The organism is Planococcus salinus, from assembly GCF_003719725.1.
GTDB lineage: Bacteria > Bacillota > Bacilli > Bacillales_A > Planococcaceae > Planococcus > Planococcus salinus.
This window is the reverse complement of the sequence record NZ_RIAX01000005.1, coordinates 57,672-226,913: the sequence shown is the minus strand read 5'-3', so window position 1 is coordinate 226,913 and position 169,242 is coordinate 57,672. Positions and strand designations below refer to the sequence as shown.

Here is a 169,242-nt window from a genome sequence, read left to right as displayed (position 1 = left end):
GAGTTCCGACGTCGAGGGGGAACGGGTACTTGACCTTCGGCTTTTGTCGCCATTCGCGCAGGTGAATGGCTGCCATCCATCTCTTAAGATCTTAACCATCATTCATCGAGCAACAAACAAAAAACACGCCATCCGCCAAAGCGGACCACGTGTTTCATTTTACATATTATCTTACATCAACCAGTTCAGAAATCGTCGTTCCGTCCATATCCACCGTTTTGACACCGCCGAAACCTTCCACCATATAATACTTGATCGGTTCTTCGACAAAGTCCGGATCATCGGCAACCGTCACTTCGACCGCGTTGGTAAAGGTGCGGTACGCCGTTTCGACTGTTACACCGACAGCGGTGATTTCATGCTCGGGTGAAAACGTAGAATCCACATTGAACGTCTTGCCGGTTTCCACCGGGTATACCAGCTCCACGTAAAACTCGGAATACGGGAAGCCGATGCCGTAATAATCGCGTGTTTCGCTCTCGATGTAATCATCAATATGCTCACCGTTTTCATCCGTCATCGTCCAGACAAAGCCGAGCGGCAATTCGTCATTGATGCGGTAAGGCACAAACTCGTATTGATGTGTGCTCGTCGAACCATCCGCCGATTCATATACATACGTCTTCGTCATATCTTTCATGTACGAGCCTGCGATGCGTGCGTCGTTCTTGAACTTCGGCTCCTGGCCGCGGGCAAGGAACGCGGAGAACTGGGCGCGCGTAACTGCAAGATTCGGTTTAAACGTATTGTCCGGATACCCGACAGTAATATTGGCTCCCAGAATATAGCCAATCGGCTCATAGGCTTCCATCATCGGAGAAATATCCGTGAACGCCACATCTTCTGCAAACGGCGTCACAAACACCCGTGACAAAATGATCGCCATATCGCCGCGCGTAATCGTTTCATACGGGCGGAATGTGCCATCCGGATAACCGTTGATATATCCGGCTTCCTCAGCTTCGGCAATAAACCCGCTCGCTTTCTGTCTGGCCGTCACATCCGAAAAGCCGGAATCCCGCTGCGTGCCATCCAATCCCTGCATCCGGCCGATCATAATCGCCGCTTCCGCACGCGTCACCGTCGCATCCGGGCGGACTGTATCGTCCGGATAACCTTGTAAAATCTCCTGTTCCAATAAATATGTAATCTCTTCATAAAATCCATGTCCTGTATTCAAATCCGATGCGGCAGCTGCAGGAGAAGCGGACATCCCCATCAACACTACCAGCACCATTCCCAACAATAACTTTCTCAACACGTCACCCTCCAACTAATTAATGTATGCTTTTCTAATATACCCGTGCGTATTACAAATAAACTCCTTTTTGTAATATTTGTAATAAAAAATTAAAAATATCTAATATTTTCTATCTATCATTATTTTAAAGACAAGCAACTATATAAATTATCTTTTTTCGTTTGCACTAAGAGATGGAGTAAAAAGCTGCGAAACCCGTATGCTCCTGCATCGCTGCGCTGCTTCGTCGCAAAGACGTTGGCCGCACTGCCTTAGGCCAACGTCTTTCCTGCGGGAAAGCGAAGTGCTGAAATCCACTCGGGCGCTAAGCCCGAGTTAGTTCAGCGCAAGCCCGCCGAAAGCACAGCTCTTTTGCGGAATATCTACACTCAAACAAAAAACACGCCACCGAACCCCGGACAGCGTGTTCCATACTACAACTTATTCCACGTTGATCAATTCAAAAATCGTGCCGTTTTTATTGACCGTTTTGACTTTCCCGAAACCTTCGACAAAGTATTCCTTATAGCCAAACTCCACCGTCACTTCGACACCATTGGTGAACGTGCGGTATGGCGTTTCCACCGTTACGCCGACAGCTGTGATGGTGTGCGTCACATCATGGACATTGTCCAGGCTGTACGTTGTGCCGACCTTGATTGGATAAGCAAGAATCGGCGGATCGAAAACGTCCATGATCGGATGTGCAAGAATCAGCTGTTTTCTTGTTTCTACTTCACCGTACAGATAGGTTTCTTTGATGGACGGAACTTCCCGTGCCCAGATATAGCCGATCGGTTCGTTGGCGGGGCCGTCCTCGTATCTGAATGTATGCGTTTCGAGTCCGTGTGTCCCTGTATTATACGTATAGGATTTTGTCTTATCCTTCATGTACGAATGAGCCATCCGTGCGTCGTTTTTGAATTCCGGCTCAAGGCCCCGTGCCAGGAACGCGGCGAATTGTCCGCGTGTTACATGAGTATAGGGCTGGAATGTATGGTTGGCGTAACCGATGGTGATGTTGGCTGCCAGAATATCCGAAATCGCTTCATACGCCTGCATGTTCGGCGACACATCCGTAAAGTCTGCCGTTATTGAGAAAGGCGTCGGGAACACCCGTGATAAAATAATCGCCATGTCGCCGCGCGTAATCGGTGCATACGGGCGGAACGTGCCGTTTGGATAGCCGTTGATATACCCGGCTGCCTGGGCTTCCGCGATATAGCCGCTCGCTTTCTGGCCTTTCGTCACATCCGAAAAGCGGGAATCCCGCTGCGTGCCGTCCAGCTCTTCCATGCGGCCGATCATGATTGCGGCTTCCGCACGCGATACAATGACGTTCGGACGGACCGTGCCATCCGGGTAGCCGCCCAAAATTTCTTGTTCCATCAAATATGTAATCTCGTCATAAAATCCGTGGCTGGCCGGCAAATCAGATGCCGCACTTGCAGGGGAACTCCATATTCCCATAAATAAAACCAAAACAATCCCTGTGATTACCTTTTTCAACACGTCACTCCTCATTTACTGTATTTTCACACTTTCCTGATATACCCAAGTATATTACAATGAAACTCACTTTTGTAACATTTGTAACAATAACGTCAAAAAGAGTCCGAAAGAATCGGTTGCTGCGCGTGTTTTAATAAGAATTTGAAAAGCCACCCACATTTTTACGGGTGGCTTCAACCTTTTTTATTGCACATCAACCAGCTCATACAGCGTCACACCGTGGCGATTGACGAATTTCACTTCGCCAAATCCTTCAACCATGTAATACTTATAGCCGCTGTCATAGAACTCATCATCGATCGCCGCCGTCACTTCCACAGCATCCGTAAAGGTGCGGTAAGGAGTTTCGACCGTGACACCGACAGCCGTGATGGTCGATTCCGGCACGAAGAACGAATCGGTATTGAACGTTTTCCCGACTTCCGGCGGATAAACCAGATTGAGGTAGGATTCAGAATACGGATAGCCGATCAGGTAACCGTTGTGGCTTTCACCTTCGACATAATCGTATTGGAACCGTTCAAACGAATCGGTGACCGTCCAGGCGAAGCCGATGGGCTGTTCAAAGCGCTGTTCGACGAAGTTGAAAGTATGCGTCAATACATTGCCGTCGACATAGCGGTAACTGTATGTTTTCGTCTTGTCTTTCATGAACGAGTTTTCAATGACTGCATCGTTCTTGAACTTCGGCTCGAGTCCGCGTGCCAAGAAGGCCGAGAACTGGGCGCGTGTCACAAATTCATGCGGCCGGAACGTGTTGTCCGGATACCCGATGGTGATGTTCGCCGCCAGCACTTGGGCAATCGGTTCATACGCCCGCATATTCACCGACACATCCGAGAAGCCCACACCCAGCGTGATCGGTGTGACAAAAATACGGGATAAAATGATGGCCATATCGCCACGCGTGATCGATTCATACGGGCGGAATGTGCCATCCGGATAGCCGGTGATAAATCCGGCTTCCTGCGCTGCAGCGATAAATCCGCTGGCCGCCTGCTTTTGAGTCACATCCGAAAAGGACGTGGCGCGCTGCGTGCCATCCAGCTCTTTCAGCCGGCCGATCATGATCGCCGCTTCCGCACGCGTCACCACCGACTCCGGCCGAACCGTGCCATCCGGATAACCGCCGAGCACACCCAGCTCCGTCAAATACGTTATTTCCTCATAAAATCCGTGGCTTTCCGGCACATCCGGAGCAGCCCATACAGCAGGTGCCAGTAAAACCAGTGACAGCAACAATGCGACAACACCTGATAATTTCTTCAACCCATCACCTTCTCCATCCAAATAGTTTGCGTGCCAGGCACACACGCAATTCAAACACAATTCACTTATTCGACACCGATCAGCTCAAACACCGTTTCCCCTTGCTCGTTCAGCGACTTCACCGTCGAGAACCCTTCCACCATGTAATACCGGTAGCCATTGGCAACGGTGATTTCTGTGGCGTTGGTGAACGTGCCGTATTCCGTTTCAACGGTTTGATTGACCGCGCTGATCGTCAAATAGGTCGGTTCCCCGAGGCCCGTCTCAAACGTTTTGCCGACTTCGACAGGGTAGGTGAGCACCGTGTCATATTCCGAATACGGATAGCCGTTCAAGAAAACCCGGTGTGTTTCGACTTCCTGGTATTCCAGGTCATAATCGTGCTTGCCGCTCTCGACACGCCACATATAACCGTAAGCCAGACCGTCGCGGCTCGGCAGGTCCTCATATGAATGGACTTCCACATGGCCGTCTACACGCCGGTACGTATACATTTTCGTTTTATCTTTCATGTACGAACCTGCAATGCGTGCATCATTTTTAAACTGGGGCTCGAGCCCTCTCGCCACGAATGCGGAAAACTGGCCGCGTGTGATCGGCTCATTTGGGCGGAAAGTATGGTCGTCATAGCCGACGGCAATACTGGCAGCCACCATCTTGCCGACCGCATCGTACAACTCCATGTTCGGCGACACATCCGTAAAATCACTGTTGAACGAAAAGCCCAAATCGAAACTTCTCGACAAAATAATCGCCATATCACCGCGCGTAATCGGCGCGTATGGCTTGAATGTACCGTCCGGATATCCATCGATCAACCCGGCCTCCGCTGCCGCGGCAATAAACCCGCTCGCTTTTTGGCGTGCCGTCACATCTGAAAACGGCGTCGCTTGTTGCGTGCCGTCCAGGCCTTTCAGCCGGCCGACCATAATCGCCGCCTCGGCACGCGTCACCGTTGATTCAGGCCGCACCGTGCCGTCCGGATACCCCGTAATAATGCCTTCATCCAATAAATACGTCATCTCCTCATGAAAGCTGTGAGACGACGGCAGGTCTGATGCTGCCTGGGCAGAAGAGACCAGCAGAAACATAGAAAAAATAACTAGTACAGACGACCAAAGTTTCTTCAAACTATCACCCCTTAGTATTAACAAAATCTTTCTACCTACAGTTTAACAGCAAACACTTATTAAAATCTATAACAATATTAAAAATTCAGATAATTATTTACAGTTCTGTCATCCCTTGAATCTGGAAAGAAGGGGAGTTAAATAGAATCGAAAGTCATGAATCAGGAGTTTAATGAAATATAATTTAGGATAAAGTAAGTCTTTTGGTTTATAAACGGATAGATGGAGTGAAAATCAGCCGAAATCCGGATAACAAAAAAATAGCAAAAGAAGATCCGCCTTTCCCCGCTTACAAGCGGACGGAAAAAACGTGAAAGACCTCTGTCTGCAAGCCATCCGCCTGCGCGAATGGCGACAAAAGACGAAGTTCAAGTACCCATCCGATCCCGACGTCGGAACTCGGCATCATTTCGTCGGAATTCAGCAGTGATTCGTCGTAACTCATGCTCGATTCGTCGGAATTCAACAACAAACGGTCGGAACTCACCCAGTAACTAATCGACTAACATTCTTTACCTCAGCAGCTCGACACTATTTTGAATTGCCCTTATCAATGAAATAACAAAGCGAAGGTGCGTGTACGGAATCGCCGAAGCAAGAAGGCAAGCGGTCTTTACCTGGCTTCATTCGGAAGGCATCCCCAAAGCGTCCGGAGCGGATAAATAATGACGCAAAAAAAGCCAGCCACCCAAAAGGCAACCAGCTTCCTTCTATATAATACTCTTACTCCACACGGATCAATTCCTTCGTCACCGTGCCATCAACATCCACCGACTTCACTTCACCGAAACCTTCCACCATATAATACGTGTAGCCGTCCGTCATAAATTCCTCCTGATCAGCTTCGACCGTCACTTCGACCGCATCCGTGAACGTCTGGTATGCCGTTTCCACCGTCACACCGATATCCGTGATTTCATGCTGCGGGGCATACGGCGTATCCACATACCAGGTTTGGCCAACTTCCACAGGATACTGCAAGTCGATATAGTATTCCGATCGCGGATAACCAATTGTATACTCTTCACGCGCTTCACGCTCCAGCACATCGCTGAGCAGCGACCCGTCTTCTTCGTAAATGCTCCAGATATAACCCATCGTGAAGCCGTTCCGCGTCGGCACGTAATTATACACGTGTCGCTGGACGCCTGTCTCCGTATCGTAGACATACGTTTTCGTCTTGTCTCTCAGATACGAATTCTCAATCGTGGCATCGTTCTTGAATTCCGGCTCCAAACCGCGTGCCAGAAACGCCGAGAACTGTGCACGCGTCACCGCTTCATTCGGCCGGAATGTATTATTCGTATACCCGATCGCGATATTTGCGCCCACTACTTTCTTGATCGCATCAAACGCTTCCATATTTTCCGACACATCACTGAAGCTGACGTCCACATTAAACGGAATGATGAACAACCGCTCCAAAATAATTGCCATATCACCGCGCGTAATCGTCTCGTACGGGCGGTACATACCATCCGGATACCCTTCAATCAACCCGGCATCCGCCGCTGCGGAAATAAATCCGCTCGCTTCCTGAATAGCAGAAACGTCCGTGAACTCCGAATCGCGCTGGGTGCCGTCAAATTCCTTCAAACGTCCAATCATAATCGCCGCTTCTGCACGCGTCACTTCAGCATCAGGCCGAACCGTATCGTCCGGATAGCCCTGTAAAATCTCCCGTTCCAATAAATAATCCATTTCCTCATAAAATCCGTGAGACGCCGACAAATCAGTCGCTCCCTGGACAGGAGACGCCAGACCGAACACCAGCAACACCACTGCTGCCACCGATAACTTCTTCAAACTCCTCACTCCTTTATATATATTTCGCCCTCCGAGAAATAGAAAATTACTACCCAGAGCGCGAGTATCCGAAACAAGCTCTTTTTCCCCCTGTACCCGTTTAAAAAGCACCAAAACGGGTGAATTTCCGTCGTTTGCTCATTACAGGAGGGGGGAGTTAATAAAACAAAACTTAAAAGCCAAATGGAAGCCATCCGCTGCGTGAATGGCGACAAAAGATGAAGTTCAAGTACCCATTCGCCCCGACGTCGGAACTCGGCGTCATTTCGTCGGAATTCAGGAGTGATTGGTCGTAACTCATGCTTGACTGGTCGGAATTCGGCGGCAAACGGTCGGAACTCACTGGTGCAGGCCGCGGATAGATAATGACGCAAAAAAAGCCAGCCACCCAAAAGGGCAACCAGCTTCCTTCTATATAATACTCTTACTCCACACGGATCAATTCCCGCGACACCGTGCCATCTGCCTCGACTTGCTTCACTTCACCAAAGCCTTCTACCATGTAGTACGTAAAACCATTATCCATATCCGCCGGCCTCGATTCGACCGTCACTTCCACAGCATCCGTAAACGTCCGGTACGGAGTTTCCACCGTCACACCTGTAGCAGTGATTTTACGCGGTGGGGCATATCGCGTGTCTTCGTACCAGGTTTTTCCGATTTCGATTGGATATTTGAGATCCGTATACGATTCCGAATATGCCTGGCCGAACGAATAGTACTCGCGTGTTTCAATTTCTACCGTGTCCACCAAAAAATCGGGATTACCTTCTTCGGTAATCGTCCATACATACCCTACCTCCAAGGTATTGCGCGTAGGCACGTAATTATACGTATGGTGCTCAACGCCATAAGGGGTATCATAAATATGCGTTTTCGTCTTGTCTCTCAAATACGAATTCTCAATCGTGGCATCGTTCTTGAATTCCGGTTCCAAACCGCGTGCCAGAAACGCTGAAAACTGTGAGCGCGTCACTGCCTGATGCGGGCGGAACGTATTATTCGTATAACCGTTCGTAATATTCGCCGCGACAATCATCTGGATTGGCTCATACGCGCGCATATTCTGCGACACATCCGTAAAACTGACATCCGCACGGAACGGAACGATGAACAACCGCTCCAAAATAATCGCCATGTCGCCTCGTGTAATTGATTCATACGGACGGTACGTACCATCTGTATGCCCCTGGATCAATCCCGCTTCCGCAGCTGCAGCGATATAACCGCTTGCTGCCTGGTTGGCAGATACATCCGAAAACTCCGTCGCGCGCTGCGTACCGTCAAACTCCTTCAAACGGCCGATCATAATCGCCGCCTCGCCGCGCGTCACTTCCTCGTCAGGCCGAACCGTACCATCCGGATACCCCTGCAACACACCTCGGTCCAATAAATAATCCATCTCCTCATAAAACCCATGAGACTCCGGCAAATCCGACGCTCCCTGGACAGGAGCCGCCAAACCGAACACCAGCAACACCACTGCTACCACCGACAACTTCTTCAAACCCCTCACTCCTTTACATCTATTTCGACGTCCCGGGAATAAAAAATAGATACCCGGCACGCGATTACCTGGAATAACCCTTTACTTTCCTGTACCCTTTTAAAATGAACCAAAACGATTGAATATTCCGTCTTTTCTATGCTCTTGAACTTATCCAGCCGATCCTGGCGTCACTTCGTATGTAGATATCTTTTGCGCCCCAGCGGNTGGCGTCACTTCGTATGTAGATATCTTTTGCGCCCCAGCGGCCGCCACAATTTGAGGAACAATTGAGTCGGTCACTGGGGCGCGAGGAGGGAGCGACACCGGCTTTCTACATTGGCATTGGAAATCACTTTCTACAGTGAGCAAGGCTGTTTGGAGTGGAAGCGGCGACTCCAGCGGGAACAGCGCGAGCTGAAGACACTGGACTGAGCAAAGCGAAGGAAGCTGGCTGAAGCCGTGCCCGCGGAAAGCGTCCGCTGGAACGGAAAACAGCCAATACACTTTATACTACAAGCCTGTCTAAGCACAGCTGTTTTGCGGAATATCCACAATATACCCCCAATTAAAATATTTCATTTCTGTAAAGCGCTACAAAAATCCCCAATAGATGAGTATAATAGAATTGCTTGACTATTCTGTTAAAAGGAGATGGTGAAATGGCAATGCGAAGAAAAGCGGCGATGATTTTGGCCGCGCTCGTTCTCGCGGTGAGTGGATTGTTTACAGCGGTCCCGGCACAGGCGGCGAATGACGTGACACGGGGCGAATTCATTTCGCACCTGGTGTCGGCACTTGATGTCGAGCTGGGAGACGGATCGACAATCACTTTCCAGGACGTGGACGGGGAGCTCGCCCCTTACGTCGAAGCGGCCTTCAATATGGGGCTGACGAAAGGGAAGTCCGAAACGGCTTTTGCACCTCAGGAGAAATTGACGCGTGAACAGGGCTTTGCGATGGCATCACGCGCGATTGTAACAGACGAAGAGTACTCATCCGCTTTATTGAAACGTTTCAAAGACAACCGTTACCTGAGTCGAAGCCTGCTGGATGAACTGTCGAAAGCAGTCGGCACAGGTCTTTTGCTCGGCTATAACGACGGCACTGTCAAACCGCAAAACGGCATTTCGCCAAATGAAATGCGTGCCATCGTCCAGCGTGTCGTAAGAGAATTCACGCCGGTGGACGGCAATGATGTGGCGTTCCGCATCCTCGGAACATCCGATTTGCACACGAACTTTGTCAATTATGATTATTACCAGGACCAAGTGTCCAACAGCCTCGGCCTTGCCAAAACCGGTGTCCTCATCGAAGCGGCACGCGCTGAAAACCCGAACAGCGTGTTGATGGACAACGGGGATTTGATTCAAGGGACGCCGTTTGGCGGTTATAAAGTGAACGTCGATCCGATTGAGGAAGGCGAGCTGCATCCGGCATACGCCGCGCTCGAATCCCTGGATTTCGACGCCTCGACACTCGGCAACCACGAATTCAACTTCGGCCTCGAGTACTTGGATGAAGCATTGGATGACGCGCCGTTCCCAGTGCTGAACGCCAATGTCTACGATGCCGAAACGAATGAAAACCGTTACGAGCCGTATACCGTCTTTGACAAAGAAGTCGTCGATGGCAGCGGCAACACGCACACCATCCAAGTCGGCGTCATTGGAGTCGTCGCACCTCATATCATGAGATGGGACCGTGCGCATCTGGAAGGCGAAGTCATCGCTGAAGATGCTGTCGAATCCGTCGAGAAGTTCCTGCCGGAAGTGGAAGCGGCCGGCGCTGATGTCGTCATCGTTTTGTCCCACTCCGGAATGGGCGACGAAACGCATGAAGTCGGGGAAGAGGACATCACCTATCAACTGACTGAAATCGAAGGCATCGACGCCATCATCACAGGCCATAACCACGACGTCTTCCCAGGCTCTTACGGAGATCTGGCCAATGTCAATCAAGAACAGGGCACGATCAACGATACACCAGTCGTCATGCCGGGCAACTTCGGCAGCCATTTGGGCGTCATCGATTTGACACTATCTCCTGAAGGCGATGATTGGGAAGTCGTATCCGAAAAAGCTGAACTTCGTGAAATCGACACGGAAACAGACGTCGTGGCGCAGCAAGTCATTGACGCTGTGCTGGAAACACACGAAGCCACCATCGAATACGTCAACACGCCGGTAGCTGAAACAACAGCACCGATCACCAGCTATTTCTCGCTCGTCCAGGACGATCCATCCGTGCAAATCGTCAATAACGCACAAACCTGGTACGTCGAGCAGCAAGTAGCCGGCACCGCCAACGCCGACTTGCCGATCCTGTCAGCGGCAGCACCATTCAAAGCGGGCGGACGCAACGGAGCCGATTATTACACCGACATTGAAGCTGGCGAAATCGCCATCAAAAACGTCGCGGACCTGTACGTCTTCGACAACACCGTATTTGCCTTGAAGCTGACTGGAGCGGACCTGTTGGAATGGCTCGAAATGTCAGCCGGCCAGTTCAATCAAGTCGATCCGAACGCCACAGGGCCGCAGCAATTGGTGGACCCGGAATTCCGTACCTATAACTTCGACGTTATTGACGGTGTCACATACGAAATTGACGTGACAGAACCGGAGAAATATGACAATGAAGGCGTTTTGGTCAACCCGGACGCCAACCGCATCAAGAACCTGACGTACGAAGGGGAGCCGGTCGCAGCTGACCAGGAATTCCTGGTAGCGACCAATAACTACCGTGCAAGCGGCAACTTCCCAGGCGTCGTCAACGCGACGGAATCACTGGACTTTGCCTACGAGAACCGCCAAGCCATCATCGATTACCTGGTCGAACAGCAAACCATCGACCCATCGGCTGACGGCAACTGGTCATTCGCACCAATCGAAGGGGAGCAGACCCTGCAGTTCGAAACATCCGGCAACGCCCAGGATCTCATCCCTGCTGACAGCGGCATCACCTATGTCGGCCCAGCACAGGACGGCTTTGCCACGTATCAGATTGTAGTGGAATAAATGAAAACCGGAAAGCCCATTCGCATTAGCGGATGGGCTTTTCTTCTTGCCAGTATCATTTTCAGCAGCGAGTTCCGACCAATCATGAGCGAGTTACGACTCTGAACGCCTGAGTTACGACTTTTATCGCTCGAGTTACGACTTTTCACTCGTGAGTTACAACTTTTTCCCTCCGAGTTACGACTATGCTCCATTCAAGCACGTGAACTTTCTCATTTGTCGCCATTCGCGCAGGCGAATGGCTTCCATTCTGTCTTTCAAAAATTTTTTTCGACCAACTCAAGTGCAAAGACGGAGATGGAAGCGTTCCGCCACAGCGGAACGCCTTGTAGGAAGACTGGCGTCACTTAGAAAAGTGAAACGCGACTTTCCACCGTCAGTTACAACTTAGCACAACACCCAAACAGAAAAACCGGCTCCATTCCTCATTTTCTACGCCTAAAACTTTAGTCATGAAAATTTTTAAAAAGGGGATGTAAATTACCTAACTATGTGTTAAAATATATTAAATATTTAGAATATTAAGTCCTTTAGAACTAATATACTAAATTTTTCCTTATTCTATCCATTTATAATCAGCTGCAAAGCAAACCATTTAACGATTACATATGCCAAATGACCTATAAAAATAGACAGATAATCTCTTGGAGGTGCCGTATGATCAAAAAAACGATACTTGTCACAGGGGGACTTGGGTTCATCGGTTCGAACTTCATCCATTATTGCCTTACCAGCAATCCGGATTACGCCATCGTCAACATCGACAGCATGACAGACGCCGCCAATCTCGATAACCTGACCGCCGTGGAAATGAACCCGCGTTACACGTACCACCACATCGACATCCGGGACGCGGACGCGGTCAAGCACATCTTCCGCCAATACCAGATCACCGACGTCGTCCATTTTGCCGCGGAAACACGTTTCAGCCAAATCGCCCACCCAATGGACCTTTTTCATGAAACCAATGTGAAAGGAACCCATAACCTGTTGGAAGCAGCACGCGATCTGTGGCAGGAAGGGCCATTCCAGCCAAAAGAAGGGTTCGCGGACTCTCGTTTCCATCACATCTCGACCGTCGCCGTCTACGGATCACTCGAAAAAGAAGGGAAATTCACGGAGCAATCGGAGCTGGCGCCGACTCATCTGTTCAGCCGCAGTAAAGCGAATGCCGACCGGCTCGTACAGGAGTATTATGAGGAATACGGCTTGAACGTCGTCACCACGGCCAGTTCCAACAACTACGGACCGCTGCAGCAGGAAGAAAAGTTCATCCCGACACTCGTACGGAAAGCGTTGAGCCACGAAGAAATTCCGGTCCACGGCAATGGTCAGAACACTCGCGACTGGCTGTTCGTCCTCGACCATTGCGCCGCCATCGACCGGGTGTTTCATCAGGGCCGTAAAGGAGAGCGCTATTTAATAGGAGGAAACACCGAAAAATCCAATATCGAAGTCGCCCATGCCGTCTGCAACTACCTGGATGAACTGGTGCCAAGGCCTTACAGCTACAACTGCATGATCCGCTTCGTCGATGATCCCTATCTCCGGCATAACCGTTACGCCGTCGATGCCACCAAACTCAAACAGGAGCTGGGTTTCACACCGATCCAGCCGTTCGACACCGGCTTATGGAGCACCATCGATTGGTATGCGGAAAAATACAGACGATACGATGTTCTGCGGATGATGGGCTGAATTTTAGTCTAGTTTTAATTATACAGAGAACTCTGGAATTCTGTAGAAAGCCGCTGTATATTATAGAAGGGACTCATAAAGTCCTTACCATTTTTCTTTTTCCAATAAATTTACAAAATATACTAGGCTAAATAGCCTGTTTGTAATATAATGGAGTAAGCTTTATGGCATATCAGAGCCAGGCTACACCATTTAGGAAGAGAAAGTGAGTGGGAAAGAGATGGGGCAATACGACTTCTATAAAGAAAAACTTGAAAAACGTTTTGACAAAAGCATAAAAGACATTTTAGTCGAATACTACATCGTCAAAGAACTCGGTCCTTCAGTAGGTGCCAAGCAGCTCAAAATTCCGCGACAAGTATTCGTTCACTACTGCAATTTATTCAGACTGAAAGAACTTAGAAACGCTGAAGACAAACAGGGACATCAACTTTGCAGCAAATAAAAACAGCAAGCCCTTCACTGGAAGAAGGGCTTGCTGTGATGAGCATATGCGGTTAGGTTAAAATCCAGTGGCTTGTTTCATCAAGTCGTTTTTGCGCTGCTCTTTTCTGTTTTCGTACTCACTGACAAACGAATCGGCGTGTGATTCTGCCAGTCCGTTCGCTTTCAATTCCTGCTTCATCGACCCCAGCACCGCGTAGAATACAGCATCGGTGCGGTTCTCAAGTTCCGCGGCAGCCGATGTGTACTTGCTGTAGAAATAAGAGTAACTGATCGACTCGCCGCTCGCTTTTTTCGAAGTATATTCAGCTTTGGCGCGGCCCACTAGACCGGAAATGCGTGAATTGGCTTGCGCTTCCACATCAGCCAAAGCCGGTTCGTATTTCTGTTTGATCTGGGCAACCGTCACGGACCCGCCGGCGTTGCCTGACCCTTTATCTGAAGACCCAGAACTAGAAGACCCAGACCCCGAAGATCCACTTCCTGCAGAACCGGAGTTAGACGAGCCGGAACCAGAAGATCCCGAGCCGCTGCCGCCAGTCGAACCGGAAGCTCCCGCTTTTGCATCGGTCGATCCGTTGCCTGAAGTCCCCGTTGATCCACTGCTTTTTGCTCCTGCAGAAGAACTTCCATTAGAAGAACTCCCTTCAGAAGAAGCGCCGGCCGTTCCATTTAACGCATTGGCTGATTCAGTGGAAGTAGAGGTTCCAGAACCTGCAGCTTTTTCTCCACCCGCCGCAGCTGTCGATTTGTCCGCGGCGTCTGAGTTCTCTGCATCCGTTCCGGAAGCCGTTTCCGTATCAGGCGTCGCGTTGCTGTCGCCATTTTCCACAACATTGCCTTCTTTATCTAAAATAATCGTTGAGCCGTCGGGCAGCTCCACATTATATTCTTCTTTTGTAATGTCATCGACTTCTTTGTCAGCGACGTCATATTCCTTGAATTGGAATAAATAAAGCAAGTAACCCGCTGTGCTGAGAAGCACAATCCCTAGCAGCAAAACAATCTTTTTCCAATGCCTCTTCACATTCAATCCTCCCGATAATAAAAATCTCTTAATTACAATAGCATAAAGAATCCAATATTTATACAAAATATTTTTTATCTACTAACTTTTTACAAATTTCAGTTGTAGTTCTTATTACCTTAAACTACAATTAAACAATGATTGACAAATTTTGATAAAGAGGTGTACAGATGGCGAAAAACAAAAACACAAAGTTGTTCCTGGCAGGAACGATGGCATTATCTTCTGTTGTGGCAGTCGGACTTCCGGCAGGGCAGGCAGAAGCGGCAACACCGTCAGCCGATGAAGTAGCTAAAAAATTAGCAGATCTCAATGAAGAACAGAAAACAATTTTTAAAATTGTACAGAAGCACCTTTCAGAAAACATTGGAGATTTTCTTACTGAAAAATATGAATCTACCAATCTTGAAGACGACTTAGTAGAATTGCTGAAGCCAGTCGAATTCGGGACAGCAGATGAAATGAAAATCGAAGCTGAACAACGGATCAATGCGTTTCGTGACAAAGCGGATTACCTTCCAGAAGCAAACCGCGAAGAGTTGATTGAATTTGCAAAGGGACTACGTGCAGATTTGTCCCTAGACATCGAAGGTATTGATCATGATAACTGGGATTCGTTGTTTGGTGATATAATCGATAGCCTAAAAGTACATATGCCTTCGTCTTTAGAAGAGATTTTTGTATTCCCAGGGCTCTCAGAAATTAATGGCATATACAATGACATTGATAGAGACATTAAAGCTGCTTTCCCTGATGACAACAATAATGATAATGGAAACGGAGGCGGCGGAACAAAGCCACCAACGAACCCAGACCCAGAACCAACAGATCCAGAACCAACGGATCCGGATCCAACTGAGCCAACTGACCCAGAACCAACTGATCCGACAGAACCGACGGATCCAGACCCAACGGAACCGACCGATCCAACAGATCCAACGGAACCAACTGATCCAGAACCGACACCACCGACAACCGGCACAGACACTGGCGTTGTAACTACACCGAACGAAGTGGCAGGCAACACGCAGACAGTTATCGATGCAATCAACAATGCAGAGAAAATGTCAGAACTCGGCATCACGACGGGTGAAGGGGAGTCGGAAGTCACTATTCCTTACACCATCTCAAACGCAATGGCAGCGAAAAATGAAAAATCGAAACTCGTTATTTCTTCCGCTGGTTCATCCTATGAATTGCCGGTTTCTGTAGTGGATGGCACTCGAATCGCCGCTGACCTGGGCGTCACATCCGCTGAATTGAACCTGGTTGTTTCCATGGAAAAAGTGAACAACGAAACGACAGGCGGTTTATTGTCATACGCTGTTGATTTCAAAGTGAAAGTACAGGCGCCAAACGGCGAATCAGCTGACGTAACTCACCTCGGCTATCCGGTCAAACGATCAATCGTTACAGACCTTGAGCTGGATGCAGCATCAACAGTCGGCGTACGCGTCAACGAAGATGGCACCGTTACACCGGTACCAACATATATCGACGGCGACAGCACAGCAGACCTGTTCTTCTCATCCAACTCGGCGTACACGTTGATCAGCCACTCCAAAACATTCGCTGACATCGACAACCGTGGATATTGGGGCGAAGAGTTCATCGAAAAATTGGCTTCGAAAATGATCGTCAACGGTAAAACTGACGAAAAATTCTCACCATCCATCGCCATCACACGCGGTGAATTCGCAGCAGTCCTTGCGCGCGGATTAGGCTTAGTGGCAGAAGACCCGAACAGTGACGAGTTCACAGACGTATCGACTAAACAAGGCGCCAACAAAAACGGCGAAATCGCAGCAGTCGTTGAAGCGGGAATCGTCCAAGGTTACGGCAACGGACAATTCGGTCCATACGACGAAATCTCGCGCAACGAAGCGGCCATCATGATCAGCCGTGCAATGGACTTCATCGGTTCCGATGACATCGAATTGAACGAAGCGAAAAAAGTAGCGGACTTCGCGGACTACCGCTACATTTCCGAAGCGGCACGCCCACACGTGGAGCGCGTCTACCAGGCCGAATACCTGGAAGGTTTCCCTGAAGACAACACCTACCGCTCACAAGGCGACACATCACGCGCCCAAACAGCGAAAATCCTTTACAACTTCCTGAACTCAATCAAGTTCATCAACTAATGAAATAAACACAGCAATCTATTAAGCTTCGGCGCTTTTCCCAAAGCGCCGGAGCTTTTTTCTGTTATTTCTCATAGCGATATTCCGAAAAACAGCAGTGCGAAAGCAGCATAGTCGTAACTCGGAAGGAAAAAGTCGTAACTCAGAGATGAAAAGTCGTAACTCGGGCGATAAAAGTCGTAACTCAAGCTTCAGAAGTCGTAACTCGACTTTCCAAGCAACGACAGTGTTCCTACAAGGCGTTTCGCCCTGGCGAAACGCTTCCATCTCCGCACTTGCTCTTGAATGAATGAAGGTTCTTCCCCTCTTCAGCTTGCGAGTGAAGGGAAAAATCTTAAAGAGCAGAATGGAAGCCATTCGCCTGCGCGAATGGCGACAAAAGAGGAAGTTCAAGTGCGGATATGGAGCATAGTCGTAACTCGGCAGGGAAAAGTCGTAACTCAGAGATGAAAAGTCGTAACTCAAGCTTCAGAAGTCGTAACTCGTCTTTCCAAGCAACGCCAGTTTTCCTAAATGGCGAAACGCTTCCATCTCGCCCTTGAATTTAACTGGCTGGTCTCCGCGTCACTGCATATTTTGATATTCTATGCATTTAGCGTCTACCACAATTGTGTTTATCACTGCGGCGCGAAGCGGATGACAAAGGTTTCTTTTCTTTTGCGCCCCAGCGGCAGCCACAATTTGAGGAACAATTGTGTCTGTCACTGGGGCGCGAAGGGGGTGTGGCACGACTCCAAAGCCATGCCCGCTGCAACTGAAGGAGTATCTAAGCGAAAGGCGCGTCTCCGGGGGCAGCAAGAACTTGACTCAAAGAGTTTGAGTCAAGTTCTATGCGACGAAGTAAGAATACAGGCGTGTCTTTGCCTGGCTTCTTACGGGAGGCATCCCCAAAGCGCCGAAGCGGATGACAAAGAATTCTTTTCCTTTACACCCAGCGTCTGCCGAAGCGGCTACAATACCGCCACCTTTTAATGGCTATCTGTAACTCAACATCCAGTATTATGAAATAATTCTACACACAAAGAACCATTAAATATTTCCAAAATAAACCTCTCCTGCCCCGTGACTCTATGCTATACTAAAAAAAGCATTTTACTATTAAAGGAGCCATATGCCATATGGAAGAAACCATCTCATTACAGGAATTATTCGCCACCTTGAAAAAAAGGCTGGGCTTGATTGTCCTGCTGACTGTACTGGCCGTCATCATCGCAGGCGTCATCAGCTACCAGTTCATGACACCCGTCTACGAGACATCCACGCAGATTCTCGTAAATCAGGAACAGACGGAAGGCAGCCAATTTTCACGGCAGGATATTCAAACCGACCTGGAACTGATCAATACATATAGCGTCATTATTAAGAGCCCGGCCATCCTGGACCGAGTGGCTGAACAGCTGGATTTGGATATGTCCATCGAAGCACTGAACCAGAAAATCACCGTCAACAACGCAGAGAATTCACAAGTCGTCAATATTGCCGTACAGGACCCGGATCCGGCAGTTGCAGTGGACATTGCCAACACGACGGCCACTGTCTTTGAAAGCGAAATCCAGGAATTGATGAACGTCGACAACGTGTCGATCTTGTCATCGGCCGTCCTGAAAGAGAACCCATCACCCGTCGCACCCAACCCGATGCTCAATATGGCCATCGCTGCGGTAGTCGGCTTGATGCTGGGTGTCGGAATCGCGTTCCTTCTGGAGTACCTGGATACCACGATTAAAAGCGGGGAAGACATCGAAGAGTTTCTCAATTTACCGCGTCTCGGTGTGATTTCGCCGATTACAGACAAAGGACCATCAGCAGAATTCAACAAAGCTTCCAAAAGGGAACGGGGGTAGTCATCATGGCAAAACAGAAAAAAGTAATGCAGGAAACGGCGCGGAAACTCGTCGCCCACACCAATCCGAAATCGCACGTCGCTGAGCAGTTCCGGACACTGCGGACCAACATCAACTTTTCTTCACCGGATTCAGACATCCGGTCAATCGTCGTCACATCAGCCGGTCCGGGAGAAGGCAAGTCGACCACTTCCGCAAATCTGGCAGTGGTTTTTGCGCAGGAAGGCAAAAAAGTCCTGCTCGTCGATGGAGACATGCGCAGACCAACCACTCATTACACATTCCATATGGGGAATTCGCAGGGGCTGTCGACTGTACTGACGCGCCAGACCACAGCGGCACAGGCCATCCGGAAAACCACCGTTGAAAACCTGGATTTGATGACATGCGGACCGATTCCACCGAATCCGGCGGAGTTGCTGGCTTCCCAGTCGATGGACGCGCTCATCAACCAGTTGAAAGAGCAGTACGATCTGATTTTATTCGATGCGCCACCCGTACTGTCTGTGACTGACGGACAAATCATAGCGAATAAATGCGAAGGCACCATATTGGTTGTCAATTCAGGGCAGACGGAAAAAGAACAAGCCGCCAAAGCGAAAGAAGCGATTCTGGCTTCCAACACGCGTCTCATTGGAGCGGTCTTGAACAATTTCGATCTCCCGAAAGACAGTTACCATTATCAATATTACGGCTCAGCAGAGTAAAAAGGGTTTCCTTTTTACTTTTTTTTCATGTCATGGAACAGCCATAGGAAATAAAACCGGCTCATCAATTCGACGAACCTCAATGTCGTCTTCAGGGACAGAGGTGCTTTAAAGGAGAGAGGACCAATGATCGATACACATGCACATATACTGGCAGGCTTGGACGATGGGCCTGAAACGATGGAACAGACCAAACAGCTGCTGGAACAAGCGGTGGAGGAAAAAATCACCGGCATCATCACCACGCCGCACGCTTTTCATCCGAGCTTCAAAACCGATACCACCGCTTCCCAAAAGCAGCTGGAGTTGGCGAATGACTATATCCAGCAGCAAGGAATGCCAATCCGCCTTTACAGCGGCCAGGAATGCCGCTTGAGCGAAAAGTTGCCGGAGCGCCTCCAAGCGGGCGAAGCGCTGACGCTTGCCGGTTCGCAGTACGTTTTGCTGGAATTGCCGAGTGCCGGGGTTCCGGCCTACACCGTACCCCTCATCCAACAGCTGATCACCAAAGGCTATGTGCCGATCATTGCCCACCCGGAACGCAACCAGGGCATCATCGAAAAACCGGAACGCCTCCGGAAGCTGCTGGTCCACGGCGCCCTGGCGCAAGTGACGGCAGGATCTGTCGCCGGCAGTTTCGGCAAAGCGATTCAGCGGACAGCGATGAACCTGATTTATGCCAATCTGATCCACGCCTACGGATCGGACGTCCACAGTATGGACAAACGGCCGTTTGTGTTCAATAAAGGCCTCGACTACCTGGAAAAAAAGAAACTGCATGATGTGGTCGACGTCTTCCTGGAGAACAACGACCGCATCCTTCACAACAAAAACCTGCTGGTGATGGAACCGCAGGATATCCCGAAACCTAAATGGTGGGATATTTTTGCGTAAAGCTCCATACGAAGGCCGATGAAAAAAGACTAGTACGGAGGAATTAATGAAAGTAGTCCATATGAAACTGCTTTCATTATTTTTTTGTCAAATAATGAATATAAAAAGAATAAATTAATAAAAATGCCCTTTCTTTTCCATTATTTAGATGATAGAATTATTTGGAATTAAAAATAATGGAAGCTAGAAATTGTGACAAAAGTATCTGGCAGGGAAAGGGGGAGTGGCAATGTCGTTAAAAAACAGAATTTCGTTATTAGTGCTGGTGGATTCACTGATTGTTTTTTTCTCCATCTTCATTGGCTATTATATTTTGCATCCATACATAAATGTATTTGAAAACAATTTCCTGCTCGCCAGCGCATTGACGATTTTCGCAGCGCATCATGTGTTTGCGATGCATTACGGTTTATACCGCAAAGTCTGGGAGTACGCGTCGATTGCGGAGCTGACGTCGATTTTCAAAGCGGTGACGTTTTCGATCATCGCAGTCGGTGCCGTTCAGTATTTCGTGCGCGGTGACGTTTTGCTTCGGGCGCTTGCGATTACGTGGATGCTGCATCTGTTGTTGATCGGCGGTTCGCGTTTGTCGTGGCGTCTGTTCCGTGACATGCTGTTCCGGCAAAAAGAAGCGGACACCAAACGGACGATGATCGTCGGAGCGGGAAAAGCGGGGACGATGGTCGCCCGTCAACTGGTCAACAACCCGGAAAAAGGCTTGAAGCCGGTGCTGTATGTCGACGACGACCAAAACAAACAGGGGCTCGAAATTTACGGAGTGCGTGTGATGGGCGGCACCGATGAGATTGCGGCGATTGCCGAAGACAACAGCATCGAACACATCATCCTGGCCATTCCGTCTCTCGGCAAAGTGGAAACGGCCGAGCTGATCAAAGTATGCGTCGATACCGGCATCAAGACGCAGACGATTCCGCTCATTGAAGACATCATGACGGGCAAAGTGTCGGTCACCGATATGCAGGACGTCAAAATCGAAGACCTGCTCGGGCGCGATGAGGTACAGCTCGATATGAATAAAATCGCCGGCCAGCTGACAGGAAAGACGATTCTCGTAACAGGAGCGGGCGGCTCGATCGGCTCTGAAATCTCGCGCCAGATTGCGCGTTTCGGCCCCGAAAGACTATTGCTTCTCGGCCACGGGGAAAACTCGATTTACTTGATCGATATGGAACTGCGCAAAAAAATCGCAGACGACACGGAACTGATTCCAATCATTGCGGACGTGCAGGACCGCGTGCGCATCATGGAAATCATGGAGCAATACCAGCCGGATGTGGTGTACCACGCAGCGGCGCATAAACACGTGCCGCTGATGGAAGGCAATCCGATGGAAGCGGTCAAAAACAATATTTACGGCACCAAAAACGTTGCCGACGCGGCGCATATAAGCAATGTCAAAAACTTTGTGATGGTATCGACTGACAAAGCGGTCAACCCGCCGAACGTCATGGGCGCGACCAAGCGCTTTGCGGAAATGATCGTCCAGAACCTGGCCAAACGCAGCGACACGAAGTTCGCAGCAGTGCGTTTCGGCAACGTCCTCGGCTCACGCGGTTCGGTCATTCCACTGTTCAAGCGACAAATCGCAGCAGGCGGTCCGGTGACAGTGACACATCCAGATATGACACGTTACTTCATGACGATTCCGGAAGCCTCGCGTCTGGTGATTCAGGCCGGCACACTCGCACAAGGCGGCGAAGTGTTCGTCTTGGATATGGGAGAGCCGGTGAAAATCGTTGACCTGGCCGAGAATTTAATCCGACTATCCGGATATGAAAAAGAAGAAATCGGCATCCGTTTCGCGGGCATCCGTCCGGGCGAGAAGATGTTCGAAGAGCTGCTGAACGCCGACGAAATCCAAAGCGATATGGTCTTTCCGAAGATCTACATCGGGAAAGCGAATCCGGTGGCGGAGATGGAACTGGTGTATTTACTGGAGAAGCTGCCGGAGATGGATGTGGAGACGGTGAAGGAGACGTTGGTTGGGGTGGCTAACAGAAGGAATGTTGGGGAGAAGCAGCTGGAGGTGATGGGTGTTGGTGGGTGAGGAATTTTCCTTCTTAAATTAGGGCCGATATTCCATAAACCAGCTCCGCTTTCCTGCGGGCTTGCGCCGAACTAACTCGGGCTAATCGCCCGAGTGGATTTCGACACTTCGCTATCCCGCGGGAGTCTACGCTGGTTTACTCCATATCTCCTTGTACATAAGTAAGAAATAACGTTGGAAAAAAGGAAGGAAGCATCGGAACATGGGAGAGCGAATTTTTCTTTCGTCACCGCATATGAGTGATGAAGGGTATGAAATGGAATATGTGAAAGAAGCTTTTGATACGAATTGGATTGCGCCTCTGGGTGAGAACGTCAATGAATTTGAGAATGAACTGGCTACAAAAGTCGGATCAAAGGCCGCGGCGGCATTGTCTTCCGGTACAGGAGCAATCCACTTGGCATTAAAAGCGGCTGGCGTGGAAGAAGGGGATATCGTTTTTTGCCCGACTCTGACATTTTCAGCGACAGCCAATCCGATCATGTACCAACAGGCAGTTCCAGTGTTTATCGACAGCGATTTTGAAACATGGAACATGTCTCCGACAGCGTTGGAAGAAGCTTTTGAAAAGTACCCGGAAGTAAAGGCTGTTATCGTGGTGCATCTTTATGGCTTGTCGGCAGATATGGATCCAATCATGGAATTGTGCCGTAAACACGATGTGTCAGTGATTGAAGATGCTGCTGAATCATTGGGAACTTACTATAAAGGACAGCATACGGGAACGTTTGGCGATTACGGCATCTTTTCTTTCAATGGTAATAAAATTATCACTACTTCAGGTGGCGGGATGCTTGTATCTGATAACGAAGAACGGATTGCGAAAGCAAGGTTTTGGGCGACACAATCACGGGATCAGGCACGCCATTACCAGCACAGCGAATTGGGCTTCAATTACCGCATGAGTAATGTAGTTGCGGGAATCGGCAGAGGTCAGCTGAAAGTATTGGATGATAGGGTAGCGAAGAAAAATCATATCTTCAATTATTATAAGAAAGAACTTAGCGATCTGGAAGGCATTGAATTTATGCCAACCAATGAATGGGACGAGCCGAATTATTGGTTGAGTGCGATGACGTTGAATGGCCAGATTAAACCGATTGATGTGATGGATGCTCTTGAGAAAGAGAATATCGAATCACGGCCGGTTTGGAAGCCGATGCATCTGCAGCCTTATTTTGAGAAGTATGATTTCGTTGGAACGGGTGTTTCAGAACGGTTGTTTGAGACTGGGGTTTGTTTGCCTAGTGATACGAAGATAAATGATGAGGAACTGGAGAGAGTTGTTAAGATTATTCGAGGGTTGTGGGATAAATAATGGAAGCTTCAAAAGGCGGTATATATAGAAGGTTTTTCAAACGTCCAATGGATTTTGTGCTTTCTTTGATGTCGATACTTGTTCTTAGTCCAGTGTTTTTAATTGTGGCTGTTCTTGTTAGAACGAAGCTTGGTAGTCCGGTGTTGTTTAAGCAGGAGCGTCCGGGGTTGAATGAGAAAATTTTTTCAATGTATAAGTTTCGTTCGATGACGGATGAAAGGGATACTGAAGGGAATTTGTTGGCTGATCATATTCGATTAACCAAGTTCGGTAAGTTTTTACGATCTACATCTTTGGATGAACTACCGGGTCTTTTGAATATTTTAAAAGGAAATATGTCTATTATTGGACCAAGACCTTTGTTGGTACAATATCTTCCTTTATATAACGAACATCAAAAACATCGACACGATGTCAGACCCGGATTATCTGGTTTGGCTCAAGTAAGTGGTCGGAATGCAATCAGCTGGGAAGATAAATTTAAGCTTGATGTGAAATATGTTGAGCAGGTTAGCTTCTTAGGTGATTGGAAAATAATATTTCTGACTTTGAAGAAGGTTTTTGTCCGGGAAGGTATTAGTTCGGATACTGCGGTTACGATGGAAGCTTTTAGAGGGAATGAAAGAGCGGAGGACAACGAATAATGAAAGATATTGCAATTATAGGTGCCGGTGGTTTTGGAAGAGAAGTAGCCTGGCTAATTGAACGGCTTAACAATGTAAAAGAAGAATGGAACTTTGTAGGGTTTGTGGATGATGATGAAACCCTTCAAGGAAAAGAAGTAAGTGGGTATCAAGTAATTGGAAATATTGAGTGGTTAAGAAACCAAGAAATAAATGTGGTAAATGCTATAGGAGATCCAATTATAAAAAAGAAAGTTATAGAAAGACTAAAAGATAGTAAAAATACATATCCAGTTTTAATAGACCCAAGTGTTATTCACTCTGACAAAGTTTCATTTGGTGAAGGCTCAATCATTTGCGCAGCTAATATACTTACGACTGATATTAAAGTAGGAAAACATGTAATTATAAACTTAGACTGCACTATTGGGCACGACGCGACTCTTGGAGACTATACGACTGTTCTGCCTAGCGTGAATGTTTCTGGCTTTGTAGAAACTAAAGAATGTGTGAGTGTCGGAACGGGATCAGCAATTATTCAAGGGGTTAAGATTGGTGCAAATACGGTCGTTGGAGCAGGGGCAGTTGTTGTTAAAGAGTTGCCTGCTAATTGTGTTGCGGTAGGGGCGCCGGCAAAACCTATTAAATTTTTTTGATTGAGTTAGATTTTTAGGATTTTTCCTTTGGGGAGTGTAGTAAATGAATGTGCTTTTTCTTACCTTATTAGATTTCAACACAATTGAAGAAAGTGGAATTTATACAGACTTAATGCGTGAGTTTGTAAATAATAACCACCAACTATATATAATTTCACCAAGCGAAAAAAGAAACAAGCAACCCACTAAGATGATTAAAAAAGATATATATATAATATTGAAGCCACAAATTGGGAACTTCCAAAAATCTAACCTTCTAGAAAAAGCTGTTTCAACATTCACCTTAGAATCTATATTTATGCGATCTATTAAAGAACAATATGCCAATGTGAAATTCGATTTAGTAATTTATTCAACACCCCCTATCACACTCCAAAAAGCAGTTGAATTTGTAAAAAATAGAGATGGCGCAAAGTCCTATTTGTTGTTAAAGGATATTTTTCCCCAAAATGCTGTCGACTTGGGCATGATGAGTAAAAGTGGGGTTAGAAGTATCCCATATCGTCTCTTTAAATCAAAAGAAAAAAAGCTTTATAAAAGCTCGGATTATATTGGATGTATGTCTCAAGCCAATGTAGATTTTTTGGTAAAAGAAAATCCCGAATTGAAAAAAGAGAGTGTTGAAATTTGTCCTAATAGTATCAACCCTACTAGTTTAAATATAGATGAGCAAATTAAGAAGGATATAAGAAAAAAATACAATATCCCTTCAGATAAAACAATTTTTATATATGGTGGAAATCTTGGTAAGCCGCAAGGCATAGACTTCTTAATAAAGTGTTTAGAACGGAATAAATTTAATAAGGAAGTTTATTTTATAATTGCGGGTTCTGGTACAGAGTTTGGTAAATTGAATTCCTATTTTGAAAACAATGCTCCTCCTAATGCGCAGTTGTTCCAACAACTACCTAAAGAGGACTATGAAGTCTTAGCGAATTCCTGTGATGTAGGTTTAATATTCTTGGATCACCGTTTTACAATCCCTAATTTTCCATCCCGATTACTTTCATACATGCAAGCTTCAATGCCTGTATTAGCAGCCACAGATCCCAATACTGACATTGGCCAAGTAATAGAAGATGGCAAGTTTGGATATTGGTGTGAGAGTAATGATGTAGAAGCGTTCAATCATAAAGTGAAGAAGTTAAATGACAAAATTCTTAGGGAAGAATTAGGAAAGAACGCTAGAAAATATTTAGAAGAAAATTATACACCTAAACATTCTTACGACATCATAATAAATCATTTCAAAAAATAGAAAGAGGCTAAAATATGTTTAAAGATAAAACTTTATTAATAACTGGCGGAACTGGTTCTTTTGGAAATGCTATACTTAATAGATTCTTGGATACAGATATTAAAGAAATTCGCTTATTTTCAAGAGATGAAAAAAAGCAAGAAGATATTAGAAAGCGCCTTAACAACCCTAAAGTCAAATATTACATTGGAGATGTAAGAGACGTAAATAGTATAAATACAGCAATGAATAATGTAGATTATGTATTTCATGCAGCGGCATTGAAACAAGTCCCCTCATGTGAATTTTTCCCGATGGAAGCTGTTAAAACAAACGTAGTGGGCACTGAAAATGTTCTGAATGCTGCTATACAAAATAACGTTAAGAAAGTTATCTGTCTTTCAACTGATAAAGCAGTATATCCAATCAACGCAATGGGAATTTCAAAAGCAATGATGGAGAAAGTGACTGTTGCAAAATCAAGAACTGTAAGTGTGGATGATACAAATATTAGCGGTACGCGGTACGGTAATGTTATGGCATCTCGCGGCTCAGTAATTCCTCTATTTATCGAGCAGATTAAAGCTGGGAAACCTTTGACTATCACAGATCCAGAAATGACAAGATATTTAATGTCATTGGAAGATGCGGTTGAATTGGTTTTATTTGCTTTCTTGAACTCAAATCAAGGGGATATATTTGTTCAAAAAGCTCCTGCTTCTACAATTGGTGACCTTGTTCAAGCACTTAAAGAACTGTTTAAAGTAGATAATCCGATTGAAGTGATTGGAACTCGCCACGGTGAAAAACTATACGAAACGCTTCTTACACGAGAAGAAATGGCAGTGGCTACAGATATGGGCGGCTATTACCGCATCCCTGCAGATAACCGGGACTTGAACTACAATAAATATTTCACTGAAGGTGAAGAAGAGATCTCAGAAGGATGGGAGTACAACTCTCACAATACACATCGTCTATCAATACAGGAAATTAAAGATCTACTGCTAACACTTGATGTGGTAAAAGAAGAACTGGCAAAAATGGGTGTTGCACAATGACAAAAATTTTAGTGACAGGTGCTAATGGATTTGTCGGTAAAAACTTAGTGGCAGAATTGAGAAACCGTGGATATGAGGAGTTGTATCTATTTAATAGAAAGAACTCTTCTGAAGACCTTGAAAAATTTACGAAAGACTGTGATTTTGTCTTCCATCTAGCAGGCGTAAACCGTCCTCAAAATGAAAATGAATTCATGGAAGGAAACCAAGGCTTAACTTCTCAGTTGCTCCAGTTTCTAGTTAAAAATGAGAATAACGCTCCCGTATTGATCACTTCTTCTATACAAGCGAAAAAAGAAAATCCATATGGACAGAGCAAAAAAGCTGGAGAAGATGAAGTATTTGCCTATGCCAAAGAAACTGGAGCAAAAGTATTTGTTTACAGATTGCCAAACTTGTTTGGTAAATGGAGTAGACCACATTACAATTCAGTAGTTACTACTTACTGTTATAACATAGCGAGAAATATAGATATCCAGGTAAACAATCCTGCAGCTCTTCTGGAGTTGGCTTACATTGATGATGTGTTGGAAGAATTTCTAAGAACTTTAGGTGGAAATCCAACTCTCGATGGGGATTTATGTGTTGTACCAGTTACTCACAAAATTGAGTTAGGCGAGTTAGCCGACCGAGTCAGAAGCTTTAAAGAAAGCAGAGCCTCTTTAGCTGTTCCTGCAATGAGCGATGAACTCACGAAGAAGTTGTACAGTACTTACCTAAGTTTCTTGCCTGAAGATAATTTTTCTTATGACTTGAAGATGAATGTCGATAATCGTGGTTCTTTTACTGAATTCCTCCGCACACCAGACCGGGGCCAAGTTTCGGTTAATATTTCTAAACCCGGTATAACTAAAGGAAACCATTGGCATCATACGAAAAATGAAAAGTTCCTAGTAGTAAGCGGTAATGGTCTAATTAGATTCAGAAATATTGATTCAGAAGAAATTATCGAATACTACGTGAATGGTGACAAACTGCAGGTAGTAGATATTCCGACAGGATATACGCATTCAATCGTGAACGTGGGAGAAACGGATTTAGTAACAGTTATGTGGGTGAACGAAAGCTTCGATCCAGAAAAGCCTGACACTCATTATTTGGAGGTTTAAAAATGAAGAAGTTAAAAGTAATGACTGTAGTTGGAACAAGACCTGAAATCATCAGACTTTCAGCAGTTATAAACAAATTAGAGGAATCTAATGCAATTGAACATATTCTTGTACATACTGGCCAGAACTATGATTATGAATTGAATGAAGTTTTCTTTGAGGATTTTAACTTGAGAAAACCGAATTACTTCTTAAATGCAGCGAATGGTACGGCTGTTGAAACAATCGGGAATATCCTGGTGAAAATCGATCCGATTTTAGAAGAGGTTAAACCAGAAGCATTACTGGTGCTTGGAGATACAAACAGCTGTTTATGTGCAATTGCTGCAAAGAGAAGACAGATTCCTATTTTCCATATGGAAGCAGGAAACAGATGTTTCGATCAGCGAGTTCCTGAAGAAACAAATCGCAAAATCGTCGATCATACAGCAGATATCAATTTAACTTATAGTGATATTGCCAGGGAATATCTCTTAAGAGAAGGTCTTCCAGCAGATCGAATTATTAAGACAGGCAGTCCAATGTATGAAGTCCTCAACTCGCGAAAAGAAGACATTGAGAAATCAAACATAGTTGAGAAATTAAATCTGGAAGAAGAAAAATACTTTGTTGTATCAGCTCATCGTGAAGAAAATATTAGTTCTGAAAAAAACTTTCTAGATTTGTGTGATAGTTTAAATGCGATTGCAGATAAATATGGCATGCCAGTAATCATCAGTACGCATCCTAGAACGCAAAAAATGATTGATTCTAAAGGTATTGAATTTAATTCCTTAATCAAAACAATAAAGCCATTAGGATTTAATAATTATGTGAAGCTGCAAATTAAAGCTAGAGCTGTACTTAGTGATAGTGGGACTATTAGTGAAGAGTCGTCAATTCTTGGATTAAAAGCTTTGAATATAAGACAGGCTCATGAGCGGCCTGAAGCAATGGAAGAGACTTCAGTGATGATGATTGGGTTGGAGAAAGAGAGAGTATTACAGGGTTTAGAAATTTTAGAGACTCAAAGTGCGAATACTTTAAGAAATGTTGAAGATTATAGTATGCCGAATGTTTCGGAAAAGGTAGTAAGGATTATTTTGTCTTATACTGATTATATTCAAAGAGTTGTGTGGAAGAAATGACATCATTATTTAAAAAAAGTGATTTTTATCCGAGAATTTTAATAATTAGTAATAATCCATTTAGTACTACCTCAAACAATGGAAAAACACTAGCATCTTTTTTTAAAAATCTCCCTTCTCAAAATATATCTCAATTATATTTCAATACAGAACTTCCTGACGAGGAAAGTTTTGGTAATTACTATAGAATTACAGACATGGAAATTTTAAAATCAACTTTAAATAAAAATATTAAGCCAGGTAGCAGAGTTTCTAATTCTTTAGAAGAATTTGGAAACCAAAAGAAAAAATCAGAAAAAAGTTTAAAAGTGAGAAAAAACAATTTCACAAGAATTTTAAGAGAATGTTTGTGGAATAGAAAATATTGGAATACAAAAAATTTAAATATATGGTTAGAAGAGTTTCAACCACAAATTATTTTTTTCTGTGCTGGCGATAGCGAATTTGCTTATGAAATTACTGATTATGTAAGAAAGAAGTTTAATAGCAAATTAGTTGTTTATGTTACAGACGACTATATTTTACCGCGAAAAAATTTGTCTGTATTTTGGTATATTAGAAGGAAAAAAATTAAAATTGCTATGGGAAAAGCGATTAAAAATAGTGATTTATTTATTTCTATTTCATCTCAAATGAAGAAGAGTTATGAAAAAATTTTTAATAAAACTAGTATGGTAGCTTTGAATATGAGTGAATCAATGCTTATTGAAAATTTCGATAAAAAAGATAGTGATGAGATTACTTTGGTTTATGCAGGCGGCTTACATTTTAAAAGGTATTTAACTCTGAATTTTTTAGCAAAAGCTATAGAAAAATACAATAAGGAAAAAGGAAGTACTAAAAAAGCAACTTTGAAAATATTTTCCACTCAAACTCTTGGACAAAAAGAAAAAGAATTATTAGAAATTGAAGGTGCAAGTGAATTTTGTGGTCCTTTAAAAACCGAAGAACTGAAAATAGAATTAAATAAATGTGATATTCCAGTTCATGTAGAATCCTTTGATAAAAAGAGTATTGAATCTACTCGACTTTCAATTTCTACTAAAATTCCTGAGTATCTGTCTTTGGGAAAACCTGTTTTAGCTATAGGTCCTAAAGAAGTAGCTTCTATGAAATATTTAAAAGAAAGTGCTTATTGTATAACAAGTACGGGAAATATTTCTAAGGATCTATATGAAATATTTAATAATAATAAATTGCGTGAAACATTAGCGGAGAAATCGATAAATATATATGAAAAGAATCATAATAAGGAATTAGTTGTTAAAAAATTTATATCTTCACTAATGGAGCTATATGAAGGGAAGCCAAATTAAGAATGTTATTATACCTTTTAGTTAATATAATAATAATCTTTTTTGGATTTCTTTATGAAATTATAAATTCAAAAGAAAGAAATTCAAGTAATAAAAAATCAAATTTAATTGTTCTCATATTTATAATTCCAAGCTTTATTTTGCTTTTTATATTGTCTTCCTTTAGAGGTGAATTTACAACTGATTATGATGCTTATGTGAACTTATTTAATTATTATAATCAATTTAGTTGGCTAGATATCTTTTATTTAGACATCTATCAAGAAATAGGATATGTATTTTTAAATAAAACTATTGGAGTATTTACCACTAACGAGTTGTATTTATTTATTTTTACCTCTTTAATTATCCTGCTATGTTTTTATACGCAATTTAAAAAATATTCTCCTTATATTTGGATTAGTGTATTGTTGTTTGTCACAATAGGGAGTTTCTATGCTTCTTTCAATATAACGAGACAAATACTAGCTGCTGCAATTATCTTTGCCGGCTCCCAATATTTATTTGAAAGAAAGATGGGAAAGTATATATTAACAGTTTTTTTAGCTGCTTTATTTCACAGAACTGCTTTAATTATGATTATTTTTTTCTTTATACTAAATAATAGGTTCAAGCTAAAAAATATAATAGTTATTTTTTTTATTGCAATAATATCAATGCTATATATAGGGAATATTATAGATTATATTCAAACGTATTTTTATACCGAATATAAAGTAGATTCATACGGGATGTCAGGTCTAAAATACACGAATATTGTGTTGCCAATTTCAATTTTAATCTTTGTAATGTTTCATTTTAAAAAGATTAATTTAGAAAATCTTAAATATAAAATAAGTGTAAATGCAATTATTTTTTATGCGTTCTTTAGTATTTTGGGTTTGAAAGTAATGATGATTGAAAGGTTATCTCATTTCTTTGCACCATATGCGCTGTTAATAATACCAATAATTATTTCACAAATAAAAAGTAAAGAGCTACGAGGAATGTATATCATGGCTTTAATAATCTTTTGTATCTTATACAATTATTTAGTTTTAAGAGACACTGGATACGATCCATATTATTTGATATTTAAATAAATTGTATATCTTCAAAGAAACTAATTCGAATTCCAGTAAAAATGAAAGAAGTGTTATTTATTTGAAAATTCTATGGCTAGTTAATATCCCTTTACCTGAAGTAAGCATTATGTTGGGCGACAAACCCTCGCCATTTGGAGGGTGGCTTATTAAGGCCGCAGAAGAACTATCGAAACAGAAAGATATCGAGTTATTTATTTTATTTCCCAGAAAAGGAGTTACAGACTTCACAAGATATGCTGGTGAGAATATAACGTATTATGCGTTTAAGCCCGTACAAGATTCAGATAAAAAAATAATAAGATATAATTTAAACTTCAGAAAAATTATAGAAGAAGTTAATCCCGATGTGGTGCACATTTATGGCACCGAAATGGCACACTCATTATCTATGGTAAATACTTGTAAAGAGAAACATGTTAAAACTGTTATATCTATTCAAGGATTAGTCTCAATAATTTCCAAACATACTTTTTCTACTTTACCATTTAAGATTGTATATGGATTTACCTTAAGGAATATTTTGAGGTTGGACAATGTCAAAGGATTAAAGAGACTGTTTGAAAAAAGAGGAGACAATGAGATTAAAGCTATAAAAGGAGTGAAGCATATAATCGGGAGAACTACTTGGGATAGAGCTAGCACGGCTCAAATAAATCCAGACGCAAAATACCACTTCTGTAATGAAGTCCTGAGAGAAGAATTTTATAAACATAAATGGGACATTAATCGATGTCAGGAATTTTCACTTTTTATCAGTCAGGCACATTACCCAATTAAAGGATTACATTATGTATTGAGTGCGATGCCAGAAATTTTAAAAAAATATCCGAAAACTAAATTATATATAAGTGGGAAAGATATTACCAAAACAAATACTCTTTTTGATAAGTTGTTAATAACTAATTACGGAAGATATTTAAAAAAATTAATAAAAAAATTTGATATTGAAAAAAATGTTATTTTTACGGGACCATTGAGTGAAAAACAGATGTGTGAAAGATTTTTGCAATCAAATATATTTATATCTGCTTCAACTATTGAAAATGAATCAAATTCATTAAGTGAAGCCAGAATACTGGGTGTACCGACAATAGCATCGTATGTTGGTGGTGTTATAGACAGAGTTAAGCATTATGAAGATGGAATTCTGTATCAACATGATGCACCTTATATGCTCGCTCACCATGTGGGAGAAATTTTTAAAAAGAAAGAATTAGCTATAAGTTTTTCTGAGAAAGCTAGAAAGCATTCTTTACTAATACATGATTTAGATAGAAATACTAATAGAATTATTAAGATATATAAAGATATAATCGATGAACCGTAAAAAGTACAAAATTTCTCATAAGTATAATTTAAAGAAATATGTAGTTTAGAAGGAGGCGTAATGTGAAAGTAACATTTTTTTCTAACTTTTTGAATCACCATCAACTTTCATTTTGCTTAGAAATGTATAAATTATTAGGTGAAGATTTTAAATTTGTTGCTACTGAACCTATACCAGCAGAAAGAATAAATTTAGGATATTCTGACATGAGTAATTTGTATCCTTTTTCCTTAAATACTTACACTGATAATGAAAATAAAGAAGAGGCTGTAAGATTAGGCAATAATAGTGATGTAGTTATTATAGGGTCAGCACCAACCTGCTTTATAAAAGATCGTAATAAAAAAAATAAATTAACTTTTTACTACATGGAGAGAATCTTTAAGAAAGGGAAATATAGAATTTTAAATCCTAAAGTATTCATTTCTCTTCTCAAAAATCACACATTAAATACTAATAAAAATTTATATATGCTCTGTGCTAGTGCTTATACAGCTGCTGATTTTAATATGGTAGGAGCATATAAAAATAAAACATTTAAGTGGGGATATTTCCCTGAAGTGAAAGAGCATTTTATTAACGAATTGATTTATGAAAAGAATAAAAATGAAAAAATGAAGTTACTTTGGGTTGGTAGATTTATTAAATGGAAACATCCTGAGCAAGCAATAGAAATAGCTAGAATGTTGAAGACTGCAGGATATAATTTCACTTTACAGTTGATTGGTAATGGAGAAATGAAGATATCACTTAATAAATTAATAACTCAATATGGTTTATCTGATTATGTAGAAATTTTAGGTAGCATGGATCCTAAAAGAGTTAGAGAATATATGGAATCCTCAAATATCTATTTATTTACTAGCGATTTTAATGAAGGGTGGGGAGCCGTATTAAATGAAGCAATGAATAGTGGGTGTGCGGTTGTCGCTAGTCATGCCATTGGTTCAGTGCCATTTATGCTGGAAAATAATAAAAATGGATTAATATACAAGAACGGCGATTTAAAGCATTTTTATCAATGCGTAACAAAACTCATGGACGATCCTAAGTTGCGGGAAGTAATTAGTGTTGAAGCATATAAAACAGTGGAGAATAGTTGGAATTCAAAAGAGGCTGCTAAGAGGATTTTGAATCTTTCACAGTCAATAATGCAGGGTAAGAACACCATATTTGTTGAAGGGCCTTGTAGTAGAGCATTGATACAGCCAAATAGATATGTATCTTACAAAAATGAAATTTCAAATAAATAAATTCATTTTACTTAGGAGAATTAAGTGTGATTAAAAGATTGATTGCTTTTAATAGAGTTATAGCAACAACTGTAAAAAAATTCAAAGAACACCATGTCTATTTGGCTCCTGGAAAATATGTCTTAGACCAAAATTTAAAGTATATATATAGAAACGACTTGGATACCAAAGAGTTCGTAAATAATGTGATTTTAAAAAATAATTACAAACTCAATTCTTCGTTTAGTATCAAGAGTATTTATAAAAGTTTCTTTGTTCCTCGAAAAAATATTGTGAAAGGAGAGGTGATTGATAAAAGTTTTATGGGTACTGTATATTTACTTTCAAATGATTTAACCGAAGAGAAAGATGTTAAGATTTTTGATATAAATACTAAAGAAGTTCTAAGTATTTGCGTTGAAAGAAAAGCATTACAGAAAAAGATAAATAATTATAATTACTTCAGTAAATACTTTAGAATACCTAGAGTTATCTCGTATAATCTTAGTGAAAAAATATGTTTCGAACAACTTATTATTTCTAAGCCTAAAAATGAGTGGACTGAGTTAGATTACAACAAAGTGATTTCTAATATATTTCAAACATATGCTCAATATTACTTCCAATATGCTGAGAATAATACTGTAGTTTATACATGTATGAGGGATAAGTTAACCCAAATCAGAAATGATGGTATTCTCAAAAGCCTCGGTGATATGCTAGATTTAAATATCTCAGCAGAACTAATTAATTCGAATTTACCTCTTGTAAATCAACATGGAGATTTGTGGTTATACAATATTTTACTAAGTAATAATAAAGAAAATGATATATATTTTATTGATTGGGAACATTCTGGGGAGTTCATATTTCTGTATGACCTTTTTTGGTGGATGCAGAATGAAGCAGTTTATAATAATGATATTTCTTATCTTCGTAATTATCTGGATGGAAAATATGATTCAGAAATAATTGAGTTATTTAAAGCTTTCAATATGATATTTGATCAAACCAATAGATTAGAATATTTTAACATATTTATGATTGAAATGTTGTTTAACAGAGTTTTGTCTAGTAATGAAAGCACTAAGCTTATTGTTTTAAATACATATAGGGCTTTAATGCAAGAATTAATAAGTTGTAAGATGGTAAATATAAGTGAATCCTAAAATGTCTAAAGACCAAATAAAATCCGGTGCAATATTATCTTATGTGAACATATTGTTGACCACTATCGTAGGAATATTATTCACGCCTTTTTTATTAAAAGAATTGGGTCAATCAGAATACGGTTTATATATGCTAATTGGTTCGTTAGTAGGCTACATTTCAATTATGGATTTTGGATTGCATAACACCATTTATCGGTTTATTTCTAAGTATCAAAGTGAAGAAGATTATAGAAAACAAGAAAATTTTTTAGCAACCAGTTTTCTTATTTATTGCATAATATCATTATTAGTATTAGCTGTAGGGATAGTATTAGTGAAAAATCTAGACTTTTTCTTTGCTAATTCACTCTCAGCTGAGGAATTTGCTAAAGCGCAAATTATGGCTGCTATCTTAGTTTTCAATTTAACGCTGACACTTCCTCTTGGTTCATTTCAATTTATAGCGAGAGGTTATGGGAAGTTTAATTTTGTAAATACATTAAGTATTTTAAGGATATTTTTACGTACGGGCGTTCTTTTGTCAATTTTGCTTATGGGCTATCAGTCAGTAGCGATAGTAGTAGTAGATACTATCTTTAATATTGGTATTGGTCTTGTCTATGGAGTATATTGCTTTAAATTCCTTAACCTTAGAGTGAAGTTACACAATTTAAATAAAGCATTTATAAAAGAGATCCTGAATTACTCATTTTTTGTTTTTATTCAATCAATTGTTAACCAATTGTTTTGGCAGATCGGACAAGTTACTCTTGGTATATATAATAATACAGCAGCAGTAGCTATTTACGCTCTATCAATCAATTTAGTTATGTATTACCAACAGTTTTCCTTGAGTATCTCGAGTGTTTTTATGCCTAAAGTTTCGATATTAGTTACTAAAGGAGCCACTGGTGATGACTTAACAAATCTTATGATTAAAGTTGGGCGAGTTCAATTTTTAATTTTAGGACTTGTACTATCTAGTTTTGTAATTTTGGGAGAGTCCTTTGTTCAATTATGGGCAGGACCAAGTTACACAGAAGTTTATTGGGTCACTTTAATAATTTTTATCCCCTTAACTATTCCTATGTTTCAAACACTTGCTGGTGTTATTATTCAAGTTAAAAATAAACACGCATTTAAAGCCTACGCTTATCTTGTAATGGCAGTATTAAATGTACCGGCCTCAATTTTATTAGGAACGTTAATGGGACCGTTAGGAGTTGGAGTCTCCACTGCAGTATCAATCATTGTATTTCAAGTAATAATAATAAATTGGTACTATTGGTATAAAATAGGGATAAACGTAAAAAAGTTTTTCAAAGAAACTTTAAAGGGTATTTTGTCAGTTATTATTTTAACTATTTTCTTGGGTCACTTCTTCCCTAATATAGGGGGACTCGGATGGTTGGATTTATTTTTAAAAACTATTTTTGTTGTTACAACCTATATTATTTTAATCTGTACTTTAGGTTTAAACTCTTCTGAAAAGAATGTGGTTAAGAAATATAATAAAAGAATTTTGATGAAATTTAAAAAATCTTGAAAATATAATACAAGTGTAAATTAAAATCTTGCCTCTGTGTTTAAAAAAATTCAGTATATACACGACGTTGCGTGTTCAAAATGCCATGTTTAGGAATCACTAGAGTTTCAAGACTCCGCATTCATATATTTATTATAAAAGGAAATAATCGTAAAAGTTTTCAACGCAGGGACGAATTGGAATCTGCTAGAAACGACAGCCACCAAACTATTAGGCGACTGAGCCAGAAACATCCATTGAAGAAGGCTTGCAGAAATTCGTAGATTGGTATTGCGAGTATTACGAAGTAGCAAAAGTCAGTGCAAAATGAAAAGAAGGTGCAGATGTTGGGAGTAAAGAAAGCCATTATCCCGGCGGCAGGTCTGGGTACACGATTTTTACCTGCCACAAAAGCCATGCCAAAAGAAATGCTGCCGATCGTCGATAAACCGACGATCCAATACATCATCGAAGAAGCGATTGCTTCCGGAATTGAAGACATCATCATCGTGACGGGTAAAGGCAAGCGGGCAATCGAAGACCATTTCGATCACGCGTTTGAATTGGAAGAAAACCTGATGAAAAAAGGCAAGCTGGAGATGTTGGATTCGGTGAATGCTTCATCAAAAGTTGAAATTCATTACATCCGCCAAAAAGAAGCACTTGGGCTCGGACATGCGATATGGACGGCGCGGAAATTCATCGGAGATGAGCCGTTTGCTGTGCTCCTGGGCGATGACATCGTCGAAAATGAGGAACCGTGTTTGGCGCAATTGATGAACCAATACGACAAGACAGGCAAAAGCGTCATCGGCGTCCAGCAAGTGGCGGACGAAGACACCCACCGCTACGGCATCATTGATCCCGTCTCAGTAGACGGTAAACTGATCGAAGTCAACAAATTCGTCGAAAAACCGGCAGCCGGAACCGCGCCATCCAACTACGCCATCATGGGCCGTTACATCCTCACGCCGGAAATATTCGACTTCCTGGGCGAACACCAGCTCGGCGCAGGCGGCGAAATCCAACTGACCGACGCCATCGAGAAACTGAACGACTCCCAGTCGGTCTATGCCTATGACTTTGAAGGCCAGCGTTTTGACGTGGGCGAGAAGTTCGGCTTTATCGAGACGACGATCGAGTTTGCATTGAAGCGGCCGGAGTTAAGAGAGAAGATGCTGCGGTTGTTTGAGGAGAAGTTGAAGGGAGCGTTGGTTAAGGAGAAGCAGTAAGAAAAGGATTACATAATCTTATATTAAAATTTGGCCGACCTATTATATATAAAGGTCGGCTGTAAACGCTGAATTAGAGATAGAAGATTATTAATTTTAAATAGGAACAATTCTTATCGCAATCTGCTAGGGTTTATGTCTTACAACTTAAGTAAATCTTAAAGAGGTTTTCATTTTTGTTATAATTCATCTCTCAAATATTGTTTTTTACAACTAAGAAATTTTGCACAAGGAAGAGGAAGTAACTACAATGCCCAGTTCCGTACACCATAACAATAAATTAATCAGAATTATTTTAATCGCATTCTTATTTTTGTCAGCTTGTGAAAATAAGAGTATATCCGTCGATTTGAAGAACCTAAGCTATGATAAGGAAAGTCAGGTTTTAAGTGCTGACTTCTATACTAACATACCACTAGGCACAGAAGTAGGAGGAGCAATACATACTCCTAATGGGGATCTTTTCCACGCGATTGAACCAGTAGAGATAGAAAAAGAAAATGAAAATAGAGTTGAATTTCATATAACTGATGATATGATACAAGGTTTACAGGATGGATTTTATTTTCTTGAAATGTTCATTGAGATCAATGAAAACAAGGATTTTTACAATCATGATCTGGGTGGAAGCCAACTGCAAGTTAGTAGAAGATATGAAAGTTCTGAAGATGTTAGCGTTAGTAAAGCACTAGACTCTGTAGGTGATGCTTATACTTTATACATAAAATCAAGCGAATTAAATTTTGAAACTGGATTAACTGATGAAGAGAGAAAAATAGCTTTAGAGAATGCACAAGCTGAGGAAGCCGTTGAAGAATCGGAAGAAGTGGAAGCAGATATACAAGAAACTATTGGTAAAACAGAATATAGTTCATCATTCAAAGAATATAACGACATGTATTATAAGAGTTTCAGAAATCAATTAGATTTAATTGGAAGTAACTTTGAAATCTTAGCGATGGATGGTTATGAAAATCAGAACATTGTCGATGATTTAATTAGATGGACAAGTGAGTTTAATGAATTATTAAACGTGTATGAAGTTAATGCCATTCCTGCAACTGAAAAAGACGAAGAACTTTACGTCCACACAATTCAAATGATAGAGCACCAGCGAGGAGCTAACGGATATATAATCACAGGGTTGACAGAGAGAGATGATCTTTCATTTTTCATTGCAGGAGAGCATTTATATACGATAACAGATATGTTTCTAGAAGGTTTAGAGATGTTAAATTAATAGTATCTAAAGAAAATAAAGAATGTTTGAGAACTGCTGGAAAAGAGAAAATGTCTCTTCTGTACTGAAGAGAATCCAATGTAAATAAGAAAATCAGATACTGAAACAGCCGTGTCCAGAAACCCCAAAGGTTTCAGGACACGGCATTCGTCTGTTTATCGCGTAAGTGAAATAGTCATAAAAGTGTCTGACGCAGGGCGTATTATCCAGCTTAATCAGATTGTATTCTTTAAACGGGCAGTAAGACACTCATGTTTATTGGGCTGTATTCACTAGGGGTTCTTCTTTTTTTGCATAGCTTAACGTTGCAGCACCCAAAACTTTCGCTGCCGTCAGCAAGGCACGTTCGTCGATATCAAATTTCGGGTGATGATGCGGAAAAGCTTCATCGGTGTCCGGGTTTTTGGCTCCTGTAAAGAAGAAGGTGCCTTTGACGTTTTGCAGATAGTAAGAGAAATCTTCTCCGCCCATGATTGGTTCCGTTTCTTTCACAGTCTCGACTCCCGGGACAGAAGGGGCCAAAGCCGCAATAAATTCGGTTTCTTCTTTGTGATTGACGGTTGTCGGATAACCACGGGTATAGGTGTATTCATAATCTGCTCCGGAAACCAGACAAGTCCCTTCGATGACACGGTCGATTTCCTTTTCGATAAAGCTGCGGATCTCTTCTTTGAAGGTCCGGACGGTTCCCGACATGACAGCCGTATCCGCAATCACATTATAAGGATTTTTTGCTTCGAAGTTACAGATGGAGACTACGGCGGATTCCAAAGGATCGATTCGTCTGCTGACAATCTGCTGAAGGTTGTTGATCAGCTGGCCACCGATGACAATGCTGTCTTTTGTTTCGTGCGGGTTGGCGCCATGACCGCCTTTACCGATAATCTTAATATCGAATTTGTCAGGAGCAGCTTGCAAAGGACCTGAACGATAAGCGATTTCCCCGAGCGGTATCTGGGCTTGCAAATGGGTTCCGAAAATCACATCGACCCCTTCCAGGCAGCCGTCTTCAATCATGGCGATTGCGCCGCCTGGAGGCAATTCCTCAGCGTGCTGGTGGAGAAATAACACAGTCCCTTCAATTTCAGATTTCATGCTGTTGAGCGCTTTGGCAAGACCTAACAATGTAGCTGTATGTCCGTCATGTCCACAGGCATGCATGACGCCTTCATTTGTGGATTTGAAAGGCACATCCGTCTGTTCCTGAATCGGCAGCGCATCAAAGTCAGCGCGAAGAGCAATTGTCGGACCGGGTTTATCTCCTTTTAAATAAGCAAGCACACCATTGCCGCCTACATGTTCCCGTACCTCATGGCCCAAATTCTTATGGAAATCTGCAATGTATTTTGCCGTTTCCGTTTCTTCAAAAGACAGTTCGGGATATTTATGAAGATAGCGGCGAATCTCAACGATCTCATCAAACAACTCATCTAATTTATTGAATAATTGGTCCATCAAAAACCCTCCTTAAACTAATAACTCAATGTTAACATGATTGCTTTTCATTCACTATAAGATTTTATATAAAATAATGAATATTCAGTCAAACGATTGAATATCTGCTCTCCCGGGAAGCAAGCGCAAATTCCTCCTGAAGAAATCGCTCCCCTGCGCTGAAGCACTAGTGGTCCAACACAGGGGCGAATTGGAAAATGCATGGAAAACAGAAATTCCCCAGGTTGTTGCGCTTTTTATCGTAGATATGGAAAAACTCCCTCCGTTGCGCTTTCTTTCCAACCAGTTGTCATCAGCCGTCTCTTAATCTATGGTTAAGAGAGAAACTTCTAGAAAACGAAAGAGGTGGCAGGGATGGCCAAGTGCCAAGAATGTCAAAAGAACGAAGTGTATATTCATTTCGGCGAAGACCGGCTTTGCTTGGATTGCTTTAATGAGATAATGGCGAACGAACTCGGTGTAGAAGCAGAGAGTTATCCGGAAGGTGTGACGCTCCGCGATGGCAAGGGAGAAGTTCATCATTTCCGGTTGAGGAAACGCCTGGATCCGATGGGAATCGTGATGGAAGCGGAAGAGCAAGCATCTGGTGGCTACCACTTTCAGGTGTTTGGTGATTTGCATGGAGATCAGGGCGAGTTGTTTCTGCAATTGATTTCCAAGGCAGAACGGGGAATGGCCGAAATGTATGTGGAGGCGAGGAAGTTCTCAAATGGTCAATCCAGTCTTTCAATGAAGAAAGACCGTATGGCTGGACGGATTGAATGGAATCCGCTGGATGAAGATGTCCCTGTGCTAGTAGTGGATGGGAAGTCCTACGCGTGGAAAGAAATCGGAAAGATGCTAATGAGCTATGAAGGGTTTCAGGTAAAGCTTGAGATGGTGGATCCTTCGGAAGAGGTCAGATGGAGTGAGAGGGAAGAGAAGGATTGATTGGGAGAAAACGTGCCTTTGAATTGAAAATCATTCAGTTTCTACACGACAACTACATAAGAATCGCCCCCCACTAGCGTTAAAATCACGCCCCTGTGTCAGAAGCGATTCAATTTGTCCCGCTCCCTGGGGAGGATGTAAAAAGAGTGCCTGAAGAATCCGGCTCTTCCAGTGATGGATAGGACTCTGCATGCACTTTTATAGTTAGTCATAAATAGACTTACTTAAAGTTTATATTTGGAACGTTTTAGATTTAATCCACTCTTTAGGCTTTTTGTAAAGATGCATAGAATACTCGTGGGTCAATGCGTTGTATATTTTCCTATCTCAGAAGGAAAACGCTTAATGTTGGAAGTTAGGATTATATCGCAGTTCTCTTGAATTGCTGTTACCCACACATGAACATCGTCCTGATCGAAGTTGGAAAGTGGTTCGGCCATCTCTTGTTTCTTCGCTATGGTTTTAGCGGTGTTATAATCGCATCCGCTTAATTCCACTAACACATCTCCTAACGGCAAATGTTCTCGAATGATCGTTTCTACACTATATCTCCCTAAAACACTGTTAACCGGCAAATGCTCATAATGTTCAAAAATGGGATTGAGAAATTCCTGAAAGAATTCTTCGATGTCATCCGCTCCATACCTCACACGTTTATCCCCTTTACCTAATCCATTGGCTGCATTGCGCACAAATTCAAACAAGCAAACTTTAGAGAAAACAGGTTGATAAAGATTTGGAAAGCGGGCAGCTTGTAAAATTTTACGATTGATACCATCTGTACGCAAAGCTCCGCAAAGAATGGTGGTATCTATAAAAACTTTCGGAATAGCCGGTGAGTCATAAATCGAATTCATCGACTTGCCCTGCTTTCTGATTTTTGGCATCAATTCGTTCGAAAAAGTCTTTCGCTCGTGCATCTTGTTCATCAGTTGTAATAAAGTTACTCTTAGGGATTTTCCAATGGCCGCCATCTGTTTTATAGGCTCCATCAAACTTTCCTTTTTCGCACATTCTCCGAATCGTTTGATCACTCAACCCAATTTTTTTAGCTGCTTCACTTGGCGAATAATAGGAGCTTGTTGTTTTGTGGCGTTTAGAAGACCGCCTGATATAAAAGGGTTTTAAAGTTCTTTTGGCATTACGAGCCACAAGAGAAGCAAGCAGCTTTTTTTGGATGGCTGCAGGATCTTCATCAGTCATTTGACTTACCTTTTCGAAATAATCGATCAGAAGCTCAGAGGCAGTTTCATGATCAGTTTTCTTCAATTGCTGCTTTATTTTCCGTTCCAATTCGTGTAATTCCAACACAGATTGTAAATCAGTTATTTTCAATGAAAGACCGGAAATCGCTGGAGTCGCAAAACCCATTTGCTTCAAAGAACGTTCGACAGTTGTTTTCAATACGGCCTCGGCTTGTTCGCTATTGATAGAAGACAATGTTTCTACGCTGGCCCATAGTTTTTCTTGTTCTTTTTCCTGTTTTTGATCAATAGTAGGAATCATTTTCTCCACCTCCAAGTTTATTTTAATTATACAATTTAAAATCAACAAATTCAACAAAACCAACATAAATTGATAAAACCGGCCCCCTGTGCTAAAAACAATTCCCTTTATTCACAACAAATGCATACCAAAAACGCCGTGTCCAGAAACCCCAAAGGTTTCCAGACACGGCGTTTGTATGTTTATCAGAAAAAGGAAATAGTCATAAAAGTGTCCAACACAGGGGCGAACTGGAAAACTACTGGAACCAGAAGCCAAGAGTGTCCCATCCGGGGTTTACTTTACCCGAAGAAAAAGCTGCCGGAAACATCCCCGGCAGCTCAATCAGAATCATACAGGATTCTGTTCTGTATTCTTCACTCTAATCTTTTCTTCTTTATCCAGTTCCTGCAACAGTTTCTCTCCTTCGATGTCCAGGTCCGGCAACAGCTTGTCGAGCCATTTTGGCAGCCACCAGATTTTGTCGCCGAACATCGCCATGACGGCCGGAACGAAAATCATGCGGATCAGGAAAGCATCCACGAGAATACCGAATGCCAGGGCGAAACCGATTTGCTTGATCATGATGTCATCAGTGAAGATGAACCCCGAGAATACGGAGACCATGATCAAGGCTGCAGCGACGACCACTTTGCTTGCAGTCTTATAGCCGCTGACGATGGCGTGATCGCCTTTTTCACCGTGGATATAGGCTTCACGCATGGACGACACGAGGAATACCTGGTAATCCATCGCAAGGCCATAGAGGATACCGGTCACCATGATCGGGATGAAGCTCAGTAATGGACCGCCTGTATCAATTCCGAATAAGGAACCGAGCCAGCCCCATTGGAATACGGCCGTTGTCGCGCCGAATGTTGCCATGATGCTCAACAGGAAGCCGGCGGTTGCTTTGATCGGGATCAGAATCGAGCGGAACACTACCAGTAAAATCAGAAGTGACAATACGACGATGATCGCGATATAGATTGGGAACACTTCGGCCAATTTCTCCGAGATGTCGATATTGATCGCAGTCATGCCGGTCACGCCGATTTCAGCGTTCGTGTTTTCGGTGGTCGCCGCGTCTGTACGTAAGTTCTCCACCAATTCTTTTGTCGCTTCATCCGTCGGTCCGTTTTCCGGAATGATCGAGATGATCGCGATGGTTCCGTCTTCATTGAATCCGCCTGGAGAAACTTCCGCTATGCCGTCAAGCTGTGAGATATTGGACAGCAGCTGGAAATATTCCTCTGGATTGACAGCCTCTGCGTCTTTATCTTTTGCGACGACGAGGAGCGGTCCGTTGAAGCCTTCACCGAAACTGTCAGAGATGATGTCATAACTTTGTCTCGTCGGTGTGTCTTTATTGGCGCTGGCGCCGGACGGCATGCCCAGATTCATCTGCGCGACCGGAACAGCGAGTGTACCGAGAACCGCGATGACGAGCAGGACTGCGACCCATTTGGCTTTCAGGAGGCCTGTAATCCATCCTTGTGCAAAGCTTGGTTTGGAAGCAGTTGCAGCTTGTTGTTTATTTCTGGTTTTATCCGAAACGATGCGTTCGCCGATCAGCCCGAGTAATGCAGGCAGGAGCGTCAATGCGACAAGAACGTCGATCAAAACGGTCAACGCAGCGACGAGCGCCATGCTGCTCAGGAACCCAATCCCGATGACCAGTAAACCACTTAATGCGATGATGACCGTCAGGCCGGCAAAGAACACCGCGCTGCCTGCTGTGCCGGTTGCACGGGCCGCTGCTTCTTTGGCCGGCAGTTTCTGTGCAATGATCAGATTGCGCTGGCGGTTGACGATGAACAGCGCATAGTCGATTCCGACTGCTAACCCGATCATCAGGGCAAGCACTGGCGTCAGAGAGTTGATCTCGAAGATATTCGACAAGGCGAATGTTCCGCCGACACCGACACCGACGCCGATCATGGCGACAACGAGCGGGAGACCTGCCGCGATAAGCGAACCGAGTGTGACAACGAGAATAATACCAGCGATTGCCAGGCCGATGATTTCATGCGTACCGCCAATCGGGATATCGACACCTTGCAGCGTGCCTGTCGGGATAACGGTGATGGAAGAGCCGTCTTCAGCGATTGCGGCTGCATCAGCAAGTTCTTCGCGTTCGCCTTCACTCAGATCTTCCGCTGTTTTGGTGAGTTGAAACTGAAATAATGCGACGGTGCCGTCTTCCGAAATCTGGACACCGGGAACCGGCATATCCTGGATGACGAACGGACGGTGGGCCACTTCAGGCGTCTGCAGCTGGCTCAGCATGCCTTGTATTTCCTGCATTTGGGCCATTGCTTCGGCGTCTTGCATCATATCCATCGGATTCACGACGTGATCCAATTCATAAATCTCGTTCACGGCCATTGCAAGGGCCTGCGCGTTTGCAGGGGCGTCAATGGCTTCTCCTTCAGCTGCTTCAAAAAGATAGCTTCCCTGACCACCGGAAGCCGCGGGATATTCTTCCGCCAATTCGTCCAGCACGTCCTGTGCGGCAGTTCCGTCAATTCTTGTTTCACTGCTTGTGCTTACGCCATTCGTTACGATGGCGGTGATAATAACACCTAAAATGAGCAGCCATCCGGCAATGAAAAGCCAGGGCTTGCTGTATGCTGTTTTTCCTATGCTGTAAAAAAATCTCGACACGTGCGCAACTCCGTTCTCTGTTTGTTTTAATTCGTTCAGCTGAATCCTTTTCGTAAATGGGCAAAAACGGTATCCATATACTGATTGAACTCATTGCTGTTTTCGATCTGTTCTTCATCATCCGGCAAATTCACGTCGAAGCTTTCATCGAGAACCGGAAGAATCGCCCCGAACACCGCGCCAATCAGAATATGATAATATTCCGGCGGATAATCGCTGCCGTATTCTTCACTGATGCCGCGTCCGGCAAAATCCTGCATTTCCTTCAGCGCGCCGGTCACATACAGCCTGAGCGTCGGATGCTCCCGGGACAACGAAATAAGCTGGTTCAGCCGCTTCAGTTTGTTGATCGTAAAGCTTCGCCGAATAAAAACTTCAATGGTACTTAAAGGTGTATGATCTTTCGGAGAAAATTCGAATTGGTCAACCGGCTGCAGATATTCATCCAGACCCAGCGAATTCGCAATCGCCTCTTCCTTGCAGGAAAAATAATTGGCGAATGTCCGCCGTGAATAGCCGGCCTTCGTTACAATGTCTTCCACCACAAAACTATCAACACCGCGTTCGACAGCGAGTTCAAAGGCAGCTTCGGCCAATGCTTTCCGCGTTGCCAATTTCTTTTTATCCCGCAAACTGCTTTCTGTCATTTCTTCACCTCATTTAAGATACGTTAAAGTTATATCACGAAATTGCACAAAGAGCAATGTTTCTCATTGTGCAATTTCGTGACTTTGTTCAAACAGTCATGATTTAGTCAAAAAATAGAGGCAAAAAAGGATTTAAATAGTAAGAGCTACATACCTTTACATATTGTTAAAAGTTTTCAAGAAGGATGAAGTGGGTGAGCGTTGGTGGGGAATTAGAAGTTAATGGAAATAGAGCAAAAACAGCAATAGAGGGAAATCAATCCATTTATATTTCTTTCAAACGCGACCAACTTCTTGGAATCCGCATTTTATTTAACACAACAAAAAAGAAAAGGCTCTGGACCCTAAGGTGGGCAGAGCGCGATCATGTACTATATATTATCTCTCTTCAAGAAGATGCTTATTGAAACAAAATTTGAGAAATAAGATTAAGACTTCAAAATCAAAAATATCGGGAGGTGACCTTTTACTGCCTCACCCAAAACCGGATAACAAAAAGAATTCGTAGGCGATATCAGTTTTATAGCTGGAGCTTATGTCGAAGACAACTAAATTATTTGAGAAAAAGGCAGATTCAGCTGTATTGAAGTAATTTTATCTGAATTTTCAGTAAATAAATAGTATTAATATATGAGCAGTGCTAAAATAATGATATACATAGTAGCTAAATCATGTGCCGAATTAAAAGTTATCGTTTCTTTTTAGAGTTATTTGCTAAAATAGGAGGATTCTTATGGCCAGATTTAAGTTTTTTTCGAAGTTTAACCAAAAAGGAGGAAAAGACAGAACTTCAACGGAGTCAACTTCCCCACTAAAATCAACAAAAAGAATGAAGCATGAAAACTTAACAGTTCAAGTTAAAGGCATGCCCTCCAAAAAATATGATGGAAAAAATCAATTAAGAAAAAGACGAAGAGAAGAGCTGATTAATGTATCAAGATGGTATAAGATTATCAGAATGTGCTTATTCATTTCAGGGGTGATTAGTCTACTATTTTCTATATTTCTTTTTGATTTTGATTTTAGGAATTTTGGTAGCGCAAGCACGTTTAGAGAGCTATTCCGAAATCCTGTCTTTACCCGAATACTCATTATAATATTGGGAGTTTCGATGGTTTCCTTATCTTTTGTTCCTTTAGGAAAGGTATATCGAATTGTACGTCAAGACATTGATCATGAGTTAGAAATGTTAGATATAGAAGATTATTACAAAGAAGCACAAGATTTATCTTCACAGGATTTAACTGAAAAAGAAGCGCTTCGACAGAGAGAATATTTCTTAAAATGCAGAAGAAAAGAACTTATTAAATTTGCTCGTTGGCATCGATGGCTTAGGAGAACTTTAATGGCCTTGGGGGTATTCAGTCTTTTATTTTCTATCTTTGTTTTCGATCTTTCTATTAGTAATGGACCGTTCGCATCTCCAAGTGGACTATTTCAAAATCCTAGAATAACAAGAATTTTAATTTTTCTATTTGGTGTATCCATGCTTTTATTATCTATGGTTCCATTACGAAATGCATTTCAAGGGGAACGCCAGGCTATCGATCATGAATTGGAAATGATCAGAATAGGAGTTTATTCGATAGAAGCAAGGGCGGAAACGTTGTTCAAGCAACATCATTTAGAACTAAAAAGGTATTATGACGAAGCCCTTAGTGAAAACTCTTGGTTGTATAAAATAGGTGTGGTTTGTTTAGCTCTCGGTTTTTTTATTATTGGTGTCACATTTTACTTTTTCTATATTGGAAGATTTGAAGTAGAATCTCAAATCATTATAGCTATTCTAGGAGGTGTAAGTGCAATTGCCACGGATTTAGTAGCCGCTATCTATATTAAGATGCATGCTGAAACCATCAAGACTTTAACCCAATTCCACAATCGATTTGTAAATACACATCATTTCTATTTCGGCAATTTTTTAATTTCAAAAATAAAAAATGAGGACAAAAGAGACGATGCAATAGTGAAATTAGCTATGAGTATAATTAGGGAAGGTGAACTAGAACCAAACCAAGAGGCAGGTGGAGAGTCAGATACAGAGAACAAGAAGAAAGCTGCAGATACAGAGAACAAGAAGAAAGCTGCAGATACAGAAGTGGAAAAATAGGCAAATCACTTTCTAATATTAAGGATTGTAGTCATTTCCGATTTTCCTCTACGGATGGATGGTACAACTAATTATGCAATCGCGTCCCTTTGCTGAAAGTGATTCAGTTTATACATGCTAATTGCTTGCTAAAAATGCCGTGTCCAGAAAGCCAAAAGGCTTCCAGACACGGCGGTTGCGTGTTTTTCGGAAAAAGGAAATAGCCGTAAAATGTCCAACGTAGGAACAAATTGAAAACTTCTGATAAAGGAGAAGTTTTCTTTGTTGCCGAGCCTTTATGTTATTGACATGCGATTTCGTGGTATCTCCTTAACGTTCCCCGGAGTAGTAAAGCCGGAATTAAAGGATGATGGACAAATTTCTAGTTTGTACGTACAGGATAATTTAAACATAGTTAATTTAAATTATTTAAAAATTTTAATATTTAAGAATTTTGCATGTAATTTTTCCTAGTATTATGATACCATGAAACTTACAAAATATTAGGAGGAATGTAAATGAACTTTTGTACCAACCAATTGATTAAAAAGGTTTTTTTATCATCAGTATTATTAGCATTCTTGTTTTCTTCTATCTCTGTTACTGCCGCAAATACAAATTTTACGGACGTTTCAGACCGCTACTTAGAATCCGTTGAATATTTATCAGAAAATGGACTGGCGAACGGAATTTCAAAGACACAGTTTGGTGTAGGAAAACAGATTAAACGTGGGGACGCGGCAATTATTCTGGCGAATGCGTTGGAACTGTCAGAAGATGCACCTGGGTCCGGATTTATTGATGTTCCTGATCGTGGTGTCAAAGCGATTAATGCGTTGAAGCACGCGGGAGTGATCAACGGAAAAAGCGCCAGCAATTTTGGCTTTAATGATAATTTGAAAAGAGGCGAAATTGCGTTGATGTTGACAAAAGCATCGGCCTATAATTTGCAGGGAGATGTCAAAAACTTAACGTTCACAGATGTGAATAATCGTTATCAAAAGGCAGTGGCAGCTTTGGTCAATCACAAAGTGACCAGTGGGAAAACACTCACCCGTTTTGGAACAGACGACTTGATTACACGAGGAGAATATGCCGTTTTTATTTATCGAGCGGAAATGATTGATGAAGGCATTCCTTTCGAAACGGGAGTACCGAGCGCATTAGAAATATTTAAACTTATACAGCAAGCTGAACAGAATGCAACCGACTCTTTTGGCGATGCTTTTGTAGAAACTTATGAAGGTTATGCATTTAACAAATCTTTTCAGGATATAACTGAAGGATTAGATACTCATTACACAAAGGATTTTATTTCGAACGAATTGAAGGGTGTGTATGACAATCCGATTTTAATTCTTGAAACCTTATATGCATTTCCTTTCACGGAAATTCCAACTGATAAATACTATATAGAAGAATCTAATGAAAAAATTGAAGTATACTACGAAGGTGTTTTTTATGAAGAGCCAACTGTTTATCATTATACACTTGTGCTCGAAGATAATTTATGGAAAATTGATTTACAAGAGTCTTTTCTTACCCCTGAAGAAGCGGAACTTGCAGTAAGAATGGTGGAAGAAATTTATAGTGAAAGTGTATATGTGGAAACCAGTCTTGGTATGGAAGAAAAATTCGACGATTACATTAATACAATACTTAATGGCAATGAATATTCAATTCAAGTATATGTATTAAATGAATATTCCACTGGCACTCTAGGTTGGTATACCGTCGATCCTCGTTCAAGTGTTGTGTCTAGATACGAAGTAACTACAAACGAATATATTGAAATTGGCACTCCATACTGAGGCAAGCACAACAAGATCTGAATAAATACAAATACATTTAAACTATAAGTCTCGTTGCAGTTTAAAGCAAAGCAGGGCTGTAATAAAAGCTGTTAAATTTACGCAACAAAGTTATATGGAGAAACGCCGTGTCGAGGAAACCTAAAGGTTTCCAGGCACGGCGTTCGTATTTCAGTAAAAAAGTATTCTTAAAATCTTTAGAAACCACAACGCTTTGAAAAGGGTCAAGATTCTGGAAATGTAGCAAGTAATTAATGATAGGGAGAAAAATAACGAAAGCTGACTGTAATTCGACAACACAACCTTACTTTTAAATAATCTGAATTTTCTATACAATTTAAATTCAGCATGGTAAAATTTATTTGAAGAACAAGAAACCTTTTTGGTAAGACAAATAAAGAATTTTCTATAACAAGGAGGCGATTGGTTGACGTTCGAACAAGCAATGAAAATTCATTTATCGGATTATAAAATGACGAAGTTGGCTCTAACCCATCCTGAAAAATGGAGAGGAAAAGACAAGGATTATCATTATATCCTTCCTGCCAGTCAGTGGGAATTAAATTTTCTAAGTAGTTACAGGACGGAGATCGTTAAGTACATCACCGAAGAAAAAGTAAAGCTCCATCAATACTTTCACCACCTGAATTCTTCACAGGCAGTCTGCTTCAATTTTTTCTATCCGCTCATTGCAGAAGGCCAGTTGCCTTTATTGCTTAAGGCATTGCAGTTGTCAGGTGAGGAAGTTGAAGCGTATAAGTTTGAGAAAAATATGCCTGGAAAGGAAAGGACGAACTTTGACTTTTATCTGAAATTGAAATCCGGCAAAGAAGTGCTTTTTGAAGTTAAATACACGGAAAACGGTTTTGGTAAAGCTACTGACAGCGAGAGATATCAAAAGCAGTATCGCAATGTCTATCGGCAAATGCTCGCTGGTAAAATTCAGTCGGGAGTATCGGAATATCATGCATTAATAAAGAATTATCAATTGCTTCGAAACATTGCTTACGTAGATTCCGGAGGCGAAAAACAATTGATATTGATCGGTCCAAAAAACAATAAAAAGCTCCATAAGGAATACGAGAATGCGATGCGAGATATTATCACGCCAGAATTGCGAAAAAGTATTCAAATGATTACATGGGAATCGCTGGTGGAGCGGGTAAAAATCCAATTGATGTCTAATGTGAATATGCACGGCAAACTGGCTGATCATTATCAGGAGTTCCAAGAGAAATATTTTCCGGTATAGTATATGTCTTGTCTGGAGGAGGAAGAGGATGGGCAAACGGATAGCGGTAAGATATATGGTATTGCAGGGGATAGAAAACGGCATAGGTGGGTTCTACGAGTATGCGGATGATTCCAGATGCGTAAAACCGAATAAACCCTATGGAAAAGATGGCGTATGTCATACTCTGACAAGATTCGCAGCCATTTTTCCCGTGATTCCGCCAAGTCTCATCGCTCCATCAATCGCTGCAAAAATTCCGTTCCGTTTATCTTCAACATAAGTGTCTTCATTTTTTATACTGCTGCCTTACAGGCAAGCTTCTTCAATTGATTGCTTCGTACTTGATAGACAAAATTCTTCGAGGCTTTTAAGAAAGTTATTAAAGTCGATCAATCTTAGTGCTGATATTAAAGAAAGAGTCAAGGAGTAAAGCAATCAAAGCGCAGTCACTTCTAAAACTAAAACTAGAAAATCGCGCCCCTGTGTCAGAAACAATTCAATCTATACACAAAAAGATGCATGCCGAAAACGCCGTGTCCAGGAACCACAAGGGTTCCCAGGCACGACGTTCGTATGTTTATCGTGAAAGTGAAATAGTCATAAAAGTGTCTGACACAGGGGCGAATTGGGAGCAGCTGGGAAACAGCTGCAAATCCTCAACCAGTCCCAGCCACACCCCTCACTCATCCGCCACCAACCCATCCTCTTCCGCAAACTGCCGGTACGTCAGGCAGTACATCGCATATGCCGCATTCGTCTGATCGAACGGCTCCGGCAGCAAGCCCCGAAGCAGCTCCCGATCCAAAAACGACGGAGCGGGGAGAACGTCGTCCCAATACAGCGGGAACGAACTGTACGGATACTGCTCCAATCGCTCGACCATCGGCTGTTTCGTCTCGATCGGGTTGCGGTGGATGTAGCTGCTGACGGTCAGCAAGCCCATCCGCGACTCGACTTCTTTGGCAAAATAGCGTTTCTGGTAAATGCGTCCGATGTGGCCGTGGCGTTTGCTGTAGGACTGGCTGTAGCGCCGGTTGACCAGGGACATGATCTTATGGAGAGGATCGTTTACCGGCTTGATCAGGATGTGGTAGTGATTGGTCATGAAACACCACGCCAGCACGGTGAACGGGTAATCCTGATGGACATGCAGAAAGGCGCGTTTCAGTTCGAACATGTCTTCTTTCGACCCGAAAATCGGCTGGCGGTTGTTGCCGCGCATGATGACGTGGTAATAGGAAGCCGGGTTGAATTCACGACGGCGTGTCATGAGAACTCACCGCATCAACGCACTGTGCGCCTGTGACGCGCTGATTTTCCATCGCAACGCTTCCTCCACCGCCGCATCGGACACCGTTTCGTCGCCGAGTACATCGGCAATCGTCCGGGCGAGGCGCAAAATCTTCAACGTCGACCGGCTGCTCAACTTCTCCTGGTTGCTGACGGTCTCAATCCGTTCGAGCTGGTTTTTGCTGAACTCCACTTTTTCTTCGAACAGTTTGACCGGTGCGATGGCGTTCGTGTAATTGCCGCCGTAGCGGAGACGCTGCCGGTCGCGGGCACGTGTTACGGTTTGCCGCAGTTCTTCAGATGTATCCGCTGTTTTCTGTTCAAGCACACTTTGGTTTTTCATGGCCAGCACAAAATCCACACGGTCGATGATCGGGCCGGTGATTTTGTTCATATACTTCAGCCGCACCTTATCACCGCACACGCAGTACTTCTCGTGAGAACCGTAATAGCCGCATGGACACGGGTTGGTCGCGGCAATCAAATTGATGGTCGCCGGAAACCGGTCGGATCCTTCCACGCGATTGACGACCGCAAAGCCGCTCTCGAGCGGCTGACGCAGCGTATCAACGACGCGGCGCGGAAAATGACCGAGTTCATCGAGAAACAAGACCCCGCGGTGCGCCAGCGACATTTCGCCTGGCTTGGGGTAACGGCCGCCGCCCACGATGGCGCCTTCCGATGACGAATGATGGGGCGAACGGAACGGCGGACGCTCCGACAACGACCGGGCCTGTTTCGCCAGCTGATAAATGCTGTACACTTCGAGCATTTCATCATGCGTCAAATCCGGCAAAATGGTATGGAACGCATTCGCCAGCAAGCTCTTGCCGCAGCCCGGCGGACCGCTCATCAGCACGTGATGGCCGCCAGCCGCTGCCAGCAGCAGCGCGCGTTTGGCTTCCGCATGGCCACGGATGACCGAAAAACAGACATGGGGGATTTTTTCGGTTTCTTCCAGGATGGGTTCTGTTGGAATCAAGGTCAATTCGTTTTCGAAAAGGGAAGTTTTGCCTTGTAAATGGGAAAGTAAAGAGGGCATGTCCGGCATACGGATCAACTCGACATCCGCAGCTTGTGCAAAAAGGGAAATTTCAATCGGTGGAATATAAATTCGTTTAAAGCCCAGCAAAATGGCTTGGTGGATCGTCGGAATCATACTGTGGAATGTTGTCAGCTGGCCACTCAGCGTGAGAGCTGCGATAAAGCAGGTCTTTTCCGGAATCTTCACCGGCTGTTTCGCCATCGCCTGCAGGACCGCGAGCAGCATCGCCGCATCATACGACGTGCCTTGCTTCCGTACATCCGCCGGTGATAAATGGATGGTGATTTTCTTCATATCGATGTCCTGATCGAGTGCATGCAGGCAATTCAAAATTCGCTCTTTCGATTCTTTAATCGACGCGTCCGGCAAACCGATGATGACGCATTGCTCCTTATCCTCCCGCACCGTCGCCTCCACTTGAATCACTTGCCCGGCCAGACCGGTCATTCCGACACTGTAAATGTAATTGCTTATGGGAATCCCTTCCTTCATTTGGATTTGGCTTTCCATTTTATTTTAATGGAAGGAAGTCGAGATGTCGAAATGTTCTTTAATTTAAATTGTTAGAGTATCTCGTCTGAAAAACTATAAAACTTTCGAAACTACTTTGATAAAAGAGAACCGCGATTTTATAACGTGTGAGCATGTGGTATGAGACGAAATATTGGCTGGCTACCCGTTCAGGTGGGTGAAGCTAGCGGGGGACCTGGTTCAAAAAATTTGAACGAAAATTTTATTCTGCAGGCAGGTCTGTTGAAGCCAGTCATCATGTTCTGAACCATCGGGAATTTTCAGTTTAATCGATAGCAACCATCGTGCTGCTAAAGCCAGACGTTTTGACGTAAAGGAGCAGCGGACTTATTATCTGACCGAAGAACAGCATCGGCAGTTTTTTACTTTCAGGAAAGCGGACCCAATGTATGTGTATTACTAGAATGAAAAAGCTGAAGGTGACAAGGAAAGACAGAGGCCGGTGGGGCGTGGTCGGGGCAGTTAGGATTTGAGGAACTTTAACGATTTGTTTTGTAAAGATGACTTATCGTGATTGCTTACAGGAGCAAAAAACAGCCATCCTCTTTGGAATCAATAGATTCTGTTATTTCATAGGAGATATAAGATTAAACTCTATGAAAATTTTTAAAATGCTTTGAAGATATTTAGAAATCGGCAGGATGCAATTTTCCTCACCGAGATAATGAAGCATTTATTTTTTCATATTATTTAATAAAAAGATGTTAATATACTCAAGCTTTGATATAATACTGAAAATATAGAATCAATTAAGTTTAATTTTCTAAGTCATTTCTATTTAATAAGCACATTAAAACTTTTTTTCATCTTGAAAAAGGGGTAAGTGTGCTTACTAATGGAAATGGCTTTTTTGTGTTTTCAAAAGTCTATTGTCCACGTTTCAAAAGGGGTGGTTAAAATTGGCTGATTGGATGGAAAACATGTTGATTGTACGAGGGGGAAGAGGAGCACTTGAGAAGTGGAACAGAGTACTTTTAAAAGGAGATGAGAAAGTAGGAAAGCTATCTTTCGAAAAGTTAATGCCACTGCCAGAAGATGAATCAGATTGGTATCGCTGGTGTATGGAAAACTGGGGAGCGAAATGGGACACTGCACCATACGGGGAGGCAGAAAAAATAGAACGAGGTTATCTTTATGCTTTCCTGACTCCATGGGTGGCGCCAATTCCATTGATTGAGAAACTAACAGAGATCCACAAAGGTTTGGATTTTGAACCCTATATATCTATCCATATTCAGAAGGAGGTGATGTCTTCTATAGTGGAGGATGCCTGCCTTTCATCCACTTGGAATTGGACAGTTCAAACCAACTTGAACTTTTAACAAAGTTTTAGCTGATCCATTTGGAAAATATAAAAAAGTATTTTCTATGTTTAGATAGAAAGAATTTGAACCAACCAAACTTCTCTCATCAAATTAAGTATATTTATTCCATAAAAGTGTAATAAAAAGTAAATTTAATGATATTATAATATTAATAAATATTTTAATAGAATTTTCGAATTATATTAGAACAACTATCAATAATAAAAGTGATCTTTGAAAACTACATAGAAATTGTTCTTAAATCAAAGTTACATCTTGAACTTATTTTGGAGGAAAACTACCTTCAAGGTTGAAAGGGAGCTTATTTGTAAAATGCATTTAAGTCTTGCTTGACGGTTATAGTACTTCACTACTTTCATTTTTTTCTAAGTAAAAGTGCGGAAATTATATAAGAATTATTATTTATTAATCTAATCGTTACAAGGGTAATTCCACGTATAAAAAGTTTAGAAAGGAGGAAAGGGAAATGAAACAAGATAATCATGGGAAAGTATTTCAAAAGTACAAAACTCAATTAGCAAAAGAGTTCTTTGAAATCGAGGAGAACGATCAACTAACGGATGATCAAAAAGTGAATAAGATGATTACCAATACCTCTGTCATTTGTGCTGCAGTCGCAGTTCAGCCGATTCCTTTTGCTGACATATTTATTTTAACGCCAATCCAGGCTTTTATGGGCTACAAGATTGGACTAATACGGAAAGTGGATTTAAAAGAAGAAGGTAGTATGGAGGTTTTGAAATATGTAGGTGGAGTGGTTGGTGCCGGCTACGCGGCTCAACAGACCGCTCTTGGTCTGTACAAGATTGGACTTCCGGGTATTGGCGGTCTGATGGCGATTCCGCTAGTGGGTGGTTTGACATTTGGCATAGGGAAAGCTATGGATTTGTATTTTCGAAAAGCCGCTAACGGTGAAGTGGCCAGCAAAGAAGAAATGCTTTCGGCCTTCCATGAAGGAAAGAAGAAGGAAAACCAAATCAGTCGACATGACGTTAAAAAGAAAGTGAACCAATTGAATGAATAAAATTAAAAAAGTTGTCAAAAAAAATTGGGATGAAATAAGCATAGCCTATGCACTGGGTGATTTTTATGCGAACGGGCAAAACATAAGTATGGATGAGCACGGCTATATAATCGAAGCACTTCGACGCAGTAATGGCGATTTGAAAGATGCGGATCTCACAGAGCTGCATACGTATGTCAGTTCGCTGGATGAGGATCAGTTGCTGGGGCTTATTTCCAATGTCAAAGGCATTGCCCACGAACTTCATTTTGTGGAAGTAGAGAACTCCGATGGCGATTCAATTAACGCCTACGTATTTGAGGACACAAACCACGCAAAGTATGATGTCGTTCTTCAGGATGAAAACGGTCCAATCGAGTCATTACAACTTAAAGCAACGGATTCTGAAGCTTATGCCCAAAATGCAATAGATGCAGTGGGGAGTGAGCAAGTTGTCCTGACTGAGGAGCTGGCGGAAAAAATGGGAGTTCAGACTTCAGGTATTTCCAATGAGCAATTAACCGCTGATGTTGAAAGTGTCGTCGATAAGCTTTTGAAAAATACGAATCTATGGGGTTACTTGCCATATCTCTCTGCATGGTCAATCGCTTTGATTTCAGCTTCCCTTACAAAGCGCTACCTCAAAAAGGAAATCGAGAAAACAACTTACTGGCGATTGATGACAGTTTATTGCGGAGCGAAAGCAACGAAAATTACAATTATCTTAGCTGCACTATCGATCCCAGGGGTAAACGTTGTTGCTGGAGCTTTATTATTGATGAAAGTAATGTTTAGTACGAAAAAGATTTATGATAACTGAGGGAATAATTACTGAATTATGAAGGAGCTGAGTATATGTATAGAGAGTTCTATGACTTTTTAAAAGAGGATAATAAAATTTATGCAGATCAGCTAAAAATTGAAGATTCCCCTTTAAAATATGAAATCATTTTAACCCAGCAGAAAATTTTACAATTACTGAGCGTTCTTGATAGAAGTATTACTGAAATTGAAAAGAGTACAAAAAACAAAGTTAAAAAAAGCACTCAGAAAGTACAAGATACAGTTGAAAAGAGTGAAGTAGAGATAAAAGAGAAGCTGCCAGAGTTCTCGGAAATAACTGATCGAAAAGTCAATTTGCCTAATTTATACGAGTTTAAAAGAGGAATAATAGGAGGGACAATCCCGGAATTAAACGCATTTGTATCTGAGGAGACCGTTCGTCAGCAAGAACTTCACCATGGAGATTTAGCGGTTGCTTATACCTACATGAAAAACGGGAAAAAAGAGTTTGCTTTTTTGTTGGAAGAAAGACGTTTCACGGGAGAAAAAGAATGCCGGATACAATTCGATCAATGTATTGTTGAAGAAATAGCGTCTGAGTTGGTTTGTCGTTCAAATAGAAATGGACAACTAAAAATTGAGGAAAGCTTCTATAGTCCGATAATTTCTATTCAAGACAAGCATGAATTTAATCTTCAAGTTGGAGACATTGTTGATTTAGCAGTTTGTAAAAAGAATCCATCTAAGCCTAAAGTGATTTGGAAATATGAAAAAGCAGTAGTTAAAAAAGATAAACGACCAAATGATATAAACACCTCTAAGAAAAGGAAGCGAAAAAGTAAAAAAGAAAGGATTGCTAAATCTTTGCCTCTAACTCTCTTAGGAAAGAAAATATTAATTGTTTCTTTTGAACATGATCGATCTAGATATGAGCGAGAGATTCAAAAGAGAGGAGGAGAGCTTTTAATGGGCGATGCTAATGACACAGCAGAACGTCTAAAAAACTTAGTGAAGAAATCTGACTTGGTCATTCCTATTATAACCAATAGTTCTCACCACGCTGTAGAAACTGTCGTCGAAGAGGCGAAAGCTTTACGGGTTCCTTTTGTTCCCTCAACAAGTAAAGGAATTACAAGAAATATAGCGCTAGCAGAGCAAGTGGTAATGAAAATTTATAATTAAATATATTCGTAAACCTTTTGTACGCCCTTTATTGAATGTTTAGAAACGGATAGTGAATACCAGAGATAGTTTTACCAATAACGCACCAGAGGTTTATTATAAAATCTGAAAACTGTCAAAACAATTCAATTTATACACAAAAGATGCATGCCGAAAACGCCGTGTACAAGAACCACAAGGGTTTCTGGACACGGCGTTTGTATGGTTATCAGAAAAAGTAAATATTTTTAAAAGTTTCCAACACAGGGTAAAATGGGAAAGTTACTGGAAACAACAGCGACCAACTCCAAGCCGGTCGCTATCAACCAACAGCTAGAAATTCCAAACCAGCCCCCACGGCGGTATTAGTTTCTATTTTGGTTTTCGCAGCTTGTAATAATGCTGTTGAAAACAATATTTTAGGAAGTTGGATAGTGATAATGGGGGATAGAGTAACATTGTATATGGAAATAAACGAAGAAAGGTATACCGTAAGACGAGACTCGGATGATCCTGCTACTGCCGAATATATTGACAGAAACACAAGATGACGGCTTCATATTGGAAGCGATTGATCCGGAGACCGGGAAAAGCTGAATTTAAATGATCAAGATCATATTCGATACCTTAAAAACATGTGAAATATTATTCACTTGTTGACTCCAGTTGTTAGTACAACGTTTGCCAGCTTCTCATCGTTATATCGAGGGATAGATAAGAACTTTATTCAGTACTTTTTTATTTGTTTATTGATGAAGCTGGACAGACAAGCCCACAAGAAGCGGCAGGTGCGTTGTGGAAATTACAAAAAGCGATTATCATTGGAGATCCGATTCAAATTGAGCCAGTGGTCACAATCGACAAGACAATTTTGACTGATATTCGTAAAAATTATCAATAAGAAGAAGACTTTATCGGCCTTACGGCTTCAGTTCAAAGCTTGGCAGATCGGGCGAACGACTTTGGCACATGGAAAATGAGGGAGGATTGGATTGGCACGCCTCTATGGGTTCACCGCCGTTGCCTTGATCCAATGTTCTCAATCGCCAATGAAATTGCTTATGAAGGAAAGATAGTATTGGCTAATAAGAAAACAGGGAAAGTCGCCTGGTAAGACTGTAAAGGGGTAGCGGTTGTTGTCAGTATGTGAGAGAACAGGGCGAGTTAATTGCCGACATTATTGCTAATCATTGGCTTTCAAAGGGTGGTGAACCGAATGTCTTCGTGATTACGCCATTTACAGCAGTAAAAAAAGGCTTAAAGTCGGCTGTCGGCAAAAAGTTGGAATCTATGCAAATTGAAAAGCATAAAATCAGGCATGGATGAATAAATCTATTGGTACCGCCCACTCATTTCAAGAAAAAGAAGCTGCAATTGTTTATTTTGTAGCTGGAACAGAAGCCAGTAGTGACGCCGCTGCCCAATGGTCTTGTTCCAAACCTAATTTACTGAATGTTGCTGTAATTCGGGCGAAAAAAGAATTTTCTATCGTTGCAGACTATAAGCGGTTTTCCAAGAAAGCTTATTATGAAACTATTAAAGAACATGTAAAAGTAGACCAAATATGTATCAGCACTGAGCAAGCCATTTTATGATAAACACCATCAGTAATCATTTCTAAAAAGATAGCTAAAAAGGAATTTATATTAAAGGAAGCTAGAGGGGGACAAAAATGTTAGAAGTTCATAAGGGGAAGTCTTTGAAATCGTATGAAAATGATTTTTTTAGAAAGATATCTAGAGAATTGGCAAAGGTTTTTGAACAAAGACACTGGGATGGTATTTTGATTGGAATGCCAAAGTGTGTTACTCGGGAAGAGTTACAGATTGATTGTTTGTTAATTACTGCGAACCAAATAATTATAATTGATTTTAAAGATTATAATGGAACACTCCAGTTGCCTTCTGAGGAGGAGTTTAAATATGGAAAATGGATGCTCAACAATGGCGTAGTTGTCAGAGGAGGAAGTTCGCCAAACCCGTATAGTCAACTCATGAAACAGCGCATAAAGTTGATTGAGGAAATTAGTGGTCGTATGTATAATTTCGATCGCAAATCGGTAACAACTCTAGTCTGTTTTCATAACAAAGTAGAAGTTTTAGGTGAAGTCCCTGGGAAGCTTCAAGTCAACTTCTCAATCGTTGATCAGCACAATTACCTAAATAAAATTGTAGATATTATTGATGTGGTAGAAAACAACAAAGTGAACTTTTTGAAGGGCAATGAGAGAGAGATTTTTACAAAGACACTCTTTACAGCAGAAGAATATCAATTTGATTATCATGCTGAACCTATGTTGAGCACGCCATTTCTGCAAGTACAGTCTAGAAATCAGGATTCTATTCAGCAAATTCAGGAGTTTCTTCTTTCTGATAGCAGAGTAATGACTTTAACCGGTAATACGGGAAGCGGCAAGACAGCATTAATTCCTAATATTAGAGAATTAGCTTTTGATTTAAATTTCAATGATGTTCCCATTTTTGCATACTCTAATCGCTTGAGAAGAAAAATGTTAAAAAACCACCCAGAACTTGAAGAAGTGGAGTCACTATTTAATACGGTGTTTGATTTTAAGAACGAAACAATAGACGAGTCTTATAAAAAAGTTATCCCAGTGAAAGTGCACGATGAAATTCACGATCAAGACAAGGCGTTATATATTATTGATGAGAGTCAACTCATTACGAATACTAATTTTGACTCGGATTTGATTCAATTCGGATCTGGTCATTTACTGGATGACATTATAAGTTATATCGATTTAAATTCAAATCCAAATCGAAAAATACTTTTTATTGGAGATAAAAATAAGCTTAATTACGGATCGAAAACTGAGAACGCACTAAATCTAACGTACCTAAAAGGAATGCTAGAAAATAAAGGGGTTCTTTCGGAAGTGAAAGATGTGGAGTTAAAAAATCAAATTGGCGATTCTGAGATTATTAAAGTATGTAATGAGATCGCGGAGAAAATAACCAAAGATCAATATAATGAATTAATTATAAAGACTCGAAAGAATATAATGCTTTGCAGTAAGGACGACCGAATTGAAGCGTTGACGAAGGCCTATTCAGATCCACAAAATAGTAAGATACTAGTTTTCTCAAATGAACAAGCACAAAAAGTAAATCATTGGATAAAAATGAATTTGGTTAAAAATGCGTCTCATATCGATACGAATGACTATATCATTTTCAATTCAACAATTCATGCTTATGAAGCAAATATGGGCAACAAAGAGGTGTCGTCAGTTACTAATAGAGAACTGGATTTCCCTTTAAATGTATCAAAAAGGGTGGATAATGGTTTTTTTGGTGAGGTTATTAATGTAAAACACGATCGAATCATCGAAAAACAAATACTGGTAAATAACGAAAAAGTAACCCTGCGCTTTATCCCTTGTCATATAAAGTTGCAGGATGAAACTCTAATTGAAACTCTTGTATTCGAAAATTATTTGAACATGTCAAAAAATGAGTTAAGCAAAAATGAGATTATTGCATATCAAATGGTTTTGAAAAAATATGAGGATGAAGTGCTTGGTGAGGAGCCTTTTGAAAGAAGTCCAGAGTATAGAGAAATGATGGATCATCCATCTGAATATACTGTGGTTAACAAAAACGAAAAAGAACTTTACAGAGACCAAAAAAACAAAAATAAATTAACTAGATTCGAAAAAGCTTATAAAAGGCGAGTACTTGAAAAATTAAAAGTACCAACGAGTGAATATTTTAAGATTTTAAATGCTTGCAGAGTTAAATATGGATGGGCAATGACAGTGAATAAGGCGATGGCTTATTCATTTGAAACGGTTTTCTTTATTACTAGCCAAGAGGAGAATCGTGGCAGAACGAATAGGGAATATTTTAAATGGATTTATACCGGAATATCGAGTGGTTTAAGTAATGTCTATCTTATAAACTGGAAGCCGATTTCTCCGTTTCTAAAAACTGAGTTTAGAGAAACAGCATCTGTAAAAAAGAGTAATAAACGCAATGCCATTTTAACTCTTTCAAATAGTGGCACGGCCTCTCTAGAAATAAAGAGTTTTTTAGAAAATAAACTTGCAAAAATAGCAACCATTTCAACCATAGCAACGAGGAATTATTTGGAAATTGTTACTTTAGAGATGAAAGGTCGAAGTATTGAATTATTCTTCGATTATAATGGCAAAGGTGAAGTGAAAACTCCAAGGTTGAAGTTGGGCGATGAAAAAGACTACACGACGGTGTTAGGTTTGTTGAGCCCAGCTGCAAAGGACTTTGTGAATGAGACGGAAACTATAAAATCATTTCTAATAAGATTTAATGAAATACTAGAGGGTCATCATGTTCAAATGAAAATCTTAGATCAACAGGAATGGAATATGCTTGTGAGTTTTACTAATGAAGTAAGTAATGTTGATATCCACTTTTGGTATAACAGCGTTGGAATGATATCAACATTTAGTTATGCCGATGGAAGCAAAGAATTTTTCCAGGAAATTGTCGGATTAATAAAAGAAATTTACATAGTTGAATAAGGGGGATACAAAGATGTACACCAAAAAAAACTTAAACAATGATTTGTATCAAATATGTACCAAGTTCTATGTGAAATATAAATTATTAAGTGATTTCTTATATCATCGGATAGATCAAGATGAGTTTGTGGAAATGTTAGAAGACACCGGCAAAGAAGATACCGAGATAGATGAAATCTTAATCGAAACAGAAAAATTATTTAAAAAAGTCCATGAAAATGGGGGGGAACTCGATTTAGATCCAATTGAACAAGCAAAGAAATTGAGAGCAAAAGGTGAATCAGCAAAAGCTCTAAATACAATTGTCCCTTATCTTAAAGAAAATACGAGTGATAAAGATGCCATACTTACTTTTGGTTGGATTATGTATGATTTTCTAAAAGAAGCGGAAAAAGAGATTGAGGATTATATAAAACGGCTCACTTATTTTAATGATCATGCCGCTATACCTTATGATACATTGTCGGGGGATAAATATATTCGAACATTGACTGATTCATATTTATGGTCAATTCGAAGAGTGATTGTGCAAGGAGAAGGATTCGCTGATAAAGTACTTCCGCAGCTCTTAAGATTTATTGGGAGAAAAAGTATTTTTATTGAAAACAGGAATTTGAATGTGACTAGTAAACCTTCAGCTTCCAGGTTCCTGATTAAGGAATTCCTAGGGAGACTGAATGGGACAAGTTATCTTGAGTTTATGGATACGATCGGATTTGATTGGTTTGCTAAGGAAGATTTCCAAAAGACTATTTTTAAAAACGATGAAGGTGAAGAGATAGAAATTAGACCATTAGCAGAAGAAGTCCTTAGTTCTTATGCGAAGAAATTAATATCACTAGACACTGCGGTGACAACAGAGCAAAGAATAAATTTATTTATAGAAGTACTGGATCTTCAAATACAAAAAAACCCTTCTTTTGATTGGCTTCCTTATCATAAAGTGAAGTTACTAATGAAAGTTAATAGACGAGAAGAAGCATTTGAGACATTAATTCCTTTTGCAAGAACTAAAAACAGGGAGTTTTGGATTTGGGGATTAATCAGTGAATTAGTAAATGACGATAAAGAAAGATTTTATTGCTTATGTGCAGGGCTACTTTGTAAATCGAAACCGGAGATGACAGTTGGACTCCAAGAGAAGATTGTTCCTATTTTAGTTGAAAAGAGAATGTTTTCAAATGCCAAATTCGAATTGGATAAATTAATTTCTAATCGAATGGCGACCAAGGGGAAAATACCGCAGCAACTTGAAAGATGGAAAGAGGAAAGCTGGTATAGCGAGACAAAAGCAGTTAAAAGCAGAGAGAACCTAAAAGAGTTCGCTAAGAAAGCTGAGAACATTTTATATCAAACACTTCCGTTTACGGATATTTTTGTTACATATAATAATGAAGCGAAAAACGTAATCCATTTTGCATATTTTAGTCCGACTTTAAAAGAGGGATACTTTTACGCAGGCGCTTTTGAAAATTCTAATGACTGGGAAGCTGATAAAGTTTTAAAAGTCAAAATGTTAGCAGACGAAAAGAGAGAGGGTTTATTTAACGTTTATGATATTTCACTAGGTAATAAAGAATTTTCATTAAATTTCATTAAAAATAGTAAAGGTTATGTTAATAAATTTGATATAAAGCCCTTTGCCTTTGTAAATGATATATTCATTTCTCCCAAATTGGTTGAACAAAATCAACTTAAAAACTACGACCAAATTGAATACATCTGCAAAAGAAGATTCAATAGAAAAAAGAATACCTGGGGATGGGCGGTTGAAGAAATCGTTTCTATTATAAGGGATGAAGACCTGGGCTAAATCGCGCCCCTGTGCTGAAGACAATTCCATTTATTCAAAATAATTGTATGCCAAAAACGCCGTGTCCAGGAACCTTAATGGTTTCCAGACACGGCGTTTGTATGTTTATCAGAAAAAGGAAATAGTCATAAAAGTGTCCAACACAGGGGCGAATTGGAAAATGCTTGGAAACAGCAGCCAAGAGTGTTCCAATCGGGGTTTTGCTTTACCCAAAGAAAAAAGCTGCCGGAAACATTCCCGGCAGCTTAATCAGAATCATACAGGATTCTCTTCTGTATTCTTCACTCTGATTTTTTCTTCTTTATCCAATTCCTGCAGCAGTTTTTCTCCTTCGATATCCAGGTCTGGCAGAAGCTTGTCGAGCCACTTCGGCAGCCACCAGATTTTGTCGCCGAACATTGACATGACGGCCGGAACGAAGATCATGCGGATCAGGAAGGCATCGACGAGAATACCGAATGCCAGGGCGAAACCGATTTGCTTGATCATGATGTCATCGGTGAAGATGAATCCGGAGAAGACGGAGACCATGATCAAGGCTGCGGCGACGACCACTTTGCTGGCGGTTTTATAGCCGCTGACGATAGCGTTATCACCTTTTTCACCGTGGATATAGGCTTCGCGCATGGACGACACAAGGAATACCTGATAATCCATGGCGAGGCCATACAGGATACCGGTCACCATAATCGGGATGAAGCTTAGTAATGGACCGCCTGTATCAATTCCGAATATGGAACCGAGCCAGCCCCATTGGAACACGGCAGTTGTTGCGCCGAATGTCGCCATGATGCTCAACAGGAAGCCGGCAGTTGCTTTGATCGGTATGAGAATCGAGCGGAACACGACAAGCAGGATCAACAGTGACAGCACGACGATGATCGCGATATAAATTGGGAACACTTCGGCCAATTTCTCCGAGATGTCGATATTGATCGCGGTCATTCCGGTCACGCCGATTTCAGCGTTGGTGTTTTCGGTAGTTGCCGCATCTGTGCGTAAGTTCTCCACCAATTCTTTCGTCGCTTCATCCGTCGGTCCGTTTTCCGGAATGATTGAGATGATGGCGATTGTGCCATCTTCGTTAAATCCACCTGGAGATACTTCAGCGATGCCGTCAAACTGTGAAATATTGGACAGCAGCTGGAAGTATTCCTGCGGATCGACAGCAGCCGCGTCTTGGTCTTTTGCGACGACCAGGAGCGGGCCGTTATAGCCTTCACCGAAACTGTCGGCGATGATGTCGTAACTTTGTCTCGTAGGTGTGTCTTCATTGGCGCTTTCACCGGATGGCATGCCGAGATTCATCTGGGCAACCGGAACAGCAAGTGTACCGAGAACCGCGATGACGAGCAGGACTGCTACCCATTTGGCTTTCAGAAGGCCAGTAATCCATCCTTGGGCAAAGCTTGGTTTGGAAGCTGTTGTTGCCTGTTGTTTATTTCTGGTTTTATTCGAAACGATTCGTTCACCGATCAAGCCCAGTAATGCAGGCAGGAGCGTTAACGCGACGAGTACGTCGATCAAAACGGTCAGCGCGGCGACGATCGCCATGCTGCTCAGGAATGAAATGCCGATGACCAGCAAACCACTCAACGCGATGATGACTGTCAGGCCGGCAAAGAAAACCGCGCTGCCTGCTGTGCCGGTTGCACGGGCTGCTGCTTCTTTAGAAGACAGCTTTTGTGAAATGATCAGATTGCGCTGGCGGTTGACGATGAACAGCGCATAGTCGATTCCGACTGCAAGGCCGATCATCAGTGCAAGCACCGGTGTCAGGCTGTTGATCTCGAATATATTCGACAAGGCAAATGTTCCGCCGACACCTACGCCGACGCCGATCAAGGCGACAACAAGTGGTAAGCCTGCAGCGATGAGCGAGCCGAGTGTGACAACCAGGATGATGCCGGCGATTGCCAGACCGATGATTTCATGCGTGCCGCCGATTGGAATATCGACGCCTTGCAGCGTGCCAGTCGGGATGACAGAGATGGAAGAGTTGTCTTCAGCGATCGCTGCTGCATCAGCGAGTTCTTCGCGTTCGCCTTCACTCAGATCTTCCGCTGTTTTGGTGAGCTGAAACTGGAATAACGCGACTCTGCCGTCTTCCGAAATCTGGACACCGGGAACCGGCATATCCTGGATAACTAACGGACGGTGAGCGATTTCAGTTGTCTGCAGCTGACTCAGCATGCCCTGCATTTCCTGCATCTGTGCCATCGCTTCTGCGTCCTGCAACATATCCATCGGATTCACGACGTGATTCAATTCATAAATCTCGTTTACGGCCATTGCAAGTGCTTGCGCGTTTGCAGGGTCGTCAACGGCTTCACCTTCAGATGCCTCAAAAAGATAACTTCCCTGGCCACCAGAGGCTGCGGGATATTCTTCCGCCAACTCGTCCAGCACGTCCTGTGCGGCGGTTCCGTCAATTCTGGTTTCACTGCTTGTGCTCACGCCATTCGTTACGATGGCGGTGATAATGACTCCTAAAATAAGCAGCCATCCGGCGATGAAAAGCCAGGGCTTGCTGTATGCTGTTTTTCCTATGCTGTAAAAAAATCTCGACACGTGTGCAACTCCGTTCTTTGGTTGTTTTAATTTGTTCAGTTGAACCCTTTTCGTAAATGAGCAAAAACGGTATCCATATACTGATTGAACTCATTGCTTTTTTCGATCTGTTCTTCATCTTCCGGCAAATTTACGTCGAAGCTTTCATCGAGAACCGGGAGAATCGCCCCGAACACAGCGCCAATCAGAATATGATAATATTCCGGCGGATAATCGCTGCCATATTCTTTACTGATGCCGCGTCCTGCAAAATCCTGCATTTCCTTCAACGCGCCGGTCACATACAGCCTGAGCGCCGGATGCTCCCTGGACAATGAAATAAGCTGATTCAACCGCTTCAGTTTATTGATCGTAAAACTGCGGCGGATAAAAATTTCAATGGTACTTAAAGGTGTATGATCTTGCGGAGAAAATTCAAATTGATCGCCCGGCTGCAGATATTCATCCAGACCCAGCGAATTCGCAATCGCCTCTTCCTTGCAGGAAAAATAATTGGCGAATGTCCGCCGTGAATAGCCCGCCTCCGTCACAATATCTTCCACCACAAAACCATCGACCCCGCGCTCGACAGCGAGTCCAAAGGCAGCTTCGGCTAATGCCTTGCGCGTCGCCTCTTTCTTCTTATCCCGCAAACTGCTTTCTGCCATTTCTTCACCTCATTTAAGATACGTTAAAGTTATATCACGAAATTGCACAAAGGGCAATATTTCTCATTGTGCAATTTCGTGACTTTGTGTGAACAGTCATGATTTAGTCAAAAGATATACAAAAGTAAGAACCAGATAATGTTAGTAAAGGGCTTTACATATTGTCGAAAGTTTATAGAAAAAGAGCAAGAACAGTAACATTACTGCTCTTGCTCTTTGATCGTTTTGAAGAATACCTCGGCTAATTTATCTTTATATTTTTCCGCTCTGTTTACCATAATCTTTTTCAAACATCAGAAGGATTTTTGCTTCGTCTTCAGAACGGGGACGCTGGCGACCCGGTTTTAAATCAGGAATAACCGCTTCTGTCCTCTCTTCCAAAGTTTTCAGGAAATCATCTGGCAGAGTCGACTTGGAATTCCGGCGTTCCTTCATGGCTATGCTTGCTATTTCCAGTTTCCGTTTTGAACCCATTGTCGCTCACCTCTTTCTTATATAGTAGCATATTTTTGTTGTAATCAATTAATACTCAAATCGGATTACAGAGAAAGAAACATTGCCCATCGATGTATCAAACAGATGCTATGACAAAAAATAGTTTCTTTTATTTCAGACTCTGCTATGATAATTTCAGAAGCTTATGCAGATACCAATGATTGCCTCTAACACTTATGCCTTATTTTCATTCCTTGAAAATGAATGAAGATGGCGTATTGGGTTAGGGGCAATCATTTTTTGTTAGTGTCCAATTGGATGGTTCGCTCAATTCTAGAGGTGAGATTTTTAAAAGATGAGAAAGAGGATGGCAGCGAAAGGGTATACGTTGAATTGATTAAATAGGTGAAACGAGAAGTGTCCATATGGGCATTTTTTTATGGAGTTGCTTAGGCTTGATTGATAACAAGAATAGAATTTAACTATTAATTATTCTGAATAATCTGTAAACTTATGATTTTTGATGTTAAAATCTAATTAGGCTACCGACACCTAAGACAGAAAGCGCTTCAGGCTTATGTAAATAATAGGGAGGCGATGTTTTGACGTATGACCAACTAATAAAGAATCACTTAGCGAATTACAAAAGGACAAAATTAGCCATAACCAAGCCTGAGAATTGGCGAGGAGGTGTGAAGGAATATCATTATATCCTTCCGAAGGACAAGCGGGAATTAAATTTTCTGAGTGCCTACAGGCATGAGACCGAAAATTATGTGAAGGCTGAAAAGATCAAGCTTCACCAATTTTTTCATCACCTGAATTCTTCTCAAGCCATGTGCCTTAACTTTTTTTATCCATTGATTGTAGAGCATCAATTGTCTTTAGTATTGAAGGTATTGAATCTGCCGGATGAGCAAATTGAAGAAGCGGCGTTCGAGCACATCCTGCCTGGAGGAGAAAAAACAAATTTCGACTTTTACATGAAATTGAAATCTGGTAAAGAAATATTGTTTGAAATTAAATATATGGAAAAGGGATTTGGCAAATCCACTTCCTGCGAAACGCTTGAAAGGCAATACCAGAACGTTTACCGGGAAATGCTCACGGGCAAGATCCGTTCGGGTGTGGATGAACTTGAAGCCTTGGGGAAGAATTATCAATTACTGCGGAACATCGCTCATCTGGAATGGGGAGATGAAAGGTTATTGGTGAATATCTGCCCTGGGCAAAACCTGAAGCTCCACAAGGAATATAAAAATGTGATGGACAAGATTGTAGTGCCTGAATTGCACAAGAATATTCGAATGGTCACTTGGGAATCGCTGCTGGAGAGGATGAACGACCAATTAGAAGAACATCCGAGTTTTTCAAACAAACTGGAAAAGCATTACAAAGAATTTGAAGAAAAATATTTGCAGGTCCAGTAAAAGTTTTTGTTGAAATAATTTCATGTGAAGCGGAAACATAGCCAAAAGAATAGCGGTCATGTATCACTTATGCGTTCGTATCGAGCTCCGCTAACCAACCGATTCAGCAATTGATGTGCAGGGTGCCGGAGATATTCCCGCACGTCCTCGGTCATGCAATAAAAATCCGCTTGTTGAATACACTGACAGAAAGGGGTAGACAGTATGGAACCTTGGGAAGACAACTGGTATACGGCAAAGTATGGAGTGGACGCCTTTAGAGAGATGTTGGAAGAGTTTGCCGAGAAGGAGATGTGGGACGTGGATGTGAAAGGGGAGAAGGCCAGGATCCGTGTCAGCCAGCAGGAAGGGTCCCTGCACATCGACCTTTATGACCGCGCTACGGGGGAAGGCACCAACCGCATCATCCCCGTCGGCGGATTCACCCTGAAACAGCGCGAAGAAATCGCCCGGCAAGCCCTCGCGGCGGCGGAGGAAGGGTTGCCGATCATGTTGAAGGTCATCATCTCGCCAATGATTGGCGGCTACTGGGAGGATGAGGAGTGGGATGTCATCACTGTCCACGACATCGACCGCAGAAAAATCGACCCGAATTACAGGAGGTTTCTAAGGTGAGCACTGACGGGGTATCCCGAGGGATAGTGCCTTTCTTCTCGTCCATATACTAAAGCAAAGGGAAAGAAGGACGACTTTGATGACTTTTGGAATCGAACAAGCCAGATAAAAGCGTCTTGGAAACAGAAGGAACAGAGCGAGCGGCAAACTAAGAATTATAGGGATATAGTTTGATAGTTATTCAACGAAATCCCACTGCTAAAATGAGACTTACACAATCAAAGGCGAGGAGCTTAACGAGCAACCGCTCGTCTTAATCAGTCTTTCAAAAATAAAATACTAATTGATTAGAAAACCATGATGTAACGAGTAGTTAGATAATCATTTACACAAATCTTCATGATCGACACTAATCGTCTAAGAAAGTAGTAAAAATAAGGAGTGTGAAAGAAATATGCAAAGTCTACGTTTAGGTACTGAAATGAATAGTGCTGAAAAAATTTTATCTTCGGTAGAAACACCAAATCTCTTCCAGTACGCAACAAGTGAACTGTCGCAAGATGCCTTCCTTTGTTGGCTAATGGCTTGGACGGCCCCCGAATACGAAGCAATTGATCCGCAGCTCCACAATGCAGCAAATAGTTTTATTTCAACTATTTTCAAACTCCATGATCTTCCTACCCCTATGATTCAATCCATTAAAATTGAACGCCAATTCAAATCTTTAGATGTGTTGGCCATCGTTAATAATGAATATGCCATTTTAATAGAAGATAAAACCCATACCAAAAATCATTCCGACCAACTGAACCGCTATAAGGATTCTGTAAAAGAAAACTTTCCCGATTTGGTTCAACTCGCGATTTACTATAAAATCGGCGATCAAAGCAATTACCGTTCTGTCTTGAAAGCTGGTTATCAACCATTCAATCGAAGTTTGATGCTGGCAATCCTTGATAATGGAATCGAAAACGGAGTGGCAAATCCGATTTTCATTGACTACCATCGTCATTTACAAAAGCTTGAGGCGAGTATTGCTGCTTATAAAACTACGCCGGTAGCAGAATGGAAGACTCATGCTTGGCAAGGATTTTATCAAGCGTTGCAAACAGAAATTCCAGGAGACTGGGGATACGTCGCAAATCCGCGAGGGGGATTTTGGGGGTTCTGGTGGACTTCACAAGCTGACGGGCACTTTTATATGCAACTTGAACGTGAACGGTTATGTGTAAAAATTACTGCTGGAGAAGAAGAAAACCGCTCAGCGCTTCGGAGAAAGGCGATAAAAGAAACGCTCGCGATTTCTGAAAAGAGAAATTTACACTTGAAAAAGCCAGCGAGAACCCAGAGCGGCAAAACGATGACAGTGGCAGAACGACAAGGTTATATTGTCACAGACGCGGAAGGGATTGTCGATCTTTCCAAAACGATAGAGGAACTGAAGAGATATTGAGTATGGTCCTATTATAAACTTTCATTGAGATCATAGGTGGCTCATAAACTGTCTTCAGCGCCCCAAAATGTGTAAACCGCTATGTTAATAAGCTTTGAGAAGTGAAAAAGGTTAGCTGCTACTCACAGTAGGTTATTTTCAATACCTTCAATCAAAACTAAAGCAATCAAAGCGCAGTCACTTCTAAAACTATGGATAAATTGAAGTAATCTTTTAAGGAGGAGACAGAAGATTGATTATTTCTGAATATGCAATTGAGCAGGAGTTGGTTAACAGGTTTATTAAGTACACATCTAAACATCCATTGACCATTGAAGGGAAAGAAAGAAGGTTATTTATTTGGGGATATGAAATATTGCTTGTAGATGGGAAAGGCGATTATAATGCAGGGATCCTTGATCTGTTAGGGACAGATGAGGATGGGGAAGTTTGGCTGATTGAAGCAAAACTTTGCAACAATACAGAGTGGAACTCAACTATCTGGACAAATCAAATCGGTTTATATGCAAAGTCATTGCAGAAAAGAACTGAACAGGAACTCGTGCTTGGAGCAAGAAGATATATTGTAAAAGAAAGTGCGGGAACCGTTTTTCCGGAATTTATTCCAGCGAACACAGAAAGTTTAGTAGAAGCATTCTGCCATTGGGCATTATTTCTAAACAAAGACTACAGTAAAGGGTTGGATTTGTATGAAAGCACTTTTAAAAAAATAAAAGCAGGCGAGCTGATCCAATGTGTTTTGTCAGATCAATTTAATGAAGAAATTTGGACCAACCGGCCGAAAGAGGATAATTTCTCAAGCGCTTATATTACTTTTCAAAACAACACTCCCCATGTTCTTTTTACAAAAAACGCATCAAGTGTTCAAAAAGAGGAAAGTGAATATTTAAGGTATGGCACATGGAAATCCTTTATGAAACAGAAACAAGAAATTGTACCTACTCCTGATAAAATCCCTCTTCTTCTTGCTGACAGTGTAATTCCGACCTATGAACAAATTTTATCCTTTATGAAAGAACTTAGTTGGAACGGGAATTGTACACCTAACAAAAAAGCATTTCGGTTTGATTTGCCAACTGTTCATGGTCCCGGATTGAGGATTCATATAGGTTGGATTGACGCTGATGGACAGCAGGATATCCGATACAGGACGGCTTATCAATACGGATTGAAATTCAATATCGATTTTAGACATTTCAAGCGAGAAACAGATGCCGCTCTTTGGGAAGTAGGATATGAACTGGCTAAAGAGTTGGCGAAAACAGCACGCTATAATATCAGGGGTGGAGAATTTAAAATTCTAAATCCCTATTGGACAGCAGAAAAGGTGAAGAATTTAAAGTGGGATGGAGAAATGTATCGTTTCATTTCACAAACCAATAGAGATTATATTGGTCTTGAAGAAGAACAAAGAGATTTGGAGAATGCTTTTCAATTTCTAAGAAAAGTGATTGTTCATTGATGAATTCCCGCTGTGTTGGTGAACGTCTTATTTAACATCATGTCACTGTGCCAGGATCAATTCACTTTACGTACAACAATTCCAGAAAAAACGCCGTGTCAAGGAACCACAAAGGTTTCTCGACACGGCATTCACATGTTCACCAAACCTCCTTCACCAGCAAAAATCCATAAGCCTTCCACCTCTTCACTCTTCCGAAAAGTGAAAATCACCTGTAACTATTGGCCAACACAGCCACAAAGCGTTATTATAAAATCAACCGATACAGCTCGTCTGGCAGGTGGTTGGCTTGCATAGAACCGGCCCTGTCAGGCGCTGCGGACTGAATTTACGAAGGAGGCGTCCATGTGCCTTATCAATTGGGAAAAAAGTTTAAGATCTTCACATTAAATTCGAATCCGGAACTGGCCAAGGAAATCGCAGACTTACTTGGCTGTGAGCTGGGCAAAAGTTCCATCACCCGTTTCAGCGATGGGGAAGTGCAGATTAATATAGAAGAAAGTGTCCGGGGGGCAGAAGTCTACCTGGTGCAATCGACTTCGCAGCCGGGCCATGAACATGTCATGGAACTGCTGATCATGATTGATGCGTTAAAGCGGGCATCTGCGGAAACCATAAACGTGGTCATTCCGTATTACGGCTATGCGCGGCAGGACCGGAAAGCGGCTTCGCGTGAACCGATCACGGCCAAACTGGTCGCCAACATGCTGGCAAAGGCAGGAGCGACCCACATCATTACAATGGATTTTCACGCTCCCCAAATCCAAGGGTTCTTCAACATGCCGGTAGACCAGTTGTTCGGCGGAAAAATCCTATCGGAGCATTTCCTCGATAAGAGCCTGGAAGACGCCATTGTGGTAGCTCCGGACAACGGCGGGCTGGGAAGAGCCCGGAAACTGGCAAACTATCTGGACGTGCCGATCGGCTTTATCGATAAACGCCGGCCGCATCCGGATGAGCCCGAAACGATCAATATTGTGGGAGACATAAAAGGCAAAAACGCCATCATTATTGTCGACATCATCGATACGGCAAACACCGTTTCGTCAGCTGCCAATGTGCTGGCTGAAAACGGTGCGAAAGCTGTATATGCCTGCTGCACCCATGCCGTCTTATCAGGCCAGTCGGTTCAAAAAATCGACGAGTCGGCCATTACGGAATTGGTGGTCACCAACACCATCCACGTGCCCCAGGAGAAACAAATTCCTAAAATGACCATTCTGTCCGTCGCTCCTCTGCTGGCCGAAGCGATCGAACATGTTCACAATGAAAAGCCGGTAACGCCTTTATTTGAATAAGTTCCGGTGTACAATCGGAGAGCCGGCGCTATGAGAAGTGAGTTACGACTTTTCGCTCCTACGTTACGACTTTTGCCAATTTTACATCATTCAATTTTGCTTTTACCGCGATTCGAGCGTGCGCAAAATTCCCATTTCTGAAAGAGTCCCAAAGCAAAGACCCTTTACTGTTTGAACAGTAAAGGGTCTTTCTTTCTTAACCGGATACACGAATGTCTGAACCGATCTCGAGGTTGTACGGATTGATGCCCGGATTCCATTCATACAGTTCAGCGAGCGTAACGCCTGTGTGTAGATTCGCTATGCTGTATAATGTTTCGCCCGGCTCGATGGTATGGAATTCTTCTCTGGAGTCAAAGTCCGGTGCTTGGATGCGGATGTCGGAACCGATCTGGAGATTGTTCGGATGAACATCCGGATTCCAGTCAAACAGTTCGACGAGTGTAACGCCTGGATACAGGTCCGCTATGCTGTTGAACGTGTCACCCCGTTTAATGGTATGAAACTGGTCGATGGAGCTGCCGTTTTCCATGCTGACGATAAGTTCAGCGCCTACGGGAATCGACGACGCGTCAATTCCGCTGTTCCATTCCATCAGATTCTGGACTGAAACATTGTGTTCCTGGGCCAGTCCCCAAAAAGTATCTCCTGCTTGCACCGTAGCAGTCTCAGCCTGAGCAGTCATTCCGCCGGCTCCCACAATCAGGCCTGCAGCCAAAAAGCCGGAAGAAAGTTTCATTTTCTTTTGGATAATGAATCCCTCCTGTAGAAAATTTTCCCATGGCATGTCTACTCTTTATTTTCCCGGTTTTCACTGAGCCAAACGACGTAATCTGAATTCCTGTTGGAAAAATAGAATTGTGTCAGAAACCATTCAGTTTACACGTTCCAAATGCCAGTTCATTCGTGAAAATTAAACCTCAATCTAATGGAAGCAAAGGGATTATAAAATGACAGGTACAAATTACTATAATCTGTTTGGCAAATACTGTATAATCATCCTTGTCTATAAAGAACTACTTCCACTGAACGGATAATTCCTTTCTGGCATTGTTCATCAGTCGAGGGAAGGATGTGAACGCATGAAAGCAATAATGCAGACAACGCTTGTTGTTCTGGCGGTTCTTGCAGCTATCGGTGCAGGGGGGTATTATTTCATCCAGAACCTGTCACCGGAAAAGGAAATCAGCGATGCGGCCAAAGAGGTGGAAAAGCAGCTGGAGAAAGATTCTGGAGCAGCGGAAGAGGCTGGTGAAGAAGTTGGCCTGGATGAAACGGAGTTCCAGATCAAGCTGCATCAAATGACCCATCAGAAAATCGTCGCTTCGGAAAAACGCGGCGCAATTGAGATGACGCCCGAGAACATCCGCGATATGCTGATGATTGCCAGAGCCAATGAAGTTTATTACAAGCACAGTGACTTTTACGAAGAGACACTTCTTACCTGGCAGAACGGGGACTTCTCCAACGCCGTCTATGTCCACAACACCATTTGGGACTGGCATAACGGAACGGTCGGAAGAGCGACGGGATTGATGACACCTGAGCAGGAAGAGCGTTATGTGAATATGTTTTTCCGGTGAAAACCGGCTTCTGCGTGAAATCTGATTTAGACTCGTTGCATGCCAAAAACGCCGCATCCACGGGTTTCCGGATGCGGCGTTCGCTTGTTTATGAGAGGAGAGAACGGATCATAAGGTTGCCTGGTACAAGAGAAGTGGGGAAACCAGGAGTTGTGTTGGTTCTTTGCCACAAAAGCTGCAGCAATTTCAATTCTTGTTAAAACCCTTTACGTCTATGAGCGTATCCATGGATCCCGTTTTGCTTTTAGGAATAATGGACATACTTCCGTTTCCTTCCAGTACGACTGCTTCCACGTCTTCCATCGATCCAATTCCCTGCTGACGCACGGCGTTTCTGATTTCGCTCTTCAGCACCCGCTCTTTCTTTAAAATCTCTTCGCAGTAATTATCCTTATAGTAAAGAAATGTCGGAGTCGGACTAACGAAGGCGCCGAATTTTTTCGATTTCATTTCCAGCACAGCAATTGTTAACTGCAGAAGCGTCAACATTCCAAGTACAATCGCTCCTTCAAGAAAAGTTACATCCTTGGTGACCAGAACTGTTGCGATGGTGGAGCCATAGGCGATGGAAATGATCATATCAAACATGTTGTACTGAAACAGCGTTCGTTTTCCGGAAAGCCTCATGATAAGAATGAGATAGGAATAAATAAGAACAGCCATGATCATGATTCTGATGGGGTTGCTCCATCCGTCGAACAATAAGGTATCCAGCAATATAATTCCTCCTTTGGGTTAGAACTTTTCAATCGACTTTAAATTTCCTGCAGCATATACACCTTATTTGCTTTCTGCAGTCATTCCGTACCATCCAGTTACCCCCGTGAATTTAAAGGCAAACGCTGTGTACCACTAAAATAGGCATCATACATTCACCACAAACCGCCTGCTGCAAAGCTGCAGTTTTGTGCTGAAGACAATTCGGTTTACCTCCACAAATGCATGCCAAAAAGCCACATCCAGAAATCCCAAGGGCTGCCGGATGCGGCGTTTCCTCGTTTATCGGCAAAAACAACGGTTTATCCATTTTAAGTTTCCTTATTTTGCCGCTGATTCCACAATATCGCCATTAAAGTAAACATCATAAAACCCGACAGTGCCGCTTCCTCCGTTTTCCATCAGCTTTTTGCTTTGTGCCTGTAACGTATAAAACGTATCTCCGTTTGCGTCTTCATAAAGTATGCCGTTGCTGCTGAACGTCAGGTCTTCATTGTCAAAATGTTGTTCTGCAATGATGATGGCGATGTCTGCTTGAAATCTTTTTGCCGCATATTCCTCCTGTAACAGCGTCCATGTGTTCACACCGACAATCCCGTCCGAAACCAATCCGTAGGCAGCCTGTAAGCTGCGCACCTGCTGATCGGTGTGCGGACCGAAAATCCCGTCCACTTCTGTCTCGAATCCGAAATGGCCCAACATCATTTGGATGAATTCCACTTCAAAACTGTGGCTGCCGCGCTTGACGATCGGCTGTTCTTCCGGCGGCCAGTTTAATATCGCTTCGTAGCCGGCTGCTGGTATTTCTGATTCTGCGACTGGTTCCGCTGCCATTTCGGAAGAGGCGTCTGCTGATTGAAAAGAAAGTAGCGCTGCGAAAAGTGCAAAAGCCGGCAGTACAGACAACCATTTCTTTTTCATAATGAATGTCTCCTTCTGGACTATGTCTTATTATATAGTTACCCCGTGGGTGTATGCCGAAACAGCTGGCTCTTCCATATACAAAAATTTTATTCCTGCATCAACGGGTTGTGGCCGATTGTGTTTCCAGGCATCTTGTTTTATTGTAAAGAGAAAGGCCAAACAAGAAAGTCAAAGAAAGTCCGGCGTTGCAGCCGGATAAAGCAAATGATGAGCGGGAAGGTGTCGAACAGATGATTAAGATTATTGGAATCACTCATGACAACAGGCTGGAGACGGATATTCCGCTGGACGAAGTGGATTTTTCCCGCTACCAATGGTTCTGGGCCGATTTCGATCAGCCGACAGACGGCGAACTCCAGCATCTGGCGTATACGTTCCGCTTTCATCCGCTCGCCATCGAAGACGCGATTCATCGCCTGCAGCGGCCGAAACTGGATTATTACGATACCTGCACCTTTTTTGTTACGCACAATGTGCGGGAAGAAGACAACGAACTGATCAAAGAGGAGCTGGATTTTTTCGTGGGAGATGATTTCATCGTTACGTTCCACTGGAATCCATCACCGGAAGTCACGCAAGTATGGGAGCGGCTATTGGCTCACCGGAACCTCGATAAATGGAACCCGTTTTATGTATTTTACGAAGTGCTGGATAAAACGGTCGACAACTACTTTCCATTGGTGTACGAGATCGAAGAAGGGCTGGCCAAAATCGAAGACAACACGCAAAACAAATCGATGGACCTTCTCATGACGGATCTGTTCGAGACCCGTTCGCTGCTGCTTGGTCTTCGACAGACCGTCAATCCGATGCGTGATCTGCTGTACCGGATGCTCAATTCGCATCATTTGAATGAAGTCCAGGACCGTCGTGAGTATTTCTCGGATATTTACGATCATTTGCTGAAGCTGTCGGAAATGGTCATGTCGAACCGCGAACTGACGGCTGATATCCGTGACAGCTACCTGTCATTGAATTCCCATCAGACGAACAACGTCATGAAAGTGCTGACCATCATCACGTCGATCTTTGCGCCGCTGACGTTCATTGCCGGAATCTACGGCATGAATTTCGACAACATGCCGGAACTCGGCTGGGAGAACGGCTATTTCCTGACGCTCGGACTCATGGCCGTTCTAGCAGTGGCCATGTTCGGCTGGTTCCGGTGGCTGGGGTGGTTCAAGTGAAGAAAACAACGTGGCTGCGATTCCGCAAGCCATAAGCTAACTTTGACAGGTACATAGAAACAGCCATCTTCAATGAAATCAGCTGATTTCGAAGATGGCTGTTTTTTCTATTGGACGTTACATGTGAAAGTGCCTGCTTTTATCTTAGTTCGGGGGTTGGAAGGCGTTGCTTGAATTAGAAAAAATTAATTTTAATAATATTTGAAATATTTAAATTTTGTCATATAATGAGGAGGATGCACCTAATAAGGTGTCAAATGTACTATAGAGAATAATATTATCTATTTATTTATGATCCCGGCAGTCAATAAAGAAAAGCCGATAGCCTGTGAACACCCGAAATATGGCAAAGAACACTTATCAGAAGGAGGGAAGAGTCACCTTTAGAGGAACGTGCTCTTTTTTCAGTGGGGCATTTTTTATTTTATGGACACGAGGAGCATGCGAAATGAGCCAAAAAGAAATTGTCTATGTCTTATCGGATTCAATTGGCGAAACAGCCGAACGTGTAGTGAAAGCTGTAGCCGTCCAATTCCAGGAAGAAGAAGTGGAAATCCGTCACACTTCGCATGTCAGCAAAAAAGAGGATATAGAGGAAACCATCCAAAAAGCGAAAAGTGAGCATTCCATCCTTGTTTATACCATTGTGGTGGATCATTTGAGAGATTATTTGAATAAACGTGCGCAGGAAGAAAACATAACGGCAGTTGATTTGCTGGCCCCTTTGATGGAGGTGTTTGTCCGGAAATTTGAACGGGAACCTTCCCACACGCCTGGGCTCACGCACGTATTGGATGAAAAGTATTTCCGGAAAGTCGACGCGATTGAGTTCGCTGTGAAATATGATGATGCCCGGGACATTGACGGCATCAAAAAAGCGGACATTGTCTTGATCGGCGTTTCACGGACTTCCAAAACGCCTTTGTCGATGTATTTGGCTTACAGAGGGTTCAAAGTTGCCAATATTCCCTTGGTCCCGGAAGTGCCAGCGCCAACCGAATTATTTGAATTGCCAAAAGGCAGATGCATCGGACTGGTCATCACGCCGGACAATTTAAATGCCATCCGCAAAGAGCGGCTGAAAAAAATGGGGTTGCAGGCGAACGCAAGCTATGCACAAATGGACCGCATTCTGGAAGAACTTGATTATGCGGAGAAGATCATGAAGCGCATCGGCTGTCCCGTTATTAATGTATCGAACAAAGCGATTGAAGAAACAGCAAATGAAGTCGTGGATATTCTGGATCTGTAACTTGCATTTCACCGGAACAGCTTACTTTATTTTATTCAAAACAGGGGGTATTGAGGATGGCTAAGCGAGTGTACATGTTTGATGAAGGAAGTAGTGAAATGAAGGAAATCCTCGGCGGCAAAGGGGCAAACCTAGCCGAAATGACAAATATCGGTTTGCCGGTCCCTTATGGATTCACCATATCCACACAAGCATGCAATGATTATTACGATTCAGGACAACGCATACAAGAAGATGTGGAAACGGAAATCCTGGAAGCGCTGGCTCGATTGGAAGAAACGACCGGAAAGAAGCTGGGCAGTCCAGTTAATCCGTTGCTCGTTTCGGTCCGTTCCGGGTCCGTCTTTTCCATGCCCGGCATGATGGATACAGTTTTGAATTTGGGAATGAATGATGAAACCGTAGAATCGATCGCCCGGTTGACCGGCAATCCCCGCTTTGCGTACGATTCATACCGGCGCTTTATCCAAATGTTCTCGAATGTCGTACTGGAAATAGATGGCTTCTATTTTGAGCAGCGGCTTGAAAAAATCAGAGAAGGCAAAGGGTATCACAGTGATCCGGAAATGACAGCAGAGGATTGGAAAGAAGTTATCTCTGCCTATAAAGAAATCGTAAAAAAACGTATAAAGCAAGAATTTCCGCAGAATCCCATGGAGCAGCTTTTCCTGTCCATCAACGCCGTATTCGATTCATGGAATAACCAGCGGGCCATCGTATATCGCCAGTTGAATAAAATCCCCGGCCATTACGGCACAGCGGTGAATATTCAAAGCATGGTATTCGGAAACATGGGGGATGATTCCGGTACGGGCGTGGCCTTTACACGAAATCCTTCAACGGGTGAATCGCTGTTATACGGGGAATATCTCATCAATGCACAAGGCGAAGACGTAGTAGCGGGCATCCGCACACCAAATCCGATTGAAACGCTGCAGCAGGACATGCCGGACGTATTTACTCAATTCGTTGAAGTATGCAGCCGCCTCGAACACCATTACCAGGATATGCAGGATATCGAGTTTACCGTAGAACACGGAAAGCTGTTTATCCTGCAAACAAGAAACGGCAAGCGAACTGCACAGGCAGCCATTCGAATCGCGGTCGAGATGGTGAAAGAAGGCGTACTTTCACAAAGAGAAGCGATTGGCCGAGTAGAACCGGACCAGCTGAATCAATTGCTTCACCGCCGGATCGACGATCAACATGAAAAAAACCTATTGGCGAAAGGATTGCCGGCATCTCCCGGAGCAGCTACCGGCCAAGTCGTTTTCGATCCGGATGAAGCGGAGCGCTTAAACAAAGAAGGCGTAAAAGTGATTTTGGTCCGTACAGAAACCACGCCGGATGATATCCATGGCATTATAGCGGCACAGGGTGTGGTCACCAGCCGCGGTGGCATGACGAGCCATGCAGCAGTTGTAGCGAGAGGCATGGGCAAGTCCTGTATTTGTGGCTGCGAGGCGTTGAAAATCGATATGCAAAAGCAGCAATTCCAAGTGGGGGATACAGTCATCCACCATTTGGATACCATCACAATTGACGGCGGTACAGGAGAAATCATGGCAGGCGAAATCCCAATGATTGACCCTGAGTTGTCTGATGAATTTGAGCTCCTGCTGTCATGGGCTGATGAGGAAAGGACGATTGATGTCCGGGCGAACGCCGATAATCCGGCGGACGCTGAAAAAGCGGTGGAATTTGGAGCGGAAGGCATTGGGTTATGCCGGACAGAGCACATGTTTATGGAAGCTGCCCGTGTCCCGATTGTTCAGCAAATGATTTTGGCTGAAACGGAAGACAAGCGACAATTGGCACTCGACCAGCTGCTGCCGATGCAGGAAAGCGATTTTGAAGGAATCTTCAAAGCGATGCAGGGACTTCCGGTTACCATCCGCCTTCTCGATCCACCGCTGCATGAATTTTTGCCGGATAAAGAGCATTTGGCGGTGGAAGTGGCCAAATTGCAAATCCTTGAACCGGACTCTCCTCAACTCGCTGAAAAAGAAAAACTGCTGAAACGTGTCCGCCAACTGCATGAATCCAATCCTATGCTCGGTCACCGCGGCTGCCGTCTTGGCATTGTCTATCCGGAAATTTATCAAATGCAGGCAACCGCCATTTTTAACACAGCCACAGCATTGGAAAGCAAAGGGATTTCGGTCAAACCCGAAATCATGATTCCGCTTGTCGGCCATGTGAATGAATTAAAAATCATGCGCCAACTGGTTATCGATGCAGCAGAAGCTGTTCAGCAGAAGACAGGCATTTCCATTGAATACACGATCGGTACCATGATTGAAGTGCCACGAGCGGCGCTGACAGCGGACCGAATAGCAGCAGAAGCGGATTTCTTTTCGTTCGGTACCAACGATTTGACGCAAACCACTTTCGGATACAGCCGGGATGATGCAGAAGGGAAGTTTTTGAAAGATTACATTGAAAACAAGATTCTTCCTGATAACCCATTCGCCGTACTCGATCAAGACGGAGTTGGCGAACTGATCAAAACTGGTATCCGTCTGGGAAGACAGACCCGGCCGTCATTAAAAACCGGGATCTGCGGAGAGCACGGCGGAGAAAAAAGCTCGATTGAGTTTTGTTGCCTGCAGGGGCTGGATTATGTCAGCTGTTCCCCTTATCGTGTTCCGCTGGCGCGTCTTGCCGCTGCCCAAGCCGCTGTGAAACATCACCTTCAAAAGGTGGAAATGACGACAAGCTGAGGCACATGAAAAAAACAACAATTCCAACAGATCGAAGAGACCGGCTCGAGGCAAAACGCCTCAAAGCCGGTCTCTTTTATAAACATCTCGTCTAATGCCTCTGCTGAAAACCTATTCTGTCATCAACTCTTACACCTGGTAAAATCAGAAAAACAAAGGTTCTTCTTCATGAGCTTTCCCGACCGCTTGATTTTTTACAAGGGGAAAAGGTCTAATAATTTTTGGTTATGTTCCTTTTGGAGTACTAGCCACTGATTAGCTCGAGGTTTTATTGCTGGAAAAAAGAGCTTTTTCAGGAATACAGTAAGATCAGTTTGGCACTGCGGATGTGGCGGAATTGGCGGACGCGCTAGATTCAGGTTCTATTCTCTCACAAGGTGCTTATCCAGCACTGGGCGGAAGCTATGCCCAAAGCGGTGTAAAAAGATAATTCTTTACCTCAACTTATAGAGGCAGACCTGCCGCTGCAGGAGCACATGATTTTCACAGAAAAGAATATGTATTCAACTTTTTATGGCATTACAGCCGCAACTTATTGTATCGTTGTAATAACGGAACGAAAACTTCCCTTAATCGACAGGAGATGAGCTTGCATGGCAGACAAAATTGCGGAATTTCTGGAACGGATCGAACCTTCACTGGTGAAGCAGCGGAGAGCGCTGCATCGCCATCCTGAACTGGGCTTTACAGAATACGTCACAACTTATGAGATCTCAAAACAATTGGAGAAACTCGGGTATGCACTGTCACATGGCCACGATATTATGGTCAGCCAGGAACGCATGGGCGTACCGAAACAGCAGGAACTGGAAGAAAACGAAGAACGTGCGCTTGAGCAAGGGGTGCCGCAGGAGTTTTTGAACGTCATGAAAGGCGGTCACACAGGGGTCATCGCCCGCATGGATACAGGACGGCCGGGACCTCATTTTGCTTTCCGTTTTGACATCGACGCATTGCCGATCAACGAAGCGGAAGACCCTGCCCATAAACCACATGAGGAACAGTTCATATCCGAAAGGCCGGGCGTCATGCATGCCTGCGGCCATGACGGGCACGCCTCGATCGGTTTGGGGGTAGCCAATTATCTGCAGGAGCAAAAAGAACAGCTGAACGGCACATTCACGCTGATTTTCCAGCCTGCGGAAGAAGGCGGACGCGGTGCGAAAGCCATTGTGAAAAAAGGCTGGCTGGACGGCGTGGATTACTTTATCAGCGGCCATCTCGGGTTGCATCATTTTGAGCCGGGCGTCATTGCGTCCTCCTCCACCAACTTTCTGGCCAGCTCCAAACTGAATGTGGAATTCAAAGGGAAATCCGCTCACTCAGGACTGGAGCCGAACGCTGGGAAAAACGCGTTGCTCGCGGCATCATCCGCCATGCTTCATCTGAATACCATTCCGCGTCACAAAGACGGAGCGACGCGTGTCAATGTCGGAAAAATGCACGGCGGCAGCGGCCGCAACATTGTGGCTGACTATGCTTATATGGAACTCGAAACGCGCGGAGCCACCAATGAACTGGACCGGTATATGCAGGAACATGCCAAGCGGATTCTTCAGGCGAGTGCAGACCTGTACGATGTCCAGATGACGATCGAAGAAATGGGACAGGCGATCAGTGCGGAAAGCGATCCCGAATGGCATGACATTGTCGTGGAAGCGTGCCGGGGCAGCGAAACGATAATAGAAGTGAAACGCAATCTGCCGCTCGGGGCATCTGAAGATGTGACGTATATGATGGACCGTGTCCAGGAGCAGGGAGGAAAAGCCACGTTCATGATTTTTGCCAGCCCGCTTCCTGCCGGCCATCATCACCCTTATTTCGATTACGAAGAAAAATCCATTTCGGCAGGCGTCGAAGCGATCACCCGTACCGTCGACTATCTTGTCAGGAATAACGGATAACTGCGGATACAGCTGTCCGCTGAGCCGTTCAAGTTTTTTATCGGGTGTTCAAGTTTTGTCTCTGTTTCATATTCATGATATTCATTCGCTATACTCACACTCCCCAAACGCCGTGTCCGGAAACCCTTGAGTTTCCCGGACACGGCGTTTGTCTGTTTGGCCGAAAAAGCGCAGTCCGGCGGGCTTCTGAACTGCTCGCTGTTATTCTGCTTCATTCTTTATAACTTGCATGCTAAGTGTGCCGCAAAATGGGTATAGAAATAGATAAAGACAAAGAAGCATAACATTCGGCTTCTGAAAAGAAGTTGTGTATACTTTTTATATTATTAATGTATAAGTATTGGGAGGCTTAGGCAATGGGAAATCGGGTGATTATTATCGGAGCGGGACCGGGCGGATTGGCAGCGGGCATGCTGCTATCGAGCAAAGGCTACCAGGTCGATATCTATGAAAAGCAAGACCGTGTCGGAGGACGCAATGCCGCCTTGACGCTTGGCGATTTTACATTCGATACCGGACCGACGTTTCTGAGTATGATGCACTTGGTGGAGGAATTGTTCGAAGCGGTTGGTCGCAATGTCCACGATTATATGGAAGCCGTGGAGTTGGATCCGATGTATGAACTGCGTTTTGAAGACCAGAATTTGGTCATGACGCGCGATGCGCCGGCGATGGCAAAACAGATTGATGAAAATTTCAAAGGCGACGGGGACGGATACCGGCGCTTTATGAAAGAAACAGGAAAAAAGCTGGAAGCACTGTCGCCTTTATTGCAGACGAAAATGGACCGCATGACCGATCTGCTGCAGCCGAAAGTGATCAAGGCGCTGCCGGAACTGGAAGCGGGCAGGACACTTTACGATGTGCTGTCCCGGTATTTCAAAGATGAGCGTCTGAAAATGGCGTTTGCGTTTCAGTCCAAATACCTCGGCATGTCGCCGTGGGAATGCCCGGGTGCTTTTTCCATCCTTTCCTATATGGAGCATGCCTACGGAATTTATCATCCAATCGGGGGCGTCAATCAATTGTCTGCCTCCATGGCAAAAGTGGTGGAAGAACTCGGAGGCCGCATCCATACGGGGTGCGGCGTGAAAAAACTGTGGGTGGAAAAACGTGACGTGAAAGGTGTGGAACTGCTTGACGGCAGCCGGGAAGCAGCGGATGAAGTCATCATCAACGGGGATTTTGCCCATGTGATGACGCATCTGGTGGAACCGGGCATTTTGAAGAAATACACGCCGGAAAAGCTGGACAAGAAAAAGTATTCGTGTTCGACGTTCATGCTGTATCTGGGGCTTGATAAAAAATACGATTTATCGCATCACACGATTGTTTTTTCGAAAGACTATAAAAAGAACGTGGAAGAGATGACCAAATCGAGAATTTTGTCGGCCGATCCATCGATTTACATCCAGAACGCCAGCGTCACCGATCCTACATTGGCACCAGTCGGCAAATCCGCGCTGTACATACTGGCTCCCGTGCCGAACAATTTCAGCGACATCGGCTGGGAAAATGAGCAGGAAGCATTCCGGGAACTGGTGCTCGACACCGTGGAACAGAAGACAGCGTTCAAGGATTTGCGTGAACACATTGAAGTGGAGAAAATGCTGACGCCGTTCGGTTGGCAGGAACAGTATTCGGTGTACCGAGGTGCGACGTTCAATTTGGGGCATCAATTGTCACAGATGATGGTGTTCCGGCCGCATAACAGATTTGAAGAACTGAACAACTGCTGGCTGGTGGGGGGCGGCACGCATCCCGGAAGCGGCCTGCCGACGATTCTGGAATCGGCCCGCATTACCGCCAATGGCATTTTGAAGCAGGACCAGAAAGACAACATTCCGATTGCACCGCTTCCCGCATGGAATGGATCCATATGAACACCGCAAAATCCGTAATCTGCTCTAACTAACGCAGTAACCGATCCACCCGGAAGCCGGACTGCCGGTGGTCGAACTCACGGCGAATTGAAGGAAAGGGGCAATTTTTGATGGACTTGAAACAGGCCTACAGCCATTGTGAACGTGTCATTGCAGAAAACTCAAAGAGCTTTTACAAAGCATTTTCCCTGCTGCCGAAGGAAAAACGCAAAGCGGTATGGGCAGTCTACGCCTTTTGCCGGCAGGCTGACGATATTGTGGACGAAGGAAACCGGCCGGAATCGGAACTGCGGGCGTTCCGGAGCGATTTCGATGATTTTCTGCAAGGGACGGTCCGCGATGAGCCGATGTGGATGGCGCTTGCAGATGTGTTTGAAAACTATGAAATGGAAGCCGGGGCTTTTTATGATTTGATCAAAGGACAGGAAATGGACTTGACCATCCACCGTTACCGGACGCTCGAGGAACTGCTGAATTACAGTTACCACGTCGCCAGTTCAGTCGGCTTGATGCTGCTGCCGATTTTGGCGCCTCAGCGCACGGTTTTGTTGAAAGAAGGGGCAATTTCTCTCGGCTATGCCATGCAAATCACCAATATTTTGCGTGACATCGGGGAAGATTTGTCGATGGGCAGGATTTATCTGCCGGCGGACATCATGAACAAATACGGTCTCAGGGAGGAAGCGTTCAAAGATGGCCAGGTCTCAGAACCGTTTATCCGGGTATGGGAAGAACTCGCCAAAACCGCCGAACTGCATTACGACCAGGCGTTTTTGACGATGGACCTTTATCCGGTTTCTTCCCGTGTTCCGGTCAAAGGCGCAGCACTGGTCTACCGGGAAATCCTGTCAACGATCCGCTCGAAAGATTATGATGTGTTTGCTGAAAAGCATTTTGTCACCGAAGATTCCAAGCAGTCCATCCTGGCTTGTTTGTGACAACAAAGTACAGCGCTGTTTCCACAAGTCGTGAAAATAACCGCCAGATACAGCCGTATCTAACTGTATGAAAAAAGCCGTAGCCGGCAAACACGAAAGTTGCGGTCACGGCTTTTGCATGATTTCCCAAAACGTAGACGTGCTCAGCGTAGGGCTGGTTCAGGGGGCGCGTTTCTCCTGCTTTCTTATCATCCGTAACCGTCCGTCCTTTTCTATTTTACGGCAAGCCATATTTGATTCGAGGCATCGGCACGGTATGGATCAGGCGCGGTATAGGCCTCTATGGCCGGGATGTCAGCCACTTCATAGCCATTTGACGGAATCCATTCGGTATAAATTTGTCTCCAGGCTTCGGGCATGGCGGTCGGGGCGGAACCCTGGACTTCGAACATCACCCATTTGGATTTCGGAAAATCAAGGACAGCAAAATCGCCCGGCTCTTCTCCGGTGTGCTCTGTTGCAATCCAGTAATCAATCGTATTGTTGTCCTCATTGTAGTTGTTGGTGATGCCCAACAAGCCTTTTATGTCGCCGTTCAATAATTGGGCCAGTCTATCCGCGGTGCCATTTGCGTTGACTTCGCTCCAGAATTCAGGAATGCCTGCGACTCCTCCTTGTTCCCCGCATGGACACTCTCTTTTGATGCCCACGACTTGAAAAGCATCCTTTTCAATGATTTGATAGTTCATCGGTTCGGCTCCTTTCAAATTCACTTGAATCACCAGACGGTTATGGGATTGCAGCTTTCCAATCCCTTTTCGTGCGTCGCTCGGACTGACACCATGTTGCTTACGGAAAGCTTTCGTGAAAGCTTCAGGGGTGTCATAACCGTATTTGTACGCAAGATCAATGATTTTGTGGTCGGATTTGATCAGTTCCTGTGCTGCTAATGTCAAACGGCGGCAACGAAGATATTCCCCAACGGACAGGTCTGTCAGAATCAGGAACATACGCTGAAAGTGAAAAGGAGATACATTTGCTTGTTGGGCAATTGCTTCAATTGATGGGTGTTCAAGTAAATGTTGTTCCATATAATCGATCGCTTTTTGCAGTGATTCCACCAGCGCCATGTTTCCACCCCCTTACGCCCATTATAAGCGGAAAGTTTCCGGCATGCCTGTCATTTTGTGCGCTGTTTGGACAGGTTTCATCAATAGTTTTCTGCATCTTCTGCACTGAAATGACGGCTTGACTTTTTCTGAAAGAAAGGTCATAATAATTTTGGTCGTGTTTTTTGACACTGCGGATGTGGCGGAATTGGCAGACGCGCTAGGTTCAGGGTCTAGTGGTGGAGACACCGTGGGGGTTCGAGTCCCTTCATCCGCATCAGTTAAAGCAAAAAGCAAAGAAAAACACCTTTCGTTGGGAGAGCGGGCATGAAAATGCCTGCAACTCTGGCGAAAGGTGTTTTTTTATGGACACAAACGCCATTTATCCGGTTATATTTTTCTGAATAGTTAATTATTTTTAGAGGCGGTAAGAAGCGTGAGCTGGTAAACTAAGTGCAGGAAGCGATTCTATCATCTGGAGGAGTGACAATTGTGAAGAAACTGCTGGGAGTTCTTGTCGTATTGTTGTCTCTGACCCTCGTGTTGCCGGTGGCCGCTGCTGCTCCTGATTTGCCGGAGCAGCATCCGTTTTACGATGAAATGACGTATTTAATGGAGGAAGGGGTGATTACTGGCTATTCGGACGGCACAGTCCGGCCGGATGTGGAAGTGACCCGTGCCCAGGCGGCCGTGATGATCGGCCGGCTGAAAGGGTTGGACGGCACGAAAAAAGCGACGCCGTTCCATGATGTGCCTACGGACCATTACGCCAGCGGTTATATCGCGGAAGCGGCAGAAGCAGGATATCTCCGGGGCCACCGGGATGGTTCTTTCCGTCCGGAAACACCGATGATCCGCGGGGATATGGCGCTGATTGTCGAACGGGTCTTTGAGCTGGCTTTTACATTCGATGCTCGGTTTACGGATGTGCCGTCCACTGCTTCGTATGCGGAAGCCATCAGTAAAATCCTGGCGGCCAATATCACGAACGGTTATCCGGACAATACGTTCCGGCCGCTCCAGGAAGTGACGCGGGGGCAGTTTTCCGCCTTTTTGGCCCGTGGGCTGGAGCCGGAATTCAAGAACGATGCGGTCATTTCGGGTTCCTATCAAAAAGACAAAACCAAAACTTATACCTATCGTATGTCTGATGGGACGACGGCCATCCACCGCTTTGTGGAAGTGCCGGATCGAAACGGCTTAAGCTACGGTTTTATGTGGACGGTCGAAGTGGACGGCGATGTCTATGAGTACCTGGAACTTGAAAATTACCAGTTCTTTGCGTTCGGTTATCCGTATTCCGAGTACGACGTGGCGCTTGTTTATCCGGTGCAGACCGGCCGGACGTTTGACACAGGACTGGGGGATGAAACGATCCGGCACACCATCACCGGCGTCAACCAAACCGTCGAGACCCGCTATAGAACTTTTACGAACGCCACGGAAGTGACGACGAAAGATGGATTCACCTATTACATGGCAGAAGGCTTTTCAACGATCAAATCCATCAACGCAGAAGGAAGAGTGGAGACCGAACTGATAGGGGTGGAATGAAAAAAGCGCAGGTCTGCTTGCCGCCGGTGAAAGCTTATAAAAGCAAAAGGAGCTGGGAACGAAAAAGCCATTTGATAAAAATAAAAATTTTAGTATGTAGCGTTATAGATATATTAATTTTCTGACATTTATAGTATAATAATTTTGCAAGCGTTTTCAATTTCTTGCAATCCTTTGTGAAGGAGGTCGAATTTCTCTCAAAAGACATACAAAAATATTGGTTGCTGTTTGGATCTCTGGAGCCATTGCAAGGGACGGACACAAAATCAAATTTTATGTAAGGGAGAAACGATGATGAAAAAGTTTGCCATAATTTTATTCACTTTTATTTTGGCATTTGGTTTTTCCTCCATGACATTCGCTACCGGCGATGATGGCAAAGGAGACAGCAACACGACTGAAAAAGTAACATTCCATAAAGGCGTCACCACTATTGTAAAAACGACAAAAGAAGTGAGCCATGACAAGATTGTCAAAGAAGAAAAAGACACAGATCATAAAACAGTGAAGAAATCCAAAAAAGCCACTTCCCAGAAAACAGAAGTGGAAAAGAAACGAGAAAAACACCCGAAACACGATTGGTACCGGGATGTCACAATTAAAACGACTTATGACGTGACCAAAACGACCAGTTGGGACCAGGTGACGGCCATTCACACCATCAAAAAATTCACGACACCTGTGAAAATCACCAAAACGACGGTGGTCACGATCAAGCATAAAGGCAAACCGGGAAGCAACGGCAAAGTCATCAGCAAAACAACGGATAAATCCGTTGACAAACAACACGGCAAAACGACAAAAGAAGTGACGAAAGAAAAAGAAACATTTAAAAAGAACGAGAAAACCGATGTCAGCAAGAAAGTCGTCAAGGTAGAGAAAACACATGGAAAATGGATTAAAAACGGCAAAGACAACGGCAAAGGGAAAGACAAGAAACAGTAACTGATCAAAAGCACCGGACTCCTGTCTCATCGGAGTCCGGTGCTTTTATCTGTTTCATTTGATGCGTTTGCCGCGGCATTGGCTTATTGATCTGGAATCTGATACTTAAAATCGCGTTTTGTCATCTTTATCAGTGAGGTGGTCGCCATCCTTGTCGATATCCGCCACTTCACGACGCACCTTCTCATTTACATGCTCCGTCTCCTTGACTTTCTCTTTGCCGACTACGATTTCCTCGGACACCACATCGTTCTTCGAAACGTTGACACGCTCTTCCGAAACCGGAATGTGGATGGTTTTGTTTTCATCGAATCCCTCTGTATCCGTTGCCTCTTCGTTGACCGGCCGGCGCTCGACGTAGACTTCTTCACGCTCTACCGGCACATCGATGGTTTTTTCTTCTTTCACCACATGTTTTCCGACATTGACTTCACCGGTTTGCACACGTTCTTTGTCCACGTTCAAGCGCTCTTCGTGAAGGCGCAAATGTTCTTCGTCATTTGTGGCTGCTGCGTTTCTCGTGTTCGGCTCAGTGCCGAGCGTCGCATCGGTTCCGGCAGTTTGACCGGTTCCCGCTGAGTGGCTGTATCTGTCGTATGAATCACCGTAATCGCTGTCTGCATAAAGGACCAGTTTGCCGTTTCGCACCTGGCGAAAGTATTCTTCCGATTCATCCGGATCCAGTCCCATGCTGCTGAATGCCGCCCTTGAAGACGATTCGTCAGATAAAGCCGATATGAAATTTCCCTTGAATGATCGGTCCTGCTGCTCACGGGCAGCGTCTGTATGAACGTCCGTCTGGTTTTCCACCATGGAAAATGAGTCATGGTTCTGACCGACCACATACATATCCCGCTCATTTACTCCCTGTGCTTTCAGTTCCGTCACTTTGCTCAGTACTTCTGCCTGCGTATCAAAAACGCCGATAAATGTATTTTCTTTTCTTCCCATTGTCTATTCCTCCTGTTCGTAATGGACCTCGTCAATCTTGAATAATGCTAATTTACCCTTGTTCGCTATTGGACTAAACATTTTGTCGGGAACCATCACACGCCGAAAAGCCGTTCCGGGAAACCCCTATGGTTTCCCGGAACGGCTTTTTCAACAGATTTTCAGATGGTGCAGGCGTTTGGCGCCCATTCATAATGTTCATGCCCGTTTTGGTGCCATTGGATCAAATTCAAGACGGTATACGTGCCGGATGGCAAGTTATAAAACGGATGGAACTGCAACTGTCCATGGATGGTAGAATGGCGCCAGCCGGGATTGATTCCCTGATAGAAACCGGTTTGGTGGACATACGCATAGGCAATCGCATTTGGCGAATGAAACCATTCCACATAGTCACTGCCATCCCATCGATAAAGAATAGGGGTCCAGTAGACAACATCATCGCTGAAACCCGACCAGGCGGTTGCATGATTGGGTGGAAAGGCTTTTACCACGACCTGTCCGTTGATCGGTAGATACTCACAAGAAACACCGCGCACTGAATGCGGCGGGGAACCATCACCGGTGCTGTGAGCCCAAACAGAAGTTGCCGACATGCTGATCATCAGGAAACAGGAAACTAAAAGAAGAGACGCGGTTTTTCCAAGATGCTTCATTGGTTGTCACCTTCCTGGGTGTAGTTTTTCCTTTCCTTGAAACGGTGCTGGTGCTCTTTAATATTCAGTAAACAAATAATGATCGCAGCTCGGAGCGTCTCCATTGTTGTAACCAATCATGAATGCTGCCGTCCGTTCTGCCGGGAAACCGTGTGTGATGGCAGGGGCATTGGAGTCGTTTCCGATATCGGACAACGTTCTCATGACTTCTTCGATGTCTCCGTAATCGAGAAGGCCGCGGGAGTAAGCTGAGTTTGCCCATACTCCGGACAAACAATCCGCGTTCAGTTCAATGCTTCGTGAAGTGGCCAGTTGTTCACCGTTGTCGGGGAACCAGCCAAGTTCATCCTGCAGTGAATGCGCATATTCATGGGCCACCAATGCGGCAACAGAAAAATCGCCGGCATTGAACTGGACATTCGATTCATCATTTACTTTATACGTACCTTCCCACAATTTTATAGCGATGGCTTGAGAAAACACAATTTGGTCATCAGTAGGGCAGTAGAAGAAATCTTCATCATTGGTACCCTGTTCCCCGCTGCAGGAACTGTAGACGGATTCTCCCGGTGCCGGAAAAACGTAAGACACCCAGGGTCTTGGGTATCCTGCATCAACCATGATCGGGGCCCAGAAATTATGGACATCAAGAATGACGTATTCGAGAAAATCATACATTGTATAGTCGACATTACTGGTGGTGACGTCGGAATTCAATTCTTCGTCAGCTTCTGCGGTTTCGCCTTCAGGCAACTCGAAAGGCTGAGGCTCTTCTGTCTGTTGAGTGTCAACATTCCGGCTGTCCGGCTGCTGATTGCCTGAGTCCTGAGCATCCGTTTGCGGATCGCCTGAATTCTGGCTGTCAGGTTGCAGATCCCCCGTACGTTGACTGGCCACTTGCAGGTCATCCGGGTCTGAGTTCGAATTTTCCTGTGAGTTAAAGCAGGATGATAATAAAATGGCTGTCACTGCGATAAAAAATAGTTTTGCGATTGTACGTCCCATTACAGGCATCTCCTTATTTTATGATACGAAGATATGCGAAAGCCTCCACAACCCAGCCCTCCGTAAACGAATGAACCCCTATGAACTTTTGGTTTCAAGCTGGTTATACGACCTCCTTCTTTGTCGTGAGTAGGTATTAGGTGAAGCTTAATAAGCAGAAAAGTTATGTAAAGGAGAGAGAACGAGAGGCGAAATGGGCACTTTTAAAAATACTTGTATGATATTAATTTGATTTATTATAGCACTTTTATGCGGGTTTGTATTTAATTAGATTGAATATTTAGAAAATAATATGGTGTGTAATTTATGAGGAAATCTTCGTTTTTAGTCCGGATGCAGTTTTCCTTTTTGGCATGGCGCTGTAGAGCTTCACCAATTTTTTCTTGTCTCTTGTCCGTGAACAGTAAAATACCGCTCTTTTATTCTTCAATCCTTAAACCAATTGTAATCAACCCCACCTTGTTTTAATGTAATGAAAAGTACTGCAAAAACAATCGAAAGAGGTGGCGGGGATGGTAAAAAAGCGGCTCGGCAGCATCGAACAGCAGGCACTGCAGCGGTATTTGGAGTTTGAGAAGAATAAAGACAAAGGAGTGGAAGTGTCTGCTTCGGAAGAAAAACTGCGCGCCCGCACGGCTGTCATTGATGATCGGGATTTGCTGGCGATAGCGCGGATCATTGATCGCAGTGACTTGTTTCCCATCGCCCATCTTGAAGCAGGACTCAATGCCGGCAAAGCCGTTTGCCGGATCGCCATCCGCAACCGCCACGGACAGATTGAAGGATACGGCACCGGCTTCCTGGTAGCACCTTCTTTGCTGTTGACGAATAACCATGTGCTGGAATCCAAACACGCGGCGATGCAGGCGGTGGCGGAATTCAATTTCGAAGACGATGTGAATTTCCAGCCGCGGGACATCATTTCATTCCGGCTGGAGCCGAATCGATTGTTCGTCACTGACCAGGCACTCGATTTCACGCTGGTGGCGGTTCAGGAAACGAATCTGAACGGCCTGGCACTCGAGGATTTCGGTTTCTTGCCGCTGTTGCCACGACCTGGAAAAGTGATGGAAGGTGAATATGTGACCATCATCCAGCATCCGAACGGGGGACCGAAAGCTGTTACGATCCGTGAGAACGAAGTGAAGTTCATTTCTTCCGATTTTATTCAGTATGTCAGTGATACGGAGCCGGGTTCTTCCGGTGCACCGGTGTTCAATGATCAATGGGTGGTCGTCGCGCTGCACCATGCCGGAATCCCGCACTCGGAAGATGACAGCAAGTGGATTGCCAATGAAGGCATCCGCATCAGCTCCATTGTCAGGCACCTGAAGCAGCACAGCAGGCTGATGGATGCAAATGCCCGTGACCTGCTCGACTCTCTTTTAGAGGAGCCCGGTGCGGAAGTCGCTTCAATGGAAGCCGGCGTACTCAGCGCAGAATGGTATCAGTATGTAAGCGGCTATGATCCTGCGTTTCTCGGAAAAGACCACGAAGTGCCGCTCCCGGTATTGACTAAAACCCAGCAGCAAGACACGGCACGGACTACAGAAGGCAAAACGGTGCTCGATTATACGCATTTCTCGATTGCCATGAGCAAAGCGCGGAAGCTGGCATTTTATACAGCGGTCAACATTGACGGCAGCCAGCTGGTAGACATTCGGCGCGGTAACGACCGCTGGTATTTTGATCCGCGGATCGACCGGGAATACCAACTCGGGCCGGAATTCTATAAACACAATGACATCGACCGGGGACACCTCGTTCGGCGTCAGGACCCGAACTGGGGGATGGATGCGGCCAAAGCCAATGAGCACACCTTCCATTTCACAAACTGTTCGCCGCAGCACAAAAACTTCAACCAAAAGAACTGGCTCAGCTTGGAGGATTACATCCTGGAACGCGCCGAAAACCGCGGGTTGAAAGTCTCCGTCTTTACCGGTCCCGTCTTCAGAGCAGACGACCGGCTGTACCGCGGCCACCAGATTCCCGAGCAGTTCTGGAAACTGGCGGTCGTCGTCAAATCGGACGGTACATTGTCAGCCACCGCCTACCTGCAAACGCAGGAAGAACTGCTCGGCACGCTGGAATTTGCTTACGGTGAGTTCGAAACGTTCCAGGTGCCGGTTGCGCGGATCGAAAAGCTGACACAACTCGATTTCGGCGAACTGCGTAACTTCGATCCGTTAGATGCGGAAAAAGAGGCTGCCGTGATTCACAGCGCTGAAGACATCCGGTTGTAGACAGGAAGGGGGCTATACCGAACCAATTAAACGCCAAATCCAATCCGTCCGTTCGAATGAACAATTCGAATGGATGGATTTTATTTTACTGCAGAATGAAGGATTTTTCCGTACTGCAGAAGGCGGAGGCGGGAACAACAGAATTCTACATGCTAATAGGAAGTGCGGTCGGTGAAGAATTGGTTTTATTGCAAACTGTCTGATAATAAGGTTATCATGGACATGGTGTGATTCGCAGGAGCTGCAACAGTTTCTTCAGGGAAACCGAACGATCGGCAGCTTCACGATAAACATAAAAACGGCAAATCAAACACAGAATGGAGAAATGAGAAATGACAACAACACAAAAAAGCGCACTTTACGCAAAAGAAAACTTCGATCGCCTGCCGGAATTAGGCAAACTGGCATCGGATGCCTTCAAGGCATTTGTCCAATTTGACCAGGCAGCACTGCAGGAGAACGAATTGTCCGCGAAACTGAAGGAATTGATTGCGGTCGCAGTGGCTCATACGACAGGCTGCCCGTACTGCATCGACCTGCATGTGAAGAACGCAAAAAATTTGAACACGACCAAGGAAGAAATGGGAGAGTCGATCATGGTGGCCACAGCACTGAAAGCCGGATCGGCACTGGCTCATGGGGTCAACGCGTTGAACGCCTACGACGGGACCGAAGATCCGGAATTATACAAAGAAGAATACTTCAGCCGCCTGGGTGAGTTCTCAAAACTGAACGGCGACATCTTCAAGTCATTCGTTGACTTTGATACAAAGTCGCTGGCAGCCGGATTGTTGACGGTGAAGGAAAAAGAATTGATCGCCGTAGCAGTGGCACACACAACAGGCTGCCCGTACTGCATCGCCTTGCACGTGAAAAACGCCAAAAACAACGGCGCGTCAAAAGAAGAAGTGGCGGAATCAATTTTCGTGGCAACGGCATTGAAAGCAGGATCCGCACTGGCACACGGCGTCAACGCATTGAATGCATTTGACGAAGCGTGAATGAAGGGCATTTGCAGGACAAAAATATATGTTGAAATCCAAATTAAAGCAGGCAGAGAAAAAATTCTCTGCCTGCTTTTTACTTTGTACTCATTCATCCATCCCCATCGATTGCTTATACCCCTTCAAGTAAGTCATTTCAGACGGGCTTGCCATCTCGAAAGAACTCATCGCACGGTGCCAGTTCGGATAAAGAGGAGCTGGCCGGGCAATTGATTCGATTTGGTCATGCTCTTCCTGCGTCAACTGAATATCGAACGACGCAATGTTTTCCTTCAGCTGTTCTTCGTTGCGGGCGGCAATGACAATCGGTCCGACGTTCGGACGGTCCCGGACCCAGGAATAGGCGATTTGCGGTACGGACGCGTTGTGGTTCGCCGCTACTTCTTCGAGTGCATCGATCACTTGGTAGAGGCGTTCCTGATCCTGCACCCACGGTTCCGGCCATCCGCCGCCTTGACGCGTGTTTTCGGGCGCTTCTTTGTGGCGTCCGATTTTGCCGTTCAGCAATCCTTCCCCGAGCGGACTCCAGATCATCGAACTGATGCCCAGTTCTTTGCCGGCCGGCAAAAGCTCATATTCCGCTTCGCGTGCTTCCGGCGTGTAGTAGATCTGCTGGGTGACCGGCGGGATATAGCCCGCCTGTTCTGCAATGGAATAAGTTCTCGCCAGTGCCCAGCCGCTGTAGTTCGACACGCCCCAATGGCGGATTTTCCCTTGTTTCACCAGCTGGGTCATCGTTTCCACAGTTTCTTCAATCGGCGTCCGGCCATCCCACAAGTGGACAAAATACAAATCCAGGTAATCGGTGCCGAGCCGTTCCAGTGAACGATCGATGGACGTCAGAATGTTGTTGCGGGAAGCGCCGCGGGCATTGGGATCTTCTCCAAGAGGGAAACCCGTTTTCGATGTGAGCAGCACTTCGTCACGGCGGCCGCGGATCGCCGCACCGAGCACGCGTTCCGCATCTCCTTTTGAATACAGATTCGCTGTATCAAACATATTGATGCCGGCTTCCAATGACAGATCAATCATCCGGCGGGCTTGATCTTCCTGAACATCGCCGGCGGCTTCAAAACCGTTTGTGCCGCTGAACGGGATGGTTCCGAGTATGTATTTCGGAACGCGCAGCCCTGAATTTCCTAAATAAATATATTCCATGAGTATTCCTCCTTTTATTGAATTGAGACAGTAGTAAGGTACCCGCTGAGCGGCCGCCTAAAACTGGCCTCTATCGCAGGGATGCAATGCAAATTTATACGTATTCAGACAAATAAAATAATTCTAACTAATATATTGCATACGGCTGAATTGTGTGATAAATTAAACAAAACCAATTATGAAGCCTAAACTTCATTTCTGAGAAAAAAGGTGTCTGTACTTTAAAAAGGCGGTTGTGAAAATGACAGAGATGACATTAAAAGAGTTGATCAATAGCCATTATCCCGAGCTTTCAAAAAGCCAAAAGATAGTAGCGACGCATGTGCTGGACCACCCTCGGCAAGTGGCACTGAAGTCAGCGCATGAATTGGGCGCAGTGATCCATGTCAGCGAAACGACAGTGATCCGCTTTTGTTACAGCTTGGGTTTATCAGGCTATGGGGAACTGCAGAAAGTGATCCGGGAACAATTGCTGAATCAGGAAAGCAGCCTAACTGCTTACCAGCAGGGAAAAGTGGAACTGGAACAGCAGTCGCATCTTTTTTCGCAAGTAATGGAGCAGGACAGAAAGATGATTTCAGAGACCATGGCACAGATTCAGGAAGCGGATTACGAGCGGGCAGTGGAACGTTTGGCGAAAGCCGAGAACATTTATATTCTTGGCCTTCGTTCTTCTTTTACTGCAGCCAATTGGCTGGCTTATACGATCGGACTGGTCAGGCCGGACGTAAAGCTGATCCGTCCGGAAACGGAAGATGTGATCCAGACCATCAGTGAAATGGATGAACGGTCGGTGCTCGTGGTCATTTCGTTTCACCGTTATTTGAAGGAGACAGTCCGGATTGCGGAGCTTGCCAAAAAACAGAACAGCTTTGTCATCGGCATCTCCGATTCACAACTGGCGCCGATCCATGCAAGCAGCGATATACTGTTTCCGATCTATTCGCCGAACAAGTCGACATTGGATGCCACAGCTTCGTTGTTTTCATTCATGAATGCCATCGTCGCCGGCTTGGTCGTGACGGACAGGGAAGCGTTTGAAAAAAGGCAGGAAAAATACCGTTCACTGGACAGTGATTATTTATTCGTGGAAGGGACAGGAAAAAGATGAAAGCAGCCGTACAAGAAGTGAAACCTATAGTCGAAGAAGTCTTTCAGCACTTGCATACACATCCCGAAATCAGCTGGAAAGAAGTCGAGACGACCAACTACTTGAAGGAATTTCTGGAAAGGGAAGGTATTGAAGTGGAAACTTTTCCGGATTCGACGGGACTAGTTGCAACGATGGGAACAGGAAAACCTTGCGTGGGACTTCGGGCAGACATCGATGCGCTGTGGCAGGAAGTGGACGGCGAATACCAGGCGAATCATTCCTGCGGCCATGATGCACACATGACGCTGGCGATTGGTGCATTGCTGGTACTGAAAAAACTCGGTATTCCCGAAAAAGGCCGTCTGAAAGTGATTTTCCAGCCGGCCGAAGAAAAAGGGACGGGTGCTTTGTCGTTGATTGAAAAAGGAATTGTTGACGACATCGATTATTTGTATGGTGTTCACCTGCGGCCGGTTCAGGAAGTCGAAGACGGTTACGCTTCTCCGGCCATTCTGCACGGATCAGCGCAAACGATCAACGGCCAGATTAAAGGGACGGATGCCCACGGGGCGCGACCGCAAGAAGGACAAAATGCCATTGAAGTGATGGCGCTGCTGGTGCAGTCGATCCGTTCGATTCACATAAATCCGATGGTGCCGCATTCAGCGAAAATGACGATGTTCCAGGCTGGCGGAGAGTCAGCGAATATCATTCCGGGAAACGCCGTTTTCAGCATCGATGTCCGGGCACAGACCAATGAGGTGATGGACAAACTGTCCTGCCAAGTAACAAAAGCCATTGAGTCGATCGCTAACCTGGCCGGCGTTATGATTCCCTATGAAGTCAGTGACGAAATTGCCGCCGCAGAAGTGGATGAGACAGCTGTGGAACTCATGGCGCAATCCATTGAGGAAACAGTGGGACAAGATTTCCTTGTGCCGCCGATTGTCACACCGGGTGGTGAAGACTTTCATTTTTATACATTGAAACGGCCATCGGTGAAAGCGACGATGTTGGGTCTGGGCTGTGGGCTGACCCCAGGGCTCCATCATCCGAAAATGACGTTCAACCGTGACAGCCTGACAACCGGCATTGAAATATTGGCGCGTACCGTCCAGCATACATTTGAACGGCTTGAAAAAAGGAAGTGACAGAAATGGAAAAGCAAGTAACCATCCGAAAACTGGAAACGAACGACGATATGCGGCTGATTCAAAAGCTCGAGCGTGAAGTATGGGACATGGACCCGATTCCGACCCATCAGACTTTTACCGCTTCAAAGAACGGCGGCATTTTGGTTGGTGCTTTCCATGAAGAGAAACTGATCGGCTTCAGCTACGGGTTTGCTGGATTCAACAAAGGAAAATCGTATTTGTGCTCCCACATGATGGGAATCCATCCCGATTACCAGTCACAGGGAATCGGCCGGATACTGAAGGAACAACAGCGGAAAGAAGCGCGGGACATCGGTTATGACCTGATCACGTGGACATTTGATCCGCTGGAAAGCAAAAATGCCTATTTAAACACCTCACGGCTTTATGGCATCTGCCATACCTATCTGGAAAATTGCTACGGAGAAATGGATGACGGGCTGAACCGTGGCCTGCCGACCGACCGCCTCCAAGTGGAGTGGTGGATTTCCAGCAGCCGAGTCGAAAACAAATGGAAACCTGGACCGGTCCGTTTCCAGCAACCCTATCGTGTAACCGAAACGCCGACCGGCTATCCGGTGATTGACATGGAAACAACGGAAGCGGCGCTGTCAGAGGAAGGCGTTGAAGTTCCGATACCGAAGCAATTCCAGCAAATCAAAAAAGAAGACCCGGCACTGGCAATGGACTGGCGCATGAAAATCCGCGGCATCTTCCAGCAGTTATTTGCCGACGGATTTGCTCTTGTCGGCGTCCGGAAAACCGAAGAAGCAGTTCAATACTATCAATTTGTCCCCCGGAACACGATTCCGCTGGAGCAGGCAGAAAGAGGAGAATGATATGAAAATTAAAGAAGTCAATATCTGGAAAATGAAAATGATGATGAAACAGCCGTTTACGACGAGTTTTGGTACGTTCCAGGAGAAAGAGTTTCTGCTGGTGGAAGTGAAAGATGAACAGGGAAATTCGGGCTGGGGAGAATCGGTGGCATTCCATTCTCCGTGGTACAGCGAAGAAACGATGGAAACGAACCTGCACATCATCCGCGATTTCCTCGTTCCGATTGTCCTGGAGACAGACATTGGCCATCCGGAGGAAGTCCATGAGCTCTTTGCGCATTTGAGAAAAAACAATATGGCCAAGTCGACCGTCGAAGGCGCTGTCTGGGATTTGTATGCGAAGCGGAATAACATGCCGCTGGCAGAAGCGCTGGGTGGCAAACAGGAAAAAATCGAAGTGGGCATCAGCATCGGCATCAATGAAAACATGGAAGAACTGGTCGAAACGGTTCGAGGCTTTGTCGAACAAGGTTATAAGCGCATCAAAGTGAAAATCAAACCGGGATTCGATGTCAACGTGATGCGCGAACTGCGGAACCAGTTTCCGGATGTGCCCATGATGGCAGATGCCAACTCGGCATACCGGCTCAAAGACGTCGAACTGCTGAAGGAGCTGGATGAATTCAACCTGACGATGATCGAGCAGCCGCTGGCATCGGATGATATCATCGACCACGCCAAACTGCAGGCGCAGTTGAAGACGCCGGTTTGTCTGGATGAAAGCATCCATTCGCTGGAAGATACCCGAAAAGCTGTGGAACTGGGTAGTACGAAAATCATCAATATTAAAATCGGACGCGTCGGCGGCTTGACGGAAGCCAAAAGGATCCACGATTACTGCATGGAGCAGAATATCCCGGTATGGTGCGGGGGCATGCTGGAGTCAGGGGTTGGACGTGCGCACAATGTGGCGCTCACCACGTTGCCGAATTTCGTGTTGCCGGGTGATACGGCCGGATCTTCCCGTTATTGGGAAGAAGACATCATCACACCGGAAGTGACCGTGGAAGACGGTTATATCACCGTTCCGAAAGCGAGTGGCATCGGCTACGAAGTAAACCGCGAAACTCTTGAAAAGTACACAGTGGATACTTGGCAATACAGTAGATAAGCCGTTGCGGCGGCTTCGGAAGAGACATGGAAAATATAACTTAACGGGGGAAAGAGCATGAAAAAGAGTTTCCAAATCGGAGCAGCGTTCATTGGTGTCATTGTGGGGGCAGGATTTGCGTCTGGCCAGGAAGTCCTGCAGTTTTTTACAAGTTTTGGTGCATGGGGAATTATAGGAGCAGTCATCGCTGCGGGATTATTTGCTTTTCTCGGCATGAACCTGACGCAGCTAGGAAGCCGGCTGCAGACCAAATCGCATCAAAATGTCATCTATCATATTTGTGGAAAGTACCTGGGAACAGCCGTCGATTTTGTCATCACCTTTTTCCTGTTCGGCGTTACGGTTGTCATGTTTTCCGGAGCCGGTGCGATTTTTGAACAGCAATTCGGCATTTCGGGTCTGATCGGCAATATGCTGATGGCGGCACTTGCCATTGTCACCGTCCTGTTGAACGTCAATAAAGTCATTTCCATTATCAGTACTTTTACTCCCATTTTGCTGCTGGCGGTTATTATCCTGACGATTTATTCGTTGGTGAATTTCGATTTCGCCTCAGCTGATTTTGAGGCGGCAGCCGCAAGCCAGGCAGCTCCTCACTGGCTGCTCGGCGCCTGCTTGTATGTGTCATATAATTTAGCAGCCGGTGCAGCGATGATGACTGTTATGGGCGGTACCGTGAAAGATGAGAAAGTGGCCGCATGGGGTGGTATTATCGGCGGGCTTGGCCTTGGATTGTTGATCTTATTGATCAATATCGCCATGTTGACGCAACTGAGCGGAATCGCGGCTGTTTCAATGCCGACACTATTCATGGCCAACAGCATCAGCCCGTTACTGGGGGCTGCTATGTCCATCATTTTATTGGGGATGATTTACAATACGGCTGTCGGAATGCTTTATGCGTTTACCGCTCGCCTTGTTAAACCTGATACACCGAAGTTCAAGATTTCTGTAGGCGTTTTTGGAGTCGTCGCCTTTGCTTCGAGTTTTGTCGGCTTCGTGACATTGGTTGGCACGGTGTACCCGGTCATGGGTTATTTGGGCTTCGTTTTAATCGCAGCCATTGTCTTTGCCTGGTTCCGTAAGAAAAAACCGGTGCCCGCAGGGAAAGCAGTAAGTTATTAAATTAAAGAGTAGCGTGCGAAATCGAATGGCTGAAAATGATTGATTTCATTTTGTTAAAAAAGAAGTTTGCAGTTCTCCGGTTCTCCGCTTTGAAAAACAGAGTTCCAGATAAACGTTCAAACGATTAAGTTCAGCGGGAATGGGGTAAAGGATACCATACTGATTTTAAACAGGAGGAATTCATCATGACCAGAAAAGGGACAGAGGGACGTTCCCCTCAAAAAAATATAGGTGCCAACGAGTCAGCAATCGATAAAGCCGTCAAGAAGACAAAAGACGCTGTTGGCGGTGACAACGAAGAAGTGAAATACAACGACGAGGAAGTTGATACATTTTCTTCAAGCGATGAATACAAGGGTGAGCAAGGCAAAAGAGTAGCAAGCGCCGAGCCCGGAGAGAAAGTCGCCGAAAGCCGGGAAACCGATGAAGAAAGAACCACCAGAGACGATGATAAAATCTGATCCGAAGCTTTCTCACCAAGGTTAGAACAAACCAAAAAGCCGTCCCCCTAAACAACATAGATTGTTTAAGGGACGGCTTTTATGCGCTCCGTAGGGAATCGGGCACCTTATTTTGCTTTTAAATCCACAGCATAGCGCAGATACATAAGCGCTGTACGGGCCTTAAACGTCAAGGTCACCGCCATGCGTTCGAGTTCTTTCTGCGTCATCTGGTGTTTTCGGAGCTCGCCGGTCTTTACTGCAGCTTCCGGCGACTCGACAACTTGCACGAAGCTGCGTTCAAGCTGATGGCGCAGCTGTGTCGCCCGGATCATCGGCAAACTTTGCCGGTCGGAGCGCTCGTAGCCGAAAAGTTCCTTCGACAGCCAGTACAGCGCCTTCAGGGCATCATTTTTCGTATCTTTAATGAATGGTTTGAGCGGCTTTTTCGGGTGTTCTTCTTCAAACCAGATGCGCTGCATGCTCGTCCGCGGTAAATCGACTTCGAGTTTATAAGCATGGTTCAGGAACAGCGCAATTTTATCGAACAGCGAGAAGGCATGGCGGTAAACCGATTTGAGCTGTTCAGTGCGGTCGTAGCCTCCTTCAGCTGAAACCTCGGAATCTTCCAACGCTTCGAACAGCGTCCAGCGCAGCGCCGTGAATTCCTGCATGAGCGACTTCAGAAAGCTTTCCAAAAACTCCGCCTGTTCTTTGTCGTCTCCGGCAGGGCGGTAACGGAACGTCTCGATTTTGGAAGCTTTCGCAGGATCGATGTCATTCGCGCCGTTCAGCAACAGCCGGTGTTCTGCGCACCATTCACGGTACTGCTTTTGTTTGCCTTCAAACAGATTCAGCGTATAGCCTTCCGTAACATCGACGGCGCCGAGTTTTTCAAGCATGCGCTCCGCCAGTTGCAGCCGCTGGCCATACAAAGCGCGTCCTCGTTCATCGCTGATGTCCTGCTGTGCTTGACGGAGCAGGTCACGCGCTGTATGAAGCCCCTGCGCTTTTTCGAATTGATCCCGCAGGAACGTGGAATACATGACGAGTGCCCAACCCCGTTCAGCATTCTGCCGCTCGTAAAAAGGCTCGCCTTCTTTTTCGGCCATGTCATCGAGAACAGCCAACGCATCAATCGACCGGCCCGTCGGCAACAGTGCCTCCGCATAAGCCAGACAGATTTGGTTCCATACTTCCGGCGGTACCTTGCCGCGGAACTGTGCCATCAGGTTTTCAAACAAAAACAGCTGCCGCTGCTTCATCGGGCTGTTCCAGTCTTTCTGCAGTTGGTGACGGATGGCCAGGTGGCCGCATTCCAGCAGCACAGCGAGCGGATAGGCGGCCTTGTTCATCAGCCGCTTTTTCAAATGATCGCTCAGCTCTTTGATCTTGCCGGGATGTTCTTCTTCTTTCGACTGCTGGAACTCCTGGAGCAACAGCTGTGTCGCCTTATATAAATCATTTACTTCAAATTGTTCCAGATCTTCCGCCTGGACAATGTCATTCACGATAGCCAATCGAATTCCTCCTCTGGGTTGAATGCTTCTTTTTATTATTGTAACGGAAAAAGGAAGGAAGGGTCATCTAAAGAAAGAAGAATTCTCATAATTGGATGAGTACAGTAGATTTCGAATCAGTTGTGTCACCAATGTATGGTTACATATATCGGGAAAACTGAATTTGAATGAAGTGTAAAAAATTTTGTGTTTTTGTGGTAAAGTAATGAAAAATAAAAACTGGAAGTTATGTAGGTTGCCCAAGAGATAAACATTAAATGAAAAGGACTTAAAACATGTCGAAATTCAAAATCATCATTCTTGCTGCCGTACTGGCCGGCATCTATTATTTATCCAATCAACCCGCTTCGCAGTCCTGGGAATTGAGTATGGTCATCACGGAAAACCTTTTTTACATAATCGACGTCGTGTCGCCTGCAGCGGAGACTTCCATAGGCGAGCTGCATACATTGATCCGGAAAAGCGCTCATTTTCTCGTGTTTTTACTGCTCGGCTTTGCAACAGCCAGTGTGGTAAAAGGGAAAGGGACGCTTCAGCTTCGCACAGTGGGAATCGCTCTGGGGATCTGTATCGCATTTGCGGTGCTGGACGAAACTCACCAGCTGTTTGTAGTGGGCAGAGGAGCGCAAGTCGAAGATGTATTCATCGACAGTTTTGGCGCAGCCATCGGAATTGGGGTATACGGGCTCGCTGCCAGGTCGCGTAACAGGAGACGTCAGTGAAAGTAGAAGCTACATAGAAGAAAGAGAAGCCGTTTCCGCAAACATATAGGATTTGTGGAAACGGCTTTTTTGAATTGTGTCTGAATTGTACGCGTGCCTGGTACTCAAGAAGGAAATTCAACGGACCGGAACGAATGAACATATAAAAGGAGAGGGAATGAATGCGTTCATACTGGATTTGGCTGCTGTTTCTCATTGTCGCCTGGTTGTTGGCCATTGCACATTTCGGAGTGAGTCTGTCTGACATGCCGCTGCGCATGATTGGAAGTGCCTGTTTCTTTGCGCTGTTTTTCCTGTCGCCGCTGCTTCGGCAGCAGAATGGCTGGCATTTTCTGCTGTTCATCAGTCTGGCCGCATTGGCGGTTGCTGCTCTATGGCCGCGTCCGGAAATGATGCCGAATCCGTATATTCTGCTGGTGTTTTCAATTGTCGCAGGAAAAGCAGTGTACCGTCTTCATCCGGTACAGGCGGGAATTACGGGAGCGATATTGGCGGCGGGCGCAGTGATTCCGTATTTGGTGGGGCTTCCTGCCATGCCGATTGCCTTTTTGCTGCTATGCACTGCTGCTGGCCGCTGGATTTACAGTATTCCTGCAGATCTTGAATCGCTTCGAAGAAACGGCTGAACGCAACGAGGCCTTGTTGACGGAATACCGGAAATTGAAAAGGCGTGTGTCGGCGAATGAGAAATCGGCCAGACAGGAAGAACGGACACAGATTGCACGGGACATTCACGATTCGGTTGGCCATAAACTGACGGCGCTATTGATGCAACTGGAAGTGTTTCGCCTGAAATCGGACGGCCAGGCAGCGCAGCAATTCGGGGAACTGAAAGCGCTCGCCAAAGAAAGTTTGGAAGAGACGAGAAATGCAGTGAAAACGCTGAAGCACGAAGAAACAGGCGGAGTGTCGGCGATCATTGCGCTGATCCGCCAGCTCGAAGCCGAGAGTTTTCTGCGCATCCACTTTTCCGTGAAAGCCGGGGCATTTTCAGCCCCTCTCGGAAACGAACAAATGACCATTGTCTACCGGGCTGTACAAGAGGCATTGACGAATATCATGCGTCACGGCGGAACACGGGAAGCGGACATTGTCTTTGACGTTCCCGGTGGCAGCATATTCCGTTTTGCCATCACCAATACAGTTCCCGAAAAAACGATGATTCGCGAAGGGTTCGGCTTATCATCGATGCGGGAGCGGATTGAACAGGCCGGTGGCAGATTGGATATCATCCAGACGCATGGTCAGTTTACGGTTCAAGGCACATTGCCTTTGCCGGTAAAGAAAGAGGTGAAAGTATGATCCGGATTTTATTGGTCGAGGACCAGGTCATGGTACGGCGGGCGTTGAAAATGATGATTGAAACGGATGCTGAAATCCAAGTGACGGGGGAAGCGGGAAACGGCAAAGAAGCAGTCGACCTGTGCGAAACCAATGCTTATGACCTCGTCATCATGGATATCCGCATGCCGGTGATGGATGGACTGGAGGCAGCACGCATCATTCATTCCCGCTGGCCGGACCGGAAAGTATTGATGCTGACGACATTCAATGATGATCAATATGCCCTGGAAGCCTTAAAAAGCGGAGCACGGGGATATTTGCTGAAAGATGCTGAGCCGGAAGAGCTGATCCGCTCGATCCGCAGCTGCCTATCCGGCGGGCTTGCGCTCGAAGACCATGTTGCGGCGAACGTCATGCCCAAGCTGATTCAGCGGACAAAACCTGAACAAGCGGACCCGTCGCTCACTCCACGCGAATTGAGCATTATCAGCAGGATCGGCGAAGGGCGGAGCAACAAGGAAATTTCAGAAGAACTCGGCTTGTCGGTCGGCACGGTGAAAAACCACATCAGCCTGATCCTCGACAAACTCGAACTGCGGGACCGCACACAAGTGGCAATTTATGCGATTCGGCACGATCTGGTATAAAAAGTGACGGAAGTCATGAAATTAATGAAAACAAATGACGGAAGGCAGTGTGCGCACTGTCTTTTTCATTTTATACTGAACCCACTGAAGCTCGAAAACCAAACAAGGGAGGCAGAAACCATGCTTGAGACGGAGGAACTGACAAAAGTCTTCAAAAGCAAAGCCGCAGTGGATGGCGTCAGCCTGTATTTGGATAAAGGGGAATCGGTCGGCTTGCTCGGCCCGAATGGCGCAGGAAAGTCAACAACCATTTCCATGATTTCGACTTTGTCCAAGCCGACTACCGGAGATGTCCGACTGGACGGGAGAAGTGTCGTCAAAGATCCTGGAAAAATGCGCAAGGTCCTGGGCGTGGTACCACAGGAAATCGCCCTTTACGAAGATCTTTCCGCCTACGAAAATCTGCAGTTTTTCGGCCGGATCTACGGCCTTTCCGGAAGCCGGCTGGAACAGGCGATCCAACAGGCGCTTGAGCTGGTCGGTTTGAAAGAACGGCAAAAAGAAATCGTCAAAACCTATTCCGGCGGTATGCAGCGGCGCATCAATATCGCAGCAGCCATGATGCATGAGCCTGAACTCATCATCATGGACGAACCGACAGTCGGCATCGATCCGCAATCCCGCAGCCATATCCTCGAAATGGTGCGCCAGCTCAATAAAGAAAAAGGCTTGACGGTACTGTATACCAGCCATTACATGGAAGAAGTTGAACGGCTGTGCGACCGCGTCTACATCATGGATCACGGCACTATCATCGCTTCCGGCACAAAAGACGAACTGAAAAGCATCCTGTCGGGTGAAGAGACGATTTGGATTGAACTCGACCGTCCCTATCCGGAGTTGTTCGCTGAACTGGCCGCGCATCCCGAAATCGTCCAGGCAGCTGAAACGGAAAAAGGAATCAAATTGATCATTCCAAAAGGCAAACGGATTCTGGGCAGCATCTTTCAGTCGGCCGAACGCCATCAGGCACAAATCCTCAATGTCAACGTGCAGACCCCGACATTGGAAGATGTCTTTTTGCATCTGACGGGAAGAAAACTGAGGGATTAAGGAGGAGCTGAACATGTGGGCTTTTTTAAAAAAAGACATCCTCGTGCTGCTGAGGGACAGGACCGAATTGGCCGTGCTGCTTTTGATGCCGTTCATCCTCATTGTCATTCTGGGTTTTTCGCTGAGGGGCTTATTGATGGGCGATACAGAAGCGTTGAACATGCAGGTGGCACTTGTGCAGCACGACGATGAGCAGGCGGGAATCGAGCAATTCACCGGGGAGCTTGAAGCGGCGGCTGTTCCAGATCAGGCGGCCGAACAACTCGAGGCAGCAGCTGGACAGGTCAGTCCGTCCAGTCTGCTGCAGTCGGTGCTGTCTTCCCCGGAACTTGAAGAAATGCTTGATGTCATGGAGTTGGACGAAGAGGCAGCGCGCCAGGCCTTGCAGAATGAAGAAGTCACAGCGATTTTGACGATTCCTGAAGACTTCACACTGCTGGCATTGCGGAACATGCTGCTCGGCGAAGGACCAGGAAGTGAACTGGAGCTGACTGTTGCAGATACGACCTCGACACGGGCCAATGTTTTTCAGGACATCCTGACAGATTTTACGCGCTCCTTGAATTTTGAAACCGCTGTAGCGAGAGCAGCAGCGGCAGAAGGAGGAGCAATCTCGGCAGAATCACCGGCGGTTCAACTTGGCGGAGTGGAAACGGTGTCCGCCCGTGAGCCGGTCAATTCGTTCCAGTACTATACACTCGGGATGGCGGTCATGTTTGTACTGTTTGTCAGTTCGACCATCGCCGGCAAAGCGAATGTCGAAAGGCAGCAGCATGTGTTCAACCGGATTTTGCTGACGAACCGCCATCCATTTGTCTACTTGAGCGGGAAAGTACTTTCGTCCGCACTGATTTCGTTCTGTCAGTTGTTTGTCCTGTTTTTGTTTTCGACCATCGTGCTGCAGGCTTTTGAATGGAATTCACTGGAATTCTGGCTGGGCATGGCGGGCATTTCAGCAGTTTTAGCGGTTTGTGTCGGTGCATTGGCGGCTTTGTTGACATCTCTGACGATGCGTTTCAACTCTGATGCCATCGTGACGGTGTTCGCGGGCGGTATCGTGACGATTCTCGCTTTTCTGGGTGGCAGTTTCATACCGGTCAGTGAGATGCCGGGGTTTCTGCAAGCGTTCGGTGACTGGACACCGAACGGCGCATCGATGACGGCTTATCTGAGCTGGATTCAGGAACGGGACATGACCCGCGTTATGGATCCGCTCAGCCGTGTTGGCGGAACAGCTGTTGTGCTGATTGCTGGGAGTCTGCTGCTGTTTCCGACAAGGGGAGGGGATTAGTATGACATCCGTCTTTTTATTGCAATGGCAACGGTTCCGGCGGGCACCTTTAATGGTATTGTCGTTTTTGGCCTTGACGATTGTGTTCGTCATGGTGATGGCTGGGTCGAATCCTGGAAATTCGATGACTGTTCCGACGTATGCTCATCCGGCACTTGCCGAACAGCAGCAGGATGAGTGGCTGGAGCAGCTGAATAAATCTGAAGGACTTCAGTTTGAGCTGGTGGAAGAACAGGAGGCAAGACAGGCAGTGCTGGACGGGGATACCGGCATGGCGCTGCAGTTGATGGAAGACGATTACCGGTTGCTGATAGTGGCGGATGATCCGAACCGCTTTGAAGTCGAAAGTTACATCAACCGAACGTATGCTGAAGAACTCCGCATCCGCCAGCTCGAGCAGCAAAGCACTTCAGGAGAAGCCCGGGAACGCGTGGCGGAGATGCTGGAAGAGCCGGCGCTTACGGTGGAGACCCAGTCGCTGGAAGGGGAGCAGGAGTCGTTTGTCTATGACGGACAGCTGCAGATGCTGTTTGGCATGGCGCTGTTCTTTTCCATCTACACGATCATGTTCAGCTTGATGAAAATTGTTGAAGAAAAGAAGTTTGGCACATGGAACCGGCTGATTTTGTCGCCATTGGATAAATGGCAGGTCTATATGGGGCATCTGCTGTACAGCTTTACCATCGGTTACGTCCAGATTGTCCTGGTGTTGGTGCTGTTCAAGTACTTGTTCAATTTCGATGTCGGCGACCAATTCGGTTTGCTGCTGCTGATCACCGCTGTTTATACGTTTTCCATCGTGGCTCTCAGCATGCTGGTGATGGGGCTGGTTCAAAGCCCTCAGCAATTGCAGGCGGTGGTGCCGATTGTAGCGACCGGCATGGCGATGATCGGCGGCGCTTTTTGGCCGATTGAGCTGGTCACCAACAATATGCTGCTGGCGATTTCAAAAGTGCTGCCGATCACTTATGGGCTTGATGCGTTAAAAAGTGTCGCCATCCACGGGCGGGGATTGACGGAACTGATGGAACCGATTGCCGTCATGCTGCTCATCGGGGTGGTCTGCATGGGCATCGGAATTAACTTGATGGAGCGGAAGCGGTGAAAAGGGTGAATTGTTTGTGAATTGTTTGTGTGCCTGGCACTGACGCAATTAACGAAGAAGCCGCTCCGGTAAACACATCGCGTGTGCCGGAGCGGCTTGCATATGTTCAGCAATTTGGCTTATTTGGCATTTAAGGCTTGTCTCACCGTTTCTTCCAGCGACGTCTCCTCGCCGATCAACCTTTTCAAATCTTCGGAAGTCCGGGCTGTTTCGCCTCCGGCAATTGTTTCATGGATGGACGCAGTGAACGCCGCGGCACCTTCAGGCAACCCTGCATTCTGCAGGTATTCGACTTGTTCTGCAAACGATACGTTCCGGTGCTTCACTTCTTTCCCGCTCACCCGGCTCAGCACTTCCGCCAGTTCATCGAATGACCATGTCTGGGATGAGACGAAATTGTAGATTTGGTTCTCGTGCCCTTCTCCTGCCAGGAGTGCAGCCGTCCCTTTTGCCAGGTCGTCCCGTGTCACGGTGTTCAATTGGCCACTGTCCGTATTCGTCACGATTTCCCCGTTTTCCACATTTGCTGCGAGCCCCGGATTGATAAAGACATCCGAATACAGTGAATTGCGGATGAACGTATACGGAATGCCGGTCGTCCGGATGGCGTATTCAGTGGAGAGATGCAAAAGGGCAAGCGGCAGTTTCGATTCATCAGCGAACGCGATGCTGGTGTAGAAGATGTGGCCAACTCCCGCATCCCGTGCAGCTTTTACGGCGTTTGCATGCTGCACGACCCGTTTCGGATCATCGTATTCGGGACTCGACACCAGAAGGAGCTTGGTAGCATCTTCGAACGCATTCGGCAAAGTGACCGGCTCGTCATAATCGCCGAACCGGATTTCGACGTTCGTCCCTGCCAACTGCTGACGCGCTTTTTCAATGTTTCTCACAACCGCCACAATTTTTTCAGACGGATTGTGTTCCTGTAAATAGCTGATCACGGCATGGCCGAGTTGCCCTGTAGCACCTGTAATGGCAATGGTCATAATTGGCTTCATCCTTTCTTTGTATCAATAGGGTTGTCTTTTTATTACCCTCATTCGAAATGAAAGAAACGGGAAGAATTGCGCGTGTGCCTGGCACTCGCTCAATTAGGTGGTAAACTGGATTTTGTGAAGTATGAATGTTATCGAAACTGATGAAGCCGCAGCATCGATGAACAATGCCGAGAAAAGAGGGAGAAGACTTGGAAAATACAGCATTTACACTGGAAGAAGCGACCATTCGAGACATACAGCAGGCTTTTGAAAAAAAGCAGCTGACATCCGTGGAGCTGGTCCGCTATTATTTGGAGCGAATCGAGAAATTCGACCGCAATGGCCCGAAGATCAATTCGGTGTTGAATCTTAATCCAGATGCACTCAAAACAGCAACCGAGCTGGACAAAAAAAGGGGTCAGGAAGAACAAGGACCATTGTACGGCATTCCGGTGCTGGTAAAAGATAATATCGATACCGCTGACAACATGCCGACCACAGCAGGGACCATCGCCCTTCAACAGAATTTTGCAAAAGAAGATGCCTTTATCGCCGCCCAGCTGAGAAAAGCCGGCGCCATTATCCTGGGCAAGGTCAATTTGAGCGAATGGGCATACTTTATGACGCAGAATGTGCCGAGCGGCTATAGCGGACTTGGTGGACAAGTCCTGAACCCTTATGGCGTCGGTCGATTTGAAGCAGGAAGTGTCGGTGGTTCGAGTTCCGGCACCGGCGCCAGCATTGCCTCAAATTTCGCGGTGGTCGGCATCGGCACTGAAACTTCCGGTTCGATTCTGAGCCCGGCCAGCGCCAATTCCGTCGTTGGCATCAAACCGACTGTCGGCTTGATCAGCCGCACGGGCATCATTCCGATTTCACACAGCCAGGATACAGCTGGACCGATGGCGCGCACGGTGGAAGACGCAGCAATTACACTGGGGATTCTGACGGGCGTGGACGACAAAGATCCGGTGACTCAATCAAGTGCTGGAAAAGCGCTGACTGACTATACGCCTCATCTGAAACATGACGGGTTGAAAGGGGCTCGGATCGGCGTCGACGTGACTTTCCTGAATGACGAAGAACCGGACGAACGGGCGATCATGGATCAGGTAATGGAAGACTTGAAATCGCAGGGGGCCCATGTCGTGGAAGTGACAATTCCCGTACAGCCGTTTAAGTCGGATGTATTGTGGTATGAATTTAAACGGGGGGTCAATAATTATCTGCGCAAAGTTTCAGATGACGTTCCGGTGAAATCGCTGGCCGATGTCATCAAGTTCAATCAGGAAGACCCGGAAATCCGGATGAAATTTGACCAGCTGGAATTGGAAAAGGCACTGGCAATGAGTGATGACCCTGAAGACCCGACCTATTTGGAACACCGGGAAACAGACCTCCGGACATCAGCTGCCGAAGGAATCGATGCGGTGATGGCCGAACATCAGCTGGATGCCTTGTTGTTCCAGGACAACCGCGGAGCGGCGATTCCGGCAAAAGCAGGCTATCCTTCAATCACTGTGCCGGCCGGCTATACCAATAATGGCATGCCTGTTGGTGCCACATTCAGCGCGATGGCTTTCAGCGAACCGAAATTGATTGAACTTGCCTATGCTTATGAACAGGCCACGAAAAAACGGGTGGCGCCCCATTTTGAATAAGGACTCCTCGGAATTGCGCGTGTGCCTGGCACTCGAATTGCACTCGAATTGCCAATTCACCGATTCACAGAAGGACTTGCTTTTGGCGTGTCGAAGTAGTTCATGAAAGGAGATGGAAAAGCATGAGTATGCAACAAATTGTCGCAAATGACTTAGTGCACGATGAGTACGGAAATTATTATCAAGTGGTGGGAACTCAAACCGATGAAGAAAAGTTGACGGCTCTTGAAGTGTCGAACCTTTATTTTGAAATATCGTTCCAAACTGCCAGCGAAGAATTGGACGATACATATAAAGGGCAGCCGGTGGGGAATTACTTACAGGAACAGCTCAACAACTACATTGAAGCGATGGAACGGAACAACCGGCCAATCTATGCGATTCGGGATCTAATGGTCAACCAAATCACCGTCTATGCCGTAGATATTACAAAGCCTCATCCAAAAAGCAATCAGACCAGCTGATGCAGCAGAGCGTCTCTTCGGAGGCGCTTTTTATATGGAAATTGTGCGCGTGCCAGGCACACATGCAATTCTATTTGCAAGATTGCCATCGAAATGTTTGTTATTTTTTGAATTCTTGTACTATTATAAAGAGTATCTTCTTAATAATGGAGCAAACAGGGGGAATGACGATGATTCTGGAACTGGAAAATGTCTCGAGAAGAAGAGGGGACAAGATGCTGTTGAACAATGTCAATTGGCAAGTCAGAGAAGGCGAACATTGGGTGCTGTACGGTTTGAACGGTGCAGGCAAGACTTCGTTGCTGAATCTGATCAACGCCTATTTTTTTCCGACGGAAGGAAAAGTGAGCGTGCTGGGAATGGAATTCGGCAAAACATACCTGGCGGAAAAACTGCGCCAGCAAATCGGCTTTGTCTCTTCGTCGATTCAGCAGAAAATCAGTCCGCACGACAATGCCTATGAAGTGGTGTTGAGCGGCGCGTTTGCTTCCATCGGCCTGTACCAGGAAACGACAGAGGAAATTGACCAAAAAGGCGTCGACATCCTGAAGGAACTGGGCTGTCTGGAGTATGCCAACCGGAAATACGAAACCTTGTCTCACGGCGAGCGGCAACGTGTCCTGATCGGACGTGCGTTGATGGCAGAACCGGCGCTTTTGGTTCTGGACGAGCCGACGAACGGCCTGGACTTTATTGCACGGGAGGAATTGCTGGAATCCATTGAGAACATCGCCAAAAAACCGGATGCGCCGACCATTATTTACGTGACGCATCACGTCGAAGAAATCCTGCCGGTGTTCGATAAGACGCTGTTGCTGAAAGACGGCGAAGTATTTGCATCAGGGAATACGGATGAGCTGATCACCAGTGAATTGCTGTCGGAGTTTTTCGGCATGCCGGTGAACGTCATGTGGAGCAACGACCGGCCGCTGCTTTCCAAAGTACAGAACCGCACCTCGGCCGTTCAAAATGTTTAAACCGATTTACAACAAAAGACCGCTTGCTTTAACGGCGATAAAGCAGAACTTACATGAACGTCCTAAAAATGCCTCCTTCATCTTTACAGCTGAAAGAGGCATTTTCGCGTCAGAAATCCCGCTTCCGTTCTGTCTCATGATTCAGTTTTTCGGCATCCACCACATTGCCTTGTTCGTCTCTGTACATGCGCGGGTTTGATGTATCGTACTTCTCGAACAATTGGTGGACATGCTGTTCACGGGTTCTTTCTGTATCAACAAGGACCACGATATTCCCTTCATTGAGATACCGTTCATACTCTTTTGCGTGCTCTTCCGGGATGCCCGCTCCAACCAGAGCGCCGACAATTCCGCCTCCCCCGGCGCCAATGCCTGCACCGGTCAGACCGGCGACGACCGGACCGGCTGCTGCAATCGGTCCGATACCCGGAATCGCAAAGAGACCGGCGCCGAGCAATGCCCCAATGGTGCCGCCGAGGATTCCGCCGGACGCTGCTCCAATGCCCGCTCCTTTGCCGGCATGCTGTCCCCGTTTGCTGCTGTCCGTTTTGATGGTTGCGTTTGTTTCATGCTGAATGTCGCTGACGTCTTCGCCACTTTTAGCAAACACTGAAATGTCATCGATACTGTGCCCTTTCAGCTTCAGTTCTTCGATGAGATGAATCACGTTTTCGTGTTCTTTGAATACGCCGCCGATGATTTTTCTGGCCATTGGCTTTTCCTCCTTCATAAATTCGTACATTCACTTAATACCCCTTGAGTAAGGCTGGCTAACCCACTAAGGCCAACGGGCAGAAAAGAAACTGACTGCAACGCGCAATCTGAAATGATTCGTATTGAACCAGGAGAGACGCGGGACAGCCTTTATGGGAATAAAACAAAATAACCGCTGCCATTCAGAAACTTCTCTGACGGACAGCGGTTATGTTCGTGTTCCCGGCGTTTGTTATTTCGCCGATTTGTATTCATTGTACTCAGGCATGACTTTTTGGTCCATGTATAGATGGAAAAACCATTCACCGGCAGCTATGACCAATGATGAAATGAGTGCGGGAGCTACCATCTGTGCCATGTCGCCGGTCAGCAACTGACCTACAAACCAGATGACGAGAAATGCCAGCAGAAAATCCGAAAACGTGGCAATGCTGTTGCGCGTCGTCTGATCCGACGGCTTTCCGGCATTCAGGAAAATCAGCAAGTCGCCCATCATATATGCGACAGCGCTCAACGCCAGGCTGATCAATAATGTATCCACAAATGACACGTCAAAAATCCAGGTCAGCACGATCAGCAGCACAGCTGCGATCATAACAAATTTAATAAGGAATGCAATTAAGTGCCTCACAAGCCATCTCCTCCATTTTTAAGTCGTCTTATGAAAGATTTACCCGTTCTCTTGGAAAATAACCTGGTTTTGAGTGGATTAGAGAGATTTTTGCGGAAGGAATTTGTGCCGGCAAACATGAAACGGCCCCTAATCGCAAATACGAATGGCAATAAACCCTGAAATCCAGAGGCGTAAAAGACGGCAAAGCTGCAACTTAAGGGCTTAGACTTGAAAGCCGTAATTCACGCACCAAAAGCCGCAACTCATTTTTTCAAAAGTCGCCGGCTTGAGTTTTTCCGTTTTGGCCTCCATTGTTTTTCTCCGCACACAAAGGGAAAAGGAATAATGCCAAAGAACAGGGGGAAGGGGGAGCGGAATGCTGAAAATCTTATACCGTCTCAATTTCCGGCAGGCAGTCCTGATCGTCAGCATTCTGAGTCTGCCATTGTTGTTTTTGTTATATCGGCTTGGCTTCGATACATACCGTGCGGCTTTGTGGGCAGGGCGGATCGGTGCCATTTATTTGATGCTGGCGTTTATCCTGTATTTATTTTTGTACGCCATCAGCCACTTGCCGAAAAGCAGCGGACGGCAAAAGCTCGTGACATTCACTCGCATTTATATCCGTTTCCACAGTTCGCTTGCTGCCATCGGCTCTCTTTTTATTGTCTGGCATCTGGCATTCATGCTCAGCCAAGTTTCCATGACTCCGACTGGCATCGCCGGATATGTGACAGTCCTTGCGTTGCTGCCGCTTTTGGTGACGGGGTATATGAGAGGCAGGAAATCTTCCGGATTGCGAAGACGCATGCACCGGTACATGGCTTTTTTGTTTATCGGTGCCGTGCTGATTCATGTGTTCGTTTAAGCAAATCGGCAGGAGGTATGTTGTTGCAAATACCGGTCACCCACAGAATGTGCTGGTCAAGAAAAAGGGTTTGCCGCTGTTTTATGGAATTATTCCAGAGCATGAAATTATTTGGAAGGGAGCGGAAACTCGAATGCCCGTATACAAATGGAACGAAATGAGCCGGGAACAAATTGGGGACCTGGCAAAAGAGGCGATGGTGGTTGTGCCGATTGGCGCCACTGAGCAGCACGGTCCGCATTTGCCGGTGGAGACAGATAATGTAATCATCCAAGCCGTTTCACAACAAAGCGTGGAAAAAGCGGGTGCACAAATTCCGATTGTCCTTGCACCGTTGATTCCATTCGGCTTTTCCCACCATCATTTTCTCTACCCGGGGGTTTTGTCTTTATCCATTCAAACTTTAATCACCGTGCTCAACGATCTTATTGAAAGTGTCATCAAGAGCGGCTTCACACAGATCTTCATAGTAAATGGCCATGGCGGCAATGACGAAGTGATTCGTCTGGCGGCGAGGGAAATGGCATTGAAGTATCCGGTTACGGTGGGGGCCGCGTCATACTGGACAGTCGCAGCCGAAGAAATGGGGGCTTATGCCAAGCAGCACCAAATCTCCGAATTACCGGGACACGCGGGGCAATTTGAGACCTCTCTCATGCTCGCTTTGCAGCCGAATCATGTGCAATTGGAGAAACTGTCGCTGGCTTCAAAAGAACGGCATGCTGCAGGCAAAAGCGCAGGTCCAGGGAAAGTGATGGTGGAGAATACAGAAAGCTGGAAGCAGATTGACGGATTTACGGACCATCCCGAAAAAGCCGAAGAGCAGTTGGGCAGGGATCTGCTGAAGATCATTTCAGACAAAGTGGCCAGTGAGCTGATTGCCTTTTATGGCAGCCGGGATGCCGCCGACTAAGCAATAAAAAAGCGTTTGCCGCGACTTGAAACGTTGCGGCAAACGCTTTTTTTGTACACGGAAAAAAGAGGCGGTCCAGGCGGTCTGGTATCTTAACCAGGTTTACCTTTGCCTTATCCGGGAAAGAATAAAATATCAAAAAAGTAAAATGGAAGAAACTTAAATTTAAAAAAGAAAGTAGGGTAATTTTGGAAATGAATCCTCTCTTACTGGTTGTTGTCATTTTCATGATCAGCCTCAGCTTTGTCACATTGTCGACCATTCGAATGATTTTAACGTTAAAGGGGTTCCAATACTTAGCCGCAGCCTTGTCTGTATTGGAAGTGATCATCAATATACTTGGTTTGGGACTGGTGCTCGATAATTTATCTGCCATCCAGAATTTATTGGCGTATGCGTTTGGCTTTGCCGCCGGGGTGGTTGTCGGGTCTAAAATTGAAGACAAACTGACATTGGGTTATGTAACAGCCAATGTCGTAACGCAGGACAACTCGGACCAATTATCCAAGCAATTGAGGGAAAGGGGTTTTGGAGTCACCGATTGGCAGGCGAACGGTTACGAAGGCGAGCGCCGTTCCCTTCAAATTCTGACACCGAAAAAGCATGAAACCAAACTGTACAGGACGATCAAGGAACTGGATCCGAGGGCGTTTATCGCCACGAATGACGTCAAAACCATATATGGCGGGTTCTGGATCCGTACTGTCAGAAAAGGAAGGTTATTCAACTGACGACTTTCCCGAAATTATCAAAAGGCCGGCGGGTGCCGGTTTTTTTTTATGGCTTGTCATACCTCTAGTCAAAGGCTGTCTGGTTTTTTAATCTTTCTTTCAGTATAATAAATGGTTAAAGAGAAGAGGAAAGACTCTTTTCGTTCTTGTATTGGAAGTGACAAAATGATCATTACAGAAATCCTGAATGTCGTGCTGCCTGTGTTCATGCTTCTCGGAGTCGGCTTTTTCGTTGGCAAATACCTGTCCATCGATTCAAAATCGGTTTCCGATATATCCATTTACGTTTTCAGTCCCGCGCTTTTCTTTTACTCGATTTCCACTTCGGAAATGAACATGAGCGACCTGGGTCGCATCATGCTGTTTGCTTTTATCTTATTTTTTATGTTCGCGTTATTCATTCATGTAATGGGAATGATTTTCAAGTGGACCGTTTCGTATAAGAACACATTAATGCTCGCCAGTGGCTTTCCGAATGCCGGAAACTACGGCCTTCCCATCATTTTGTTCGCTTTCGGGGAAGAGGGAGTCGCGATCGGCATCATTTATCTTGCCATGCAGTCGTTTTTGATGAATTCGGCAGGGGTGTTTTATGCTTCGAACCACCACACAGTGCCGAAAAAGGATATTTTCCTGACCATCATCAAAATGCCCGGAATCATCGCCATCATTGCGGCTTTGCTGCTGAAGATCGGCAGTGTTTCCATACCGGTGGCGCTATTGAATGCAACGGACCTGCTCGGACAGGCTTCGATTCCGACGATGCTGACGCTCCTTGGCATCACTTTGTCATCGATACAGATCAAAAATGTCATCGCTTTTATCGGCACTGCAACGGTCTTTAAACTGGTGGCGTTTCCACTGATCGCTTTTGGCCTGCTGCAATTGATGTATCCGCCTGGGTCACTGGAAGCGAAAGTCCTGTTGATAGGAGCGGCAACGCCGACAGCCGCGACAACGACCTTGCTGGCCATTAAGTTCCGGATGAATCCGGACCTGGTGTCAAGCGGCATGTTCGTCAGCACGCTCGTCAGCATCATTACCATCCCGATTCTCTTGTTGATGTTGTGAAAAAAGCCTTGGAATCGATGGATTCCAAGGCTTTTCTCGGTTTTTTACAGTTCATCAAAAGCTCTGACAGCCGCTTCCGAAACTTTAATATCATGCTCGACAGCGCTGCCGCTCGCACCCACTGCTCCGACGACTTTGCCGTCTTTCATCAGGGGAATGCCGCCGCCGAATACGACAATGCGTCCGTTATTGGTCGTGTTCAAACCATACAGCTCGGCATTCGGGACTGTTGCTTCCGCCAATCCGGCTGTCGGCATTTTCAAGGCAACGGACGTCCATGCTTTGTTCTGAGCAATATCGACACTTGCAAGCCAGGCGTCGTCCATCCGGTGGACCGCCACCATATTGCCGCCGTCATCGACGATGGAAATGACCATCGCGACCCCCAGATTCGCAGCTTCCTTCTCCGCTGCATCAATCAGTTTCTTCGCTGTTTCCAATGTAATCTTTTCCATTTTCATCGCTCCCTTTCCATAACCGGTTCTGTTTTAGATCGTTCCAGTCCAGTCTAACACAGCAGGAATATTCATTCAGTTTAGCGCGTCGTGCTCCTTTCAAAACCGTTCCAAAGACTTTTCGGAGTAGGCATTTTATAATAGAAGAAGATAGAGTACAGAACGAAAAAATTCCTCCGGAGAGGCGGGACATCATGCTGAAACAATTCGATATCATCTTTTATAAAGGGGAATCGTTCATCTCCCGCGTCATCCAGCGTGTGACGAACAGCGAATACAGCCATGTGGCGTTCGTATTGGATGCTCTGCATTTACTGCAGTCGGATTGGCGGACGCCTGTCTCGATCCATCACTTGGCCTATCCTTACGGCCATTACGATATTTACCGTTTGAAAATTTCGCTGACAGAGCGGGAAGCGGAATCGGTGTTCATGTTCATCCGTGAACGATTATCCGCCGCCTATGATTGGAAACTGATATTCAGCCGGTTTTTCCATATCGTCATCGGTACGCCGATATTTAAATCGGAAGATCGATACAATTGCGATGAATTGATTGTGGATGCATTCCGGCATGTGGGCATCAACTTGATCGCCGAAGATGTCATCATGACGCCGGACACCTTGTCCAAAAGCCCTTTGCTCGAAAAAGTGGCAGAAGTGAATTAGCCGTATCAGGAGAAAGCCACTTCTGATACGGCTTTTTCGTATGATAAAGGAGAGAATGCCGGAAACGGTGTTTACTGTTCGGGAAGAAAGGCAATGATTGAAAGAAGAGCTATTTAAATATGAAGAAACTGTTTCATGAATGACGTCCCAAAAGCGCAAAGAGTGGGGATTGCATGTAAAACTTGCTTTTGCGGCTTTCGGCCAGTTGCCATTATAAGGGAGAGGAGCAATCGCTTTGGTCGCCCATCAAATTTTGATTCTGTTGTTCATCGGCTATCTGATTTACACAATTGACTTGAAAAAAGAATATTTTCCGGTGCCTGTAGTGCTGGTGGTAATTGGGATGGGGTTGTCCTTTATTCCTTTTTTTGATTCCCTTACTGTTTCAAAAGAAATCATCTTTAACGTATTCCTTCCGGCTATTCTTTTCACTTCCGCTTACCAATTTCCGCTGAAGCATTTGAAAAAGTATGCGGGAATCATCGCCGCGCTGAGCACGGTCGGATTGATGGCCACTGCTGCGTTATTGGGGCTGGGGATTTATCTGGTCAGCGGGCCATTCATTTCAATTTCCATGACAGGTGCTTTCCTGCTGGCCGCCATCCTGATTCCGACGGACCCGGTCTCCGTCACTTCCATTTTGAAACAAAGCACAGGAGCGGACGATATCGCTGACATGGTCGAAGGGGAATCCATGATCAATGACGGCACCAGCATTGTCATCTTTACGATTTTTCTGTCGATGTTCCAAACAGGGAACGGATTTTCCGTCGGCAAATTCATCACGGATTTCCTGCTGGTGTCATTGGGGGGAATTGCCCTCGGCCTGTTGTTCGGCTGGCTGCTCAGCAAAGCCATCCATTTTACGCATGAAAAACAATACCAGGTGATGCTGACGGTCGTCGTCGCATACGGTGGCTTCTACATCGCTGAAGCCATTGGTGTTTCAGGTGTGCTGGCGACAGTAGTGGCGGGCATTCTGGTTTCTTTCGAATTTGGACGTGAAATCCATGAAACCAACATCAAAGAATCTTTGGACGGCTTTTGGGATATTGTCAGTCCGACGCTGTTGTCCATTTTGTTTTTGTTGATTGGAACGCGAGCAATGGATTATCTGGTATTTCCGGAATGGGGCATTGCCGTGGCCATCTTCCTTTTGTCTCTCATTGCGCGGTTTGTCGTCCTTGGCGGCTTTGTCTACGGGGTACCGGCATGGCGCAACCAGTTCAACAATGATTTCACGACTATTTCACTTTTGACGTGGTCCGGCATTAAAGGCAGCATGTCTGTTGCCCTGCTGCTGTGGCTGGAAGAAGCGGCTTCTGAAGGAGACCAGCTTCTTGTTTCGCTTGCGTTTGGGGCTGTTCTGTTGTCCTTGGTTGTGCAGAGCATTGGGATTTATCCGCTGACGAAATTTTTGAGCAATAAGGAACAGTAAGCCTTGTCGTCCTGATTGCCAATGTTTATTGTGCTTTCTCTTTTGAAATTCGTTGCCCGGCGTTTCGTCCTATAAGCATCAGTTAAAAGGACGGAAGTGAAAACATGAAATTTCAATACTACCGATGGTTTTTGTGCTTTTATGGTTTTTATAACGAAGGCGGCTTATCTTGCGTTGCTTAGCCATGTTTAGGAGATTCCAATTCGGTAAAAACACTAGTATGAGAGACCATTTTGGAAAGGAGTTTTCTTGATGGCTATACATGAACTGAAAGGCGTTGAAATGGGCCAGAGCGGCGAGTCAATCGATTTTGTCAGTGGCGTGCTGCTCGAAAGTGAACTGGACGGCAACAAGCATTACGACCTGACCTTGAAAAATGTGGTGCAATACGATCTGTTTTATGATTACCAACAGAAAGAAGAACTTGTGGAAGTGAAAATCACGACGATTAATGACCAGACAGCCAAGGCACAGATGGAAGTGCGGACCGTCAACAAACGGGATCCCGATGACAATGTAATCGAACTGGTCACCACAAATCCGATTGAACTCTCGTGAAATCGGCTTGAAAGCAGAATAAGAAAAGGCCATTCTAGGAAAAACCCGCATCCGTTGACTCGGATGCGGGTTTTTAGCTATACTGCCGTTCTGTCATTTTTCCATCAGCATACTTTTTTCTTCCACTCTTCTGCGCTTAAGTGCTCTGTCGTTCCAAGCTTCCCAGGCAAAAGGAAAGTCGGTCTGCCAGTCTCCTGAAAAAGATAACGGCATCAATTCATCCGTCGATTCGATAAACGCAATTCGCTGTTCTTCATTCAGCAACTTACCATCTTTCCGGTAAAGCAGACAAGCAGTGAAATCAATGGGGACCAATTGTTTCTGAAAGTGATTGAGCCAGACGTTGAGCGCGGAATCGTCATGATGCGAAAACGGGATGTCCAGTAAACGGGTTTTCCCTTTTTCGGTATACAAAATGAACAGCACAGGTGCTGTTCCGGTAAGGGCCCGGCTAACTTTGTGACTGGTAAAGACCTGACGGATGAAGTAAGGAGCGGCAACAACAGTGATGACAGAAGTTAACGGAATTTTCCGTTTCACAGGCTCCGTGCTGTGTGCAGTGGTCCATTCCGTGGTTTCAATCATATGGGCAAATAAGTGGTAAGTGGACAGATGGCGGTTCTGCCAAAACAGCTTCCTGATCATCCTTATGATGTGCCGGTTTATCCAAAATCCGAGCGGAATAAAAACCAGCAGCAGCAACAGCCAGGCTGACCGATACCGTATGTATAAAAAAGCGGGGGCAATGACCAGCGCACAGCCGGCCACCAGGGCAGCCAAACAAAAGATACACCACAATGACTTTGTTTTCGGTTGAATATATGTATGGATAAGCCGCTTATTGCTCATAAGTACCTCCTGGAAATATTCTCTAATAATAAGTACGCTTAAAGGAATAAATAGTTTCATCTTTTGGGAATCTTCTGGAACTTTGTCAGGAAGTTTCAATTCCGATGAACAGGGAAAAGACAGGGAAACACGGTCGCCAACAAAAGCACACTCATATGGCTGGTCAGAAAAGAAAAAAACCGGACCAACCAATAGAAAATAAATAGGAGGAATTGAGATGACCACATTTTTAGAAAATGATAGACAACTGATTACGGAAGAGCGGGTGAACCAGTTAAGGAAGGATGAAAACCTGGGTGTCCAACTCCGCTCCCGCCGAGTGGATATGGGTATGTCTGTAGAAAATCTAGCGGTCAAAACAGGGTTGCCGACTTTGACGGTGGACAAAATCGAAAGAGGGGTCAATCATCCTTCAGCAGATACGCTGGCTTTACTTGCGCAGGCTTTGAATATGGATGTGTTGTAATTCGTTAAAAAGAAAAAGCCGTTACTGGATTTAGAAATTTCCAGTAACGGCTTTTTTTGTTTGTTAACCACTATAAAGAAAAAGCTAACAGTACAATAGAAAAATAAGGAGGGAGTGCCCAGCGAGAACAGTACCTTTTTATCATTTATTGGTAATAGAATTGACATAAAAATAGAAAACGCTTACATTAAATTTGTGTTCACAGAATATTCAAAAAAATAGGAGGTGGATTCGAAAAAGTATGGAACAGGGGGATCACTTTAAAAAGGAAGAAGGCTGATGGAATGTTCGAAAAACGCTTTTTAGCCATGCTGTTAAGTGTCGGACTCGGTGTATCGCTTTTATTCACAGGAGTGGCTCCTGCCACCACATCCGCAGATAATGCGGCGGTTACAGAGCAAGTTGAAACTTCGGCCGTTGGGTATGGTACAGAAGACAGGGACTGGGTAACGGAAACGGAAACTCTGACCCCTGAACGGTATGAAGTCGCAGTAGAAGAAAACATAGAAATCACTGTGAGGGACGGCACGATCATCCGAGGGCGATTAATGCTGCCGGAAGGGCTTGAAGGACCTTATCCGACGATCGTTCAATTGAACGGCTATGGCCACGGGGAATATGGCAATTCGTTTGAAGGTTTACTGATCGATTTGGCGGAGCGGGGATATGCTGTGCTGCATGTCAGCTTGAGAGGCTCCGGCACTTCAGGCGGTGAAGCCGGATTATACAACTCTTTTGGTGAAGATGGCTACGATGTCATTGAATGGGCAGCAGATCAGGAATGGAGCAACGGCAATGTGGGGACCGCCGGACTTTCCCTGTTGGGAATCAGCCAATGGCTGGCAGCTAAAGAGTTGCCTCCAAGCCTGAAAGCGATCAGTCCAGTTGTGGCCTGTACGGATTGTTATGAATACTTATGGTATCCGGGAGGAATGGAAGCAGGACCTGGCCGTGTTGCGAGAGGATACGAATACGAAGTAGCCTCGGAACACCGTAATTTCGACGACTGGTGGCAGGAACGTTCCGTTTCACCGGAACAGCTGGAAGCCATAGTGGACCACGGCGTGGCTGCTCTTATTTCGGGTGGATGGAATGATTACATCTCTCCAGGAAACGTAAAAGCTTTTGAATTGTACAGTGCTGCAGGCGGCGACAGCAAACTGATCATGTATCCGGGAGCGCATGCGAATTTAACGGGCGTCCAGCCTTATGAGTTCGATGATTACCAGGCGATGTGGTTCGAACATTACTTAACGGATGAAGACAACGGAGTCGATGAAAGAGATCCGGTGCTTCTCTATGTGCAGGGAGCAGACCAATGGCGTTACGAAGAGTCGTGGCCGCTGCACGACACCAGTTATGTGGATTTGTATTTCAGCCATAAGTTCAGCAAGTCGATCGACAGCATCAACGGTGGAACATTCACCAATAAATCACCAAAGCGACAGGAATCTTTTGTCAGCTACAGTTACTCACCTGAAGACGGGCCTTTCCTGCCGTCATTGCTCAGTTCATCCGGACGGCTGCAGATCAATCAGCAGCCATATGAAAAAAATCATGTGACATGGACAACCGATTCCCTGACAGTACCAACTGAAGTGACGGGGAATATGTCGGTATCATTCTGGGCTGAAGCGGACGCAGAAGATGCAGACTTTGTCGTTCAAATTTCCGACGTGGCTCCGGACGGCACTTCCAAGCAGGTGACAGCGGGTTACTTGAATGCATCAAGAGCCGAATCCCGCACCACTCCGACTCCTTTGACACCGGGAGAAGTGGAACAGTATGAAATTGAGATCCTGCCGACTTCCTATGTCTTTGAAGAAGGGCACCGGATCCGCCTGACCATTGCGGGAGGCGCGAAGCCACTGGAAGATCAGGAAGCCCCGCAAGGTCCAGGGATCAATCCAACAGCTTCGACTGTGAAGATTTATCAGGATGTTCACCATCCTTCCCATCTGACTTTGCCGGTGATCGGCCAGGATTCCTTGAAAACAACAAGAGGCGATTTTCATGCAATGGAAAACTCATCTGAAGGAGACAGAGGAAAAGGAGAGGGAAAAGGCCGAGGAAAAGGAAATAGAAAATAAAATCGGTATATCTGTTATGGAATAATTGAAGCGAAGAAGCCGTAAATTTGATTTGCAGCTTCTGAGACTGTCGAGAAATCTCGTCAGTGATATTTCGCTCCAGGCGGACGCTTTCCGCGGGCACGGCCTCAGCCGCTTCGTCGCTGTCGCTCCTGCAGGGTCTTCGGCTCGTATTGTCCCCGCAGGAAAGGTGTTGGCCGAAAGTGATTCGGTCAATGCCTTTGCGACGAAGCAGCGGAGCGATGCAGGAGCACATGTTTGCCCTTCGCCGCCTTTCGCTTCATTCAGTTCCTATCCATGATTTTGAAGCGGTTGAAACAAGAAAGCGTGACATATCCATTGATTTTTTATTTAGGAAACATTTTTTAAGATATGGAGCAAAACAGCGGAGACTCCAGCGGGATAGCGAAGTGCTGAAATCCACTCGGGCGCCAAGCCCGAGTTAGTTCAGCGCAAGCCCGCAGGAAAGCGCAGCTGGTTTGCGGAATATCGGGTTGCTAAACATTTTCTCAACAAGCTGAGAAGCCGCAAATTTGATTTGCGGCTTCTTTTCGTTTCGTCAGTAAAGTAATATTTCAAAATATTCTTGACTATGAATACGCTTCCATTTATATTTTAAATAAGCTGAAAAAAGGGGGATAGCGATGGTTTCTTCCAAAGACGTGGCGAAACGAGCAGGTGTTTCCCAAACTACTGTTTCGAGGGTATTGAATACTCCTGAAAAAGTAACGGATAAAACGCTGGAAAAAGTCAATAAGGCGATGAAAGAGCTGGAGTATCGGCCCAATTTGATTGCCCGGTCATTAGTGAAAAAGAAAACGCATTCCATCGCTTTATTGTCGGGACCGCTGCACAATCCATTTTACGTGGAAACAACCATGTCTATCGTAAATTATGCCAAGGCCCATGGTTTTAATGTCAATGTCCACTTTGAGAGTAACACAGACCAACTGTCTGTTTATGAGGATGTTTTTAAACACCAGGTGGATGGGATCATCCTGTCCTCGATTTTGTATGAAGACCCTATTTACCAGGAGTTACAGCAATTGAATGTGCCATTTATTATGTTCAACCGGAAACACAAGGAAAAAGGCCATTATATTGAAATGGACAATGCAAAAGCCGGACGTTTGGCAACTGACCATTTGCTTGAGTTAAATCATCGGAACATTGCTTGGATTGGCGGGCCTTTAGTAACGTCCACATTTCTTGCGCGGTACACGGGGTACTGTGAAGCACTGGAAAATAAAGGTGTGCCGGTTCGTTCGGAAAACACTGTCATCACTGATACCGGTAAAGCAGCAGTTCTTGAAAAAACAAAAGAATTGATGGCCCGTAAAAACAAGCCGTCGGCCATTTTTGCGGCAACTGATTCCATCGCCATCTATATGATGGACTGGCTGTTAAAGAATGGATACAAAATCCCGGAAGACGTCAGTATTGTCAGTATGGACAATGTGGGGTGGAGCCACCATCACGCTTTCCAGCTTACTACCGTTGGGACAGTCGAACAAAAAAATCTGGGTGAAATCGCAATCGGCCATTTGATTGAGCTGATCCATCAAAAAGAAAGAGGAGAAAGTGGACCGTTTATCCAGCAAACATTGGAAACCCGTTTATTCAGGCGCCATACGACAAAACGAAAAGAATCGTGAAGGCTGGACACGAATGCATAACCATTCCACAGATAAACGATGTAGAGGAGGAACTTTGTGTATACCTTTCCATACGAAGAACAACAAAAAAATTTCCCCGGCTCCGTCCTGGTGTTTTATCCTTATCAGGTCAGCGAATGGATCATCGAATACAAACCGCTTCCTTTCACCAAACAACGTAAAGAAAGGAAGTTTTTGGTGTCAAACCTGACAAAGAAAGAAACCAGTTTTTTTGAAGTAGGGATGGATCACTTGATTCCTTTTAATAAGCAACCCTCTCATCTGGTTCTTCCGGAAAGATACGAAGAAGCTGAACGGGATGCTGTAGGTCAGGAATTTTTGAAAAACCATTATATGCATAGAAGAAAAGTATGGTCGTACCCGAAAATGGAAATGACCGGCTCTTTCTCCCTATATATTCCTTATTTTGTATACACCAAAACAATAAAGGGGGAAGAGAAAAAATTCATTTACGAACTTTTTACCGGCAACGAAGATGCGTTGGATAAGTACAAAGAGATTAAAAAGTTCCTACACGGACAGGAGGTGATCGCATGACCTTTTTGTACATCATGGCCGGTGTATTGTTGACGACTTGGGTTGGCATGGCGCTGGTATTGTTCAAGTCTAAATTACTCGATTAATAAAAACTGAAAAAAGGGGTTGGATATATGAGCAGTGTAGTAATGTATTCATGGATTTTTATGGTTATTTTTATCTTGTTGATGTTGTACCTCGGTTATGCAGGGATGAAGAAGACGCATTCGTCAGATGACTTTGCCACTGCACGATCCAGTTATGGCCCGATTACCATTGCACTTGTTATCAGTGCCGGGATTTCCAGTGGTTCAACTTTCATGGGGATGCCGGGGCTGGCTTATGACATTGGGGCGCCAAGTTTGTGGTATCCCTTGCTGTATCCGGTCGCCACTGTAATCGGGATGTTGTTTATCGCCAAAACCATTAAAATCTATGGTGATGAGTTCGGGACACGGACCATTCCGGACTTTATCGGTCAGCGCTACAACAGTGAATTTTTGCGCATCAGTTTGACCATCATTTCTGTTTTGCTGATCTTTTACGTAGTATCTCAGTTTGTGGCAGCGGCCACGATGTTCCAGACAATGATGGGAATTGACTATTCCATGGGATTGTTCATCACGGGTGTGGTACTGGCAATCTATGTATTTATGGGTGGATCCCACTCGGATATCATGACTGATGCCATTCAAGGCCTTTTGATGGTCATCACAGCATTGATTGTTGTATTCGTGTTCTTGACAAGTACAGGAGTCGCAGGTGGATTCAGCGATATGATCTCGTTGATCAATGAACGGAATCCGGGTGGCGGCTTTGATAATCTGTTCATACCAGGACATGATACATACGGTTCGTTCTGGCTTGTCGGCTTGTTGTTCATTGCCCACTTACCTTTCAGTATTCTGCCGCATTTGGGAAATAAATTCCTGGCGGTCAAATCAAACAAAGATATGAAGAAACTGATCATGTATTGTACTATTTTCGCCACGATTCTGCCTTTGATGGGATTGGGCGGTATGCTTGGAATCGCCGTACTCGACCCAGCGGTGGAAATGCGGGCTGACCAGATTATCCCGGTGTTGTTCCAGGAAATCTTCCCGCCGATTGTCGCTGCATTCCTGGCTGTCGCTGTGTTATCCGCGATCATGTCGACGTCTGATGGATTGATCGTTTCTTTGACCCAATTATTGGCAAACGATCTGTTCCGGATGACCATTGTGCCAAGACTGAAAATATCCAAACAAAAATCGGAAAAATACGAGTTGGCCATCAGCCGGTATTCCACATTTTTGGTCATTATCGTCGCTATCCTGATGGCATGGAACCCGCCGCAGTACCTGTCGATTTTCCTGTGGATTGGTATCGGAGGCATTGTGTCTGCGACGGCAGGACCACTCGTGGTCGGAGCTCTTTGGAGACGTGCCAACAAGCAAGGCGCTACTTGGTCATTGATCGCTGGAACTGTCGCTTACTGGGTTATTTACCTGCCATTCGGATTTGACGTCAGCAATCCGTTCGCTGCGGCAGGGCTCGGTGTATTGATCAGCATGTTTGTCATGATCGCCTATACATTGATCTTCACGGATCCAGTGTCAGCAGAAGAAGTGGACTTGAAAGAAAAAGTGACTGCCAATTAATCGAAGAAACGGAGTGTGAAAAAATGGGGCATTTTATATCTCCCAAAAAAATCTATCACGGCGAAGGATCTTTGAATATGCTGGAAACGATTCTGCAGGAGCTGCAGGTCCAAAAAGTGTTTCTCCTGTCAGATCCGATTTTAAAGGAATTGGGCGTTATTGAACCTTTGCTGAAGCAATTCGAAAAAGCGCAAGTGGAAGTGGACCTTTACACAGGAGTGGAACCCGAGCCTTCCGTTCAGGTGGGAAATGACATTCTGGAGAGAGTCCGGAAAAGCAAACCGGACCTTGTAGTCGGAGTGGGCGGCGGCAGTGCTATGGATTTGGCGAAAACCGCTGCCGCGCTGTACGACAATGAAGGACAAGTGGAAGATTACTTGAACCTGACGGGGCAAAAGAGCTTTGTCAGCAAAGGGCTGCCGAAAGTCCTTATTCCATCAACAGCAGGAACCGGAGCGGAAGTGACCAATATTGCCGCTTTTTCTCTGGAAGATTCAAAAGACGTGGTCACCCATGATTTTATGCTGGCAGACTTTGCCATCGTAGATCCGGTATTGACGTACACATCCCCTTCGAAAGTGACGGCGGCAAGCGGTATCGATGCCTTTACCCATGCGTTGGAAGCCTATACGTCCATCAACGCTACGCCGTTGACAGACGCGTTGGCCATCGATGCCATGACGCGCATTGTGGGCAGCATCCGGACGGCTGTGTGGAATGGACAGGATAAACAGGCCCGTGAAGAAATGGCGCTTGGCAGTCTGATTGCCGGCTTGAGCTTTTTCAACGCTGGAGCGGCAGGGGTTCATGCGCTGGCTTATCCAATCGGCGGTTTGTTCAAGATTCCTCATGGTGAATCCAATGCCGTGATGCTGCCGTACGTCTATGATTTCATTTTTCCGGCCTGCCTGGACAAAATGGTGAAAGTGGCTGAGATTTTCGGAATTTCGGCAGAGGGAAAAACCAAACGTCAAATGGCTCTGGAAGTTGTGCGAAGCATTCAGGAACTGGTGAAGGATGTGGGAGTTTCCGCAGAGCTGAGCGATTACGGCATTGCTGAAGACGACATCGAACGCTTGGCGGTCAACGGTGTCGAGCAAAAGCGTCTGCTCGGCCGGAGCCCGCGAAAGTTGGATTTGGATGCCATTCGCAGCATTTACACCAATGCCTATCATGGTGTATTGACCAGCAGTTAGCAGGCAAAAAGAGCATGGCCGATTAAACTGGCCATGCTCTTTTTTTCTTGGAGAATTAACACTATGATTTGTTTGAAAAGAGCCTGTTTTAACGGTTTCCACAGCCCATTGTCGTCAGTTGGTCGATTCATGGATAGAAATCGTGAAAAAGAATGCGGCATACGCATAAGTGAAAAGCGTACTAGGGAATCATACCTTCCTTGGTACGCTTTTCCCGTTTGTAAAAAGGAACCTCATATAACAGAAATGAAACTTTCCGCCTTCCGAGTCGTATAGAAGGATAACAGCTGGTGGAGAAGTTCCTTAAAGGAGGGTGGAAAACGATGTCCGAACAAACGAAAAAAGAATCGAATCTCATGTCTGGTGTGACGCTGGGGCTCATCTTAGGCGTCGCTATCGGAACGGCCATGGATCATCTCGCAATGGGCATTGCAGTCGGCCTGGCGATTGGCGGGGGAATCGGTTCAGTTAACAAGAAATCGGGAAAATGAATGGAAAATTTTAGCCGGAGTGCAGAAAAAGTGCTGTGCGGTACGGTACAAAAAATGATAAGTGGTGTTGTGCTCAATCTTCTTGAAACAGTTATTCTTCCGTTTAGAATAGCTGTTTTTTATTTACATAAATTAAATTTTTGGAATATTATTTAAATTTAGAATTATATCGGTTATAATGGTATAAAATCATGAATTGATGAGGAGAGAGAAAATGACGATGATTCCTGATATTTATTTTCTGCCGGAATGGGGAAAGTCATATGAAGCAAAAGAAAAAGACGGAGAGCTGAGGATATTTGAGTTTGAAAATGAACTGGGTCATGTTTTTTATCAGTTTATTATCAGACCGATTCCGCTTAGCTGTGGAAACACGACTTTTTACGATACCATTACTCCTTTCGGCTTTAGTGGTCCCATCATTTTGAGATGCAAAGAGGGCGAAAATGAAAAGTTGGCTGTTTTGTTCAATGAAGCGTTTCAAAAATACTGTGAAGAAAATAAGATCATTACAGAATATGTACGTTTTAACCCGTGGTTGAAGAACTTGCAGGATTTTAAAGAGATATACAGCTTGAGGAATAATGGAATTACCCAGTATATTGATTTAACTGTGGAAGACTACTTCATGGAAGAATTCTCTTCTGCTTCGCGTCGTCAAGTGAGAAGAGCGCAAAAAAATGATGTTGAAATTGAATTTGATTTTACGGGAACGAACGTAAAAGAATTTCATCGGTTATATGGTTTATTGGCAAAGAGGCGCAATATAGACAATGAATACTATCTGTTTTCAGAGGAATTTTTACAGGAATCTTTTGATTTATTGGAAGGAAAACAATTTATCATATTTGCCAAGCACGGCGGAAAATATACATCAGCGGCGTATATTCTGCACCATGGAGATTACATGCATTATCACTTAGCAGCAAACGACCCGGAGTATTTCCATTTAGCGGGGAACAGTCTGATTATATACGAAGCATGCCGGTGGGGAGTGGAACAAGGAAAAAAAGAACTGCATTTAGGCGGGACCAGCGGCGACGAACAACTTTACAGGTTCAAAAAAAATTTCACCCGAACGGAACCGTTGGATTTGCTGATGGGCAAGAAAGTCAGAAACAAAGAAGTCTATGAGATGCTGGTGGATTACAAACAAAAACAGAGTGGCATTCAAAACCCCGATTTCTTTCCTCTATACAGGGGCTGAAGATCATGGGACAATATGCCGGCGATAAAAATAGCCCTCCTTAGATGGTGCACCCCAAAAGTTAGAGTTCAAAACTAACTTTTGGGGTGTTTTTATCTGATCTCCGTAATTACTCCAACGTCTTCACCGATTCCAGTTTTTTCTCGCCTTTCCAAATAGCTTTGTCCATAGCTTCCAACGGGTCTGCCACCATTCTTCCGTGACCGACTGCCAGTAATTTCGGATGGAGATTGCGCAGTTTCACTGCGCTTTCCAGAGCCGATTGCTTGTTCCATGTGGCCAGTGCAGGAAACGGAAACAGCAGCTTCAATGTGCCGGATACTGCCATGCCGCCTCTCGTATGAAATGCATCTCCCGCAATCAGAAATTGGCTGTGTACATCATACAGTGAAATGGAACCGGGGGTATGTCCAGGGGTGAAGATGACTTCCAAAGAGCCGATGCGATCCCCTTCTTCGAGCAGAAAGTCCGGTTTTGTTTTGATCTTTTTAGGAACTCCTCCGCGAATCGGGGAGTCTGGCTCTCCCGGTTGAAGAGAAGCGTCTCCTTTTAACAGAAGAGAGTCCCGAGCTGATATGCTGACATTCAATCCGGGAATGGCAGCTTTTAAGTCGTCGAGTGCACCGATATGGTCACTGTGGGCATGGGTAAGGATCAAGTTGGTGATGGGCTTTCCGATTTTTGCAGCTGTTTGCAAAATCGCTTTTGTGCTGTAAGGCAATGCCGCATCAATCAGGACCAGTTCGTCTTTTCGTTCAAGCAGGTAGCAGCTTACAGGGAAAAAGCGGGGCATAAAAGTCAATTGATACAAGTCGCCGACTTTTTTAACGCGCATGCATTTCCATCTCCTTCAATTGGATTGTAATTTTATTATATAGCCGATTTTGTGATAAACATAGAAAATTATGAAAACTTTAAGCTGATACTGCTGGAAATCATGTTGATAATGGCTGAACGTCAGAAAAGAGAACAGTCATTGAAGAAGTCTGAAATTTCTAAAAAATTATATTGTTTAAAGTGACTTTTTCTTATATAGTAGTAATGAAAACCAAGTGATTTTCTCACTAAAGAAAGAAAATGCAGGCAAAACTCGTCAGGGGGGATAATGTATGGCAAATTTTCCTGATATTTATTTTTTACCGGAATGGGGCAAGTACTTTGAGAAAAAAGAAGTGGAAGGCGAACTGAGGATAGTTGAACTGGAAAATGAATGGGGGCACGTTTTTTACCAATTTATCGTAAGGCCCATTCCGCTGATTTCGGGACCTACCCTGTATTATGATACGATTACCCCTTTTGGATTCAGCGGACCAATTATCCTGAAATGCGAAAAAGGGAGAAACGAAGAACTGGCGGTTTTGTTTAATCAAAAATTTCAGGAATACTGTGAAGCTCATCATATTGTCACTGAATATGTACGATTCAATCCATGGTTAAAGAATTTAAATGATTTCAAGGGATTTTACAGTTTACGGAATAACGGAATCACCCAGTATATCGACTTAACCGTCAATGATTACTTTGCCGAAGAATTTTCTCCAAAGTCGAGAACGCAGGTGAGAAAAGCGCGGAAAAGCGGTGTGGAAATTGAACTCGACTTTACCGGTGCCCATACAAAGGAATTTTGCCGCTTATACGAGCTAATGGCAATAAAAAACAATGTAGAAAATGAGTACTATTTGTTTACGGAAGAATTTATACGCGACTCTTTCAAACTATTGGAGGGCAAACAATTTATCCTTTTTGCCAAATACCAAGGAAACTATATTTCAGCATCGTTGATTTTGCACCACGGAGATTATGTACATTACCATTTAACAGCAAACGATCCGGAGTATTTTCATTTGGCAGCAAACAGCCTAATCATAGATGAAGCATGCCGTTGGGGTGTGGAGCACGGAAAGAAACAATTGCATCTTGGGGGAACAAGCGGAGACGAGCAACTTTTCAGATTCAAAAAGAAATTCACTAAAACGGCTCCATTGGATTTATTGATGGGCAAAAAAATCAGGAATGAAGAAGTTTACAACATGCTGGTGGACTTTAAAAAAAGCAATGGCGGTATACAAAACATGGATTACTTCCCGTTATACAGAGGGTAGAAGGGTTCAATAGTATCAGCATAGGCAAAAGCCAAAATACCGTACCTTTCTTACTGAGAATGAAAGGTACGGTATTTTTTGTTCATCGGTGATATAATATATTGAACAAAATCACAGTGAAATACATTAACTAACTGAAAATCACGACGTTATCGTATAAACAGAAGGATTTGATGAATTTGTCGAAACGGACCATTTTTTCTTGGGCAGCGGTCATTTTATGGATGGCCATCATCTTTATCTTGTCGCATCAACCGGCTTCCGTATCGAGCAATCTGAGCAGCGGAATAACAGAAGCCATCATCAGGGCTTTTGAACGCATCATGCCTGATGCGCAGTTTGATATCCGGAATTTCCATTTCGTTGTGCGGAAAAACGCCCACTTTATCGCTTATTTTGTACTCGGCTTTTTGACGTTCCACGCGCTGAGACAAAGCGGTGTTCGCGGAATTCGGAGTTTCCTCTTTTCTTTCGGCATTTGTGCTCTGTATGCGATATCTGATGAAGTCCACCAGCTGTTCATTCCGGGCAGAAGCGGGGAAGTACGGGATGTAGTGATCGACAGTGCCGGTGCCTGCGCAGGAATTGCTGTTTTCGGTTTGCTGGCTCGGTTTATCTCAAAGAACAAAAGAAGTTTCCGGAGTGATGCCCGAAGCAGCGGCCATTCTTTTAAAAGAATATGAAAACAACGAAAAACCGGTCTTGCCTAGTACAGGCAAGACCGGTTTTTCTGGTGCTTATTGATTGATCGAAACATCTTTCAGCTGATAAATACCGGCGGAATCGATATCAAAGCCTGTGACATTATCAGCTATGCCGTTCAAGTATTCCTGATGCAGCAGGAATGACATCGGCGCATCTTCTGTGACAAGTACCATCGCTTCTGCATAAATGGCTTGACGCTCAGCCGGATCGGTTTCGCGGCGCGCTTCATCGAGCAAGGCATCCATCTCAGGGTTGTCGTAGAATGTGCTGTTGCCGCCTCCGCCAACCTGTGAAGAGTGGAACATGGCATACATCTGGTAATCAGCATCGCCTGTTGGATTCGAATGGCCAAGGATCAGCATATCGTGTTCGCCGGCATCGGTCTGATCAAGGAATGTGCCAAACTCCAACACTTGAATCGATACGTCGATGTTTAACTCCGCCAGTGCTTCCTGCACCAGAACTGCGATGGATTCACGCTGCGGGTTGTCATTTGTCCAAAGGGTAGTGGAAAAGCCGTCCTGCAGACCCGCTTCCTCGAGCAGGGCACGGGCTTGATCCATGTCATATTCGATGGTTTCTAAATCTTCGGTGTAGCCAAATGTTCCAGGAGCAACCGGTCCTGTAGCAGGAATGGCGAAATCATCGTAAATCCCACTGATGATGGCCTGACGGTCAACCGCATGTGAAATCGCACGGCGCACCAATGGGTCATCGAACGGCTCTTTTTCCAGGTTAAAGCCTAAATAAGCCAAACTGGAAGAAGGAGTCTGCAGGACAGAAGCGACGCCGGAGTTGTTGATGCGTTCCACTTCGTTTGGCTGTACCGGGTCGATGATGTGGACATTGCCGGTTTCCAGATCCGCTGCACGGACTTGTGAATCAGGAACGACACGGAATGTCACCGTATCGACGTTTGCCGGCTCGCCCCAATACTCTTCGTTTTTCACCAGTTTTAGTTCAGATCCTGCTTCCCATGAATCAAATTTGAAAAAGCCGGTGCCCACAGGATTGGCAGAAACGGTAGCGAAAGGATCTTCGCCGTTTTCAAATGCTTCGTAATCGGCTTGAATTGAAGCGGGTGAGATCATTCCTGCGCTGTTATGAGCCAGATGGGACAGCAAGGGAGAAAATGCATATTCCGTGGAAATCTGCACTTCGTATTCATCAATCACTTCAATAGCGGTAATCATCTCATACAAATTATAGCGAGGGGAACCGAGCTCTTCGTCCAGCACCCGTTCAAGGTTCGTTTTTACCGCTTCTGCATTGAAAGATTCCCCGTCATGGAAAGTCACGCCTTCGCGCAACTGAAAAGACCAGGTCAATTCGTCAATCGCTTCCCATGATTCTGCAAGACCGGGGATGATTTCATTGTCATCATTTGTATTGACGAGTGTTTCATAAATGTTTTCCTGAACGACTGAAGAGGGAATGTCGTTAGCGCCATGCGGATCCAGCGAAGTTGGATCAGATGCTACAGCAAGGATCAAATCTCCGCCAGCCGCTGACTCTTCAGCTGGCTGATCGGAATCGTTGGTCGATGTATCTTCTTCATTGCCTCCTGCACATGCTGTCAGCAGGAAAGCCGAGACAAACAGCAAACAGAATGTACTGAAGTATTTTTTGGATAAAATCATATGTAATCCTCCTATATTTGATGAATAAATAAATGTATATTTATTCGTTTGATTATATAAAAATAATAACATGGATTTTTCAGGTTAACAATCGTAATTTAAAATAAAAAATTTCTGACTTTTTGAACGACTGTTTACTCGAAAAGAAATAATGTGATTTTCTACATTGATTTCTTATGCGTTAAACGCGCATAAAAAACCGGCCTTGCCTGGAAGGCGAGACCGGTTCATTGGTTTTAAGCGGTTTTATTGTTCGATTTTAACGTTTTTCAAATCATAGATGCCTGCAGCATCAATATCGAAGCCGGAAACATTATTAGCTATGCCGTTCAGGTATTCCTGGTGCAGCAGGAATGCCATCGGAGCATCATCTGTCAGCAATTGTGCAGCTTCCGCATAGATTTCTTTGCGCTGTTCCGGATCGGTTTCTCTGCGTGCTTCATCCAATAAGGAGTCGACTTCCGGATTTTCGTAGAAAGAGCGGTTTCCGGGATTCCCTTTTTGGGATGAGTGAAACAAGGTGTACATTTGGTAATCGGCGTCACCTGTCGGATTGGAATGTCCGAGGACAAACATATCATGTTCGCCGGCAGCTGTCTGATCCAGATAAGCCCCGAATTCCATCACTTCGATGGAAGCTTCAATATTCAACTCTGCCAAAGCTTCCTGGACAAGAACAGCAATGGCCTGGCGCTGTGGATTGTCATTGGTCCAGATTGAAGTGGTGAATCCATCGCTCATCCCAGCTTCTTCAAGAAGAGCACGTGCTTTGTCCATGTCGTATTCAATGGTGTCGATATCTTCTGAATAACCGAAGATGCCTGGCGCTACAGGTCCAGTTGCTGGAATGGCATATTCTTCATAGATTCCACTGATAATGGCTTCACGATCGATGGCATAGGAAATGGCGCGACGGACCAATGGATCGTCAAACGGTTCTTTCTCTGCATTAAAGCCCAAATAAGAAAGGCTTGATGACGAAGTGCGCAAAACGGATGCCACACCTGAGTTTTCAATACGGCTTACTTCGTTGGGCTGTACCGGGTCAATGATGTGGACGTTGCCTGTTTCCAAATCCGCTGCCCGCACCTGAGAGTCAGGCACTACACGGAACGTCACAGTATCAACATGAGCCGGCTCTCCCCAATATTCTTCGTTTTTGACAAGTTTGATTTCAGAGCCCGGATCCCAGGATTCATACTTAAAGAATCCAGTACCCACAGGGTTTGCCGATACGACTGAAAATGGATCTTCTCCGTTTTCAATCGCTTCGTAGTCCGCCTCAATTGCAGCAGGTGAAATCATGCCGCCACTGTTGTGGGAAAGGTGGGAAAGCAGTGGAGAAAAAGGATAGTCGGTTGTGATCTGCACTTCATATTCGTCAATCACTTCAATATTTGTAATCATTTCAAACAGGTTATAGCTGGGTACCCCCAAATCTTCGTCAAGAAGCCGCTCCAGATTCGCTTTCACGGCTTCTGCATTAAACGGCTCCCCGTCATGGAAAGTGACCCCTTCACGCAGTTTGAACGACCATGTCAATTCATCAACGGGTTCCCAGGACTCGGCAAGGCCCGGAACAATTTCGTTATTTTCATCGGTTCTCACAAGTGGTTCGTAAATGTTTTTCAGAACTACCGAAGACGGAACATCTTTAGCCCCATGCGGATCCAGTGAAGAAGCATCGGACAAAACTGCCAGGATTAAATCTCCTCCGTCGGAAGCTTCCTCACTGGTGGAAGCGCTGGTATCGTCTCCGGACGAAGCATCATTTCCGCCTCCTGAACATGCTGCAAGCAGCAGTGCCAGCATCAGTAACAAGAATACCGGCCAAAATTGTTTTGGTGTCTTTTTCAAGTGTATTTCCCCCTTGGTTATAAGCGTTAGAATACTAATAAAAAATATAATATTCTGATAAAAATCGTAACACAACGATTTTGCCTTTACAATAGAAGGAATAAGATTAATTTTTATAACTTTATGGTTGTTTCATTTCGTGAATGGTTAATTTTTGGAAATCTTTTGGTTGACGCTGCTGATTGTAGGAAACCAGGCTGCCTGTAAAAATTCCCATAAAAAATCCGGTCCCGTAATTAAAGAGGGACCGGATTTTTCGCAGCAATTGGAATTACTGATTGAGTGAGACATTTTTCAAGCTGTAGATTCCTGCTGTATCGACAGAGAATCCTTCAACGGAATCGGCAACACCAAGCAAGTATTCCTGGTGCAGCAGGAATGCCATTGGCGCATCATCTGTCAGAATCTGTGCCGCTTCGGCGTAAAGTGCTTCGCGCTCGGAAGGTTCTGTCAGACGGCGGGCTTCATCAAGAAGCTCATCAACTTCAGGGTTGGAATAGAACGAACGGTTTCCTGGGTTCCCGATTTGTTTGGTATGGAACAAGCCATACATTTGGTAATCGGCGTCGCCAGTTGGATTCGAATAGCCAAGAATGAACATGTCGTGTTCACCTGCAGCTGTCTGATCCAAATATGCACCGAATTCCAGGACTTCAATGGAAGCATCGATATTCAACTCAGCCAATGCTTCCTGCACAAGAACAGCAATCGCTTGACGTTGCGGATTATCGTTGGTCCAGATGGAAGTCGAGAATCCATCACTCATGCCTGCCTCTTCAAGAAGGGCACGCGCTTCGTCCATATTGTATTCGATGGCATCCAGATCTTCTGTATAACCGAAAGTTCCGGGTGCAAGCGGTCCGTTTGCCGGAATTGCATAATCTTCATAAATCCCACTGATGATCGCTTCGCGGTCAATGGCATAAGAGATGGCACGGCGGACTAATGGATCATCAAATGGCTCTTTTTGTGTGTTGAATCCAAGGTAGGCCAAACTCGAAGAAGATTGGCGAAGGATATGGGCGTTATCGGAATTTTCGATGCGGCTCACTTCGTTCGGCTGCACCGGGTCGATAATATGGACATTGCCTGTTTCCAGGTCGGCTGCACGAACCTGTGAATCCGGAACCACACGGAATGTAGCCGAATCAACGCTTACCGGGTCGCCCCAATATTCTTCGTTTTTCACCAGTCTGATTTCAGAGCCTGGATCCCATGATTCAAATTTGAAGTACCCTGTTCCAACGGGATTGTTGGAAACTACCGAGAACGGATCTTCTCCGTTTTCAATCGCTTCGTAATCCGCTTGGATGGAAGCAGGTGAAATCATACCGCCACTATTGTGGGACAAGTGGGAAAGTAAAGGAGAGAACGGATACTCCGTCGTGATTTCCACTTCGTATTCACTTACTGCTTCCACATTTGTAATCATTGTGAAAAGGTTGGCCCGCGGAGAACCAAGCTCTTCGTCACGAATCCGGTCCAGATTGGTTTTGACGGCTTCGGCATTGAATTCTTCACCGTCATGGAACGTGACACCTTCCTGCAGTTTGAAAGACCATGTCAACTCGTCGACCGGCTCCCATGACTCCGCAAGGCCCGGTACGATTTCGTTGTTTTCGTCTGTATTGACCAGTGTTTCAAAAATGTTTTCCTGTACAACAACCGACGGCACATCGTTTGCGCCATGCGGGTCCAAAGAAGAAGCGTCGGAAAGTACGGCCAGGATCAAATCGCCGCCTTCTGATGTTTCGGTGTTCTCCGAAGATCCTCCTTCGCCGGATTGTTCACCACTGTCTTCTCCTCCGCCGGCACAGGCAGTCAGTACAAATGCCAGTGCAAGCAGCAAAAGAAACGACCAGATGGACTTTTTGGATAAAGTCATTTTGTTTCCCCCTAAAATGTTTTGTATAGAATATTTAAAAGCTTATAATATTCTGATAAAAATATTACCATATTACAGCTGTCTTTACAATGGAAGCAAAAAACTTCGGTTTGCTAACTTTTTGTACGCCTTCTTGAATAACTGCCTAATTTGTGTCAATATTCTTACAAAGGGAGTTTGCTTTCTTCCATTTTAAAGAAGGAGTGGTTTCATTGATCACAAAACGGATTCAAAACTTACGGGCAGAACTTTTTACTGAAGGAAACGAAGCGGCACTGATTACATCTCCTGAGAACCGGTTTTACTTTTCGGGCTTTAAAGGATCCAGTGGTGTTTTACTGATCACCAAAGAAGACGCGTATTTGCTGACGGATTTTCGATACATAGACCAGGCGAAAGAAGAAGCTCCATTTTTTACGGTCGTCAACCATCAACGAAAAGCCTTTCCGACTGTCACTGAAACTATTGAAAAGCATGGCGTAAAGAAACTGGGAGTGGAGTTTGGAAAAATGCCGATCCAGGAGTACAAGGAACTGGAAAGCCTGAACCCCAAATTGCAGATCTTCGACAGCGAAGAAGCCATCTACAAATTAAGGATGATAAAAGACCAGGGGGAAATCGAAAGTTTCAGAAAAGGCATTGCCATGTGTGATCAGGCATTCAAGCATAGTTTGTCTTTTATTCGTCCGGGCATGTCCGAAAAAGAGCTGGGGCTGGAACTGGAATTCTTTATGAGAAAAGCAGGGGCAGACGGCATTAAAGAAAATCATGTGATTGCTTCAGGGGAAAGGTCTTCTTTGCCACACGGACAAGCGACCGAACGCATCATCCAAGTCGGGGATTTTGTGAAGATGGATATCGGAGCAAAAGTGAACGGTTATTACACCGATTTCACCAGAACGGTAGTCGTCGGCGAACCGACTGACAAGCATGTTGAAATTTATAACATTGTGAAAAAAGCGCAGGAAGTTGCACTCAATGCCATTGGTCCAGGGAAAGTATGTTCAGAATTGGATGGCTTGGCACGCGGTGTCATAGCCGAAGCCGGTTATGGCGAGAATTTCGGCCATAGCCTTGGCCATTCAATTGGCCTTGCGGTTCATGAAAGCCCGGCTATGCGTGCTACTGATGACACCATTCTTCAGCCGGGGATGGTGATTACAGTGGAACCGGGTATCTATATCCCCGGGTTTGGCGGCGTCCGGATTGAAGACTTTATCGTCATCACAGAAGACGGGTACGAGAACTTGACGACTGCTACGAAAGAGCTTCAAGTAATTCCTGTCTAAATTGTGAGCGAACGCTCTTTTTCGGTGTATAAAGTTCGGCAAAAAAGTAGCAACATCTGCGTGATTGCTTTACAATATAAGAATTGTAATGACATGAATTTATTGTGAAAGTAATCACTGCAGGAGGTCCTACTATGGTTTGTTCGAATTGTGGACAAAAGAATAAGGAAGAAGCAAGTTTTTGTATGAATTGCGGTCAGCCATTGGAAAAGAAACGCTCAAAAAAGCCTAAAAAAAGCAAGATTTTTACGGCAGTCTTGTTGTTGTTTATAGCGATAGGCGCTGTCTTCGGCGTCACACAAATGATGGACGAAGAACCGGAGCCGGCTACTGCGCTTCCGGAAGAGACAGCGGAAGTCGAAGAACAGGAAGAAGCGGTGGAAGAAGAGATTGAGCCGGAGCCCGAAGTGGTCCAGGAAGAATCGGAGCTGCCGCCTGTGGTAGAAGGAACTGTGACGAACGAGACGGATGTTATGGAGCAACCGATTCAAACAGAGCCGAAAAAGAAAGATGTTACGACAATCATTAAAGAAACGCAGCAAAAAGTATATACGATTTTGACGGAAGAAAAACAAGGCTCAGGATTTTTGTTTACGAATGACGGCATGGTTGTCACCAATGCCCATGTTGTGGCAGGTCAAACAGAAGTCATGGTCCGGAACATTAATGGTATTGACGAACCAGGACGGGTTGTCGGGATTTCAGATGTATATGATATTGCGTTAATTCAAGTGGATGCCTTTAAAGGTTCAGAACCTTTGCCGATTTCAATGAGCAATACGGATGTCGGAACAGAAGTCATTGCACTCGGCAGTCCCTCCGGTTTTGAAAATACGGCGTCCATCGGTTATCTGACTGGAATCGACCGTGACTTCACACAGGAATTCCTGTATGAAAATATTTATCAGATTGACGCATTGATTGCCCCGGGAAGCAGTGGGGGACCGCTGGTGGATGCACAAACCGGAAGTGTCATCGGCATCAATTCGTTGTTGTATAACGACGGCTCCTCGATCGGCTTCTCCATCCCGATGTATTCGGTGAACGATCAGCTGACGGAATGGGCTGCCAATCCGATGACGCAGGAAGAAGTGGCTGCATTATTCAATAATACGGATGTCTATGACGGATTTGGTTCAGAAAATCCGGGATATGAATACAACCCGGATGACGGTTTTGATGAATTTCTGTTGAGTGAGTTTGTCGGTAATTTCCGTTATTACTATGAGCTGGCTTTGCAGAATGAAGATTTCTATTATATAGAAGACATGCTGGTGCGTGACAGCAATATTTACACTGGTATTGCGGAATATATTGATGACATTACGGGCAAAGGGATGGAATATGATTTTACTGCCCTGGAAATCACAGGAACGGAAATTTTTGATGACTATGCCTTAGTGCACACTTATGAAGCGTTCAACTTCAAGAATGCTGCCGGTGAGCAATCCGTGGAAGAGCGCAACAAAACCTATACAATTGTAATGGACGAATTCGGTTTCTATACCATTGCCGATATTGTAAATAACTAAAAATCCAACAGGATGTACAAACAAGAAAAGCCGTTTCCAATCAAAAATTGGAAGCGGCTTTTCTGTTTTCAAGCAGGTTGCAGACCTGGATAAAATGGTACAATGAATACATAGTAATACAGGTAGATGGTCATTGAACTGTGAAAAAGGGGGATAATATGGCAATTCTAGTTTGCGGAGGTGCCGGCTATATCGGCAGCCATACAGTAAAAGAGTTAATCGGGAAATACGAGGTCGTAATTCTGGATAACCTGACGACCGGCTTTCCGTATTTAGTAAATGAAAATGCGGCATTTGTAGAAGGGGATCTAGGTGATGAAGCAGTACTGGACCGCGTATTTACGGAGTACAACATTGATGCTGTTTTCCATTTTGCAGCCAATAGTCTGGTTGGGGAATCAGTACAGGAACCAATCAAGTACTACAGCAACAATGTCAGCGCAACGCTGGTGTTACTGGAGAAAATGGTGGAACATGGCGTAAAGAACTTCATTTTTTCATCCACTGCGGCAACTTATGGCATACCGGACACCGATTTCATCACAGAACAAACTTCAAATGACCCCATCAACCCATATGGGCGGTCGAAACTGATGGTGGAACAGATGTTGGCCGATATTGCCCGTGCCACTGATCTCCGTTATGTGATCCTGCGTTACTTTAATGCTGCTGGTGCTCATGAGTCAGGGGAAATTGGAGAAAGCCACAATCCGGAAACCCATTTGATTCCAATCGTATTGCAGCACCTGTTGGGCCAACGGGAGAAAATTGCCGTTTTCGGGACTGATTACGATACGCCGGACGGTACGTGTGTCAGAGACTATATCCATGTTACCGATCTTGCGAGTGCCCATATTCTGGCCTACGAAGGGTTAGTGAGCAGGAAAGTTTCGAATGAAGTCTTCAATCTGGGCAATGGAGCTGGATATTCAGTCAGTGAAATTATCCGGGTTTGCGAACGAGTGTCCGGGAAAACGGCGACTGTCGAGTATGTCGAACGCCGGCCGGGAGACCCTGCCACTTTAGTGGCGTCTTCAGATAAAATCAACAAAGCCTTGGGGTGGCGGCCTCAGTTCAATCTGGAAGAAATCATCAGCAGCGCCTGGCGGTGGCATTCAAAATAAACAACGCTTTCCAACAAAAAAGCCTTCGATCGAAAATCAACAGATTTTCGTCCGAGGGCTTTCTCTCAAAAAGGAATCACGCAGGGGTGATTATGCTTCAACCTCAACTTTTGCCCGGTAAGCGGGAAAAAAAGCATCATTCAGGGTTGTGTTTGTCAGTTCGCATAATTGATGATAAATTTCTTTGTTCCAAATCTTATGCCCGATATAATAATCGAATTCCGTATTTTTACCAAACTGCTTTTTGAACTTAAATAACTTATCGTCTGGTGACGCCGTTCGGCCGCCGCCATCGTGGATCAGTGACATGCCGTTTTCTTTTCCCCAAACCGTCAAGGCGTATTGCAATACATAAGCCGGTGATAAATGATGAAAGTCGTCAAGGGTACCGGATAAATGAGTATGAATTCTATCTCCATAAAAGAAACTCAAACCCATTCCGATTATTTGATCTTCATAGAGTACTTCTGTAAACACAATATTCTCTCCCAGCAGGGAAAGGCAGTTATCAAAATAGTCATCGTCGAAATAATAGATTGCTTCTGCTTTGTTGCGCTCCATAGTGTGATAGTATATTTCTTTAAAGTTTTTGAGGCTTTCCGGGTTTACGGTAATACGGAAAGTCACACCGGCTTCCAATGCTTTTCGGATATTCCTCCTTGTCGATTTGGAAAATTCTTTTTGGACGGGATCTTCAAATGCTGACAAGTTGGTTCCGGTTGTTTTGCGTCTGTGGATAATTTCATAACACTCTTCGAAATCCAAAGCATTGGAAAATACAGGGTGGAATCGGACGAATTCGCTGACAATCCGGTGTTCAAAGCAGTATTTCTGAAATGCTTCCTCGAATTTCTGTGCCAATTTCTTTTCATCCCCTGGCTCGACTTCGGTGATTACTGGGCCGCCGTATCCGTAAGGGGTGACGAGGTCATAATAAGTTGCGCCTGAAATTGGCTCAGGAATTGGCCGTTTAATAAACAAATGATGAACTTTTCCAAGTCGGTGATTGAATTCAAACAGCTCACATGTCCCGTTCTCTATTTTTTCATAAAGTCTTCCATAATCCTGTTCGTAAAATAAATCCTTCAAGTCAAAACCTCCAGTGCTGAATGTTCAGATAAAATAAACTTCCTCTAATTATAGTAGGTCTTATAGGGTAGAATAAGCAATAATCTTGAAACACAAGTCGCTTCTAACTGTAAATATCTCCTTAAAAACAGTATAAATCAAAAGAAAAGGAAAAGCGAGTGAATATTCTGTATGTTTTAAGGGCTTAATTGCATGTAAAGGTAAAAGGTTCCAGTAACTGAAGTTTATGCTGTTAAAATAAGATAACAGAATTTTTAGAGTAAAAGTTCACTTTCACTCTTGTATTTGGTATTCTAATAAAAATGTGATGTGGAAATATCGAGGACTTTCCATACACAATGTGTAATTGCATAGGAAAGAGGGGAGTCACATAGGAAAATATAATCTGTCGCCATGGCTGTTTGTTCTGATGATAGGAGTAATCGGAATCAGTTATATGCTGTTGATCAATAACAATTTATTGTGGGGAGATGATGAGGTTAACGTGAAAACCAATTATGATGCTCAAGGAGATGGAATGACCGATGATACAGAAGAAATCCAGGCAGCCATCGACGAAACACCCGTTGGAGGAACATTGAAAATTCCTCCAGGTGTCTACAAAGTAAGCAAGAACCCTCAACATAAAGCCGTAACGGGATATGGAGAAAGTTTTTTTGCTTTGAAAGTCAGGAAGCCAATGACAATTGAAATGGAAGAAGCCACTTTTCTGACGGATACTGATGAAGAGTATGGCGTGTTTTGGATACACAACACCTCAGACGTCCATTTAACTGGAGGGTTTTTAATGGGGGAATATGTACCGGAAGCTTCTTTGACTTCTCATATAGGAGTGCTGTTGCAAAATACAAACAACAGTTTAGTAGAAAATTTGTATACAAAGAACTTTTCTCAAGGGATTCATCTTCATCATTCCAATTACAATACCGTTCGAAAAGTGACATCTGAAAACAATTACGGTTCAGGGATTATCAACTTTGCCTCTGATTATAACCTGATTGACTCATGTGTGGTCCGCAACTCAGGCGACGGTCATCTTTCGCTTTACGGCGGAGGAGAATACAACCATGTGATTAACTGTGTGGTAACAGAAGACCGGCCGGAAAAAGCAGACCAACAGGGAATTACCGTTGAAAGTGAGAGAAATAGTCTAATTGAAAAAAATACGGTAAGTGGATTTTATTATGGCATTGACGTGAAAAATGGAGCGGAAGCGAATGTGATCAAAGCAAACAATGCTTTTAATAACGAATACAATATAGCAGTTCGGCCGGGAGATGGCGGGAAGAACCTTCGAACGCCGAGCCATGATATTGAAATTTTAAATAACCTTGCATTAAACCCCAGAGGAAATTCGCATTTCGGGATTTACATCGGAGTGGGAGAAGGGCATGTCATTGAAGGGAATACACTGAACAAAAATCATTTGGTTATTTCGGATGAAGGGTTATTGAACCAATACAGCGACAAGAATTTTTACGAATAAAAACGCAGCAGAAAAAAGTTACTGACACAAATACAACTCCAGAATTTCAAGTGGAAAAGAAAATAGTTGTGTAAAAAATCAATAAAATTTGTAAAGTTTATTAAATAATCTGAAATTTAAAATATTTTATGGTAATATGAGTATTAATATCCACTATAGAATAAAATAATGGTAAATCGCTGATTCCATTTGAAAATTACAGATTAGGGGTAATTAGATGAAGAATGACAAAGTGATGGTGAGTATCATATGCACGAGCTATAATCACGGAGAATTTATCGCAGAGGCGATTGAAAGTTTTTTGATGCAAAAAACGGATTTTGCATTCGAGATACTTATCCATGATGATGCTTCCACTGATCATACAGCTCAAATTATCAGGGAGTACGAAAAGAAATACCCGGATTTGATCAAACCGATTTATCAGAACGAAAATCAATATTCACAGGGAGTACTAGTGGAATTGATCAACCACGAGCGTGCAAAGGGAAAGTATATTGCCGTTTGCGAAGGAGACGATTACTGGACGAGTCCATACAAATTGCAAAAACAAGTGGATTACATGGAGTCTCATCCAGAATGCAGTATGTGCGTACATGCTGCATCCAAGGTTTCGGCCAAAAGCCATAAAGTAGTAGCTCCTATTAGGCCGAGTAAACGCGATAAAGTTTTTTCGGTAGCTGAAGTGATTGAAGGTGGTGGCGGACTTTTTGCTACGAATTCAATTATGTATTCAAAAGAAAAAGTTTTAAAGATGCCAAGTTTTTACATGAATGCGACTGTTGGGGACTATCCTCTCGTCATTTATTCTGCCCTGCAGGGAACAATTTTCTATATGGATGAGAATATGTCGGCTTACCGAGTGGAAGTAAACGGATCCTGGACCAATACAGAAGTGTCGAACATCGAAAACAAAATAAAACATTATGATGATATTGCTGATATGCTTGATGAAATTAACCGATATACCAACTTCAGATATCATGAAGTGATCGAACGGACGAAAAAAAGAGACCGCTTTTTTCTTCTGTTGAAACAGCACAAATTCAAAGAAGCGTTGAAGAGCGATTACAAAGAGTGCTACATGCACACCGGATTTTTAAAGAAAGTTATTAAAAAGTTGATTGTATAGGCGGAGTTCAATGCATCGCAGTTTGGAGAGGGGAGAAATTCCCCTCTCTTTTTTTATGGTCTCATTCGGAGAAAGATAATAAGCCTTAAAACCTCTGGAAATATTTACTTATAAAAAATAATCTAAATTATCTGTTATTTTTACTATGTAGTATGTTAGAATGAAAATTATAAAACAGAAGTAAGTAAATAGTATTGTAATCAGGAGGGTTGTTTTTTAATTTTAGATAAATATGATTATATTTTACTGCTTATTCTTTGGTTAACCGATAAAAGCACAACGTCTTCGTTTTATTAGAAAAGATATTATTTTGCGTTGAATCATATTTTTTTGACAGAGAAAAATTGCTTCTTATGTTAGGGGTCAACACATGAACCAACAAAACTCATTGAAGAAAAAGACAATCGGCGGCCTGCTGTGGAGTTTCGGCGATTTGATGGGCAATCAGGGGATTCAATTCATTATTCAAATTATATTAGCCCGTATGCTGATGCCGGAAGATTTTGGTTTGATCGGTATGATTCTCGTGTTTGTCGCCATTTCGAATTCCATCGTTGACAGCGGTTTTACACAAGCTTTGATCCGTGAACAAAACGCTACTCAAACCGATTACTCGACAGTTTTCTATTTTAACTTCGTTGTTTCGATTTTCATTTATTTTGTTCTCTATTTATCAGCACCGGCGATCAGCAACTTTTTTAATCAGCCTGAACTGGTCTCCATTCTGCGCGTGTTATCACTTGGGGTCATTATCAAGTCTTTTGAAATTATCCCAAAAGCGATGTTCACCAAAGAAGTGGATTTTAAAACACAGGCCACTGTCAATATGACTGCAAGCATTACTTCTGGAGTTGCAGCCGTGGCGCTGGCTTTAGCCGGTTTTGGCGTGTGGAGCTTGGTGATCCGGACTTTGGCGATGAACATCGTCCAATCGCTTTTATTACTGCTCTCAAAGAAATGGCTGCCATCTTTGACTTTCAGTGTCGCTTCCTTCAAGCGTTTGTTTGGCTTCGGATGGAAACTTTTGGTGTCGGGGTTGATTGACACCACCTATAACAACATCTTTTTCATCATTATCGGAAAGCAGTATTCGGCCAGTGCGCTTGGCTATTATACGAATGCTTCCAAATTCAATGACTTGGCTGCCCAAAACTTGACGGCAACCATTCAGCGTGTAACTTATCCGGTGCTCAGCAGCATTCAGGATCAACAAGAGCGGCTCAAGCAAAGTTTCAAGAAAGTCATTAAATTATCTGCTTTCATCATATTTCCGATTATGGTCGGCTTGGCGGCGATAGGGGAGCCGCTGATCCTGTTTGTATTTGGCGGACAATGGGTGGAGATGATCCCGTATTTTCAATTGCTTTGCCTGGGCGGGATGCTTTATCCCATCCACGCGCTGAATTTGAATATCCTTCAGGTAAAAGGAAGGTCGGATTTGTTTCTGTATCTGGAAATCGTGAAAACAATCATTCCGACCATACTCATTGCCCTTGTTATTTGGTTGGAGCTGGGCGTCCTGGGTCTCGTAGGGGTAGTAGTGGCAGATTCCTATATCGCCCTTTTCATCAACATTTTTTATTCCGGCAGGGAAATTTCCTATTCAGTCAGAGAACAAATGAAGGATCTGATACCAATCTACCTCGTAACGATGGCGATGGGGCTTGTCGTACTAAACGCCGGAGAGGTTTTCCCTGACAGTCTTATTATCAAAATGCTTCTTCAAATAGCGACTGGAATTGTCTTTTATATCGGCGCTTGTAAGATTGTGAAGATTGAAGAGTTAAAGACAGTCTATAACTTGATCATCCCGGTACTCAGAAAAATGAAACCTGCCAAAACAAATTGAGTACACCAAAAAGCTATGATTTGAGAGGAGGGAGCAGATGGTTGTTCCTTTGGAAAATCCTGTTTATGTAACAAAACCATTAATCCCGGCTGTTTCTGCAGTCACTGAAAAAATCACTCAGATTCTGGAAAGTGGGCAGCTGACGAATAACGGCACCCAATTAAAAAAACTGACAGAAACGTTGAAGGAATACCTGGAAGTTGATCACTTGTCTTTGTTTAATAACGGTACTCTGGGGTTGTTGCTGGGCTTAAAAGCGCTGGATCTGGAAGGGGAAGTGATTACCACGCCTTTTACATTCCCGGCGACCGTCCAGGCGCTCGACTGGAATCACCTTACGCCTGTTTTTTGTGATATTGATCCCGTTACTTTGAATATTGATGCCGATAAAATCGAAAACCTGATTACTGAAAAAACAAGTGCCATCCTTGCAGTTCACGTTTTTGGTAACCCATGCGAAGTGGAGAAGATTGAGTATATTGCTCGGAAGCACCATCTGAAAGTGATTTACGATGGCGCCCATGTTTTCGGAAGCAGGATAAAAGGCCGTCCCATCAGTTCTTTTGGAGATATGACCATGTTCAGCTTCCATGCCACCAAGCTTTTCAACACAATCGAAGGCGGCGCTCTTGCTTTTCGTGATAAAGAGTTGAACAAAAAACTGGAGCTGTTGAAAAACTTCGGTTTGCTCAATTCCGAGGAAGTTGTCCTTTCCGGCCTGAACGCCAAAATGAACGAAATACAGGCGGGCTTCGGGTTGGAAGTATTGAAGACAGTGGAGAAAGAAAGAAAAAAAAGACACGACATTAAAAAGGCATATCAATCGGGACTTGCAGACATTCCCGGTATTCGGATTATCACAGAACTAGAAGGCGAATCAAGCAGTTACCAGTATTTTGTCATCGAAATCAATGAAGTAGAATTCGGCAGGTCGAGGGACTGGGTTCATCTGGAGCTGGAAAAGTACAATGTTTTCGCCCGAAAGTACTTCTATCCTTTGTGCAGTGATTTTGAGTGGTACCGGAACCTGGAATCTGCACAAGCTGAGCACCTGCCGTCGGCACACAAAGCAGTGAAACAAGTCCTGTCGCTGCCTTATTACGGGGACTTGGGGCTTGAGACAGTAAAAAGTATCTGCCAAATTTTCGAAGAAATGCATGTGAATCAAAAAACGATGACTCAATTATAAGAAATGAGGGGTTTTTTATGAAAGGCATTATCTTAGCTGGAGGAACAGGTACACGTCTTTATCCATTAACAAAATCCATTTCCAAGCAAATGCTTCCTGTTTATGATAAACCGATGATTTATTATCCGTTGTCTGTTTTGATGCTGGCGGGTATCCGGGAAATATTGATCATTTCTACTCCGAGAGATATCGCGGGCTTTTTAAGTTTGCTTGGGAACGGACAAAAACTTGGCATTAAATTGGAATATGCCATTCAGGAAGAACCGAACGGCTTGGCGGAAGCCTTTACGATTGGAGAAAGCTTCATCGGAGACTCCCCCGTAGCTTTAGTGCTGGGAGATAACGTGTTCTATGGCTCTGATTTTGGTAACCGGGTAAAGGAATCGGCCGAATTGACAAAAGGGTGCACGATTTTTGGCTGTCATGTGGCAGATCCACGTGCATATGGCGTAGTGGAAGTGGATGAAGACATGAACATCGTTTCAATAGAAGAAAAGCCGGAACATCCAAAATCATCTTATGCGGTTCCAGGCCTTTACTTTTTTGACAATCAAGTAGTGGAAATAGCGAAAAACGTCAAGCCTTCGGAGCGCGGCGAAAAAGAAATTACGGCTGTGATTGAGGAGTACTTACGAAAAGGGGAAGTAAACGTCAATCTCATGGGCAGAGGCTTGGCGTGGTTGGATACCGGGACGCATGAAGCCCTGCTGGAAGCATCCAACTTTGTTGAAGCCATCCAAAAACGGCAAGGGTTATATGTCGCTTGTATTGAAGAAATCGCTTTCAGAAGAGGGTATATCTCTCATGCACAATTATTGGAGTTAGCGGAACCGCTGATTAAAACAGATTACGGTAAATACCTGGTGGACATTGCTTCAGAGAAAATGTTGCAAACCAAAATCTAGGGCAAAGGAGCACTCTATGAAAAAGATACTGGTGACTGGCGGAGCAGGTTTTATCGGAGGGAATTTTGTTCAGTATATGGTGGATAAGTATCCGCAATACCAAATCTGTAATTTGGATTTGCTGACCTATGCGGGCGATTTAACGAAACATCGCGAAATTGAAAAGCGGGATAATTATACATTTATTAATATGGATATTGCTGATCGATTCTCTATCCTGGACTTATTTCAGGAAATGCAATTTGACTATGTTGTCCATTTTGCTGCGGAGAGCCATGTTGATCGGTCGATTACAGACCCTGAAATATTTATCCGGACGAATGTGCTGGGGACACAGGTATTACTGGACGCGTCCAAACAAAATGGCATTCAGAAGTTTGTGCATGTTTCAACAGACGAAGTATACGGGGAACTGGACTTCGATCCGGATACTTTCTTTACAGAAGAAACGCCTTTGCAGCCGAACAGCCCTTACAGTGCAAGCAAAGCTTCCTCGGATTTGTTGGTTCGCGCTTATTTTGAAACTTATAATTTGCCTGTCAACATAACCCGCTGTTCGAATAATTATGGCCCTTACCATTTTCCGGAGAAATTGATACCGCTGACGATTTCGAGGCTTTTAAACGACCAGAAAGTCCCGGTTTACGGAGACGGGAAAAATGTCCGTGATTGGTTGCATGTATACGATCACTGCCGGGCGATCGATTTGGTTCTGCACAAAGGGGAAAGCGGGGAAGTTTACAATATCGGTGGACACAATGAAAAAACAAACCTTGAAGTTGTCCAGACGATCTGCAGCGCCTTGAGCAAATCCGAAAAAATGATTGAGTTTGTCACAGATCGTCTGGGTCACGATAAACGGTATGCAATCGACCCGGCAAAACTGGAGGGTCTGGGATGGAAACCGCTATATGATTTTGAAACGGGCATAGCTCAGACGGTCCAATGGTTTTTGGATAATCAGGAATGGTGGGAAAACATTATCAATGGAGAATACCAGGCGTATTTCGAACGGCATTATACATTGAAATGAAAAGAATAAAATAAATGGCCAATGTATCGGTTAGGGGTGGGGAAATGGGCAGAGAACTAAGAGTGAGTGAGTATATCAAGAGTTTATATATCGATAACACGAACGTGAAAATCCTCCATTACAATACAAAAACAGATTTATTGAAGAACGAATTGGCTCACTCCGGTTTTGACAATTACTTGGGGGTAACGACGAAAAAACTGAAAAGCGGAGCGGAATCAGGTCTCTTCTATGTGAATGACAAAGGAATCACCTATAAAAACAATGCAGATGTATTAATAATGAATAAAGCTGATTTGTACGATGTCAAAAATGCTTTAAGTTCTTCAGCAGAATTGATTGTTTTCAAACCGAATCATGCTTTCAATTATGCCAGTTTCGTGTCTTTGTTGGCCTATAAGCTTGCCAGAAAGAAAAAGTGGACATTCAACTACAAAGCATTAGTGGATGAACATGGGAAAAAAAGTACATGGGTCGTTTTGGAGCGGAAGCATAAAAAAGAAATGAAGGCCAGACATTATCTTTCGCCGGATATCAGTCTGGAAGGCTTTTTTAAGGTATTGAACAACTATGGTCTGCAGTATGTCATTTTGCGCTGGTATGATAAATTGCCATTTTCGGATATCAGCGAAGATGTCGATTTGCTGGTATCGGATGAAGATGTTGAGGTGGTCCAGCAACTCATCAATGAAAAAGTGGGTATATTGCCTTTTGATATATACAGCGTCAGTGGGTTGCCGGGCAGTGATTTTAAAAACATCGCATATTATCCTCCATATTTAGCCGAGCGCATTTTAAATGGAAGAAGGTTATGGAAGGAAAAATTCTTTGTCCCCGGCAAAAAAGATTATTTGTTGAGCCTCATGTATCACGCTGTCTATCATAAAGGAGAAAAATCCGGAATTCCGATCAGCCAAGATAAACTGGCAAGAAATGATTTGGCGGATCACGAATACCTTGTCATCCTGCAACAGCTGGCAAGGGAAAACGACATGGATTTGAAAGAGCAGAATTTGCTGTACTTCCACAACTTCCTGAAAGAGCAGGGATGGGCGCCTGCCACAGATACCATCAGGAAGTTGAGCGGGACAAGTGGCAGTTGGCTGGAGACCACCATTCAAGACAATGAATCCAACTTCCACAAAAACGGGGAATTGATGGTCTTTGTCGTCAGAGAGTGGGCGGCCGAAAGGGGAAAGACGGATTATATAGTCGACTGGTTTGAAAAAGCAGGGTTGAATACCGTGATGAAAGTGGAGCTCGATGAAGAGCAAAAGAGGAAAGCTGCCCAGAACTTGAGAGGTGGAAATTGGGAGAGGGGTCCGTGGCCAGTGAGTGGGGGGAAACCGTCCGCATTACTGGTGATGTATGATTACCATCCAAGAGCGTTGAACGCGAATATGAAAAAAAGGTACCCGCATGTCTCCAACGAACTTTATTTGCTGAAGGAAAAGCTGCGGGAAGAGATGAATGCACCTCTGTCAAAAGAAGAGAGAACCAATCCCATCCACAGTGCCGATGATGAAATTGAAGCATTCGATTACATCACGGCAGTAGTTCCTGAAGTTTTAGGGGAAGTGAAAGAAACCATAACCAAATGGGATGCTGACTATGTGACAAAAGAACGGGTCATCGCCGATATTTCCGAAAACAAGCGGAGAGCAAAGGTGGAAGTCATTGAATATAACGGTCAAAAAGCGGTGAAAAAAACATACAAGGCCGATAAAGAACGTTTTTTGAACAGAGAGAAATACGTATACGGTGAATTGAGCAAGGAATGTGAATTCATACCAAAACTGCTTGACAGCGGGGAGAATTATATCATCACTCCTTATTTGCAGACGCTTAAATTCACGGAAAATCACCACATTAAAAAGCAGCTCCTTAAAAAATATAGAAAAGAAATCTTCAGCATCAGTGAATTTTTCTATAACAAGGGATATGCACTCATCGATTTTCACCCAGGTAACCTGTTGATTACGAAAGAAGGCCTGAAAGTGATTGACTTCGAATTTCTGTACCAGTATGAGAATATACCGAAATCGAGCCGTGAATCGTTTGACTTGATGGGTTTCCCAGATGATTTTGTAGAAGACAGACCTTACGGGATAGAAGGAAGACAGAGAAGAAACTTATGGAAGAAGATTCTATACTGAATCGGTTGTGAGGTAAAGCCTATGTCTTTAAAAATGCAAGCTGCCAACAGCGTTAAACTGACATCTCTTTCAACAATAATTACAGGGGTATTGCAGCTCATCCAGCTTATTGTATTAGGAAGGGTGCTGGGGCCTGAGGTTTTCGGGATTATTGCGCTGATTCAGATTGTCATCCAATTTGCCCATATGTACATGGATATGGGCATAACAGATGCTATTATCCAAAAAAAGAAAATCAGTCAAGTTGAGTTGTCGAGCCTGTACTGGTTTTCCATAGTGGTCGGTTTCATCATGTTCGGTTTATTGTTTCTGATATCCCCGCTTATCGCCGGAGCTTTTCAGCAACCGCAGTTAAAAGAATTGGTCCAAGTGATCGGCATCAGTTTTGTTATCATTCCTTTTGGGCTTCAATTCCAAACGCTTGCCACGAAAAACCTGGAATTCGCCAATATAAGCAAACACGAAATCATTTCAACTTTTATCGGAGTCACTGTTACCATCATCCTGGCGTCATACTTTAATTTTGGGGCATGGTCATTGGTTGTCGGTCATATCGTCATGACAGTATTCAGAACAGCTCCTTGGGTTGTGATTGGCTTCGTTAATCCAGCGACGCGTCCGACGCTTCAGTTTTCCTGGTCGGCAGTAAAGGGCTCGGTATCGTTTGGGATGTACAGGTTGGGAACAAATACAGCCAATTATTTTAATACGAAGATCGACCAAATCATTATTGGTATGATGATGGGCCCGCAAATTCTGGGTTTCTACAGCATGGCGATGAATCTGATTATGCAACCGATCCAGAAGTTGAATCCTATGATTACAAAAGTATCGTTTCCTGTATTTTCAAAGATTCAACATGAGAAAGCGCGTCTTCAGAAAGGATACCTGTTTATCATAAAAGTAATCATGACCCTCAATGCTCCAATGTTTGGCGGGTTGATCGTTTTGGCTCCTTTTCTTATACCGGTATTGTTAGGTGGAGAATGGAGCAACATTGTTCCGATTGTACAGATTCTCTGTTTTTATGCATTGTTCCGTGCTTTAGGAAACCCGAGCGGCAGTCTATTTATCGCGGTCGGCAAGGTAAGGTGGAGTTTTTACTGGCAGATTGCTCTGTTATTTGTGATTCCAATTGTCGTTTATTTTGCAAGCTTGACGGGTGAAATCGCTATTGTGGCAATTGCAATGGGTGCGCTGAGATTCGCGTTGTTCTTTATTAATTATTTTGCCAGAATTCGATTGATCATCGGTGCGTGTCTTCCTGAACTGCTGAAAGCTATTTTTGTACCGATTTTCCATTCAGCGATAATGATGCTGTTGCTGGCAGTGCTGTTATCTCAACTCTCTGTCACGGAAGAAACAATCCTTATCATAGTCACTGTTTTAATGGGAGGCGCAATCTACAGTTCGCTACTGCTGATCTTCCAGCGAAACCTGGTTAAAGAAGTAAAGGGATTCTTCGTTAAGAAAGCTTTAGTATAAAATAAGACAGGAAATCCTGAATCGCTATCCAGACTGCCTGCCGTTGTAAATCCTGAAAATTTGTTACGAAACTCAGAGATAGAGAGGAAAAATATATAAAATGGATTAAATAAACAGAAAATAATAAAATAATCTAAATTATCTGTCTTCAAAAGACTATAGTATGCTATAATGAAAAAATAAAAGAACTTACTAAGCACAAAGTATTAGGGATATTTAACCTTTTTGCTCGGTGCCCTTAGTAAATGAGTGGTTTGCAGGTAGTTTTAGGAAGTGGAGAGTTGCATATAAGAAGCGGAAAAGGTGGGATGGTCATGGAATTGGACTCAAAGATTTACGTAGCTGGCCATAGGGGGCTGGTCGGATCGGCGATTGTTAGAAACTTACAGGCAAAAGGGTACTTCAACTTGGTTTTCCGCACGAGCCGGGAACTGGATTTGACAAAACGTTATCAAGTCGATGAGTTTTTCCGTCAGGAAAAGCCCGAGTATGTTTTCCTTGCAGCAGCAAAAGTGGGCGGTATAGTGGCAAACAACGACTACCCTGCAGATTTCATAAGGGATAATTTAATGATACAAACGAATGTGATCGATGCTTCTCACCAAAACAACGTAAAAAAGCTGCTTTTTTTAGGAAGCACTTGCATTTATCCAAAACTGACTCCGCAACCCATGCGGGAAGATTCGTTGCTGACAGGGGAACTGGAGCCGACGAATGAATCATACGCCATTGCAAAGATTGCGGGCATTAAAATGTGCCAAGCATACAACCGCCAATATGGCACAAACTATATTTCTGTCATGCCCACCAATCTATATGGGCCAAACGATAATTTTGATTTGGAAAGCTCACACGTTTTACCTGCATTAATCCGCAAATTCCATGAGGCGAAAAAGAACTCGGTTCCGAGTGTCGAAGTATGGGGAACAGGAGAGCCGAGACGTGAGTTTCTTTATTCGGATGACCTGGCTGATGCTGCTGTATATTTGATGAATCATTACAGTGGCAATGAGCTGGTGAATATTGGAGTTGGCAAGGATATCTCCATAAAAGAATTGGCCCAAAAAGTGAAGGAGACGGTCGGCTATACGGGGACTGTCGAATTTAATACTGCTAAACCTGATGGCGCTCCGAGAAAACTGGTAGACGTCACCAAGCTGAACAGTCTTGGATGGGAAGCAAAAATACCTCTGGAAGAAGGATTGACTTTAGCGTACGCATGGTTTTTAAAAAATATAGACAAAGCAAACTTGGTTGCTAAGTGATGGGGGATATTATGAAAAAAGCATTGATTACAGGGATTACGGGACAAGATGGGTCTTTTTTGGCGGACTTTCTATTGGAAAAAGGATATGAAGTCCATGGCATCATACGCAGAAGTTCCAGTTTTAATACCGAACGGATTGAACATCTGTATATTGAAGAATTAAAGTCGAGTGAGAATTTCTATATTCATTACGGTGACATGACGGATACTTCCAATGTAATCCGGTTGATCAGTGAAATTAAGCCGGACGAAATTTATAACCTTGCAGCTATGTCTCACGTCAAGGTTTCCTTTGAAACACCCGAATATACAGCGGATGTTGACGGTGTTGGAACTTTACGGATTTTGGAAGCGGTACGGATTTTGGGGCTGGAAAAGAAGACCCGTATATACCAGGCATCCACTTCTGAGCTTTATGGAAAAGTGCAGGAAGTACCTCAAAAAGAGACCACTCCTTTTTATCCGCGTTCTCCATACGGAGTAGCGAAGTTATATGGATATTGGATTACCAAGAACTACCGGGAATCCTATGGCATGTTTGCGGTAAATGGCATCTTATTTAACCATGAATCAGAACGCAGGGGAGAGACGTTTGTAACGCGAAAAATCACAATGGCTGCCGCACGGATCGCCAATGGAAAACAACAGAAACTATTTTTGGGGAACCTGGATGCGAAACGCGATTGGGGATATGCAAAAGACTATGTGGAATGCATGTGGATGATTCTGCAGCATGACAATCCGGAAGATTTTGTAATTGCTACTGGAGAAATGCATACTGTCCGGGAATTTGCCACTCTTGCTTTTAAATATGCCGGTATTGATATTGAGTGGTCCGGTGAAGGCATCGAGGAAAAAGGCTTCAACAAAGTGACCGGTGAAGTGGTGGTGGAGATTCACCCTGACTACTTCAGAAGAGCGGAAGTGGATCAACTTCTGGGTGATCCGACCAAAGCAAAAACATTACTGGGGTGGAACCCGACCCGTACGCCATTTGAAAAACTGGTGGAAATTATGGTTGAAAATGACTGTAAGCTGATTGAGTCAGAAAAATCAGTTAATTACGAGTTCAAATAGAAGTGTTCAGTGCAAGCAAACCGTGGTGAAGCGATTTGATGGATCTGTTTGTTTTGCAGCAATGCATTTTTTTTTACAGGCGTTGAATGTCCCAAAAGAAGAGCGGCATTAAGGAGTGAACCGAAAGTGGTGAATGAAAATGAAAAGACCAGCATCATAATCCCAACCTATAACCGTGCGGAATTGCTGAAAAAAGCGGTGGTAAGCCTGTTGTCTCAAACTCACCAAAATATAGAGATTATTATTGTTGATGATTGTTCTACTGACAACACTTCCGAAGTTGTCAGTAGAATGACAGATCCGAGAATCCTGTATATTAAGCATCAAACCAATAAAGGGGGGGCCTCAGCCAGAAATACGGGAATTGCTCATGCTACAGGAGAGTATGTCGGATTTTTGGATTCTGATGATCAATGGCTTCCAGAAAAACTGGAGAAGCAATTGCAGGTTTTTAGAAGAGATCCGGAAATTGGGGTCGTTTACACAGGGTTACGAGTGACCAGTGAATCTGGAGTGTTGCGTGAGATGATTCCTGTATTCCGGGGGAAAATCCTATCAAAACTTTTGCAATTCAATTGCATCGATACCACTTCTTCTATAATAGTGAAAAAAGAACTGCTGGATAAAATAGGAGGATTCGACGCTGCGTTTCCCAGTTGCCAGGATTGGGATTTGTATCTTCGTCTGGCGCAGATTACACGCTTTGACTTTGTTCAGGAACCTTTGGTGCTGTTCTTTCAACATAGCGGAGAACGGATCACCAGCAATAAAAAAGCGGTCCAACAAGGACATATCTTTATTTATGAAAAATACAGAGATCTGGCTTGCCGGCAGGAAGACGAAGTTTATCGAAAATTCGTTATTAATATCACAAAGATTATATTGCGAACTGGTATTATGAATCAGGATAAAAAGGCTGTCAAGTTATCAAGGAAGCTCTATTCAGAAGGGATAAAAGGTCACAATGTGGATTTTAAAAATAAATTAATCTATTTTTCCACTTTCATCAATTTGAAGGTTTTGCTGTTTTTATATGTACAATCCAAAAAGTCTTCAAGAAACTATTATTCTTTTTCGGACTTCATCTCTCTCGAAAAGAACAGCGCCTAGAAATTGCATCTTTTTACATGAAGGACTGATACGATGGAAAAGTACAATGATCTGGACAAGAGAAGCGAAAAAATATTTCAAATCATTGTTAATATAATCGCGGGCATCTCCAGCTTCTATTACTTATTGAAAATTGGCCAGCCTCTTAATGACGCACCGCTGATCCACAGCATTATATTGATCATTTTTGCTATAAAATTTATTATGGACTTGTTTATTTTTAAAATTGGGTATGCTTCCTTCTCTTTGTTGTTATTATTCCTTCCTGTCATCAGTATTCTAGGGTATGGTCCCATCGGGGAAGTTCAGCCTCTATTCAACGATTCGACTTTGCTGATTGAAAAGCATTTTTACATACTGGCTTTTGCGGCTTTGTTTTTTTATTATGTATGGTCGAGTTTGCTTTACGTAAACAAGAAGTCTTTCCTGCTGTATGATGCAGAAGCCCTGAAGAAACTGTTCGGAAATTCCCACAGTCTCCTTTCGACGTGGTTTTTCAGTTTACTGGCTATAGCCGCTTCCATCATTTACTTACCCGATCTTCCTGGAAAAGCATATCACGATTTATCAGAAAGCCTGCTTCCCGGGAATGCCTGGAACTCTGTCGTTGTAGTTTCCTATTTTTTTGTGCTGGTTGGTGTAAAAGGCAGTATGATCAGAAAGCTGGCTTTGTTTTTTGTGCCTTTCTGGCTTCTTACCCATTATGCAAGAGTCGATATATTGGGCCTGGTCCTGTTAATGTACCTGATTATTACCACTGCCAAAAAAGGAAAGGCATTTAAGCCGAAAGTGAACTTCCGGAAAATCGGTATCTTAGTAATCGGCATTCTTGTATTCTCTTATCTGGGTTTGGTGAGGCACTCGGGGCTTGTCTTCGATACCGAAGCTATACTGAATTCTTTGGGGATCTTGATTAATTATCCTACCGTTCAGGATCTTATCTATTCAACGGCTGCGGCAATCGAAGTAAATCATCAATCAGGCAATTACTATACATTGATTAACTACATTCCTCAATTGATGCCTTCTTTCTTTGGTCAGGGAATTGACGCGGCGCCGCATATTGTCGCAAGCGAGATTCACACCAATTATGGGTTGCTGGTCTACGGGGAGTATTATCTGAATTATCGGATTTTAGGTTTGTTCCTGGCACCTTTCGTAACTTATGCGGTGGTTTTTTTGCCGGCCTATTTGTTGAAAAGAGGGTTTGGAAACCTGGGATTCACTTTAGGGTATTACTTGATCCTAACCACTACTCCTCGGATTATGTGGTACGGCTATATTTATTATCTCAAACCACTGGTGATGATCGTGCCTGTTTTTCTTCTCCTTCATTTGATTATCACTAATATAGAAAAAGAGATTACTGTCAACCCAGCCGTAAAGTATAAATGATGTGATGAGAAATTCTTTCGTAAAACGTAAGACTCGATATGAAGGGTGGTTTCTTATGGAAACGTCTAAAAAGGGGAATCTGATTTTCGTCGGGCCGCTGCCGCCCCCAGTGCTAGGGGAAAGCATTGCGCTGCAATCATTATATGGGACGGAAAAGTTACACCAACGATTCAATGTGAAAAAAATCAACTTAAGCCGAAAAAACTTCGAAAACCCTGGTGGAATTTCGCCGGAGAAATTGTTCACTGATTCTGCTGCCATCATCAGGTCATTGATGTTAAGTGTGGCATTAAAAAAGCCGGTGCTGTATATCTCTATATCTCAGACTAAACTGGGGCTTTTACGAGATTGTGTAATCATACGGATTTGCAAAAGCGTTGGACGTGGTAAAGCGGTGACTCATTTGCATGGCAACAATTTAGGTCCGACCATCGAAGCCACTTCCGGGTTTCTAAATAAATTTATTCGTAATACGTTGAAGAAAGTGGATGTAGGTATTGTATTGGGAGAAAAACTGGCTGGAAATTACAAAGGATTAGTCGACAGGGTAGAAGTGGTTTCCAACGGAATCCCAGAGAGTTTCATCAGGAAAGGGGAAATTAACAGAAAAAGAGAAAAAGAGCCGGTGTCGATTTTGTATCTAAGCAATTTGATGGCTGAAAAAGGCTACATAGAACTCGTGAAAGCCACAACCCTATTGGTAAAAGAAGGGCACAATATTAAGCTCAATCTGGTGGGAGGAATCCAGAATGAAGCGGAATTTTTGCGTGTTAAGGAATTCATTAAAGAAAACGAGGTGGAAGAAAACATAGAGTATCATGGGTTGAAGCAGGGAGAAGCAAAAAAGCAGGTATTCCTGGAAGCTGATCTCATGGCTCTCCCCACTAAATACAAAGTGGAAGGGCAACCAATGTCCATTATAGAAGGGATGGCTGCGGGGCTGCCCATTATATCCAGCGACAGGGGAATCATCGCAGAACTGATCCAGGATTGCGGAGTGCTGATTGAACCTACAGTCGAGGACATCAAATCTGCCATTCAACGGTTAGCTGAAAATGATGAAGAACGTTTGCGGCTGGGGGAAATGAGCCGGAATATTTATGAAGAATTCTATACGGAAGACAAATACACAGACTCTCTTATCTCCATTTTTCAGGAACCGTTAAACAGTAAATATGGAAGCAGCGGAATTAACGTTATTAAGTCTTCAGGATAGGAAGGTAATTATGAAAAACAAAAAAAAGATTTCATTTGTCATAAATTATTTTTATCCAGATCTGGCCTCTACCGCTCAAATTATGACAGAATTAACGAGTGAAATTCAAAACGATTTTGATATTACCGTAATTGCAGCCCAGCCTGGCTATGCAGGTGAACGAAAATCCGTCAAAAAGATTTTCGAGAAAGACTGTTTGGACAGCATGAAAGTCATACGGATCAAATTGCCGGAAGTGGACAAAAATTCAAAGTTAAGCCGTGTCCGCTACATTGTTTCTTATTTTGTTCTGGCAAATATCGCTTTATTGAAAGAAAGAAAGACTGATATTATCTATACGATCTCCCAACCACCAATTTTGGGCGGATTAATCGGTTCTATCGGAAAATTTCTGAAAGGTTCCAAGCATGTCTATAACATTCATGACTTTAATCCGGAACAGGCAGCTGCTGTCTCCTACACAAACAACCAGCTTGTATTCAAAATAGCTAAATTCATCGATAATATCAATTGCCGGTATGCAGACCATATTGTGATGGTGGGACAAGACATGGGCGAAACGCTGGCTAAACGTTTTAAGGGAAGAAACGTTCCTGCTTATTCAGTTGTTAATAACTGGACAGACGAAGACGAAATATTGCCGCTTGGCAAAGAGCATCCGGTTGTGGCAGATTTTTTACAGCAGAATGGACTGCAGGACAAATTCATTGTGGCTTATTCCGGAAACATCGGACTTTATTATGATTTGGAAAACATCATACGAATCGCGAAAGACTTTACAAATATCCCCGACCTTGTCTTTCTGTTTATCGGAGAAGGAGCTGTTAAGCATAGAATGCAGGAATATGTCGAGGAGCACAATCTTTCAAATGTCGTCTTCCTGCCATATCAACCCAAAGATTTTATACGGTACTCGCTGAATGCCGCTGATATCCACCTTGTGGTAAATCAAAAAGGGATTAAAGGAGTCTCTGTGCCAAGTAAAATCTATGGTGTTATGGCAGCAGGGAAGCCGGTTTTAGGGGTCCTGGAACAAGGGAGCGAGGCTGAGAGACTTATAACCGAGAGCCAATCTGGCATAGTGGTGGAACCCCATGACTATGAGAGCATCAGCGAAGCAGTTCGCTTCTTCTATGATATGAGCGCAGGCGAATTGAATGAGATGGGGATGCGTGGACGCATATATCTGGAAAATCATTTGACAAAGGAAACATCGATCAACAAGTCACGGACGTTATTGTTGTCGATCTGACAACCAGTAAATAACTGAGAATATAGCATAGAGAAAAAAAGACCGGTTTTCGGTGGTGCACCCCAAAAGTTAGAGTTCAAATCTAACTTTTGGGGTGTTTTTAATATGGAAAAATTTATAAGATTAAATATCTGATTATTAAGATAATTTTACTAAAGGATAAAAAGAAGGTCGAATATAAAGTGATATTAGGTAATAATATCTGATATTTCTAATTAATTTGAATATTTGTATTGAAATATTAGGTATTTATATGTATGATAATCCTATACTTATTTTTAACGGGGGTAAAAAGATTTATATTGTTCTGGAATTCTATAACAATATACCTGCTAATTCATCCCTGTTCAATATGAAGTCTTCTATGGCAAGAACAGCAAGCTAACGTAAGCCACAAGGAATCTATCAAAAATGGATGGAGGTAAGTTAGATGAGATTAGTATTGTTATCAGGGGGGTCAGGAAAGCGGTTATGGCCACTTTCCAATGATGCGAGGTCAAAGCAGTTCCTTAAAGTCTTGAAAGATGAAGAGGGCAATAAGGTCTCGATGGTGCAGCGGGTATGGGGGCAGCTTGAAGAAACAGGATTGGCTGATAATTCCATCATTGCCACCAGCACTTCGCAAGTCGATATGATCAAAACACAATTGGGCCAAGGCGTGCATATTGTAACTGAACCGGAAAGAAGGGATACATTTCCCGCAATTGCGCTTGCGGCAGTCTATTTGCATTCGGTGCAGGGCTGCAGCTTAGAAGAAGTAGTCGGCATGCTGCCTGTTGATCCGTACGTTGAAAATCAGTTTTTTGACCGTATTCATGATTTGGAGGATGCCTTATTGAAATCGGGAGCTGAGTTGGCGCTTATGGGAGTGACTCCGACCTATCCTTCCGCAAAATATGGGTACATTATTCCGAAGGAAGATACAGACGAACATTATTTGACAGTAGACTATTTCAAAGAAAAACCAACTGAAAAACAAGCTGAAGCTCTCATCGAAAAAAATGCATTATGGAATTGTGGTGTATTCGCTTTCAGGCTCGGATATATCATCGATCTATTGGAGGCCAAAGGATATCCCACTGACTACGAAAAATTACTGAAGAGCTATCATTTGCTGGCGAAAAACAGTTTCGACTACGAAGTGGTAGAGAAAGCGCAGCATATCATTTCACTGTCCTATGATGGCTATTGGAAAGACCTGGGTACATGGAATACATTGACGGAAGAAATGGGTGTAGAAATTACCGGCAAAGGAATATTGGGCAAGGGGATTGAAAACTCTTATATAGTCAATGAGCTTGATATTCCAGTCACTTTGCTTGGCTTGAATGACGTGGTGGTGGCGGCGAGCCCGGACGGGATATTGGTGACGGATAAAGATTCCAGCACGAAGGTCAAGGAATATGTCGACGGTTTAAATGGCCGTCCAATGTACGAAGAAAGACGCTGGGGTTGGTACCGTGTACTTGAATACACGAAATATGCCGAAGGGAACCAGGTGCTGATTAAACGTCTTGGTATCAATGCGGGGAAAAATTTCAGTTATCAGATGCATTATAAAAGAAGTGAAGTTTGGACAATCGTCAAAGGCGAAGGCATCCTTGTGTTCAATGATCAGCTGAGGCATGTAAGAGCGGGCGATGTTATTCACATACCATTGGCTTCCAAACATACATTAAGAGCAACTACGGACATGGAAATCATTGAAGTCCAAACAGGCAGTGAATTGATTGAGGAAGATATTTACCGCGCAACTGATGAATGGGATGAAATCGAAGCGATATGCAAAGTCAAACTGACCATCAATCAATGATGATCGATTACTGAAAGTAAACTGTAATGATTTTTCGGTATTCCAGACGGGAGGTATGTCCGTGTATAAAGAACCGGTATTCCTGCAGCCGGCATTTCAAGAAAGGATCTGGGGAGGCACGAAACTTCGGCAGTTATTCGATTATGACATTCCCAATCCTTCAACTGGAGAAGCCTGGGTTATTTCGGCTCATGAAAATGGTCCCTCTATCGTTAAGAATGGATTGTTGAGAGGTAAGAGTCTGTCGGAAATATGGAAAGAATACCCATCTTTATTCGGTTATTCTACAGCAGAAAGTGATTTTCCGTTATTAATCAAAATCCTGGATGCCAATGACAATCTGTCTGTTCAAGTCCATCCGGATGACTATTATGCACAACAGCTTTCAGGACAGACATGTGGAAAAACCGAATGCTGGTATATATTGGATTGCGATGAAGACGCGGAAATTATTATTGGTCATAAAGCGGAGTCCAGGGAAGAATTCGAAGCGATGGTCAACAGTGGCGACTGGGGCAATCTTTTGCACAGTGTCAAAGTTAAAAAAGGGGATTTCGTTTACGTGCCCAGCGGTACCCTGCACGCCATTGGAAAAGGTATCGTCATTTTGGAAACGCAGCAAAGTTCGGATCTTACTTATCGCGTTTATGATTATGACCGGACCGATGCTGAAGGGAAGAAGCGGGAACTGCACTTAAAAGAAGCGATTACCGTAACGTCCTACCCCCACAGGGAAGTTCAGCAGGAACGGGTGAAAGAAGATACGGAAAATTTGATTTCCACTCGTTTGATTGAAGAAGAGTATTTTACGGTTTATCACTGGCAGGTTCGCGGGAAAACGGTTGCTCCACTGACTACGGGGTTTTTGCTGGTGAGTGTGATAAGTGGAGAAGGACTGATTGGCACAGCGGAATGTGAGTCGCGGATAAAGAAAGGGGACAACTTCATCGTGCCTGTCACTATTGGAGATTATTTCATAGAAGGGCAATTGGAACTTATTGTTTCTCATACTTAACGGTTCTGCGTCTAAAAATTTCAGAATATTCGAATACTAAATCCTTTTGATCAAACCGCTTTTTCAGAGATTACACTGAGAAAAGCGGTTTTTGTATTTGGCTTACTGTTTTGATGGAAAGTAAGCCTGCTGTTCCCGCGATACGACGATCATCATTTAACCCCCGT

At 44.3% G+C, this 169,242-nt stretch carries 142 protein-coding genes and 1 tRNA gene; 105 read left to right on the top strand and 38 right to left on the bottom strand.

The genetic code is table 11. The features are described from left to right. Positions 1–166 precede the first annotated feature (166 nt). From EEX84_RS09260 to EEX84_RS09225, 7 genes are all read right to left on the bottom strand, one after another. Positions 167–1,258, bottom strand: coding sequence for an S-layer homology domain-containing protein (locus tag EEX84_RS09260; RefSeq protein WP_240033950.1), 1,092 nt, complete (start codon positions 1,256–1,258; stop codon positions 167–169). A 423-nt stretch (positions 1,259–1,681) separates the two neighbouring features. Next, entirely contained in the window at positions 1,682–2,749 is a 1,068-nt protein-coding gene (locus tag EEX84_RS09255; protein WP_158599106.1) for an S-layer homology domain-containing protein, read from the bottom strand. Between the two features lie 186 nt (positions 2,750–2,935). Continuing rightward, entirely contained in the window at positions 2,936–4,021 is a 1,086-nt protein-coding gene (locus EEX84_RS09250; RefSeq protein WP_123165346.1) for an S-layer homology domain-containing protein, read from the bottom strand. Between the two features lie 65 nt (positions 4,022–4,086). Beyond that, positions 4,087–5,151 (bottom strand): S-layer homology domain-containing protein, encoded by a 1,065-nt coding sequence (locus EEX84_RS09245; RefSeq protein ID WP_123165345.1) that lies wholly within the window; start codon positions 5,149–5,151, stop codon positions 4,087–4,089. Positions 5,152–5,440: 289 nt separating this feature from the next. After that, positions 5,441–5,623: a hypothetical protein gene (locus tag EEX84_RS09240; RefSeq protein WP_123165344.1), complete on the bottom strand. Its 183-nt coding sequence runs from the start codon at positions 5,621–5,623 to the stop codon at positions 5,441–5,443. Positions 5,624–5,874: 251 nt separating this feature from the next. Continuing rightward, positions 5,875–6,966: an S-layer homology domain-containing protein gene (locus EEX84_RS09235; protein ID WP_420812568.1), complete on the bottom strand. Its 1,092-nt coding sequence runs from the start codon at positions 6,964–6,966 to the stop codon at positions 5,875–5,877. Positions 6,967–7,381: 415 nt separating this feature from the next. Further along, positions 7,382–8,473: an S-layer homology domain-containing protein gene (locus EEX84_RS09225; RefSeq protein WP_240033949.1), complete on the bottom strand. Its 1,092-nt coding sequence runs from the start codon at positions 8,471–8,473 to the stop codon at positions 7,382–7,384. Positions 8,474–9,105: 632 nt separating this feature from the next. Between EEX84_RS09225 and EEX84_RS09220 the strand changes: the two genes are divergently transcribed. The 3 genes from EEX84_RS09220 (at position 9,106) to EEX84_RS09210 (ending at position 13,606) form a co-directional block, all read left to right on the top strand. Continuing rightward, complete coding sequence (locus tag EEX84_RS09220) at positions 9,106–11,463, top strand: bifunctional 2',3'-cyclic-nucleotide 2'-phosphodiesterase/3'-nucleotidase (RefSeq protein WP_123165340.1); 2,358 nt, start codon at positions 9,106–9,108, stop codon at positions 11,461–11,463. A 657-nt stretch (positions 11,464–12,120) separates the two neighbouring features. Beyond that, positions 12,121–13,161: a dTDP-glucose 4,6-dehydratase gene (locus EEX84_RS09215; RefSeq protein WP_240033948.1), complete on the top strand. Its 1,041-nt coding sequence runs from the start codon at positions 12,121–12,123 to the stop codon at positions 13,159–13,161. A gap of 205 nt (positions 13,162–13,366) precedes the next feature. Further along, a complete protein-coding gene (locus tag EEX84_RS09210; RefSeq protein WP_123165338.1) occupies positions 13,367–13,606 on the top strand; it encodes a hypothetical protein in 240 nt (79 codons plus the stop codon). Between the two features lie 57 nt (positions 13,607–13,663). On the opposite strand, the gene EEX84_RS09205 is transcribed toward EEX84_RS09210, so the two are convergent. Then, on the bottom strand, positions 13,664–14,632 hold the full coding sequence (locus EEX84_RS09205; protein ID WP_123165337.1) for a hypothetical protein: 969 nt from the start codon (positions 14,630–14,632) through the stop codon (positions 13,664–13,666). 170 nt (positions 14,633–14,802) lie between these two features. Between EEX84_RS09205 and EEX84_RS16510 the strand changes: the two genes are divergently transcribed. The 20 genes from EEX84_RS16510 to EEX84_RS09100 all read left to right on the top strand — a co-directional run bounded on the left by EEX84_RS16510 (position 14,803) and on the right by EEX84_RS09100 (position 39,528). Next, the gene (locus tag EEX84_RS16510) at positions 14,803–16,776 is read left to right on the top strand and encodes an S-layer homology domain-containing protein (protein ID WP_158599105.1); all 1,974 of its coding nucleotides are present in this window, start codon (positions 14,803–14,805) and stop codon (positions 16,774–16,776) included. 1,118 nt (positions 16,777–17,894) lie between these two features. After that, the gene (locus EEX84_RS09190) at positions 17,895–18,620 is read left to right on the top strand and encodes a YveK family protein (RefSeq protein ID WP_123165335.1); all 726 of its coding nucleotides are present in this window, start codon (positions 17,895–17,897) and stop codon (positions 18,618–18,620) included. Positions 18,621–18,625: 5 nt separating this feature from the next. Beyond that, a complete protein-coding gene (locus EEX84_RS09185; protein WP_123165334.1) occupies positions 18,626–19,327 on the top strand; it encodes a CpsD/CapB family tyrosine-protein kinase in 702 nt (233 codons plus the stop codon). Between the two features lie 126 nt (positions 19,328–19,453). Next, positions 19,454–20,221, top strand: coding sequence for a tyrosine-protein phosphatase (locus EEX84_RS09180; protein ID WP_123165333.1), 768 nt, complete (start codon positions 19,454–19,456; stop codon positions 20,219–20,221). 229 nt (positions 20,222–20,450) lie between these two features. Next, on the top strand, positions 20,451–22,289 hold the full coding sequence (locus tag EEX84_RS09175) for a polysaccharide biosynthesis protein (RefSeq protein WP_123165332.1): 1,839 nt from the start codon (positions 20,451–20,453) through the stop codon (positions 22,287–22,289). 202 nt (positions 22,290–22,491) lie between these two features. Continuing rightward, positions 22,492–23,607, top strand: a complete 1,116-nt coding sequence (locus EEX84_RS09170) for a DegT/DnrJ/EryC1/StrS family aminotransferase (RefSeq protein ID WP_123165331.1) — start codon at positions 22,492–22,494, stop codon at positions 23,605–23,607. Further along, positions 23,607–24,251, top strand: coding sequence for a sugar transferase (locus tag EEX84_RS09165; protein WP_123165330.1), 645 nt, complete (start codon positions 23,607–23,609; stop codon positions 24,249–24,251). Before EEX84_RS09170 ends, EEX84_RS09165 begins: the two co-directional genes overlap by 1 nt. Then, positions 24,251–24,886: an acetyltransferase gene (locus tag EEX84_RS09160; protein ID WP_123165329.1), complete on the top strand. Its 636-nt coding sequence runs from the start codon at positions 24,251–24,253 to the stop codon at positions 24,884–24,886. Before EEX84_RS09165 ends, EEX84_RS09160 begins: the two co-directional genes overlap by 1 nt. Positions 24,887–24,929: 43 nt before the next feature. Next, positions 24,930–26,144, top strand: a complete 1,215-nt coding sequence (locus EEX84_RS09155) for a glycosyltransferase family 4 protein (protein ID WP_123165328.1) — start codon at positions 24,930–24,932, stop codon at positions 26,142–26,144. Between the two features lie 14 nt (positions 26,145–26,158). Continuing rightward, positions 26,159–27,184, top strand: a complete 1,026-nt coding sequence (locus tag EEX84_RS09150) for a nucleoside-diphosphate sugar epimerase/dehydratase (RefSeq protein ID WP_123165327.1) — start codon at positions 26,159–26,161, stop codon at positions 27,182–27,184. After that, entirely contained in the window at positions 27,181–28,293 is a 1,113-nt protein-coding gene (locus EEX84_RS09145; RefSeq protein ID WP_123165326.1) for a polysaccharide biosynthesis C-terminal domain-containing protein, read from the top strand. Before EEX84_RS09150 ends, EEX84_RS09145 begins: the two co-directional genes overlap by 4 nt. Positions 28,294–28,295: 2 nt before the next feature. Next, positions 28,296–29,420, top strand: a complete 1,125-nt coding sequence (gene wecB / locus EEX84_RS09140; RefSeq protein WP_123165325.1) for a non-hydrolyzing UDP-N-acetylglucosamine 2-epimerase — start codon at positions 28,296–28,298, stop codon at positions 29,418–29,420. Next, a complete protein-coding gene (locus EEX84_RS09135; RefSeq protein ID WP_123165324.1) occupies positions 29,417–30,736 on the top strand; it encodes a glycosyltransferase family protein in 1,320 nt (439 codons plus the stop codon). The genes wecB and EEX84_RS09135 overlap by 4 nt, the downstream gene beginning before the upstream one ends. A 2-nt stretch (positions 30,737–30,738) precedes the next feature. After that, positions 30,739–31,818, top strand: a complete 1,080-nt coding sequence (locus tag EEX84_RS09130) for an EpsG family protein (protein WP_123165323.1) — start codon at positions 30,739–30,741, stop codon at positions 31,816–31,818. A gap of 61 nt (positions 31,819–31,879) precedes the next feature. After that, on the top strand, positions 31,880–33,148 hold the full coding sequence (locus tag EEX84_RS09125; RefSeq protein WP_123165322.1) for a glycosyltransferase: 1,269 nt from the start codon (positions 31,880–31,882) through the stop codon (positions 33,146–33,148). Positions 33,149–33,210: 62 nt separating this feature from the next. After that, positions 33,211–34,401 carry a glycosyltransferase family 4 protein gene (locus EEX84_RS09120; RefSeq protein WP_123165321.1) on the top strand — a complete coding sequence of 397 codons (1,191 nt, stop codon included), beginning with the start codon at positions 33,211–33,213 and terminating at the stop codon, positions 34,399–34,401. A gap of 26 nt (positions 34,402–34,427) precedes the next feature. After that, positions 34,428–35,549, top strand: a complete 1,122-nt coding sequence (locus tag EEX84_RS09115) for a phosphotransferase (protein ID WP_123165320.1) — start codon at positions 34,428–34,430, stop codon at positions 35,547–35,549. A gap of 1 nt (position 35,550) precedes the next feature. Beyond that, positions 35,551–37,077, top strand: a complete 1,527-nt coding sequence (locus tag EEX84_RS09110; RefSeq protein ID WP_123165319.1) for a lipopolysaccharide biosynthesis protein — start codon at positions 35,551–35,553, stop codon at positions 37,075–37,077. Positions 37,078–37,400: 323 nt separating this feature from the next. After that, a complete protein-coding gene (gene galU / locus EEX84_RS09105; RefSeq protein ID WP_148039019.1) occupies positions 37,401–38,288 on the top strand; it encodes a UTP--glucose-1-phosphate uridylyltransferase GalU in 888 nt (295 codons plus the stop codon). Positions 38,289–38,538: 250 nt separating this feature from the next. Beyond that, complete coding sequence (locus EEX84_RS09100; protein ID WP_123165318.1) at positions 38,539–39,528, top strand: hypothetical protein; 990 nt, start codon at positions 38,539–38,541, stop codon at positions 39,526–39,528. A 255-nt stretch (positions 39,529–39,783) separates the two neighbouring features. Here EEX84_RS09100 and EEX84_RS09095 read toward each other — a convergent pair whose 3' ends face one another. Then, entirely contained in the window at positions 39,784–40,983 is a 1,200-nt protein-coding gene (locus EEX84_RS09095) for a M20 family metallopeptidase (RefSeq protein WP_123165317.1), read from the bottom strand. 354 nt (positions 40,984–41,337) lie between these two features. Here EEX84_RS09095 and EEX84_RS09090 point away from each other — a divergent pair, with 354 nt between their 5' ends. After that, positions 41,338–41,913 (top strand): DUF7713 domain-containing protein, encoded by a 576-nt coding sequence (locus EEX84_RS09090; RefSeq protein ID WP_123165316.1) that lies wholly within the window; start codon positions 41,338–41,340, stop codon positions 41,911–41,913. Between the two features lie 302 nt (positions 41,914–42,215). Here the strand turns inward: EEX84_RS09090 and EEX84_RS09085 are convergent, their stop codons facing one another. From EEX84_RS09085 to EEX84_RS09070, 4 genes are all read right to left on the bottom strand, one after another. Beyond that, on the bottom strand, positions 42,216–42,770 hold the full coding sequence (locus EEX84_RS09085) for a PIN domain-containing protein (protein WP_123165315.1): 555 nt from the start codon (positions 42,768–42,770) through the stop codon (positions 42,216–42,218). Next, on the bottom strand, positions 42,754–43,419 hold the full coding sequence (locus EEX84_RS09080) for a helix-turn-helix domain-containing protein (protein ID WP_123165314.1): 666 nt from the start codon (positions 43,417–43,419) through the stop codon (positions 42,754–42,756). The genes EEX84_RS09085 and EEX84_RS09080 overlap by 17 nt, the downstream gene beginning before the upstream one ends. A 330-nt stretch (positions 43,420–43,749) precedes the next feature. Next, positions 43,750–46,065 carry an MMPL family transporter gene (locus tag EEX84_RS09075; protein WP_123165313.1) on the bottom strand — a complete coding sequence of 772 codons (2,316 nt, stop codon included), beginning with the start codon at positions 46,063–46,065 and terminating at the stop codon, positions 43,750–43,752. 35 nt (positions 46,066–46,100) lie between these two features. After that, positions 46,101–46,712, bottom strand: coding sequence for a TetR/AcrR family transcriptional regulator (locus EEX84_RS09070; RefSeq protein ID WP_123165312.1), 612 nt, complete (start codon positions 46,710–46,712; stop codon positions 46,101–46,103). 194 nt (positions 46,713–46,906) lie between these two features. Here EEX84_RS09070 and EEX84_RS09065 point away from each other — a divergent pair, with 194 nt between their 5' ends. The 5 genes from EEX84_RS09065 to EEX84_RS09040 all read left to right on the top strand — a co-directional run bounded on the left by EEX84_RS09065 (position 46,907) and on the right by EEX84_RS09040 (position 52,126). After that, positions 46,907–47,119: a hypothetical protein gene (locus EEX84_RS09065; RefSeq protein WP_123165311.1), complete on the top strand. Its 213-nt coding sequence runs from the start codon at positions 46,907–46,909 to the stop codon at positions 47,117–47,119. Positions 47,120–47,445: 326 nt separating this feature from the next. After that, positions 47,446–48,822 (top strand): hypothetical protein, encoded by a 1,377-nt coding sequence (locus EEX84_RS09060; RefSeq protein WP_123165310.1) that lies wholly within the window; start codon positions 47,446–47,448, stop codon positions 48,820–48,822. A 497-nt stretch (positions 48,823–49,319) separates the two neighbouring features. Then, positions 49,320–50,612 (top strand): S-layer homology domain-containing protein, encoded by a 1,293-nt coding sequence (locus EEX84_RS09050; RefSeq protein WP_123165308.1) that lies wholly within the window; start codon positions 49,320–49,322, stop codon positions 50,610–50,612. Between the two features lie 427 nt (positions 50,613–51,039). After that, a complete protein-coding gene (locus EEX84_RS09045) occupies positions 51,040–51,864 on the top strand; it encodes a PGN_0703 family putative restriction endonuclease (protein ID WP_123165307.1) in 825 nt (274 codons plus the stop codon). A gap of 28 nt (positions 51,865–51,892) precedes the next feature. Then, positions 51,893–52,126 (top strand): hypothetical protein, encoded by a 234-nt coding sequence (locus EEX84_RS09040; protein WP_123165306.1) that lies wholly within the window; start codon positions 51,893–51,895, stop codon positions 52,124–52,126. A gap of 399 nt (positions 52,127–52,525) precedes the next feature. Here EEX84_RS09040 and EEX84_RS09035 read toward each other — a convergent pair whose 3' ends face one another. Together EEX84_RS09035 and EEX84_RS09030 are read right to left on the bottom strand one after the other, a co-directional pair. After that, complete coding sequence (locus EEX84_RS09035; protein WP_123165305.1) at positions 52,526–53,116, bottom strand: transposase; 591 nt, start codon at positions 53,114–53,116, stop codon at positions 52,526–52,528. Between the two features lie 6 nt (positions 53,117–53,122). Beyond that, positions 53,123–54,673, bottom strand: coding sequence for a YifB family Mg chelatase-like AAA ATPase (locus EEX84_RS09030; RefSeq protein ID WP_192892942.1), 1,551 nt, complete (start codon positions 54,671–54,673; stop codon positions 53,123–53,125). A gap of 938 nt (positions 54,674–55,611) precedes the next feature. On the opposite strand from EEX84_RS09030, the gene EEX84_RS09025 reads away from it, so the two are divergent. The 7 genes from EEX84_RS09025 to EEX84_RS08995 all read left to right on the top strand — a co-directional run bounded on the left by EEX84_RS09025 (position 55,612) and on the right by EEX84_RS08995 (position 65,319). After that, positions 55,612–56,034 (top strand): hypothetical protein, encoded by a 423-nt coding sequence (locus tag EEX84_RS09025; protein WP_123165304.1) that lies wholly within the window; start codon positions 55,612–55,614, stop codon positions 56,032–56,034. A 469-nt stretch (positions 56,035–56,503) separates the two neighbouring features. Then, positions 56,504–57,061: a hypothetical protein gene (locus tag EEX84_RS09020; protein WP_123165303.1), complete on the top strand. Its 558-nt coding sequence runs from the start codon at positions 56,504–56,506 to the stop codon at positions 57,059–57,061. Beyond that, a complete protein-coding gene (locus EEX84_RS09015; protein WP_123165302.1) occupies positions 57,054–57,860 on the top strand; it encodes a hypothetical protein in 807 nt (268 codons plus the stop codon). The genes EEX84_RS09020 and EEX84_RS09015 overlap by 8 nt, the downstream gene beginning before the upstream one ends. Before the next feature lie 35 nt (positions 57,861–57,895). Next, positions 57,896–59,005 (top strand): DUF2325 domain-containing protein, encoded by a 1,110-nt coding sequence (locus EEX84_RS09010; RefSeq protein WP_123165301.1) that lies wholly within the window; start codon positions 57,896–57,898, stop codon positions 59,003–59,005. 1,301 nt (positions 59,006–60,306) lie between these two features. Then, positions 60,307–60,579, top strand: a complete 273-nt coding sequence (locus EEX84_RS16590) for a DNA2/NAM7 family helicase (RefSeq protein ID WP_192892941.1) — start codon at positions 60,307–60,309, stop codon at positions 60,577–60,579. Positions 60,580–60,656: 77 nt separating this feature from the next. Further along, the gene (locus EEX84_RS09000) at positions 60,657–63,506 is read left to right on the top strand and encodes a nuclease-related domain-containing protein (protein WP_123165300.1); all 2,850 of its coding nucleotides are present in this window, start codon (positions 60,657–60,659) and stop codon (positions 63,504–63,506) included. A gap of 13 nt (positions 63,507–63,519) precedes the next feature. After that, positions 63,520–65,319: a DUF7017 domain-containing protein gene (locus tag EEX84_RS08995; protein WP_123165299.1), complete on the top strand. Its 1,800-nt coding sequence runs from the start codon at positions 63,520–63,522 to the stop codon at positions 65,317–65,319. A 255-nt stretch (positions 65,320–65,574) separates the two neighbouring features. Here EEX84_RS08995 and EEX84_RS08990 read toward each other — a convergent pair whose 3' ends face one another. The 3 genes from EEX84_RS08990 to EEX84_RS08980 form a co-directional block, all read right to left on the bottom strand. Next, entirely contained in the window at positions 65,575–67,890 is a 2,316-nt protein-coding gene (locus EEX84_RS08990) for an MMPL family transporter (protein ID WP_123165298.1), read from the bottom strand. Positions 67,891–67,925: 35 nt separating this feature from the next. Next, positions 67,926–68,537, bottom strand: coding sequence for a TetR/AcrR family transcriptional regulator (locus EEX84_RS08985; RefSeq protein ID WP_123165297.1), 612 nt, complete (start codon positions 68,535–68,537; stop codon positions 67,926–67,928). Between the two features lie 252 nt (positions 68,538–68,789). Further along, positions 68,790–69,011: a hypothetical protein gene (locus EEX84_RS08980; RefSeq protein WP_123165296.1), complete on the bottom strand. Its 222-nt coding sequence runs from the start codon at positions 69,009–69,011 to the stop codon at positions 68,790–68,792. 563 nt (positions 69,012–69,574) lie between these two features. Here EEX84_RS08980 and EEX84_RS08975 point away from each other — a divergent pair. The 5 genes from EEX84_RS08975 (at position 69,575) to EEX84_RS08955 (ending at position 75,170) form a co-directional block, all read left to right on the top strand. Further along, positions 69,575–70,402: a PGN_0703 family putative restriction endonuclease gene (locus EEX84_RS08975; protein ID WP_420812567.1), complete on the top strand. Its 828-nt coding sequence runs from the start codon at positions 69,575–69,577 to the stop codon at positions 70,400–70,402. Positions 70,403–70,606: 204 nt separating this feature from the next. Next, on the top strand, positions 70,607–71,017 hold the full coding sequence (locus tag EEX84_RS08970) for a hypothetical protein (protein ID WP_123165294.1): 411 nt from the start codon (positions 70,607–70,609) through the stop codon (positions 71,015–71,017). Between the two features lie 394 nt (positions 71,018–71,411). After that, positions 71,412–72,410, top strand: coding sequence for a PD-(D/E)XK nuclease family protein (locus tag EEX84_RS08965; protein ID WP_123165293.1), 999 nt, complete (start codon positions 71,412–71,414; stop codon positions 72,408–72,410). 232 nt (positions 72,411–72,642) lie between these two features. Continuing rightward, positions 72,643–73,872, top strand: coding sequence for a hypothetical protein (locus tag EEX84_RS08960; protein ID WP_123165292.1), 1,230 nt, complete (start codon positions 72,643–72,645; stop codon positions 73,870–73,872). Positions 73,873–74,219: 347 nt separating this feature from the next. Continuing rightward, a complete protein-coding gene (locus EEX84_RS08955) occupies positions 74,220–75,170 on the top strand; it encodes a ribose-phosphate diphosphokinase (protein ID WP_123165291.1) in 951 nt (316 codons plus the stop codon). Positions 75,171–75,366: 196 nt separating this feature from the next. Here the strand turns inward: EEX84_RS08955 and EEX84_RS08950 are convergent, their stop codons facing one another. Further along, the gene (locus EEX84_RS08950) at positions 75,367–75,957 is read right to left on the bottom strand and encodes a LysM peptidoglycan-binding domain-containing protein (RefSeq protein ID WP_123165290.1); all 591 of its coding nucleotides are present in this window, start codon (positions 75,955–75,957) and stop codon (positions 75,367–75,369) included. Positions 75,958–76,252: 295 nt separating this feature from the next. Here EEX84_RS08950 and EEX84_RS08945 point away from each other — a divergent pair, with 295 nt between their 5' ends. After that, a complete protein-coding gene (locus tag EEX84_RS08945; RefSeq protein ID WP_123165289.1) occupies positions 76,253–76,753 on the top strand; it encodes a DUF6241 domain-containing protein in 501 nt (166 codons plus the stop codon). 186 nt (positions 76,754–76,939) lie between these two features. Here the strand turns inward: EEX84_RS08945 and EEX84_RS08940 are convergent, their stop codons facing one another. From EEX84_RS08940 to EEX84_RS08935, 3 genes are all read right to left on the bottom strand, one after another. Further along, positions 76,940–77,470, bottom strand: coding sequence for a DUF421 domain-containing protein (locus EEX84_RS08940; protein WP_123165288.1), 531 nt, complete (start codon positions 77,468–77,470; stop codon positions 76,940–76,942). 112 nt (positions 77,471–77,582) lie between these two features. Then, positions 77,583–77,780: a hypothetical protein gene (locus EEX84_RS16450; RefSeq protein ID WP_148039017.1), complete on the bottom strand. Its 198-nt coding sequence runs from the start codon at positions 77,778–77,780 to the stop codon at positions 77,583–77,585. Positions 77,781–77,791: 11 nt separating this feature from the next. Then, positions 77,792–78,391, bottom strand: coding sequence for a peptidoglycan-binding domain-containing protein (locus tag EEX84_RS08935; RefSeq protein ID WP_123165287.1), 600 nt, complete (start codon positions 78,389–78,391; stop codon positions 77,792–77,794). Positions 78,392–78,624: 233 nt separating this feature from the next. On the opposite strand from EEX84_RS08935, the gene corA reads away from it, so the two are divergent. The 6 genes from corA to EEX84_RS08900 all read left to right on the top strand — a co-directional run bounded on the left by corA (position 78,625) and on the right by EEX84_RS08900 (position 88,281). Then, positions 78,625–79,581, top strand: coding sequence for a magnesium/cobalt transporter CorA (gene corA, locus EEX84_RS08930; RefSeq protein ID WP_123165356.1), 957 nt, complete (start codon positions 78,625–78,627; stop codon positions 79,579–79,581). Positions 79,582–80,029: 448 nt separating this feature from the next. Beyond that, positions 80,030–80,833, top strand: coding sequence for a pyruvate, water dikinase regulatory protein (locus tag EEX84_RS08925; protein WP_123165286.1), 804 nt, complete (start codon positions 80,030–80,032; stop codon positions 80,831–80,833). 56 nt (positions 80,834–80,889) lie between these two features. Beyond that, positions 80,890–83,556: a pyruvate, phosphate dikinase gene (gene ppdK / locus EEX84_RS08920; protein ID WP_123165285.1), complete on the top strand. Its 2,667-nt coding sequence runs from the start codon at positions 80,890–80,892 to the stop codon at positions 83,554–83,556. A gap of 593 nt (positions 83,557–84,149) precedes the next feature. Further along, positions 84,150–85,460, top strand: coding sequence for an amidohydrolase (locus EEX84_RS08915; protein WP_123165284.1), 1,311 nt, complete (start codon positions 84,150–84,152; stop codon positions 85,458–85,460). A gap of 356 nt (positions 85,461–85,816) precedes the next feature. Next, positions 85,817–87,343, top strand: a complete 1,527-nt coding sequence (locus tag EEX84_RS08905; protein WP_123165282.1) for a phytoene desaturase family protein — start codon at positions 85,817–85,819, stop codon at positions 87,341–87,343. A gap of 110 nt (positions 87,344–87,453) precedes the next feature. After that, positions 87,454–88,281 (top strand): phytoene/squalene synthase family protein, encoded by an 828-nt coding sequence (locus EEX84_RS08900; RefSeq protein WP_123165281.1) that lies wholly within the window; start codon positions 87,454–87,456, stop codon positions 88,279–88,281. Between the two features lie 212 nt (positions 88,282–88,493). Here EEX84_RS08900 and EEX84_RS08895 read toward each other — a convergent pair whose 3' ends face one another. Further along, on the bottom strand, positions 88,494–89,351 hold the full coding sequence (locus EEX84_RS08895) for an AraC family transcriptional regulator (RefSeq protein WP_123165280.1): 858 nt from the start codon (positions 89,349–89,351) through the stop codon (positions 88,494–88,496). Positions 89,352–89,523: 172 nt separating this feature from the next. Between EEX84_RS08895 and EEX84_RS08890 the strand changes: the two genes are divergently transcribed. From EEX84_RS08890 to EEX84_RS08880, 3 genes are all read left to right on the top strand, one after another. After that, positions 89,524–89,607, top strand: a tRNA-Leu gene (locus EEX84_RS08890). A 215-nt stretch (positions 89,608–89,822) separates the two neighbouring features. Then, a complete protein-coding gene (locus EEX84_RS08885) occupies positions 89,823–90,884 on the top strand; it encodes an S-layer homology domain-containing protein (RefSeq protein ID WP_123165279.1) in 1,062 nt (353 codons plus the stop codon). A gap of 294 nt (positions 90,885–91,178) precedes the next feature. Further along, positions 91,179–91,829, top strand: coding sequence for a hypothetical protein (locus EEX84_RS08880; RefSeq protein ID WP_123165278.1), 651 nt, complete (start codon positions 91,179–91,181; stop codon positions 91,827–91,829). A gap of 105 nt (positions 91,830–91,934) precedes the next feature. Here the strand turns inward: EEX84_RS08880 and EEX84_RS08875 are convergent, their stop codons facing one another. From EEX84_RS08875 to EEX84_RS08865, 3 genes are all read right to left on the bottom strand, one after another. Continuing rightward, positions 91,935–92,780: a YsnF/AvaK domain-containing protein gene (locus EEX84_RS08875; RefSeq protein WP_123165277.1), complete on the bottom strand. Its 846-nt coding sequence runs from the start codon at positions 92,778–92,780 to the stop codon at positions 91,935–91,937. Between the two features lie 161 nt (positions 92,781–92,941). After that, on the bottom strand, positions 92,942–93,436 hold the full coding sequence (locus EEX84_RS08870; protein ID WP_123165276.1) for a hypothetical protein: 495 nt from the start codon (positions 93,434–93,436) through the stop codon (positions 92,942–92,944). A 57-nt stretch (positions 93,437–93,493) separates the two neighbouring features. Beyond that, entirely contained in the window at positions 93,494–94,441 is a 948-nt protein-coding gene (locus tag EEX84_RS08865) for a neutral zinc metallopeptidase (RefSeq protein WP_158599104.1), read from the bottom strand. 512 nt (positions 94,442–94,953) lie between these two features. Between EEX84_RS08865 and EEX84_RS08860 the strand changes: the two genes are divergently transcribed. Both EEX84_RS08860 and EEX84_RS08855 read left to right on the top strand, forming a co-directional pair. Continuing rightward, positions 94,954–96,684 carry a DNA/RNA non-specific endonuclease gene (locus tag EEX84_RS08860; RefSeq protein WP_123165274.1) on the top strand — a complete coding sequence of 577 codons (1,731 nt, stop codon included), beginning with the start codon at positions 94,954–94,956 and terminating at the stop codon, positions 96,682–96,684. A gap of 332 nt (positions 96,685–97,016) precedes the next feature. Next, on the top strand, positions 97,017–97,685 hold the full coding sequence (locus tag EEX84_RS08855; RefSeq protein WP_123165273.1) for a carboxymuconolactone decarboxylase family protein: 669 nt from the start codon (positions 97,017–97,019) through the stop codon (positions 97,683–97,685). Positions 97,686–97,775: 90 nt separating this feature from the next. Here EEX84_RS08855 and EEX84_RS08850 read toward each other — a convergent pair whose 3' ends face one another. Beyond that, positions 97,776–98,846 (bottom strand): aldo/keto reductase, encoded by a 1,071-nt coding sequence (locus EEX84_RS08850; RefSeq protein ID WP_123165272.1) that lies wholly within the window; start codon positions 98,844–98,846, stop codon positions 97,776–97,778. A gap of 241 nt (positions 98,847–99,087) precedes the next feature. Here EEX84_RS08850 and EEX84_RS08845 point away from each other — a divergent pair, with 241 nt between their 5' ends. From EEX84_RS08845 to EEX84_RS08820, 6 genes are all read left to right on the top strand, one after another. Beyond that, positions 99,088–99,957 (top strand): MurR/RpiR family transcriptional regulator, encoded by an 870-nt coding sequence (locus tag EEX84_RS08845; RefSeq protein ID WP_338048380.1) that lies wholly within the window; start codon positions 99,088–99,090, stop codon positions 99,955–99,957. Further along, a complete protein-coding gene (locus EEX84_RS08840; RefSeq protein ID WP_123165271.1) occupies positions 99,954–101,090 on the top strand; it encodes a M20 peptidase aminoacylase family protein in 1,137 nt (378 codons plus the stop codon). Before EEX84_RS08845 ends, EEX84_RS08840 begins: the two co-directional genes overlap by 4 nt. A 5-nt stretch (positions 101,091–101,095) precedes the next feature. Then, on the top strand, positions 101,096–101,932 hold the full coding sequence (locus tag EEX84_RS08835; protein ID WP_123165270.1) for a GNAT family N-acetyltransferase: 837 nt from the start codon (positions 101,096–101,098) through the stop codon (positions 101,930–101,932). Between the two features lies 1 nt (position 101,933). Continuing rightward, positions 101,934–103,043, top strand: coding sequence for an o-succinylbenzoate synthase (gene menC, locus EEX84_RS08830; RefSeq protein ID WP_123165269.1), 1,110 nt, complete (start codon positions 101,934–101,936; stop codon positions 103,041–103,043). A 57-nt stretch (positions 103,044–103,100) separates the two neighbouring features. After that, positions 103,101–104,168 (top strand): YkvI family membrane protein, encoded by a 1,068-nt coding sequence (locus EEX84_RS08825; RefSeq protein WP_123165268.1) that lies wholly within the window; start codon positions 103,101–103,103, stop codon positions 104,166–104,168. 185 nt (positions 104,169–104,353) lie between these two features. Further along, complete coding sequence (locus tag EEX84_RS08820; RefSeq protein ID WP_123165267.1) at positions 104,354–104,629, top strand: hypothetical protein; 276 nt, start codon at positions 104,354–104,356, stop codon at positions 104,627–104,629. 107 nt (positions 104,630–104,736) lie between these two features. Here EEX84_RS08820 and EEX84_RS08815 read toward each other — a convergent pair whose 3' ends face one another. Further along, positions 104,737–106,119, bottom strand: a complete 1,383-nt coding sequence (locus EEX84_RS08815; RefSeq protein WP_240033953.1) for an LA2681 family HEPN domain-containing protein — start codon at positions 106,117–106,119, stop codon at positions 104,737–104,739. 284 nt (positions 106,120–106,403) lie between these two features. Here EEX84_RS08815 and EEX84_RS08810 point away from each other — a divergent pair, with 284 nt between their 5' ends. The 7 genes from EEX84_RS08810 to EEX84_RS08780 all read left to right on the top strand — a co-directional run bounded on the left by EEX84_RS08810 (position 106,404) and on the right by EEX84_RS08780 (position 112,230). Beyond that, a complete protein-coding gene (locus EEX84_RS08810) occupies positions 106,404–106,850 on the top strand; it encodes a VanZ family protein (RefSeq protein WP_123165265.1) in 447 nt (148 codons plus the stop codon). 161 nt (positions 106,851–107,011) lie between these two features. Further along, entirely contained in the window at positions 107,012–107,476 is a 465-nt protein-coding gene (locus EEX84_RS08805) for a hypothetical protein (protein WP_123165264.1), read from the top strand. After that, positions 107,451–108,152 (top strand): sensor histidine kinase, encoded by a 702-nt coding sequence (locus tag EEX84_RS08800; RefSeq protein ID WP_158599103.1) that lies wholly within the window; start codon positions 107,451–107,453, stop codon positions 108,150–108,152. The genes EEX84_RS08805 and EEX84_RS08800 overlap by 26 nt, the downstream gene beginning before the upstream one ends. After that, positions 108,149–108,781: a response regulator gene (locus tag EEX84_RS08795; RefSeq protein WP_123165262.1), complete on the top strand. Its 633-nt coding sequence runs from the start codon at positions 108,149–108,151 to the stop codon at positions 108,779–108,781. The genes EEX84_RS08800 and EEX84_RS08795 overlap by 4 nt, the downstream gene beginning before the upstream one ends. 120 nt (positions 108,782–108,901) lie before the next feature. Next, positions 108,902–109,834: an ABC transporter ATP-binding protein gene (locus tag EEX84_RS08790; protein WP_123165261.1), complete on the top strand. Its 933-nt coding sequence runs from the start codon at positions 108,902–108,904 to the stop codon at positions 109,832–109,834. Positions 109,835–109,847: 13 nt separating this feature from the next. After that, entirely contained in the window at positions 109,848–111,125 is a 1,278-nt protein-coding gene (locus EEX84_RS08785; protein ID WP_123165260.1) for an ABC transporter permease, read from the top strand. Between the two features lies 1 nt (position 111,126). Further along, the gene (locus tag EEX84_RS08780; RefSeq protein ID WP_123165259.1) at positions 111,127–112,230 is read left to right on the top strand and encodes an ABC transporter permease; all 1,104 of its coding nucleotides are present in this window, start codon (positions 111,127–111,129) and stop codon (positions 112,228–112,230) included. A gap of 119 nt (positions 112,231–112,349) precedes the next feature. Here the strand turns inward: EEX84_RS08780 and EEX84_RS08775 are convergent, their stop codons facing one another. Continuing rightward, positions 112,350–113,219 (bottom strand): SDR family oxidoreductase, encoded by an 870-nt coding sequence (locus tag EEX84_RS08775; RefSeq protein ID WP_123165258.1) that lies wholly within the window; start codon positions 113,217–113,219, stop codon positions 112,350–112,352. Between the two features lie 200 nt (positions 113,220–113,419). Here EEX84_RS08775 and EEX84_RS08770 point away from each other — a divergent pair, with 200 nt between their 5' ends. The 3 genes from EEX84_RS08770 to EEX84_RS08760 all read left to right on the top strand — a co-directional run bounded on the left by EEX84_RS08770 (position 113,420) and on the right by EEX84_RS08760 (position 116,312). Beyond that, positions 113,420–114,871, top strand: coding sequence for an amidase family protein (locus tag EEX84_RS08770; protein WP_123165257.1), 1,452 nt, complete (start codon positions 113,420–113,422; stop codon positions 114,869–114,871). A 122-nt stretch (positions 114,872–114,993) separates the two neighbouring features. Next, complete coding sequence (locus EEX84_RS08765) at positions 114,994–115,335, top strand: hypothetical protein (protein WP_123165256.1); 342 nt, start codon at positions 114,994–114,996, stop codon at positions 115,333–115,335. A gap of 170 nt (positions 115,336–115,505) precedes the next feature. Continuing rightward, the gene (locus EEX84_RS08760; RefSeq protein WP_123165255.1) at positions 115,506–116,312 is read left to right on the top strand and encodes an ABC transporter ATP-binding protein; all 807 of its coding nucleotides are present in this window, start codon (positions 115,506–115,508) and stop codon (positions 116,310–116,312) included. A gap of 109 nt (positions 116,313–116,421) precedes the next feature. Here EEX84_RS08760 and EEX84_RS08755 read toward each other — a convergent pair whose 3' ends face one another. Both EEX84_RS08755 and EEX84_RS08750 read right to left on the bottom strand, forming a co-directional pair. Further along, positions 116,422–117,024, bottom strand: coding sequence for a general stress protein (locus tag EEX84_RS08755; RefSeq protein ID WP_123165254.1), 603 nt, complete (start codon positions 117,022–117,024; stop codon positions 116,422–116,424). A gap of 234 nt (positions 117,025–117,258) precedes the next feature. Then, on the bottom strand, positions 117,259–117,657 hold the full coding sequence (locus EEX84_RS08750; protein WP_123165253.1) for a DUF2512 family protein: 399 nt from the start codon (positions 117,655–117,657) through the stop codon (positions 117,259–117,261). A gap of 358 nt (positions 117,658–118,015) precedes the next feature. Here EEX84_RS08750 and EEX84_RS08745 point away from each other — a divergent pair, with 358 nt between their 5' ends. The 4 genes from EEX84_RS08745 (at position 118,016) to EEX84_RS08730 (ending at position 121,222) form a co-directional block, all read left to right on the top strand. Continuing rightward, positions 118,016–118,507 carry a hypothetical protein gene (locus EEX84_RS08745; protein ID WP_123165252.1) on the top strand — a complete coding sequence of 164 codons (492 nt, stop codon included), beginning with the start codon at positions 118,016–118,018 and terminating at the stop codon, positions 118,505–118,507. Between the two features lie 133 nt (positions 118,508–118,640). Then, a complete protein-coding gene (locus EEX84_RS08740) occupies positions 118,641–119,420 on the top strand; it encodes a creatininase family protein (protein WP_158599102.1) in 780 nt (259 codons plus the stop codon). 194 nt (positions 119,421–119,614) lie between these two features. Continuing rightward, positions 119,615–120,151 (top strand): DUF2179 domain-containing protein, encoded by a 537-nt coding sequence (locus EEX84_RS08735; RefSeq protein ID WP_123165354.1) that lies wholly within the window; start codon positions 119,615–119,617, stop codon positions 120,149–120,151. A 165-nt stretch (positions 120,152–120,316) separates the two neighbouring features. Beyond that, the gene (locus EEX84_RS08730) at positions 120,317–121,222 is read left to right on the top strand and encodes an AEC family transporter (protein ID WP_158599101.1); all 906 of its coding nucleotides are present in this window, start codon (positions 120,317–120,319) and stop codon (positions 121,220–121,222) included. A 44-nt stretch (positions 121,223–121,266) separates the two neighbouring features. On the opposite strand, the gene EEX84_RS08725 is transcribed toward EEX84_RS08730, so the two are convergent. Next, a complete protein-coding gene (locus EEX84_RS08725; RefSeq protein ID WP_123165249.1) occupies positions 121,267–121,677 on the bottom strand; it encodes a GlcG/HbpS family heme-binding protein in 411 nt (136 codons plus the stop codon). A gap of 194 nt (positions 121,678–121,871) precedes the next feature. Here EEX84_RS08725 and EEX84_RS08720 point away from each other — a divergent pair, with 194 nt between their 5' ends. The 3 genes from EEX84_RS08720 to EEX84_RS08710 all read left to right on the top strand — a co-directional run bounded on the left by EEX84_RS08720 (position 121,872) and on the right by EEX84_RS08710 (position 124,341). Continuing rightward, positions 121,872–122,345, top strand: coding sequence for a C40 family peptidase (locus tag EEX84_RS08720; RefSeq protein ID WP_123165248.1), 474 nt, complete (start codon positions 121,872–121,874; stop codon positions 122,343–122,345). 235 nt (positions 122,346–122,580) lie between these two features. Next, entirely contained in the window at positions 122,581–123,783 is a 1,203-nt protein-coding gene (locus EEX84_RS08715) for a cation:proton antiporter (RefSeq protein WP_123165247.1), read from the top strand. A gap of 252 nt (positions 123,784–124,035) precedes the next feature. Beyond that, complete coding sequence (locus EEX84_RS08710; RefSeq protein ID WP_123165246.1) at positions 124,036–124,341, top strand: hypothetical protein; 306 nt, start codon at positions 124,036–124,038, stop codon at positions 124,339–124,341. 93 nt (positions 124,342–124,434) lie between these two features. On the opposite strand, the gene EEX84_RS08705 is transcribed toward EEX84_RS08710, so the two are convergent. Beyond that, positions 124,435–125,190: a hypothetical protein gene (locus tag EEX84_RS08705; protein WP_123165245.1), complete on the bottom strand. Its 756-nt coding sequence runs from the start codon at positions 125,188–125,190 to the stop codon at positions 124,435–124,437. A gap of 217 nt (positions 125,191–125,407) precedes the next feature. On the opposite strand from EEX84_RS08705, the gene EEX84_RS08700 reads away from it, so the two are divergent. The 8 genes from EEX84_RS08700 to EEX84_RS08665 all read left to right on the top strand — a co-directional run bounded on the left by EEX84_RS08700 (position 125,408) and on the right by EEX84_RS08665 (position 134,472). After that, complete coding sequence (locus EEX84_RS08700; protein WP_123165244.1) at positions 125,408–125,656, top strand: helix-turn-helix domain-containing protein; 249 nt, start codon at positions 125,408–125,410, stop codon at positions 125,654–125,656. A gap of 284 nt (positions 125,657–125,940) precedes the next feature. Next, entirely contained in the window at positions 125,941–127,746 is a 1,806-nt protein-coding gene (locus EEX84_RS08695; protein ID WP_123165243.1) for a CocE/NonD family hydrolase, read from the top strand. A 644-nt stretch (positions 127,747–128,390) separates the two neighbouring features. Beyond that, positions 128,391–129,401, top strand: a complete 1,011-nt coding sequence (locus tag EEX84_RS08685; RefSeq protein ID WP_123165241.1) for a LacI family DNA-binding transcriptional regulator — start codon at positions 128,391–128,393, stop codon at positions 129,399–129,401. Positions 129,402–129,458: 57 nt separating this feature from the next. Further along, positions 129,459–129,959 carry a hypothetical protein gene (locus tag EEX84_RS08680; protein WP_123165240.1) on the top strand — a complete coding sequence of 167 codons (501 nt, stop codon included), beginning with the start codon at positions 129,459–129,461 and terminating at the stop codon, positions 129,957–129,959. Positions 129,960–130,072: 113 nt separating this feature from the next. Next, entirely contained in the window at positions 130,073–131,578 is a 1,506-nt protein-coding gene (locus EEX84_RS08675) for a sodium:solute symporter family protein (RefSeq protein WP_123165239.1), read from the top strand. Positions 131,579–131,601: 23 nt separating this feature from the next. Beyond that, complete coding sequence (locus tag EEX84_RS08670) at positions 131,602–132,774, top strand: iron-containing alcohol dehydrogenase (RefSeq protein ID WP_123165238.1); 1,173 nt, start codon at positions 131,602–131,604, stop codon at positions 132,772–132,774. 323 nt (positions 132,775–133,097) lie between these two features. Beyond that, positions 133,098–133,265, top strand: coding sequence for a glycine zipper domain-containing protein (locus EEX84_RS16585; RefSeq protein WP_192892939.1), 168 nt, complete (start codon positions 133,098–133,100; stop codon positions 133,263–133,265). 214 nt (positions 133,266–133,479) lie between these two features. Beyond that, a complete protein-coding gene (locus EEX84_RS08665) occupies positions 133,480–134,472 on the top strand; it encodes a GNAT family N-acetyltransferase (RefSeq protein WP_158599100.1) in 993 nt (330 codons plus the stop codon). A 109-nt stretch (positions 134,473–134,581) separates the two neighbouring features. Here the strand turns inward: EEX84_RS08665 and EEX84_RS08660 are convergent, their stop codons facing one another. Further along, positions 134,582–135,307, bottom strand: a complete 726-nt coding sequence (locus EEX84_RS08660; protein WP_123165236.1) for an MBL fold metallo-hydrolase — start codon at positions 135,305–135,307, stop codon at positions 134,582–134,584. 274 nt (positions 135,308–135,581) lie between these two features. On the opposite strand from EEX84_RS08660, the gene EEX84_RS08655 reads away from it, so the two are divergent. Then, positions 135,582–136,574, top strand: coding sequence for a GNAT family N-acetyltransferase (locus EEX84_RS08655; protein WP_123165235.1), 993 nt, complete (start codon positions 135,582–135,584; stop codon positions 136,572–136,574). 173 nt (positions 136,575–136,747) lie between these two features. After that, positions 136,748–137,257 carry a VanZ family protein gene (locus EEX84_RS08650; protein ID WP_123165234.1) on the top strand — a complete coding sequence of 170 codons (510 nt, stop codon included), beginning with the start codon at positions 136,748–136,750 and terminating at the stop codon, positions 137,255–137,257. Between the two features lie 54 nt (positions 137,258–137,311). Here the strand turns inward: EEX84_RS08650 and EEX84_RS08645 are convergent, their stop codons facing one another. The 3 genes from EEX84_RS08645 to EEX84_RS08635 form a co-directional block, all read right to left on the bottom strand. Then, a complete protein-coding gene (locus EEX84_RS08645; protein ID WP_123165233.1) occupies positions 137,312–138,919 on the bottom strand; it encodes a glutathione ABC transporter substrate-binding protein in 1,608 nt (535 codons plus the stop codon). Positions 138,920–139,165: 246 nt separating this feature from the next. After that, positions 139,166–140,776 carry a glutathione ABC transporter substrate-binding protein gene (locus EEX84_RS08640; RefSeq protein ID WP_338048377.1) on the bottom strand — a complete coding sequence of 537 codons (1,611 nt, stop codon included), beginning with the start codon at positions 140,774–140,776 and terminating at the stop codon, positions 139,166–139,168. A gap of 271 nt (positions 140,777–141,047) precedes the next feature. Beyond that, positions 141,048–142,661 carry a glutathione ABC transporter substrate-binding protein gene (locus tag EEX84_RS08635; RefSeq protein ID WP_123165232.1) on the bottom strand — a complete coding sequence of 538 codons (1,614 nt, stop codon included), beginning with the start codon at positions 142,659–142,661 and terminating at the stop codon, positions 141,048–141,050. 212 nt (positions 142,662–142,873) lie between these two features. Between EEX84_RS08635 and EEX84_RS08630 the strand changes: the two genes are divergently transcribed. The 3 genes from EEX84_RS08630 to galE all read left to right on the top strand — a co-directional run bounded on the left by EEX84_RS08630 (position 142,874) and on the right by galE (position 146,606). Next, a complete protein-coding gene (locus tag EEX84_RS08630; protein WP_158599098.1) occupies positions 142,874–143,950 on the top strand; it encodes a M24 family metallopeptidase in 1,077 nt (358 codons plus the stop codon). Positions 143,951–144,084: 134 nt separating this feature from the next. Continuing rightward, positions 144,085–145,482 (top strand): trypsin-like peptidase domain-containing protein, encoded by a 1,398-nt coding sequence (locus tag EEX84_RS08625; RefSeq protein ID WP_123165230.1) that lies wholly within the window; start codon positions 144,085–144,087, stop codon positions 145,480–145,482. 158 nt (positions 145,483–145,640) lie between these two features. After that, the gene (gene galE / locus EEX84_RS08620; protein WP_123165229.1) at positions 145,641–146,606 is read left to right on the top strand and encodes a UDP-glucose 4-epimerase GalE; all 966 of its coding nucleotides are present in this window, start codon (positions 145,641–145,643) and stop codon (positions 146,604–146,606) included. 90 nt (positions 146,607–146,696) lie between these two features. Here the strand turns inward: galE and EEX84_RS08615 are convergent, their stop codons facing one another. Continuing rightward, complete coding sequence (locus tag EEX84_RS08615; RefSeq protein ID WP_123165228.1) at positions 146,697–147,695, bottom strand: GNAT family N-acetyltransferase; 999 nt, start codon at positions 147,693–147,695, stop codon at positions 146,697–146,699. Positions 147,696–148,104: 409 nt separating this feature from the next. Between EEX84_RS08615 and EEX84_RS08610 the strand changes: the two genes are divergently transcribed. The 16 genes from EEX84_RS08610 to manA all read left to right on the top strand — a co-directional run bounded on the left by EEX84_RS08610 (position 148,105) and on the right by manA (position 169,075). After that, on the top strand, positions 148,105–149,181 hold the full coding sequence (locus EEX84_RS08610) for a right-handed parallel beta-helix repeat-containing protein (RefSeq protein WP_123165227.1): 1,077 nt from the start codon (positions 148,105–148,107) through the stop codon (positions 149,179–149,181). Positions 149,182–149,398: 217 nt separating this feature from the next. Further along, a complete protein-coding gene (locus EEX84_RS08605; protein WP_123165226.1) occupies positions 149,399–150,313 on the top strand; it encodes a glycosyltransferase family 2 protein in 915 nt (304 codons plus the stop codon). A gap of 370 nt (positions 150,314–150,683) precedes the next feature. After that, a complete protein-coding gene (locus EEX84_RS08600; RefSeq protein ID WP_123165225.1) occupies positions 150,684–152,162 on the top strand; it encodes a lipopolysaccharide biosynthesis protein in 1,479 nt (492 codons plus the stop codon). 37 nt (positions 152,163–152,199) lie between these two features. Next, positions 152,200–153,351: a DegT/DnrJ/EryC1/StrS family aminotransferase gene (locus EEX84_RS08595; protein ID WP_123165224.1), complete on the top strand. Its 1,152-nt coding sequence runs from the start codon at positions 152,200–152,202 to the stop codon at positions 153,349–153,351. 17 nt (positions 153,352–153,368) lie between these two features. Next, positions 153,369–154,256, top strand: coding sequence for a glucose-1-phosphate thymidylyltransferase RfbA (gene rfbA, locus EEX84_RS08590; protein WP_123165223.1), 888 nt, complete (start codon positions 153,369–153,371; stop codon positions 154,254–154,256). Between the two features lie 16 nt (positions 154,257–154,272). Continuing rightward, positions 154,273–155,289: a dTDP-glucose 4,6-dehydratase gene (rfbB, locus tag EEX84_RS08585; RefSeq protein WP_123165222.1), complete on the top strand. Its 1,017-nt coding sequence runs from the start codon at positions 154,273–154,275 to the stop codon at positions 155,287–155,289. A gap of 44 nt (positions 155,290–155,333) precedes the next feature. After that, on the top strand, positions 155,334–157,445 hold the full coding sequence (locus EEX84_RS08580) for a protein kinase family protein (protein ID WP_123165221.1): 2,112 nt from the start codon (positions 155,334–155,336) through the stop codon (positions 157,443–157,445). Positions 157,446–157,466: 21 nt separating this feature from the next. Continuing rightward, positions 157,467–158,930, top strand: coding sequence for an MOP flippase family protein (locus EEX84_RS08575; RefSeq protein WP_123165220.1), 1,464 nt, complete (start codon positions 157,467–157,469; stop codon positions 158,928–158,930). A gap of 314 nt (positions 158,931–159,244) precedes the next feature. Beyond that, the gene (fcl, locus tag EEX84_RS08570; RefSeq protein ID WP_123165352.1) at positions 159,245–160,195 is read left to right on the top strand and encodes a GDP-L-fucose synthase; all 951 of its coding nucleotides are present in this window, start codon (positions 159,245–159,247) and stop codon (positions 160,193–160,195) included. A gap of 11 nt (positions 160,196–160,206) precedes the next feature. Continuing rightward, positions 160,207–161,274, top strand: a complete 1,068-nt coding sequence (gmd, locus tag EEX84_RS08565) for a GDP-mannose 4,6-dehydratase (RefSeq protein ID WP_123165219.1) — start codon at positions 160,207–160,209, stop codon at positions 161,272–161,274. A 126-nt stretch (positions 161,275–161,400) separates the two neighbouring features. After that, on the top strand, positions 161,401–162,384 hold the full coding sequence (locus EEX84_RS08560) for a glycosyltransferase family 2 protein (protein WP_123165218.1): 984 nt from the start codon (positions 161,401–161,403) through the stop codon (positions 162,382–162,384). A gap of 33 nt (positions 162,385–162,417) precedes the next feature. Continuing rightward, on the top strand, positions 162,418–163,779 hold the full coding sequence (locus tag EEX84_RS08555) for a hypothetical protein (protein ID WP_123165217.1): 1,362 nt from the start codon (positions 162,418–162,420) through the stop codon (positions 163,777–163,779). 55 nt (positions 163,780–163,834) lie between these two features. Further along, positions 163,835–164,995 carry a glycosyltransferase family 4 protein gene (locus tag EEX84_RS08550; RefSeq protein WP_123165216.1) on the top strand — a complete coding sequence of 387 codons (1,161 nt, stop codon included), beginning with the start codon at positions 163,835–163,837 and terminating at the stop codon, positions 164,993–164,995. Positions 164,996–165,005: 10 nt separating this feature from the next. Continuing rightward, positions 165,006–166,247: a glycosyltransferase family 4 protein gene (locus EEX84_RS08545; RefSeq protein ID WP_123165215.1), complete on the top strand. Its 1,242-nt coding sequence runs from the start codon at positions 165,006–165,008 to the stop codon at positions 166,245–166,247. Between the two features lie 430 nt (positions 166,248–166,677). Further along, on the top strand, positions 166,678–168,060 hold the full coding sequence (locus EEX84_RS08540; RefSeq protein WP_123165214.1) for a sugar phosphate nucleotidyltransferase: 1,383 nt from the start codon (positions 166,678–166,680) through the stop codon (positions 168,058–168,060). A 61-nt stretch (positions 168,061–168,121) separates the two neighbouring features. Further along, positions 168,122–169,075 carry a mannose-6-phosphate isomerase, class I gene (manA, locus tag EEX84_RS08535; RefSeq protein ID WP_123165213.1) on the top strand — a complete coding sequence of 318 codons (954 nt, stop codon included), beginning with the start codon at positions 168,122–168,124 and terminating at the stop codon, positions 169,073–169,075. Positions 169,076–169,242: the final 167 nt, after the last annotated feature.

What these genes read in the sequence shown, in the direction of transcription:
- EEX84_RS09220 (WP_123165340.1), top strand. Translation starts at nt 9,106, where the DNA reads ATGGCAATGCGAAGAAAAGCGGCGATGATTTTGGCCGCGCTCGTTCTC.
- EEX84_RS09215 (WP_240033948.1), top strand. Translation starts at nt 12,121, where the DNA reads ATGATCAAAAAAACGATACTTGTCACAGGGGGACTTGGGTTCATCGGT.
- EEX84_RS16510 (WP_158599105.1), top strand. Translation starts at nt 14,803, where the DNA reads ATGGCGAAAAACAAAAACACAAAGTTGTTCCTGGCAGGAACGATGGCA.
- EEX84_RS09190 (WP_123165335.1), top strand. Translation starts at nt 17,895, where the DNA reads ATGGAAGAAACCATCTCATTACAGGAATTATTCGCCACCTTGAAAAAA.
- EEX84_RS09185 (WP_123165334.1), top strand. Translation starts at nt 18,626, where the DNA reads ATGGCAAAACAGAAAAAAGTAATGCAGGAAACGGCGCGGAAACTCGTC.
- EEX84_RS09180 (WP_123165333.1), top strand. Translation starts at nt 19,454, where the DNA reads ATGATCGATACACATGCACATATACTGGCAGGCTTGGACGATGGGCCT.
- EEX84_RS09175 (WP_123165332.1), top strand. Translation starts at nt 20,451, where the DNA reads ATGTCGTTAAAAAACAGAATTTCGTTATTAGTGCTGGTGGATTCACTG.
- EEX84_RS09170 (WP_123165331.1), top strand. Translation starts at nt 22,492, where the DNA reads ATGGGAGAGCGAATTTTTCTTTCGTCACCGCATATGAGTGATGAAGGG.
- EEX84_RS09165 (WP_123165330.1), top strand. Translation starts at nt 23,607, where the DNA reads ATGGAAGCTTCAAAAGGCGGTATATATAGAAGGTTTTTCAAACGTCCA.
- EEX84_RS09160 (WP_123165329.1), top strand. Translation starts at nt 24,251, where the DNA reads ATGAAAGATATTGCAATTATAGGTGCCGGTGGTTTTGGAAGAGAAGTA.
- EEX84_RS09155 (WP_123165328.1), top strand. Translation starts at nt 24,930, where the DNA reads ATGAATGTGCTTTTTCTTACCTTATTAGATTTCAACACAATTGAAGAA.
- EEX84_RS09150 (WP_123165327.1), top strand. Translation starts at nt 26,159, where the DNA reads ATGTTTAAAGATAAAACTTTATTAATAACTGGCGGAACTGGTTCTTTT.
- EEX84_RS09145 (WP_123165326.1), top strand. Translation starts at nt 27,181, where the DNA reads ATGACAAAAATTTTAGTGACAGGTGCTAATGGATTTGTCGGTAAAAAC.
- wecB (WP_123165325.1), top strand. Translation starts at nt 28,296, where the DNA reads ATGAAGAAGTTAAAAGTAATGACTGTAGTTGGAACAAGACCTGAAATC.
- EEX84_RS09135 (WP_123165324.1), top strand. Translation starts at nt 29,417, where the DNA reads ATGACATCATTATTTAAAAAAAGTGATTTTTATCCGAGAATTTTAATA.
- EEX84_RS09130 (WP_123165323.1), top strand. Translation starts at nt 30,739, where the DNA reads ATGTTATTATACCTTTTAGTTAATATAATAATAATCTTTTTTGGATTT.
- EEX84_RS09110 (WP_123165319.1), top strand. Translation starts at nt 35,551, where the DNA reads ATGTCTAAAGACCAAATAAAATCCGGTGCAATATTATCTTATGTGAAC.
- galU (WP_148039019.1), top strand. Translation starts at nt 37,401, where the DNA reads ATGTTGGGAGTAAAGAAAGCCATTATCCCGGCGGCAGGTCTGGGTACA.
- EEX84_RS09100 (WP_123165318.1), top strand. Translation starts at nt 38,539, where the DNA reads ATGCCCAGTTCCGTACACCATAACAATAAATTAATCAGAATTATTTTA.
- EEX84_RS09095 (WP_123165317.1), bottom strand. Translation starts at nt 40,983, where the DNA reads ATGGACCAATTATTCAATAAATTAGATGAGTTGTTTGATGAGATCGTT.
- EEX84_RS09090 (WP_123165316.1), top strand. Translation starts at nt 41,338, where the DNA reads ATGGCCAAGTGCCAAGAATGTCAAAAGAACGAAGTGTATATTCATTTC.
- EEX84_RS09085 (WP_123165315.1), bottom strand. Translation starts at nt 42,770, where the DNA reads ATGAATTCGATTTATGACTCACCGGCTATTCCGAAAGTTTTTATAGAT.
- EEX84_RS09080 (WP_123165314.1), bottom strand. Translation starts at nt 43,419, where the DNA reads ATGATTCCTACTATTGATCAAAAACAGGAAAAAGAACAAGAAAAACTA.
- EEX84_RS09070 (WP_123165312.1), bottom strand. Translation starts at nt 46,712, where the DNA reads ATGACAGAAAGCAGTTTGCGGGATAAAAAGAAATTGGCAACGCGGAAA.
- EEX84_RS09060 (WP_123165310.1), top strand. Translation starts at nt 47,446, where the DNA reads ATGGCCAGATTTAAGTTTTTTTCGAAGTTTAACCAAAAAGGAGGAAAA.
- EEX84_RS09050 (WP_123165308.1), top strand. Translation starts at nt 49,320, where the DNA reads ATGAACTTTTGTACCAACCAATTGATTAAAAAGGTTTTTTTATCATCA.
- EEX84_RS09040 (WP_123165306.1), top strand. Translation starts at nt 51,893, where the DNA reads ATGGGCAAACGGATAGCGGTAAGATATATGGTATTGCAGGGGATAGAA.
- EEX84_RS09035 (WP_123165305.1), bottom strand. Translation starts at nt 53,116, where the DNA reads ATGACACGCCGTCGTGAATTCAACCCGGCTTCCTATTACCACGTCATC.
- EEX84_RS09030 (WP_192892942.1), bottom strand. Translation starts at nt 54,673, where the DNA reads ATGAAGGAAGGGATTCCCATAAGCAATTACATTTACAGTGTCGGAATG.
- EEX84_RS09020 (WP_123165303.1), top strand. Translation starts at nt 56,504, where the DNA reads ATGAAACAAGATAATCATGGGAAAGTATTTCAAAAGTACAAAACTCAA.
- EEX84_RS09015 (WP_123165302.1), top strand. Translation starts at nt 57,054, where the DNA reads ATGAATAAAATTAAAAAAGTTGTCAAAAAAAATTGGGATGAAATAAGC.
- EEX84_RS09010 (WP_123165301.1), top strand. Translation starts at nt 57,896, where the DNA reads ATGTATAGAGAGTTCTATGACTTTTTAAAAGAGGATAATAAAATTTAT.
- EEX84_RS16590 (WP_192892941.1), top strand. Translation starts at nt 60,307, where the DNA reads ATGAATAAATCTATTGGTACCGCCCACTCATTTCAAGAAAAAGAAGCT.
- EEX84_RS09000 (WP_123165300.1), top strand. Translation starts at nt 60,657, where the DNA reads ATGTTAGAAGTTCATAAGGGGAAGTCTTTGAAATCGTATGAAAATGAT.
- EEX84_RS08995 (WP_123165299.1), top strand. Translation starts at nt 63,520, where the DNA reads ATGTACACCAAAAAAAACTTAAACAATGATTTGTATCAAATATGTACC.
- EEX84_RS08985 (WP_123165297.1), bottom strand. Translation starts at nt 68,537, where the DNA reads ATGGCAGAAAGCAGTTTGCGGGATAAGAAGAAAGAGGCGACGCGCAAG.
- EEX84_RS08980 (WP_123165296.1), bottom strand. Translation starts at nt 69,011, where the DNA reads ATGGGTTCAAAACGGAAACTGGAAATAGCAAGCATAGCCATGAAGGAA.
- EEX84_RS08970 (WP_123165294.1), top strand. Translation starts at nt 70,607, where the DNA reads ATGGAACCTTGGGAAGACAACTGGTATACGGCAAAGTATGGAGTGGAC.
- EEX84_RS08965 (WP_123165293.1), top strand. Translation starts at nt 71,412, where the DNA reads ATGCAAAGTCTACGTTTAGGTACTGAAATGAATAGTGCTGAAAAAATT.
- EEX84_RS08950 (WP_123165290.1), bottom strand. Translation starts at nt 75,957, where the DNA reads ATGCCATGGGAAAATTTTCTACAGGAGGGATTCATTATCCAAAAGAAA.
- EEX84_RS08945 (WP_123165289.1), top strand. Translation starts at nt 76,253, where the DNA reads ATGAAAGCAATAATGCAGACAACGCTTGTTGTTCTGGCGGTTCTTGCA.
- EEX84_RS16450 (WP_148039017.1), bottom strand. Translation starts at nt 77,780, where the DNA reads ATGGATAAACCGTTGTTTTTGCCGATAAACGAGGAAACGCCGCATCCG.
- EEX84_RS08935 (WP_123165287.1), bottom strand. Translation starts at nt 78,391, where the DNA reads ATGAAAAAGAAATGGTTGTCTGTACTGCCGGCTTTTGCACTTTTCGCA.
- corA (WP_123165356.1), top strand. Translation starts at nt 78,625, where the DNA reads ATGATTAAGATTATTGGAATCACTCATGACAACAGGCTGGAGACGGAT.
- EEX84_RS08925 (WP_123165286.1), top strand. Translation starts at nt 80,030, where the DNA reads ATGAGCCAAAAAGAAATTGTCTATGTCTTATCGGATTCAATTGGCGAA.
- ppdK (WP_123165285.1), top strand. Translation starts at nt 80,890, where the DNA reads ATGGCTAAGCGAGTGTACATGTTTGATGAAGGAAGTAGTGAAATGAAG.
- EEX84_RS08915 (WP_123165284.1), top strand. Translation starts at nt 84,150, where the DNA reads ATGGCAGACAAAATTGCGGAATTTCTGGAACGGATCGAACCTTCACTG.
- EEX84_RS08905 (WP_123165282.1), top strand. Translation starts at nt 85,817, where the DNA reads ATGGGAAATCGGGTGATTATTATCGGAGCGGGACCGGGCGGATTGGCA.
- EEX84_RS08900 (WP_123165281.1), top strand. Translation starts at nt 87,454, where the DNA reads ATGGACTTGAAACAGGCCTACAGCCATTGTGAACGTGTCATTGCAGAA.
- EEX84_RS08895 (WP_123165280.1), bottom strand. Translation starts at nt 89,351, where the DNA reads ATGGCGCTGGTGGAATCACTGCAAAAAGCGATCGATTATATGGAACAA.
- EEX84_RS08880 (WP_123165278.1), top strand. Translation starts at nt 91,179, where the DNA reads ATGAAAAAGTTTGCCATAATTTTATTCACTTTTATTTTGGCATTTGGT.
- EEX84_RS08875 (WP_123165277.1), bottom strand. Translation starts at nt 92,780, where the DNA reads ATGGGAAGAAAAGAAAATACATTTATCGGCGTTTTTGATACGCAGGCA.
- EEX84_RS08870 (WP_123165276.1), bottom strand. Translation starts at nt 93,436, where the DNA reads ATGAAGCATCTTGGAAAAACCGCGTCTCTTCTTTTAGTTTCCTGTTTC.
- EEX84_RS08865 (WP_158599104.1), bottom strand. Translation starts at nt 94,441, where the DNA reads ATGGGACGTACAATCGCAAAACTATTTTTTATCGCAGTGACAGCCATT.
- EEX84_RS08860 (WP_123165274.1), top strand. Translation starts at nt 94,954, where the DNA reads ATGGTAAAAAAGCGGCTCGGCAGCATCGAACAGCAGGCACTGCAGCGG.
- EEX84_RS08855 (WP_123165273.1), top strand. Translation starts at nt 97,017, where the DNA reads ATGACAACAACACAAAAAAGCGCACTTTACGCAAAAGAAAACTTCGAT.
- EEX84_RS08850 (WP_123165272.1), bottom strand. Translation starts at nt 98,846, where the DNA reads ATGGAATATATTTATTTAGGAAATTCAGGGCTGCGCGTTCCGAAATAC.
- EEX84_RS08845 (WP_338048380.1), top strand. Translation starts at nt 99,088, where the DNA reads ATGACAGAGATGACATTAAAAGAGTTGATCAATAGCCATTATCCCGAG.
- EEX84_RS08840 (WP_123165271.1), top strand. Translation starts at nt 99,954, where the DNA reads ATGAAAGCAGCCGTACAAGAAGTGAAACCTATAGTCGAAGAAGTCTTT.
- EEX84_RS08835 (WP_123165270.1), top strand. Translation starts at nt 101,096, where the DNA reads ATGGAAAAGCAAGTAACCATCCGAAAACTGGAAACGAACGACGATATG.
- menC (WP_123165269.1), top strand. Translation starts at nt 101,934, where the DNA reads ATGAAAATTAAAGAAGTCAATATCTGGAAAATGAAAATGATGATGAAA.
- EEX84_RS08825 (WP_123165268.1), top strand. Translation starts at nt 103,101, where the DNA reads ATGAAAAAGAGTTTCCAAATCGGAGCAGCGTTCATTGGTGTCATTGTG.
- EEX84_RS08820 (WP_123165267.1), top strand. Translation starts at nt 104,354, where the DNA reads ATGACCAGAAAAGGGACAGAGGGACGTTCCCCTCAAAAAAATATAGGT.
- EEX84_RS08810 (WP_123165265.1), top strand. Translation starts at nt 106,404, where the DNA reads ATGTCGAAATTCAAAATCATCATTCTTGCTGCCGTACTGGCCGGCATC.
- EEX84_RS08805 (WP_123165264.1), top strand. Translation starts at nt 107,012, where the DNA reads ATGCGTTCATACTGGATTTGGCTGCTGTTTCTCATTGTCGCCTGGTTG.
- EEX84_RS08795 (WP_123165262.1), top strand. Translation starts at nt 108,149, where the DNA reads ATGATCCGGATTTTATTGGTCGAGGACCAGGTCATGGTACGGCGGGCG.
- EEX84_RS08790 (WP_123165261.1), top strand. Translation starts at nt 108,902, where the DNA reads ATGCTTGAGACGGAGGAACTGACAAAAGTCTTCAAAAGCAAAGCCGCA.
- EEX84_RS08785 (WP_123165260.1), top strand. Translation starts at nt 109,848, where the DNA reads ATGTGGGCTTTTTTAAAAAAAGACATCCTCGTGCTGCTGAGGGACAGG.
- EEX84_RS08780 (WP_123165259.1), top strand. Translation starts at nt 111,127, where the DNA reads ATGACATCCGTCTTTTTATTGCAATGGCAACGGTTCCGGCGGGCACCT.
- EEX84_RS08775 (WP_123165258.1), bottom strand. Translation starts at nt 113,219, where the DNA reads ATGACCATTGCCATTACAGGTGCTACAGGGCAACTCGGCCATGCCGTG.
- EEX84_RS08765 (WP_123165256.1), top strand. Translation starts at nt 114,994, where the DNA reads ATGAGTATGCAACAAATTGTCGCAAATGACTTAGTGCACGATGAGTAC.
- EEX84_RS08760 (WP_123165255.1), top strand. Translation starts at nt 115,506, where the DNA reads ATGATTCTGGAACTGGAAAATGTCTCGAGAAGAAGAGGGGACAAGATG.
- EEX84_RS08755 (WP_123165254.1), bottom strand. Translation starts at nt 117,024, where the DNA reads ATGGCCAGAAAAATCATCGGCGGCGTATTCAAAGAACACGAAAACGTG.
- EEX84_RS08745 (WP_123165252.1), top strand. Translation starts at nt 118,016, where the DNA reads ATGCTGAAAATCTTATACCGTCTCAATTTCCGGCAGGCAGTCCTGATC.
- EEX84_RS08740 (WP_158599102.1), top strand. Translation starts at nt 118,641, where the DNA reads ATGCCCGTATACAAATGGAACGAAATGAGCCGGGAACAAATTGGGGAC.
- EEX84_RS08735 (WP_123165354.1), top strand. Translation starts at nt 119,615, where the DNA reads ATGAATCCTCTCTTACTGGTTGTTGTCATTTTCATGATCAGCCTCAGC.
- EEX84_RS08730 (WP_158599101.1), top strand. Translation starts at nt 120,317, where the DNA reads ATGATCATTACAGAAATCCTGAATGTCGTGCTGCCTGTGTTCATGCTT.
- EEX84_RS08725 (WP_123165249.1), bottom strand. Translation starts at nt 121,677, where the DNA reads ATGGAAAAGATTACATTGGAAACAGCGAAGAAACTGATTGATGCAGCG.
- EEX84_RS08720 (WP_123165248.1), top strand. Translation starts at nt 121,872, where the DNA reads ATGCTGAAACAATTCGATATCATCTTTTATAAAGGGGAATCGTTCATC.
- EEX84_RS08710 (WP_123165246.1), top strand. Translation starts at nt 124,036, where the DNA reads ATGGCTATACATGAACTGAAAGGCGTTGAAATGGGCCAGAGCGGCGAG.
- EEX84_RS08705 (WP_123165245.1), bottom strand. Translation starts at nt 125,190, where the DNA reads ATGAGCAATAAGCGGCTTATCCATACATATATTCAACCGAAAACAAAG.
- EEX84_RS08700 (WP_123165244.1), top strand. Translation starts at nt 125,408, where the DNA reads ATGACCACATTTTTAGAAAATGATAGACAACTGATTACGGAAGAGCGG.
- EEX84_RS08695 (WP_123165243.1), top strand. Translation starts at nt 125,941, where the DNA reads ATGTTCGAAAAACGCTTTTTAGCCATGCTGTTAAGTGTCGGACTCGGT.
- EEX84_RS08685 (WP_123165241.1), top strand. Translation starts at nt 128,391, where the DNA reads ATGGTTTCTTCCAAAGACGTGGCGAAACGAGCAGGTGTTTCCCAAACT.
- EEX84_RS08675 (WP_123165239.1), top strand. Translation starts at nt 130,073, where the DNA reads ATGAGCAGTGTAGTAATGTATTCATGGATTTTTATGGTTATTTTTATC.
- EEX84_RS08670 (WP_123165238.1), top strand. Translation starts at nt 131,602, where the DNA reads ATGGGGCATTTTATATCTCCCAAAAAAATCTATCACGGCGAAGGATCT.
- EEX84_RS16585 (WP_192892939.1), top strand. Translation starts at nt 133,098, where the DNA reads ATGTCCGAACAAACGAAAAAAGAATCGAATCTCATGTCTGGTGTGACG.
- EEX84_RS08665 (WP_158599100.1), top strand. Translation starts at nt 133,480, where the DNA reads ATGACGATGATTCCTGATATTTATTTTCTGCCGGAATGGGGAAAGTCA.
- EEX84_RS08660 (WP_123165236.1), bottom strand. Translation starts at nt 135,307, where the DNA reads ATGCGCGTTAAAAAAGTCGGCGACTTGTATCAATTGACTTTTATGCCC.
- EEX84_RS08655 (WP_123165235.1), top strand. Translation starts at nt 135,582, where the DNA reads ATGGCAAATTTTCCTGATATTTATTTTTTACCGGAATGGGGCAAGTAC.
- EEX84_RS08650 (WP_123165234.1), top strand. Translation starts at nt 136,748, where the DNA reads ATGAATTTGTCGAAACGGACCATTTTTTCTTGGGCAGCGGTCATTTTA.
- EEX84_RS08645 (WP_123165233.1), bottom strand. Translation starts at nt 138,919, where the DNA reads ATGATTTTATCCAAAAAATACTTCAGTACATTCTGTTTGCTGTTTGTC.
- EEX84_RS08635 (WP_123165232.1), bottom strand. Translation starts at nt 142,661, where the DNA reads ATGACTTTATCCAAAAAGTCCATCTGGTCGTTTCTTTTGCTGCTTGCA.
- EEX84_RS08625 (WP_123165230.1), top strand. Translation starts at nt 144,085, where the DNA reads ATGGTTTGTTCGAATTGTGGACAAAAGAATAAGGAAGAAGCAAGTTTT.
- galE (WP_123165229.1), top strand. Translation starts at nt 145,641, where the DNA reads ATGGCAATTCTAGTTTGCGGAGGTGCCGGCTATATCGGCAGCCATACA.
- EEX84_RS08610 (WP_123165227.1), top strand. Translation starts at nt 148,105, where the DNA reads ATGATAGGAGTAATCGGAATCAGTTATATGCTGTTGATCAATAACAAT.
- EEX84_RS08605 (WP_123165226.1), top strand. Translation starts at nt 149,399, where the DNA reads ATGAAGAATGACAAAGTGATGGTGAGTATCATATGCACGAGCTATAAT.
- EEX84_RS08600 (WP_123165225.1), top strand. Translation starts at nt 150,684, where the DNA reads ATGAACCAACAAAACTCATTGAAGAAAAAGACAATCGGCGGCCTGCTG.
- EEX84_RS08595 (WP_123165224.1), top strand. Translation starts at nt 152,200, where the DNA reads ATGGTTGTTCCTTTGGAAAATCCTGTTTATGTAACAAAACCATTAATC.
- rfbA (WP_123165223.1), top strand. Translation starts at nt 153,369, where the DNA reads ATGAAAGGCATTATCTTAGCTGGAGGAACAGGTACACGTCTTTATCCA.
- rfbB (WP_123165222.1), top strand. Translation starts at nt 154,273, where the DNA reads ATGAAAAAGATACTGGTGACTGGCGGAGCAGGTTTTATCGGAGGGAAT.
- EEX84_RS08580 (WP_123165221.1), top strand. Translation starts at nt 155,334, where the DNA reads ATGGGCAGAGAACTAAGAGTGAGTGAGTATATCAAGAGTTTATATATC.
- EEX84_RS08575 (WP_123165220.1), top strand. Translation starts at nt 157,467, where the DNA reads ATGTCTTTAAAAATGCAAGCTGCCAACAGCGTTAAACTGACATCTCTT.
- fcl (WP_123165352.1), top strand. Translation starts at nt 159,245, where the DNA reads ATGGAATTGGACTCAAAGATTTACGTAGCTGGCCATAGGGGGCTGGTC.
- gmd (WP_123165219.1), top strand. Translation starts at nt 160,207, where the DNA reads ATGAAAAAAGCATTGATTACAGGGATTACGGGACAAGATGGGTCTTTT.
- EEX84_RS08555 (WP_123165217.1), top strand. Translation starts at nt 162,418, where the DNA reads ATGGAAAAGTACAATGATCTGGACAAGAGAAGCGAAAAAATATTTCAA.
- EEX84_RS08550 (WP_123165216.1), top strand. Translation starts at nt 163,835, where the DNA reads ATGGAAACGTCTAAAAAGGGGAATCTGATTTTCGTCGGGCCGCTGCCG.
- EEX84_RS08545 (WP_123165215.1), top strand. Translation starts at nt 165,006, where the DNA reads ATGAAAAACAAAAAAAAGATTTCATTTGTCATAAATTATTTTTATCCA.
- EEX84_RS08540 (WP_123165214.1), top strand. Translation starts at nt 166,678, where the DNA reads ATGAGATTAGTATTGTTATCAGGGGGGTCAGGAAAGCGGTTATGGCCA.